The 215,344-nt window shown below is 37.1% G+C and carries 208 protein-coding genes, 2 tRNA genes, 2 rRNA genes, 1 riboswitch and 5 other annotated features; of the genes, 42 read left to right on the top strand and 170 right to left on the bottom strand.

Annotation, left to right across the window (positions count from 1 at the left end):
- Window positions 1–448 precede the first annotated feature (448 nt).
- Window positions 449–1,750, bottom strand: coding sequence for an ArsB/NhaD family transporter (locus ACTWQM_RS15520; RefSeq protein ID WP_443259072.1), 1,302 nt, complete (start codon window positions 1,748–1,750; stop codon window positions 449–451).
- 139 nt (window positions 1,751–1,889) lie between these two features.
- Between ACTWQM_RS15520 and ACTWQM_RS15515 the strand changes: the two genes are divergently transcribed.
- Window positions 1,890–2,273, top strand: a complete 384-nt coding sequence (locus tag ACTWQM_RS15515) for a TIGR04086 family membrane protein (RefSeq protein WP_443259071.1) — start codon at window positions 1,890–1,892, stop codon at window positions 2,271–2,273.
- 90 nt (window positions 2,274–2,363) lie between these two features.
- Here ACTWQM_RS15515 and yajC read toward each other — a convergent pair whose 3' ends face one another.
- The 28 genes from yajC to ACTWQM_RS15375 all read right to left on the bottom strand — a co-directional run bounded on the left by yajC (window position 2,364) and on the right by ACTWQM_RS15375 (window position 27,186).
- Window positions 2,364–2,627, bottom strand: a complete 264-nt coding sequence (gene yajC, locus ACTWQM_RS15510) for a preprotein translocase subunit YajC (protein WP_443259070.1) — start codon at window positions 2,625–2,627, stop codon at window positions 2,364–2,366.
- 18 nt (window positions 2,628–2,645) lie between these two features.
- Window positions 2,646–3,785, bottom strand: a complete 1,140-nt coding sequence (tgt, locus tag ACTWQM_RS15505) for a tRNA guanosine(34) transglycosylase Tgt (RefSeq protein WP_443259069.1) — start codon at window positions 3,783–3,785, stop codon at window positions 2,646–2,648.
- Between the two features lie 15 nt (window positions 3,786–3,800).
- Entirely contained in the window at window positions 3,801–4,829 is a 1,029-nt protein-coding gene (gene queA, locus ACTWQM_RS15500; protein WP_443259068.1) for a tRNA preQ1(34) S-adenosylmethionine ribosyltransferase-isomerase QueA, read from the bottom strand.
- Between the two features lie 19 nt (window positions 4,830–4,848).
- The gene (locus tag ACTWQM_RS15495) at window positions 4,849–5,049 is read right to left on the bottom strand and encodes a DUF2905 domain-containing protein (RefSeq protein ID WP_443259067.1); all 201 of its coding nucleotides are present in this window, start codon (window positions 5,047–5,049) and stop codon (window positions 4,849–4,851) included.
- The gene (ruvB, locus tag ACTWQM_RS15490) at window positions 5,046–6,047 is read right to left on the bottom strand and encodes a Holliday junction branch migration DNA helicase RuvB (protein ID WP_443259066.1); all 1,002 of its coding nucleotides are present in this window, start codon (window positions 6,045–6,047) and stop codon (window positions 5,046–5,048) included. The genes ACTWQM_RS15495 and ruvB overlap by 4 nt, the downstream gene beginning before the upstream one ends.
- Window positions 6,048–6,062: 15 nt before the next feature.
- Window positions 6,063–6,668 (bottom strand): Holliday junction branch migration protein RuvA, encoded by a 606-nt coding sequence (gene ruvA, locus ACTWQM_RS15485; RefSeq protein WP_443259065.1) that lies wholly within the window; start codon window positions 6,666–6,668, stop codon window positions 6,063–6,065.
- A gap of 103 nt (window positions 6,669–6,771) precedes the next feature.
- Window positions 6,772–7,503 (bottom strand): YebC/PmpR family DNA-binding transcriptional regulator, encoded by a 732-nt coding sequence (locus tag ACTWQM_RS15480; protein ID WP_443259064.1) that lies wholly within the window; start codon window positions 7,501–7,503, stop codon window positions 6,772–6,774.
- 239 nt (window positions 7,504–7,742) lie between these two features.
- Window positions 7,743–8,294, bottom strand: coding sequence for a YhcN/YlaJ family sporulation lipoprotein (locus ACTWQM_RS15475; protein ID WP_443259063.1), 552 nt, complete (start codon window positions 8,292–8,294; stop codon window positions 7,743–7,745).
- Window positions 8,295–8,363: 69 nt separating this feature from the next.
- Window positions 8,364–9,107, bottom strand: coding sequence for an NAD(+) synthase (gene nadE, locus ACTWQM_RS15470; RefSeq protein ID WP_443259062.1), 744 nt, complete (start codon window positions 9,105–9,107; stop codon window positions 8,364–8,366).
- Between the two features lie 31 nt (window positions 9,108–9,138).
- Window positions 9,139–10,101: a phosphotransferase gene (locus ACTWQM_RS15465; protein ID WP_443259061.1), complete on the bottom strand. Its 963-nt coding sequence runs from the start codon at window positions 10,099–10,101 to the stop codon at window positions 9,139–9,141.
- Window positions 10,094–11,191: a SafA/ExsA family spore coat assembly protein gene (gene safA, locus ACTWQM_RS15460; protein ID WP_443259060.1), complete on the bottom strand. Its 1,098-nt coding sequence runs from the start codon at window positions 11,189–11,191 to the stop codon at window positions 10,094–10,096. Before safA ends, ACTWQM_RS15465 begins: the two co-directional genes overlap by 8 nt.
- 482 nt (window positions 11,192–11,673) lie before the next feature.
- Window positions 11,674–12,525 (bottom strand): prephenate dehydratase, encoded by an 852-nt coding sequence (gene pheA, locus ACTWQM_RS15455; protein WP_443259059.1) that lies wholly within the window; start codon window positions 12,523–12,525, stop codon window positions 11,674–11,676.
- Window positions 12,526–12,568: 43 nt separating this feature from the next.
- Window positions 12,569–13,849 (bottom strand): GTPase ObgE, encoded by a 1,281-nt coding sequence (gene obgE / locus ACTWQM_RS15450; protein WP_443259058.1) that lies wholly within the window; start codon window positions 13,847–13,849, stop codon window positions 12,569–12,571.
- A gap of 14 nt (window positions 13,850–13,863) precedes the next feature.
- Complete coding sequence (locus ACTWQM_RS15445) at window positions 13,864–14,391, bottom strand: Spo0B domain-containing protein (RefSeq protein ID WP_443259057.1); 528 nt, start codon at window positions 14,389–14,391, stop codon at window positions 13,864–13,866.
- A gap of 293 nt (window positions 14,392–14,684) precedes the next feature.
- Window positions 14,685–14,975, bottom strand: a complete 291-nt coding sequence (gene rpmA, locus ACTWQM_RS15440) for a 50S ribosomal protein L27 (RefSeq protein WP_209479285.1) — start codon at window positions 14,973–14,975, stop codon at window positions 14,685–14,687.
- Window positions 14,976–14,989: 14 nt separating this feature from the next.
- A complete protein-coding gene (locus ACTWQM_RS15435; RefSeq protein ID WP_443259056.1) occupies window positions 14,990–15,316 on the bottom strand; it encodes a ribosomal-processing cysteine protease Prp in 327 nt (108 codons plus the stop codon).
- A gap of 12 nt (window positions 15,317–15,328) precedes the next feature.
- Window positions 15,329–15,637, bottom strand: a complete 309-nt coding sequence (rplU, locus tag ACTWQM_RS15430) for a 50S ribosomal protein L21 (protein ID WP_443259055.1) — start codon at window positions 15,635–15,637, stop codon at window positions 15,329–15,331.
- A gap of 14 nt (window positions 15,638–15,651) precedes the next feature.
- Window positions 15,652–15,727 (bottom strand) — a sequence feature (ribosomal protein L21 leader region).
- Between the two features lie 68 nt (window positions 15,728–15,795).
- Window positions 15,796–16,662 carry a M50 family metallopeptidase gene (locus ACTWQM_RS15425; RefSeq protein WP_443259054.1) on the bottom strand — a complete coding sequence of 289 codons (867 nt, stop codon included), beginning with the start codon at window positions 16,660–16,662 and terminating at the stop codon, window positions 15,796–15,798.
- Window positions 16,649–17,416, bottom strand: a complete 768-nt coding sequence (locus ACTWQM_RS15420; RefSeq protein WP_443259053.1) for a peptidoglycan DD-metalloendopeptidase family protein — start codon at window positions 17,414–17,416, stop codon at window positions 16,649–16,651. The genes ACTWQM_RS15425 and ACTWQM_RS15420 overlap by 14 nt, the downstream gene beginning before the upstream one ends.
- A gap of 247 nt (window positions 17,417–17,663) precedes the next feature.
- Window positions 17,664–18,461 carry a septum site-determining protein MinD gene (minD, locus tag ACTWQM_RS15415; protein WP_443259052.1) on the bottom strand — a complete coding sequence of 266 codons (798 nt, stop codon included), beginning with the start codon at window positions 18,459–18,461 and terminating at the stop codon, window positions 17,664–17,666.
- A complete protein-coding gene (gene minC, locus ACTWQM_RS15410; protein WP_443259051.1) occupies window positions 18,454–19,140 on the bottom strand; it encodes a septum site-determining protein MinC in 687 nt (228 codons plus the stop codon). Before minC ends, minD begins: the two co-directional genes overlap by 8 nt.
- Before the next feature lie 31 nt (window positions 19,141–19,171).
- Window positions 19,172–19,711 (bottom strand): rod shape-determining protein MreD, encoded by a 540-nt coding sequence (gene mreD / locus ACTWQM_RS15405; protein WP_443259050.1) that lies wholly within the window; start codon window positions 19,709–19,711, stop codon window positions 19,172–19,174.
- Window positions 19,711–20,592, bottom strand: a complete 882-nt coding sequence (gene mreC / locus ACTWQM_RS15400; protein ID WP_443259049.1) for a rod shape-determining protein MreC — start codon at window positions 20,590–20,592, stop codon at window positions 19,711–19,713. The genes mreD and mreC overlap by 1 nt, the downstream gene beginning before the upstream one ends.
- Before the next feature lie 12 nt (window positions 20,593–20,604).
- Entirely contained in the window at window positions 20,605–21,645 is a 1,041-nt protein-coding gene (locus tag ACTWQM_RS15395; protein WP_443259048.1) for a rod shape-determining protein, read from the bottom strand.
- A 245-nt stretch (window positions 21,646–21,890) separates the two neighbouring features.
- A complete protein-coding gene (gene radC, locus ACTWQM_RS15390; protein WP_443259047.1) occupies window positions 21,891–22,580 on the bottom strand; it encodes a RadC family protein in 690 nt (229 codons plus the stop codon).
- A 198-nt stretch (window positions 22,581–22,778) separates the two neighbouring features.
- A complete protein-coding gene (locus ACTWQM_RS15385) occupies window positions 22,779–23,717 on the bottom strand; it encodes an SPOR domain-containing protein (protein WP_443259046.1) in 939 nt (312 codons plus the stop codon).
- Between the two features lie 159 nt (window positions 23,718–23,876).
- On the bottom strand, window positions 23,877–25,604 hold the full coding sequence (locus ACTWQM_RS15380) for a sensor domain-containing diguanylate cyclase (protein ID WP_443259045.1): 1,728 nt from the start codon (window positions 25,602–25,604) through the stop codon (window positions 23,877–23,879).
- A gap of 307 nt (window positions 25,605–25,911) precedes the next feature.
- Window positions 25,912–27,186, bottom strand: coding sequence for a bifunctional folylpolyglutamate synthase/dihydrofolate synthase (locus ACTWQM_RS15375; RefSeq protein WP_443259044.1), 1,275 nt, complete (start codon window positions 27,184–27,186; stop codon window positions 25,912–25,914).
- 84 nt (window positions 27,187–27,270) lie between these two features.
- Here ACTWQM_RS15375 and ACTWQM_RS15370 point away from each other — a divergent pair, with 84 nt between their 5' ends.
- Together ACTWQM_RS15370 and ACTWQM_RS15365 are read left to right on the top strand one after the other, a co-directional pair.
- The gene (locus ACTWQM_RS15370; protein WP_443259043.1) at window positions 27,271–28,176 is read left to right on the top strand and encodes an ATP-grasp domain-containing protein; all 906 of its coding nucleotides are present in this window, start codon (window positions 27,271–27,273) and stop codon (window positions 28,174–28,176) included.
- Window positions 28,173–29,045 (top strand): ATP-grasp domain-containing protein, encoded by an 873-nt coding sequence (locus ACTWQM_RS15365; RefSeq protein ID WP_443259042.1) that lies wholly within the window; start codon window positions 28,173–28,175, stop codon window positions 29,043–29,045. Before ACTWQM_RS15370 ends, ACTWQM_RS15365 begins: the two co-directional genes overlap by 4 nt.
- A 577-nt stretch (window positions 29,046–29,622) precedes the next feature.
- Here the strand turns inward: ACTWQM_RS15365 and ACTWQM_RS15360 are convergent.
- Window positions 29,623–32,268: a valine--tRNA ligase gene (locus ACTWQM_RS15360; protein ID WP_443259041.1), complete on the bottom strand. Its 2,646-nt coding sequence runs from the start codon at window positions 32,266–32,268 to the stop codon at window positions 29,623–29,625.
- A 57-nt stretch (window positions 32,269–32,325) separates the two neighbouring features.
- Window positions 32,326–32,552, bottom strand: a binding site (T-box leader).
- 117 nt (window positions 32,553–32,669) lie between these two features.
- Here ACTWQM_RS15360 and ACTWQM_RS15355 point away from each other — a divergent pair.
- Window positions 32,670–32,858 carry a hypothetical protein gene (locus ACTWQM_RS15355; protein ID WP_443259040.1) on the top strand — a complete coding sequence of 63 codons (189 nt, stop codon included), beginning with the start codon at window positions 32,670–32,672 and terminating at the stop codon, window positions 32,856–32,858.
- On the opposite strand, the gene ACTWQM_RS15350 is transcribed toward ACTWQM_RS15355, so the two are convergent.
- From ACTWQM_RS15350 to hemA, 8 genes are all read right to left on the bottom strand, one after another.
- Window positions 32,855–33,874: a hypothetical protein gene (locus tag ACTWQM_RS15350; protein ID WP_443259039.1), complete on the bottom strand. Its 1,020-nt coding sequence runs from the start codon at window positions 33,872–33,874 to the stop codon at window positions 32,855–32,857. The two genes, ACTWQM_RS15355 and ACTWQM_RS15350, sit on opposite strands and share 4 nt — an antisense overlap.
- Before the next feature lie 69 nt (window positions 33,875–33,943).
- On the bottom strand, window positions 33,944–34,939 hold the full coding sequence (locus tag ACTWQM_RS15345; RefSeq protein ID WP_443259038.1) for a LysM peptidoglycan-binding domain-containing protein: 996 nt from the start codon (window positions 34,937–34,939) through the stop codon (window positions 33,944–33,946).
- A gap of 788 nt (window positions 34,940–35,727) precedes the next feature.
- The gene (gene hemL / locus ACTWQM_RS15340; protein ID WP_443259037.1) at window positions 35,728–37,017 is read right to left on the bottom strand and encodes a glutamate-1-semialdehyde 2,1-aminomutase; all 1,290 of its coding nucleotides are present in this window, start codon (window positions 37,015–37,017) and stop codon (window positions 35,728–35,730) included.
- 24 nt (window positions 37,018–37,041) lie between these two features.
- Entirely contained in the window at window positions 37,042–38,022 is a 981-nt protein-coding gene (gene hemB, locus ACTWQM_RS15335; protein WP_443259036.1) for a porphobilinogen synthase, read from the bottom strand.
- Between the two features lie 6 nt (window positions 38,023–38,028).
- On the bottom strand, window positions 38,029–38,802 hold the full coding sequence (locus ACTWQM_RS15330) for a uroporphyrinogen-III synthase (RefSeq protein ID WP_443259035.1): 774 nt from the start codon (window positions 38,800–38,802) through the stop codon (window positions 38,029–38,031).
- Window positions 38,802–39,731, bottom strand: a complete 930-nt coding sequence (gene hemC, locus ACTWQM_RS15325) for a hydroxymethylbilane synthase (RefSeq protein WP_443259034.1) — start codon at window positions 39,729–39,731, stop codon at window positions 38,802–38,804. Before hemC ends, ACTWQM_RS15330 begins: the two co-directional genes overlap by 1 nt.
- Window positions 39,732–39,759: 28 nt before the next feature.
- A complete protein-coding gene (locus tag ACTWQM_RS15320; protein ID WP_443259033.1) occupies window positions 39,760–40,578 on the bottom strand; it encodes a cytochrome C assembly family protein in 819 nt (272 codons plus the stop codon).
- A gap of 18 nt (window positions 40,579–40,596) precedes the next feature.
- Complete coding sequence (gene hemA / locus ACTWQM_RS15315) at window positions 40,597–41,970, bottom strand: glutamyl-tRNA reductase (protein WP_443259032.1); 1,374 nt, start codon at window positions 41,968–41,970, stop codon at window positions 40,597–40,599.
- Between the two features lie 212 nt (window positions 41,971–42,182).
- Between hemA and ACTWQM_RS15310 the strand changes: the two genes are divergently transcribed.
- Window positions 42,183–42,665, top strand: a complete 483-nt coding sequence (locus ACTWQM_RS15310) for a LiaI-LiaF-like domain-containing protein (protein ID WP_443259031.1) — start codon at window positions 42,183–42,185, stop codon at window positions 42,663–42,665.
- A gap of 302 nt (window positions 42,666–42,967) precedes the next feature.
- On the opposite strand, the gene ACTWQM_RS15305 is transcribed toward ACTWQM_RS15310, so the two are convergent.
- The 17 genes from ACTWQM_RS15305 to ACTWQM_RS15225 all read right to left on the bottom strand — a co-directional run bounded on the left by ACTWQM_RS15305 (window position 42,968) and on the right by ACTWQM_RS15225 (window position 60,149).
- Window positions 42,968–43,708, bottom strand: a complete 741-nt coding sequence (locus tag ACTWQM_RS15305; RefSeq protein ID WP_443259030.1) for an amino acid ABC transporter ATP-binding protein — start codon at window positions 43,706–43,708, stop codon at window positions 42,968–42,970.
- Between the two features lie 14 nt (window positions 43,709–43,722).
- On the bottom strand, window positions 43,723–44,385 hold the full coding sequence (locus ACTWQM_RS15300) for an amino acid ABC transporter permease (RefSeq protein WP_443259029.1): 663 nt from the start codon (window positions 44,383–44,385) through the stop codon (window positions 43,723–43,725).
- 59 nt (window positions 44,386–44,444) lie between these two features.
- Window positions 44,445–45,251 carry a transporter substrate-binding domain-containing protein gene (locus tag ACTWQM_RS15295; RefSeq protein ID WP_443259028.1) on the bottom strand — a complete coding sequence of 269 codons (807 nt, stop codon included), beginning with the start codon at window positions 45,249–45,251 and terminating at the stop codon, window positions 44,445–44,447.
- Between the two features lie 302 nt (window positions 45,252–45,553).
- Complete coding sequence (gene yihA, locus ACTWQM_RS15290; protein ID WP_443259027.1) at window positions 45,554–46,141, bottom strand: ribosome biogenesis GTP-binding protein YihA/YsxC; 588 nt, start codon at window positions 46,139–46,141, stop codon at window positions 45,554–45,556.
- On the bottom strand, window positions 46,128–48,458 hold the full coding sequence (gene lon, locus ACTWQM_RS15285) for an endopeptidase La (RefSeq protein WP_443259026.1): 2,331 nt from the start codon (window positions 48,456–48,458) through the stop codon (window positions 46,128–46,130). Before lon ends, yihA begins: the two co-directional genes overlap by 14 nt.
- 296 nt (window positions 48,459–48,754) lie before the next feature.
- A complete protein-coding gene (gene clpX / locus ACTWQM_RS15280) occupies window positions 48,755–50,032 on the bottom strand; it encodes an ATP-dependent protease ATP-binding subunit ClpX (RefSeq protein ID WP_443259025.1) in 1,278 nt (425 codons plus the stop codon).
- Window positions 50,033–50,605: 573 nt separating this feature from the next.
- Window positions 50,606–51,892 carry a trigger factor gene (gene tig, locus ACTWQM_RS15275; protein ID WP_443259024.1) on the bottom strand — a complete coding sequence of 429 codons (1,287 nt, stop codon included), beginning with the start codon at window positions 51,890–51,892 and terminating at the stop codon, window positions 50,606–50,608.
- A 140-nt stretch (window positions 51,893–52,032) separates the two neighbouring features.
- The gene (locus ACTWQM_RS15270; RefSeq protein WP_443259023.1) at window positions 52,033–53,013 is read right to left on the bottom strand and encodes a DUF3196 family protein; all 981 of its coding nucleotides are present in this window, start codon (window positions 53,011–53,013) and stop codon (window positions 52,033–52,035) included.
- Between the two features lie 136 nt (window positions 53,014–53,149).
- A tRNA-Arg gene (locus ACTWQM_RS15265) sits at window positions 53,150–53,223 on the bottom strand.
- Window positions 53,224–53,226: 3 nt separating this feature from the next.
- Window positions 53,227–53,300 (bottom strand) — tRNA-Gly (locus ACTWQM_RS15260).
- Between the two features lie 484 nt (window positions 53,301–53,784).
- Window positions 53,785–54,297, bottom strand: a complete 513-nt coding sequence (locus tag ACTWQM_RS15255; protein WP_443259022.1) for a YfcE family phosphodiesterase — start codon at window positions 54,295–54,297, stop codon at window positions 53,785–53,787.
- A gap of 21 nt (window positions 54,298–54,318) precedes the next feature.
- On the bottom strand, window positions 54,319–54,912 hold the full coding sequence (locus tag ACTWQM_RS15250; RefSeq protein ID WP_443259021.1) for an XTP/dITP diphosphatase: 594 nt from the start codon (window positions 54,910–54,912) through the stop codon (window positions 54,319–54,321).
- Complete coding sequence (rph, locus tag ACTWQM_RS15245) at window positions 54,912–55,676, bottom strand: ribonuclease PH (protein ID WP_443259020.1); 765 nt, start codon at window positions 55,674–55,676, stop codon at window positions 54,912–54,914. The genes ACTWQM_RS15250 and rph overlap by 1 nt, the downstream gene beginning before the upstream one ends.
- A gap of 199 nt (window positions 55,677–55,875) precedes the next feature.
- Complete coding sequence (locus ACTWQM_RS15240) at window positions 55,876–56,961, bottom strand: GerMN domain-containing protein (RefSeq protein ID WP_443259019.1); 1,086 nt, start codon at window positions 56,959–56,961, stop codon at window positions 55,876–55,878.
- A gap of 200 nt (window positions 56,962–57,161) precedes the next feature.
- Window positions 57,162–57,974, bottom strand: a complete 813-nt coding sequence (racE, locus tag ACTWQM_RS15235) for a glutamate racemase (RefSeq protein ID WP_443259018.1) — start codon at window positions 57,972–57,974, stop codon at window positions 57,162–57,164.
- A 22-nt stretch (window positions 57,975–57,996) separates the two neighbouring features.
- Window positions 57,997–58,449 (bottom strand): MarR family winged helix-turn-helix transcriptional regulator, encoded by a 453-nt coding sequence (locus ACTWQM_RS15230; RefSeq protein WP_443259017.1) that lies wholly within the window; start codon window positions 58,447–58,449, stop codon window positions 57,997–57,999.
- Between the two features lie 218 nt (window positions 58,450–58,667).
- Entirely contained in the window at window positions 58,668–60,149 is a 1,482-nt protein-coding gene (locus ACTWQM_RS15225) for a potassium/proton antiporter (protein WP_443259016.1), read from the bottom strand.
- Window positions 60,150–60,398: 249 nt separating this feature from the next.
- On the opposite strand from ACTWQM_RS15225, the gene ACTWQM_RS15220 reads away from it, so the two are divergent.
- Window positions 60,399–60,623 carry a helix-turn-helix domain-containing protein gene (locus ACTWQM_RS15220; RefSeq protein WP_010651078.1) on the top strand — a complete coding sequence of 75 codons (225 nt, stop codon included), beginning with the start codon at window positions 60,399–60,401 and terminating at the stop codon, window positions 60,621–60,623.
- Between the two features lie 16 nt (window positions 60,624–60,639).
- Here ACTWQM_RS15220 and ACTWQM_RS15215 read toward each other — a convergent pair whose 3' ends face one another.
- The 4 genes from ACTWQM_RS15215 to ACTWQM_RS15200 all read right to left on the bottom strand — a co-directional run bounded on the left by ACTWQM_RS15215 (window position 60,640) and on the right by ACTWQM_RS15200 (window position 64,442).
- Window positions 60,640–61,098 carry an acyl-CoA thioesterase gene (locus ACTWQM_RS15215; protein ID WP_443259015.1) on the bottom strand — a complete coding sequence of 153 codons (459 nt, stop codon included), beginning with the start codon at window positions 61,096–61,098 and terminating at the stop codon, window positions 60,640–60,642.
- 160 nt (window positions 61,099–61,258) lie between these two features.
- On the bottom strand, window positions 61,259–62,023 hold the full coding sequence (gene sdhB, locus ACTWQM_RS15210; RefSeq protein WP_443259014.1) for a succinate dehydrogenase iron-sulfur subunit: 765 nt from the start codon (window positions 62,021–62,023) through the stop codon (window positions 61,259–61,261).
- A gap of 20 nt (window positions 62,024–62,043) precedes the next feature.
- Window positions 62,044–63,792 carry a succinate dehydrogenase flavoprotein subunit gene (gene sdhA, locus ACTWQM_RS15205; RefSeq protein ID WP_443259013.1) on the bottom strand — a complete coding sequence of 583 codons (1,749 nt, stop codon included), beginning with the start codon at window positions 63,790–63,792 and terminating at the stop codon, window positions 62,044–62,046.
- A 29-nt stretch (window positions 63,793–63,821) separates the two neighbouring features.
- Window positions 63,822–64,442, bottom strand: a complete 621-nt coding sequence (locus tag ACTWQM_RS15200; protein ID WP_443259012.1) for a succinate dehydrogenase cytochrome b558 subunit — start codon at window positions 64,440–64,442, stop codon at window positions 63,822–63,824.
- Window positions 64,443–65,119: 677 nt separating this feature from the next.
- Here ACTWQM_RS15200 and ACTWQM_RS15195 point away from each other — a divergent pair.
- A complete protein-coding gene (locus tag ACTWQM_RS15195; protein WP_443259011.1) occupies window positions 65,120–65,560 on the top strand; it encodes a YslB family protein in 441 nt (146 codons plus the stop codon).
- Window positions 65,561–65,605: 45 nt separating this feature from the next.
- Here the strand turns inward: ACTWQM_RS15195 and uvrC are convergent, their stop codons facing one another.
- The 12 genes from uvrC to zapA form a co-directional block, all read right to left on the bottom strand.
- Window positions 65,606–67,384, bottom strand: a complete 1,779-nt coding sequence (gene uvrC, locus ACTWQM_RS15190; protein ID WP_443259010.1) for an excinuclease ABC subunit UvrC — start codon at window positions 67,382–67,384, stop codon at window positions 65,606–65,608.
- Window positions 67,385–67,552: 168 nt separating this feature from the next.
- Complete coding sequence (gene trxA / locus ACTWQM_RS15185) at window positions 67,553–67,867, bottom strand: thioredoxin (protein ID WP_092492390.1); 315 nt, start codon at window positions 67,865–67,867, stop codon at window positions 67,553–67,555.
- 812 nt (window positions 67,868–68,679) lie between these two features.
- Window positions 68,680–69,651, bottom strand: a complete 972-nt coding sequence (locus ACTWQM_RS15180) for an electron transfer flavoprotein subunit alpha/FixB family protein (RefSeq protein WP_443259009.1) — start codon at window positions 69,649–69,651, stop codon at window positions 68,680–68,682.
- Between the two features lie 27 nt (window positions 69,652–69,678).
- Window positions 69,679–70,452, bottom strand: a complete 774-nt coding sequence (locus ACTWQM_RS15175; RefSeq protein WP_443259008.1) for an electron transfer flavoprotein subunit beta/FixA family protein — start codon at window positions 70,450–70,452, stop codon at window positions 69,679–69,681.
- 20 nt (window positions 70,453–70,472) lie between these two features.
- Entirely contained in the window at window positions 70,473–71,246 is a 774-nt protein-coding gene (locus ACTWQM_RS15170; RefSeq protein ID WP_443259007.1) for an enoyl-CoA hydratase, read from the bottom strand.
- 110 nt (window positions 71,247–71,356) lie between these two features.
- Entirely contained in the window at window positions 71,357–71,938 is a 582-nt protein-coding gene (locus ACTWQM_RS15165) for a TetR/AcrR family transcriptional regulator (protein WP_443259078.1), read from the bottom strand.
- A gap of 131 nt (window positions 71,939–72,069) precedes the next feature.
- Window positions 72,070–73,764 carry a long-chain-fatty-acid--CoA ligase gene (locus ACTWQM_RS15160; protein WP_443259006.1) on the bottom strand — a complete coding sequence of 565 codons (1,695 nt, stop codon included), beginning with the start codon at window positions 73,762–73,764 and terminating at the stop codon, window positions 72,070–72,072.
- 452 nt (window positions 73,765–74,216) lie between these two features.
- Window positions 74,217–74,624: a DUF350 domain-containing protein gene (locus ACTWQM_RS15155; protein ID WP_443259005.1), complete on the bottom strand. Its 408-nt coding sequence runs from the start codon at window positions 74,622–74,624 to the stop codon at window positions 74,217–74,219.
- Between the two features lie 25 nt (window positions 74,625–74,649).
- On the bottom strand, window positions 74,650–76,995 hold the full coding sequence (locus ACTWQM_RS15150; RefSeq protein WP_443259004.1) for an endonuclease MutS2: 2,346 nt from the start codon (window positions 76,993–76,995) through the stop codon (window positions 74,650–74,652).
- Between the two features lie 30 nt (window positions 76,996–77,025).
- On the bottom strand, window positions 77,026–78,744 hold the full coding sequence (polX, locus tag ACTWQM_RS15145) for a DNA polymerase/3'-5' exonuclease PolX (RefSeq protein WP_443259003.1): 1,719 nt from the start codon (window positions 78,742–78,744) through the stop codon (window positions 77,026–77,028).
- 116 nt (window positions 78,745–78,860) lie between these two features.
- Complete coding sequence (locus tag ACTWQM_RS15140; RefSeq protein ID WP_443259002.1) at window positions 78,861–79,415, bottom strand: CvpA family protein; 555 nt, start codon at window positions 79,413–79,415, stop codon at window positions 78,861–78,863.
- Window positions 79,416–79,418: 3 nt separating this feature from the next.
- A complete protein-coding gene (zapA, locus tag ACTWQM_RS15135) occupies window positions 79,419–79,682 on the bottom strand; it encodes a cell division protein ZapA (RefSeq protein ID WP_443259001.1) in 264 nt (87 codons plus the stop codon).
- 145 nt (window positions 79,683–79,827) lie between these two features.
- On the opposite strand from zapA, the gene rnhC reads away from it, so the two are divergent.
- A complete protein-coding gene (gene rnhC / locus ACTWQM_RS15130; RefSeq protein ID WP_443259000.1) occupies window positions 79,828–80,757 on the top strand; it encodes a ribonuclease HIII in 930 nt (309 codons plus the stop codon).
- Between the two features lie 232 nt (window positions 80,758–80,989).
- Window positions 80,990–81,637 carry a hypothetical protein gene (locus ACTWQM_RS15125; protein ID WP_443258999.1) on the top strand — a complete coding sequence of 216 codons (648 nt, stop codon included), beginning with the start codon at window positions 80,990–80,992 and terminating at the stop codon, window positions 81,635–81,637.
- Window positions 81,638–81,772: 135 nt separating this feature from the next.
- Here ACTWQM_RS15125 and pheT read toward each other — a convergent pair whose 3' ends face one another.
- The 3 genes from pheT to ACTWQM_RS15110 form a co-directional block, all read right to left on the bottom strand.
- Window positions 81,773–84,199 carry a phenylalanine--tRNA ligase subunit beta gene (pheT, locus tag ACTWQM_RS15120; RefSeq protein ID WP_443258998.1) on the bottom strand — a complete coding sequence of 809 codons (2,427 nt, stop codon included), beginning with the start codon at window positions 84,197–84,199 and terminating at the stop codon, window positions 81,773–81,775.
- A complete protein-coding gene (gene pheS / locus ACTWQM_RS15115; protein WP_443258997.1) occupies window positions 84,199–85,248 on the bottom strand; it encodes a phenylalanine--tRNA ligase subunit alpha in 1,050 nt (349 codons plus the stop codon). Before pheS ends, pheT begins: the two co-directional genes overlap by 1 nt.
- A gap of 330 nt (window positions 85,249–85,578) precedes the next feature.
- A complete protein-coding gene (locus ACTWQM_RS15110) occupies window positions 85,579–86,316 on the bottom strand; it encodes a TrmH family RNA methyltransferase (protein ID WP_443258996.1) in 738 nt (245 codons plus the stop codon).
- A gap of 142 nt (window positions 86,317–86,458) precedes the next feature.
- Here ACTWQM_RS15110 and sspI point away from each other — a divergent pair, with 142 nt between their 5' ends.
- The 6 genes from sspI (at window position 86,459) to ACTWQM_RS15080 (ending at window position 92,180) form a co-directional block, all read left to right on the top strand.
- On the top strand, window positions 86,459–86,680 hold the full coding sequence (gene sspI, locus ACTWQM_RS15105) for a small acid-soluble spore protein SspI (protein ID WP_443258995.1): 222 nt from the start codon (window positions 86,459–86,461) through the stop codon (window positions 86,678–86,680).
- A 223-nt stretch (window positions 86,681–86,903) separates the two neighbouring features.
- Entirely contained in the window at window positions 86,904–88,481 is a 1,578-nt protein-coding gene (locus ACTWQM_RS15100) for a hypothetical protein (protein ID WP_443258994.1), read from the top strand.
- A gap of 18 nt (window positions 88,482–88,499) precedes the next feature.
- Window positions 88,500–89,720 carry an ABC transporter permease gene (locus tag ACTWQM_RS15095; RefSeq protein ID WP_443258993.1) on the top strand — a complete coding sequence of 407 codons (1,221 nt, stop codon included), beginning with the start codon at window positions 88,500–88,502 and terminating at the stop codon, window positions 89,718–89,720.
- Entirely contained in the window at window positions 89,717–90,835 is a 1,119-nt protein-coding gene (locus ACTWQM_RS15090) for an ABC transporter permease (RefSeq protein ID WP_443258992.1), read from the top strand. The genes ACTWQM_RS15095 and ACTWQM_RS15090 overlap by 4 nt, the downstream gene beginning before the upstream one ends.
- On the top strand, window positions 90,828–91,499 hold the full coding sequence (locus ACTWQM_RS15085; RefSeq protein ID WP_443258991.1) for an ABC transporter ATP-binding protein: 672 nt from the start codon (window positions 90,828–90,830) through the stop codon (window positions 91,497–91,499). Before ACTWQM_RS15090 ends, ACTWQM_RS15085 begins: the two co-directional genes overlap by 8 nt.
- Window positions 91,500–91,565: 66 nt before the next feature.
- On the top strand, window positions 91,566–92,180 hold the full coding sequence (locus ACTWQM_RS15080) for a lytic transglycosylase domain-containing protein (RefSeq protein ID WP_443258990.1): 615 nt from the start codon (window positions 91,566–91,568) through the stop codon (window positions 92,178–92,180).
- Window positions 92,181–92,282: 102 nt separating this feature from the next.
- Here ACTWQM_RS15080 and ACTWQM_RS15075 read toward each other — a convergent pair whose 3' ends face one another.
- On the bottom strand, window positions 92,283–93,368 hold the full coding sequence (locus ACTWQM_RS15075; protein WP_443258989.1) for a M42 family metallopeptidase: 1,086 nt from the start codon (window positions 93,366–93,368) through the stop codon (window positions 92,283–92,285).
- Between the two features lie 75 nt (window positions 93,369–93,443).
- Window positions 93,444–93,929 carry a dUTP diphosphatase gene (locus ACTWQM_RS15070; RefSeq protein WP_443258988.1) on the bottom strand — a complete coding sequence of 162 codons (486 nt, stop codon included), beginning with the start codon at window positions 93,927–93,929 and terminating at the stop codon, window positions 93,444–93,446.
- 117 nt (window positions 93,930–94,046) lie between these two features.
- Here ACTWQM_RS15070 and ACTWQM_RS15065 point away from each other — a divergent pair, with 117 nt between their 5' ends.
- Both ACTWQM_RS15065 and ACTWQM_RS15060 read left to right on the top strand, forming a co-directional pair.
- Window positions 94,047–94,439: a sigma-w pathway protein ysdB gene (locus tag ACTWQM_RS15065; protein ID WP_443258987.1), complete on the top strand. Its 393-nt coding sequence runs from the start codon at window positions 94,047–94,049 to the stop codon at window positions 94,437–94,439.
- A gap of 15 nt (window positions 94,440–94,454) precedes the next feature.
- Window positions 94,455–94,850 (top strand): TIGR02328 family protein, encoded by a 396-nt coding sequence (locus ACTWQM_RS15060; RefSeq protein ID WP_443258986.1) that lies wholly within the window; start codon window positions 94,455–94,457, stop codon window positions 94,848–94,850.
- Window positions 94,851–95,460: 610 nt separating this feature from the next.
- On the opposite strand, the gene ACTWQM_RS15055 is transcribed toward ACTWQM_RS15060, so the two are convergent.
- From ACTWQM_RS15055 to ACTWQM_RS14970, 18 genes are all read right to left on the bottom strand, one after another.
- Window positions 95,461–96,036, bottom strand: a complete 576-nt coding sequence (locus tag ACTWQM_RS15055) for a TVP38/TMEM64 family protein (RefSeq protein ID WP_443258985.1) — start codon at window positions 96,034–96,036, stop codon at window positions 95,461–95,463.
- An 80-nt stretch (window positions 96,037–96,116) separates the two neighbouring features.
- Window positions 96,117–96,386 (bottom strand): DUF1294 domain-containing protein, encoded by a 270-nt coding sequence (locus ACTWQM_RS15050; RefSeq protein WP_443258984.1) that lies wholly within the window; start codon window positions 96,384–96,386, stop codon window positions 96,117–96,119.
- Between the two features lie 60 nt (window positions 96,387–96,446).
- The gene (gene rplT, locus ACTWQM_RS15045; RefSeq protein WP_443258983.1) at window positions 96,447–96,803 is read right to left on the bottom strand and encodes a 50S ribosomal protein L20; all 357 of its coding nucleotides are present in this window, start codon (window positions 96,801–96,803) and stop codon (window positions 96,447–96,449) included.
- Window positions 96,804–96,869: 66 nt separating this feature from the next.
- Window positions 96,870–97,067 (bottom strand): 50S ribosomal protein L35, encoded by a 198-nt coding sequence (rpmI, locus tag ACTWQM_RS15040; RefSeq protein ID WP_209479354.1) that lies wholly within the window; start codon window positions 97,065–97,067, stop codon window positions 96,870–96,872.
- 21 nt (window positions 97,068–97,088) lie between these two features.
- A complete protein-coding gene (gene infC, locus ACTWQM_RS15035) occupies window positions 97,089–97,592 on the bottom strand; it encodes a translation initiation factor IF-3 (RefSeq protein ID WP_443258982.1) in 504 nt (167 codons plus the stop codon).
- Window positions 97,593–97,738: 146 nt separating this feature from the next.
- Window positions 97,739–97,866: a sequence feature (ribosomal protein L20 leader region), on the bottom strand.
- A gap of 156 nt (window positions 97,867–98,022) precedes the next feature.
- Window positions 98,023–99,969, bottom strand: coding sequence for a threonine--tRNA ligase (gene thrS, locus ACTWQM_RS15030; RefSeq protein ID WP_443258981.1), 1,947 nt, complete (start codon window positions 99,967–99,969; stop codon window positions 98,023–98,025).
- Window positions 99,970–100,231: 262 nt separating this feature from the next.
- Window positions 100,232–100,454, bottom strand: a binding site (T-box leader).
- A 61-nt stretch (window positions 100,455–100,515) separates the two neighbouring features.
- Complete coding sequence (gene ytxC / locus ACTWQM_RS15025; RefSeq protein WP_443259077.1) at window positions 100,516–101,373, bottom strand: putative sporulation protein YtxC; 858 nt, start codon at window positions 101,371–101,373, stop codon at window positions 100,516–100,518.
- A gap of 555 nt (window positions 101,374–101,928) precedes the next feature.
- Window positions 101,929–102,861 (bottom strand): primosomal protein DnaI, encoded by a 933-nt coding sequence (dnaI, locus tag ACTWQM_RS15020; protein WP_443258980.1) that lies wholly within the window; start codon window positions 102,859–102,861, stop codon window positions 101,929–101,931.
- 11 nt (window positions 102,862–102,872) lie between these two features.
- Entirely contained in the window at window positions 102,873–104,207 is a 1,335-nt protein-coding gene (locus tag ACTWQM_RS15015; RefSeq protein WP_443258979.1) for a replication initiation and membrane attachment family protein, read from the bottom strand.
- A 46-nt stretch (window positions 104,208–104,253) separates the two neighbouring features.
- Complete coding sequence (gene nrdR, locus ACTWQM_RS15010) at window positions 104,254–104,724, bottom strand: transcriptional regulator NrdR (RefSeq protein WP_443258978.1); 471 nt, start codon at window positions 104,722–104,724, stop codon at window positions 104,254–104,256.
- A gap of 24 nt (window positions 104,725–104,748) precedes the next feature.
- The gene (locus ACTWQM_RS15005; RefSeq protein ID WP_443258977.1) at window positions 104,749–105,150 is read right to left on the bottom strand and encodes a cytosolic protein; all 402 of its coding nucleotides are present in this window, start codon (window positions 105,148–105,150) and stop codon (window positions 104,749–104,751) included.
- 93 nt (window positions 105,151–105,243) lie between these two features.
- Entirely contained in the window at window positions 105,244–105,486 is a 243-nt protein-coding gene (locus ACTWQM_RS15000) for a hypothetical protein (RefSeq protein WP_443258976.1), read from the bottom strand.
- A gap of 532 nt (window positions 105,487–106,018) precedes the next feature.
- Entirely contained in the window at window positions 106,019–106,399 is a 381-nt protein-coding gene (gene speD, locus ACTWQM_RS14995; protein WP_443258975.1) for an adenosylmethionine decarboxylase, read from the bottom strand.
- A gap of 158 nt (window positions 106,400–106,557) precedes the next feature.
- Window positions 106,558–107,589: a glyceraldehyde-3-phosphate dehydrogenase gene (locus ACTWQM_RS14990; RefSeq protein ID WP_443258974.1), complete on the bottom strand. Its 1,032-nt coding sequence runs from the start codon at window positions 107,587–107,589 to the stop codon at window positions 106,558–106,560.
- A gap of 171 nt (window positions 107,590–107,760) precedes the next feature.
- Window positions 107,761–108,366, bottom strand: a complete 606-nt coding sequence (gene coaE / locus ACTWQM_RS14985) for a dephospho-CoA kinase (protein ID WP_443258973.1) — start codon at window positions 108,364–108,366, stop codon at window positions 107,761–107,763.
- A 13-nt stretch (window positions 108,367–108,379) separates the two neighbouring features.
- A complete protein-coding gene (gene mutM, locus ACTWQM_RS14980; RefSeq protein WP_443258972.1) occupies window positions 108,380–109,207 on the bottom strand; it encodes a DNA-formamidopyrimidine glycosylase in 828 nt (275 codons plus the stop codon).
- Between the two features lie 14 nt (window positions 109,208–109,221).
- Entirely contained in the window at window positions 109,222–111,861 is a 2,640-nt protein-coding gene (gene polA, locus ACTWQM_RS14975; protein ID WP_443258971.1) for a DNA polymerase I, read from the bottom strand.
- Between the two features lie 69 nt (window positions 111,862–111,930).
- The gene (locus tag ACTWQM_RS14970; protein ID WP_443258970.1) at window positions 111,931–112,056 is read right to left on the bottom strand and encodes a hypothetical protein; all 126 of its coding nucleotides are present in this window, start codon (window positions 112,054–112,056) and stop codon (window positions 111,931–111,933) included.
- Window positions 112,057–112,550: 494 nt separating this feature from the next.
- Here ACTWQM_RS14970 and ACTWQM_RS14965 point away from each other — a divergent pair, with 494 nt between their 5' ends.
- Together ACTWQM_RS14965 and ACTWQM_RS14960 are read left to right on the top strand one after the other, a co-directional pair.
- Window positions 112,551–112,907 (top strand): IS110 family transposase, encoded by a 357-nt coding sequence (locus ACTWQM_RS14965; RefSeq protein WP_443258969.1) that lies wholly within the window; start codon window positions 112,551–112,553, stop codon window positions 112,905–112,907.
- Window positions 112,908–112,923: 16 nt separating this feature from the next.
- Window positions 112,924–113,835 carry a transposase gene (locus tag ACTWQM_RS14960; protein ID WP_443258968.1) on the top strand — a complete coding sequence of 304 codons (912 nt, stop codon included), beginning with the start codon at window positions 112,924–112,926 and terminating at the stop codon, window positions 113,833–113,835.
- Between the two features lie 710 nt (window positions 113,836–114,545).
- Here the strand turns inward: ACTWQM_RS14960 and pnpS are convergent.
- The 6 genes from pnpS to citZ form a co-directional block, all read right to left on the bottom strand.
- Window positions 114,546–115,910, bottom strand: coding sequence for a two-component system histidine kinase PnpS (gene pnpS, locus ACTWQM_RS14955; RefSeq protein ID WP_443258967.1), 1,365 nt, complete (start codon window positions 115,908–115,910; stop codon window positions 114,546–114,548).
- Entirely contained in the window at window positions 115,910–116,602 is a 693-nt protein-coding gene (locus ACTWQM_RS14950; protein WP_443258966.1) for a response regulator, read from the bottom strand. The genes pnpS and ACTWQM_RS14950 overlap by 1 nt, the downstream gene beginning before the upstream one ends.
- Window positions 116,603–116,987: 385 nt before the next feature.
- Complete coding sequence (locus tag ACTWQM_RS14945; protein WP_443258965.1) at window positions 116,988–117,464, bottom strand: MaoC/PaaZ C-terminal domain-containing protein; 477 nt, start codon at window positions 117,462–117,464, stop codon at window positions 116,988–116,990.
- 113 nt (window positions 117,465–117,577) lie between these two features.
- The gene (gene mdh, locus ACTWQM_RS14940; protein WP_443258964.1) at window positions 117,578–118,516 is read right to left on the bottom strand and encodes a malate dehydrogenase; all 939 of its coding nucleotides are present in this window, start codon (window positions 118,514–118,516) and stop codon (window positions 117,578–117,580) included.
- A gap of 171 nt (window positions 118,517–118,687) precedes the next feature.
- Window positions 118,688–119,959 carry an NADP-dependent isocitrate dehydrogenase gene (gene icd, locus ACTWQM_RS14935; protein WP_443258963.1) on the bottom strand — a complete coding sequence of 424 codons (1,272 nt, stop codon included), beginning with the start codon at window positions 119,957–119,959 and terminating at the stop codon, window positions 118,688–118,690.
- Between the two features lie 153 nt (window positions 119,960–120,112).
- Window positions 120,113–121,228, bottom strand: a complete 1,116-nt coding sequence (gene citZ / locus ACTWQM_RS14930; RefSeq protein WP_443258962.1) for a citrate synthase — start codon at window positions 121,226–121,228, stop codon at window positions 120,113–120,115.
- Between the two features lie 299 nt (window positions 121,229–121,527).
- On the opposite strand from citZ, the gene ytvI reads away from it, so the two are divergent.
- Window positions 121,528–122,637 carry a sporulation integral membrane protein YtvI gene (gene ytvI / locus ACTWQM_RS14925; protein ID WP_443258961.1) on the top strand — a complete coding sequence of 370 codons (1,110 nt, stop codon included), beginning with the start codon at window positions 121,528–121,530 and terminating at the stop codon, window positions 122,635–122,637.
- Between the two features lie 6 nt (window positions 122,638–122,643).
- Here the strand turns inward: ytvI and ACTWQM_RS14920 are convergent, their stop codons facing one another.
- From ACTWQM_RS14920 to dnaE, 8 genes are all read right to left on the bottom strand, one after another.
- Window positions 122,644–123,033: an FxsA family protein gene (locus ACTWQM_RS14920; protein ID WP_443258960.1), complete on the bottom strand. Its 390-nt coding sequence runs from the start codon at window positions 123,031–123,033 to the stop codon at window positions 122,644–122,646.
- 71 nt (window positions 123,034–123,104) lie between these two features.
- Window positions 123,105–124,865 carry a pyruvate kinase gene (gene pyk, locus ACTWQM_RS14915; RefSeq protein ID WP_443258959.1) on the bottom strand — a complete coding sequence of 587 codons (1,761 nt, stop codon included), beginning with the start codon at window positions 124,863–124,865 and terminating at the stop codon, window positions 123,105–123,107.
- Between the two features lie 22 nt (window positions 124,866–124,887).
- Window positions 124,888–125,847 carry a 6-phosphofructokinase gene (gene pfkA, locus ACTWQM_RS14910; protein ID WP_443258958.1) on the bottom strand — a complete coding sequence of 320 codons (960 nt, stop codon included), beginning with the start codon at window positions 125,845–125,847 and terminating at the stop codon, window positions 124,888–124,890.
- A gap of 494 nt (window positions 125,848–126,341) precedes the next feature.
- Window positions 126,342–127,298 (bottom strand): acetyl-CoA carboxylase carboxyl transferase subunit alpha, encoded by a 957-nt coding sequence (accA, locus tag ACTWQM_RS14905; protein WP_443258957.1) that lies wholly within the window; start codon window positions 127,296–127,298, stop codon window positions 126,342–126,344.
- A complete protein-coding gene (gene accD / locus ACTWQM_RS14900) occupies window positions 127,295–128,158 on the bottom strand; it encodes an acetyl-CoA carboxylase, carboxyltransferase subunit beta (protein ID WP_443258956.1) in 864 nt (287 codons plus the stop codon). Before accD ends, accA begins: the two co-directional genes overlap by 4 nt.
- A gap of 371 nt (window positions 128,159–128,529) precedes the next feature.
- On the bottom strand, window positions 128,530–129,162 hold the full coding sequence (locus ACTWQM_RS14895) for a FadR/GntR family transcriptional regulator (RefSeq protein WP_443258955.1): 633 nt from the start codon (window positions 129,160–129,162) through the stop codon (window positions 128,530–128,532).
- Between the two features lie 24 nt (window positions 129,163–129,186).
- Window positions 129,187–130,395, bottom strand: a complete 1,209-nt coding sequence (locus ACTWQM_RS14890) for an NAD(P)-dependent malic enzyme (protein ID WP_443259076.1) — start codon at window positions 130,393–130,395, stop codon at window positions 129,187–129,189.
- A gap of 166 nt (window positions 130,396–130,561) precedes the next feature.
- A complete protein-coding gene (gene dnaE, locus ACTWQM_RS14885; protein ID WP_443258954.1) occupies window positions 130,562–133,936 on the bottom strand; it encodes a DNA polymerase III subunit alpha in 3,375 nt (1,124 codons plus the stop codon).
- 143 nt (window positions 133,937–134,079) lie between these two features.
- Here dnaE and ACTWQM_RS14880 point away from each other — a divergent pair, with 143 nt between their 5' ends.
- The 3 genes from ACTWQM_RS14880 (at window position 134,080) to ACTWQM_RS14870 (ending at window position 135,245) form a co-directional block, all read left to right on the top strand.
- Window positions 134,080–134,412, top strand: coding sequence for a YtrH family sporulation protein (locus tag ACTWQM_RS14880; RefSeq protein WP_443258953.1), 333 nt, complete (start codon window positions 134,080–134,082; stop codon window positions 134,410–134,412).
- Window positions 134,412–134,915 (top strand): sporulation membrane protein YtrI, encoded by a 504-nt coding sequence (ytrI, locus tag ACTWQM_RS14875; RefSeq protein WP_443258952.1) that lies wholly within the window; start codon window positions 134,412–134,414, stop codon window positions 134,913–134,915. Before ACTWQM_RS14880 ends, ytrI begins: the two co-directional genes overlap by 1 nt.
- Before the next feature lie 132 nt (window positions 134,916–135,047).
- Entirely contained in the window at window positions 135,048–135,245 is a 198-nt protein-coding gene (locus ACTWQM_RS14870) for a hypothetical protein (protein WP_443258951.1), read from the top strand.
- A 31-nt stretch (window positions 135,246–135,276) separates the two neighbouring features.
- Here the strand turns inward: ACTWQM_RS14870 and ACTWQM_RS14865 are convergent, their stop codons facing one another.
- Window positions 135,277–136,224: a DHH family phosphoesterase gene (locus ACTWQM_RS14865; RefSeq protein WP_443258950.1), complete on the bottom strand. Its 948-nt coding sequence runs from the start codon at window positions 136,222–136,224 to the stop codon at window positions 135,277–135,279.
- A 153-nt stretch (window positions 136,225–136,377) separates the two neighbouring features.
- Here ACTWQM_RS14865 and ACTWQM_RS14860 point away from each other — a divergent pair, with 153 nt between their 5' ends.
- Window positions 136,378–136,668 carry a YtpI family protein gene (locus ACTWQM_RS14860; protein WP_443258949.1) on the top strand — a complete coding sequence of 97 codons (291 nt, stop codon included), beginning with the start codon at window positions 136,378–136,380 and terminating at the stop codon, window positions 136,666–136,668.
- A gap of 236 nt (window positions 136,669–136,904) precedes the next feature.
- Here the strand turns inward: ACTWQM_RS14860 and ACTWQM_RS14855 are convergent, their stop codons facing one another.
- From ACTWQM_RS14855 to ACTWQM_RS14800, 12 genes are all read right to left on the bottom strand, one after another.
- A complete protein-coding gene (locus ACTWQM_RS14855) occupies window positions 136,905–138,212 on the bottom strand; it encodes a DRTGG domain-containing protein (protein WP_443258948.1) in 1,308 nt (435 codons plus the stop codon).
- 72 nt (window positions 138,213–138,284) lie between these two features.
- Window positions 138,285–138,512 carry a hypothetical protein gene (locus tag ACTWQM_RS14850; RefSeq protein ID WP_443258947.1) on the bottom strand — a complete coding sequence of 76 codons (228 nt, stop codon included), beginning with the start codon at window positions 138,510–138,512 and terminating at the stop codon, window positions 138,285–138,287.
- 92 nt (window positions 138,513–138,604) lie between these two features.
- Complete coding sequence (locus tag ACTWQM_RS14845; protein ID WP_443258946.1) at window positions 138,605–139,153, bottom strand: hypothetical protein; 549 nt, start codon at window positions 139,151–139,153, stop codon at window positions 138,605–138,607.
- Complete coding sequence (locus tag ACTWQM_RS14840) at window positions 139,146–139,688, bottom strand: hypothetical protein (RefSeq protein WP_443258945.1); 543 nt, start codon at window positions 139,686–139,688, stop codon at window positions 139,146–139,148. The genes ACTWQM_RS14845 and ACTWQM_RS14840 overlap by 8 nt, the downstream gene beginning before the upstream one ends.
- Before the next feature lie 12 nt (window positions 139,689–139,700).
- Window positions 139,701–140,618, bottom strand: coding sequence for a type IV pilus biogenesis protein PilM (pilM, locus tag ACTWQM_RS14835; protein ID WP_443258944.1), 918 nt, complete (start codon window positions 140,616–140,618; stop codon window positions 139,701–139,703).
- 12 nt (window positions 140,619–140,630) lie between these two features.
- Complete coding sequence (locus ACTWQM_RS14830) at window positions 140,631–141,386, bottom strand: prepilin peptidase (RefSeq protein WP_443258943.1); 756 nt, start codon at window positions 141,384–141,386, stop codon at window positions 140,631–140,633.
- Window positions 141,387–141,496: 110 nt separating this feature from the next.
- Complete coding sequence (locus ACTWQM_RS14825; RefSeq protein ID WP_443258942.1) at window positions 141,497–141,862, bottom strand: prepilin-type N-terminal cleavage/methylation domain-containing protein; 366 nt, start codon at window positions 141,860–141,862, stop codon at window positions 141,497–141,499.
- A gap of 44 nt (window positions 141,863–141,906) precedes the next feature.
- Window positions 141,907–141,991: riboswitch (cyclic di-GMP riboswitch) on the bottom strand.
- A 48-nt stretch (window positions 141,992–142,039) separates the two neighbouring features.
- Window positions 142,040–143,236 carry a type II secretion system F family protein gene (locus tag ACTWQM_RS14820; protein WP_443258941.1) on the bottom strand — a complete coding sequence of 399 codons (1,197 nt, stop codon included), beginning with the start codon at window positions 143,234–143,236 and terminating at the stop codon, window positions 142,040–142,042.
- Between the two features lie 3 nt (window positions 143,237–143,239).
- Window positions 143,240–144,280, bottom strand: coding sequence for a type IV pilus twitching motility protein PilT (locus ACTWQM_RS14815; protein WP_443258940.1), 1,041 nt, complete (start codon window positions 144,278–144,280; stop codon window positions 143,240–143,242).
- A gap of 12 nt (window positions 144,281–144,292) precedes the next feature.
- Entirely contained in the window at window positions 144,293–145,927 is a 1,635-nt protein-coding gene (locus ACTWQM_RS14810; RefSeq protein WP_443259075.1) for a GspE/PulE family protein, read from the bottom strand.
- Window positions 145,927–146,364 carry a hypothetical protein gene (locus ACTWQM_RS14805; protein WP_443258939.1) on the bottom strand — a complete coding sequence of 146 codons (438 nt, stop codon included), beginning with the start codon at window positions 146,362–146,364 and terminating at the stop codon, window positions 145,927–145,929. The genes ACTWQM_RS14810 and ACTWQM_RS14805 overlap by 1 nt, the downstream gene beginning before the upstream one ends.
- Complete coding sequence (locus tag ACTWQM_RS14800) at window positions 146,361–146,783, bottom strand: type II secretion system protein (RefSeq protein WP_443258938.1); 423 nt, start codon at window positions 146,781–146,783, stop codon at window positions 146,361–146,363. The genes ACTWQM_RS14805 and ACTWQM_RS14800 overlap by 4 nt, the downstream gene beginning before the upstream one ends.
- A 60-nt stretch (window positions 146,784–146,843) precedes the next feature.
- Here ACTWQM_RS14800 and ACTWQM_RS14795 point away from each other — a divergent pair, with 60 nt between their 5' ends.
- Window positions 146,844–147,635, top strand: a complete 792-nt coding sequence (locus ACTWQM_RS14795) for a PulJ/GspJ family protein (RefSeq protein ID WP_443258937.1) — start codon at window positions 146,844–146,846, stop codon at window positions 147,633–147,635.
- Between the two features lie 416 nt (window positions 147,636–148,051).
- Here the strand turns inward: ACTWQM_RS14795 and ACTWQM_RS14790 are convergent, their stop codons facing one another.
- From ACTWQM_RS14790 to ACTWQM_RS14765, 6 genes are all read right to left on the bottom strand, one after another.
- Window positions 148,052–148,732, bottom strand: coding sequence for a metal-dependent hydrolase (locus tag ACTWQM_RS14790; protein ID WP_443258936.1), 681 nt, complete (start codon window positions 148,730–148,732; stop codon window positions 148,052–148,054).
- Window positions 148,733–148,803: 71 nt separating this feature from the next.
- The gene (locus ACTWQM_RS14785; protein ID WP_443258935.1) at window positions 148,804–150,354 is read right to left on the bottom strand and encodes a polyamine aminopropyltransferase; all 1,551 of its coding nucleotides are present in this window, start codon (window positions 150,352–150,354) and stop codon (window positions 148,804–148,806) included.
- Between the two features lie 56 nt (window positions 150,355–150,410).
- Window positions 150,411–150,806, bottom strand: a complete 396-nt coding sequence (locus tag ACTWQM_RS14780) for a DUF350 domain-containing protein (protein ID WP_443258934.1) — start codon at window positions 150,804–150,806, stop codon at window positions 150,411–150,413.
- 15 nt (window positions 150,807–150,821) lie between these two features.
- Window positions 150,822–151,466 carry a DUF4247 domain-containing protein gene (locus tag ACTWQM_RS14775; protein WP_443258933.1) on the bottom strand — a complete coding sequence of 215 codons (645 nt, stop codon included), beginning with the start codon at window positions 151,464–151,466 and terminating at the stop codon, window positions 150,822–150,824.
- 103 nt (window positions 151,467–151,569) lie between these two features.
- The gene (locus tag ACTWQM_RS14770) at window positions 151,570–152,241 is read right to left on the bottom strand and encodes a PspA/IM30 family protein (protein WP_443258932.1); all 672 of its coding nucleotides are present in this window, start codon (window positions 152,239–152,241) and stop codon (window positions 151,570–151,572) included.
- Window positions 152,242–152,253: 12 nt separating this feature from the next.
- Window positions 152,254–152,766, bottom strand: coding sequence for a DUF4178 domain-containing protein (locus ACTWQM_RS14765; protein ID WP_443258931.1), 513 nt, complete (start codon window positions 152,764–152,766; stop codon window positions 152,254–152,256).
- Window positions 152,767–152,924: 158 nt separating this feature from the next.
- Between ACTWQM_RS14765 and ACTWQM_RS14760 the strand changes: the two genes are divergently transcribed.
- Window positions 152,925–154,022 (top strand): M24 family metallopeptidase, encoded by a 1,098-nt coding sequence (locus ACTWQM_RS14760; protein ID WP_443258930.1) that lies wholly within the window; start codon window positions 152,925–152,927, stop codon window positions 154,020–154,022.
- 408 nt (window positions 154,023–154,430) lie between these two features.
- Here ACTWQM_RS14760 and ald read toward each other — a convergent pair whose 3' ends face one another.
- From ald to ACTWQM_RS14745, 3 genes are all read right to left on the bottom strand, one after another.
- Window positions 154,431–155,549: an alanine dehydrogenase gene (gene ald / locus ACTWQM_RS14755; RefSeq protein WP_443258929.1), complete on the bottom strand. Its 1,119-nt coding sequence runs from the start codon at window positions 155,547–155,549 to the stop codon at window positions 154,431–154,433.
- Window positions 155,550–155,650: 101 nt separating this feature from the next.
- The gene (locus ACTWQM_RS14750; RefSeq protein ID WP_443258928.1) at window positions 155,651–156,409 is read right to left on the bottom strand and encodes an SDR family oxidoreductase; all 759 of its coding nucleotides are present in this window, start codon (window positions 156,407–156,409) and stop codon (window positions 155,651–155,653) included.
- Window positions 156,410–156,517: 108 nt separating this feature from the next.
- Window positions 156,518–156,670 carry a hypothetical protein gene (locus tag ACTWQM_RS14745; RefSeq protein WP_209479404.1) on the bottom strand — a complete coding sequence of 51 codons (153 nt, stop codon included), beginning with the start codon at window positions 156,668–156,670 and terminating at the stop codon, window positions 156,518–156,520.
- A gap of 132 nt (window positions 156,671–156,802) precedes the next feature.
- Between ACTWQM_RS14745 and ACTWQM_RS14740 the strand changes: the two genes are divergently transcribed.
- The gene (locus ACTWQM_RS14740; RefSeq protein WP_443258927.1) at window positions 156,803–157,237 is read left to right on the top strand and encodes a universal stress protein; all 435 of its coding nucleotides are present in this window, start codon (window positions 156,803–156,805) and stop codon (window positions 157,235–157,237) included.
- A gap of 24 nt (window positions 157,238–157,261) precedes the next feature.
- Here ACTWQM_RS14740 and ACTWQM_RS14735 read toward each other — a convergent pair whose 3' ends face one another.
- From ACTWQM_RS14735 to ACTWQM_RS14710, 6 genes are all read right to left on the bottom strand, one after another.
- Window positions 157,262–157,777: a MogA/MoaB family molybdenum cofactor biosynthesis protein gene (locus tag ACTWQM_RS14735; RefSeq protein WP_443258926.1), complete on the bottom strand. Its 516-nt coding sequence runs from the start codon at window positions 157,775–157,777 to the stop codon at window positions 157,262–157,264.
- Between the two features lie 12 nt (window positions 157,778–157,789).
- The gene (locus ACTWQM_RS14730; protein ID WP_443258925.1) at window positions 157,790–158,974 is read right to left on the bottom strand and encodes an acetate kinase; all 1,185 of its coding nucleotides are present in this window, start codon (window positions 158,972–158,974) and stop codon (window positions 157,790–157,792) included.
- A 20-nt stretch (window positions 158,975–158,994) separates the two neighbouring features.
- Window positions 158,995–159,981, bottom strand: coding sequence for a class I SAM-dependent methyltransferase (locus tag ACTWQM_RS14725; RefSeq protein ID WP_443258924.1), 987 nt, complete (start codon window positions 159,979–159,981; stop codon window positions 158,995–158,997).
- A 119-nt stretch (window positions 159,982–160,100) separates the two neighbouring features.
- A complete protein-coding gene (gene tpx, locus ACTWQM_RS14720) occupies window positions 160,101–160,601 on the bottom strand; it encodes a thiol peroxidase (protein ID WP_443258923.1) in 501 nt (166 codons plus the stop codon).
- 90 nt (window positions 160,602–160,691) lie between these two features.
- Window positions 160,692–161,225 (bottom strand): GerW family sporulation protein, encoded by a 534-nt coding sequence (gene ytfJ, locus ACTWQM_RS14715; RefSeq protein ID WP_443258922.1) that lies wholly within the window; start codon window positions 161,223–161,225, stop codon window positions 160,692–160,694.
- Window positions 161,226–161,248: 23 nt separating this feature from the next.
- Window positions 161,249–161,821, bottom strand: coding sequence for a DUF2953 domain-containing protein (locus tag ACTWQM_RS14710; RefSeq protein ID WP_443258921.1), 573 nt, complete (start codon window positions 161,819–161,821; stop codon window positions 161,249–161,251).
- 136 nt (window positions 161,822–161,957) lie between these two features.
- Between ACTWQM_RS14710 and ACTWQM_RS14705 the strand changes: the two genes are divergently transcribed.
- Window positions 161,958–162,758, top strand: coding sequence for an NAD kinase (locus ACTWQM_RS14705; protein ID WP_443258920.1), 801 nt, complete (start codon window positions 161,958–161,960; stop codon window positions 162,756–162,758).
- A gap of 526 nt (window positions 162,759–163,284) precedes the next feature.
- Here the strand turns inward: ACTWQM_RS14705 and ACTWQM_RS14700 are convergent.
- The 7 genes from ACTWQM_RS14700 to refZ all read right to left on the bottom strand — a co-directional run bounded on the left by ACTWQM_RS14700 (window position 163,285) and on the right by refZ (window position 171,444).
- Complete coding sequence (locus ACTWQM_RS14700) at window positions 163,285–164,883, bottom strand: amidohydrolase (RefSeq protein WP_443258919.1); 1,599 nt, start codon at window positions 164,881–164,883, stop codon at window positions 163,285–163,287.
- A gap of 176 nt (window positions 164,884–165,059) precedes the next feature.
- Window positions 165,060–165,263 carry an alpha/beta-type small acid-soluble spore protein gene (locus tag ACTWQM_RS14695; protein WP_092492300.1) on the bottom strand — a complete coding sequence of 68 codons (204 nt, stop codon included), beginning with the start codon at window positions 165,261–165,263 and terminating at the stop codon, window positions 165,060–165,062.
- A gap of 702 nt (window positions 165,264–165,965) precedes the next feature.
- A complete protein-coding gene (gene thiI / locus ACTWQM_RS14690; RefSeq protein ID WP_443258918.1) occupies window positions 165,966–167,168 on the bottom strand; it encodes a tRNA uracil 4-sulfurtransferase ThiI in 1,203 nt (400 codons plus the stop codon).
- A gap of 6 nt (window positions 167,169–167,174) precedes the next feature.
- On the bottom strand, window positions 167,175–168,314 hold the full coding sequence (locus ACTWQM_RS14685) for a cysteine desulfurase family protein (RefSeq protein WP_443258917.1): 1,140 nt from the start codon (window positions 168,312–168,314) through the stop codon (window positions 167,175–167,177).
- Between the two features lie 208 nt (window positions 168,315–168,522).
- A complete protein-coding gene (locus tag ACTWQM_RS14680; RefSeq protein WP_443258916.1) occupies window positions 168,523–168,831 on the bottom strand; it encodes a hypothetical protein in 309 nt (102 codons plus the stop codon).
- A 1-nt stretch (window position 168,832) separates the two neighbouring features.
- The gene (gene ezrA / locus ACTWQM_RS14675) at window positions 168,833–170,524 is read right to left on the bottom strand and encodes a septation ring formation regulator EzrA (protein ID WP_443258915.1); all 1,692 of its coding nucleotides are present in this window, start codon (window positions 170,522–170,524) and stop codon (window positions 168,833–168,835) included.
- A gap of 305 nt (window positions 170,525–170,829) precedes the next feature.
- Window positions 170,830–171,444, bottom strand: coding sequence for a forespore capture DNA-binding protein RefZ (gene refZ, locus ACTWQM_RS14670; RefSeq protein WP_443258914.1), 615 nt, complete (start codon window positions 171,442–171,444; stop codon window positions 170,830–170,832).
- A gap of 117 nt (window positions 171,445–171,561) precedes the next feature.
- Here refZ and ACTWQM_RS14665 point away from each other — a divergent pair, with 117 nt between their 5' ends.
- A complete protein-coding gene (locus ACTWQM_RS14665) occupies window positions 171,562–172,044 on the top strand; it encodes a GAF domain-containing protein (RefSeq protein WP_443258913.1) in 483 nt (160 codons plus the stop codon).
- Between the two features lie 66 nt (window positions 172,045–172,110).
- Here the strand turns inward: ACTWQM_RS14665 and ACTWQM_RS14660 are convergent, their stop codons facing one another.
- Complete coding sequence (locus ACTWQM_RS14660; RefSeq protein WP_443258912.1) at window positions 172,111–173,961, bottom strand: diguanylate cyclase domain-containing protein; 1,851 nt, start codon at window positions 173,959–173,961, stop codon at window positions 172,111–172,113.
- 508 nt (window positions 173,962–174,469) lie between these two features.
- Here ACTWQM_RS14660 and rpsD point away from each other — a divergent pair.
- A complete protein-coding gene (rpsD, locus tag ACTWQM_RS14655; RefSeq protein ID WP_443258911.1) occupies window positions 174,470–175,072 on the top strand; it encodes a 30S ribosomal protein S4 in 603 nt (200 codons plus the stop codon).
- A gap of 455 nt (window positions 175,073–175,527) precedes the next feature.
- Here the strand turns inward: rpsD and tyrS are convergent, their stop codons facing one another.
- Window positions 175,528–176,799: a tyrosine--tRNA ligase gene (tyrS, locus tag ACTWQM_RS14650; protein WP_443258910.1), complete on the bottom strand. Its 1,272-nt coding sequence runs from the start codon at window positions 176,797–176,799 to the stop codon at window positions 175,528–175,530.
- Window positions 176,800–177,022: 223 nt separating this feature from the next.
- Window positions 177,023–177,223, bottom strand: a binding site (T-box leader).
- A gap of 118 nt (window positions 177,224–177,341) precedes the next feature.
- Here tyrS and ACTWQM_RS14645 point away from each other — a divergent pair.
- The 4 genes from ACTWQM_RS14645 to ACTWQM_RS14630 all read left to right on the top strand — a co-directional run bounded on the left by ACTWQM_RS14645 (window position 177,342) and on the right by ACTWQM_RS14630 (window position 183,047).
- Window positions 177,342–180,458: a transglycosylase domain-containing protein gene (locus tag ACTWQM_RS14645; RefSeq protein WP_443258909.1), complete on the top strand. Its 3,117-nt coding sequence runs from the start codon at window positions 177,342–177,344 to the stop codon at window positions 180,456–180,458.
- Window positions 180,459–180,579: 121 nt separating this feature from the next.
- Window positions 180,580–181,233 (top strand): GNAT family N-acetyltransferase, encoded by a 654-nt coding sequence (locus ACTWQM_RS14640; RefSeq protein WP_443258908.1) that lies wholly within the window; start codon window positions 180,580–180,582, stop codon window positions 181,231–181,233.
- Entirely contained in the window at window positions 181,234–181,884 is a 651-nt protein-coding gene (locus ACTWQM_RS14635; RefSeq protein ID WP_443258907.1) for an acetoin utilization AcuB family protein, read from the top strand.
- On the top strand, window positions 181,881–183,047 hold the full coding sequence (locus tag ACTWQM_RS14630; RefSeq protein WP_443258906.1) for an acetoin utilization protein AcuC: 1,167 nt from the start codon (window positions 181,881–181,883) through the stop codon (window positions 183,045–183,047). The genes ACTWQM_RS14635 and ACTWQM_RS14630 overlap by 4 nt, the downstream gene beginning before the upstream one ends.
- 39 nt (window positions 183,048–183,086) lie before the next feature.
- On the opposite strand, the gene motS is transcribed toward ACTWQM_RS14630, so the two are convergent.
- The 4 genes from motS to ACTWQM_RS14610 all read right to left on the bottom strand — a co-directional run bounded on the left by motS (window position 183,087) and on the right by ACTWQM_RS14610 (window position 186,953).
- Window positions 183,087–183,869 carry a flagellar motor protein MotS gene (gene motS, locus ACTWQM_RS14625; protein ID WP_443258905.1) on the bottom strand — a complete coding sequence of 261 codons (783 nt, stop codon included), beginning with the start codon at window positions 183,867–183,869 and terminating at the stop codon, window positions 183,087–183,089.
- The gene (gene motP / locus ACTWQM_RS14620) at window positions 183,859–184,683 is read right to left on the bottom strand and encodes a flagellar motor protein MotP (protein ID WP_443258904.1); all 825 of its coding nucleotides are present in this window, start codon (window positions 184,681–184,683) and stop codon (window positions 183,859–183,861) included. The genes motS and motP overlap by 11 nt, the downstream gene beginning before the upstream one ends.
- A gap of 68 nt (window positions 184,684–184,751) precedes the next feature.
- On the bottom strand, window positions 184,752–185,747 hold the full coding sequence (gene ccpA / locus ACTWQM_RS14615) for a catabolite control protein A (protein WP_443258903.1): 996 nt from the start codon (window positions 185,745–185,747) through the stop codon (window positions 184,752–184,754).
- A gap of 132 nt (window positions 185,748–185,879) precedes the next feature.
- On the bottom strand, window positions 185,880–186,953 hold the full coding sequence (locus ACTWQM_RS14610; RefSeq protein ID WP_443258902.1) for a bifunctional 3-deoxy-7-phosphoheptulonate synthase/chorismate mutase: 1,074 nt from the start codon (window positions 186,951–186,953) through the stop codon (window positions 185,880–185,882).
- 146 nt (window positions 186,954–187,099) lie between these two features.
- Here ACTWQM_RS14610 and ACTWQM_RS14605 point away from each other — a divergent pair, with 146 nt between their 5' ends.
- The gene (locus ACTWQM_RS14605) at window positions 187,100–189,232 is read left to right on the top strand and encodes a cell division protein FtsA (RefSeq protein ID WP_443258901.1); all 2,133 of its coding nucleotides are present in this window, start codon (window positions 187,100–187,102) and stop codon (window positions 189,230–189,232) included.
- 395 nt (window positions 189,233–189,627) lie between these two features.
- Here the strand turns inward: ACTWQM_RS14605 and ACTWQM_RS14600 are convergent, their stop codons facing one another.
- The 9 genes from ACTWQM_RS14600 to ACTWQM_RS14560 form a co-directional block, all read right to left on the bottom strand.
- Window positions 189,628–190,050, bottom strand: a complete 423-nt coding sequence (locus ACTWQM_RS14600) for a YtxH domain-containing protein (protein WP_443258900.1) — start codon at window positions 190,048–190,050, stop codon at window positions 189,628–189,630.
- 24 nt (window positions 190,051–190,074) lie between these two features.
- The gene (locus ACTWQM_RS14595) at window positions 190,075–190,482 is read right to left on the bottom strand and encodes a DUF948 domain-containing protein (RefSeq protein WP_443258899.1); all 408 of its coding nucleotides are present in this window, start codon (window positions 190,480–190,482) and stop codon (window positions 190,075–190,077) included.
- A gap of 847 nt (window positions 190,483–191,329) precedes the next feature.
- On the bottom strand, window positions 191,330–192,655 hold the full coding sequence (gene murC / locus ACTWQM_RS14590) for a UDP-N-acetylmuramate--L-alanine ligase (protein WP_443258898.1): 1,326 nt from the start codon (window positions 192,653–192,655) through the stop codon (window positions 191,330–191,332).
- A 120-nt stretch (window positions 192,656–192,775) separates the two neighbouring features.
- Window positions 192,776–193,897 carry a nicotinate phosphoribosyltransferase gene (locus ACTWQM_RS14585; protein ID WP_443258897.1) on the bottom strand — a complete coding sequence of 374 codons (1,122 nt, stop codon included), beginning with the start codon at window positions 193,895–193,897 and terminating at the stop codon, window positions 192,776–192,778.
- Between the two features lie 85 nt (window positions 193,898–193,982).
- A complete protein-coding gene (locus ACTWQM_RS14580; protein ID WP_443258896.1) occupies window positions 193,983–196,202 on the bottom strand; it encodes a DNA translocase FtsK in 2,220 nt (739 codons plus the stop codon).
- A 199-nt stretch (window positions 196,203–196,401) separates the two neighbouring features.
- Window positions 196,402–197,004: a YtpR family tRNA-binding protein gene (gene ytpR / locus ACTWQM_RS14575; protein ID WP_443259074.1), complete on the bottom strand. Its 603-nt coding sequence runs from the start codon at window positions 197,002–197,004 to the stop codon at window positions 196,402–196,404.
- Window positions 197,005–197,019: 15 nt separating this feature from the next.
- Window positions 197,020–197,826: a DUF1444 domain-containing protein gene (locus ACTWQM_RS14570; RefSeq protein ID WP_443258895.1), complete on the bottom strand. Its 807-nt coding sequence runs from the start codon at window positions 197,824–197,826 to the stop codon at window positions 197,020–197,022.
- 25 nt (window positions 197,827–197,851) lie between these two features.
- Window positions 197,852–198,163, bottom strand: coding sequence for a thioredoxin family protein (locus tag ACTWQM_RS14565; protein ID WP_443258894.1), 312 nt, complete (start codon window positions 198,161–198,163; stop codon window positions 197,852–197,854).
- Window positions 198,164–198,324: 161 nt separating this feature from the next.
- Entirely contained in the window at window positions 198,325–198,864 is a 540-nt protein-coding gene (locus ACTWQM_RS14560) for a hypothetical protein (RefSeq protein WP_443258893.1), read from the bottom strand.
- Window positions 198,865–199,023: 159 nt separating this feature from the next.
- Between ACTWQM_RS14560 and ACTWQM_RS14555 the strand changes: the two genes are divergently transcribed.
- Window positions 199,024–199,464 carry a YtoQ family protein gene (locus ACTWQM_RS14555; RefSeq protein ID WP_443258892.1) on the top strand — a complete coding sequence of 147 codons (441 nt, stop codon included), beginning with the start codon at window positions 199,024–199,026 and terminating at the stop codon, window positions 199,462–199,464.
- 118 nt (window positions 199,465–199,582) lie between these two features.
- On the opposite strand, the gene ACTWQM_RS14550 is transcribed toward ACTWQM_RS14555, so the two are convergent.
- Together ACTWQM_RS14550 and ACTWQM_RS14545 are read right to left on the bottom strand one after the other, a co-directional pair.
- Complete coding sequence (locus ACTWQM_RS14550) at window positions 199,583–200,089, bottom strand: DUF84 family protein (protein WP_443258891.1); 507 nt, start codon at window positions 200,087–200,089, stop codon at window positions 199,583–199,585.
- A gap of 69 nt (window positions 200,090–200,158) precedes the next feature.
- Window positions 200,159–201,226 carry a M42 family metallopeptidase gene (locus ACTWQM_RS14545; RefSeq protein WP_443258890.1) on the bottom strand — a complete coding sequence of 356 codons (1,068 nt, stop codon included), beginning with the start codon at window positions 201,224–201,226 and terminating at the stop codon, window positions 200,159–200,161.
- A gap of 188 nt (window positions 201,227–201,414) precedes the next feature.
- On the opposite strand from ACTWQM_RS14545, the gene ACTWQM_RS14540 reads away from it, so the two are divergent.
- Complete coding sequence (locus ACTWQM_RS14540) at window positions 201,415–201,729, top strand: PepSY domain-containing protein (protein WP_443258889.1); 315 nt, start codon at window positions 201,415–201,417, stop codon at window positions 201,727–201,729.
- A 159-nt stretch (window positions 201,730–201,888) separates the two neighbouring features.
- Here ACTWQM_RS14540 and ACTWQM_RS14535 read toward each other — a convergent pair whose 3' ends face one another.
- Both ACTWQM_RS14535 and trmB read right to left on the bottom strand, forming a co-directional pair.
- The gene (locus ACTWQM_RS14535) at window positions 201,889–202,743 is read right to left on the bottom strand and encodes a YtnP family quorum-quenching lactonase (RefSeq protein WP_443258888.1); all 855 of its coding nucleotides are present in this window, start codon (window positions 202,741–202,743) and stop codon (window positions 201,889–201,891) included.
- 575 nt (window positions 202,744–203,318) lie between these two features.
- Window positions 203,319–203,957, bottom strand: coding sequence for a tRNA (guanosine(46)-N7)-methyltransferase TrmB (trmB, locus tag ACTWQM_RS14530; protein WP_443259073.1), 639 nt, complete (start codon window positions 203,955–203,957; stop codon window positions 203,319–203,321).
- Between the two features lie 78 nt (window positions 203,958–204,035).
- On the opposite strand from trmB, the gene ACTWQM_RS14525 reads away from it, so the two are divergent.
- Window positions 204,036–204,323: a YtzH-like family protein gene (locus ACTWQM_RS14525; RefSeq protein ID WP_443258887.1), complete on the top strand. Its 288-nt coding sequence runs from the start codon at window positions 204,036–204,038 to the stop codon at window positions 204,321–204,323.
- On the opposite strand, the gene ACTWQM_RS14520 is transcribed toward ACTWQM_RS14525, so the two are convergent.
- The 4 genes from ACTWQM_RS14520 to thpR all read right to left on the bottom strand — a co-directional run bounded on the left by ACTWQM_RS14520 (window position 204,310) and on the right by thpR (window position 207,718).
- Window positions 204,310–205,125: a phosphotransferase gene (locus ACTWQM_RS14520; protein ID WP_443258886.1), complete on the bottom strand. Its 816-nt coding sequence runs from the start codon at window positions 205,123–205,125 to the stop codon at window positions 204,310–204,312. The genes ACTWQM_RS14525 and ACTWQM_RS14520 overlap by 14 nt on opposite strands.
- A 187-nt stretch (window positions 205,126–205,312) precedes the next feature.
- Complete coding sequence (locus ACTWQM_RS14515; protein WP_443258885.1) at window positions 205,313–206,227, bottom strand: diacylglycerol/lipid kinase family protein; 915 nt, start codon at window positions 206,225–206,227, stop codon at window positions 205,313–205,315.
- Window positions 206,228–207,154 carry an NERD domain-containing protein gene (locus ACTWQM_RS14510; protein ID WP_443258884.1) on the bottom strand — a complete coding sequence of 309 codons (927 nt, stop codon included), beginning with the start codon at window positions 207,152–207,154 and terminating at the stop codon, window positions 206,228–206,230. It lies immediately after the preceding gene.
- The gene (gene thpR / locus ACTWQM_RS14505) at window positions 207,155–207,718 is read right to left on the bottom strand and encodes an RNA 2',3'-cyclic phosphodiesterase (RefSeq protein ID WP_443258883.1); all 564 of its coding nucleotides are present in this window, start codon (window positions 207,716–207,718) and stop codon (window positions 207,155–207,157) included.
- 120 nt (window positions 207,719–207,838) lie between these two features.
- On the opposite strand from thpR, the gene ACTWQM_RS14500 reads away from it, so the two are divergent.
- Window positions 207,839–208,057: a DeoR family transcriptional regulator gene (locus ACTWQM_RS14500; RefSeq protein ID WP_443258882.1), complete on the top strand. Its 219-nt coding sequence runs from the start codon at window positions 207,839–207,841 to the stop codon at window positions 208,055–208,057.
- A gap of 21 nt (window positions 208,058–208,078) precedes the next feature.
- Here the strand turns inward: ACTWQM_RS14500 and ACTWQM_RS14495 are convergent, their stop codons facing one another.
- Together ACTWQM_RS14495 and ACTWQM_RS14490 are read right to left on the bottom strand one after the other, a co-directional pair.
- The gene (locus tag ACTWQM_RS14495; RefSeq protein ID WP_443258881.1) at window positions 208,079–208,798 is read right to left on the bottom strand and encodes a pseudouridine synthase; all 720 of its coding nucleotides are present in this window, start codon (window positions 208,796–208,798) and stop codon (window positions 208,079–208,081) included.
- 12 nt (window positions 208,799–208,810) lie between these two features.
- On the bottom strand, window positions 208,811–210,427 hold the full coding sequence (locus tag ACTWQM_RS14490) for a putative polysaccharide biosynthesis protein (RefSeq protein WP_443258880.1): 1,617 nt from the start codon (window positions 210,425–210,427) through the stop codon (window positions 208,811–208,813).
- A gap of 224 nt (window positions 210,428–210,651) precedes the next feature.
- On the opposite strand from ACTWQM_RS14490, the gene ACTWQM_RS14485 reads away from it, so the two are divergent.
- The 3 genes from ACTWQM_RS14485 to hemQ all read left to right on the top strand — a co-directional run bounded on the left by ACTWQM_RS14485 (window position 210,652) and on the right by hemQ (window position 213,176).
- Window positions 210,652–211,923, top strand: a complete 1,272-nt coding sequence (locus ACTWQM_RS14485) for an NAD(P)/FAD-dependent oxidoreductase (protein WP_443258879.1) — start codon at window positions 210,652–210,654, stop codon at window positions 211,921–211,923.
- A 74-nt stretch (window positions 211,924–211,997) separates the two neighbouring features.
- A complete protein-coding gene (locus ACTWQM_RS14480; protein WP_443258878.1) occupies window positions 211,998–212,180 on the top strand; it encodes a hypothetical protein in 183 nt (60 codons plus the stop codon).
- A 252-nt stretch (window positions 212,181–212,432) separates the two neighbouring features.
- Window positions 212,433–213,176, top strand: a complete 744-nt coding sequence (hemQ, locus tag ACTWQM_RS14475; RefSeq protein WP_443258877.1) for a hydrogen peroxide-dependent heme synthase — start codon at window positions 212,433–212,435, stop codon at window positions 213,174–213,176.
- A 1,769-nt stretch (window positions 213,177–214,945) separates the two neighbouring features.
- On the opposite strand, the gene rrf is transcribed toward hemQ, so the two are convergent.
- Together rrf and ACTWQM_RS14465 are read right to left on the bottom strand one after the other, a co-directional pair.
- A 5S ribosomal RNA gene (rrf, locus tag ACTWQM_RS14470) occupies window positions 214,946–215,061 on the bottom strand.
- A 180-nt stretch (window positions 215,062–215,241) separates the two neighbouring features.
- A 23S ribosomal RNA gene (locus ACTWQM_RS14465) occupies window positions 215,242–215,344 on the bottom strand; the annotation flags it as partial.

The raw sequence follows: 215,344 nt of genomic DNA, 5'->3' as shown, positions 1-215,344 counted from the left end.
TATTATTCATAGTAAGGCTCCTTTCGTAATGTGGCTCTGATTTGGGTTTTTCTTTCTTAGTAACAGTCTACCAAATTAACCCACGACTTTACGATTAAGGAGCCAGTTTTGTTCATAGTAGCTATTTCCTAGAAAACCCCCGTTTTAAGCTTGGGTTCGGATCCTCGTTCCGCTATTTGTCATTACTAGCTCAAATTTTGCTGATTTTCTGCTATTTAGCGGAACGAGGATCCGTCTCACCCTTCCGAGAGCACCTTTTCTGCTATTTAGCGGAATGAGGATTCACTTCGATTGCTTGGCGGGTCCTCGTTTCGATTGGCACGAGTGACAATACTTCATCCTCTTATAATCCTGCCAGTTTAAGTACAAACAATACCATAACCCCATAAAACCTTTTAAAAACACAAAACAAAAACAACATAACACTTTTTCTAAAGCGTTATGTTGCTTATAGGCCTTGTGACATATACGGAATTAGATAACGGACGTAAACATAAATAGTCGATATAATAAGCGAAAACAAGACAAAAGGTATTCCATACAACATAAATCGGATAAATGGAATCTTTTGATTTGATCCTTCAGCTAATCCTGCAACTACAACGTTTGCCGAGGCCCCAACCAATGTTGCATTCCCCCCCAAACATGCTCCTAGTGCAAGTGACCACCATATAGGATCTAAATAGACCATACCATAACTTTCAAATTCTTCTATTACAGGGATCATTGCTGCAACAAAAGGTATATTATCGACGATTCCTGAAAACAACCCGGAAACCCATAAAATAAGTATAGCAGTTTTTGAGAAATCACCTTCAGTTGAAAGAACGATAGCTCTTGCCATTTCGTCGATAATTCCCACCTTTTCAAGTCCCCCTACCAAGGTGAAAAGCCCAATGAAGAAAAACAATGTTACCCATTCAACTTTTGCAAAAATATACTCTGTTTCAATTTCCTTCTCTGTTAACAGCAAAAGCAGTATCGCTCCACTAAGCGCTATTATCGTCAGTTCAATATGCAGAAATGAATGAAGCATAAACCCTGATAATGTAAGAATTAACACAATAACAGATTGATATAACATAGGTGACTTCACCAGAAAAGATGATGCATCTATAGCCATTAATTCATCTATGTTTGTGCTCTGAGCAGTTAATGTGCCCCGGAACAGCATCACCATTAATGCCAGCATTATTATAAAGATAATTATAGCCAGTGGCGCCAAATGGTTAACAAACGACAGAAAGGTAAGATGGTCAACAGCTTGTCCAATCATTATGTTTGGCGGATCTCCTATAAGTGTTGCAGTACCTCCGATGTTAGAGCTAAAAATAATAATAAGCAGGTACGGAAACGCAGGAAGGCTTAATTGTTTCGTTATTTTAAGAATGATTGGGACAAATATCAAAACCGTTGTAACATTATCGAGTAATGCTGATCCTATAGCAGTTAGTATGCTTACCCCAACAAATAATGGAATTGGTGAACCTCGTACTCTTTGTGCAAAACGAATAGCAATAAAGGAAAACAACCCTGTCTTGTCCGTTATCGAAATAAGTAGCATCATCGAAAATAATAAGGCAATAGTATTCCAGTCAATGTAATGCGTAAACATTTCATTGGCACTATAAATACCAGTCAATAATAATAATGCCCCGCCGGATAGCGCAACGACAGCACGATTAATCTTCTCAGTCATAATGAAAATGTAACTAATTATAAAAATGACAGTCGCTAATATTACTTCCATACAGCATCCTCTTTCATTATAAATATAATCTCTTCTTACAACTATATGCTGAGATTTCTAAAATATTTTCAGTCTATTTTTTTATTAGCTGAATAGAATGAAAGTACATGGACAAACAATTGAAAGGGGGATTAGCATCATGAAAAAACAACAATTTACAGCCCTGTTGTATGGCTGGATTATAATTCTTGGTTTAATTCTCTTAACTAGTATTATCTTGGCCTTCTTACTACGCTTTACAACAATGGAGGAAACGACCTTATCATGGGTTACATTAGCTATCGGTTTAATCTGCTTATTTATTGGTGGCCTGGTTGCTGGGGTTAAGAGTAAGCAAAAAGGCTGGATTATTGGTTCTATAACAGGGATTGGGTTTACACTCTTCACCTTTCTCGTGCAGTATCTTGGCTATCAGCAGGCTTTCTCGATGGAACAGTCACTCCATCATATAGGGTTTGTGTTAGCGGCAGTCATCGGTGGGGTTATTGGGGTTAATTTTGTAGCAGGAGAAAATAACAATTAATTTGTCTATTGAAAAAGAAGCTAGTACATAATGTACCAGCTTCTTTTGTGTCCTTTATGTATAATCATAAAGTATCAGTGCAGTAATTTATTATTGTTCACCTTTCACTTCGCGGATAGCTGTTCGGTCATAAGTAAGTTTAATACCATCACCTGATTGAATAATAACTGTGCTCTCATCGATTGCATGAACAACACCATGAAAACCGCCAATTGTTATTACTGCATCTCCTTTTTGAAGATCAGTTTGCATTTGTTTAACCTTCTTTTGTCGCTTTTGTTGCGGACGAATAAGCAAGAAATAAAAAATAACAAACATTAGAATAATTGGTGCTAAAGATAGTAACGTATTCATTATAGATTCCCTCCCTTCTTAAAAGTTTTTTGCATTCGGTTGATTCAAACCATATTGTTCAAAGAATGCTTCTTTAAAATCCCCAAGTCGATCATCACTAATAGCTGCTCGTACTTGTTCCATTAATTTTAACAGAAAATAGAGGTTATGGTAAGTGGTAAGTCTGAATCCAAACGTTTCATTACATTTAACCAAGTGTCTGATATATGCTCGTGAATAATTCTTGCAAACATGACAATCACAATTCTCATCGATTGGACTAAAGTCCCGTGCATATTTCGCATTTCTTACGACAAGTCTCCCATTGGATGTCATGCATGTACCATTTCGGGCAATACGTGTTGGCAGTACACAATCAAACATATCAATCCCTCTGATTGCACCGTCAATTAATGAGTCAGGTGATCCTACGCCCATTAAATACCTAGGCTTATTGCTAGGCAAAAGTGGTGTAGTAAATTCCAGAACGCGATTCATAACATCCTTGGGTTCACCAACAGAAAGTCCACCAATAGCATATCCAGGAAAATCCATCGACGTTAGATCAGCTGCACTCTGTTTACGCAATGCTTCATATTCCCCACCCTGGATTATTCCAAACAAACCTTGGTCAGAGGGACGCTGGTGCGAATTCAGACAGCGCTCAGCCCAACGTGATGTTCGTTCAACCGAGGCTTTCATATAATCTTCTGTTGCAGGGTATGGCGGACATTCATCAAATGCCATCATAATATCTGACCCAAGAGCATTTTGAATCTCCATTGCCTTTTCTGGTGACAGAAACAGCTTCTCTCCACTCAAATGGCTTCGAAAATGTACGCCTTCCTCTTTAATATCGCGCATCTTACTTAAACTAAAAACCTGGAACCCGCCTGAGTCAGTTAATATTGCACCATCCCAATTCATGAAATTATGAAGACCACCAGCTTCTTTAATAATATCTTCACCAGGTCTTAACCATAGATGATATGTATTAGACAAAATAATATTTGCATTCATTTGCTGCAGTTCTTCCGGACTCATTGTTTTAACAGTAGCAAGTGTACCTACTGGCATGAATGTGGGTGTATCAAAAGAGCCATGCGGTGTGTGTACTTTTCCAAGTCTTGCACCTGTTTGTTTACATGTTTTAATGTGTTCATACGTAATTGCTGTCATTGTATTCGTTCCTTTTTATAAGATTAACATCGCATCACCGAAACTGAAAAATCGATACTTTTCATAAACTGCTTCATTATATGCATTTAAAATGCTCTCCCGATCAGCGAGTGCGCTTACCAACATAATCAGTGTTGATTTAGGTAAATGAAAATTGGTGATTAGCCCATCAATTGCCTGAAATCGGTATGGGGGATAAATAAATATATCAGTCCAGCCACTTGATTCTGCAAAATGCCCGTCATTATCCCTAGCAATTGTTTCAAGGGTTCTGGTAGAAGTTGTTCCTACTGAAATGATTTTCCCACCCGATTGTTTAACCTTCGTTAATGTATCTGCAGTCTCTTGTGACATCTGATAAAACTCAGCATGCATCGTGTGGTCATCAATATTATCTACGCTGACTGGACGGAATGTCCCCAGCCCAACATGTAATGTAATAAACGCAATTGTTACACCCATGCCCCTCAACTCGTCCAGCAGAGAATTTGTGAAGTGTAATCCTGCAGTAGGAGCAGCGGCTGATCCTTCTTCTTTTGCATATACCGTCTGATAACGTTCTTTTTCAGATAGCTGTTTCTTTATATATGGAGGCAATGGCATTTCACCTAGCTCATCGAGAACTTCGTAAAAAATACCTTCATATGAAAAATGAAAAATACGCCCGCCATGGTCTTTAAGTGCTGTGCATGTTGCCCGAAGTTTACCTTCACCGAACACGAGTGTTGTCCCTACTTTAATCTTTTTAGCTGGTTTTGCCAGTACTTCCCATTCATCTTTTTCTTGCTGATGGAGAAGCAGCACCTCTATTTTCGCACCAGTATCTTCCTTTACCCCATAAAGCCTTGCAGGCAAAACTCGTGTATCGTTTAGTACAAGACAATCACCTTTCTTAAAGTAACGTTTGATATCGGTAAAATTCTTATGTTCAATTTCTTTTGTCTCCCGATTTAAAACTAACAACCGGGATGATGCACGGTCCTTTAGTGGTGTTTGTGCAATTAATTCTTCCGGTAAATTAAAATCAAAATCCTCTATGTTCATGATGCTCTCCTTACTCCGTCTAACGAAATTTTCCCATGATATAAAAAATAAGCGTTAAAATAATACTAACCACAATAGACGTCATGATTGGAAAGTGAAAAGAAAAATTTCCTTTCTTAAAACTAATATCACCAGGTAGCCTGCCGATAAATGTCCAAATTAATCCAATCACTACAAGTACAATTCCAAGGATAATAAATAATTTCCCTGCATTCATCATGCATCATTCCTTGCTATTCCAAAGTGCTGGTAAGCTTTTGGGGTCACAAGCCTCCCCCTCGGTGTACGCTGGATAAAACCAATTTGCAGCAGGTATGGTTCATACACATCTTCAATTGTTTGAGATTCTTCACCAACTGTTGCAGCAATCGTGTCCAATCCAACTGGTCCGCCTTGAAATCCATCTATAATACCTTTAAGTAATTTATGATCTATATGGTCTAACCCGGCATCATCCACCTGCAGCATTTCCAGTGCGAGATCAGTCGTTTTTAAACTGATTTCCTGTTCACCCTTCACCTGTGAGATATCGCGAATTCGTTTTAGTAACCGATTTGCAATTCTTGGTGTTCCTCGTGATCTCCGCGCGATTTCCCCAGCTGCTTCTTTGGTAATTGTCGTTTCAAATATATCCGCAGTTCGTTCAACAATTGCACATAAATCTTTAGCTTCGTAAAATTCCAACCGACTAAGGACACCAAACCTATCTCGCAGTGGTGCTGATAACAATCCGGCACGTGTTGTTGCACCTACAAGAGTAAACGGAGGCAAATCAATTCTAACTGATCGTGCACTCGGACCTGTACCAATTACAATATCCAGAAAAAAATCTTCCATTGCAGGGTATAGCACTTCTTCGACAGCTCGCGGAAGCCGGTGCACCTCATCGATAAAAAGCACATCCCCAGGTTCCAGTGATGACAGAATGGCTGCCAAATCCCCAGCACGTTCAATCGCAGGGCCAGAAGTGGATCGGAACTGTACGCCCATTTCATTTGCTATAATAGCCGCCAACGTCGTCTTACCAAGTCCTGGCGGTCCATATAACAATACATGATCAAGCGGTTCTTCGCGCATTCTTGCTGCCTGAATAAAAATACTCAAGTTTTCTTTAACTTTTTGTTGACCAATATACTGATTTAGCCTTGTAGGGCGGAGACTAAGCTCAACAGTAGAATCCTCGTTCTGTAATTCACCTGTGACCATTCGCTCATCCATATTATCCCCCCCTTGTTAATTTTTCATTAGTAATGCGAGCGCTTTTCGAATAATTTCATCTGTATTCCCATTATTTTCTGATTGCAATTGTGGTACGACAGCTTTAATTTCACGTTCTGTGTAGCCTAAAGATTTCAATGCCTCTTGAGCTTCATTTATACTATCACTTGTTTCCCGATTACTTGTATCTGCTACTTCTTGTTCACCTGAAACAGAAACCATGGAAGTTAGCTTACCTTTTAAGTCTAGAATAATTTGCCTGGCTGTTTTTTTACCTACCCCAGGAAAACTTGTCAAAAACTTATCATCTTCTCGCTCTATAGCTTCAACAAAACCTGCTACATCAACACTGCCTAAAACTGCTAACGCACCTTTTGGTCCAATTCCTGAAACAGAAATAAGCTTTGTGAACAGATATTTTTCATCTTCATTTTTAAATCCATATAATACCTGTGTGTCTTCCCGTACATAATGGTATGTATTTATCGTCAACTCATTATTTAATTCAGACTGAAATAAAAAAGGGTTAGCACAAATAATCTCATACCCAACTCCTTGTACATCCACAATTACTGTATCTTCCTGAATAGTTGATAATGTCCCCTTTATGTATGCAATCATCCGACCTTCTCCTTTTCATTCCTGCACCTATTCTAACATAACTATACACATAAGGAAGAAAAAACTCCCATTCTCATAATGCAAGAACAGAAGTTTTGTTACCTTATACTGACTCCTCTAAATTGTGGTGGATATCCTGCACATCTTCATTTTCTTCAAGCATCTCAATCAGATGCAGCATATTTTTCTCATCATCTTCAGAAGGAGAACTATATGTTTGTGGAATAAAGGTGATTTCTGAACTTTCCAATTGATAACCACTTTCACGTAAATGTTCACACACGTCCTTAAAATTCTCCGGTGCTGTCATTATTTCATATGCATCCTCTTCTGTGATGATATCATCTGCACCTGCTTCAATGGCCTCCAGTGTGAGTTCATCTTCATCAATTGTCCCATCCTCATTAGTGATAACAACATAGCCTTTTCGATCAAACATAAAGGAAACACTTCCATTTTCACCCAGGTTCCCATTATTTTTCTTAAAAGCATGCCTTATTTCAGAAGCGGTTCTATTTTTATTATCTGTTAAAATATTGACAATAACTGCAACACCACCTGGACCATATCCTTCGTACGTTATCTCCTCAAAGTTTGCTCCATCCAGTGCTCCCGTAGCTTTCTTAATCGCTCGTTCAATATTTTCGTTCGGCATGTTATCTGACTTAGCCTTGTCAACTGCCATTCTTAGGGAGGCATTCATTTCTGGATCTCCTCCACCTTGCTTGGCTGCCGTATAGATTTCTTTAGCATGGTGCATAAATACTTTCCCTTTTTTAGCATCTTGTGCATTTTTTCTCTTTTGAATATTCTTCCATTTAGAATGACCAGCCATAGGACATTCTCCTCTCTGTGTATTTCCCTTTTTAACTATACCAAAAATAGCTGAATCATTAAAGTGCTGGTTCTACTGCTACAATCGAATCCCAGGTTAAAAAAGTGTCACTTAAAACAAAAAATATACTAATAGAATGCGACCTAATCGGGAAGAGAAACGATAAAAGTAAAAGAGGGATTAGATTTCTTGGCTTTTCACCACGCCTAAAAATAAAAAGCCTTTGCATTGCAAAGACTTTAATCCCTTGTAGTGTTGAAAAATTCATTGAGAAATTCGTTCATATCACCATTGAGTTGGTCCAGCCTTGAATCTTTATTTCGCATACGATCCCAGTAGATGTCATCCGTATATACTTCAACTTCCCGGTTTGGTATCATCTCATGAACTTCCTGTTTCAGTATCTCCCTCATGTTTGGAGGAGAACTTGGGCTTATTATGACTCCAACAATTACTTTATTATCAGATGCAGCAACCTGGGCCTGAACAACTTCCTTTCGTTCTTTTAATTTTTTTGCTATTGAAATAGATGTCTGATTGGTATATTTATCGCTTTGAGCGTTAGCGTCACCATCATTCATCTCAGTTTGTTCACTTTGAGGATATCCACCCTGCTCGCCAATATTTTGTTCTTCATTACCAGTTCGTTCTTCTTGCTCTTCTTTCGTTTCATAATTAATCGGCTGTGTATTCATATTTTCAGGATTATTTTGCGTTCCTTCCTCTTCTGTCCCACACCCAACTAAAGCAAAAATTGTAACTGAAATTATTGTTAGCCTTTTTATCCACATAAAAAAAACCTCCCTTACCATTAGATTGTATAAGAGAGATTTTTTTAAACAGTTAAATAAAGGGAATTATTATTTTGAAATATTGAATTGTTTTACAGGATTCCGCTTATGTGCAGTGCGTCTGTGCATTTTTTCAATAACTTCTTTATCTGCCTCTGGAATTTTTTCACCTTTTAGATAGGCATCAATTTTATCGTATGTTGTACCCATCTCCTCTTCATCGGTTTGTCCTTCCCAAAGTCCTGCACTTGGGTCCTTATGAACAATTTCATCCGGTACACCTAGATAACTGGCTATTTCTCTTACTTCCTGTTTTGTAAATTCAACAATTGGTAAAATATCTACTCCACCATCTCCATATTTTGTGAAATAACCTGTATACCATTCAGCTGCATTATCTGTCCCGACAACAAGGTAATTATAGTTAGCTGCAACCGCATATAACGAACTCATGCGTAACCTTGCTCTAAGATTTGCTTCTGCAAGCTGGGCATTTTTCTCTTTGAATTCATTTTTTTGTTTTAATTGATTTTGAATACTTTCGTACATTACCTGATGTGTTTCTGTCAAATCAACAGTAAGTTTATTTATCCCACAGCTTTCAATTACTTTCTTTGCATGAACCATATCATTAGGATTGCTATTTAATGGCATCATAACTCCTAATGAATTGTCAGGAAATGCTCTCTGAATCAAGTGTGCTACAACCGCTGAATCAAGACCACCGCTAACACCTACCATCAATCCATTTACCCCAGCTTCTTTCACGCGTTCCTGTAGCCATTGCACAATTTCATCTACAATTTTTTCCATAGTAATCGCTCCCTTATCGAAGTAAAAGTATCTACATTGATTTTAGCATTAGTTTAGCACTATTTAAAAATGATTGTCTTTTCACCCAGTCCATCTCCATTTCAGATAAATAAGTATAAATGGAATTACCTGAAGTATGATGCAAAAAGTGAATCCATTCCCTAAGAACATCACTAGGTATCAATATGGCCAATAACCAAGCTTTCATATATTTCTCCTCAACCATTTTGTAAGAAAGCAACTTATTTAAATCCCAGTTTATATAAGGCAGAAAGCGTTGCCCTAACTGGATATAGTCATATAGCTCTGGTGCACATAAAAGAAGGTCAAAATCGATGATATATATACCTTTTTGGTTACGAATAAAATTGTGTGAAGCGACATCTCCATGAATCCATTTACCATCCACCTTTGCTTGTCGCTCAATCCTATTCCACGGGAACCCAGCAACAATTCGCAAATGTTTTTCTGTCGTTTGTACGATGTCCTCATATAATGAATCAAAATGATATTCTCGGAAAATATAATCAGTCTCTTTAAATAGCTGCAATCTTTTGTACCATCGTAGGTAAAAAGTATCTTTCCTTAAGGGATTTAATATATTAATCCCTTTCGCTTGCTCATGAAATATTCTCAACGATTCCAGACATTCCGTTCGGTCTTTTTCAACTAAATAATTTAATTTCTTTCCCTTGACATATGGGGATATTGTCCAATAGTGAGATCCATCATAAATAAACTTCTTCTGATTTGGAAAATATTCAAAAGAAACTATATTAGGAGACTTTATCTTTTCAAAAAAGTGCCACTGTTGTTCCATCCTTGTTTTCTTATGATGCCTTTTTAAAATAAAAGCTCTACCATTAGAAGCTTTCAAATAAAAAACGTTACGATTGATATTGGTCATGCTTCTTGTATTAAGTTTTCCATATTCAGATAAAAAAGAAGAGAGATGATCAAAATTCATCTCGTCTCCTTGAATAAAGCTACTCACTTTTTGAATTGTCCTCATCTTCATCTTCACGGAAATCAAACATCGAATTCTCATCAAAACCTGGTGGTGATGGATATGGCATATTATTGTTAGTGGCATTAGCAAAATACGGGTGTGACTGTGGTGGCATATTTGGTGAATGAAAGCCTTGCTGGGCACCCATTGTCTGCGGTGGAACCTGTGCATCTAATGGACTGTAATTATTCATATAGGGGATCTGTGCTGGTTTTACTGGCATATCCATGCTAGGTGAAGATTCAATTGATTCCATATTTCCATAATGGTACGGATTATTCGTTGGCATAGGTCCCTGATTCGGGTATTGATTTGGATACTGACTTGGGTACTGCATAGGACTTTGCATCGGCATTTGATTATCATGCATTGGATTTACCATTGGCACTGGGTTATCATGCATTGGACTTACCATTGGCATTGGATTACTTTGCATTGGATTCACCATCGGCATTGGATTACTTTGCATTGGACCCACCATCGGCATTTGATTATTTTGCATCGGACTAACCATTGGTTGCGGACCGCCGCATCCACAATCCTTCTTCCCCATTGCATTTGGAACAGCGTGGTGCATTGGAGGTGGTGGACAGAAACAATAGACTGGAATCATCGGCTGTTGCATTGGCATATATTGCATCTTTTCTGGTTCTTCCTCTGGACCCGGATATGGAGGCATCTCAGGAAAGTTTATGGTGGTATAGTTATTCATTTCCTGTTCCATCGTTGGCATTTGCATCATGGGCTGCATTTTCGGTTGCATTTTTGGCTGCATTGGCATTTTCGGTTGTATGCTTTTTGGCTTTTTCTCATCATCTTCTTTAACCACTGGTATTGGTTTTGGAGATGTGTCTTTGTACGGTTGCTGTGTTTTCGGCTTTTGCGTTTCTTTCATCTCCATTGTCTCTTTTTTTACTGGCTTTGATGTACTGGGTATTTTAATTTTCATACCAGGCATTATCATATCAGGGCTGGATAATTGAGGATTCAGCTGTTTTAACTGGTCGAAATCTACACCATAGTTTTTAGCTATTTCCCATAATGTATCGCCCTTTTGTACAATGTGAATTTTCAAATCAAACCATACTCCTTTCATTTCAATTTAAAACTGGGCAAATCACTCATTAACAACATATGCAATGAAATTGTAAAAGTTGAAATAAATTTTTTTAGAAGGCTTGGGCTATTATTACGGTTTCTAGCAAAAACCTTTGTCACACTTATACCAGTTACCAAAATTTTCATTTACTTTTTATAAAAATAAGGCTTTCTTCCAATAGTAATGGGGTCAGTCTTTAGAGAGAATGAATAATTAGCATACATTTCGGACTTGTTGTTGAAGAATTCATATTTTAAAGGAATGAGGATCCACTTCGATTGTTTGGCGGATCCTCGTTCCGGGTGACAATACTTCATCCCTATATTAAGTAAAAACATCGGTTCTTTCCGGCAGAATACGTGGCTAGATAGCTTGGTTAGTTATCCACAGCGCTCAAATTTATGTTTCTTAGTCAGTAAAAAAACCGTTTACCCTATAAAGAGAGTAAACGGCTAATATTAGATATCCATTTGATAAACAGGATAAGTACCCAAAACTGTTACCTTACAGCCTAAAGCCTCCAATTCAGCCTGAACACTTGGAAAAAGTACTTCATCGTATGGCTGATTCACATCTACAATAAAAAAATAATTTCCTAGGCCAGTCTTCATCGGTCTTGACTCTATTTTAGAAAGGTTCATTTTTCGCCAAGCAAATGCAGAAAGCACTTGATGAAGTGCACCAGCATAATCACTTGGCAACGTTATTAATAAGCTGGTCTTTTCAGCTTGTTTATCATGTTTTATCTTAACAATGTCTTCATTTTTTGCCAGGACTGCAAATCTTGTATGATTATTTGGATAATCATGAATATTTTCCTGATAAATCCTTAAACCATATTCTTCCGCTGCCAGTTTGTTACCAATAGCAGCAATGTTTTTATTACTTTTACTAATTATTTCTGCAGCCTTTCCAGTAGAAGAGACAAAATTCATTGTTGCTTCTGGCATGTATTTATGAATAAATTGATGACATTGTGCAATTGCATGACTATGTGAATGAATTTCCTCCAAATTCGATAAATCACCTGAGAAATTTGGTGATACAAGTAAATGCTGCTGAATTGGTACTACAATTTCAGCAATAATTGGTAACCTCACTTGATGTACAAGGTAATCAACTGTTAACTGTACTGTGCCTTCAATAGCATTTTCAAGAGGCACTACACCAATTTCAATTCGATTTTCCTGAACAGCATCGATGCATTCTGGAATTGTTTCAAAGCTGTGTTTATCTTCCCCGTTAAATGCAGTATCCACTGCTAACTTTGTAAATGTTCCCCGTGGTCCTAAATAACCTATTTTCACCATATACTAGTCCCCCTTGTATCGCCGATGCCATCATCTAAAATGCCTATTCAATAAATTCGAACTCAAAATCCCCTATTCGAATGGTGTCACCGTCTTTAGCTCCACGTTTCCGTAAAGCATCATCAACACCCATTCCACGAATTTGTCTGGAAAAGCGCTGAACCGCTTCATCCTTAGCGAAATCAGTCATTTTAAATAACTTCTCTATTTTATTACCTGATAACACATAAGCACCATCAGAATCACGCGTGATCGTAAATGGAGTTTCTTCTTTTTTATACCGGTAGACAACCTTTTCATCAACATCCTCTATCACATTTGAATGCTTCGGTATCTTATCCAGTGTATCTGCAATTTCAAACAATATATCTCGCAATCCATCTTTCGTTAAGGCAGAGATTGAGTGGATAGGATATTCATCTGTTAATTTCGCTTTAAATTCCTGTAAATTTTCTTCGGCTCCAGGCATGTCCATCTTATTAGCTGCGATAATTTGTGGTCTGTCCATTAATTGTTTGTCATACTCTGCTAACTCCTGGTTTATTTTCACAAAATCATCGTATGGATCTCTGCCTTCAAAACGGGACATATCAATCACATGTAAAATAACGCGAGTACGTTCAACATGACGTAAGAACTGATGACCTAATCCGATTCCCTCATGGGCACCTTCAATTAAACCAGGTAAATCTGCCATCACAAAACTCCGGTTGTCAGCTGTGTCAACTACTCCAAGGTTAGGTGCTAACGTTGTAAAATGATAGTCAGCAATCTTTGGTTTAGCAGCACTAACAACAGACAATAATGTTGATTTTCCAACGCTTGGGAAACCGACTAACCCAACATCTGCAAGTAATTTTAATTCTACTTTAATATTACGTTCCTGCCCGGGCTCACCATTCTCTGCAATCTCTGGTGCAGGATTTCTTGGAGTAGCAAAACGGGAATTACCACGCCCGCCACGGCCACTTTTAGCAATCACAGCCTCTTGACCATGTGTGGTTAAATCGGCAATTACCTCTTTTGTTTCTTCATCAACCACTGTTGTGCCAGGTGGGACATCAATTACTAATGGATTTGCATTTTTACCATGCTGATTTTGGCTCATCCCGTTCTCCCCGCGCTTTGCCTTAAAATGGCGGTTATACCTGAAATCCATTAATGTGTTAAGTCCTTCATCAACCTTGAAAACAACGTCGCCACCATTACCACCATCACCACCGGCTGGTCCGCCTAAAGGTACATATTTTTCTCTCCGATATGCAACAAGGCCATTTCCGCCATCACCTGCTTTAACATATACACTAACCTGATCTACAAACATTATTGTTCACCTCATTAGCAAGGGATACTGATAGTACACACGATACCATTCGGTTTCTGATGTACTTCTAAATTCTGTCCCATACTTTCTATATTTTTCATTAATTTTTCAGTACTTGGAAATTTACCATTAACAGTAAGTTTTAATTCTATCATAGATGAAGAAGATACTTCATACATTTGTAAATGGACTTCAAATAACTCTGTTTTATCAGACATATTTTTAATCTGGCTCATCAATTGATTAGTGCTACTTTCCAGCACTTCATCTAAATACTGTAAGTCCTTATTATCTATATGTATATGATATGTCAAACGGAAATTGGTATGTAGGGAATCGAATTGAATTAAAGATAATGCAAATAACGGAGTATTTAAATTAACAAGTTTCCGTTCCTCATCCAGAAGCTGCAAATATTCCGTTACCTTCAATTTCACTTTATCTGTCTTACCCATACTTAAATAGCCGTGGATAATCTGCAGATGATTCAATAAATCATGGCGATAATGGCGCAAAACCTTTATAACATCTTTTTCTTCCATCATTCTCTCCCCCAATACTATAGAAAGTATACCATTTAAGAACTTAGTTTGTCGCCAAATGGTGAAGGTTACAGTTAGGCAGATAGGTAAGTCGTTATACTTATATGAAATCACTTCTTTAGCTCTATTACAAGTTCATTTTCATAATGATTAGTAGAGAGCAATTGTGTCAAATAAGGTCCCTGGTGTCCGCAAAACATCTCAACAATATTTGTATAAAAACAGCCATGTTACCTTCTTATCTGCCTAAAAAAACTCCAACCAAATTATTGGCTGGAGTTTTATATTACCTATTAAGCTTCCTTGGCAACTGGGTATACACTAACTTTTTTGCGGTCACGACCATAGCGTTCAAATTTAACGATACCATCGATTTTTGCAAATAAAGTGTCATCTCCGCCGCGGCCTACGTTAACACCAGGATAAATCTTTGTCCCACGTTGACGGAATAAAATAGATCCACCAGTAACAACCTGGCCATCCGCACGTTTTGCACCAAGACGTTTGGATTCTGAATCACGACCGTTCTTAGTACTACCAGCACCTTTTTTCTGAGAGAAAAACTGTAAATCTAGACGTAGCATGTTGTTGCACCTCCTTATTTACTTTGAATTGTAACAAACTTACTATACTCACGTTCAATAGTTTCCAATGAAATAAGCATACCTTCGAACAAGAGTTGAACTTTATCCGAAACAGCCTTATCCAACTGACCAGGAACAGTAACACAAAGATAACCTTCATCTTCCTGTTCGATCTCAAGCTCTGCTTCAGACAGTTTCATAACTGCATTTACTGCACCAAATGATACAGCCGAAACACCTGCACAGACTAAATCATAGCCATATGGGCCACTATCTGCATGTCCGGATAATTCAAACATAGTAATTTGATTATTATTTCGATATACAGTTACATTAATCATAAGCCAAAACCTTTATGCATTAATTTTATCAATAACTAATTTTGTGTATGGCTGACGATGACCTTGTTTACGATGATAGTTTTTCTTTGGCTTATATTTAAAAACAGTAATCTTTTTCTTACGACCCTGTTTCTCAACTTTTGCCGTTACTGTTGCGCCACTCACATATGGTGCACCTACCTTAACATCATCTCCACCTACGAAAAGAACATTTTCAAAAGTAACAGATTCGTTTGCGTCTGCTTCTACTTTTTCAACATAAATTTCTTGTCCTTCTTCAACTTTTACTTGTTTACCGCCTGTTTCAATAATTGCGTACATATCTTGCACCTCCCTAATTAACTAAGACTCGCCATCACAGGTACCCAACACTTCGAGTTTATAACCTGTTCTGCGCGGTTGTAGCACTGGTGCTACGATGATTAACGTATTGATGTTACCATGTTTACGAAACATTTGTCAAGCTGACTGGCAGAAAATCATCCTGACAGATAACCTGTAATTTCTCCGATTGGCTTATTGTAATTTCTCTCATGAAAATAACTGTGCAAACAGTCCATTTCATCAACCGTTTCACGAATATTTCCAGGAAACGTCACATAAATAGGATGTCTTTTTTCCCGATAAAAATCACTGAAGATATCCATTAAAAAACTGTCATGCGAAACTTCCAAGGGCCGAATCCCTCTTATATATGTTTCACCATGATAACGCTTAAGTAAAAAACGAATAAATACATAATAACGTTGCTTCCAGTCTGATCTATTCTCCATAAGCAAAAATAGAAACAGAATAAAGGCGCTCAATGTAAACGGAATAAAGAGTAATTGTACGATTAAAAATATAATACAAGTACCTATTGAAAATATAATAACATAATTATATGCCTTACGATACGGTAATAACGTTGAAAGAATCTGGAATATTAGCTTACCACCATCTAATGGCCAGATTGGTAATAAATTAAAGAATAGTATTACACTATTATAAAAGACTGCCAACTCTATAATCGAGGATGGGAGTATACTATTTGCAGACATAAATAATAGCAGCATGTAGATAAATAAATGCTGAAATGGCCCTGCTATGGTAACTAAAATTTCCTCAGGAAGGGGCTTTGTCCCATTTTCGTCGGTATCCATTACACCACCAAAAACCCATAGCATAATACCTCTAATACGCCACTTAAACATTTTAGCCATTGTAAAATGTCCAAGTTCATGGAAGAATACGATTCCTAATATAACCATCAACTCTATGAATGTACCAGTTAAAAAGGAAACAATAATGAATATTAATAATATTGGATGAATGTGGATTACAGGGAAAAATTTACGGAGAGTCATCAACTTTAATCACCTGTACAGGATCCACATATTCGTTCTCTTTTTCAATAGCGAAATAAACCATTTTATTTTCAGTAGATGGCTCAATTTTTCCTAACATTTGATTTTTATCTACAAACTGATACAAGTGAACATCAATCGAACTTAGATAGCCATATACTGTTTTACTGCTATCGGCATGTTGGACAATTACTGTTTTATTAGTCTCTGTATCATTTCCTGCAAAAATAACTACTCCTCCACGCAGAGATGATACATTCGATGCTGTATTTGGTGTGATCATAATCCCAGTTCCATTTGCTTGAAAGGATTCTGAGACACTCCCAGAAACCGGTAAAGCAAGAGACTTTTCTTCATCTGCATCTTGATTCTGATTTGGTGTCAGTGCCATTGGTGCTCCAAATGTTTCCTGATACCATTGATTGACACTAGCAAAAGGAAATTCTTCTGTTAAAGCATTGCCTGTCCACTTTTTGGGACCTGTTAATAACTCCGCATCAGTTTGGAACAGCAGGGCTGTTCCAAAAAAAAGCATTACGGAAAGAATTCCCTTCACAGCAAATCCGGAAATACGCTGACTGGTATTTTTTGATGTACCAGTGTTGTCGGTGAAAATAGGGAAATAACCATGTTTCTCCTCTTCTTGTGGAAAGGAAGGCAAATATGGCTTTGAATGTGTATCTTTTGGATTTAACCCTCGCATTTTTTTCCGTTGATTAATTGATTTTCTTACTTTTTTAATCCCTTTATCCATTATCCTCACAACCCTCATCATGCTTTTGTACAAGTCTATGTGCAATAAGCGAAAGATATGTTAAGAATAATAGCAAGATCCTGCTGACAGGTAATAATACAACATTCCTGAAAAGGGTAAACCTATAAAAGATATAATCAATCGGGCATAGAAAATAATGCCTGGAGCATTAGTAACATTATCCTGCTTAACTACTAAAAAACATGCAAAAACCTGTTAAAGGCTTATTGCATGTTTTAGCTAATTGCTATGAGCGCATGCCGAAGAAACTTTTCACTTTTTGGAACATGCCTTTCTCATCTTCAAGTGACTGAAGTGGAACAGTCTCACCTAATATTCGCCGTGCAATGTTTCGATAAGCAATTGATGCCTTTGAGTTTGACTGAAGAGCAACAGGCTCACCGTGATTTGATGCTTTAATAACTTCATCATCATCAATTACAATACCTATAAGATCAATCGATAGAATTTGAATAATATCATCTATGTCCAGCATATCTCCACTTTTCATCATATGATTGCGTATTCGGTTTATTACTAGTTTAGGAGATTCTATATCCTCTTGTTCCAACAACCCAACTATTCTGTCTGCATCTCTAACACTTGATTTCTCAGGTGTCGTAACAACAATTGCCTTGTCAGCTCCAGCGACTGCATTTTGGAATCCCTGTTCTATCCCAGCCGGGCAATCAATAATAATATAATCATATTCCTGCTTCAGTTCCTCAATGATTTTCTGCATACCTTCAGTTGTTACTGCGGTCTTATCACTCGTTTGCGCTGCAGGTAAAAGTGTTAAATGATCGAATCGCTTATCCTTTATTAATGCTTGTTTAAGTTTACAACGTTCATTAATAACATCAACAATATCATAGATAATACGATTTTCGAGTCCCATTACTACATCAAGGTTTCTTAAACCAATATCTGTATCAATCAGACAAACCTTATTCTCCATTAAAGCCAAAGCAGTGCCGATATTTGCAGTTGTGGTTGTTTTACCAACTCCTCCTTTACCAGAAGTTATGACTATTGATTCACCCATTCTGCATTCTCCTTTCAAAACCGCTTATATCTTTTCGTTTATGTGAAAGAACTTGTAGTCGGTCAATAACAATCTTGTCCTGCTTTTCATCAATCAGGCCACATTCCATATAAACACCTTCAGATTCATAATCTGGAGCACGGCTAATATAATCTGCAATACGGAGTTGACTTGGTTTCATATATGATGCAGCTATTACTGCATCACGATCTCCATTTAATCCGGCATGTGCAATTCCTCTTAGACTGCCCATGACAAAAATATTACCAGTAGTGATTACTTTGCCACCAGGATTCACATCACCTATCAGCAGCAAATCTCCAACTATTTCCAAAACCTGGCCCGACCTTACTATTCTGTTAATTGATTTAACATCACTATCCTCTTTCCAGTTCAAAGCTTCATCCCTGCGAATAACTTCAGAGTCAAATGAATGTATAAAGAAGCGATTTTTATTAGCGATTAAATCACTTAACTGCTTTTTCTGCTGATCATACAGATATCTATTCCCCAGCTTCACGGTTACAGATACCACCGGTTCATCCTGTTTGGGATTATTTTCTGCTAATTTATCACTTAGTTCATCCATAACCGCTTCAAACGAACCTTGATCTTCTATAAACAACGTTAGTCCGTCTTTTGTACCTTTAATGGTTATCATTTGTTTCTTATCAAGCACAATAAGCTCACCTCAATAATTTACCTCGACATTAAAATGTATTTTTTGTAGATAACTGTTCATTTCTCCAGCTGTTAAGTCTTGTCATCATAATTGGATATAATGCGGTCAAAAATAGAATATTGGCAATTACAGTCGGTACCATTCGATAAATCAGATAATCCTTCCATGTCATATCTGATATTCCAACTACAGTATAAATAGCATTAATGGAAACCTCACACAATACTAACCCTATCATTCCAAGTAGCACGCTTACAAAGAAATTAGCATGAAGCATTTTGGTAAGCCCGTGAATAATATATATTACTAAGGCATAGGAGAACATATAAACACCTAAAACCCCTGTGTAGACAATATCAATTAATAAACCAAATATTAATCCATACAAAACAGAAAAATATGTGTTTTCTCGATCATAAAAAATTGCCAGAAATAACAGATATACAAAGACCCAATGGGGTACTATAGCCAAGTCACTCTTCACTAGCGAAACAGGTAATAACTCCAGTGCAACACCTTCTGACACGAGTAATAAAAAGAGGATGAGAGGAATAATTATTCGCTTCATTACTCATTGTCCTCCTCGGTATCGTTGGGTGTTTTGTCTTCAGTTAGAGAGCGATCAACGACAATTACGTTACTTATTTCATACATGTCTGCCGCTGGTTCAATAAGTGCAGTTCGTGTTAATCCGTACTGGTCAGGTTTAACCTCTTTCACAGTACCAATTGGTAATCCAGCAGGAAATACGCCACCCATACCAGAAGATACTACTAACTCCCCTTTTTTAATATCCTTATTAGATTCCTCGATAATTTTAAACAACAAGTTATTTGATTCATCATCAAACTCTTCGATTAGTCCAAAAATATCTTTACTGTCTTCCTGAGAAATAGTTGCAGAAACTCGATTAAATTGATCAAAGCCAGAAAGCAGTTTGACTGTTGATGTAAATTGAGAGACAGTCTGAATTTTTCCAATCATACCTTCCGCTGTAATAACCGCCAAGTTTTCTTTCACACCATCCTGTTTCCCCTTATTAATCGTTACCTGCTCAATCCACCGTTCAGGTGATCGGGACAATACAGTTGCCTGTATCGGATTGTAGTCTTGAATAGATTCTGTTTTCTTTAGAGTCTCACGTAGCTCGGCATTGTCTTCTTTTAACTCCTGTACTTCGTAGACCAAGCTTTTATATTGAGCTAACTTTTCTCGTAATAACTGATTCTCACTATACGTATTTTTAATATCATCAATATTAGTAAAAATAGTTGATATATAATTTACCGGAGTGTGTATAATATTTTGGGCCCATCCAACCGTATCCTTCAAAAACTGCTCTGGTGTTGAAAGATTATCTCTATCCCTTAAGGAAAAACCAATCATTGCAACTAGAATGATAATTCCGATTAATAATATGAATAATCTTTTTTTACGAAAAATTGGCATGTATACACCTGCCTACTCAATAGTAGGACGAGATGATACATTCGGATGGGAACGAAAGTGTTGAATGTATTCCAAGGATTTACCTGTCCCAATTGCTACACTATCCAGAGGATCTTCTGTAACAAAAACAGGCATTTTTGTCTCATCACTAATAATTTTATCCAAGTTTCGTAAAAGAGCTCCCCCACCGGATAATACTATGCCACGATCCATAATGTCTGCAGCTAGTTCAGGAGGGGTCTTCTCCAGTGTGTTTTTGACTGCATCAATAATGGCCTGAACTGTATCATTTAATGAAACAGCTATTTCTTTTGCTGTTATCGAAATTGTCTTCGGTAGGCCTGTTAATAAATCACGACCTCTTATATCAATTTCGATATCCTCGGTTATTTCTCCTGCAGTTCCAATGTCCATTTTAATCGATTCTGCAGAACGTTCACCTATCATTAAATTATAATGTTTGCGAATATAGTTGGTGATCGACTCATCCATGTCATCCCCTGCTGTTCGAATTGATTGACTCGTCACAATTCCACCAAGTGAAATAACAGCAACTTCAGTAGTTCCTCCACCAATATCAACAATCATACTGCCTGTTGGTTCCCAGACAGGTAATCCTGCACCAATAGCTGCTGCAAATGGTTCCGCAATAGGAAAGGCATCCTTCGCACCAGCCTGCTTTGTCGCATCAATTACTGCACGTTCCTCCACCATAGTGATACCCGATGGAACACAAATCATTACATTTGGCTTCCTAGCAAACATAGATCGATTACGCATCGCTTTTTTTATATAATATTTCATCATTACTGCAGTAGTATCATAATCTGCAATGACACCATCTTTCATTGGCCGAACAACAGAAATATTTCCAGGAGTCCGCCCAATCATATTCCGTGCTGAACTTCCTACAGCTTCGATTTCTCCTGTTTGAATATTCTTAGCGACTACTGTTGGTTCCCGAACAACAACACCTTTTCCTTTCACAAACACAAGTGTATTCGCTGTACCTAAATCTATTCCTAAGTCCTGTGACAAACTAAATCCACCCAAAAAAATCTTCCTTTCCAAATAGCCATTTCGTTAGTTGTATGTTTATGTAACTTCACTATATCTACTTAACTTTAGTGCTGCAATATAACCTCAACTCATAATTTTAAACATTTTTATAACTCAAAGTAAACATCTTTATTCGGAAAAATAATTATAATAAGCGCCAATTTCATATTAATCCGGAAACTGGCGCAACTTCTACTTCTATACAATTATACGAAAAAAATTAAAAAATAGATAGTGTTTTATAAGTATCCTTTTTCTTTTAAGGACACAAATTTACGATCACCAATGACCAGGTGGTCCAGAAGTTCTATCCCAATCATCTTTCCTGATTCAACTAAACGTCGTGTGACATGTATATCTTCCTGGGATGGGGCCGGGTCTCCGGAGGGATGATTGTGAGCACAGATGATAGAAGCTGCAGAACGTTTGACAGCCTCTCTATAAACTTCTCGCGGATGTACAATCGAAGCATTCAAACTTCCAATAAAAATCGTCTGACGATGAATGATTTGGTTTTTAGTATTTAAGAATAATACAACAAAATGTTCTTGGTTAAGATTTCGCATCTCTTCCATTACATAGTCTGCTCCATCTTCCGGAGAACGAATAATATAACGTTCATTCGGCTTATACTGGTTCATTCTTCTTCCTAACTCCATTGCAGAAAGCAGCAATACGCCTTTAGCTTCTCCAATGCCTTTAATCGCTGTCAGTTCCTCAATGGTAGCGTCTTTAAGCAGGTTTAACCCTTCAAAGTGCATTAAGACCCTGTTAGATAAAGTCATTACGGATTCTTCTCTTGTCCCACTTCCAAGCAATATTGCGAGTAGTTCCTGATTAGATAAATGACTTGAACCTAATTTAAGCAGTCTTTCACGTGGGCGATCTTCCTTAGGTACATCCTTAATCATAATAGTCGGTGAAGTCATCAACAGTCCTCCTTTGTTAAGATAAGTTCATATTATCTATTTATTCATACTTGAACAACTTAACAAATAACTATTTTCAGACATATTCAACCCTCTATTTTTATATTTTCCTCTACACAAAAATTCATTTTTACACTTATGATTTCAAGCTAAAAAGTAGAACCGCCTATTTGTCTTATTTTTTGAATCCCTGTATATTTAGTTCACCAAAAGATTTAATTGATACCACAAATTCAACAACATACGCTGTTCTTGCCATTTGTTTGCTTGAACGAGATCAGAAATCTCTTTTTTTAGAAAAGCAGTAAATTCTCCAATGTTTTCTGAATCATTGGGAATTGTGTTTACTATACTTGCCCAACCATCTTCAGATAGCTTTTCGTTCTTGTTCAATGAAGATAATGATTCGGACCATTGTTTATTATAAGATTTAAGCCAGCCGACTTCATCATTAGTTAATTTCATGTCACCTGATTCTGTATTCCAGTTCTTTACAAAAACTTCTAATTGATGATCGTTAAATTCTTTAGCTAGTTGATTTGCCTGATCTTTTGAGTTCGCAATTCCTGCCAAAACGTAATAATAATCCTCTTTAACCCAAATCATTGCTGAAAAACCAGCTTGATTAAATTTACTTTTCATTTCATTAGCATTTGCTTCACCTTCAAACTTACCGGCCTGTAATACAAAAGCATTCACTGATTCTATTGGAGTAGATGAAGTAACTTCGTCTGAGGCTGATTCTTTTTCACTACCTTCTTTACTTGTCTCCTCATCATCAACTGCGGCAGGTACGGTGTAATTTTGCTGATTAAGGCCTTTATCAATGTCAACAAACATGTTCAGCATAAAGAAACCTAAAACAGATCCAATTATGATTGCTGAAACAGAAGCAAGAATTATTGGTTTAAACGTACTGAATCTCGATTTTTGACCGAAGTAATGTTCATTGTTACTAGCATCACTGTGTCTCCTAACAAATGTAGGTACCTCATCACCATTAGCATCCTCCAGCGTGGCAGCAGAATAGTCTTTATTAAATTCCTTTAGGGAATAACTTTCGTCTGCATTATCATCTCGCCTTAGCGTTGTTTTCTTTCCACCCATCCATACTGTAATTTTATTATCTTTTCCCAACCGATTCCCCTCCATGTGCGAGTTTGTTTCACTCTAGCACATGACTAGTAAAAAGTAAGACGATTGTTGTCACTCTTTCAAAAAAACGTTCAACATAAACTGACTATTTGCAACAGAAATTTGGTAACCTTTTGATTAAGGTCACCGTACAATACACAATCAGGAAGTTTTGAGGTCTTCGTAAATAGCAACCCTGTTTCTGCCCTTCCTCTTTGCTCCTATATACATGGCGCGATCAGCATGACGAATTAATTCAATTACTGTTTCACAGTGGTTAGGATATACGGAAATTCCAATACTTGATGTAATCGAAACTTTTAAAGGACCTGTATTATTAATAATATGCTTGTGAACAATGAATGGGTTGTCAGCAATTGAAGTTCGCAGTGTTTCAGCAATTTCGGTGGTTTCGGTTAACCCGCTGTTCGGGAGAAATACTACAAACTCTTCACCACCATAACGTGCAATTACTCCCCTATCCCCGATTAAACGCGTCAAACATTCCGCAATTTGACACAAAATTTCATTCCCAGCTTCATGACCATACATATCGTTCACTTTTTTAAAGTGATCTATGTCCAACAAAAGTAATGAAAAACTTTCACTACTATCTTTTTGATTTAAGTTGTCATCGTAATCTTCCAACAAGTTTTCCATGTACCTTAAGTTATATAACTGAGTAAGTCCATCTCGCTCACTTTGGGATTTGGTAAGCTCATAGTTTTTTGCATTTTCGACTGCAACTCCTAGGTAATTAGTTAATATATCCATTATTTGAAAATGCAGTTTCTCAAATGCTTTTTTCTGTTTAGACTCGACTGTAACAACACCAATAATATCCTCACCATACTCAACTGGTTGTGATAATACACTTTCGATATCTGAAGGTATTTTTCTGCTATTTACAGTTGCCCAATCCGAAGTCCGCTTATACAGAAGAGAATTTCCTGTTGCCCAAACTTTACCGCTGAATGCTTCATTTCTTTTCAGCGAGCTAAAAGATGCTTCTGTATTGTTTTCTAAATCATAGAATTGTTCCAGTTTTAATTGATTGTTATCTACTATATAAATAAAGGCATAATCAATTGGCAGTAATTCACTAATTTCGTTAATAAAAACGTTATATACTGAGCTTAACTCCATTCGGTTTGTTAATTGGTGACCAATCTCTCCTGTTTTTTCGAGGTAGCGGTTAATTTCTTTGTAGGAATATAAAAGCATTAAAATCACGGAAATAAACACAAATGGTATTCCTAAATAGAAAATCCCTGCACGCCCAATTTCACTATAGAGTACAAATAGCACAAACCCCACCGGTATAATTAATAATGATGAGATAAATTCCCACCTTAAACCTTCATCAAAAATTTTAACCTTTCTTTTATAAAATGCTTTGTCTATTAATTTGTTAAAAAACTGATTTGCGATAAAAATAGTAATTGCATATCCAAATATCGCCCATACTTGCTCCTCGCTTTGGTTTGAAATCGTTTGATGACTCCCACCCAGTTGAACAAATACACCTGCACCAATCACAGATACAAGTGAGAACATTACCATATTTAATGGATAACGATAATTATCTTTCTTTCCAACACCCGTTTTGGCCAGCACGATAAAAATTGCTATTTGAGTTAATATAATCTCAACAAATAGACCAAATGTAAGAAAGACTGCTATACTTATCCCGTTTACAAAGAAAATCGGATTGTCTTTTATAGTTAAAGGAAACCAGGCAACAATACCCATAAAAACAGCAAATAACAGTATATCAATAAACTGACCTTCCATACTTACGTAATAGTAGTTATATGAAAGCCATAATATTACTGGCCACAAAATAAACCAAAGTATCCATATTAGCTTCATTTTACTTTTAGATACCATTCGGATTTTACATCTCCTATCATTGTTAAATTTTTAACAAATGATACTATACTTTATTTTATTATATTTTGTATGAATCACACTCATAAATACTAGTAATCATTATTTATCCGAACAATTTCACGAAGTAACGTTTTACTATTTGTTAATTCAAAAAAATCAATAAGTCTAACACATTTACAAATAGTTTGGATTCACTGCATTATTATTGAATATGAAATTGATGCATATATCTATTTCAGTAATACTACTAAAGACTCATAGATTAAAAACATTCTGATAATTATATATTACTATATCTTTACTTTTATTTCAAAATTTTTCTTACATTAGCAATAAAATGTAAGGATCCTGTTACAAAATAACATACATGATTGTTCTTATTTTGAATCTCCTCTATAACGTTCATCCAATCTTGATTAACTCGCACATTTGGATGATTTATTACTGACTGAAGTTGTTCCACAGAAGCCGCTCTGGGATGTTTAAATGTTGTTAACGTTATAGAAGAAAAATGATTGCTTAAATAATGAAGCATGTAAGTGAGGTCCTTATCTTTAAATGCTGCAAAAATAAGGTGCTTTTCCCGATTTTTGTAAATTGATGTCATTGTATCGGTGAAAGCCCGCACACCTGCAGGGTTATGTGCTCCATCCAATACTACAACAGGATTTGTTTGGACCATTTCAAATCTGCCCGGTATTTTAGTCTGATAAAATCCGTTAAGGCTTTTGTCCAAATTTAAAATAAATCCATTAGACTCCAATAGTTTTAATGCCATAATCGCTAAAGAAGCATTTTTCACTTGATATTTACCATTTGTTTGGATTGACACTTTAAATTTATCCTCATTCGAAACCCAATTAAATGTTTGATAGCCTGATACTTCATGAAGAATTGAATAATCGAATTCCTTTTCAAGTTGATATAATGGGGCATCCTCCAGAGAAGCCTCTTCCGATATAACAGACATTGCTTCATCTGACATTTCCCCAATTACTACTGGTGTATTTTCTTTAATAATTCCCGCTTTATGATATGCAATTGATTTTAGTGATTCACCCAAAAAAGCAATATGATCCTCTTCCACATTTGTTATAATGGACAAAATGGGGTCGAAACAATTAGTCGTATCTTCTCTACCACCCATACCTGCTTCAATTAATGCAATATCGGCATATTTTTTAAAATACAAAAAAGCTACAGCTGTAATAATTTCAAATTCCGTGGGATGATCGTTTTCAGCATCCAGTCGCTGAACAAATGGATGAATCTCATTGATCATTTCTGTGAATTCCATTTCAGAAATAATATCATTATTTTTAAAAATATGCCCTGTAAGACCGTTGAGACTTGGTGAGGTGAAAATCCCAACATATATGTTATTGGAAATTAACGCATTTTTAATATATTGTACAGTTGAGCCTTTTCCATTTGTTCCAGCGACATGAATTGCTTGGATCTTTTTCTGTGGGTTATCGAGTAACTTCAGGAGTTTATGTATTCGGTCTAACCCGGGTTTCATTCCATACTTCTTTCTGCTTTCGAAAAATTCTTCTACCTGCTGAAAGTGTTCAAACATTATGTACACCGCTTTTCTTTATTTTCATAGTCAACAGAATTAGTATATCAGTAATAATAACCCATTAGAAAGGAAATCATTGAATTGAACTTATACGGATGGATAATTTATAACGGATACTTACCTGGCAACAAATTTCTCGATTTCGCTGAATGGCTTCAGGATGCTGCACTCAAACAGAATATACAGACGGATATTTATAAAAATAATAAACTTTTGCCTTTTTTATCGACTGATAAACTTGATTTGGTTACAAAAAACAAAGATCTTCCTGACTTTGTAATGTTCACAGATAAAGATATTTATTTAGCAAAGCAGCTCGAACTTTTGGGTATCCGGGTTTTTAACAGTGGTGCATCAATTGAGAAAAGTGATGACAAGATTGCTACATACCAAGCACTAGCTTACCAGCACTTACCTATACCCAAAACAATTGTTGCGCCGATGGCATATGTAAGATCGGAATCGTTCAACCCTGAAGACTTCCGTGAATCTATCAGCATTCTAGATTTTCCGATGATAATTAAAGAGGCATTCGGGTCATTTGGGGAACAGGTGTACTTAGTTCACTCAATGGAAGAGGCCTTTGAAAAAATTTCTAAACTTCACGGAACACCGTTTATGCTTCAAGAATTTATTTCTACAAGTCACGGTAAAGATATTCGCCTGCAAGTGGTTGGTGATGAGGTTGTTGCAGCAATGACAAGACATGCTTCTAATGACTTTCGTGCTAATGTTACTGCGGGAGGGACAATGAATAAATATAAGCCTACACCTGAGGAAATTAATATTGCTGTTGCTGCTACAAAAGCGATCGATGCTGACTTTGCCGGAGTTGATCTATTATTTGGCGCCAATAACAAGCCTGTAATTTGTGAAATAAATTCCAATGCTCATATTCGTAATATGTTTGATTGTACTGGAATCAATGCCGCTGAATTTATGATTGATTACATTGTAGACACATTAAGAATTGAGGATACAAAATGAAGTTAGAAGGGTGGCTTATTTATAGTGAACAGGATTCAGAACAAAATAAAGCATATATTAATTGGTTCATTGATGAAGCTGCAATACAGGGAGTAACACTAAAATTAGTGTTGCGGGAGGACCTAACCATTGGTATATTCCAAAATAAACAAACAATCCTCTATAATAACCAGCAAGTAGTTCAATTACCAGACTTTATTGTAGTAAGAACAGTTGAACCATTATTGAATAAGTTATTTGAGTCGATGGGAATCAATGTTTTTAACTCATCCGAGATATCGGCAATTTGTAATAATAAAGCATTAACTCATTATTATATAAACAAGTTATCAATTCCAATGGTTGATACAATTTTTATCGAGAAAAAAAACTGCGTACAGCTACCTGGTACCCCTCTTCCATTTGTTGTGAAGGGGGCAAACGGCAGGGGTGGCCGGCAAGTATATTTGATCGAGAATGAACAGCAATGGGAGAGGTGTGTTGCTGATGATATTTTTGCATCCGAGCTCATTATTCAGTCAACTAAAAATATCCAGTTAGGTAAAGATGTAAGGGTCTTTGTTGTTGGTAATCAAATTGTTGGAGCTGTTCTGCGGGAAAGTAAAAGTGATTTCAGGTCTAATTTCAAGTTAGGTGGATTGGCTACATGGTATCCATTAAATCATCATGAGACTACCTTACTGAACAAGATAATTAATGCCTTTGATTTTGGTATGGTTGGAATTGATTTCTTACTTGATACAAATGGCAAACTACAGCTTAATGAAATAGAAGATGTTGTTGGTTCCAGAACACTAAGTGCAGTATCGGATATAAATATACTAAGAAAATATGTAACTCATATTATAAAAAGGCTGGGACAAAACTAAAAATATCTACTTTCAAGACGAATAATAACAGGATAGGTGGTTTAGAACTGTCATTACAATAGCTGAATCTAATACGTAATTGATATAAACTGCGCAGTAACTTTTAACAAGTTTGAGTGCTATTATACCGCTCCGAAAATACACTTCGCTTTCCGTGGGCGGCTGATGAGCCTCCTTGCTCCTACGTCGCTGCGTAGTCTCATCTAGGCCTCAGCTCCCACAGGAGTCTACGTGTATTTCCTCCGCTGTTGACTGGAGTAGGAACCGCTATAGAATAAATGTGTGACAGCTACACTAGTCCGGGCGAGCGGAGGGCGGTGACTCCTGCGGGAAAAGCAACAGCTGAAGATCCCGCATGAAGCGGTTTTGGCTTCCGAGGAAGCTGAAGCGTTGCCCGCGGAAAGCATCCGCCCGTAGTGACCCCGGACGGCGGGACGAGAGGTTTATAGATGTTATCCCAGCAGCTACTTCGCAGTTTATACCTAATAAGCAATAAAATAAATCCGAACCAATTCTAATTTGAATCAGCTCGGATTTTATTTGGACTAAAACATTTTTGTCCCAGCCTCCAATTTATTTATGAATTTAACTCATTCAATCGTGCTCTGACTTTTGCTTGTTTCTCTAAATAGTCCTGTTCTTTTTGTTTTTCCTCATCTACAACAGATTGTGGAGCTTTATTCACAAATCCTTCATTTGAAAGCTTTTTCTGAACCCGTTCCACTTCTTTTGTCCACTTATCCAGTTCCTTCTCCAAGCGTTTAACTTCTTTATCAAAATCAATTAATCCTTCCAATGGAAGAAATAGCTCAGCACCTGTTACAACAGCTGACATTGCTTTTTCCGGAACATCAACTTTAGTACTAATTGTTAATTCACTTGGATTACAGAATCGTTCCAGGTAATTACGGTTGTTTTCTAGTTCTGAAACAGTTGCTTCATTCTCTGCCTGGATTAACAATTTAATTTGCTTGGACATTGGTGTATCAACTTCTGCTCGGATGTTACGAACGGACTTAATAATTGAAACAAGTCTTTTCATTTCTTTTGATGCTGTTTCATTATGAAATTCCGGCTTCGCTTCTGGCCATGCAGCAACTGTAATTGACGTTCCCTTATGTGGGAGCTGCTGCCAGATTTCCTCTGTAATAAAAGGCATATAAGGATGAAGCATGCGCATCGTCTGATCTAATACATATGCAAGAACAGATTGCGTCATTCGTTTTTCACTTTCGTCATCACCATACAGCGGCAGTTTAGCCATTTCAATATACCAATCACAGAGCTCATCCCAAATGAAATTGTATAAATGACGACCTGCTTCACCAAACTCATATTTATTTGTATTTTTGGTAACTTGTTCAATCGTTTCATTTAGCCGAGTTAATATCCATTTATCTGCTAATGACTTTTCACCGCTTAAATCAATGTCTTCATAAGTGAAATCTTCCATATTCATAAGTGAAAACCGTGATGCGTTCCACACTTTGTTTGCAAAATTCCATGTAGCCTCAACTTTTTCCCAGTGGAACCTTAAATCCTGGCCAGGTGTTGAACCTGTCAAGAGAAAATAACGCAGTGAATCTGCTCCATACTTTTCAATAACATCCATTGGATCCACGCCATTGCCAAGTGATTTACTCATTTTGCGCCCATCAGCATCACGAATCAAACCATGAATCAGCACATCTTTAAATGGTCTTTGATCTGTAAATTCTTTCGATTGGAATATCATACGTGCAACCCAGAAGAAGATAATATCGTAACCTGTCACTAAAACATCTGTCGGAAAGTGACGCTTAAAATCTTCAGCATCCAGATCAGGCCAGCCCATTGTTGAAAACGGCCATAATGCTGAGGAGAACCACGTATCAAGTACATCATTGTCCTGCTCCCAATTTTCGATATCAGCAGGTGCCTCTTTTCCTACATACAGTTCATTTGTTTCCTTATGGTACCATGCAGGAATTCGGTGTCCCCACCATAATTGTCTCGAAATACACCAATCACGGATATTCTCCATCCAGTGCAGGTAGGTGCGTTCAAAACGGTCTGGAACGAAATTAACTTTTTCATCTCGTTGCTGAAGTTCAATAGCTTCATCCGCCAAAGGTTGCATATTTACGAACCATTGTGTTGATAAATATGGTTCAACAACGGCCCCACTTCGTTCTGAATGTCCTACCTGGTGTACACGTTCCTCAATATTGAACAGAACACCCTGGTCCTGCAAATCTTTAACAATTTGTTTCCGGCACTCAAAACGGTCTAGTCCTTCATATTTACCAGCGTTTTCATTCATCGACCCATCTTCATGCATAACCAACACTCGTTCCAAATCATGTCGATTTCCGATTTCAAAATCATTTGGATCATGTGCAGGTGTGATTTTGACAGCTCCTGAGCCCAATTCCATGTCAACATATTCATCGGCCACTATTTCTATTTCACGACCAACTATTGGCAATACAACCGTCTTACCGATTAAATGCTTATATCGATCGTCGCTTGGATGTACGGCTACAGCTGTGTCCCCAAGCATCGTTTCAGGACGTGTCGTTGCAATTTCAATCTTTTCATCACTTTCTTTTATTGAATAACGCATGTGATAAAATTTTCCCTGAACTTCTTCATAGATAACTTCAATATCAGAAAGTGCTGTTTGGGTATTGGGGTCCCAATTAATTATATACTCGCCACGATAGATTAGATCTTTTTTATATAATGTAACAAACACTTCACGTACAGCGTCCGATAAACCATCATCCATCGTAAAACGTTCACGTGAATAATCAAGTCCTAAACCTAACTTTTCCCATTGGGCACGGATGAAGTCAGCATATTCCTCTTTCCATTCCCAGGTAGTATCAAGAAACTTTTCACGGCCTAAATCATAGCGATTCTTACCCTGTTCTTTCAATTTTGCCTCAACCTTGGATTGTGTTGCAATACCTGCATGGTCCATTCCCGGCAGCCATAATACATCATAGCCCTGCATTCGCTTCATTCTTGAAATAGTATCCTGCATCGTTGTATCCCATGCATGACCTAAATGCAGCTTACCAGTTACGTTTGGTGGTGGGATAACAATCGTAAATGGTTCCTTATCTTCATCTCCAGTTGCTTCAAAGAATTTACCATCGACCCAAAAACGATAGCGATCTTTTTCAATTTCCTGTGGATTGTACTTTGATGACATCGTTGTGTTTGCCTCATCACTCATCATTAAATCCTCCTCTTTTGCATAGTTAAATACAAATAAAAAAATCCTCTCCATCCAATAAAGGACGAAAAGGATTATTCCGTGGTACCACCTTCGTTCACAAGCAGTTGTACTTGTGCACTTCATTCGTTGATAACGGTCAAAAACCGGCTCTCTTCTACTACATAATTCAAAGAAGCTGTATCAAGGGCGACCTTCCAAATAAATTGCACCTGGGAATTTTCCACCGTCATTCCCTCTCTATTAGGTAATTATATTGTACTCTTCCCTATCATCACATTTACATATTATTACTTATTTTATCGGTTACTGAAAATAAAATCAACTATTATCTTATGAATTGCACAAAACAACTATATATATACATAGTATATTAAAAAAATACTTAAGAGGTGATAAGTGTGGCTAGATATTACCGATACAGGCTGCCTCCTTGGGCAAGAAATTGTATTATTGTAATTGAACGAGTAACTTTACCAATATTAATATTTCAATTAATCCGGACTATGCTATTTCCAACTTCATTTGATGTGTTTTTGCTTGGTGTATTAGTTGGAATATTTATTGCGTTTTATTTGGAATGGATTTAGCTATCTTTACCATCTTTTTCTTCACCGTATGCTACAATTTCTTCTTCAACAAACTCGAACCATTTTAACCCAAACAACATTTGCCGGGATTTATATTGCAGTCTCTTTACTTGATTAATCATCGTGTCATTTGATGGATTATCAATATAGTCCTGAATTTGATTTATGTAGGGAAATGGATTCAATAAATAGATAGCGAGTAGATACAATTCACTCTTTTTTAGTATATTTTTGCTGGTGTACACTGAAAATGAATCTGTTAATTGTGATGATGATTGATCATAATTTCGCACAAGATGTTTTAGTAAAATAGACAAATCCGCAATAGCATTATCATAATTTGCCTTTTCCCAATTTAATATATACGTATCATTATGAAGAATTATATGAGTGAGATCCAAGTTTCCATGACATAGACTATAATTCCACTCATGATCATTTTGAATTTCACTTGTTAATTTTTCAATACAACTATTCAGTGTGGAGAGGACGTTGTCCATAATTCGAAATTGCGTGCAAACTAATAATTCAAATGGAGACATAAATCGATTCTTCTCAAACAACTCAACATAATACAACTCTCTTTTATATAAATCTGCACACTTCTTCTGATATTCATTGAATTTATTTATGACAGTATTCGTCTGAATTAATTGTGTGCGTTTTGTCTTTGCATGAACCTCACCAATTGCGTTATATAGATTCTTAATTATTTGTAGATGATTGAGTTTATTAGATGATAACCAAGGTGTTAAATAATAGTACGATTGAGCATTTTGTACGTATAATTTTGACTGCTTTGTTAAATAGACAGGCAATATACTCCGGATGTTCTGTGTATATGCCTGATGATAAACATATTCCCATAAATCCAATTTTTGTTCAGTTAGAATACTTTTCTTCAATGCATAATAGTGCTTACCATCACTGATCCGAAATAAATGTTTTGATACCTGGTCAATTTTATATGGATGTACACCGTATTCCCCGGCTATTTTATGAATTACTTCATTCACACTAAATTTCACCACCTTTCCAAATACATACCCCTTACTATACGAAGCAAGGGGTATGTATTCTATCAGTTATTTCTTCTTAAAAGGGATATACAATAATTGTCCTTCTTCAAGACTATCATCATTTAAATTATTCTGTTTCACTAATTGGAGTGCAGGGATCTCATAACGTTTAGCAATTGATTCTACTGTGTCTTTATTCTGAACAATACACAATCGCATCTTGGCATATCGATCATCACCATCACTTCTAAACATATCTGCTAAATAACTGACATCTTTGGTCTCAGCTGACCGACTTTCATCACTTTCATCCAGATAATCTGTATCAGTGTAGTCTAAGGATGATTCATCTGGACTTTCTTCCTCAGGTGATTCATCCACTGGTTTTTTGTTAAAAAATTCCGCAAGTGATTGTGACTTCTTATTTTTCCAACGTTCTTTTTCTGACGGTGATCCATCCTCTACTTCCGGAGACAAGGTGGGTGCATTTTCAGGTATAAACTGATTCTCTGATTCAGCTGTTTCTGTTTCCTTCTTAATATCGAACTCAAATGTTTCCTCTTCTCGTGGTGGCAAAAATTCATTACCTGATTCTGATTCATTTTCTAATGTACCCTCGGTTTGATCACTAATCCCATGTATTTCAATTCTAGAGCTTAATTTAAGTTGACTCTGATTTGGTATTTCATAATCAAAGGAATTAATGTCGACCGTCACATCGTTTAAATCTGCGACTCGGTATGTTGGAACTGAGATTTCAACAGGGAAACGATGTGTAAATTCTGATTTCCCATTATCCAGTTCTACCACTTTCTCAACATATCGTCTTGCGTGGTAATCATCAAAATCTAATGTATCCTCATCCCCTGCATTTGAAAATTCTTCCCTTTGATATGAACCTTGAAGTTCAATTACTCCTCGAATCGAAATAAAATCATTAAATGGCTGGATAGAAATTTCCGGGTCTAAAGAAATTCCCAGCATCTCTGCAACTTCCTGTCCTTCTTCAAAATAAAGCGATTCATTTAGTTCAAAGCTGAATACTTCCTGATTGGTTGACAAATGACTTCCTCCCTTCAACACATATTCCATATACTTATATGTCTTAACTCAACTATATGAAATGTAAACAGAGGATATGCTTATACCTATTAAAAAAGCCATTACCATTAGTAATCAGTCCTGTTTTGGTGTACAAAATTCAATTTGTGTTCTTATAACTCAACTTTCACATCTATAGAATAAGCTCAAACGGCTATCTTTGATAAACTCAGAACGTTATTTATTGTTGACTTGACAACATTGATAACAGTTTTTTGTACACATAAGATATAAACTGCGAAGTAACTGCTGGAATAAAATCTATAAACTCTCGTCCCTCCGTCCGGGGTCGCTGCCACACATTTATTCTATAGCGATTCAATTCCTACCCCAGTCAACAGCGGAGGAAATACACGGAGACTCCTGTGGGAGCTGTAGCCTAGATTAGACTACGCAGCGACGTAGGAGCAAGAAGGCTCATCAGCCGCCCTAGGTGCGCGAAGTGTATTTCCGAAGCGGCATAATAGCACTCAACTTTTTAAAAAAATAATTCGCAGTTTATATCAAATACGTACAGTTGATCCAAGGTCAACTCAAGTAGTGTATCTTCAGATTTTCTTATTCCTCCAAGGTTTATGAGTTCATTTTACGCTGCGTAGTTGAATTATAAGAAAAAACATTTTCACGTAAAAATTTTGCGTTTATATGACAATACAAAAAGAGCACCGAATTACGTTGCAATTCAGTGCTCAATATATTCTACTTCTTACTGTTTGTGTCTCAAACAACATTAGTAAAGCTTTTTTTATTTACTTTTCAATTTTTGAGAATGCGGTACGAACAGCTTGTAATGTCTTGTCGATATCTTCATCTGTATGGGCAGTTGATAGAAACAACCCTTCAAACTGTGACGGCGGCAGAAAGATTCCTTCTTCAATCATTGCCCGGTAATATTGTGCAAAATAATCAAGATTGGAATTTTGAGCTGTTTCATAATTAAATACTGGTTCGTGCGTAAAGAAAAATCCAACCATTGATCCAGCGCGATTAATTTGAAGTGGTATTTTATAGTCAATTGAAGCTTGTTTATAACCTTCGACCAATTTGTCCACTTTTTCATTTATCTCATCATAGGATGATTTATCCAAAGCACTCAGTGTCTCATAGCCAGCCGTCATAGCAAGTGGATTCCCTGATAATGTGCCAGCCTGATAAATGGATCCTGTAGGTGCTACACTTTCCATTATTTCACGTTTACCACCATATGCCCCCACAGGAAGTCCTCCGCCTATTACTTTGCCCAAGCAGGTCATATCAGGTATGACCCCAAAATAACCTTGCGCACAGTTGTATCCGACACGGAAACCTGTCATAACCTCATCAAATATGAGTACTGAGCCATTTTCATCGGTTACTCTTCTCAATTCCTGCAAGAAGCTCTCTTGTGGTGGAACAACACCCATATTACCCGAGACTGGCTCAACAATAACAGCAGCAATCTCATCACCATATGTTTCAAATGCGTAGCGCACACTTTCTACATCATTATAAGGTACTGTAATTGTATTTTGAGCAATAGACTCAGGTACACCAGGACTATCTGGCAATCCCAGTGTAGCAACGCCAGACCCTGCTTTGATTAGGAGTGAGTCACCATGACCATGATAATTTCCTTCAAATTTCAGGATTTTATCCCGCCCTGTATATCCTCTCGCAATACGCAATGCACTCATAGTTGCTTCTGTACCTGAATTTACCATACGGACCATTTCAATTGACGGTACACGGTCAATCACCAATTGTGCCAATTTGTTTTCTAGTATAGTTGGTGCACCAAAACTTGTGCCTTTTTCTGTAGTCTCTTTTAATTTGGAAACGACGCGATCATCAGCATGTCCCAAAATTAATGGACCCCAACTCAATACATAATCAATGTACTCGTTTTGATCAATATCCGTTATTTTAGAACCTTTTCCTTGTTCCATAAATATCGGTGTCATACCTACTGATTTGAACGCGCGAACAGGTGAATTCACTCCACCTGGCATTAGATCCACGGCTTCTTTATACGCATCTTTTGAATTTTCAAAGTTACTCAAAATTAATCACCTCAGCTTTAAATTTTATTCATTAAGCCATTTTGCTACATCTTTAGCAAAATAAGAAATAATCAAATCTGCTCCTGCACGTTTCATTGCGATCATCTTTTCTAGCACCAACTCTTTTTCATCAACCCAGCCATTCTTAGCTGCTGCTTTAACCATTGCATACTCACCACTAACATTATAGGCAACAACCGGTGTGTTAACCGTATTTTTAACATCTCGAACAATATCCAAATATGATAATGCTGGTTTAACAATTAGGAAATCAGCACCTTCTTCTACATCTGACTCTGCTTCACGTAATGCTTCAAGCCGATTTGCAGGATCCATCTGATATGATTTACGATTTCCAAATTGTGGAGTGCTATCAGCAGCATCACGGAACGGTCCGTAAAAAGCAGATGAATATTTAACCGCATATGACATAATTGGAATATTTGTATACCCAGCCTCATCGAGCGCTTGGCGGATAACAATCACAAAGCCATCCATCATGTTAGATGGTGCAATTATATCAGCACCCGCTTCAGCTTGTGATACAGCTGTTTTGGCTAAAAGTTTTAGTGATTCATCATTATCTACATCATGGTCATGGATCACACCACAATGACCATGAGATGTGTACTCACACAAGCATGTGTCAGCAACAACAAGCATCTCCGGAACGCCCTTTTTTATGCGTCGGGTTGCCTCCTGTACGATCCCAGTTTCAATAAATGCACCTGTGCCCTGCTCGTCTTTTTCATTCGGCACACCAAAAATCATAACAGCCTTTATCCCAAGGGAACGTAATTCTTCCATCTCATCTTTTACAAAATCAAGCGAAATCTGAAACACACCTGGCATGGAGGATACTTCATTTTTAATATTTTCTCCTTCAACAATAAAAAGCGGATAAATAAAGTCATCCATTTTCAGATGATTTTCACGTACCAATGACCGCATTGCGGATGTAGAACGTAATCGTCGATGCCGTTTAAAACTCAATTCTTTCACCATTAAAACCTATCCCTTCCCTGCTATATAATCACTCATTCGCTCAAGCATCCCATCAATCGTGAAAAGCTCGGGTGCTATAGTATTTATAATACCTAATTCAAAAGCACGCTGTTTTGTGGTGGTTCCTATACAAACATATATCTGTTCCTTTGGTATTTGACTGCCGTTCAATTCAATAAAGGCTTCAACCGCAGATGGACTGGTAAATGTAATGAAATCCATATTATTCTTATTTAATAATTGATTTAATTCATCTTTGACGGGAGTGTTATAGACAGTTTCATATACCTCTATAGCGTCAAAGCGGATTTGATGTTTTGTAAACCAATCAGGCAGAACTTCTCTGGATTTATTTCCCCGGACAAGCAACAGCGGTTCATCCATTACTGTATGTTCATCCGTAAATTCGTTTGCCATAGCATCAGCATTATAAACAGATGGAATAAAATCTGCCTTATATCCATATGATTCCAATATTTGTGCAGTTTTATGGCCAACGGTCGCAAACTTAATGTTTTCCAAAACTTTGGGTAACCATTTATATTGGCTAATAAGTTTGAAAAAACAAGCAACACCATTTGCACTAGTGAGAAAAATCCATTTATAGTAATGCAAATTTTGAAGCAGTTGCTTATTTTCAAGCTTATCCTTACATGAAATTTTCAAGAGAGGTATTTCAACCGGTTTTCCACCATACTGTATAACTTTGTCGGAAAATTCCTTTGCTTGATTCTCCTCACGGGTAATTAAGATTCTTTTTTCATGTAAAGTTACCGACATTAGTCGTCAAGCTCCTCTTTTACTTGATCGACAATCTCCTTTGCACCTTGACTTATCAGTTTGTCAGCTGCTTCTTTTCCAACTGCGACAGGATCCGTTCCACGTACAACTTCCTTCAAAATTGTTTTACCATCAGGGGTCCCGACCAAGGCAGTCAAGACCATTTCGTCTCCTTGCAAATAAGCATAACCTCCGATTGGAATTTGACAGCCTCCTTCAAGCAAATGTAAGAATGTTCTTTCCGCTGTAACCGTTTTTGTTGTATATTCGTCATTAATCTTGTCTAATAATTCTCTTAATTCATCATCGTCCTCACGACACTCAATTGCTAAAGCACCTTGTCCCACTGCAGGCACACACACTTCAGGCTCTAAATATTCTGTTATAAGCTCTTCACTTAAACCAACTCGCTTTAGCCCTGAAACAGCAAGAATAATTGCATCATAGTCTTCGTCATCCAATTTACGAATTCTTGTTTCAATATTTCCGCGAATCCATTTAACTTCAAGATCAGGTCGTTCTGCAAGAATTTGCGCAGATCTGCGTAAACTGCTTGTTCCTACAATAGAACCCTCGGGTAAATCTTTTAATGCGACATTGTCTTTTGCTATATAGGCATCACGATGATCTTCCCTTTCTGGTACAGAAGTAATCGTAAGTCCTTCAGGCATCTGCGAAGGCATGTCTTTCATACTATGTACAGCAAGATCGATTTCTTTATCATACATAGCTTGTTCAATTTCCTTAACAAAGAGACCCTTCCCACCGACTTTTGATAATGTGACATCAAGTATTTTGTCACCTTTTGTTACAATTTTCTTCACTTCAAATTCATTTTTAATTCCAGCTTTTTTCAGCTGATCAATTACCCATTCAGTCTGGGTTAATGCAAGATTACTTTTCCTTGACCCAACAATTATTTTACGCATTTTGACATCCTCCTAAATATGACACTGCTTAGAAATGAAAATTCGATAATATGTTAAACAAAAAGAAATTAATTAATAAGATTAGAAATGCTGCTGTATTATAAACAGAAATCGCTTTTCCCTGATAGCCTTTTACAAGCCGTAATAATAAATAGATGACATAAACAGCTAGAACCAGTATGGAACCAATCGTTTTCAAATCAAACCAATAAAATTCGGCATTCGATACATATGCCCACACTACACCTAGAATAATCGCGATAGTTAATAATGGGACCCCGATTGTCACTGCTTTAAAAGAGAACGAATCCAGCCTATTAAGATCACCAAATCTCCACATCCATCGCAATCCTTTTTTTTCTTTTAGAAACCGATATTGCGCTATATACATGATAGAAAAGAGGAAGGATATGGTGAAAAAACCATAAGAAACAATGGCTAGCGTTATATGTGTGATTAGTATTTCATTAACTAGTTGAATTCCTTGACCTTGCATATGTTCCTGTGCACTTGTTGAAATGTATAGCAATAGTACAAAGAAACCCAAAAAATTAGTGAAAAATAAAATAAAATGAATTCGAAAAAGTTTATTTATAATTAGTGAAAAAGAGACGAGCACCCATGCATAAAAGTATAACCCATCATATAATGTAAATATCGGAAAACTTTTTTCCATGAATATCTGATTGAATAAAAAAGCGGTTTGAATAATCCAAACCATACTAAGTAACCAGAAGGCTATTCTGTTTGCCCTCCGGTTATGTTGTATAAAATCAATAAAGTACCCAATCAAACTCAGTCCGTAGATAATAAGAATAATTTCATATAGCCATTTTATTTCGAACATAATGGGAATCCTTTCATCTTACTGTGGTGATGTTCTTTCGAATACAGGAAAGGATACTTCTTCATTTTGTTTTATTTTTGTTGAACTTTCATTTTTTTTTGTTTGTTTCGATAGTTCCTTTTGAACTTCCTCTTCAATTCCAAAAATATTTATAAAAAGATCCAAGGATTCGTCCCTGTTTTCTTCAGCTGCTAACTCTTTTGCCTGTGTTACAGGTTCCTTCAGAAGCTGATTTATAATACTTTTTGTATGCTTATTAAGCACTTTTTTCTCGCGATCTGTTAAATCCGGCATTTTTCGTTCGATGCTTTTCATCGTTTCTGCCTGAATAGATAACGCCTTTTGTCGAAGCGCAGAAATCACAGGAACAACCCCAAGTGTTTGCAGCCAATCTTTAAAAGCAACGATTTCAGCTTCAAGCATAATTTCTATAGTCTCAGCAGCTTTTTTTCTGGCAGCTAAATTTTTATCAACTATTCCCTGTAGATCATCAATATCATATAAAAACACACTATTTAACTCACCAATTTCAGGATCCAAATCTCTAGGAACAGCAATATCTACTAGAAATAGCGGTCTGCCTTTACGTTTCTTCTGGATTGGCTCAATAACATCTTTTGTCAATACAACTGAATCTGATCCTGTGGAACTTATTAAAATATCAGCATCATTTATAAGCTCATGTAAGCGATCTGTATGAGCCGCTTCAGCCTGAAACTTTTCTGCCAGTGCTTCAGCTTTTTCATAGGTTCTGTTAACTACCGTAATTTTTGTTGCACCAGATCCATGAAGATTTTTGGCAGCTAGTTCGCCCATTTTCCCGGCGCCTAAGATTACAACATGCTTCTGTTCTAAATCACCAAATATCTTCTTAGCCAGTTCAACGGCTGCATAGCTAACAGACACAGCATGCTGTCCTATCGCTGTATCCTTATGGGCCCGTTTCGCAAATGTAATTGCTTGTTTAAATAATTCATTAAAAACTGTGCCAGTAGTATTCATAACCTGAGCAGTTGAAAACGATTGTTTCACCTGTCCAAGTATTTGTGTCTCACCCAACACCATGGAATCAAGACCTGCAGACACACGTAATAGATGCTCAACGGCTCCATCACTTTCCGATATCCGCAAGTAAGAAGAAAATTCCTCCTTATCTATTTGAAACCAATCAGCAAGGAATTGTTTAATATAGTAGCGTCCTGTATGAAGTTGATCAACAACCGCGTATATTTCTGTACGATTGCAAGTGGAAACAATTACATTTTCCAATATACTTTTTTGATCTTTCAAAAGAAGCATAGCCTGGTCGAGATTATCTTCAGAAAAAGTTAGCCTTTCCCTAGTTTCGACAGGGGTTGATTTGTAATTAAACCCAACTTTAAGTATGTGCACGATAACTACCCCCAAAAGCTTTAAACATTACTCATTTCTTCTAATTATAACATAGGCAATTCCTCACATTTTTACTAAATGTGAACAGAATTTGAAACTATATGTTAGGATATTTGTATACTGTTATATAACTCGTTTGTACTCTATCATACGAGAATATGAGAAGCAAGAATTTCGCCTGTTTAGTCGAATTCTGGAAGAGGTGCCCTACAGTGAAACGACAAAATTCGTTTGCAGCATATATATTAATCGGGATTGGAGTTTACTTTCTGCTAAGAGAACTTAGAATTCCCATAATAACCGATTTTTACTCATGGCCAACATTTCTTATTATAATTGGCCTTGCATTACTTATCCATAGTTATACATCAAAAGATTATCAACATTTATTCAGTGGGACAATTGTATTAGGCTTAGGTATTCACTTTCATGGAATAGAATACTACCAATTTTGGATAGACCACTGGGCAGTGTACCCAATGATTGTGGGCATAGCTTTTATTGTTCGAGCCTTAAGAACTAAAAAAGGTTTAGTGACCGGTCTGGTAGTAACTGGTATATCGGTTCTCTTTATGTTTTCTGTAAGATTACCCCCAGCATTTAATTGGATATATGATGTGACAGCATTCCTTGAGAAGTTCTGGCCAGTGATATTAATTGTTATAGGTTTTTATTGGCTGAAAAAGAAAAAATAAGGATGGGACAAAAGTATTTTAATCAAAATAAAATCCGAACTATGATTCAAAATTCTTGAAATAGAATTCGAATTAGTTCGGATTTTTTGTTTCTGATTAGATATAAAATGCGACGTAACTTCACCCTAAATTCCTTCCATTCTTTATAAGTTGAGTGCTAATTCAACGCTGCGGAAAGCGGAATGTATTTACGAAGCGATGTCAAGCAGCCAAGCATTTTATATCAACTGCGTATTAAATCCAACCATATTATTCGTTTTTAAAGTGAGTAGTATTAGTCATCACCTACCTCATCTCTTTACTTATAAAATTGAACTCAAAAAAGCTTGAGTTCGTTCTTCTTTTGGGTTGTCAAACAATTTATTAGGCGAACCATACTCTACAATCTTGCCATCATGCATATAAAATACCCAATCACCAACTTCACGCGCAAAGCCCATTTCGTGTGTAACTACAACCATAGTCATCCCTTCGTCAGCAAGTTCCTTCATTGTCGATAACACCTCACCAACTAATTCTGGATCCAATGCTGATGTTGGTTCATCAAACAGCATTACATCTGGTTTCATTGCCAATGCCCGCGCGATTGCAACACGCTGTTTCTGACCCCCTGATAGTGTTGAGGGGTATACATTATATTTATCACCTAATCCAACTTTGTCCAACATCCTTTTCCCTTCCTTTATGGCTTGCTCCTTTTTCATTCCTTTTACATGAATAGGAGCTTCAATAACATTTCCAATCACTGTCTTGTGGGGGAAAAGATTAAAATGCTGGAACACCATGCCAACCCGTTGACGTACACTATTTAAATCATGTGTACTCTCTTCTATTTGCTCGCCTTCTATTGTTATAATTCCGTCATTTTTCATTTCCAAAAAGTTTAAACAGCGTAATAAAGTACTTTTTCCGGAACCACTGGCACCTATCAGAACGACAACATCACTTTCTTTAACCGTCAAATCAATATCCTTTAAAACATGTAAATCCCCAAAAGATTTATTCAACTTTTCTACTCTAATCATTTCCTGTTTTTCACCCATACTATCCCTCCTGCTTAATCACTTTGAGCCAGCTTCTTTTCTAACATATTCACTAGTAACGTCAGAATCAGTACAATAAATAAATAATATATTGCTACGGTTAGATAATATGGAAGATAATCAAAGTTGTTAGCCCCCATTGTACTGGCAACTCCGAATAACTCCTGCATACCAATAAATGAGACAAGTGAGGAATCTTTAATACCAATAATAAATTGATTCCCAAGTGATGGTACAGCACGACGGAAAGCCTGGGGTAAAATAATTCTTCGCATTGTAAGACCACTAGTCATACCAAGCGTTCTTCCAGCCTCCCTCTGCCCTTTCTCGATAGACTGAATCGCTCCACGAATAATTTCAGCAATATATGCACCACTATGAAAAGCAAGTCCCGCTGCACCAGCCCAGAACATCGGAATAAGGAAAATTTCTGCCAGGCCATAATAAAGAACGAAGATTTGTACAATAAGAGGAGTTCCTCGAACAACCCATATATACGCATCAGCTATCCATTGAAGAATCTTTATATTTGAAATTTTAAGTATAGCGAAAAATAACCCTATCACAAATGCAATCAGTAATGAAGCTGCAGATAATTCAAATGTCAGCCAAAGTCCCTTTAAGAATAAATCAAAACTACCTGTAAAAACTTCAATAAAATGCGTAATTGCAGACAAATATGTCAACTCCTTTTAAGCACAAATGTGCGCAAAATTATGCGCACATTTGCATTTTATTATTCATTTGCACTATCTGGTTCCTGTGTTATATCTGCTCCAATATACTCTTTGGATAACTCTGCAAGTTTTCCACTTTTTTTCAGTTCTTTCAATGCTTGATTGATATCTTTAAGTAATTTATCATTATCTTTCGCAACGCCTACAGCTTGCTTGCTCACACCTAATTGTTCCTTCGCCTCTATTTCTAATCCATTTTCAATAGCTGTACTTCCCGTAATTGCATCAGTTATGACAGCATCGTGATGACCTTTAGCTAGTGATTGAAGTGCTACAACGTCACTATCAACTTGTGGAATGTTATCAGTATATTTTTGTGCCATTTCAACGTAAGTAGAGCCTCTGGATACGGAAATTTCTTTTCCATCAAGATCATCAGCTGACTGTATATCACTATCAGGTCTAGTATAAATAACTGGACCTGAATAATAATAAGCTTCTGAAAAATCAACCTCTTTCAATCGATCTTCGGTAATTGTATGACTTGCAACAGCAATGTCGTGACGACCCTGTTTGACACCTGTTACAATACCCGCAAATTTTGATTTGTTCGGCACTGCTTCCAGCCCTAGTTTTTCAGCAATCGCATTAGCAACTGCAACGTCGTATCCCTTCATTTCTCCATCTTCCATATAACTAAAAGGTTTAAATTCACCCGATGAGGCGAAATTAAGTTTTCCTTCTTCAATCAGATTATATTCACCGCCTTCACCTGAAGAAGGATCGCCACTATCATCCCCTCCACCACATGCGGCTAAAAACATAATTATTAAAGCTAAAAATGTTGTAATTTTCAGTCTTTTCACGAACTAAACACCCTTCCATCTCTATTTTATTCATACTAATCAACCCGCATCAGTATAGCAACATACTGATGTACAAATTATATCAATTTTGTGACAAATGAACGAATGCCAAAAAGCTTTATATAGACAACCATATTTACATTTAAAATAGTGTAGTAATTATATCTCTTTTATACTTAACTATACGGTATAATCCTTTTAGATACTCTTCCATTCTTTATAATTTTCTGAATATAATCAAACAATAAAAACTCTTCCCTGCTCACTGGAGGAAAGAGTTTTTTATTGCTGTAGTTTTTGAATTAAATTTTAATATAGCTTCTTATCGCGCTCCATGATTCATCTTTTCCTTGACCGGTTTCTGTAGAGAAAGGAATCACAGTATCTTCTGGCGCTACTTGCAACGTTTGTTTGGTTCGCTTTAAATGTTTAGCATGTTTGCCTTTAGGAACTTTGTCCAGCTTAGTTGCAATTACTATTACTGGTAATTCAAAATGCTTTAAAAAGGCATACATTTGCACGTCGTCTTTAGTTGGCTCGTGACGAATATCTGTGATTAGTAAAACAGCTTTTAACGTATCCCTTGTTTCAAAATACTCCTCCATCATACCTCCCCATTTTTCTCGTTCCTTTTTGGAGACTTTGGCATAACCATAGCCAGGTACATCAACAAAATAAAATGCTTCATTTATTTTATAAAAGTTTAATGTTTGTGTTTTTCCTGGCTTTGAAGAAGTACGTGCTAAATTCTTGCGATGTATTAACTTATTAACAAATGATGACTTTCCAACATTTGAACGACCAGCAAGTGCAACCTCTGGAAGCTGGTCGTTTGGATATTGTTTTTGACTAACTGCACTAATCACAATTTCTGCATTAGTTACTTTCATTTTTTTCCTCCGTAAGCGCATGTTTTAGTACTTGATCTAGATGGTTTACCGGAATAAATGTAAGACCACCTCGGACACTATCTGGAATATCCTCTAGGTCCTTTTCGTTTTCCTCAGGAATAATAATCGTTGTTATCCCTGCTCTATGAGCACTTAATGATTTTTCTTTTAACCCACCTATGGGTAAAACACGCCCGCGCAACGTTATTTCTCCAGTCATTCCAACTTCTTTTTTAACTGCTCTTCCGGTTAATGCGGAGACTAGGGCTGTTGCCATTGTAATACCTGCAGAAGGGCCATCCTTTGGTGTAGCACCTTCAGGAACATGGATATGAATATCATATGTTTCATAAAAATCAGGATTAATACTTAACTCTCTCGCACGTGACCGAATGTAACTAAAGGCTGCTTGTGCTGATTCCTGCATAACATCACCAAGTTTACCTGTAAGAGTAAGTTTTCCCTTACCTGGATAATGGGAAACTTCAATTGACAGAGTATCCCCACCAGCTGCTGTATAGGCAAGCCCCGTAGCAGCACCTACCTGATTTTCCTGTTCCATTACACCATAGCGAAACAGAGGTTTCCCAAGTAATTCCTCGATACTTTTTTCCGTAACAATTACTCGTTTTTTCTCTTTAGAAATAATAATTTTTGCAGCTTTCCGGCATAGAGTAGCAAGCTGACGTTCCAATCCTCGCACACCCGCTTCTCGTGTATACGTACGGATTAATTTCAATAATGCATTATCTCGGATTTGCAGGTTATTTTTCGTTAGTCCATTTTCTTTAAGCTGCTTGGATAATAAATGTTCTTTAGCAATATGCAGCTTTTCAACTTCAGTGTACCCAGATATAGAGATAAGTTCCATACGATCCAGCAATGGCCCCGGGATATTATTAACATAGTTCGCGGTTGCAACAAAGAGTACATTCGATAAGTCATATGTCTCTTCAATGAAATGATCACTGAAATTACTGTTCTGTTCTGGATCCAGCACTTCCAGCATTGCTGCAGATGGGTCGCCACGGAAATCATTGGACATTTTATCTATTTCATCTAGTAGAAAAACTGGATTGACGGTTTTAGCTTTTTTCATTCCTTGTATTATTCTTCCTGGCATAGCACCAATATATGTCCGTCGATGACCACGTATCTCAGCATCATCTCTTATGCCACCAAGGGAAGCCCGAACAAAATTTCGATTTATCGATCGTGCAATAGACTTAGCCAGTGAAGTTTTACCAACCCCTGGAGGACCTACAAGACAAAGAATTGGCCCTTTGATAGATTGAGTCAGTTTTTGTACAGCTAGGTATTCCAGAATACGTTCTTTTACCTTTTCCAACCCATAATGATCTCTATCCAATATTTTCTGGGCATTGTCTATCTCAATTGTATCTTTGGTTTTTTCCGTCCATGGTAATGCTAGAAGCCATTCTACATAGTTTCGGATAACTGAACTTTCAGCAGAACTTTGCGGTACTTTTTCAAAACGATCTAATTCTTTCATTGCAACCTCGACAATGCGTTCAGGCATGTCCGATTCCTCAACCTTTTCTCGTAACTGGCCTACTTCACCAGACTTACCATCTTTTTCACCAAGTTCCTTCTGTATAGCCTTTAATTGCTCTCGTAAATAATATTCTTTTTGCGTTTTCTCCATTGATGTTTTAACTCGTTGTCCGATTTTCTTTTCTAAATCAAGCACTTTTTTTTCATTCGTTATTAATTTAATTAATTGCTGTAGCCTTTCTTTTACATTTACCGTTTCTAAAAGATCCTGTTTATCTTTAATTTTCAAGGATAAATGTGACGTAACAATATCTGCGAATCTGCTTGGTTCATCAATATCTGAAACCGTTTCTAATGTTTCCTTTGTGATTTTCTGTGATACCTTTATGTATTGTTCAAATTGCCCGAGTAATGAGCGCATAAGTGCTTCTTCTTCATTCTTCTCAACATGTTGTTCTTCAATCTCTTTAATTTCAACACTAAATTCTTCGCTTTCCTCGTTAAATTTAATGATTTCCCCGCGATGAAGTCCCTCTACTAATACGCGCATTGTTCCATTTGGCAGTTTCAGCATTTGATTTACTTTTGCTACTGTACCAATCCTATATATGTCCTTTGGCTCAGGGTCGTCTAAACTCACCTTTTTCTGGGCAGCAAGAAAGATGGTTTGGTCGCCCATCATTGCTTTTTCCAATGCTGTAACGGATTTATCACGCCCAACATCCAAGTGTAATACCATCGATGGAAAAACGAGTAATCCGCGTAATGGCAGGAGGGGAAGCTGAATTGTATCTTTTGTCATAGTTTGTACCTCCGTAATATGTACTGTTAATGCTTATGTATTTTTGGTTATTGTTTAAAGTTTATAGAAAACTTTCCCATTTGTAAACGAAAAAAGCCCTTATTGCTAACTGTGATTAGTATTACCCGATGATGAAATACTAATCACATCATACAGGCATATAAATGCCAGTTTCTGTTCAAGCGCAGCAATAAGAAAGAGACTGACATCTGGCTAAAGATTGTAACCTCAATAAAGGATTATTGAAGATGATCAAAAGCCAAGTCAGTCTCCTATTATTTACTTACCTAAATGAATTATGCACTTTCCTTAGGAAGCTTTTCATTTCCTTCTTTGACAGTTCCATCAACAAGTACTAGCTTTGGACCGCCATCTTCCTGAAGAACAGTATCCTTTGTAATAATACACTTCTCAATGTCTTCGCGTGATGGTAGTTCAAACATCACTTCCAGCATAATGCTTTCAATAATGGAACGTAAACCTCTGGCACCGGTTTTCCGTTCAATTGCTCTTTTGGCAATTTCAATAAGAGCTTCTTCTTCAAACTCAAGCTCAACATCATCTATCTGAAAGAGTTTTACATATTGTTTTACCAGTGCATTTTTAGGTTTTGTTAAGATTTCGACTAGCGCTTTTTCATCTAGTGGTTCAAGACTTCCTACAACCGGTATTCTTCCGATAAACTCTGGAATTAAACCATAACGCAACAGATCTTCTGGTAACACTTTTTGCAGGAGTTCACCCATTTCCAGATCTTGTTGTTCATCATTAGACCCAAATCCAATTACTGTCTTACCTAAACGACGTTTAATTATTTGATCAATACCATCAAATGCGCCACCAACTATAAATAGTACGTTAGTCGTGTCAATTTGAATGAATTCCTGATGAGGATGTTTGCGTCCGCCTTGTGGTGGAACACTTGCAACAGTTCCTTCAAGAATCTTTAATAATGCTTGTTGTACACCTTCACCAGACACGTCACGTGTAATTGATGGGTTTTCTGATTTACGGGCAACCTTATCAATTTCATCGATGTAAATAATACCCTTCTCTGCTTTTTCTACATCATAATCTGCAGATTGAATAAGCTTCAATAAGATATTTTCAACATCTTCCCCAACATACCCAGCTTCAGTTAATGAAGTTGCATCAGCCATAGCAAATGGAACATTTAGTATTCTTGCCAATGTTTGTGCAAGCAATGTTTTACCACTGCCAGTTGGTCCCAGCATTGCGATATTACTTTTTGCAAGTTCTACATCATCTGAATTTTTAGGTGTATTAATCCGTTTGTAATGGTTATATACCGCAACAGATAAATTTTTCTTGGCTTTTTCCTGTCCGATTACATAATCGTTTAGAATTTCACAAATTTCTTTTGGTTTAGGTACTTCCTTAAACTCGGTTTCTTCTTCCGTACCGAGTTCTTCCTCAACTATTTCTGTGCAAAGTTCAATACATTCATCACATATATAAACACCAGGTCCGGCAACTAACTTACGAACCTGATCTTGACCTTTCCCACAAAATGAACATTTTAGTTGTCCTTTTTCTTCATTAAATTTAAACATGCATTTCACTCCTAAAAGTTTAAATCTTTTCTCAGCTTCATCTTTTATAATTTAACTTTCACTGTCATCATATCAAATCAAAATAAGAAAACAAAACGATAAGCGTCTCCTTTATTTATCATTTTATTATGGAGAATTTTTTTGAAAAGTCAAATCAAACTACTTATACTATATGTTACATTGTTAGCTAAAATTAAAATTTAAAAATAACTATATTATCCAGTCCTTATTTATCGTATGTTAGTTAAATACGATAGATAACAAGTTTTATCACTTTCTATAAAGTTTAGAAAACCTGGCTCATCGCTAAACTTAGTTGCACCTTACGCAAATTAAGAAATCTGCATCTGCAAATGAAAACATATCTGTCTTGCAGCAATACGTTAGAGTAAAATTGTGATTAATTATTAGAAAACTCGGCATTCGCCAAGCGTTTGGACGAATTGCCTTAGTTGCACTTATGCAGTATGAAAGTAGTTATACTTTCTTATCTGCTAAAGTTAAAACAAGGTGCGATTTTTTCGCACCTTGTTCATTAATCTTCTTCATTTAATCTATTCTCAAGCAAAGTGATTATACAGTTTTACTATTTTCAACTAAGAAATCAAGAGCTTTCTTAAACTTCAGATCCTCTTTAATAGCGTCAGCATTTCCGCCTAACATTTGCTTCAACTGCTCAACCTCAGCTCCATACATGGAAGCCATATTAGTCAGTTCAGCATCCACATCTTCATCTGTTACTTCAAGATTTTCCGCATTGAAAATAGCTTCTAATGTCAAATTAGTTTTGACACGCTTTTGAGCATCTTCTTTCATTTGTTCTTTCAATGCATCTTCATCCTGTCCGGAAAATTGGAAGTACATATCCATTGTCATACCTTGCTGTTGCAAACGTTGCTCAAACTCTTTAAGCATACGGTCAAGCTCGGTATTTACCATTGATTCTGGAATCTCTACTTCTGTGTTTTCTGAAGCTTGTTCAATTAGTGATTCACGCATCTGATTGTCAGCATCTTGTTTCTTTTGTGCCTCCAACTCTTCTTTTTTCTTCGTTTTAAGCTCTTCAAGTGTTTCTACTTCTTCGTCGACATCTTTAGCAAATTCATCATCAAGTTCTGGCAATTCTTTTGTTTTAACGTCATGAATTTTTACTGCGAATACAGCCTTTTGACCAGCTAACTGTTCTGCATGATAATCTTCAGGGAAAGTTATTTCAATTTCTGTCTCTTCACCTGATTTTTTACCAACTAATTGTTCCTCAAATCCAGGAATGAACTGCCCAGATCCGATTTCTAATGTGTGATCTTCACCTTTTCCACCTTCAAAAGCTTCTCCATCCAAGAAGCCTTCAAAGTCCATAACTACCGTGTCGCCTTCTTCTACTGTTCCTTCTTCTTTGATAATAAGTTCTGCTTGATGTTCACGCTGATGTTCGATTTCATGATCTACATCTTCATCTGTAACATCAACTGATTGCTCTTCAACTTCAAGGCCTTTATATTCACCTAAAGTAGCTTCTGGCTTAACTGTAACATTTGCAGTGAAAATAAGTTCTTTTCCTTGTTCAATTTCTTCAATATCAACTTCAGGTTGTTCAATTGGTTCAATACCAGTCTCTTCTACAGCTTTCATATAAGCATCCGGTAAAATAATATCAACCGCATCCTGATATAATGATTCTACGCCGAAGCGATTTTCAAATATTTTACGTGGTACTTTTCCTTTACGGAAGCCAGGGATTTGAACATCTTTCACAACTTTTTTGAATGCTTGATCCAAACCACTATCAAATTCCTCAGGACTTACTTCTATTGTTAGTACTCCTTGATTACCTTCTTTTTTTTCCCATTTTGCTGACATAAAAATTCCCTCCAAAATCTAATATTACTTTTAAATTTCACGTTCATCAATATAAATAAATATATATAATGATCAAGTTTACAACCATCTCATTATAACATAATTACTAGTGCTTTCAAGCGTTAGGGCTACTTTGCAGACTATGCTTCAATGATTGTTAAGTATAAAGCTTCGCACATTTTGATTTCTTCTATATATCTTTCAACCTGCTCATCCAAATGCTTATTATCTTCTGTATGTATATCTAAATACTCTTCACCAATCTTCGATAATGCTTCAGCTATATGAATGATATCCCTGTCATTTGGCATGATTGGATACCTTACATAAACATACCGGTATAAAAGCCTTTCAACTAACTGAAACAATGATGGATTCTTTTGTTCCAGCTCATTAATTAATAGAAGAGTCTGCTTCATTGTTTTATGTGAGCTGATGTCAGGTACATTTACCGGTGTTAATGTCAATTGTTTATTAAGTTTGTTTATGGTAACCTCGTCTGAAATACTTTTTTCCTGCAGCCACTTAAAAATCGCTGTCTTGGTAACCGGGTGTACATAGTTTTCTATCAGTAACCTTCTGATGGAGTCTGTCGGGTTTGCATTTATTTTACGCATTTGTTCAACTAAACGCCACTGCTGGACATGGTTTTCCTGTTCAACAGCCTTTAATAATTCACCTATGTATTCGGAAGACTTTTCATTTCGTATTTCATTCTTCATATTCTTACTCATATCATAAAGTTGCTGAAATTGTTCGTAAATCACGTCTGGAACCGTTTCTGACTCAAATTCAAATTCTACTTGTTCCATTAATAATTCATATTGACTGGTCTGGAACAGTATTGTTAAGTAAATATGTAAGTAATGGTAATAATTTTCATCTTTATGTTTCAGTAATGCTTCACATAAATCCTGGGCTTCTTCATAACGATCCATTTCCATCAGACAAATCAGTTTTCCTATCACAATTTCATGATTATCAACATGGTAACTTAATAATTGATCAAGCTTTGTTAATGCTTCCTCATATCTCTTCTCCTTAATTGCGTTCAAACTTTCTTCTTCTAAAGCTGTTCGCCACTTGGGAAAAAGAATTACATTTTCCTTATTGCTCTGCATCTTTTTCTATTCACTCCCTTCTAATTTTATTTTAGTTTTTCCCATTATAAATATACATACCCTGTTAATTGAAAAATAAACTTTTAAGATAATAAAAGAGAAACCTATTAATTTGTTGATAGGTTTCTCCAGATGATGTCCCAGGCAGGATTCGAACCTGCGACCCATAGCTTAGAAGGCTATTGCTCTATCCTACTGAGCTACTGGGACACATGGAGCGGGTGATGGGAATCGAACCCACGATATCAGCTTGGAAGGCTGAAGTTTTACCACTAAACTACACCCGCATATTATTTTTGACTTTATTACCTAAAGATACTTACAAAAACCATTCGTTCGTGTTTGATAATCGACAACTACTAAATTAAACGAACAAGAATTATTATATGCACTTTGAAAATATTTGTCAATAGATATAAATGTTTTTCATCTAGTCGAATTATTCTCTTCAATGAAAAGATAGTAAACATGGCGTTCCCAACGCCTTTAGGAGAATTTACCTTAGTTGCATTTATGTAGTATATACTTCTGTATAAAAATACCTCTCTTACTTGATTTTAGCGGACACAGGAGACGCTATTTTTATATAAAAGTAACTTTCTCACTCAGAAGGCTTTATTTCACATATATCATTATTATTTGATTGTATTTGTGTGAAATATGTTCCCTGGTGTCCGCAAACCTCAAATTTGTTATATGAAAAATAAATTTCAAGACAGATGTTGGCTGCTTACTCAGTAGTCACGGGGGTTTCTTACCTGCCAACAACGATTACTTCAAAGCAATTATAAGCGAAAGGTCTTCGATGAAGTCACCTTCAACTGTATAATAATTCACCTGGACTGCATCTAAGTTATCCCACTCTAAGATAGCATATGTTTGTTCGGCCCTTACCCTGGGCAATAAAATACTGCCTGGATTAATCACCAATTGATTTCCAACCTTTTCAGCCATAGCAATATGTGTATGACCATAGCAAACTACCTGAGCCTCTTCTTCTTCTCCGCGGTATGCTATTGTCATTAAATTGGTTTTTACTTGATGGTGGTGACCATGTGCAACATAGAAGCGAAGACCCTCGATTAAGTTTGTTTGTTCTAATGGATACCTTGAATCAAAATCACAATTTCCAGCAACTTTTATGAAGCCATTCATCTCTGGTGCATCCATATCTAATTCTGAATCTCCACAATGTATCATATACTTTAAAGGATGACGTTCTTTAATTTTGTTTAGTTCATTTGTAGAACCATGACTATCACTTACAATTAAAACACTTGGCATAATAACACCTCACATTATAACCTACATATTTTCAAGCCAATCTTCCAGCTGCTTAATTGCATTACTCCGGTGACTAATACTATTTTTTTCATCAGGAGACAGTTCTGCCATTGTTTTGGTATAGTTCTCAGGTATAAAAACGGGGTCATAACCAAATCCATTTGAACCTTTTGCAGATACAGAGATCTTCCCCTCACAGTAACCATTCTTAAAAATTGTATCCGTGTCTGGCATTGCTACTGCTAATACACATACAAACCGTGCTGTACGATCAGATTCTTTCGTATCCTCTAGCTCAGCTAATACTTTTTCTATATTTGCGTTATCATCTTTTGGTTCACCGGCATATCTGGCAGAAAATATTCCAGGTCTGCCATCTAATGCATCAATCATTAAGCCTGAATCATCAGCTAATACTGACTTATTCATTAACTTTGCTATCTGCTCTGCCTTTATTGCAGCATTCTCTTCAAACGTCTCCCCTGTTTCCTCAATATCATTTATTGACTGAGATAAGTCCAGCAAGGAAACTGCTTTAATATTAAATTTCGCAAAGAATGTTTTAAACTCCTCTGCTTTCCCAGGATTTTTGGTCGCTATGATTATTTCTTTCATTATGAATCGTCTCCACTTATTTTTGTTTCACCTATTTTATCAGCTAATTCACCCAGTATATCTTTTTGTATAGTATTTATTTTCAGCATTCCATCATTAGCGAGTCCAAGCATCGTCTGTAATTGGCTGTTTGTGAATGTTGCCTCTTCTCCAGTACCCTGTATTTCAACAAATTCTCCAGCACCTGTCATTACTATGTTCATATCAACAAGTGCTTCTGAGTCTTCACCATAGTTCAGGTCTAACACTTCCGTACCATCGGACAATACGCCAACAGATATCGCTGCCAGAAAATCAGTTACAGGCATTTTTTCAATTTTATTATTTGCAATTAATCTGCCGAAAGCTAAGACTACAGCCACAAATGCACCTGTAATAGAAGCAGTTCTTGTGCCGCCGTCTGCCTGGATGACATCACAATCCACCCAAACTGTACGCTCGCCAATCTGGTCCAAATCAACTACTGAACGTAGTGCTCGTCCAATTAATCGCTGTATTTCCATCGTTCTTCCACTTACTTTACCTTTAGAAGACTCCCTGATGTTTCGTTGGTTTGTGGCTCGAGGGAGCATAGCATATTCAGCCGTAATCCATCCTTTTTTCTGGCCTCGCATAAATGGGGGGACCTTGTCCTCAATGCTTGCATTACAAATAACCTTAGTGCCCCCCGCTTGAATTAGCACAGAGCCTTCAGGATGTTTAACAAAATCTGGTGTAATTGTTATGGAGCGTAATTCATTGTTATCCCTTTGATCATTTCTCACTTAAACATATTCCTCCTTATTCCTACACTTACGATAGGATTATCCTAACATATTTTTTACTAAAGAAACACGATAATACATACTAACAGACATCTGCTTCTGCAGATCGAAGTTTTCCATTAAATTACTTAGAAAACGCTTATCGTGCAGGATTTGTTTAAAAGCCAAACAAAAAAGGCTGCTTGTCACAGCCTTTTAATTATAATTTTTCAGTTTTCGAAAATGTTTGTGTTGTAACAGGTGTCGTATATGGTTCTCCATTTTCATTAAAGAGTGTCTCGACATTTTCAACTTTCACTTGCACGGCCTCCACAGCTGGATCTTCTGTTAAGGTACGTGCTAATGTTTCCATTACTTCATCGGAAATCACGGCTTTTTCCCCATCCTGAAGTACTTCCTCACTGAATACCACTTCAAGCACACCATCTCTTAAGCTTGGGTTACTTGTAAGTTCTGTCTGATTGTTGAAAACATGCTGTACATTAGCTTCAACACCTGGACCTTCCAGTAATGCTCCAATTACCGAACCGTACAGATCCTGGTTCTCAACATTAATATACTGTGTTACCGGAACAAAATACTGATTGTCATCATGTACAGATGGATAGTACAACGTAACAGGCTTGCTTGCCATCAGGTCAACACTATCAGACTGAATTAGGTTAATACCGTTCACTCTCGAATAACCCTCACCAATAGGAGTTCCATTTACAGGCATCTCCGTTTGCGCCTCTCCGTTAATCCGTAGTTTGATATTATCTACACTATCAAATTGTGTTAATGTATATGTCATTGCCTGAAGCACCTTTAACTCGTTTTCTTTCTCATAACTTTTAAACTCCTCAGACAAATCTACAATTAACGTCCCATTTTCCTCAAGACTTAAACTATTTACTTGTGTTCCAGCTGGCAAAACTGCCTGAAATCCATTTGGTAATAAGGATGTAACAGGTCCTCCTTTTACCAAGTGTTGGAGTGCCTGTATTGCTACCTCCTTGGATGCAATCTGTGGTAATTGCAATGTTTGTGAGGCCACCATTCCATCTGAATCAATTAAATATAGTTGTCTTCCAACCGTCTCTGGTGCCGCTTCGCCATCAGACTCTTCATCAATACCCTCTGATTCCGATTCATCTGATACATTATCCAAATCATTTACAGCCTCAGAGTCTTTAGGTGGATCCATTTCTTCATTATCAATTGATTGTTCTCCTTGGAAACATCCAGTCAATATAATAGAAAGACACACCGTTATAATTAAAAGTAATGTACTGCGTTTCTGCATGCTATTCCCTCCTACGATGGTTTGTACTATTATATATACGAGCATATCGTAAAATTAGACCAACCTTTTTAGAAAAATTGGGAATCGCCAAGCCTTATTGGTGAATGCCTTACTGGCACTTAGGCAGTAAGAAAGGATTTATACTTTCCTTACTGCCCAGAAAAAAATCAGAATCTCCATAAAAAATGGGATTCTCATTTTTATATAAATGCTTTTTGTATTGTAACGGAGTGGAATTTATCTACTGATTTCATAAAAATACGTTCAGCAATTTTCGTGAACATTTCCAATTCACCAGTCGAGTAAAATTTATGATCCGGTATATGATTATCTTTATTTAACTGATTATGAAATTCCAGTATAGTACTTGCTTCACGAGCTGTTTCCTCACTGGAAGATATAATGGTAACATGATCACCAATAACGGATTGGATTGTTTCTTTAATTAGTGGATAATGTGTACAACCAAGGATAAGTGTATCAATATGATTATTCATTTTCATTGGGTGTAGCGATTCCTCTACCACTTGTTCTGCATGTGTACCAGATAAAATCCCTTGTTCAACCATTGGGACAAACAACGGACATGCCAAAGCATTTACATGAATATCTGCCTTGATGCTCTGTAACGCATCTGTATATGCATTACTTCTAACTGTTCCTTCTGTACCAACCACCCCAACATGACTATTATTAGTGAACTTAATTGCAGCTCTGGCACCAGGCTGAATGACCCCAATAACCGGTATATCCAATTCACTCTGAAGCTCTCCAAGTGTAAAGGCTGTTGCAGTATTACATGCTATAACCAGCATCTTTATCTCTTTTTCAAGTAGAAAATCAACCATTTCCCACGTAAACTTTTTTACTTCCTCTTTTGACCTGGGACCATATGGGCATCTTAATGTATCGCCTAAATACACAAGATTTTCTCTTGGCAACTGCCGCATCAGTTCATTTGCAACTGTTAAACCGCCCACACCAGAATCAATAACCCCTATCGCCTGATTCAAAAAAATCGCCTCTTCTTTGTTGTTATTTTTCATTAACAGATTGCATTTGTTCATATAAAAACGTTAGTAAATCATTTAATGAATCCGTTTGTTCTATTGAAAAGTTTGTTAAAACCTCTCCCAAATAGGCTTGCCGTTTTTGAATTACTTCCTGAATAATGGAATTTCCCTTTTTTAATACGTGAATTCTCACAACCCGTCGATCGCTTGCATCTCTTATTCTTTCAACCAGATTATTTTTCTCCATACGGTCTACAAGATCAGTTGTAGTACTAAAAGCTAGCCCGTTTTTATTCGAAAGCTCTCCAATTGTTAAATCGCCTTCTTCTATTAACCATTGTAAAGCGATAAATTGTGGTGATGTAATTGGGTAATTATTTAATATTTTTCGTCCATTCTGTTTAATAACACCTGATATATAACGAAGTCTTTTTTCTACATTTACTATTGCTTCTGTTGATAAATCATTTTCCAAACGGGTAACCCCCCAATATATTTCCTTAGACTTATTTTAACATAATTCGACAGCGGGACGAGAGTTTACAGAAATTATTCCTGCAGTTAGTTCGCAGTTTATATATTATGTGTACAAAAATCTTTTATCAATGTTGTTTATCAAGCTAGCTGTTTGGGCTTATTCTATAGAGGCGAAAGTTGAGTATCTATGAAATTGACTCAGTTATAAGGTTTTCCTTATGCACTATCAGTGTCTTCTTCTAATAATTTTATTAATTTACGCTTACTCTTTCGGGAAACCAATATATAAAGCGTATCATTTTCTTTAATTACCGTTTGCCCGTTTGGTGTAACAATTTCATTATTTCGTATAATTGCATTGATTAATGCATTATCCGGCAGTGTCATACTTTCAAGGGTTTCACCAATAATTTTATTTTTACTTGTTACATCATATTCAACCATCTCCACATTGGTTTTTCCCATTGAAATCAACTCTAAAGAGTGTACCGGTTTTTCTTTAATTTCATTTTCCAACCCTAACTTGGAGGACAGATATATAATAGTGGAACCTTGTATCAGTGTAGATGTTAAAACAACGAAAAATACAACATTAAACATAACCTGACTTCCTTCTACTCCAGCAAGCATAGGAAATATTGATAAGACAATTGGAACCGCTCCACGCAAACCAGCCCATGATAAAAATATTTTTTCTTTAAGATTATACTGGGATTTCATTAAGTTCAGAAATACTGCAATTGGCCGTGCAACAAATATTAAAACAACTGAAACTAACAATCCATTAATTAGATAATTCCATTGGAACAGCTCCGCTGGAAAAACAAATAACCCTAATATAACAAACATAACAATTTGCGCCATCCAAGCAAATCCTTCATTAAATCGAAGAATAGAATGACGATAGGTTAACTCTGAATTACCAATAATTAGTGCAGCAACGTAAACAGCAAGCAACCCACTGGCATCAATCAATGCAGCTATGCTGTAGGCAGAAAATGCGAATGCAAGTCCAAATAAAGGATACAGTCCACTTGAATCCAAGTTAATTCGATTAATTGACAAACTGCCAGCCTTTCCAATTATTAGCCCGCATAATAACCCAATCCCCATCTGCCAGAAAAACGACCATATTAGTGAACCTATCCCTGCTTGGTCCTGTGTTATTAACTGAATAAAGGAAAGCGTCAGAAACATTGCCATTGGGTCGTTTGATCCCGATTCAGCCTCAAGTGTCGATTTAATTTTCCCTTTGATATTTTTATCCTTTAACACAGCAAATACAGCGGCAGCATCAGTTGATCCCACAATAGAGCCCAAAAGTAATCCTTCCAGCCAGGAAATACCCAGCATATATTTAGAAGCAGCTGCAACAACCCCCGTAGTGACCAGTACACCTGACGTCGCCATAGTCAGTGCTGATGGCAATACAGGTTTTATCTTTGCCCATTGTGTCTGTAAGCCACCCTCAAATAAAATAATTATAAGTGCAATAATACCTATTAATTGCGCTATTGTGGCATTATCAAAGTATATAATGTTTAATCCATCACTCCCCACCAGCATACCGACGCCGATAAATAGAACAAGAGAAGGAACACCTAAGCGCGTAGAGAACTTGGTAACAAGAACACTAATAATTAATAATAAAGCCATTAGTAATATGAATTGATTTGATTCTAAAATTTCATGTAACATGGATAGCCTCCTTTTAATTGTGAAAAAGGATGAAGGTTAATGAAGCAACTTTATGGGGTTCTATAACTCCAATAAATAGTATAACAAAATAATCATTTATATATATAATATAGCTATCGTAAGTTAAACAAATTAAGATTAAAATTCAACATAATTGTACTCACCGTTTGCACTTAATTTCATAAGCTATAGTGACTAAATAATTTCCTCTCATTCTGCAGCTCTATGACAGCAAGGAGGGGTTAACATTTGAAGGACAACGAGTACAAACCGAAGCAATTATTAACCAAACGTGAAAAAGAGGTATTCGAGCTCTTAGTACAAGACAAAACAACAAAGGAAATTGCCCAGGAATTGTTTATATCAGAGAAAACTGTCCGAAACCACATTTCAAATGCTATGCAAAAGTTAGGAGTCAAGGGGCGATCACAGGCTGTAGTAGAGCTCCTTCGCATGGGGGAATTAAAGCTCTAGAAGAAACCGACTTTCATTACTGGAAGTCGGTTTTTGCTAATAATTTTTCCTTCATTGAATCCATGAGCTGAATTGGTTTTCCCGATTCAGGATCTATATACACTAATCTCCCCCGACCAGTTAAACACAACTCATTTTTGTCATTTAACGCCATGTAATGGATATCAAGGGATGTGTTCCCAATATGATTCACTTTTACATAAAGCCACATCTGTTCGTTAAAATACATTTGCTTATGATAATCACATTGTAAATCTGCAACAATAGGTACTCCTTCGTCATTACTTTTTTCATTTTGAAATAAACCAACAGACTTCAAAAATTCAATACGTGCCTCTTCAAAGTAGATAAATGCCGATACATTGTTCACATGACCAAACATGTCCGTTTCTGAGAAGCGTATTTTAATAGGTATGTAAAAGGAAAATTCAGATTGCCATTTTGTTAAATCTTTAATATATGAAACTGTTTTCAAATAAAACTTCTCCTTCCTCTTAGAAAACCTGGCTTACCGCCAGACATTGATTTAGATACGCCCTTGTTGCATTTATGCAGTAAGAAAGTATCTATACTTCTGAAAAATGGCCCTTACCAATGTTAGGTAAGGGCCATGGTATTTTCATAGTTTGATAGAATTAATGCGCGTTGTCACTACCAAAGAAATTTTTGAAAGATTGAATGTTTGTATCACGGTTCATAGCAGCAATTGATGTTGTCAACGGAATACCTTTAGGACACACCTGCACACAGTTTTGTGCATTACTACAACCCGAAATGCCTCCGTCTTCCATTAACCCATCTAAACGTTCACTTTTATTCATTTCTCCAGTTGGATGAGCATTAAATAACCTTGCTTGCGAAAGTGCTGCAGGTCCAATGAAATCAGATTTATCGTTAACATTTGGACATGCTTCCAAACAAACACCACAAGACATACATTTTGAAAGTTCATATGCCCATTGACGTTTTTTCTCGGGCATACGAGGTCCAGGACCAAGATCATAGGTTCCATCAATAGGTACCCACGCCTTGATCTGTTTTAATGCATCAAACATTTGCTCGCGATCTACTATTAGATCACGAACAACCGGGAAGGTGCTCATTGGTTCCAGATGTATTGGCTGTTCCAATTTATCTACTAGCGTAGCACATGATTGACGTGCTGTCCCGTTTATAACCATTGAACAGGCTCCACAAACCTCCTCAAGACAACTCATATCCCAGTAGACAGGTGCTGTTTTTTCTCCATCTGCATTAACAGGATTTTGGCGAATTTCCATCAAACCTGAAATAACATTCATATTTTTTTTATATGGTACTTTGAATGTCTCCTGATAAGAAGGTGAATCCGGGCTATCTTGTCGAGTTATGATAAATGTAACTGTACTTTGTTCAGCCATGCATATCTTTCTCCCCTCAATTATTTTTTAGAATAGTCCCTTAATCTCGGTTCTATAAGAGAAGTATCAACTTCTTCATATGTTATAACCGGAGCGTTTTCTGACTCATCGTATGTTGCAATAGTCGTTTTCAACCACTCTTCATCATTTCTTTCAGGGAATTCCGGTTTATAATGCGCGCCACGGCTTTCATTACGATTATAAGCACCAAGAGCAATAACACGTGCTAAATGGAGCATATTTTTTAATTGCCGAGTAAACATCACACCTTGGTTACTCCAACGGGATGTATCGTCCATATTAATGTTTTCCCATCGTCTCTGGAGATCTTTAATTTTTTCAATCGCATCTTTAAGTTTTTCATTATGACGTACAACTGTTACGTTATCTGTCATTAGTTCTCCAAGCTCTTTATGAAGCTGATAAGCATTTTCATCGCCTTCCATTTTCATAAGCTTTTCAAACTTTTCCTGTTCCTCTTTTTCCCTATTCTCAAATAACTCAGGTGACATATCTTCAACATGTGTTTCAAGTTCCTCAATATATTTGATTGCATTTGGACCAGCAACAGAGCCACCGTAGATTGCAGATAGTAATGAGTTAGCACCCAGACGGTTACCACCATGTTGTGAATAATCACATTCGCCTGCTGCAAATATACCCGGAATACTAGTCATTTGATCATAATCAACCCAAAGTCCACCCATAGAGTAATGTACTGCAGGGAATATTTTCATTGGAACTTTACGAGGATCCTCACCGACAAATTTTTCATAAATTTCGATGATACCACCAAGTTTAACATCCAATTCTTTCGGATCTTTATGTGATAAATCAAGGTAAACCATATTTTCTCCATTAATGCCTAGCTTTTGATTTACACATACATCAAATATTTCACGTGTTGCGATATCACGGGTAACAAGGTTTCCGTAAGCAGGATATTTCTCCTCCAGGAAGTACCAAGGTTCTCCGTCTTTGTATGTCCAAATACGACCGCCTTCACCACGTGCCGACTCACTCATCAAACGTAATTTATCATCCCCTGGAATAGCAGTGGGATGGATTTGAATAAATTCTCCATTAGCATACTTTGCGCCTTGCTGGTACAAAGTACTTGCTGCTGATCCTGTATTAATCATTGAGTTTGTAGATTTACCAAAGATTATTCCAGGACCGCCAGTAGACATAATTGTTGCATCTGATGGGAAGGATTTTATTTCATGTGTCTTAATGTTCTGTCCGACAATCCCTTTTCCTACACCATCATCATCTATAATAGCTCCAAGAAATTCCCAGTTTTCATACTTATTTACTAATCCCTCAACTTCATAACGTCGAACCTGTTCGTCGAGTGCATATAATAATTGTTGACCTGTAGTTGCTCCTGCATATGCTGTACGGTGTACACTTGTACCACCAAAACGCCGGAAATCAAGAAGACCTTCAGGAGTACGATTGAACATTACTCCCATACGGTCCAGTAAATTTATTATACCCGGTGCTGCGTCACACATTGCTTTTACAGGTGGCTGATTTGCAAGAAAATCGCCACCATATACTGTGTCATCAAGGTGTTTCCAAGGTGAATCTCCTTCACCTTTTGTGTTTACTGCACCGTTTATACCGCCTTGGGCACATACAGAGTGAGAACGTTTTACAGGGACAATAGAAAACAGGTCTACTACAGCTCCATCTTCAGCTGCTTTGATTGTTGCCATAAGACCGGCTAAACCGCCGCCTACAACCGCGACTTTACGATTACTCATAATATTTACTCACTCCCATTATTCTTAAATTAAACTCCATAAGCGAATTGAATTAATGCTCTTACACCGATATAGCTGATAGCCAAAAAGACGAGCAATGTTGCATATGTAACAATCTTTTGTGACTTTGGTGATTGTGTAATGCCCCAAGATACCAAAAAGCTCCATAATCCATTTGCAAAATGGAATGTAGTAGAGATTACACCCAGGATGTAAAACCAGAACATTACAGGATTGGAAAGAATGTTTTCCATTAAACTGTAGTCCAATTCTGCATTGCCCATGCCAATTTGTACACGTGTTTCCCAGACATGCCATGCGATAAAAACAAATGTAATTATACCTGTTACACGTTGCAAATAAAACATCCAGTTACGGAAATAACCATATCGTTTTGTGTTGTTTTTTGTAACAAATACAATATAAACCCCTAAAATTGCATGAAACAAAATTGGAAGGAATATAATAAAGATTTCCAATACTAACCTAAATGGTAGGTCATGCATAAAACCTGCTGCTTTATTAAAACTTTCTTCACCATATACAGCAAAATGGTTTACAACCAGGTGTTGAATCAAGAAAATCCCGATTGGTATTACCCCTAACAGGGAATGGAGTCTACGGTAAAAAAACTCACGATGTTCTGCCATGTGTTACCCCCCTCAGATATTATGTTATGTTAATTCTTAGTAATGCACAAGATTTTATGACAATAAAGCACTAACATAGTTATTGTCCAAAAATGTACAATTTATGACATATTTATTGTACTTCTAACTGTATGAAGCGTCAAGAAAAGGAGGCGCTTTATTTTTTTATGTGACATATCTCACTTTTTTATTTATACCTTAGTTTTTGCTGTTTTTAAGTTGCTTTTACCACAAATGACTTTTAAAATAGAATAATATTTCAACTTTCGTAGCGAAAATAAACGCATAAACCTTGAAGGAATAAAGAAGGTTGAAGATACACTACTTTAGTTGACTTTGGATCAACGGTACATTTTTGATAACTGCAAACTAACTGCTCAAATAATCTCGATAAACTCTCATCCCGCCGCTCCGCCCGAACTAGAGCCGCCCAAGGCGCGAGGTGTAATTCCGGAGCGGCATAATAGCACTTCAAACTTTTTAAAAAGTACTTGTAGCAGTGCAGTTTATATCAATATCGACAAACTATTATAAAACATCCTAAAATTTTTATTAGAATGCTTGCACAATGACTAATTTATATAGATAATAAAACTAGTAAACTACTACTAAGATAATCTCGAATATCGTGACCAGAGTATCTGTGAGTTGGTTACTGATAGGAAAGGATGACATCAATGTCAAATGAACACGAGTCCATGTCTGTTTCACTTTTGGATAAACTCCATACATCTGGTGCCGGGTATGACGTACTGCGATATATAGGTTTACCTGAGGTATTAGGGACTGAATCAAGTACGCTTCTATATTTCATGGGCAAAAACATTGCTAGAAAACTAGAAATTCAGTCCATAACGGATATTATTTTCGCTTTTGATAAACTGGGCTGGGGCAACCTGGAACTTGTTAAGGAAAAAAAGAAAGAACTTATTTTCCAACTAATGGCTGACTCTGTTGTATATCGGTTAAATGCACCCTTCGAAACAGATTTTCGTTTAGAAGCTGGGTTTTTAGCTGAAGCAATTCAAATCATTAAAGAGATACCATGTGAATGCATAGAAGAAATACATAAAAAAGTTCACCAAGTAGAATTCTCTATTGTCTTTACAGATTATTAAGAAATTTATGATGAAGCGAAACAATAAACAGGTTTGTTTCGCTTCTTATTTTTCGTTTTTTAAGTGGTCTAATATTACTTCAGCAATGTTTTTTGGTACACCTAATTTGGTTAGTTCCTGTAATGAAGCATTCCTAATTTCCGTTACTGATTTAAAGTGCGTTAACAGCAACCTTCTTCGCTTTTCACCTACACCTGGAATTTTATCTAATTCCGATTGAAATAAACTCTTTCCACGTAATTGTCGATGAAAAGAAATTGCAAACCGGTGTACTTCATCTTGTATCCGCTGTACAAGGTAAAATTCTTGAGACTGTCTTGACAGCGGTATAATCGCCGGTGGTATTCCATATAATAATTCACTTGTCTTATGCTTGTCATCTTTCGCCAAACCACATAAAGGAATATCCAATCCGAGTTCATTTTCTAATACATCAAGTGCTGCACTAATTTGCCCTTTACCTCCATCTACAATTATTAAATCTGGTAATGGAAGGTTTTCTTTTAGAACTCTTTTATAGCGGCGACGAATTACTTCACGCATTGTTTCATAATCATCAGGGCCTTTTACATCTTTTATTTTATATTTACGATACTCCTTTTTGTTTGGCTTGCCATCGGTGAAAACTACCATCGCTGATACAGGATCAGTACCTTGAATATTTGAGTTATCAAAAGCTTCAATACGGTGGGGCATCTCGATATGAAGAGCTTCACCTAACTTTTCTACTGCTAAAATAGTCCTTTCTTCATCACGCTCGATAATCGAGAACTTTTCTTCTAAGGCGATCGTAGCGTTTTTCATAGCTAGTTCAACAAGTTCTTTCTTTCTCCCCCGGAATGGAGTGTGAACCTCTATCTCCAGTAGTTCGCTTAGTAATGTAGTATCTGTTCCAATAGGTACTAGTAATTGTTTTGGCTTCAGATGTTGCTGGTGCAAATAAAACCTTCCTATAAAGCTAATAAAAGTATCAGATGGATCATCAAAAAACGGGAATACCGACACATCTCGTTCAATTAATTTCCCTTGTCTCACAAAAAACACTTGGATACACATCCAGCCCTTATCATAACTGTACCCAAATATATCACGGTCTACTTGATCATTTAATGTCATTCGCTGTTGTTCCATCACGACTTCAATATGCTGAATTTGATCGCGTAACTCTTTAGCTCGTTCGAAGTTTTGCTTCTCACTTGCTTCGTGCATTTTGGTTTTTAAATCTTTTTTTATTTCTTTGTGACCGCCGTGCAGAAAAGTAGTGATGCTCTGAGTTATTTCTTTATAAGTATCTTCTGATGCTGGTCGTTCACTACACGCTAAACACTGACCCATGTGATAATATAAGCAAACACGACCTGGTGGATTATTGCATTTGCGCAGTGGATACAATCGATCAAGAAGTTTTTTGGTTTCCCGGGCAGCAAGTACGTTTGGATATGGACCAAAATATTTCCCTTTATCTTTTTTTACTTTTCGCACGATCAGCAGTCTTGGATGCCTTTCTGCGGTAATCTTCAAATATGGATATGATTTATCATCTTTTAATAACACATTATATTTTGGGTCATATTTTTTTATTAGGTTCATTTCCAGAATTAATGCTTCTATTTCAGATGTGGTCACGATATATTCAAAATCCACTATTTCAAGAACTAGACGTTGTGTCTTTTTGTCATTCGCCCCAGTAAAATAAGATCTTACTCTATTTCGTAATAACTTAGATTTCCCTACATATATAATTGTATTATTTTTATCCTTCATCAAATAACATCCAGGCTGTGATGGAAGAACAGCTAACTTTTCACTTATTTGTTGATTCATAGTCAAATTCATCCCTTGTTATATGTGTTAAACTAGCTTTTTTAATATCCGTTTTTTTCTATAAATATATAGAAAGATGTATGTATTTTTAATAGTATAAAGAAACCCCCTGTCACAAAAAGCAACAAGGGATTCACAGTACTGTTTATTATACTATTTTACACTTAATTATGCATGTTTGTTAACTAATTCAACAAGTGCTTCCTTAGGTTGAAAACCAACAACCTGGTCAACTACATTGCCATCTTTAAATAGTAATAAAGTTGGGATACTCATGACACCGTATTTACCAGCTGTTTCCTGATTTTCGTCCACATCTAGTTTAACAATTGATACTTTATCTTCCATTTCACCATCAATTTCTTCTAATACTGGTGCAATCATTTTACAAGGTCCACACCAAGGAGCCCAAAAGTCAGCTAATACTAAGCCTTCAGATGTCTCTTTAGTAAAGTTTTGATCTGTAACATGAACAATTGCCATTTTCATTCCTCCTCAATCAATCTTAAGTTGAGTATATCATCGTTAGTATTTCCTTGCGAATAGTTTGCTTATACACTATATACTTTTCGCACATTTTGCTGCTTATTAATCTTCGTTTTTAATATAAACTGCGAACTAAAATGCTGAGTGCTATGACGCCGCTTCGGAAATACACTTTGCGCACCAAGGGCGGCAGATGAGCCTCCTTGCTCCTACGTCGCTGCGTAGTCTCATCTAGGCCTCAGCTCGAGGCTGCTGAAAAACTACCATCTTCTTAACCAAGTAAGAATCAATTCCCAATTTTCATGCAATATTCACCTTATAGTGGAGAGTAACATATCATTTTACCTCTTATTCACTATATAAAGTGGGAATAAAATTTTCCAAAATATGTTTTTCAGCAGCCTCGCCTCAGCTCCCACAGGAGTCTCCGTGTATTTCCTACGCTGGGACTGTTTAACTTGATTTTCTTAGCCATAGGGAACACTTCAACTTCTAATCAAGAAGCCTCTTCCAGTAGAGGCAGAATACGTAGACTCCTATGGGAACAGCACGTTCCGAAGACAACAGAAGAAGCGACTAAATGAGGTCGTTCCCATGGAAAGCGAAGTATTCTGCCGAAACGAATGTAAGCACTCAGCCATCATTAGAACAAAAGAAAATCTTCACTAATTCGCATTTTATAGACACTGTGTCTTAAACTCAGTGCTTGGAAAAAGCAACAATCTTTTAGAAAACAACTATGTCCTATAATGTTATTCGAGTGCGAAGTAAAAGACCTGATCAAAGATTTAATCAGGTCTTATAAAAAATTATTTTAATTTCTTAACTTCTTCTATTAGCTTTGGAACTACATCAAATAAGTCGCCAACAATACCGTAATCAGCAACGTTAAAGATATTCGATTCTGGATCTTTGTTAATAGCTACGATTACTTTTGAGTTAGACATCCCAGCCAAATGCTGAATAGCACCAGAAATACCTACAGCAATATATAAATCTGGTGTTACAACTTTCCCTGTTTGACCAATTTGAAGTGCATAGTCACAATATTCCGCGTCACATGCACCACGTGAAGCTCCAACCGCTCCACCTAATACATCAGCCAATTCGTATAATGGTTTAAAGCCTTCTTCGCTTTTCACACCACGGCCACCTGCAATAATAACGTTTGCTTCTGATAGGTCCACGCCTTCTGAAGCTTTGCGGATAACTTCTTTAATTACTGTACGAATATTGGATATTTCCACGTCTTTTGAACTTACATCACCAGTACGAGATTCATCACGCTCCAGTGCAAGTATATTATTAGGACGGATTGTAGCAAATGTTAAACCACTTGAGATAGTTTTCTTTTCAAATGCTTTTCCAGAATATATTGGTCGGATAAATACTGCTTTATCACCTTCTATTTCTATTTCAGTCGCATCTGAAATTAAGCCGGTTTCTAATTTACTTGCTAACTTAGGTGTTAAATCTTTTCCAATTGCTGTATGACCCATTATTATTCCATCTGGTGACTCGTCATCAATAACAGGTAAGATAGCCTGACCATACCCTTCCGATGTATATGCCTTTAAATCATCATGTTGAACCGTAATAACACGATCTGCACCATAATAAATCATTTCCTGTGCTTGATTACTCAAGTCATCATTACCACACAGTACACCAACAATATCCCCGTCAGAATTTATTTTTTTTGCTGCTGCGATTGCTTCAAATGTTACATTACGTAAAACGCCGTCTCTTGCTTCGCCAATAACTAGTAATTTATCACTCATGTCTTTTCTCCTTTCTGTAGTAAAGGTTTACAGTACTTTTGCATCATTTTTCAGTAAGGAAACGAGTTCCTGAACTTGTTCGTCTATCTCACCTTCAAGAACTCTGCCAGCTTCTTTTTCTGGTGGGAGGTATATATCCACTGTATTTGTTTTTGCTTCAACGTCTTCTTCTTCCAGGTCAAGGTCATCAATTTCCAATTCCTCTAATGGCTTCTTCTTCGCTTTCATAATCCCTGGAAGTGAAGGATACCTTGGTTCATTTAGACCTTGCTGACATGTTACAAGAACCGGAAGACTTGTCTCGATTTTCTCCACGTCACCTTCAACATCTTTATCGATCTTTACTATTTCCCCATCGATTTCCAATGCAGTAATCGTAGTAACGAAAGGAATTCCAAGACTTTCTGCGAGCCTTGGCCCAACTTGACCACTTGCCTCGTCAATCGCTACATTCCCTGCCAGGATCAAGTCTGCTTCCTTATCTTCGAAGTAAGTTTGTAGAATTTTGGCTGTTGTATACTGATCTCCATCTTCAAGATCATCTTCTGTATTTATAAGTACTGCTTTGTCTGCACCCATGGCTAAAGCAGTGCGCAGTTGTTTTTCAGATTCCTCGTCACCTACTGTAACAACTGTCACCTCACCACCGTGAGCGTCTTTTTGTTTAATTGCCTCTTCCACAGCATATTCATCATATGGGTTAATGATATATTCAGCGCTATCATCTTCAATTTTCCCATTTGAAACTGCGATTTTTTCTTCTGTATCAAATGTCCTTTTTAACAATACATATATGTTCATTTGTGATATCCTCCTTTAAACTATTTATCTTGGAAGTTAGGTTTGCGCTTCTCTATGAAAGCTTGCACACCTTCTTTTGCATCTTCTGAACCAAAGATCTTGCCAAATGCTTTTGCTTCCTCATGGACCCCTTGTGTAAACTGTTCTGTTTTTGAATAAGGAATTAATTCCATAATATTATTGATTGTCGGTTTACTTTTGGCTGCAATTGTTTCAGCAAGTTTAGTCGCTACTTCAAAAACTTCCTCATCTTTCACAGCCTGATTTGCAAGGCCGAATGCCTTAGCTTCTGTCCCGCTAATTGGCTGACCGCTTAAGATCATTTCATATGCTTTAGCTGTTCCGACATATTGCGGCAAGCGTTGCGTGCCTGCAAATCCCGGAATAATACCCAATGTTAATTCAGGTAATCCCAACTTTGCGCTCTCTGTAACTATTCTAATATGACATGCCATGGAAAGTTCCAATCCTCCACCGAGGGCTGCCCCATGTATAGCAGCAATCACTGGTATAGAAAAGTGCTCAATTCGGTTAAACAGCTCTTGACCTTTTTCCGCCAAGGCTTGATAGTCAGATGCATTTTGCAGGGATGTGAACTCCTTAATATCCGCACCTGCTGAGAAGAATTTTCCTTCCCCTCGTAAGATTATTGCTTTAATCATGTTATCGTTTTCAATTTCGTCCAACTTTTCACCCAAATCACGTAATAGATTGCTAGATAACGCGTTGGCTGGTGGACTTTGAATAGTTAAAATTGCAACGTTGTTCTGACTTTCATACGCTAGTGTCCCCAAGTCAATCCTCCTCTGCTGTTTTTTTTAGCAGTTAAGAAAGAATAATTACTTTCTTAAAGCATAAATGCAACTAAGCCTTACGTTGTTATATTGCCGATAAGCCAGGTTTTCTAAACAGAAAGTCCATTTGTTATTAATGCATGGACATCCGAAGTCTGTTTAACTAAATCATACCTTTGTTCTTTCATTACCCAGTTTGTAACTATTTCATCGAGGGTACCAAAGATCATTTGCCTGACAAGAGGAATATTTAAATCATCCCGAAATATTTTTTCTTCCATACCTTCTTCAATTATATCATCAATTACAACTAAATACGGTTTTAGAACTTCATTTATTTTCATCCGCAATGCTGTATTTGACTGTCTTAATTCCAATTGCGTAACAATAGCTAAGTGATGGTCATTTGCAAGCTGCAAAAAATGCATTTCAATTAGCGTACGCAGTTTTTCATCTGCATTTTGTTTATCATTGGTACTGGATGCAATCTGTTCGATAAACTGCCCCATTTTTTCTTCAAAAACAGACACAAGAATATCTTCTTTATTTTTAAAATAAAGATAAATTGTTCCATCGGCTACTCCTGCTTTTTTGGCAATTTTAGATACTTGTGAAGCATGATACCCGTTATCTGCAATTGTTTCAACAGCTGCCTCGATAATTTGTTTGTATTTCGGTCTGTTTTTCTTCATGATAATCTCCTTAGCATATACCTCTTGCTTACAAACTGAATGAATGGTCATTCACCCTAATTGTACAAAGTTGCTTCAATAATGTCAATATAAAGCTTGTACGATAATTATACAAAAAGAGAGCGATTTGCTCAAATTGTTTTACTTTTTTCCTGCATCTTTTCTTTCTCTTCATCTACTAACTTCCTCCGTAGTATCTTACCTACTGCGGTTTTTGGCAGCTCCTCACGAAACTCATAAATTCTTGGCACTTTAAAAGCTGCTAGGTGTTTCCTGCAATGTGCGTTTAATTCTTCTTCCTCTATCTGGTAACCTGATTTTTGCACAACATACGCTTTAACTGTTTCTCCACGATACGGGTCAGGAATTCCTGCTACAACTGCTTCTTGTACAGCTTCGTGCTCGTATAATACTTCCTCTACTTCTCTAGGATAGATATTATATCCACCAGCAATTATCATATCTTTTTTTCGGTCAACAATATAGAAATAACCTTCTTCATTCATATAACCCAAATCACCTGTAAACAACCAGCCATCTTTTAAAACATTGTCTGTTTCTTCCTGATTGTTCCAATACCCTTTCATGATCTGTGGGCCTTTAACCGCAACTTCTCCTACTTCACCTACTTCAGCTTCTTCCATAGTTTCTACCCTGAATATCTTTGCATCCGTATCTGGCCATGGCACGCCAATACTGCCGTTAACACGGTTATCCCAGACAAAATTAGCATGGGTAACAGGTGATGACTCGGTTAATCCATAACCTTCCACTAAACGTCCACCGGTTACCTTTTCAAACTGCTCCTGTACTTCTGTTGGCAACGGTGCAGATCCGCTTATACAAGCTTCAACAGATGATAGATCATATTTCTTTAAATTGGGATGATTTAATAATCCCACGTAAATTGTTGGTGCTCCCGGAAACATAGTTGGCTTTTGTTTATGAATTGTTTTAAGTACTTCCTCAGCATCAAATTTCGGCAGAAGCACCATCTTAGACCCAAACATAATGGCCATATTCATCACGGTGGTCATCCCGTATACATGAAAAAATGGTAAAACGCCTAAGACAGTTTCCTTTCCTGACTCAGCCTTATATAACCATGCTTGACTCATTTGTACATTAGCTACCAAATTGTAATGGGTTAGCATAACTCCCTTCGGATGTCCGGTTGTGCCACCAGTATATTGAAGCAATGCAAGGTCTTCTTTAGAATTGACTTCAACCGGGCTGTAGTCATCATTCCCATTTTCAATAATGGATTGCCAAATATGCGTATCTTCTGATTGTTCAACTTTTACAACCATGTTATATTGTTTCTTCTGGATAAAAGGGTAAATCAGATTCTTTGGAAATGGTAAATAATCCTTAATACATGTAACAATTGTATGTTTAAGCGATGTGCTTCCCCGGACATTTGTAACCCGGGGCAATAAAATGTCCAGACAAACGATAAATGTTGCACCGGAATCGTTTAGTTGGTATTCAAGCTCCCTCTCCTTATATAAAGGGTTTGTCTGAACGACCACAGCTCCAGCCATTAATGCCCCGTAATAACTTATTACTGCCTGTGGGCAATTTGGAAGCATGATTGCTACCCGTTCACCTTTTTCAAGACCAAGGGACTGCATGTATTTCGCCATCTTTCTGGCCTGTGAATAAACTTCTGTGAACGTCATTTCCTTACCCATAAAATGAAGCGCTTTCTTTTCAGGGTATAATTCAGCTGTTGCTGCCAAAAATGAATGTAACGGCTTCTCGTCGTATTCAATTGTGGTTGGTATCTCTTCTGGATAATGTACATGCCAACGTTTTTTCTCCATATATTTTAATTCCTCCTTTTTATCTATTAACTTCATTATACCGATTAATTAGTATTTTTTGAAATTTTATTTATTTGATTCAATTTCATTAATACTTGTAATCATCATTTATCCGAACTATTTCACGAATAAATGTTTTGTTGTTCGTCAATCCAAAATACTATGATAGTTGATTTCCGCTGCGTGCGGCGACTCCTTCGGGGATAACATGAACCTTGAGAACCCGCAGTGCAACAGAACGAGGGTGCTCAATTCAGGCCCTCGAAAAGTGTCTGCCTGCAGTGTAAATCATTAGGTATAGCACTCTAATAAATGTTTGGATTTACTGCTATATTTTTCGAATGATGAAATTAAAAATTCTTGTTAAATTAAGTATATGATACCAATGACTATAAAAATAACTGCAATTACGGCTAATATTTTAGCTAGTGTTTCCAATGTTGTCTCTCCCCTTATCCAATACTTGCACCGATGACAAAAGCTAATCCAACAGAAATCATCATCGAGATAAATCCGACTGCATTGTTCCCTTTTCCAATTTCCTCATCGACTTTGATAGTCGGTGTTAAAAATTCAAATATAAAATAACCGATAAGTAATAATAAAAATCCAAAAACACCCCAGCCAATACTCTCTATAAGCGTATCATTATGTTCAATCGAATAGCGAAAAATGGTAGCTATACCAAAGATTTTCCCTCCTGTTGCCATTGCTACAGCAAAATTCCCGCGCTTAATTTCTACCCAATTACGGTATGAGGTAACAAGTTCAAACACCGCTAAGAATACAATTGTACAAAGAATAACCACGCTGTATCTTGCAGCAGTCTCCACGAAAATAATCTCCCAAAAGTCAGACACTTGAAGTTCTCCCCCTTTTTTTCTGTTACTTCAGTTCCAAAATTGTAACACCGCTTCCGCCTTCACCTTGTGACCCTGACCTAGCAGAGGTTATACTAGGGTGTCTTTGAGTAAATTCCTTTACTCCCTTCCGAAGAGCACCGGTACCTTTCCCATGGATAATTGATACCTTGGGGTAGCCAGCGAGAATCGCGTCATCAATATATTTCTCCAGTTTTACTAACGCATCCTCGAATCGCTGACCTCGTAAATCAAGCTCTGTTTTTACATGATAACTGGATCCCTTTACAGTGGCCATCGGTCTTTCAACAGCAGTGTTTTTCTTATTTACGAGCTGTAATTCATTCCGTTTTACTTTAACCTTCATTATTCCAACCTGAACAAGATATTCGTTATCGGTAACTTTCTCCAGAACGGTTCCTTGCTGATTTACTGATAGTAGCTTGATTTCGTCACCAGCTTGTAAACTCTGTTTGTCTGTGACTGGTTCTTTAGCTGACTCATCATTTTTTTTGCTGGAAAGATTAGGCTGAGCCTCTTCAAGCATCTTCTTGGTTTCAATCCACTCATGTTCTTTTAATTGTGAATCGGATTTCATATTTCGTAATTCGTCAACAATCATTTCAGCTTCTTCTCTGGCATTCTGTAACGACTTTTCTGCTTTTTCCTCAGCTTTTTTATACAACGATTCACGCTTTTCCTCGAAATGTTTCCATTCCTTCTCGATATCTTTTCGCAATTGTTCACTAGCAAGTAAAGTATCATGTGCCTCCTGATAGTCTGATTCAGCTTGACGCTGTGATTTCTCAAGAGAGGCTATCATGTTTTCCACACTTTTAGAATCAATACCAATATGACTCTTAGCATGATCGATAACTCTCTCGTCAAGTCCCAGTCGCTTGGAAATTTCAAAAGCATTACTGCGTCCTGGTACACCTATCAGTAAACGATAAGTCGGTTTTAATGTTTGTACATCAAATTCCACGGAAGCATTAACAACATTCTCCCGGTTGTATCCGTATGCTTTTAACTCTGGATAATGTGTTGTTGCAACAATACGTGAACCACGCGAAATCACTTCATCCAAAATAGACATCGCCAATGCCGCACCTTCCTGCGGGTCTGTGCCAGCACCAAGTTCATCAAAAAGAACTAAAGACTTATGATTGACATTCTCCAGAATCGAGACAATATTGGTCATGTGTGAAGAAAAAGTACTTAGACTCTGCTCAATTGATTGTTCATCACCGATATCCGCAAAGACATCCTCAAATATAGCCATTTCACAGCCATCAAATGCCGGAATTCTGAGTCCTGACTGAGCCATTAATGTGCATAAACCGATCATTTTCAATATTACCGTTTTACCGCCCGTATTTGGTCCCGTGATAACTATTGATGTATAATCTTCTCCCAATTCCACATCATTAGCAACCACTTCATCCATTGATATAAGCGGATGGCGTGCTTGGGTCATTTTTATAATTCCACTATCATTCATTTTTGGCATAGCTGCTTTCATTTGCATTCCTAATTTTGCCCTGGCAACCATAAAATCAATTTTGGCTAATACAGTTACATTTTCATATAAAGAATCCTCATTACTTGCGATATGATCACTTAATTCACGCAAAATCCTGTCAATCTCCTGTTTTTCCTTAACCTTTGCTTCCTGCAATTGATTATTGAGATCAACAACAGCTTTTGGTTCCATAAATAATGTCGCACCTGAAGCGGATTGATCGTGAACAATTCCGCCAACAGATCCTCGATACTCCTGTTTTACTGGTAAAACATATCTGTCATTTCGAATCGTTATAATTGCATCTGACAGCATATTACTTTTCGATTTTGTGTAACCATCCAGCTTATCACGTAATCTGCTTTCATACGTCCGAATGGAAGAACGGACACTACGTAATTTAACCGAGGCACTGTCCATCATATGTCCGTTATCATCGATACAGCTATTAATATGAGTTTCCAAATCACGTAACGAGATAATCTGTGTTCCAAGATTTTTTAGAATTGGCATATCTTCTTCTATTTTTTCCATAAAACTTTTTACCTGACGTGCCGCATAAAGGGTGTTTGCAACTTCCAGACACTCCTCAGGACGCAGCACACCACCAATGACACTTCGTTTAATACTAGCGCGTATATCAAATATCCCACCTAATGGAATGGTTGCATTTAACCTTAAGATTTGACTGGCCTCATCTGTTTCTGCCTGCAATTCTTTTACTTCGTCTATATTTATAGAAGGTTTTAAACTGGTACAAAAGTCCTTCCCCATCGAAGTAGCCGCCTGTTTACTTAATTGATCGGTTATTTTATTAAATTCAAGTACGTGTAGAATACGCTCATTCATAAAGACTTGCTCCTTTTACTTTCTTCCCATTTATTTAGTACGATTCATGAAGTTGATTAGTTTCTCTTTTGACCAGGTATTTAATACGGTTTCCTTTTTAATCCAGCCTTTACGTGCTGTACGTACACCATATGTCATATGATCAAGCATATTATAGTTATGCGCATCGGTGCTAATAGCAATTTTGACTCCAGCACTTTGGACTTTTCGAGCCCATTCAGCTGAGAGATCTAATCGGTTTGGATTAGCATTGATTTCCAGTGCTGTTCCAGTTTCTTTTGCACGTTGAATTAACTTATCAACATCAACGTTATACCCCGTACGGCGACCAATAAGTCTCCCCGTAGGATGCGCAATTAATGATACATATGGGTTTTCAAGCGCAGCATATAACCTTTCCATAATTTTCTCCTGTGACTGATTAAAGCTTGAGTGAATAGCTCCGATTACGAAGTCCATTTCCTGCAAAAACGTATCATCAAAATTTAATGAACCATCAGGTAAAATATCCATCTCGACACCAGCAAATACCTGGATATCATCATACTTTTCGTTCAACCTATTTATTTCTTCTCTCTGCTTGCGCAATCTAGCCTCATTTAATCCATTAGCAACCTGCAAAAACTTAGAGTGGTCTGTTATTGTAATATACTCATAATTTTTTTCACGAGCACGGTTAACCATCTCTTCTAAAGATTGTGCACCGTCACTCCATGTCGTATGCATGTGTAGGTCTCCACGAATATCCTCTAGATTGATTAGTGGTACATGTTCACGAAACGCTTCCACTTCACCGGTGTTTTCACGTATCTCTGGCGGAATAAACTGTAATCCAAAATGCTCGAAAAATTGCTTCTCATCCTGGAATGTTATGGTTTCACCTGTTTCCTCAATGTCAACTCCATACTCGTTTATCTTCTCACCCTTGGATTTAGCCAATTGTCGCATTGCAACATTATGATCCTTTGACCCGGTAAAATGGTGTAACGTTGAGGCAAATTCATTTGGCGCTACTATCCGAAAATCAATATTTACATCATATACATCTTCCAATGTAACGGATACTTTTGTCTCGCCTTTAGCAATTACTTCTTTTATATTCTCCATTTCAAGTAATCCATCGCGGACAATTTCCGGATGTTCCGATGCAATAATAAAATCGATATCTTTTACGGTTTCACGCATTCTCCGTAAACTTCCAGCACGGGAGTATTCATGAATAGCTTGTATTTCTTGCAGATATATTTCAATTCGTTCCGCAATCGGCAGCATAAATGCTATTGGCAGTCGTTCCGGACGGGTGTTTGCATCCTCCAGAGCAGCAAGTATTTTGTCGGCTGATTTTTTTCCGAAGCCTTCAAGACTTTCCACTTTTCCACTTTCACAAGCTACCTTAAGCGAATCCGCATCAGTAACACCTAGCTCCTGGTAAAACTTGGCTAGCTTTTTCCCGCCAAGACCTGGAAGGTTCAGTAGCGGTATTAAACCATTGGGTACTTCCTTTTCTAACTGATTTAAGGTTTCAGAAGATTCATTTTCAATATATTCATCAATTACTGCACTTGTCCCTTTTCCAATACCCTTAATCTTCTTGAAGTCTTCTATATCTGTCAAAGAACGATCATCACGCTCGAGAGCCTGTGCTGCTTTTCGATAAGCAGAAATTTTAAAAGGATTTTCTCCTTTAAGTTCCAAATATATAGCAATTTTTTCAAGTAATTTAATTACATCTTTCTTGTTAATTGTCATTGTATATCACCTACTATTTTTACTATGAAAAAAGACTGATTCATGGAGAGGTTATATCTATTGTACATGACATACAAGGACTACCCTAATACGTTGAATCAGTCTCAGTTATTCAATTAAAATTTAAGCAAATCATCAACGTGTTCAAACCATAATGACTTAATCTGTTCTGATAAAACTGGTGTATGTTCAACAATAAATAATGCTATAGACGAGCTGTTTATCCAGGATTGTACTTCTGTTAATGGTGTTAATGCCAAAACATATAATACCACAAAAATCAGCAGATAAATCTCTACGAATCCCAACACTGCTCCCAATAATTTATTTACAGAGTTTAAAATTGGCAAGTCCGCTACAAAATCAAGCATAGATGCTATGATTTGCATAATTATCTTGGCAACGAAAAAAATAATTGCAAAAGCTATTGCGTTATAAAAAGCACCTTCAATAGGCAATGACTCTAAAAAATCTGCCCATGCGCCACTATTTTCTAATTCAGGATACGGAATCCATAATGCAAGACGCGGGGCAAGCTGATCATAGTATAAGGCTGCAAGTATGAATGCTGCAATAAATCCTAGTAAATGAAAGGCTTGTAATATAAAACCTCTTTTTAATCCGATAAAAAAACCAAATATTAATAATGCAATTAATATAATATCAACCATACGCTATTTATCCTCTTCCTTGTTTTTTGAACCTAATAATGTTGCATAGTCTTCTTTTAATTTCATATAATCATTCATCGTATTTACAGCTGTAAGAACGGCTAGTTCCGAAGTAGTAAGCTGTTGGTTCCCCCCGTGAATATCACGCATTTTCTGATCTACTAGACTTGCAATCAGTCGAACGTGGTCCGCGTTTTCCTTACCAACAACTGTATAAGATTTATTATGTATTTCAACTGTTATACGTGTTTTATCATCTTGGGTCACACGAATACACTCCTAAGTGAAAAATAGTCCACTATATATTAACACAAAGTTTGCCATTGAGGAAACTCTTGGCGATACGAAATCATTCTTTTCATTTATACCCGACATTTGCTATAGTAAGTAGATAATCTAATTGGAGGATCCTATGCCACAAAATGTATACACTATACCAAAGAATACAATAGAAGAAATGAGACGCTTTTACGCTAATACACTTCAATCAACACCTCAAGGAGCTGTTTTTCGTGCCAAAACTTCAAATGCAGTAATAACTGCATATAAGTCGGGAAAAGTAATGTTCCAAGGGAATGCTCCAGCTGTTGAGGCAGAGAAATGGACAGATAAAGCAAAAGAGTCAGCTAAAGCTGCTCCAAAAACAAATAAAACGACTGTCTTCTCTCCACCAGATACTTTATTCACCAGCAATCATATTGGTTCAGATGAGGCAGGTACAGGAGATTATTTTGGACCAATCACTGTAGCGGCAGTATTTGTTAAAAAAGAGCAAATTGAACTGCTCAGGGAGTTGGGTGTGAAGGATTCTAAAAATTTAACAGACTCAACGATTCGAAAAATATCCAAAGATATTATGAATCTCGATTTACCCTATTCCTTATTAATCTTACATAACGAAAAATACAATAAACTGCAAAAGCAAGGTTGGACACAGGGAAAAATGAAGGCGATGCTTCATCACCACGCCATTAATAATCTACTTAATAAGATAGATTCAAACTCAGCAGATGGCATTCTGATTGATCAATTTTGTGAACCGGCTGTTTATAAAAAACATATAGCAACGGAGAAGCAGAAACTTGCGGATAATACGTATTTCATGACAAAAGCCGAGAGTTATTCGATCGCAGTTGCTGCAGGGTCAATTATTGCCCGAACCAGCTTTCTGAGTGAAATGGATAAACTGTCAGCCAAAACTGGAATAGCACTGCCAAAAGGAGCTTCCAAAAAAGTTGATCAAACCATCGCACGTGTCATGAAATCCAAAGGTGAAAAAGCCCTGAACTCATACGCAAAAACACATTTTGCCAATACAAAAAAGGCAAAAAATTATCTCTAACACCAGGTGAGTTGAGAATGCAGCACCGATTGAGCATTAAATTGCAGGGAAATTTGATGCTCTTTTTATGTTGATAGAAAAGGTTGTATTGTTTTTTTAAATAGGAAGCGCTTGCTCTCTGTTGTCTAACACAACTTGCCGTACTCAACTTTCATTTCTTCACTTGGCCAACCATCGCTACAGGATTCTCACAAATTACCATTAACAACGCCAATGCCGCTAAGCAATTTTGATGTTGCTCACTTCACGCCCTGATCACGAATATGATATAACGACTGGAAATTCTGGATATCAACCGCAATTTCGATATATCAACTGGAAATACCGGATATCGACCGCAATTTCGATATATCAACTGGAAATTCTGGGTATCAACCGCAATTTCGATATATCAACTGAAAACACTGGATATCGACCGCAATTTCGATATATCAACTGGAAACACCGGGTATCAACCGCAAATTCGATATATCAACTGGAAACACCGGATATCAACCGCAATTTCAATATATCAACTGGAAACACTGCATATCAACCGCAATTTCGGTATATCAACTGGAAATACCGGATATCGACCGCAATTTCGATATATCAACTGGAAATTCTGGGTATCAACCGCAATTTCGATATATCAACTGGAAATACCGGATATCAACCGCAATTTCGATATATCAACTGGAAACACCGGGTATCAACCGCAATTTCGATATATCAACTGGAAACACCGGATATCAACCGCAATTTCAATATATCAACTGGAAACACTGCATATCAACCGCAATTTCGATATATCAACTGGAAACACCGGATATCAACCAATTGGGGTATGAAGAGGTCAGCGATATATGGGATACTTTCATATCTGCCAATAAATCTATAAACTGCGTGATAATATTATAACCTTCCATGTTATGGTGGTAATATCCTTAATAAAAAAGCAGTTCAATCAAGGGTACAAATTATGTTTTTGTACTCCAAAACTGAACCACTTAAAATTTAATACTTGCTCTCGCCCTTATGACCTTACATAGGCATTAAATTTATTATTAACCGTACGGACTATTTCCTGATAAGATTGTTCAACTTCATCGTCTTTCAATGTTTTATCCGGATCCTGATAAAGCAGGCTGTATGCGATTGATTTTTTGCCTTCTGGTAAATGCTCACCCTTGTATACATCAAACACTTGAACATTCTTAACCACTGGCGCGCCAGTTTCTTCTATCGTTTGTCTGATGTCACCTGCTTGAGTGTCCATGTCGACAATAAACGCAATATCTCTGGAAACAGATGGATACTTAGGGATTTGACTATATCCTGGTGTGTTGTTATAAACAGCTAATACTGCTTCCATATCAACATCAAATACATAAGTCTCTTTAATATCCATTGACTTTTCTAACTTCGGATGCACTTGACCGATAAATCCAACAACATGATTATTAACCTTGATTGTTGCACACCGCCCTGGATGCATGTCTTGAAGTTTCCCCTGTTCGAAGGTAACTTGTATATTTAAGAAGTCAAACAGACCCTCTACAATTCCTTTTACAAGATAGAAATCCGCCTGCTTCTTCTCTTGCTGCCATTGATGAGACAGCCATAACCCTGTAACTGCTCCTGCCACCCGCAGTTTTTCGTCTGGTTGTTTTGTAAGTGTTGCTTCGTTTGAAATAAAAACATTTCCTAGTTCAAAATAGGACAGATTCATTTGATTTCGTGCATGGTTGTGCGCTAATGTCTGAAGCAATCCTGGTAATATGCTTAGTCTTAAATATTTATGGTCCTCACTCATTGGCATAGCCAACGGTACAGGGTTAGGTTTCTGTTCCTCCTGCTTCGGATCTAGTAGCTTATACACGTGATCATCACTTGTTAAGGAATATGTTATTGTCTCCATTAACCCCGCACTTTGCAGGTAACCTTTAACATCCCGCTTTAATCGCTGTCTGTTCGTTAATCCACCTGCCTGTGAGGATCCTTCCGGTAACGTGAATGGGAGATTATCATATTCGTAAATACGAGCAACTTCCTCAAGCATATCTTCAAAAATCGTAATATCTCCACGACGGGTTGGAATGGTCACAATCAGTTGATCATTATCCTGTTTGAACGGAAATTGTAACTTGCTTAAAATCACACCAATTTCTTTTGTACTAATTTGAGTTCCAAGACGTTTATTGATCTCTTCCGTATTAATTTCAACTATCTTCTCAGAACGGTCCAATTCATCAAAAGAAACAACATCATCCAGAACCGTTGCACCAGCGTACTTCTCCAGTAAATGACATGCACGAAGACCAGCTTCTTTTACTCGATTAGGGTCTACTCCCTTCTCAAAACGGGTGCTTGATTCACTGCGTAACCCTGTGTCTTTCACTGCTTTTCGAACAGAAGCAGGTTCAAAATATGCTGCTTCCAGCAAGATAGTTGTAGTTTCATTATTAATTTCTGTACTGGCTCCACCCATAACACCAGCCATTGCAACAGGATCTTTTCCATCTGTAATTACTAAATGGTCATCTGATAAGTTTCTTTCTTCCTTATCCAGTGTAATAAGCTTTTCATTCTGTTCCGCACGTCTAACAACAATTTTTCCGGAATTCAATAAATCGTAATCAAATGCATGCAATGGCTGACCATATTCAAGTAATACATAGTTCGTAATATCCACTACGTTATTAATAGGACGAATGCCTGCTGCCATTAACGCATTACGCATCCATAACGGGGATGGTTTTACTTTCACATCTTTAACGACAAATGCACCATAATAAGGATTTAACTCGGGATCAGCCACTTCTACAGAAATATAATCTTTCGCTTTTTCTTCACTTGAATTTACCACTTCACTTGGTAACGTCACCTCTTTGTCCAGTATTGCTGCAGCCTCATAAGCAACTCCTAACATACTCAGGCAATCAGCGCGGTTGGGTGTTAAATCAAATTCTAATACGGCATCATTTAAGTTCAATAGAGGTGCGACACTTTCACCTGTCGTTACATCATTCGGAAAAACAAAAATACCTTCTGCAATATCTTTTGGAACATATTTATCCTCAATACCAAGCTCCTGAAGTGAGCAGATCATCCCATTTGATTCTACTCCACGCAGTTTAACCTTTTTAATTTTAAAGTTTCCAGGAAGAACTGCACCAGGCTTAGCTACTGCAACTTTTTGACCCTGCTCAACATTTGGTGCTCCGCAGATAATCTGTAATTTCTCATCGCCTATATCGACCTGACAAAGATTCAATTTATCAGCATTGGGATGTTTCTCACATGATTCAACATGACCAACTACAACACCTTGACTTTTTTCCGCAATATATTCAATACCATCTACTTCAATACCAGTTTTCGTAATTTTTTCAGCAAGTTCTTCAGGTGAGATATTTTCTATATCTACATATTTTTTTAACCAATTTAATGACACTAGCATTACAAGGTACCTCCTTTTGCATGATGATATTGTTTTAGAAACCGTACATCATTTGTATAGAAATTACGGATATCATCAACGCCATATTTCAGCATAGCTATTCTTTCAGGCCCCATTCCAAATGCAAAGCCAGTATATTCTTTAGAATCATATCCGGCCATTTCCAGTACTCTAGGATGGACCATGCCACCGCCTAAAATTTCAATCCAGCCAGACTTTTTACAAACAGAACAGCCAGATCCGTTACAGACTTTACATGAAATATCCATTTCAACAGATGGTTCAGTAAACGGGAAGAAGCTTGGACGCAGCCGTGTTTTCCGATCATCGCCGAACATTTTCTTAGCAAATTTATCTAATATTCCCTTCAAATCACTCATACGGACATTCTTATCCACGTATAGTCCTTCAATTTGGGTGAACTGGTGTGAGTGTGTTGCGTCATCGGTGTCGCGACGGTATACTTTTCCGGGACAAATCATTTTAACAGTTTGATCACCATTGAACTGTCGCATAGTTCGAGCTTGAACAGGTGATGTATGTGTTCGAAGCAATAATTCATTGGTGATATAAAAAGTATCCTGCATATCACGTGCTGGATGTCCTTTAGGAAGATTCAGCGCTTCGAAATTATAATAATCTGTTTCAACTTCCGGCCCTTCTCTTACCTCAAATCCCAATCCAATAAATAAATCCTCAATCTCTTCTACAATTTGTGTTAACAAGTGAGGCCCGCCAACTTGAACTGGCCGCCCTGGTAACGTCACATCAAGTGCTTCTTGCTGAAGTTTCTCATCTAATGCTGCTTCCTCTAAAATTTCACTCTTGTGCTCAATTTCATTTGTGATCGATTCACGTACTTTGTTGGCAATTTCACCAACAACCGGCCGCTCTTCTTTAGAAAGTTTCCCCATACCACGCAGGACAGACGTTAAAGACCCTTTTTTGCCTAGGTATGTTACTTTAATATCCTGAAGTTCTTTTAAATTATTTGCCTGTTTTACATTATCCAATGCTTCAGCTTGAATAGCCTCCAATTGCTCTTTCATACTTACTCCTCCTTAACACTTCTTAAAATACAAAAAAGCCCCATCCCTAAAAAGGGACGAGGCTATAAATTCGCGGTACCACCCTTGTTGACACACTTAATGCATCCAACTTAATCTTGATAACGGATTTTTCATCCGGTACACCTTTACTTGAATAATCAAGGTCCCGAGTGCCAGCTCCAGAGTGAAGTGTAACAATTATCACAGTAGAAATGTTTTCAGTCCAGGACATCTCTTCCCTTTTACTGTTTACTAATTATTACGAGCTCTTTCTTAGCCGTATTGTGAAATTTATTTAATTATAATGAACATCTAAAAAATATGCAACTTCTACATCTTAATATAATACATTAATATGCCCGCTGCAACACTTACATTAAGTGATTCCGCTTCACCATATATTGGAATTTTTACAACGGTATCAGCTAAATCAACAATTTCACTTTGAATTCCTGCACCTTCATTTCCAATAATGAGGGCAGTTTTTTCTGGCACTTCAAGTTTATCAAATGGACGTGCATTCGATAATGCAGAAGCCCATACACTAAATCCCTCTGCCTTTAACTGTGGTAATTTTTCTTTTAAATTCACATGTGAAATTGGCAAATGGAATAGTGAACCCTGTGTAGAACGGATAACCTTATCATTATACATATCAACCGTATTATCACCCAGCATCACAGCATCAAATCCTGCTGCATCAGCTGTTCTGATGACCGTACCCAAATTACCTGGGTCCTGAATTGAATCAATTAATAAGATCGAATCCCCAATTATTACCTCTGGTTCTTTCATTTTTATAATTGCGGATACTCCCTGTGGAGTTTCCGTACTGGCTATATGCCGGAGAACCTTTTCACTTACTTCGGTAACCATATAATTCTCGAACCAATTTGGATATTGTCTATCTTCCTGTACGATAATCTCAACAATTTCCCATTCACTTTTGTGGGCTTCTTCAACCACATGGAACCCTTCAATTAAAAAAGTCTCTGATTTTGTACGGCCTTTACGTTTATGAAGTTTATTCCATTGTTTTACTTTTTCATTTTGTACCGAGGTAATCATATCTTTTCAATTCCATTCCAATTAATTTTAACTGCCAAAACACATTCCCATTTAACGGGCCAAGTTTCTATTATCATCATACATATTTTATCCTATACCGGTCAAACTATCTATAGTAAAAATAATTGTGAGAGGTGTTTTTATGGATTTAAATTTACGGAATGCCATATTGTCCAATATTGCATCAAATAATCAGGAACAATTAGAAGCAACCATAGTTGATGCGATTCAAGATGGTGAAGAAAAAATGCTGCCTGGTTTAGGGGTATTATTTGAACTGATTTGGAACCAATCCAATGAAGAAGACAAACAGGAAATGATCGACTCACTTGAACAAGGTGTAAAGCAAGCAACTTCAAGTTAGATTAAAACGGATGCAAACAAGCATCCGTTTTTTTATTGATTAATAACTACATTTATCTGTATTTATGGTAAACTTATATTAGAAAAGTTGGCTTGTCGCCAATCCTTAATATAGATAAGCCTTCGTAGCACTTATGCAGTAAGAAAGTATTTATACATTCTTATCTGCTAGAAATAATACATATATTAGAAGAAGTTGTACATAGGCGGAGAGGAGAATATTTATGAGTTCCAAAAAAGTTATAGTCATTTCAATTGTTGCTGTTCTTTTAGTTGGCGGAAGTGTGGCAGCATATGTCTTACTTAATTTATCTGCCAAACAGCAATATTTTCTAGCTGAGAAAGACTCAGCGGAATTCCTTGCAGATAAAGCAGAAACACGCTATCAGCCGGAATTAAGCTGGTATGAACAAAGTGAGGAAAATCCAACAGAGACAACACTGGAATTTTCCGGTGAATATAATGACCCCAATGCAATGAGTGGGTTCGGGGGTATGGGTCCAGCCCAATTTATTAATAATGCAACACTTACTTTAACTACTGCTATGGATAAAGATAAAAAGCATTTGTCATCGGAAATCAAAGCAAGCATGGGTGGACTTGAAGTAGGAGATATTAATTTTTATCTGACGGAAGACCGTGTGATGCTGGGCTTGCCATTTCTTGAAGAGTTAGTTCAATTAAATGGTGAAGATTTAGGCAAGTTATTAAAAGAAGTTGATCCAAAAACATTCACCGGAGATGAAAAACTTGATTTCAATGCTTTTTTTGAAGGGTCAACTGGAGTACTTAGCAAAGAAGACCAAAAATATATACAGGAAGAGTACTTGGAAATGATGTATGAAAGTTTGCCTGATAAGGCATTTGAAGTAACAGATGAAACAGTTAACGTTAACTCGAATGCTATGGATACGCAGAAAATCAAAATGCATCTTTCCGAAAAACAAACAAAAGAACTTTTGAATACAGTACTTAAAAAAATGGAAAGCGACGAAAGACTAAAAGAAATTATTAGTGAACAGATTGGTGTTCAAAAGTTTGGCGCTGGTATAACATCATCAAGCATGACACCTGATGTCCAAAAACAAATTGATCAATTTATTGGAGAGTTTGAAACAGCTATAAAGGATGCTCGGGAAAATTTAAAAGATTTTAAATTTCCAGACGGTATTCAATCAACGATCTGGGTGAAAGATAAATTAATCGTAAAGCGGGATTTCTCTATAAAACTTGGTCCAACAAACGAGGAACTGGTTACATTATCTGTAAATGGAACCCAACTATTCCAGGACCAAAACCAAACGTTCGATTACGAATTTGAAGCGACTGATCAGAATGGCAGTCACAATATGGAACTTACAGGGGATTTAGAGACAACTAGCGATAAGGTTTCTGATTCTATTAAACTTTCATTTGATGAAACAGAACTATCATATAATGGTACTGGAACATTTCAAGATGGCAACAGAGAGTTTGAACGGGTATTTTCTTATAGTGACGCTATAAATAGCGGGAGCTTAACTTGGTCTGGTAACGCTACCTATAACAATGACCAAATGTCTTCTGAACACGACTTTTCAGTAGAGACTCCTGATATTGGACCGGATATGATTGGTCTCCACATCGAAAAAAGTGCAAAGCTTATTAATTCAGTTGAATTAGATAGCGATAAGGAAGTTAAGAACATCGGAAACATGAGTATTGATGAACTGAATCAATACGTCGAGATGGAAGTAACGCCTCAATTCCAGCAATGGATATTCGGATTAATGGGGTCTGGCGGAAATCTTAATGGCTTTTAATGGAATGGAAGTGGATGTATGCATTTCATAAAACATCTGTTTTTATTTACCAATAATAATTTTAAGCAACTGCAGAGGAAGTGGCTAACACTTCCTCTGCTTTTACTGTTTCCTATCATTCTCATATCACTAATTGCTGTCATTGCAGTCTCCATTGTTTCACCCGAAGAACAGAAACCCATTTATGTCGGATTAGTCGATTTGGATAAATCAAAAGAAACTGAAATAGTTTTAGACATGATCGACGAATCATCACAATTAGGCAATTACATACAAATTAGGCAGCTGACAAAGAAGCAGGCAACCGAACAAATAGAGAATCAGCTAAGTGCCTATGTAACCTTTCCTGAGGGCTTTACAGAAAGCTTATATAATGGAAATCAAGTAACATTAACGATTACAGGTAATCCAAACAGACGGACAGAAAGTTATGTAGTAAAAGAATTGATCGACAGTATTGCACGGCATATACGTGCATCACAAGCAAATATACTTACAATAAACTACTATGCAAAACAGTTATTCATAAATGATGAAACACGCCAGGATATGCTATTTAATCAATTCACTAACTTTTTAGTATATACAGTAGGTAAAGACAAGATCATAGATGAGGAAAAAATTACTAATAACGCAACCAATTCACCCGTTTACTATTATGGGCTTTCAGGCTGGTTTTCGATTGTTACGATCTGGCTGCTGGCATTTTATTCATTTTTTACAAAAGATGAAGAATATCGCTTAATGGATAGGATGCGATTATATGGAGTTACTCAAATAAGACAGGTGTTTGCAAAGATATTATCTACTTTCATAGTAACATGCATCTGTGCGGGTCTCACTTTATTGGTATTTACTAACTTAATAGAAATTTCTTTGTCTGGTGAAGATTATTTACGAATAGCAATTATAATAAGCCTTTATAACATTCTGTTCCTATTCGGGTTAGCTATTCTGGAAACGGTGATCAGTGGCCAAAAAGTACGTTTGCTCGCACAATCATTGTTTACATTTTTATCATTATTAGTAAGTGGAGCAATTATACCCACTCTCTACTTTCCATTATATGTACAAGCACTTCTACCATACAGTTTCTCCAGTGAAAGCTTTCACTGGCTACAGGAAGTAATTATAAATGGCAGGTTTTATGCTGACTATGTACCACTTGTACTTCTAACTACAGCAAGTGCGCTCCTATTAATGGGCTTATCGGTCTGGAAGGAGCGTGTTAATCCATGAATAGTATACTGGTAACACGTTTGATGCATTGGAAAAAACAATTTACAAGTCTGATGTTTTGGCTTTTATTCCCTCTGCTGGCAACGTTAGGAATCATAACAGTTACTGATGTTTTACAGGAAGATACAAAAGTTCCAGTTGGTATCGTGCTGGAAGAAGAAACCGAGGCATCAAATGAATTGGTACAGGAAATTAAAACGATACCTTTTGCCAGAATAAAGGAGCTTTCTGAAGATGATGCACTTTATAAGTTAAGAAAACATGAATTGGATAGTGTATTTATTATTCATGATGGTTTGGAGGAGAAAATCCTTGAAAATAGTCGTAATAAGTTAATCACCAGCTATCGGTCGGACCTATCGTTTGCCTATTCACCAGTTAAAGAAATTGTTTTATCCTATGTACAGCAGGAAACCGGGAGATCAAAAGCTGCACTTGTTGTAAAAGGACTTGAACAGCAATATGAGGCAGGCAAAGGATGGACGTTTGAGGAGATTGTCGCCAAAAGTAATGAAATCGAGCAAGATGAGAATCTCCTAAATACAGCTTTTTCGTTTAATGATTCACCCGTGAAAGCAAGTAAAGATACAGCTTTGTTTTCTGTATGGGGGTTATGGGCAATATGCAGTATGCTTTCAACGTTGTTATTGTTTGACTGGGTAATTAAAGAAAAACAATCGAACACAAGAATACGCTTTGCATTCACCCGTTGGACAATAAAATCATATTTATTACAGAATTTTATACTTTATTGTGTCTTGTTTATTATTGTTGATCTTTTCACCGTTTTTTCGTTGTATGTTGCATTTGGCGAGTGGATCAGCATTCTTAATCTAATTATTTACCGGATTTTAATTAGTCTGGCTGCCTTTCTACTTGCACATCTTTTTAAAACGACATTTTTATATTATTCGATGTCATTTGGAATAACACTGTTTGTCACCATCAGCAGTGGTGCTGTTCTCCCCTCAGGAGTATTCACGAATTGGTCGTGGTTCGATTTGTTTAATCCAATTCTACCGTTATTGAACGGAGAATTTGTAAGTCTTTGGTCACTTGTGGTGATTCTCTTTATGATTGTTTGGCTTGTTAGAAAGGAGAAATACAATGCTTAATGTCCAGTCCCTATCAAAATTATACGGAAAAAAACAAATATTAAATTCTGTTACACTCACTGCTAAACCAGGCGAAATTATTGGACTTGTAGGTGAAAATGGTGCAGGCAAATCAACCATGCTGCAAATCCTGGCAACGTTATCCCAGCCAACTTCGGGTTCTATATCGTTATATAATGAAGCCTATCACAAAAACAAAAAGCAGCTTCGTAAAAAAATCGGTTTTGTTGCACAGGATATTGCATTATGGGAGGAATTCACAGTTAAAGAAAATATGGTTTTCTTCGAGAAACTATCATGGAAAAATAAAAGTAAAGAAGAGCTGAGACAGCTATGCAGAGATATGAAGCTTGAAAAATGGAACGAATCCGTTAAGACTCTCTCAGGCGGAATGAAACGGAAGTTAAATTTAGCGATAAGTTTAATCCACGAGCCAATGCTATTACTTTTAGATGAGCCTACCGTAGGAATTGATCTAAAATCACGCAAAGAGATTGGTTCATACTTATATGAGCTTGCAAAGAATCACGGTAAAATGATTATTTATACATCACATGACATGGACGAGATCAATAGTTTATGTGAACAAATATACTGTATTGGAAACGACCCTTTCTACCATCAAGTATTACAGGATTATGGGAAAGAACCGATACTATTATAGGGGATATTGTGATAATTTGGAAAAAGATGTACAATTAATGTTAATAAATTTGGGGGGATTATAATTATGGATATTCGAAGTTTGCAATCACTAATTCAACATCAGGCAATGTCAGTATTAACGTCTTCCAGGAACAACTCAACTAACTCCCCTATGATTGACCTGGCTTTCAAACAATTATTGCAGCAGCAAATAAATAATGGAACCACCAATAACAATAACTTTATGCATGGGAATACGCAGACTCAGCCGTTTATGCCACTTCAAAATACTTCCCCATTAACGGTAAAGAATGCTACTTCACCAGTAATATTTGATTCGTATATTTCCAGTGCTGCTGAAAAGTATGGAATAGATTCGAACCTGATTCATTCCGTTATAAAAGCTGAATCAAACTATAACGCAAATGCCAAAAGCGGTGCTGGTGCGCAAGGTTTAATGCAGTTAATGCCTGGTACCGCAAGAGGCCTGGGCGTAACAAATCCATATGACCCCAAACAGAATATCGAAGGTGGAACGAAATATTTAAGTCAGATGCTTGATCGGTATAATGGAAATATCGAACTGGCTCTAGCCGCCTATAATGCAGGACCGGGGAATGTAGATAAACATCAAGGCATTCCGCCTTTTGACGAGACTCAAAACTATGTAAAAAAAGTAATGAATTCCTATATTGCATAAAAAAGCTGAGGATACCCCTCAGCTTTTTCTTTATTCCAGGTAGTCTCTTGCTATTACATCTTTGCGGTAAAATATTATCAGCCACGTTTTCTAAAAACAGCTTTAACCTAACACTATTTCCTTCACTTTATCGTTGTCCATTTTTTTAATTGTTTCAACAATCAATTTCACTGCGTTTTCAAAATCATCACGATGCAGGATAGCAGCATGTGAATGAATATAGCGTGTTGCCACTGTAATAGATAGAGATGGCACTCCATTCGCTGTTAAATGTATGGAGCCGGAATCGGTTCCTCCGCCAGCGATTGTTGCAAATTGATAAGGAATATTGTTTTCGTCCGCTGTATCAACAACAAATTCACGTACACCTTTATGGGAAATCATCGATGCATCATATAAAAGAATCTGTGGTCCTTCTCCAAGCTTGCTGTCTGCATCTTTGTCAGAAATACCAGGTGTATCCCCAGCAATACCAACGTCGACAGCAAATCCAATATCCGGTTTTATGGCGTGTGCAGAAGTACGCGCACCACGTAACCCAACTTCTTCCTGGATCGTTCCAACTCCATAAACAATATTAGGATGCTTTTCATCTTTTAACTGTTTTAATACCTCAATTGCAATTGCACAGCCAATTCTATTATCCCATGCTTTTGCTAATAGCATCTTATCATTTTTTAATTGGGTAAATTCAAAATATGGTACAACTGAATCACCAGGACGTACACCAAATTTCTGCGCTTCTTCTTTACTTGATGCTCCAATATCGATAAACATATCCTTAATTTCAATTGGTTTCTTGCGTGCTTCAGCCGAAAGAATATGTGGTGGCTTTGAACCAATTACTCCTGTTACATCACCTTTTGATGTCATAAGGGTAACACGTTGGGCAAGCATTACCTGGCTCCACCATCCACCAACTGTCTGAAAGTAAACAAAACCATTATCATCGATACGGGTAACCATAAATCCAACTTCATCTAAATGCCCAGCAACCATTATTTTAGGGCCGTTCGAGTCACCAGTCTTCTCCGCAATCAAGCTACCCAAATTATCGGTATAAATTTTATCAGCATATGGTGTTATATACTTCTCCATCACTTCTCTTACTTCTTTTTCATTACCTGGAATTCCTTTTGCATCTGTTAGATCTTTTAACATTGTATTTGTTTCGTCTAATTTCGCCATATGTAAAAACTCCTCCTTCATAATTATCCTATTTCATTATAACCGTAAAAACAGAAATAATAAAACGTTTTCAGCCTAATACCCCTGGTTTTGCCGCTCGTAATTTACTTCATTTTTTTTCAGGTACGCATCCTGTACTGCCTTTTCATCAAAACCTAACAGTTCCCCTAACTGCAAGTAATATTCAAAGAGTGACTCATAATTTTCCCGTGTAGGTTGTTGTTTAAATAAAACACATGCAGAAAAAACAAGATTAAACTGTTCTGTTTCACTGGTTGAAGATTTTTCTGTTCTTGTTGATATATACTCATATCCTTTTTCCAATCCCAATGATAAAATGAAATGTACCCCATCAACGTATTCTTCCAAAATCACATTTTCATCATTTCTAGGTTTTTTACTCCAGAATTTAAAGCAGCGTGTTTCATTCGCTAATTCCCCTAATTCCACAAGTAACGCCAATTGCTTCTCCTTGAATAAATCTTTGCCTGTTAGATCATGCTGTGATTCAATATAGTTGTCCAATTGTTTTTGCATCGTGTATAATGCTGACCAGTCCATTTCGATTACCTCATTTCTCTTTTTGTCGATTGTAACACGAAATTATTATAAATAGTGAAACCTGTTTCTATCCTAATACGTACAAGATACTATTACTCAATAGGGAGACGATTTGATATGATTGTTATTTTATTTCGATTACTTATTCTCATAGCGCTCGTTCTCCTCGTCTATACGATATATCAATATTATCGTAACCCGGAACGAAAAATGCAAATAGCCAAGGCTAAGGAAGATTTTTATATAGTAGATGAACCAACTAATAGTAAAAAAAATATTCAGTTTGTCTATAAAAACTGTTTATTTGAAGGGGAAAAATACCTAGGTACTACTGAGGACTCCTTTGAAGTAGTTAATATCAGCGTATTTGCACGCGACCCCGGAGAATTAGGTGGCATTAGGAGAGACGACCTTTATTTTATTGAAAAAGAATTATTAATTCGATATCCGTATGCAAAAATCGAATGGAAGCATCCCATAAATAAATTACTCTTAACAATTATCGAGTAGAAGGTGAAATTTCCTATGCGACTATGGCACGAAGAACTTATCCCACTCCTCCCCAGGCAACAATTACTGGGACAGCATCGCGAATGTTGTGCATTAAGAGGAAACGGATGGGGAAAGCCGCACTCCACAGTTAACTACGTATTCAATTATTCACCATATATGCTTTATCAGTATCATTTAAAAATAATCCAGGAAATGAAACGAAGAAGTTATAATGTTCAGCCACTTTGGGAAGAAGCAACATATCGCGGGAAATCAACTACTCGCTATTCCGGCCTTGAAGCCATGAAATGTACAGGGGATCAAGTAAATACAGGTAAAATATATCCAGAACACAATCTGGAATATTTAAATGATTGTATAAATAATCTCCAGCAAAAAGGGATCTATATCAAGTTAAATCCAGAATAGCTTAAATCCAAAACAGCTCACTACTGCGGCAGATTCCCCGCATAGTGAGCTATTTTTAATATAATTATTATTCAACTTTCGTAGGGTAAAATGACCGCAAAAACCTTGAAGGAATAAGAAAGGCTGAATATACACTACTTGAGTTGACTTTGGATTAACGGTACGTATTTGATATAAAATGCGACGTAGCTGCTAGAATAATCTCTAAAAACTCTCGTCCTGCCGTCCGGGGTCGCTACGGGCGGATGCTTTCCGCGAGCACGACCTCAGCCTCCTCGAGCAGACCACTCTGCGGGGTCTTCGGACACGTGCTGTTCCCGCAGGAGGGAGTCACCGCCCTCCGCTCACCCGGACTAGTGTAGTGCTGTCACACATTTATTCTATAGAGATTCCCACTCGAGTCAACAGCGGAGGAAATACACGTAGACTCCTGTGAGAGCTAAGGCGAGGCCTAGATGAGACTACGCAGCGACGTAGGAGCAAAGAGGCTCATCAGCTGCCCTAGGTGCGCGAAGTGTATTTCCGTAGCGGTTTCATAGCACTTAATCCTTTCTACACTATGTTGCATTATATATCTTATATGACAGACCTAACAACCTAAAGATCATGTTTATTGTGTACTTACCTGGAAAAAATCGTTCCATTTAATGATAATCTCTTTCCTCCTTAAAATGTAAATTAGTGGAAGCAATGCGACTAAGAATACGAAGATATACATTGGGGATAAACTGGATATCCATTTGCCAACAGATGTATAAACGAAGGCTAACGGAATGTTTGAAAATAGTGATGACCTGGTGTAATCCTTAAAGTTTGCAGAAATTTCTATTAAGCATAAGGATAACAGATGAAAGTGGATGAAAGGAACGAGTCGCAGTATGGCAATTTGGGATGTGGTAAGTTTGGAGTTACTGCCAATTATTTTTCGTTTCAGATTTACCAGCCTACTAAATGTTTTTGGCATCCATCGAATTACGCCGTAAAAAATGACACTCGACAACGTAATACCGATAACTGAGTACAGAGTTCCTGCAAGTGCTCCAAAAAGTATTCCTCCTGAGATACATATAAACACAACTGGAAGAAAAAATAATGGCCTTAATAAATGACAACCTATAAATAATATCGGAGCAAACAATCCACCCGTCTCAATAAATGCCAGTAAATAATTGCCAAACAGCTCCATACCCAACCTCCTTCATTAGAGCGTGCACTTGGTAATCATATTAGTACATGTATATGACAATAGACGAGCCTTTATGACATCTAATATGTTAAATACACAAAGAGAATGATATGAATGACAATCAACGTTGGCATTCCTATAACAAATAAGCGATGCTTCGTTTTATGCCGATAACGCTTCATCCCTAATAACGCCCCAATTGCTCCACCTAAAATCGCAAGTCCCCAAAACGTACGTTCAGGTATCCGATATTTATGTCTTATCGCCTTCTTTTTATCTATTCCCATTAAAATAAAAGCTATCGCATTAACACCAATAAGAAATAGGATAATCATATTTAATTCATTCATTTTTTCACCTCTATATAAAAACACCAAACCCAGTTCATCTGGATTTGGCGTTTAGTACTGTTATTTAGCAGCTGCTTTAGCTTTTTCAGCCAATTCTGCAAAACCTTTTTCGTCATTGATTGCAATATCTGACAGCATTTTACGATTAACATCAATTCCAGCTACTTTTAAACCATGCATTAATTTACTGTATGAAATATCATTCATACGTGCAGCAGCATTAATACGAGTGATCCATAGTTTACGGAAATCACGTTTCTTCTGTCTGCGGTCACGATATGCATATTGACCTGATTTCATAACCTGTTGTTTTGCTGTTTTAAATAGAGCTCTCTTTGAACCATAATAACCTTTAGCTAGTTTTAGTACGCGTTTACGACGTCTGCGCGTAACTGTTCCACCTTTTACACGTGGCATATTAATTCCCTCCTAATACAAATAAAAAATAGTCTAATGTCTTTTTCTCGTCCGATGTCTCAATGCTTATTTGTAAGGAAGCATTGTTTTAATTCGTCTGAAATCACTAGCAGAAACAACTGTTGATTTACGTAGTTTACGTTTTTGCTTTTGAGATTTATGAGCGAACATATGGCTTGTATAAGCGTGTGAACGTTTTAGCTTTCCTGAACCGGTTTTGCTGAAACGTTTTTGAGAACCTTTATGGGTTTTCATTTTAGGCATGTTAAGTTCCTCCTTGAGTTGTTATTTTTCGTTTACTGGAGCAAGCATCATGAACATGCTACGACCTTCCATTTTGGGTTTGGATTCAATTGTAGCAATATCTTTTACTTCTTCCGCAAAGCGGTCAAGAACTTCCCGACCAAGTTCTTTGTGTGTAATCGCACGTCCACGGAAGCGAACAGATGCTTTTACCTTGTCACCCTTTTCAAGGAATTTTCTAGCATTTTTTAACTTGGTGTTAAAATCATGCTCTCCAATTCCAGGAGTAAAGCGCACTTCTTTAACATTGATAATTTTTTGTTTCTTACGTGCTTCTTTTTCTTTCTTTTGCTGTTCGAAACGATATTTACCAAAATCCATGATTCGACAAACTGGTGGTTTTGCATTTGGTGCAACAAGAACCAAATCAAGATTCCTGGTTTGAGCGATATCTAACGCTTCATTGCGAGATTTCACCCCAAGCTGATCACCATTTGAGTCGATAAGTCTTACCTCTCTAGCACGGATTTTTTCATTAACATTCATCTCTTTGCTAATAGCCAGCCACCTCCAAATAATTGTGTTACAGATCCAATATTGACAAGCAAATTTTAGTAAACTTGGCCTATCGCCAGTCCTTATGGCGATCGCTTTCGTATCACTTATGCATTAAGAAAGCTTTATACTTTCATAACTGCAAAAAAGTGCAGGTACAATACTGCACCCACACTTCTCCATTAGTCTATTAAAAGAGTTTTTAAACCAGTCAACTGCACGAATGCGTCAATCAGGTGAGAAGCGGGTGCTTCTACTTGTCTCAGATCATTTAATTTTTATTCAACTTTAATAGAATAGCATGTATTTCCTACTCTGTCAACAAGCTGATAACGAAATATATGCATATTTATAACTCACCATAATTATATCAGGTTATAAAGCCCGAGTACAGTAGGTAAAGATTTGCTCTGGTGTTACTTTACTTTCTGCGCAATTCCCTACCTGATATTTCATCTGTAATTAATGTTTCAAACTTATCGTATGCAATTGTCTCAGACTCTTTCTCACCATATCGACGAAAGTTCACTGCATTTTCTTCAATTTCATTATCTCCCAGAACTAAAGCAAATGGGACTTTTTGTGTTTGTGCTTCCCTTATCTTGTAGCCAATTTTTTCATCGCGTTCATCCACTGCAACCCGAACACCCTGGAATCTTAATTTTTCTTCCACTTTTTTTGCATAATCCATATGGACTTGAGGTGACACCGGAATGACTTTAACTTGTACTGGTGCCAGCCAAGTTGGAAACGCTCCTTTATACTCTTCTATGAGGAAAGCAACAAATCTTTCCATTGTTGATACAACACCACGGTGAATGACAACTGGGCGATGTTCATTTCCATCCTCACCTATATACGTCAAATCGAATCGTTCAGGTAATTGATAATCAAGCTGAACAGTGGACAGTGTTTCATCTTTCCCTAAAGCTGTTTTCACTTGTACATCAAGCTTCGGGCCATAGAATGCAGCTTCGCCTTCCGCTTCTACATAATCAACCTTCATTTCTTCCATGGTTTCTTTAAGCATAGCCTGTGCTTTCTCCCACATTTCATCATTATCAATGTACTTTTCCTTATCTTCGGGATCACGATAAGAAAGGCGGAAATAATAATCGTTGATTCCAAAATCCTCATACACTTTTTGTACTAGTTCTACAACACGAATAAATTCTGCTTTCAACTGGTCTGGACGGGCAAAGATATGTGCATCGTTCAGTGTCATAGCACGAACACGCTGTAGCCCAGCCAAGGCACCAGACATTTCATGACGATGCATTGTACCCAGTTCAGCAATTCTGACTGGCAGATTGCGATAGCTGTATAGTTGGTTTTTATAAACCATCATATGATGTGGACAATTCATTGGACGAAGTACTAAATCCTCATTATCCATTTCCATTGTTGGAAACATGTCATCCTGATAGTGATCCCAGTGTCCACTTGTTTTGTATAAATCAACACTTCCAAGCACTGGGGTATATACATGGTCATAACCTAAACGCTCTTCTAAGTCAACAATATAGCGCTCAATAGTACGGCGGATTGTTGCTCCTTTTGGCAGCCATAACGGCAGCCCCTGTCCAACCTTTTGTGAGACAGTAAAGATCTCCAATTCTTTCCCAAGTTTACGATGGTCACGTTCTTTTCTTTCTTCGAGTATACGTAAATGTTCATCAAGCTGTCCTTGCTTTTGGAAAGCTGTTCCATATATACGTTGCAGCTGCTGATTATTGCTGTCACCACGCCAATAAGCTCCAGAGATACTCAACAGTTTAAATGCTTTAATTTTACTTGTAGAGGGTACATGAATTCCACGGCATAAATCAAAAAACTCTCCCTGCTTATATATTGTTACTTGCTCGTCCTCAGGAATTGCATCAATCAACTCAAGTTTAAGGTCGTCGCCAATTTCCTTGAACATTCGTTTTGCTTCATTCCGTGAAACTTCAACTCGTTCTATCTCCAGGTTTTCCTCAATAATTCGTTTCATTTCCTTTTCAATCTTCGGAAGATCCTCAGGTGTTAACGTATGTTCCATATCCATATCATAATAAAATCCTTCTTCAATTACAGGACCTACCCCAAAATTGACATTATCAAATAACCTTGTAACAGCCTGAGCCAGTAAATGTGCTGTTGAGTGGCGCATAATGTCAATTCCATCGTCACTGGTATATGTAACAATCTCAATTAAACCGCCTTGCTGGAGTTCACGTCTCAGATCATATAATTCACCATCCAGTTTGATCGCCAGAGATTGTTTTTTTAGTCCTGACGAAATAGAACTTGCAATCTCCTCACCCGTTGTCCCTATAGGAAATTGTTTGTTTGCTCCATCTGGGAAAGTTATCGTTATTTCAGCCATTAGTAACACTCCTTGTGTGTATTCTATTTGAGTATCTTTTAATAAGGTCTTGTTGCTTTTCGGTATTCAGTACGATATTAACTGTGACGTAATGTTATTAAATACTTTAATGTATTTATTCCAGCTGCGTGGCCGAAGAGCCTCACTAAATACTACCAATCGTTATCTTTTTGACAGTCGTGAAAGTAAAAGTACTTTCATACGCAATAAACTCTTAGAAAAACAGTCAAAAATTAAAAACGCCCATCCCTCTGCATTTAAGCAAAGGGACGAGCGTTGGTAACATCGTGGTTCCACCCTATTTCCCGCAGTTAACTGCGGCTCATAGATCTTTAACGCAGACTGTACGCTACTATTTACTTATGTTTCAATAGTAGAGTTTAAAGGTGGTAATCATCTGAATGCATATGGAAGTTTTCAGCCAATGACTTCCTTCTCTTATCTATCCAAAAACCAAATGATTTTATCCTTATCATTACTTTTAATTTTGTTAAGATTATATATAAATCGTATTATAGCTTCTATTGACAATAAAATCAAGCTTTACTAATTATTTTTTAAATAGTATGGGAATGGGAAGCTACTGACAGGCTGAAATTCAACTCTCTCCTGAAAAACATTGATTACAGTTAATGTTTTTGGTTCAGAAGGATGGTCACCATAAATTTTTATTTTCTCTGGTGCCATTGCAATTAATGGTGCTAAGTTCAGCTCGTCAGCATCCAATCCTACAATATAGAGTGGCTCTTTTTGCATGAGCATTCTCAATTCAAGCTTAGTAAACCGCTTTCCACTCGGTTTATAAAAAGAAAATTGCCCCCCTTGCAGTATATGGACTGTGTTGTAGGACGGCTCCCTTTTAACAACATATTCCCGCAGCATATCAATAAACGCCTGATGATCCTCCTCCCGTTTAAATTCATCTATTGCCAGCCCAACAAAATAAATAAGCTCGTCTTTGAACACCTTCAATTGAAACTTAACAATTGAATCATAATGAACTATTTCTGTGTTCTTAATGTTTGCTATGAATAGTGACTGCAACAATTGACTTGGATCTTTGTTCTTCCTGACATTAGCACTATCAGCATCATCACCGGAGAATATCCAGTGTGTAATATCCAATATGCGTTCAATTTCATCCATATTTGTATAATAATAATAGTCTTTAATTATACCGTTTATCATATTTGTCAGCCGATGTGCTACAAATACCTCAACCATTGATTTTGCTATGGATTCCATTGTTTCATTACCAGGTACCTGATAATCAAGTATTAAATGATTCCCCCATTCCTCACTTGTTTTCCAATGCAATTCAATCTGTTTGTTATACTGAAATAAATGCTCACAAAAACTAATCACTTCTTTATCCGATCCAAAATAAACTTCCAGCAAATACATCACCCTCACCAAGAACCAAACTGTTACATTATATGGACATACATGTGAAAAAATGTATAATCCCATGAAACTAGTAAAGTTAGTATTCAATGGAAGGCAAGTACCCGTGAAGTTACCTTTCTCCTTCACAGTTATAATCGAATTTCACCAGTGAAAAGAGGCATTAAATATTTTTTAAATTTATGCCACCAAATGTCGCTGAGAAACGATAGTGATAATAAGAAGTAGCTTGGTTTGTCCCCTTATGCTTTGGCGTGCAAGCCATAGAAGAGATAAATATTTTGTATGAAAATACCTCTCTAACTTGATTTCAGCGGAGACAGGTGACGTTATTTCTATATAAAAGTAACATTCTCGAAGTTATCCGGACACAAAAGCCCTTATTTTACATGTATTTTGGTTTACATGACTGTATTTGTGTTAAATAAGGTCTCTGGTGTCCGCTAACCTCAAATGTGCTATATGAAAAATATTTTCATGGTAGATGGTGATTTCTTAACTGACAAAAAAACTAGCATAAAAGAGTTTAATCTTCCATGCTAGTCTAATGATATTCTAACCATCGCGACGATTTTCTCCTGATAGTGAAATTTCTTTACTTACTTGTTTTATCCGCTCGATAATGCGTCCTGCTTTCACTGTTTCAACTCCACCGCGATTAGATCGGCCAAGCTGTTCTTCCAATTGTTCCAGACTGTAGTTAGATGTGAAAAATACTGGTAACTTTTCCATCATTCGATATTGTAAAATAGAACCTAGTATCTCGTCTCGAAACCAGGCTGATTGTGTTTCGGCACCAATATCATCGAGGATTAGCACATCTGCTTTTTTAAAGTAATTAATCTTTTCATTGATCGAATCATCTTTAATAGAACTCTTTATTTCCCGAACAAACTCTGGCATATAAATTAACATGGATGATATATTATGTTCTTTTAACGCGTTTGCCAAAGCTCCAAGCAGGTATGTTTTTCCAACACCAAAAGGGCCATAAAAATATATACCTTTTGCTGGGAGTCCAGATTTCGTTTGTTCTAGAAAAAGGAGTAACTGCCTGATTCCACTACCTCTTTCAGCATCATGATCAATATCACTTATGGCAGCATTCAGTATTTCCTTTGGCATATACAAACTCTCAATTAACTGCTGTTGCTGCTGCTGTTTTTCATAATCCAGTCGAAGGTGACACTTTTCATACGATAGATGAATTTCATTATCCTTAACATGTAAAACAGGTGAATAGCCTTGTAGCATATTTTGACATTGTTCAAAGGATTTACACTTATCACACTGCTTAGATTGGGATTTAAATTCATACAGCTTTATAAGATTTTTCTCAATTTCTTCTTCCGGTAGTGTAGGATGATATGACAAAAATTCTTTTATTTCAGGATCATTTAAAACTTCCTGCTTAATCCGTATATAGTTGTCCTTGAAATTTTTATTCTCTTGCATCCATTTTTTTAATTCCGATTGTACCGGCTTCATTTTTATCATCCTTATAAATGATTATTCTTATTTTTGGAGTACTTTCGCAGTAATGTTGCTGTTTCTTCCCATTCCTTTTGTGTATCCGTACCAGCCTGATTTGAGTTAGCTTGCTTCTTCTTTTTCCGTTCTTTGAACCAGTCAGGAACAACCTCATTGGATTGGGGCTTTTTATAATTTGATTTATTGGTTTGTTCTTTTTGATATCGGCCTTTTTCACTCTTAGCGAATGCCATTGCTTCTTTAGCTGTCTGCAGGTTTGCACGTGACCAATGGCTTGCTATCTTTTCTAAATATGCTCTCGACAACTTCATATTTGATTGCAGTAAAACATAGTGGATAAGTACATTCATCACTGGAGAAGGAAGTCCTTGAGTTGTCATAACCTCACGAATCACCTTCATATCCTGAGCAGATGCCTGACCACCACTCGATAAATCTTCTAGCAGCTGTTTCGGTGATATTTTTTCCAGTTCGGTTATAAGCTGGTCTTCCTTCGTTGTTGGATTACTAACAGTCTCATTTGTTGTGCGTACTTCTTTTTCAGTAAGCCTAATATCTGTTTGATTGTGTTTATTTCTAAATAAATCATGGCAAGCTTCTTTAAATTCATTACGATTAAGCGAATTTTCATCCGTCAACGCCCATAATACAGATTTTTCTACTTCGAAGGTTGCTAAATCATATAAAGTCATCATCTGGGAAATTAACTTTCTGTTTTCCGAAGTCAACACTCTATTAGCCGGAACCATGCGCTGCTTCAGCATTTGTTCCATCCAGGTAAAATCAATTGCAGACTCTGTGACTGATTCGTCTTGATCATCAATCACTTCCATCCCTTCCAGATATGGCTGAAACGTTTGAAAAACTTCATTAAAAGATGCTGTTATGTTTGAACCTTCTCTTTTTCCATGTTCGGTGTAGTATTCTTTCAATAATTTAAATTTAGTTTCTCCAATATGATGATATAGTAATTGAGCCAGCATTTCATCTGCAAAAAAGTTTGCTGGTGAAAACGGACTTAGTAACTCGTATATATATGAATTTTGGTCATCTGTGTAATTCTGATACGTTTTAAGCAGTCCGATACCTTCAAGTTTTAACCTTGCCCGATAAATATCATCTAACGGCAAGTTCATATAGTTCATTAATGTATGATGTGTTTGGACTGATGATCCATGTTGAAATTCAAGTTCGTTCAATAGGGTTTGATATAACGAAAATGCTTGTATACCAATTAATGGCTGATACAAGTGAGTTAACGACTTTGCATAATCAACTGGCAAATTGCCTTTAAACAAAACTCGATACCCTTCGATTGGCAAAATTTTTCCGATATGACTCATTATTCTAACCCTTTCTCTTCTCCAAACATGACACTGAATCGATTATTCAGGTGTTTTCATTCTTATCTGTTTTAATTAAGTCTTTTAATTCATCTAAAAATACAGTTAAATCCTTAAATTGCCGATAAACTGATGCAAATCGAACATAAGCTACTTCATCAACGTCTGAAAGTCGATCCATTACCATTTCACCTATTTCTTTACTATCAATTTCTGATACACCAGTATTACGTAATTGTTTTTCAACATCAATGGCAATTTCTTCAATTTTCTCAAGTGGAACTGGACGCTTTTCACATGCTTTAATCAAACCACGTATTAATTTTTCGCGGCTGTATTCCTGTCTTGTACCATCTTTTTTCACAACAATTAATGGGACCTCTTCAATCCGTTCAAATGTTGTGAAACGAAACCCGCACTGTTCGCATTCTCTGCGCCTGCGAATCGAACGCGCCTCTTCAATTGGTCGCGAATCCAAAACCTTTGTACTTTTATAGTGGCAATTTGAACATCTCATGTCGTTCAACCCCATTCATTTTTGCTACCGACTCCGACTATTCGTATTATTAATGATAGGCAGCTCTTTATTTATTTGCTGATATAGTTGTTGGATGATTTTCGTACTATAGCCTAAATCAAACGGAAATACTGACTCTGTTGTGACAGAAAAATCAATCGCCGTCTGGTGGGGTCTCACCATAATTACAGTTGCAACGACAAAGGCCTTTTTTCCTTTAACAATAGTAGCACTAATTTCACCGTGATCCTTGGAAATAGCATTAATTTGATAGCTTCCGTTATTATCAAAATAATTCTCCAGCATGCTTAATCCTTTATCTCTTGTTGTTTTATAGTAATGTGTTTGAAGCGTAGGATCAATATGATTTTCATTTGTTTCAGCATGATTACTAAAATATTTTGCAGTTTTTTGACGAAACGACATTTGTACACCCCATCTAAAAAATAGTACATATGTATAAATTCTATATCCGTACACTATATATCTATCTATTTTAACATGTTTTTAGTAAATCGACTAATCATCGAAAACTGACTTATCACCAATTCCTAATACAGAACCTTCGTTGTAATTATTTTCATAAGTCAATAAAAAAGCAGTTTTTGAAGGAACAAGAAAGGCTGATACACTACTTGAGTTGACTTTGACCAACGTTACGTATTTGATATATAATGCGAAGTAAATTAATGGTACCGAGTAGTATTTATAGTGGCTCTCTGACCCTCGCAGCTGGAATATACTCGCTTTCCGTGGGCTCACCACGAGCCTCCTCGCTCGCAAAGGTCGCTCTCTGTGGGGTCTCTTTGGCTCGCTGTCCCACAGGAGTCTCGCATATTCCAGCTGCTGGTTTAGATGGTCAAGAATCTTGTTTATATCATCACAACATGCATATATTTTTTAAATAAGTGAGCAACCCCAGCGGAGGAAATACACGTAGACTCCTGTGGGAGCTGAGGCCTAGATGAGACTACGCAGCGACGTAGGAGCAAGGAGGCTCATCAGCCGCCCACGGAAAGCGAAGTGTATTTTCGAAGCGGTGTCATAGCACTCAGCATGTTACTTCGCATTTTATATCTTATGTGTACAAAAAATTTCTATTAATGTTGTCAAGGCAACAATTAAAAAAGCTCTAAAATTATCAAGATGGCTATTTGAGATTATTTTATAGATGCGAAAATTGAATGATGATAATAAATTTATGAAATTGACTCAGTTAAGAAAGAATTTTAATTTCCTAACTAAGAAAGAAGGATTAACCATTAATTTTGGTCAATCCTCCTTTCCATTCTATTTATAACATTTTTTGAAATGGCTGTACCTTAACAGGACCTTTACCTCTTTTAATTTCAACATGTTCAAATGTCTTGGTCTCTAATGCTTGTATAATATAATCTACAGCTACATTTGGATCAATTGTATTACTGCATGTATAAACATCAATACTTGCATAGCCATGCTCAGGAAAACTATGGACTGTTAAATGTGATTCTGCTATTATAACCACGCCACTAACGCCATGTGGCGCAAATTTATGGAAAGCAACCTCGCGAACTTCCGCTCCAGCGTTTACAGCTGCATCAACAAAGATTTGCTCAATTTGCTTCATATTATTTAGAATATCTATATTACAATCCCATAACTCAGCAATAACATGTCTTCCCATTGTATCCATTTCAAGATTCCACCTTAATATAAGTTGAGTATCTTTTTATATGCAACTATATTTTCGCTATGGAAGTAAGTCCAATAAGATTCTAACCTTTTAAGCAGGAATCCATTAATATAGAAGTCATGGAAAAGTATAAACTTATTTTAATTTACTTGCAATAGTTAAGAAATTTTCATTTGTGGCTGGTTGATATAGTTTCCAACAAATCTGGTTAGATCAATTACTCGTTTTGAGTAACCCCATTCATTGTCATACCAAGCCAATACCTTAATCTTGTTATCTTCCATAACCATCGTTGACAGTCCATCGATAATTGCAGAATAATCTGTTGATGTATAATCTATTGAAACAAGTGGTTCATCACTATACTTAATTATTCCTGCAAGTTCATTCTCAGCAGCTTTTCTGAATACGTTATTAACCTCTTCAATTGATACGGACTCTTTCACATCAATAACCAAGTCAATTAACGAGACATTGGGTGTTGGAACCCGAAGCGCCATACCATGCAGTTTTCCATTCATACTGGGTATCACTTCTCCTAAAGCCTTGGCAGCACCTGTTGAAGTTGGAATAATGGATTGTGTACAACCCCTAGCCCTTCGTAAATCTTTGTGCGGATTATCCAAATTCTGTTGATCATTTGTAAACGCATGAACAGTTGTCATTAATCCGTTGATAATTGAAAAGTTGTCATCCAATACCTTAACTACTGGCGCAAGACAATTAGTCGTGCAGGAAGCATTGGAGATCACATTATCCTCTTCCGGATTATATGTGTCCTGATTCACACCCATTACAATTGTTTTGTCAACTTGCTTTCCTGGTGCGGTAATGACAACCTTCTTGGCTCCTGCCTGTAAATGTAAACCAGCATCTTCTTTTGTTTTAAATTTCCCTGTTGCTTCAACAACTACATCAATATCATTTTCTTTCCATGGTAACTTCTCGGGTTCACGAGCACTTGTTAACAAAATTTCCTTCCCATTAACTTCCAAACTTTCATGAAGCGCTTTCACTTGTCTGTCAAAAATACCATGTACACTATCATACTTTATCAAATGCGCAAGTGTTTCTGGAGGATAACTTGCATTCACTGCGACAACCTCTATCTGATTATCTGTAATAGCTTGACGAAAGACCATACGTCCAATTCGTCCAAATCCGTTAATTGCAATTCGGGTTTTACTCATTTGTAGTCCTCCTATATATGTTATACTCTTTTAGTTTTTTGTCATAAATAGTATAACATATTTATATGAAAATGTGCTTAAAAGTTGATAAAAGCCTAGGAAATTTTATTCCTAGGCTTCTTAGCAGTAAAGAACTTCTTTATTGGCTTGTTGATATTGATAAGCCAAATTCTAAGACTTATTTACATTCCATTTTTTTAACAGGACTTCCAGCTGGTGATAAGACGCTTGTTTCGTTCCATTATTGTCAATCACTGCATCGGCGAGGTTTGCTTTCTCCTTTATTGGAATTTGGGCGTTAATCCGTTGATATGCTTCTTCCTCTGAATATTCATCACGTTCCATGAGCCGCTGCGCTTGGACTTCTTCGTCCACGTATACAACAACTGTTCTATCGACAAAACCAGTTAACTTGCTTTCAAACAGCAATGGAATATCAAGAACAACACAGTCGGCTCCGGCCTTGACATAACTATCTCTTCGTTCCAGCATTTTCTCTCTTACAGCAGGATGGACAATTCCATTTAATTGGTTACGTTTTGTTTCATCATTGAAGATGATACTGCCTAATTTTTTTCGATCAAGCGTCTTATCATCACGCAATATTTCCTGTCCAAATGTATCTGTAATTTGCTCATATGCTTTCTCCCCTGGCATTACAACTTCACGTGATAACTTATCTGCATCAACTACTGGAATATTAAAATCATCAAACATTAATGATATGGTGCTTTTTCCGCTGGCTATACTTCCAGTTAAACCGATTATTAGTGCCATTGTTATACCTCACTTAATTTTTTTGGCAGGATATGCAAACGTGAGTGCCACGTCCGCCAATCTTCATTTTTACAATTGGCCTTCCACATTGTTTACAAGGTTGATTTTCCTGTCCATAAACAAATAGCTCCTGTTGAAACATCCCCATTTCGCCTTGTCCATTTACATAGGAACGGATTGTCGTACCTCCCTTGGCAACCGCATCCTTTAGTGTAAGAATTGCTTGTTCCTGTATTATTCTAACTTCTTTTTTTGTTAACCTGCTTGCCTTTTTCAAAGGATGAACATTTGCTCTAAACAACGTTTCGTCAACATAAATATTTCCTAATCCAGTAACAATACTTTGGTCCAGTAACGCTGCTTTAATAACGCGTTCCGTTTTTTTGAGTTTTTTATAGAAATAATCAAGTGTAAAATCTTCATCAAAGGGATCAGGTCCTAATTGATTCAGTGGTTTATGATTAAATTCGTCACCTTTATTAAAAACATGCATTGTTCCAAATTTACGAACATCGTTATAACGAAGCTCTTCCCCATCCGTAAAGCTAAATACTACATGTGTATGCTTTTTGATTGGTTCTTCAGATGGATGCACACTATACTTACCTTCCATTCGTAAATGAGAGATAAGCACAGATTCATCCAGCTGGAATAACAAAAATTTACCTTTACGTTTTATGTCATGGATTGTTTGTCCGGTTACTATATGCTTGAATTGCTCCGCATCATCAGGCCTTTTTATAATATTTGGCCAAAGAACAGAAATATCTGAAATGGTTTTATTTATAACAAATCGTTTTAAAGTATTTCTTATTGTTTCAACTTCTGGTAATTCCGGCATGTTCCTGATTCTCCTTATTTTGCATCAAACCAGCTATCCCCATATGCATAATCCACCTTTAGCGGGACAGACAAATCTACAGTATTCTCCATTATAGCTGGGACAATTTCTTTTAATTTTTCAATTTCACTTTTTGGTGCTTCTATAATTAATTCATCATGTACTTGCAAAAGCATACGTGCTTGCAATTTCTCGTCCAGTAACTTCTGGTGTAAATCAATCATCGCTTTTTTAATAATATCAGCTGCGCTCCCCTGAATTGGTGTATTCATGGCAGTTCGTTCAGCAAAAGAACGAAGATTAAAGTTTCTGCTGGTTATTTCTGGAAGGTACCTTCTGCGCATCATAAACGTTGTAACGTAGCCCTGATGCTTTGCTTCTTGAACAATTTCATCCATATATGTTCTAACACCCGGATAACTTTCAAAGTAACGCTCAATAAACTGTTTCGCTTCCTTACGAGTGATTCCCAAGTTTTGAGAAAGCCCATAATCACTGATCCCATAGACAATACCAAAGTTAACTGCCTTAGCCTGTCTCCGCATATCTGATGTCACGTCGTCCTTTTCCACATGAAAAACATCCATTGCAGTTTGAGTATGGATATCAAGGTCATTTTTAAACGCAGCAACTAATTTTTCATCTTTTGCAATATGCGCAAGTACGCGTAGTTCAATTTGCGAATAGTCAGCTGCAAACATTATCCAATCCTCTTTTGCAGGAATAAAAGCCTGGCGAATTTTACGGCCTTCCTCCAGCCGAATAGGAATATTTTGCAAGTTTGGATCAATTGAGCTCAATCTGCCCGTTTGGGTTAATGCCTGATTAAAGCGTGTATGAATCTTATTACTGTCACGATCTACTACTTTTAACAACCCATCAATATAAGTTGATTTAAGTTTGCCTAACTGCCTGTATAAAAGTATTTTTGGGATAATTTCATGTTCGGGCTCTAATTGTTCCAGAACATCAGCCGCAGTAGAATAACCTGTTTTTGTCTTTTTGATGACAGGCAGTTCCAGCTTTTCAAATAAAATAGGTCCCAGTTGTTTAGGAGAATTTAAATTAAATTCTACACCTGCAAGTTCATAAATTTCTGTTTCAATAGTCTTTAATCGTTCCCTGAGTGAAACTCCCATGTCCTCTAGTTTTTTTACATCAACCTTGACACCACTATGTTCCATTTCACCTAAAATAAGAGCTAAAGGCATTTCCAATTCTTTTAGCAGCTCAAATTGCTCGTTAGCTTTCAATTGCTCTTCCATTTTATCTGTTACATTTAAAAGTAAATTTGTTTTACGGACAACGTGTTCTGCAAGTATATCCTGTTCAGGTACTTTTATTTTTGCACCTTTTCCATATACTTCCTCATCAAATAAAACATCCGTTTCGCCTGTCCGATGTGCTATTGCAGGAATATCGTGATTATTCTCGGCTGGATTGAGCAAGTATGATGTCAGCAACATATCGAAGGTAATTCCTTTAATATGAATTCCTCCGTTTAATAGGGCAACCAAGGTTTTCTTTGCATCAAAAACAATTTTAGATTTATTTACATCCTCTGCCCATTCTTTAAAAACTTTAGAGTTCAAGGCAACATCCGTTGGGATAAAATAAGCATTTGAGTCATCAACAATTCCGAAACCTTTGATTGGAGCATGATGATAGTTGTCGCTAAGCATCTCCACTATGAATGCAGCTTTATTTTCTGTTAACGTTCCTTCAGCTACTTCGTTAAGAATAGTGTAGTTAATTTCGCTAAGTTCTTGAGAACTATCTTCTTCAGTAGCTTCACCAGTTAGTCTGGTTAACAAGGAAAGGAATCCTAGATCTTTAAAAATGGCACCTACATCTGATTGCTGATACCCTTCGTATGTAAGATCATCCGTTGATACTTGTATCGGAGAATCACAGTTAATTGTAACGAGCTCTTTACTCATAAATGCTTCATTTTTATGATCAACTAATTTTTCTTTTAATTTTTTGCCACTGACTTCATCCACGTGTTCATAAACATTTTCAAGAGTACGGTATTGCTTTATAAGTTTTGTCGCTGTCTTTTGACCAACACCCGGTACACCTGGAATATTATCTGAACTATCACCCATCAATGCTTTAAGATCTATAATCTGATCTGGGTTAATCTCCATCTTTTCTTTCATAAAAGATGGTGTATACGATTCAACATCGCTTAATCCCTTTTTCGTAAGGTTGACAGTAACCTTTTCTGATACGAGCTGCAGCAAATCCTTATCACCGGAAATAACCGTTACATCCCAGTTATTGTTCTTACCCTGTCCTGCAAGTGTTCCGATAATATCGTCCGCTTCATATTGATCGAGCTGATAATGCGGAATTTGAAACGCATCAAGTACTTCCTTTAATACAGGAAACTGTTCTGATAGTTCAGGTGGTGTCTTTTGTCTGCCACCTTTGTATTCCTTATATGTTTCGTGACGAAAGGTCGTCTTCCCAGCATCAAACGCAACCAGCATATGTGTTGGCTCTTCATCCTCAAGAATTTTAAGCAGCATTGTTGTAAATCCATAAACAGCATTTGTATAGACACCTTTATCATTATTTAACAATGGTAAAGCAAAAAAGGCTCTATATATAATACTATTTCCATCAATTAAGACAAGTTTATTTGACATTGTAATCCTCCAATTATACCGTGAATTAACTAAATATATTTTATCATGGTACGGGCCTAAATAAAAAAGTTACATTCGTCTCCTTATTTCATTCATCTCATCTTCTAACTTTCGAATTCGCTTCTGCATATTATAAATTATAGGTAAGTATGCAATAACTATTATAATAATAACACCAATATTGCCTATGTCCATCTCACCATCTCCTCCATAAAACACTTTATGACAATAGTATAACAAATAGGGAACCTGTTTGTTTCTTTAAACTACTATATTTACTAATAATTCAACTTTCGCATCTATAGAATAAACTCAAACAGCTATCTTGGTAATCTCAGAACGTTTTAATTGTTGTCTTAACAACATGATAAAAGTTTTTTGTACACATAAGATATAAACTGCGACGTAACTGCTAGAATATTCTCTAAAAACTCTCGTCCTGCCGTCCGGGGTCGCTACGGGAGGATGCTTTCCGCGGGTACTCGCTTAGCCTCCTTGCCCCGGCAAGGGGTATACCGACGTTGTCCGCAAAGGACGGTTTTAGTCGGCCTTCATTTAGTCGCACTGAACGCGCTATTCCCGCAGGAGCATTCCTATTGGAGGAGACCTTCCCCCTCTTGAAATATAAAAAGGTCCTCCGTTAAGATGCAGATATACACAAAATCAAACATCTGGGGAGGACCTTACAAATGCATGATAATGTGAATGACAAAATTAATCAAGTGACAGAGGACACGTTAATCATCGGAATTGATATCGCTAAGAAAAAACACTATGCTTGTGCGATTGATGACCGTGGGAGAGAACTTCAACGCGCCTTTTCGTTCAAGCAGTCTTATCAAGGTTTCGAAAGCTTCATTCAGACCGTCAAGGACTTGAAAACCAAACATCAAAAAGCGAAGGTAATCATTGGTTTTGAAGCCACCGGCCATTACTGGAAGAATCTCGCTGAACGCTTATGGGACGAACAACTTTTGTACGTCATCGTTAATCCGATGCATGTTAAACGTTCCAAAGAGTTCGAGGAACAACCAGTCCAAAAATGATAAAAAAGACGCTCGGTTGATTGCTCGTCTCGTCGAAAACGGCTACTTCACCTTTCATCGCTTTCTGAAAGACATCGAAGCAGAACTCCGTGAGTGCGCCACATGGTGGCGATCTCTTATCGATGAACGGGCGAGCCTAAAAAACAAGCTGGTTAACTGGACCGATCAATACTTTCCGGAATTCCTGAAAGTTTTTAAAGACTGGGGTATTCAGGCACGTACGGTCCTCCGATATACCCCATTTCCCCAAGACGTTCAGACACGGTCACTTGAGGAATGTATGGCTTTATATCGTGAAGACAAGGGCGCCCGATTTTTATCCCGAAACAAAATCGCTGAATTGAAGAAACTGGCCCCATTCTCTATTGGTCGCACGCAAGGGCAAGACATGGCCTATTTCAAACTGGTTACCCCTTTAGATCAATACGCCCTTTTGGATAAGCAAATCCAGGAGATCGAGGAAAAGCTCTGCTTCTATGCCCGTCAGCTTTCTGATTTCGAATGGATTACATCTATCCGAGGGGTAAGTGAGAATCAGGCAGCTGAGCTTCTCGCCGAAACCGGACCACTTCCGCAATATGGTCATCCACGCCAACTCATCAAACTAGCGGGATTGACGCTGCGGGATGACTCTTCCGGTGACCGAGAAGGCGAAAAACGGCTGTCGAAGCGAGGGCGAAAAGCCCTCCGAGCGCTTCTGTTCAGGATGGTGACCACCATTCTTCCAAATAATGAAGCGTTCAAGGATATCTACCAGTATTATGTGAACCGGCCCGAAAATCCGCTCAAGAAGAAGGAAGCGATGGTGGCATTATGCCGTAAAATTCTGCAAGTCATCTACGGGATGAGTAAAAGCCAATCCCCTTTTGACGCCGATCAGATGAGACGGGACCTGTTGAATCATCTTCCGGTGAAGCAAGTGGCATAACGTTCTCGCACCCTGGCATGACAATAAAGATGATCCGGAGAAGCCGCCAAACTGTGACATACGACCTCGAGTCCATGCAGGAGCATCATGCGGCCTCCGCCTCAGAAGAGACCCAATGAAGGAAAGCAAGCGCACGACGCCAAGAGACCTGGGAGGGTACGTCCTTCTAAGATATGCGGAGATCCAAAGGGCTTCGGAATACGCTTTTCCGTTAACAATAAATTGTTAGCGACCGCAACGTGTCAGTATTATTACCAATTTTTTCCTTTAAGAAAGCTTTCTGTCATTCTTTGACTGCAAAAAAATTTTTATAAAAGAATTATCACCTTCTAATCACTGGTATATCAACCTTTACGGAGGGAGTCACCACCCTTCGCTCACCCGGACTAGTGTAGCTATCTTACAATTATTCTATAGCGATTACTACCCCAGTCAACAGCGAGGAAATACACGTAGACTCCTGTGGGAACTGAGGCCTAGATGAGACTATACAGCGACGTAGGAGTAAGGAGGCTCATCAGCCGCCCTTGGTGCGCGTAGTGTATTTCCGTAGGGGCATAACAGAATTCAAACTTTTTAAAAAGTACTTCACATTTAATAAATTTTGTGTCAAAAAAAATCTAATCGGAACAGCCTAATGGTTGTATAACAGGTTAATCTTGCTGGAAAACAGAAAAAAGCTGCCCATCTATCTTAATGGACAACTGCTGTTATTTTGGCAAATATACGTGAAACGTTGAGCCATTATTCAGTTCACTATCTACCTTGATTTTCCCCTCATGGACTTCTACAATATGCTTTACAATCGCTAGCCCTAATCCAGTTCCACCAGTATTTCTGCTTCGCGCTTTGTCAACACGATAGAACCGTTCGAATACTCTCGGGATGGCTTCTTGACTAATTCCGATACCTGTATCTGAAACCTGGATGTGAACTACATCTTCTGTATCAGTAACTTTCAGCCTAACTTCGCCATCATTTGACGTGTAACTCAAAGCATTTGCAAGCAGGTTAATCATTACTTGTTTAACCCTTTCCTTATCGGCCTGAATCGTAATATTATCGCCTACTTCTGATGTTAGTGTAATACCCTTTTGTTTAGCAGATTGATTTATAATAGGTAACACCTCATCAACTAATTTTCCCATATTAAGGGATGTTCGAACTAACATAAATTCATCTTTCTCAAGCCTTGATAAAGTTAGTAAATCTTCTATCAGCCCTTGAAGCCTTGTACTTTCATCGTTAATGATAGTTAAAAAATTTTCCAGTGTTTCACGATCATTCATCGGCCCATCCAGTAATGTTTCAGCAAAACCCTTTATCGAAGTAATTGGTGTCTTAAGCTCATGAGATACATTTGCAACAAAATCTTTTCGCATCAATTCAAGCTTCTTCAAATGTGTTATATCATATAACACTAGGACTGCCCCTTTTAACATGTTACGTTCATTAAGTATTGGAGCACCTACAATTTCGATATACTTCTTATCTGCTTCAATTACTTGAGTAAACGATTCCTTTATGTTTTCCTCATATAAAAAAGTTTTCTGTACGGTTTGATGAATTTTCTCATTATCCAGTACTTCATAATAAAGAAAACCATTATAATTTTGGGGAGTTCCTCCAAACATCGAAATGAATTTTCGATTAACCAAGTGGATATAGCCTTTTTCATCAAGGAGTACCAGTCCACTTTGTGTATTATCGATTACAGTAGACAATTGTTTCTCCTGCACTTGCTCCTGTATAGAAAATTCACTCAGGTTCCTTGCTAATATATTAATCTTATTACTTAGTTCTGCGACACTTCCACTTGAGGTATGATGAATACGCGCACGATAATTCCCTTTAACGAGTTCATCAATCGTTTTGGATGCCTTTTTTATTGGTTTCATATATTTGTCGTAAACATGGAGCATAATCAACAAGAGAATTATATATTCGACTGTTAAGATAGAACCAAGAATAATATATTCATTTGTAAGCAGACTTAAAACAGCCCCCGAAACGAAAACAAGTATTAGAAGTCCCATAATGTATGCAAATAAAGGTTTTGAAAATATAACTTTCATTACTTTGGTTCCTCCAATTTATACCCCAGACCTCGTACTGTTTTAATATATGCTGGTTTTTTTGTATCTGGTTCAATCTTTTCACGCAAATGGCTAACGTGAACATCAACAATCCGTGTATCCCCAACAAAGTCATAATTCCACACAGCGCTTAGCAGTTGATCTCTTGATAAAACTTTATCTTTATGTGCAGCAAGATAATATAAAAGTTCGAACTCTTTCCTGGTAAATGTTAGTGTAACACCGTTCATTTCTGCTTCGTAGCGATCAGGATATATCGATAATCCACCAATTTGAATTGAGGTAAAAGCAGTCTCTTCGGATTTTTGTGATCGTCTTAAGATAGCCTTAATACGAGCAACAACTTCTTTAGGGCTAAACGGTTTTGTCAGGTAATCATCTGCACCTAATTCCAATCCTAAAATTTTGTCAAATTCATCATCTTTTGCTGTAAGCATTAAAATAGGTGTATCAATTTTATTAATACGTAAGTGTTTGCAGACATCCATCCCGTCCATTTCCGGTAGCATTAAGTCGAGGACAATAAGATCATAACTAACTCCCTCCGCTTTTTGGATAGCCTGCAGCCCATCATATGCTTCATCTACTTCGAAACCTGCTTGTTCCACATTAAATTTTAATAATGTAACGATTGATGCTTCGTCATCGACAATAAGAATTCTTTTCCCCATCAATAGTCCCCATTTCTATAAAACGTATGATAGTTTAATCATACATTGAACAAACAGCAATGTGAATACGTTAGCATGTAAAGAAAAATTTACAAAGGATTGTATCTTGTTAGGTTCAGGGTAAACTGTGTAATTATCTTCTAGCATTAGCTTTCTGGTTGACATAATCCTTTTCGGATCGATATAACACTCTTCCGGTATATTTTCTCTGCAGTCGATATAACAGTTTTCTGGTTGATAAGTGACTTTTTAAGTCGATATACTCGCCAACCAGTTGATATATTCACTTTAATGGTTGATATATTCTTTTTTCACTAGATATATTCGTTAGCATGAGCAGTCAACAAAAAATACTACCACTGATCTAGTGATAGTATTTACCTGTTTAAAAGAAATTTTCAAGTGATGCACCCGTTATGGATTTAGGCTCATATGACGGACATACATGAAGTTTGCCATGTAAAACGTCGTCACCCTCATTGTCATAACCAACTGCAGATAATGTTACTTGGTGATTATCCTGATCAATTGCAATAATTTCCAGCGAAATTTTTAATTCCGAGTAGTGAAAAACAGGCTTCGGAAATGTCATTTCATGTTGCGTAATATGGCTCCCTGGCCCCGGTAAATGCATTGACACTATGGAAGAGACCGCTCCAAATAACATAACTGAAGGTACGATCGGCTGTTGATACGGTGTTTGCGATGCATAATCATGTTGTATATATAATGGATTTGCATCGTTTGTTAATCCTAAATATAATAGCAGATCTCTATCTTCTATTATATGTGATGCTGTGTAGGAATCCCCAATTTGTAAATCGTTAATTTTCTTGCCAAGCTTTCTCTTCTTACCAATCACGCCATCACCTCCATAAATGTAAGCGTTTACTATTATACCAAAAAATAAAGAACTTCGCTATATAAAAAAAGCTTCTTTTTACAATTAAATGAAAAAAGAAGCTTTTTCAAGGATTATTTTAATACATTAAGAACATTTTTCACTGATTCTGCTGATTTATCTAGTGCAGATTTTTCTTCTTTTGTTAAGTCTAACTCGATGATATCTTCAATTCCGCTTCCACCTAGTATCGTTGGTACACCAAGGTAAATATCTTTATAACCATATTCACCTTCTAAGTATGCTATGGATGGAAGTACACGGCGCTGATCTTTCAGGATTGCTTCTGCCATGACTGTTAAAGAAGCCGCTGGTGCATAATATGCACTGCCATTACCAAGTAGGCCTACAATCTCTCCGCCACCTTTACGCGTGCGTTCAACGATTTCATCTAGACGCTCTTTTGAAATTAATTTTTCTAATGGAATTCCACCTGCATAGGAATAGCGGATTAATGGAACCATGTCATCGCCATGCCCTCCAAGAACAAATCCTGTTATATCTTTCACAGAAAGATTAAGCTCCTCGGAAACAAATGTACGGAAACGGCCTGTATCAAGTACACCTGATTGACCAATCACACGTTCTTTAGGGAAACCAGATTCTTTAAAAGCCGTATAAGTCATTGCATCTACAGGGTTTGACAATACAACAATAATAGACTCTGGAGCATATTTTGCAATATCACTAGCGACAGATTTCATTATTTTAGCATTTGTATTCACTAAATCATCACGGCTCATACCAGGTTTACGGGCGATACCAGCTGTTATAATTACAAGGTCCGAGTCTTTAGTCTCTTCATAATTTGCAGTCCCGGTAATCTTGGCATCAAAGCCCTGTACAGGACTAGCTTCAAGCATATCCAGTGCTTTACCTTTAGTTGGATCTTCCATATCCGGAATATCAACCAATACTACGTTCCCTAGTTCCTTTTGTGCCATCATTAAGGCGGTAGTAGCTCCAGTAAAACCAGAGCCGATAACAGAAATCTTTTTACGTTTGATAGCCATTATAATTCCCCTTCCAATTAGAAATTTAGAATTAAAGAGTTTAAAAACCATAGCTTGTCGCCAAGTCTTAACGTCGAAAACCTTTAATGCACGTATCCTTTTCTAACCACAGACTAAACAATAGCCGTACCCGGTCGGTGAATACCTGACCGGGCACTTAAACTACTATTATTAGTCCATGTTCTTAATTAGTTCATCACCGAATTCAGATGTTTTAACTTCTTTTGCACCATCCATCATTCTGGCGAAATCATATGTTACAACTTTAGAACCTATTGTTTTATCCATTGCTTTTGTAATAAGATCTGCAGCTTCTCTCCATTCTAGATGTTCAAGCATTAATACAGCAGAAAGAATTACCGAGGATGGATTAACCTTATCCATACCTGCATATTTAGGTGCAGTACCATGAGTAGCTTCAAAAATTGCATGACCAGTATCATAGTTGATGTTTGCTCCTGGAGCAATTCCAATTCCGCCAACCTGTGCTGCTAAAGCATCAGAAATATAGTCACCATTAAGATTCATTGTAGCAACAACATCAAACTCTTTAGGACGAGTTAGGATTTGTTGAAGGAAAATGTCAGCAATTGCGTCTTTTACAAGCAATCTTCCTGCAGCTACAGCATCATCCTGTGCTTTGTTTGCTGCATCTTTACCGTCTTTTTCAACAATACGGTCATATTCAGCCCAAGTGAATACCTTGTCGCCATACTCTTGTTCAGCAACTTCATATCCCCAAGCCTTAAATGCACCTTCCGTATATTTCATGATGTTACCTTTATGTACTAAAGTAACACTTTTACGTCCTTCATTTAAAGCATACTCGATGCTTGAACGGACTAAACGTTTTGTTCCTTCTTCAGATACTGGTTTCACACCTATCCCTGAAGTTTCCGGAAAGCGGATATTGTTAACATCCATTTCGTTTTTCAAAAAGTCAATTACTTTCTTAGCTTCTGCTGATCCTTTTTGCCACTCAATACCAGCATAAATGTCTTCGGTATTTTCACGGAAAATAACCATGTCAACATCTTCTGGACGTTTAACTGGTGATGGAACACCGTCGAAATAGCGTACAGGACGTAAACAAGTAAATAAGTCCAATTCCTGACGTAGAGCTACGTTTAACGAACGAATACCGCCGCCGATTGGTGTTGTTAGCGGGCCTTTAATTGCAATTTTATATTTATCAATCATGTCAAGTGTGTCTTGCGGAAGCCACTCGCCAGTTTTATCGTAAGCTTTTTGGCCAGCGTAAACTTCAGTCCACTCAATTTCCTTTTCACCGTTATACGCCTTCTTCACAGAAGCTTCGATTACTTTACGTGCTGCGGCCCAAATATCCGGTCCAGTTCCGTCACCCTCAATAAATGGAACAATTGGACGATTTGGAACGTTCATCTTTCCGTTTTCAACTGTAATTTTTTCACCTTGTGTCATAAAAAAATACCTCCTAGTCATCTTCATACATTATTATTTTATCACAAATACACCCGATCATGGTAATAGCCATGTTCACCGGCAAACTATACGATACAGCCTTTTTGTTATTTAGATGGCCACTAACGTGCAGTTCTATTTCTTTAGCAGATTCTAGCGATTTTCAATCGGTTTATAATCTTGAGTTTTAGGACCAACATATTCAGCTCGTGGGCGGATTAAACGGTTATTATCATACTGTTCAAGGATATGTGCCAACCATCCAGAAACACGGCTGGTTGCAAAAATTGGTGTGAACAGGTCATGGTCAATCCCAAGGCTATGGTAAACAGAGGCCGAATAAAAATCAACATTTGCCGGAAGCCCTTTCTCTTCTTTAATAAAGTCTTCAATTTTCACAGACATGTTATACCATTTTGCTTGTCCACTTGTTTTTGTTAATTCTTTTGACATACGTTTTAAATGTTTCGCTCTTGGGTCACCATTTTTATATACACGGTGTCCCATTCCCATTATTTTTTCCTTATTTGCTATCTTTTCTTTAATATGAGGAATTGCGTTTTCCTCTTCGCCAATTTCAGTCAACATTTCCATAACTCGCTCATTCGCCCCACCATGTAATGGTCCTTTAAGTGCGCCAATAGCAGCAGTTACCCCAGAATAGATATCTGATAATGTTGCTACACATACCCGTGCAGTAAATGTTGAAGCATTAAGCTCATGATCAGCATGAAGTACTAACGCTTTATTAATTGCTTCTACTTCAACATCTTTTGCTTCTTCTCCATTTAACATGTACAAGAAATTAGCTGCAAAGCCTAAATCTTTTTTTGGTTTTACTGGATCTTTCCCTTTACGGATACGAGCAAACGCAGTGACAATAGTTGCAATTTTGGCCTGCAGACGCAACGCTTTTCGCTTATTTGCAGCTTCCTCCATCACATCTGACTCTTCATCGAATAATCCAAGAATAGATACTGCAGAACGCAGTGCAGCCATTGGATGAACTGTTGATAAATCGTATGAACGCAAATGATCAATAACAGCTTCAGGCAGTTCCATATTGGCTGCTAAGTCAGTTTTAAAAGTGTCAAGCTCTGACTTTGTTGGTAGTTTTAGATTCCAAAGCAAATAAACTACTTCTTCAAAACTTGAATTCTCTGCTAGATCATCGATTTTATAACCAACATATGTTAATTGATCATCGATAATAGAACTAACCGACGACTGAGTTGCGACAATTCCTTCAAGGCCTTTTGTGGTTGTCATTACAAACCCTCTCCTTTTTCTATTAATTATTCACTAATTTAGGATAAATTAACTATTAATTACATTTGACAATATTCTTACAAAATAACATTGTCATCCCCACGGACAATTATAAAGTATTATGAACTTAATGTGAATTGAAACCGGTTAAATTCAGTAATATTTTTATATAATCAAACTTTCAATTAAGTATATTACCTGTTTTAGTTATTCAAATTAACTGTTCCATGTCTATTTTCTTATTCTTTATCATATGTAAGATAATAACGTATGAAAATGAAGATTATGGAGGGTTTAAATTGTACAAGCATAAACTTTATCAGCTATTACGGTTCTTTATTGTAATATTTACCTTTGTAGCTGTTTATTTAATCCTTCATTATACAATACCGTCTTTTTATCCATTCCTGCTTGCAATCGTCCTATCATTATTTATGAACCCTTTTGTAACATTTCTGGAAGAAAGAATGAGAATGCCACGTGTAATTGCCACTATTCTAACGATGGCTGTTGCTATTATATTTTTGCTGGGATTCATTATCTTTATTATTACAGAATTAATTCAAGGAACTACATACCTAGCAGAAAATATCCCGGCCTACTTCCGGACATTTGTGTTTATAATGGAGGACTTAGTTAATGAATACCTCTTACCCTTGTATCATAAACTTACTTCACTTTTTCATACATTGAGTCCACCCCAGCAAGCAACGATCAGTGAAAATTTAAAACAAGTTATTAATCAATTTGCCTCATTGGGTACAAACTTCCTGCAGCATATTTTATTACAGATTCCAGTCACATTAACGTTACTGCCTGGGTCCATTACAATAATTATATTCACTTTAATTGCAACCTTTATCATCACAAATGATTGGAACAATCTCGTTCAATCATTTAAAAAAATGATTCCCGAAACCTTACACAAAACTGGTAAGAACGTTTGGAATCATTTGCAAAAAGCTATGTTTGGATTCTTCAAAGCACAATTATTAATCATTTCGATAACAGCACTTATCATATTTGTCGGTCTGGTTATTTTTAAAGTTGAATATCCGCTAACAATTGCACTAATTGCTGCACTTGTGGATATTCTCCCGCTTGTTGGTACTGGAGTTATCTTTATTCCATGGATTCTATACCTGTTTTTAACAGCAAATTACTCATTAACTATATCTATAACAATTTTATATATGATTGTCGTAGTTCAACGGCAACTTTTCGAACCAAAAATATTATCCAGTAATATTGGATTAAACCCACTTGCAGCACTTGTTGCTCTGTTTGCAGGCATACAAATCTGGGGTGTATTAGGTTTATTTATTGGACCTATTATCCTGATTATTGGCAATGCCTTCTATCAAGCAGGTGTTTTTCATCAAGTAGGACAGTTTATAAAAGGTCCTTAGACTATGCTACCATTTCCGGTAAATAATATTTCCTTTGTTCATCCGATCTCTGAAGAATCGTTGAAGCATCAGCTTAAAAGGTCCTCTCGTATAAGGCAGCACTAATGTGAACCCAACAGCATCTGTTATAAAGCCAGGCGAAAATAAAAAAACAGCTCCGACAAAAATACAAATACCATCTACTATTTCATGAGCAGGAACTTGACCATAGCTCATTGACTGCTGTGCCCGATTCCAGGTATCAATCCCCTGCTTTTTAGCAATCGTTACCCCTACAACACCAGTAAGTAAAATTAAGCCAACAACCCACCAAGGACCTATAATACCGCCAATCCAAATAAACACTCCAATTTCCATTGCAGGTAAAATTAGCAGTGCAAGTAACAACCAACGCATAAGTTTCATCCTTTCTTGCTGCATATTAGAAAAAGAAGGGACTTTCCCTTCTTTTTTACTCTAACACTCCATTATAATACACTTGCATGTCCTTTGTATATATCACCTTTTGCTCCGTCGATTGTAATGTCTTCACCATCTTCAATAAGATTGAATACGTCCTTGACGCCAACAATTACTGGGATTCCAAGACTCAACCCGACAACAGCAGCATGGGAAGTTAAACCGCCTTCTTCCGTTACAATTCCGCTTGCTTTTTCAATTGCTTCCATCATGTCCCGGTCTGTTCCATACGTCACAAGTATGTCATTTTCATCCAGTCTATCAATAGCTTCCTTTGAATTTTTGGCGACAATTGCTTTTCCAAATGCGTTACCACGGCCAATTCCTTGACCTTTAGCCATAACATCACCTATCACATGCACTTTCATTAAGTTAGTTGTACCACTCTCACCAACTGGAACACCTGCTGTGATAAGTACCCTGCTGCCACGCTCAAAGAGATTTGTACTTAGTCCTCTGTCAACTGCAATGTCCAGCATTTCATCAGTGGAGCGTGCTTTTTGTCCCATAATTGAATAGACACCCCAAACCAATGCGAGCTGACGGTTAACTAATTCTGAAAATGTTACCGCAACTATAGGCGACTTTGGACGATATTTTGATATCATTCGAGCAGTATGGCCGCTTTCTGTTGGGGTTATAATCGCACCAACAGACAAATTCATAGCTGTGTGTGTAACTGACTGACTAATTGCATCTGTTATAGTCATATCAACGGATTTTGAACGATTTGTTAATATCATTTTATGATCCAGGCCTGACTCTGCTTTTAAGGCAATGTTGCTCATTGTTTGAACCGATTCTACTGGATAATTTCCTGCAGCAGTTTCACCAGACAACATGATTGCATCCGTGCCATCAAAAATCGCATTGGCCACATCTGATGCCTCTGCGCGAGTAGGTCTAGGATTACGTTCCATCGAATCAAGCATTTGAGTCGCGGTTATTACCGGTTTACCTGCTGTGTTACATTTTTTAATTAAATCTTTTTGAACTAAAGGAACATCTTCAGGTGGAATTTCAACGCCCAAGTCTCCACGGGCAACCATTAAACCGTCACTTACTTCGAGGATGGATTCTATATTATCTACACCCTCCTGGTTTTCAATTTTAGGAATGATATGAATTTGTGTAGCATTATGCTTTTCCAGCAGTTCTCTTATTTCCAGTATGTCTGATGGGCGACGAACAAATGATGCAGCAATAAAATCCACACCTTGCTCGATTCCAAATTCAATATCCTGTGCGTCTTTTTCTGTAATACCAGGGAGGTTAACCTTTACATTTGGAACATTGACACCTTTTTTATTTTTTATCGTACCTGAGTTCAATGCTTTTGTTTTTATTTCTTTATTTGAAAAGTCAATTTCCAATACTTCCAATTCAATTAGTCCGTCATCCAATAATATTTTTGAACCAACGTGCACATCATCAATTAATCCTTTATAAGTAATCGAAAAATGCTCTGAATTACCTGCTATTTCATTCATTGATACATATACAGTACTTCCTTCAATTAACTCAGCTTCTCCATCTTCAAAAGAACCTGTCCTGATCTCAGGTCCTTTTGTATCTAATAGAATAGCAGTTGTTTTCCCCAGATTCTCTGATGTTTCTTTAATATTCCTAATGCGGTGCCCGTGTTCCTCATAGTCACCATGAGAAAAATTCAGACGCGCAACATTCATACCTGATTCAATTAATTGCTCTAAGGTTTCGGGTGATTCAGAAGCTGGTCCAATCGTACAAACAATCTTTGTTTTTCGCATTTTACTTCCTCCTTTACTGTCGTTATATAGATAACTCTTTAGATAATTGGTACATGTCCTGATTTATCGTATGTTTTTCAGATAGTATCCCTAAAATATCATGGTCAACAATTTCATTGTTTTGAATACCAACCATTTTTCCTGCTTTACCAGATAATAATAAGTCCACTGCCTTTGCTCCTAGCCTGCTTGCCAGAACTCGATCCGATGCTGTTGGAGAACCCCCACGCTGAATATGACCTAAAACAGTCACTCTCGTTTCCAAATTCGTTTCCTTCTGAATACGCTCGCCATATGCAAAGCCGCTGCCAACACCTTCAGCTAATATGATGATACTATGTTTTTTTCCTCGGTCATGACCGCGCTTAAGACGTAAAACTACATCTTGAAAGTCATCTGATTTTTCAGGAATAAGAATACTTTCGGCACCGTCGGCAAGTCCAGCCCATAATGCGAGATCTCCTGCGTCTCTGCCCATAACCTCAATAACATATGTACGTTCATGTGATGTTGCAGTATCACGTATCTTATCAATTGCTTCAATTATTGTATTCAATGCCGTGTCAAATCCAATTGTAAAATCCGTTCCAGAAATATCATTATCAATAGTGCCTGGTACACCAATACAAGGGTACCCTTTCTCACTTAGTTTTTGAGCACCTCGAAAACTGCCATCACCGCCAATTACGATTAATCCTTCGATACCATGCTTCTTCAGCTGCTCAATCCCTTTTTGCTGTCCTTCATCTGTTTTAAATTCTTCACAACGTGCAGAACGTAATAATGTTCCTCCACGTTGGATTATATCTCCCACAGATCCAATATCCATTTTATCAATGTTACCATCTATTAGACCTTGAAAACCATTTTTAACTCCATATATTTCCATATCATGAAAAATAGATTTTCTTACAACAGCACGAATAGCAGCATTCATTCCTGGTGCGTCACCACCACTCGTTAGTACACCAATTTTCTTCATTCTTTCACCTCATATTTTGCATTGTTTATTTTTGGTTACAACTGTGCAGTAAGAAGGTATTTATACTTTAGTATGAAAATACCTCTCTAGCTAGATTATAAATTCATTTTCATACAGTGGTTTCTTTAATTGCTTTATAAATTTTCTTTCTATGACTTTTATTTTTTAGCGGGTACAGGCGACGCTATATCCATATAAGGGTTGTCATTTTCGAAGTTATCCGGACACAGAAGCCCTTACTTCACTTCTACCATGTTACTAGAGCGCATTTGCGCTAATAAAATACCTGGTGTCCGCAATACCTCAATATTTGCTATATGAAAACACCTCTCTCAATCGATTACAAATTCATTTTTTCATGACAGATGGTGGCTGCTTAATCGGTGGCCAAATTGGTTCTTATCTACCAAAGATAATTGGAAATAGACAAAATATCAATTATTTAAGCTATAATAATGACCAAAAGGTTGACAATTGTCAACCTCATTTATCGTCTATATTTCTTTATACTCACCAATTTGCTTATATTTTTCCCATCTCTTCTCAAGTAATTCATCAGACTGCATCACACTTAATTCCTTGAGTGACTTTTCTAACACATGATCGATATTTTCAGCCTGGATCTTCACATCACGATGCGCACCACCCTTTGGCTCATCAATAATCCGATCAATAATACCAAGATTTTTCAGATCATAGGAAGTGATTTTCATCGTTTCTGCGGCTTTTTGGGCAAGACCAGAATCCTTCCACAATAAAGCTGCTGCTCCTTCAGGCGAAATAACCGAATACGTAGAGTTTTCCAGCATATGGATATGATCGCCAACACCCAATCCCAGGGCTCCTCCACTACCACCTTCACCAATTACAATACAGATAATCGGAACAGTAAGCCCTGCCATTTCCACTAAATTGTGGGCGATTGCTCCACTCTGCCCACGTTCCTCGGCAGCTTTTCCAGGATATGCTCCTTTTGTATCAATGAAGCTAACAATCGGGCGGTTAAACTTCTCTGCCTGACGCATATGTCTTAATGCTTTCCGATATCCTTCGGGATGTGGCATACCAAAATTACGGTGAATATTCTCTTTTGTACCTTTTCCACGCTGATGACCGATTACGGTTACTGGACTACCTTGATAAAGTGCTAATCCAGACACAATGGCTGCATCGTCCCCATATAAACGGTCGCCATGAAATTCAATGAAGTCAGTAAATATTTCTTCAATATAATCTAACGTCGTTGGTCGTTCCTGATGTCTAGCCATTTGTACTCTATCCCACGGCTGCAAATTGCCATAAATATCATTTTCCAATATCTCCAGCCGCTTCTCAAGCGTGGTTATTTCTTCTGTTAAATCTATTTCACTATCTTCTGTAAAACCTTTCAATTCAGCGATCTTTTCCTTAAGGTTAACGATTGGCTTTTCAAAATCAAGTACTTGTTTCATGCGTTTTCTCCACCCTTTCCATGCATCATAAGTAAGGTGGTTAAAAGAGATTTCATTTCATGACGGTGGACCACTTTATCCAGTTGGCCATGCTTTAATAAAAATTCTGCTGTTTGAAAATCATCTGGAAGCTTTTCACGAATAGTCTGTTCAATTATTCGCCGGCCAGCAAATCCAATCAATGCCCCTGGTTCTGCAAAGTTATAATCACCTGATGAAGCAAAACTTGCGGAAACTCCACCAGTAGTTGGGTGTGTCATCACCGATATCATTAATCCACCTGCTTCAGAGAATCGCTTAATCGCTACAGACGTTTTTGTCATTTGCATTAGACTTAGAACACCCTCCTGCATCCTGGCACCACCAGACGCAGTAAATATTATTAAAGGCATAGACTCATTTTTAGCATTCTCGATGGCACGAGCAATTTTTTCTCCCATAACGGAGCCCATGCTCCCCATCCGAAAACTTGCATCCATAACGCAGAAAGCTGTAAGTTGTCCATCAATTGAGCCTTTACCTGTTACCACACCTTCATTAAGCCCAGTCTTTAATCGATCTTTTTCTATTTTTTCCTCATATTCCGGGAAATCTAATGGGTTAGTAGTTGTCATTTGTTTGTCCCATTCCTCAAATGTACCCTCATCAAATAGACTTTCGATACGTTCCCAGGCTGTTAATGAATGGTGATAGTCACAATTAGGACAGACATTTACATTTTTATGCATCTCTTTACGATAATAAATTTTATGACAGCCGATGCATTTCTTCATTAATCCTTCTGGTACCTCAAGTTTACCTTGTTCACTCGGGATAGAAGCATACTTTTTTTTCTTCTTGCCAAAAAAATCCTTAAGCAAGGTGATTCCTCCTTTTCTAACAAACCCAGACAACAAAAAGGAAGTAAAACCTTCATGTCGTTTTTATATACTATAACGAACCACACCTGAAAAAGGTGTCAAAAATCGTCGATAAAAAATTATTTTAAATGAATCAATTTCATCATTCAATAGTAAAGCAGTAACTTCTAAATGTGCTAAGCCTGTTGATTTCTACTTCAAGCGAACATGGCATGAGCCTCCTTGCCCCGGCAAGGGCTAAGCCGACGTTATCCGTAAAGGACGGTTTTAGTCGGCCTTCAATTAGTCGCACTGCGGGGTTCTCAAGGTTCATGCGATGTCGCCGTCCGCAGTAAAAATCAATTATGGTAGTACGTTGATTTCACAAGTATTTATGAAATTGACTCAATTGACAACTTATCAAATAATTCTTCTATCATCTCATAATTTCTTGTTTTATAAAGTTGAATGAGTTCCTGGTAAAATGCCTTATCATAAGACAGTTTAACAATAGTATAGGAAAACTCGTCCATTAATTTCCACACCTTTGCAAGTAACAGATTATCCGCTTTCCTAAATAAATAGTTAAAGAATGCTACATGTTTCTCAATAGGATCTAACTCACTATTATGGGTAATAGATTGTAACTGATTGATATCATTTTCACTGATACTATGGTATGCAATCTTAGCAACTTCTTTTTCCATCACTTTTTTTGTTATCAGCAAGTCCTTTTTCGTTTTGTTTCCCTGCAAGATAAATGATGATAGCAATTCTACTGTTTGATATGGGCGATACGTGCTTAAATAAGTGCCTTCCCCTCGCCTCGTTTCAATCAGCCCTAATAACTCCATTGCTCGCAGCGCTTCTCTAACCGATGATCTGCCTGCTTTTAGATTATCAGCTAGTTCGCGTTCAGATGGAAGTTTATCCCCAGGGTCTAAATCGTTGCTGTCAATATACTTGCGAATTTCCTGTAATACATCTTGATATACTTTTTGTTTAGGTGACATGGACACAGCCATGAATCACTCCTTTAAACATTAAAATTACTTCCCGTCTAAATGTGTAAGCTTTCTTGTCTTTTCAGCCACACTTTCAGGGTCTACTTGAATTCTCGCTACACCGGACTCCATTGCAGCACGTGCAACACTGGATGCTACAAGAGGGGCCACTCTCGAATCAAATGGAGCTGGAATTACATAATCAGCATTCAGTTCTACCTCAGTTATTAAAGAGGCAATCGCTTCTGCTGCAGCAACTTTCATTTTCTCATTGATGCGAGTTGCTCTAACATCTAATGCCCCTCGAAATATTCCCGGAAATGCAAGCACATTATTTACCTGATTAGGAAAATCGGAACGTCCTGTCCCAATTACTTTCGCACCTGCTTCTTTTGCTTCATCTGGCATGATCTCAGGATCGGGATTCGCCATTGCAAAAATAATCGGATCATCACTCATCTTTGTAATCATGTCCTGTGATAATAAACCACCAACAGAAACACCAATGAACACGTCTGCATCCTCTAACATTTCTTCCAATGAACCTTCTTTATTATCTTTATTAGTCATTTTTGCAACTTGATCTTTTACATCATTCATTCCATAGGATCTGCCTTCAAAAATAGCACCTTTAGAATCACACATAATCATATCACGAACGCCAAAGTTGTATAATAATTTTATAATAGCAATACCTGCTGCTCCAGCACCATTCGCTACAACTTTAATTTCAGAGAACGATTTGCCTATTAATTTAAGTGCATTAATTAAACCGGCAACAGTCACTATCGCTGTTCCATGCTGATCATCATGAAATATTGGTATGTTCATTTCTTTTTTTAATCGTTCTTCAATAATAAAACAATTGGGTGCAGCAATATCCTCTAAGTTAACACCACCAAAAGTCGGTTCCATTAGTTTGACAGATTGTACAATTTCTTCTACATCATTTGATGCTAAACAAATTGGAAAAGAATCAACACCGGCAAAACTTTTGAAAAGAACTGACTTTCCTTCCATTACAGGCATTGCGGCCTCCGGACCTATATTACCTAATCCCAGAACAGCTGAACCATCACTTACAACAGCCACCATATTACCTTTCATGGTATAATCGTATACTGTTTCTCTATGATCATAAATTTCTTTACATGGCTCTGCAACACCTGGTGAATACGCCAAACTTAAATCTCGTGCATTACGAACTGGTACCTTTGATTCCGTGGATATTTTCCCTTTATTAACTTTGTGCATATGCAATGCTTCGTCTCTTAAGTTAGACACGTGGATCACTCCTTTATGTAGTAGAAATTATTGTTGTATGGTTATTCATAGGTGGTCTGACCACTTAACTATTTAATTATAACAGATGGGAAAATTGTGTAAAGAAGAAAGCAACTGTGACAGCAGTCATCAGAAGTCAGTTACCGTCACTCCCCTGCAACTCATCCAATACTACATTATCATCTCCAAAATGGTTTCGTAACAATACTAAACACTTATTAGTAGGATTAATCAAATAATCATTTGATAATTGATATGTTGACTTATTCATTTGGTGATAGATAATAACTGATGTTCCACCCCTGTATTCATTTGCTATTTTTTTAATGGTTGTCAATGCATTTTCATTATTTTGCTCGGTTAGTTTAATAAATAACCTTTGTTTCTGAATTCGCTCCCATGCTTCGCCCTCAAACTCCTCTATATAGGACATAATACATTGTATCTTATCATTTCGTTTTTCTATTTTACCAGTAAATGTAATAATTGCTTCTTCGGACAACCACCGATGAACATCACGGTATAAATCCGGAAAAATAACCGCCTCCATATCCCCTGTTTCATCACCAACTGTGACAAAAGCCATCGATTCTCCACGTTTGGTACGGATCGTTTTAATTGCCTGAACAATACCTGCACTTTTGAGGTTTTTCTTCCCAACCAGTTTTTGAGCCCTGGTCACGGATAGATGGTCATATGCTGTCAGAATACTGCGGTACTTTTTCAATGGGTGGCTGGAAACATATATACCAAGCAATTCTTTCTCGTCACTCAGTTTTTTCATTAAGCTAAAATCCTCTATATCAACATAATCAGCTTCCAAGTCAAGCTTTTCCTGAAACAGGTTTGATTGATCTGTAAATTCTTTGAATAGTTCCCCTTGTTCCAAAGCCTGATCTACCGATGCCAATAGACTTGCACGATTCCAATGAAATTCATCGAAAGACCCAGCCATGATAAGCGTCTCAAGTGTTTTTCTGTTTACTGCCTTTGGAGAAACACGTAGACAAAAATCGAATAGACTTTTAAAAGGGCCTTCTTTTCTGACGCTAATAATTTCCTTAATAACTTGATTTCCGATTCCTTTAATAGAGTGCAGGCCCATTCTTACACTGTCTTGCTCAACGACATACTTACCAAAACTTTTATTAATTGCAGGCGGGGCTAACGTTATACCCATTTCTTTAAGTTCCTTCATATATAGATGTAACTTATCCTGCTGACTGGCAACAGAACTTAACAGCTCTGCAAAGAAACACGCGGGATAATGCGCTTTTAAATAGGCAAGCTGATACGAAATCCTGCTATATGCAACAGCATGGCTTCGGTTAAATCCATAATTTGAAAACCTTACAATCCACTTAAATATTTCGTCAGCAACATTTTTCTGGTAACCATTCTTTAAGCACCCTTGAATAAAAGACTCTTGTTGCTGTTCCATAATAGATTGTTGTTTTTTACTTACAGCCCTACGTAAAATATCTGCCTGTCCTAAAGAGAATCCAGCAATCTGATGGGCAATTTGCATAATCTGCTCCTGATAGATTAATACGCCATATGTTTTTTCTAAAATAGGAGCAAGATCCGGATGTGGATAATCAATTTTGTGCCGCCCATGTTTTCGGTCAATGTAAACAGGTATATTTTCCATTGGACCGGGGCGATACAATGCGTTAACAGCTACAATATCTTCAAACGACGTTGGCCCAAGTCTTGTTAATACCTGTTTCATCCCCTGTGACTCTAACTGGAAGACACCGTTCGTTTTCCCTTTTTGCAACAATGCATATGTACTTGGGTCTTCATCTGGTATTTCGGTTAACTTGATAGTTAGCTTCGACTCATATTTAATTGTCTTAATAATCCGTTCCAGTAATGTTAAATTACGCAACCCCAGAAAATCCATTTTCAATAGACCAATTGCCTCCAGGTCATTCATGGGAAATTGAGTTAAACCTGTATCATTTGCCCCTAATGTTAGTGGCACATCTTCAACCAAAGCCTCATCGCTTATTACCACACCAGCAGCATGGGTCGAAACATGCCTTGGTAATCCTTCAAGTTTTGTTGCTACGGCAAAAAGTGCTTTCAATTTAGCTGATTGCTTTATGTATTGCTGCAAATCAGGTGAATCTTTCACATATTCTACAATGGAACTTTTAGCTTGGACAGGAATTTCTTTTAAAATAAAATAGGCATCCTGCTGGTCAATTCCTATTGTTTTGATAAGTTCACGTAACAAGGAACGGGCCGCAAAAGTTCCGAATGTTATAATCTGTGCTACATGTTCATCACCATATTTATTTCGCACATAATCAATAACTTCATCTCGTCGGTGATCCGAAAAGTCGATATCGATATCAGGCATTGTCACACGCTCAGGATTTAGAAAACGTTCAAATAATAATTCATATTTAATAGGGTCAACCTCGGTAATTCCGAGAACGTAAGCAACAACAGATCCAGCAGCAGATCCGCGTCCGGGTCCTACTAAAATACCATTCATTTTTGCATATGCAATAAAATCCCACACAATTAAAAAGTAATCACTGAACTGCATCGATTGAATTATATTGAGTTCATATCTTAACCGTTCAGCAATCCCATCTGTAACAGATTCATATTTTAATTGAACATTTTTCCAACACATTTTCTCAAGGTATGTATGAGCATCCAGTTGATCCGGGACAGGATAGGATGGCAGCATTCTTCTCTCAAAGTCGAACGTAACGTTACACTTATCTTTAATGTAATCCGTTTCAGTAAGCACTTCTGGCCAAGAAGATTCAAAAAGCTGCTCCATTTCAGTAGCTGAACGTAAATGGTGCTGTTTAATAGCTGGATCAGTTATTTGAAGTGACCACCCTCGATCCATTTTCATTGCTTGTAAACAATCATATGCAATATCATCTTTCTCATCCAAATACCGAACATCATTCCAGGCGACAACAGGAATATGGTAAATCTCATAGAAAGCTTTAAGTGAATTGTTAATCTTTCTTTCTTTTTCCAGCCCATGGTCCTGAATTCCAATATAAAAGTCATTCGAATGAAACATATACCATTCTGACTCTAAATAAAACTTCACCTTATCGTGTGTTTCGGTTAGTAAAAGTGATTCCATTGTTTTGTTCACAGCAGGTATTATACAAATCAAATCTTTGCTATAAAATTTAAGATCAGCTTTTTCAATACCTGCTTTTTTGGATAACTGTATGTGTGTGCTCATTTTAGTAAGGTTTTTATAACCTTGGTTATTTTTAGCTAACAGGACACATGTCTCTGTTACATCTTCGGCAGCAGCAACCTCCACCGTCATTCCAATAATAGGTTTAATTCCATTTGCTCTACAGGCTTTATAAAAAGGGATAGTGCCATATAAAACATGCTCGTCTGTAAGTGCCAGTGCATCAAACTTCAGTTCACGTGCTTTATCAACCAGTTTACTAATTGTAATGGTACTATTCATAAGGCTATAACCACTTCGTACCTGTAAATGCGTAAATGACATGCTATCCCACCTTTCTTCCATTATTATAGCTAAATTATTCTGAATCTGCATCAAATTTCAATTGTATCCCATCGTGCATCGTAACATATCTTGTCCACACCAATCATACAATGTTAGGAGTAAATTCATAAGGAGCGTAAATAATGGAGGAACGGTTTATAGCTCAATTTATACATTGTTTTTTTATAGCCTTTGGCGTAATTATTGGTGGGGCCATTATTGGAAGTATGGGATCGTTTGCTACAGGCGATGCACCGTTTACCTCAATTAGCCGTATTGCTAAAAGCCTGCGAATCTGGGCAATTGTTGCTGCTATAGGCGGAACATTCGATGCAATCGCTAATTTTGAAAAAGGAATCTATGATAACTCAACCCTTGACATGGTAAAACAAATTTTACTCATTTTATCTGCTATGGGTGGGGTTAAGACAGCTATGATTTTAATAGGATGGCTAATTCTGGAGGATGTAGGGTAATGCATATTCCACCATACCATAAAAGAAAAGGATGGCAGCGATTTCTGGTTGGTACCGTCATTGGTGCAATAATAGCTTACTTTATTTTTGTCTATATGCATGGGTACATGTATGAGCAATTATTAGAAGAAAACAGGGATCTTCAGTCACAGGTGAATGAACTGGAGAATCAGAATGAAGCTTTATTAAAGGATAATAAGGATCTTGACGAGAAATCAAAAGAATCTTTAACAGTCGATTCAATTGAAATAGAAATTACCAACAAGGACGAACTTCGTCTGGATAGATTAATAATACACGATTTGGAAGAATTAATGAAGAAAGAAATTGAGGATATCATCGGACAGGATCTAACTATCGTGTCGGAAAGTTCCGAACTATTAAAGTCAACCATACAAAATAAGAATTTTAAGGTAGATGATTTCACATATAAGTTTGCTGTTCAAACACTAGTCATTACACCGACAGTAAAAATAACAGTCGAAGCAGAAATTTCCAACTAACTATGACCATTTCATGAAATATCATTAATTTTGTGGCAATTTCATCAGTAACATAATACAATTAAGATAGAAGCAAAGTCATTTTATAATCCACTTTCATAAAATAATTTTATTGAAAGGAGCTGATTTACAATGCTTATTATGAATCCCAGACACATTCGCGATGAAAAAATTGCCCAATTAAAAGAGGGGCGCACAGCATTTGCTGAATCTGAAGAACTAATTAGACTAATGAAACGTTCGATTGACCGAGATAATCTTAACGTACATTACGATCAAACAAATATAGGTTGCTGGTTTATACCAATGCCAGATAGCAAGAGCAGTTAAAACAAAAGTGCTAATTTCAGCACTTTTGTTTTTATTTTGGATAAGCTAAGCATGCTTCTTCTAAGTCTTGTATAACATTTTCCGTTTCATCCCAACTGCTCACGGACGCACCTGCTGCCATGGGATGACCACCACCATTATATTTCCCGGCAATCTCATTAATTACTGGCCCTTTGGAGCGTAATCGAACACGAATAAGATCAGTTTCTTCAATAAAGAATGCCCATGCCTTTATCCCTTCAATATCACCAAGTACACCTACCAACTGACCGGAATCAGATGGGTCAACCTGAAATTCATCCAAAATCTCTCTTGTCAGCTTTATCGTACTCATACCTGAAGAAGCTAACTGGAAGTGTTGCAGAATATATCCCCGCAGTCTGGCAATGTTGTCTTTTATACTGTAAATGCCATCATATAGACTTGATCGATCAAAATTATAGGTAACTAGCTCTGCTGCATGCTGAAATGTTTTTTTCGATGTACTTGGAAATAAAAATCTTCCCGTATCACCAATGATACCTGCATACAAAAGTCGTGCAGCTTGATCATTTAGTTCAAGCCCCTCATTTTTCCCATTGAGAAACAGATCATAGATCATTTCACTAGTAGAGCTTGAGGTGGTATCCACCCACATTATATCTCCGTATTCATCTACATTTGGGTGGTGATCAATTTTAATAAGCATCGAACCAAGTTCATATCGCTGATCACATATACGTGCAGCATTTGCAGTATCACAGACAATTACAAGTGCATCTTTGTATGTTTCATCACTTATTTGATCCATTCTGATCAAAAAATTTAATGAAGGCTCTTCTTCACCAACAATATAAACTGCCTTCTCAGGAAACGCCTGTAAAATTAATTCCTTTAAACCTGCTTGCGAACCGTATGCATCCGGATCTGGACGTACATGACGATGAATTATGATGGTTTCATATTCCTTAATAGATTGAATTATTTTTTCTAAACTCATTTTTTGGCTCCTATCTTAGCAGATTACTGCATAAATTCAACTAAGGCTTATCTATATAAAAGCTTAGTCACATAATATATGAAAGTTTATACTTCCTTAACGATTAAAAACAAGCTACAATAAATAAAGACATTAAATTTAGGAGTAGATTATATGATTATTTTTCCGATTATTATCATGCTCTCGCTTGTTTTTTATGTATACTATAAAGTTGCAATAATAAAGACTAGCGATAAATTAACCCAAGCATATTTTAACGCAAAGTCACGTATAAGTCTTGGAAGCTTCCTATTCTTCTTTGGCATTAATCAATACATATTCTATCAAACACAAATCTCGTTGTTTATCGGATTTGTATTTCTAATCCTGGGTGGGCTACAGCTTAATCTGGGCTTTAGAGAAACGAAACATTACCGCAAAGAATGGAAACGAATCAATGCTTAATAATGGGGAAGCTGACTAACAACTGGTCAGCTTTTTACATTGTCTGGGGGAACTATAAGATTTGAGCGACTACCTAGCAACGTCCAGCCCCGACGTACAGGATGTACTCGTACCGGTGATGCCACAGGACGTGGCGTTCTCACCGAACAGCCTCCAGAAACCAGTGCACTTCCTTCACCTTCGTACGATAAATAAACAACGGCCCAGTCCAGTTCGTACACTTACGTTTTTGTTCTTTAACGGTCAATTAGTTGTGCCATTAAAAGTCCTTTTCCAACCATCTTTTTTTCATTATAAACTTCTATATCTATTTTAGCATAGATTCTCCCAGCTTCTAATAATTCAGGTTTAATTATTAAATTACTATCTATTTGTACTGGCTTAATAAAATAAACAGTAAGATTTTCAACAACCAGGTCACCTTTTTTAATATTACGCAGCACTCGGCTGCTCGCTTCTGTCATTAATGCGGTAAAAACACCATTTGAAAGAGTTCCAAGTTGATTTGTCATCTGTGGGGTGACATGCGCCTGGAAAATTGACTCATCACCCTCAATTGCCTGCAAGTTTCTTGAGACCACATCATCAATCGTCTCACCAACTTGTGGCTGGCGCTGAATTTGCTGTAAGGCCTTTAATACATCCTGACGAGATACCACACCTTTAAGTTTATGAGATGCATCCACAATAGGGACGACTTCTATTCCCTCCCAAACCATCATATGAGCGACATAAGCAAGCGATGTTTTATCCTGAACGACAATTGGGTTTTTAGTCATAACTTTCTCAATTAACGTAGTGTGATCCTTTCCAATTATATCTTTGGACGTTATCATTCCAGTCACCCGTTCTTTTTCATCCACCACTGGATATCTGGTGTGAGTTGACTGGTCGTTAAGTTCATACCACCGCTTCAATTTATCTTTAGCATATAAATAATACGATTCATCAGACGGTGTATAAATATCACCTACAAACACAATTTCCTTTTTAATTAATTGGTCATAAATTGCCCTGTTGATCATCGCTGCAACCGTGAATGTATCATAGCTGGTAGACATGATAGGTAATTCTTTTTCATCAGCTAAGAGCTTGATATCATCATTCGTATCAAACCCGCCAGTGATTAATACAGCGGCTCCTTCACTTAATGCTAATTCATGTGCTTTCACTCGATTACCGACAATTAATAATGACCCTGCTTCTGTATAGCGCATCATGGCATCAAGCTGCATAGCACCAATAACAAATTTACTTAAAGTTTTGTGTAACCCTTTCCGGCCACCCAGAACTTGTCCATCTACAATATTGATTACTTCAGCAAATGTTAATTTTTCGATATTTTCCTTCTTTTTACGCTCAATTCGAATCGTGCCAACGCGTTCAATGGTACTAACCAGGCCTTGATTCTCGGCATCCTTTATTGCCCGATATGCCGTCCCTTCACTAACATTTAACGTTTTCGCTATTTGTCTCACAGAGATTTTATGGCCGATTTCCAATGATAATATATGTTGTAAAATTTGTTCATGTTTAGTTGCCATTTCCGCTCACCGACTTTCAACTGTACTAGTCAATATCTATACTGTTTATTATACAGTTGATACACGGAAACCTCAATGATTAAGCGTTTGTCGGCTTCTTACTCGTTCCTGTTCCATAATTGGAGGCTTGGTAATTTGTAAAAGAGTTGCAAAATTAGCTCCGACTACCAGAACTATGAACAAGAGCCATCCTCCCCAAAAAACAAGCTCCACCTGTGATGCCGCACTTGGAATAACGGGCCATGCAAAATAAAGTAAAAAGCCAGCTAATAATAATCGTAATATCGCATATTGGCGCATGAATATCCCTCCTCAAAATACCTTATGATAATTTGAGAATGATAAGAACAGTTACTGATAACAGATTTAAAAAGAATAGCCTTTAAAAAAGACTATCCTGTGTAAAAGGTTTTAAATGATACTGTTATAAAAACCTGTTCTGCATCCTGTTGTAAATCAATTGTTTCTATCATCATTAGTCTTTTGCTTTCAGTCATTTCAGACAAGAAGGAATTTATATCACTGAGTTTTGATCCTGTAGCATCTAGTGAATATATATTCTCATTTAATTTCATGGATTCTTCTTCCTCCTGCTGAACCGCTGCCTGATTTGCTGATTGATTACTTGATTCAATATAATTAATTGTTACATTCGTGTCACTCGCAATAGTGTGTACGTTTAGTAATACATCATCAGGTGAACTTTCCCGCGGTACTTGTAGAGCAAGAGCTGACAATTCCTCACTCGGACTTTTCTCCTTTGATTGACTTTCCGTTTTTTCGATTTGGTTTTCATACATAGAGACCTTTTTATCAAGAGTACTCACTTCTGACTGCAATGGATCAATTACAGTGAAATAACAAACCCCATAAATAATAAAAGTAGCTAATAATATTCCTAGTAACCAATACGTATGAATTTTTGTCCACTGTTTAATCATTTTCACCAAGCTCCTTCACTAAAGCTTCACTATCCAAACTAATAGTTAATGTTGTCTGATATGACGTCTCCATTTTACTCACACTGGTTAATTCAGTATCTAAGACATAGTCTTGGCCAAGTATAACTTTTACATAATTCGAGACATTTTTAAGTGAAGTAAATCTTGCATCAATGATAAGTTGATTCTCACTTGTGAAATTATAACTTAGCAACTGTTCAGACGACGACAGAAAGTTAAGCATTTGTTTATACAAAGCCACATTGGGAATCATTCCGTCTTTTAAAGTTGATACATTTTGCTGCAGTTGCTCGTGTTGTTTTTCCCCGGCAAGCTCACCTTGTTTTTCCAGTAATTGTGTTTCCAATTGTGATACTTTATTTGTTTGATTTTCTATTCGATTCTCGTAATTATATTTTTGATACAGAAGTACAGTAATTACACTAGCAAGTAGTAAAATACTCACAACGCCTAATAAAAGGGGAGCTATATGTTTTTTAGATTGATTTTCAAGCAAATTGATTTCTGTGTTCATGATTACTCCCCTTTACGAATCCTGTTTCAGTGCCAGACCAAGGACATCAGCATACTTCACCTGTAATTTCCCTTCAGGAAACTTGTATAACTTTATGGTAACAGCATCAGATAAGGCTTTTTTAACATCATCAAGAAATGGAAAATCACCAGCTAACAGCAATAAACTTATTCTTGCTGTACCTTTCGTTAAAGAGTACTGATAAAAATCGATAAACCGATTAATTTCTATAATAGAGTCGTCAATGATTTGTTTTCCTAAGGTCTCGTCCAATTCTGACTGATCCGTGTGAGTTGGTAGTTTCATATAACGGGTAAAAATTGCTTTATGGTTTTGAAAAGCAGTTAAAACGAGTGCGTCGTGATTCCAGTGAATTTGGAGTACATGATTAATGTCCGATTCCTGGAATAAATAATAATAAAATCGATAAACCGATAAAGAAGTAAGGTCAGCAGCAACTGATTTAAGACCTGCCTCATCAAAAATTTCTTTGAATGATTCTATTTTATCCTTTGGGTACGCGAATAAAAGAATGTCTCTGTTTTCACCATCTGCCTCCAGAAACTCAATTGCAAGTGTTGGGTTACCAAATGGCAGATATAAACTGTTGCCAATCTGTGTCTTTACATAACCAATCGCTTCATCATTTGTCAGTGTTGCCGGAATTTGCAGCCGACGAATTACAACTGTGTCATCCTGCATACAAAAATAGAGCTTTTTTCTTCTCCATTTATTTTTCCTAACCAACCGATTAACAGCTTTTTGCAGAGATTGTGTACTGGTAATTATTCCGTCTTTAATTGTCCCTTCAGGCAGTTCCACTTCACCATGTTTTACTAAGCTTTTTATAGAAGAACTTTTATGATACGAATACCGTAAAACTCTATTTGTAATTACTATATTTACTCTACCATTATTAAAAATTCCCAAACTATCACCTGCTTACAAAAATAAATTAAAATACCAGTTTACTAATCTTTCACCGTAAAAATATGTAATTAGTGTTGCAACAACAATATATGGACCAAATGGAACGGGTTGCTTGCGGTCGATTACCTTTAAGATAAGCAGCAGCATTCCTATAATTGCACCAATCATACAGGAGAGGAAAAATGCCAGTAACACCTTATCAATTCCCAAAATAATGCCTAAGATACCGAACAGTTTCATATCTCCCGCGCCCATTCCACCACTACTAATAATTATAATTAATGCAAGGAGCGTAATTCCAATTATACCACCAAGAATGGATGACCACCACGGATCCAAAGGCTGTACGATACGGATGATGATGAGTAATGGCAGAAAGAAGAGAAGTACTCTGTTTGGGATTAACATATATGTTATGTCGGACACCAATATAATCATAAGCATCGAAACCAGAAGTAACGCCGTAATGATTTCTAGATTTATTCCTACTAATGAGTAGCTTAATGCAAATAAAATACCTGTAGACAATTCAATTACAGGGTATATAAACGAAATCTTTTTTTGGCAATGGCTACATTTAGCCCCTTGGATGACAAATGAAATAACCGGTATATTCTCATACCATGACAATTGATGGCTACAATTGGGGCAAATTGAACGGTCGTTTGCGAAGGGTATATTTTCTGGCAGGCGCAATCCAACTACATTAAAAAATGAGCCAAAAATTAGGCCAAGGAGGAAGAAAAATGTTATTAGTAAAATATCCATTCGTGTGGCTCCTTATTGTAAAGCTAGAAGAATATATATTGAAGAATACGCCCTGCAACTATTAGTGCAAGGCGTAGGTTATAATTAAAATCATTTTAAATTATGTTGTTTTAGTCAACACTTTCATCTCCACCATATTCAAATTTCCCATTTCCATCTTTAGTAACAGTACCAGAATATTTGGTATCTGTTCCTGGAACTGTAGGAACTTCATCTAGATACCCTTTTTTCTTTAGCTGGTTCAGAGTGATAGTATCATCCTTGCCATAGTTACCACTAACATCTGCTAACCTTGCAGCATTTTTGATCAGTTCTACATTTGCGTCATGAGCCTTTTTCTCAGATTCACCAATAACATTTCCTATCGTCGGTACTGCTATAGCAACAATAATCGCCAATATTGCAATAACTGCCAACAGTTCAACAAGGGTAAACCCCTTTTCTTTTTTCATCATCTTTTTCATGCGTTCTAGCATAAAAATCCCCGCCTCTCTTACTATATAAGATATAAAGTCTATTAAACTTAGCTGGCCGGTTGCACTACTTACTCCAAACTACCAAAATGCCCAAATTGCAGGTAATTTATCATCGCATCCTACTATATTCCTATGTACACTATAATACATTTTCAGACAAAAATCTACTAATTTTTTCTAGATATTTTCAAACAAAGAAAACATTGGAATAACAACTGCGGTAATGATGCTGCCTACGATTATTGTCAGTATAATAATCATAAGCGGCTCGATTAATGTTTTGATTCGATTCGACAATTGTTCTACTTCTTCTTCGTAAAATGCTGCAGCTTTTGAAAGCATATTGTCTAAAGTCCCGGTCTTCTCACCAATCTGGATCATTTGAACAACTAGTGCCGGAAATGCCCAATGTTCTTTCATAGGATTAGTAATCGATTCTCCTACTTCCATCGATTTCCTGGATTGCTCTAATACATCTCGAATCACACGATTTCCAACCACTTTTTCGGTGATTTCGACCGATTGTAGGATTGGTACAGAACTATTTACTAAAGTACTCAACGTTTGTGTCATCCGAACCAAGACACCTTTATGTGCAAGCACACCTAAAAAGGGAAACTTCATTTTTAGCTTATCGGCCCGGTAAACAAACGCATCATTCTTCAACAGGTACTTATAAATTGCAATACCTAATAATACTACAGCAATAAGCACCCACCAAAAGGCACTAACCCAACTGCTCAGACTCAAAATAAACTGGGTATACGCCGGAATCTCTTCACCAAAGGAATTAAACATTCCTACGAATTGTGGAACAATGAATACTAGCAAGAACATACTTAATAAAAGTGTGATAACCCCTACAACACCGGGATAAAGTAATGCTGAAACTACTTTTTGTTTATTACGATATTCTTTCTCGTAATAATCAGCCATCTGGTTTAATATGTCATCAAGTTTACCACTAGCCTCCCCGGCCCGGATCATGTTGACGAGTAGAGATGGAAAGACCTTCGGGTGACTTTCAACTGCTTTTGAAAGGGCCTGTCCCTGGTCAAGTTGTTTATCAATAGCAGTCAGTGCTTGCCTTAATGCATAATTGTCCGTTTGCCTTGACATCGTCTTCGTAGCTTCTGAAATCGATATACCAGCATGAATCAATGTTGCATATTGCCTTAGAAAAATAACAAAGTCCTTATTTTTAACTCTTCTATTAATAGATAATTCCTTATTCCACGATTTCGTCTCATCTATATCGATTACGATTATACTATCCTTTTCTAACCGTACTAGCGCATCTTTTTTTGAATCAGCCTCTATCCTTCCTTTTGTTTTGTGACCAGATGCATGTTTTCCACTATATTGATAGTTCATCCATTAAAAACCCCTTTCCTGCATAAAAGGAGCAGCCGATTCATAGGAAATTAGGTCTTCTTTTAGTAACCGTTTGAGATCCATTTCAAGCGTGTGCATGCCCTGTTCTTTTGATGTTTGCAGCACATTCTGAACTTGATGCAGTTTTTCATTACGGATTAAGTTCTTAACAGCAGGTGTATTAATCAGAACTTCTGTTGCCGCCCGCCTCCCCATATTATCTTTTGTAACTAGTAATCGCTGGGAGATAACAGCTTTTAAAATGGATGATAACTGGATGCGGATTTGTATTTGCTGTTCAGATGGAAATACATCAATAATTCGTTCGATTGTTGATACTGCATCTGTTGTATGGAGGGTACCTAATACTAAATGTCCCGTTTCCGCAGCGGTAATCGCTGTTGAGATAGTTTCTAAGTCACGCATTTCACCAACTAAAATGACATCAGGGTCCTGTCGCAGGCTTGCTCTAAGTCCATTAACAAAGCTATTTGTGTCAAAACCAATCTCACGTTGATCAATAACCGACTTGTTATGTGTATGCATATATTCAATCGGATCTTCTAAAGTAATAATATGGTTTTGCATCGTTTGGTTCATATGATGGATCATGGAAGCAAGCGTCGTACTCTTTCCACTTCCGGTTGGCCCTGTTACAAGCACTAGTCCCTGTGGCTTATGCATAATATCCTTGGTAATCGTCGGGAGATGCAATTCCTCAATTGTTGGAATGCTAGTAGGTACAATTCGAATTGCCAAAGACAACTGATTCCGTTGATAAAATACATTAATCCGAAACCTTGAAACCCCACTAATTCCATAAGAGAAATCCAGCTCGCGTTTCTCTTCCAGCCATTGCAAAAGATTATTCGGGATAATCTCCTTTGCAATATCTTGTGTATCAGATGGTCTTAGAGCTGGCTCTTCCTGCTCAATCAGGTTACCGTTGATGCGAAATATAGGGGCTTTTCCAATAGTTAAGTGCACGTCTGACGCTTGTCTGTGGAAAGCATTTGTCAACCATTTTTTAAATTTTTCACTCATATGAGAAACCCCCTAAATATTAATTGAAACTTGCATAATTTCTTCCATGGATGTCAATCCTTCTTTAATTTTTTCTAACCCATCCTGAATCAAAAAATTCATGCCTTGTTGCTTTGCATAGGAACGAATCTCTGCTATTGATTCATTATTCAGCAACATACTTTTAATTTTTTCATCAACTACCAGAACTTCTTGTACTGCAATTCTGTTGCGATAGCCTTGCTGGTGACAACTGCTGCACCCTTTTCCGAAATAAACAAAGGCAGCTTCTATACCATTTTGATCAAATATTTCTTTCTCCATTTCAGTTAGCTCTCGTTCCGTAATACAATCCCGGCAAATTTTGCGGACTAATCGCTGTGCAACGATACCCGATAAGGATGAAACAACTAAATACGGCTCAATCCCCATATCAATTAATCGCGGTACCGTATCAACTGCACTATTGGTATGGACTGTGCTAAATACTAAATGGCCTGTTAAAGAAGCCCTAATGGCAATCTCTGCTGTTTCCTGATCTCGAATTTCACCAACCATAATAATATTCGGATCCTGCCTTAATATCGAACGTAACCCGTTTGCAAAAGTGAGCCCAATTGAACTTTTAACCTGTACTTGATTAATACCGTCCAACTGGAACTCAACAGGATCTTCAACCGTAATTATGTTCACATTCTCTTGATTCAGCTGATTGATAGACGCATATAATGTTGAAGTTTTCCCTGACCCTGTTGGTCCTGTTAACAAAACAAGTCCTGAAGGCTGGGTAATTAACTGCTTATATTTTTTAAAGTTATCTTCTGAAAAATTCAACTCACTTAATTGCATTAGCGCATTATTAAGATCCAGAATTCGTATTACAATCTTTTCACCATGAACTGTAGGAAGGCAGGAAATCCGTAAATCTACTGGCGTTTCTCCTACATTCGTTTTAATTCTTCCATCCTGTGGTAGCCTTGTTTCTGTTATATTTAAGTTTGCCAAAATTTTAATTCTAGCAATTAAAGCATTCTGCATTTGCTGTGGTATTATTTTTTCCGTTTGCAATCTTCCATCTATTCGATAACGGATGTTTACATTTTTTTCTTGCGGGTCTATATGAATGTCACTTGCTTTAAGCTGGATTCCTGTATGTAAGAGTTGATCAAGTAACTGAATTACTGGAGCCTCATTATCATTTTCGGTATTAGTCTCTATTGCTAGCTTAGAGTCATTCTTAAAATAGTATTTATTAATAGCAAATAGAATATCGTCTTTTGCTGCAATAACAGGCGATATACTAAATCCTGTTGCCATTTCTAAATCGTCAATAATGTAATAATCCATTGGATCCTTCATTGCTACTGTCAAGGCATTATCCTGGACTTTTAGAGGCATTATATAATTTTGCTGTGCCATCTCCTTTGTTACATAGCCTAGAACATACTGATCAATTGGGTATTGATATAAAGAGACATGTGGAATACCTAATTGAAATTCCAGAACTTCGATCAGTTGGCGTTCCGTAATTACCCCACGTTCAAGTAAAGCATCACCCAGTTTTTGATCTTCCTTTTTATTTTCCAGTGCCTGGTTTATATGATTCTCAGTTACAAGACCTGCCTCTAGTAAAAGATCCCCTAGTCGCTTACGTGCTATCAAAGTCATCACTCACTTTCAAATGTAATGATAATGGTTTCCTCAATCTTCATTTCTTTGTTATGTGCAGTACCAACACTAATAAATTTAACGGTAACCTGGTCTTCTGTTCTCTCTTCTATATAGGATTCTTTAATCAAAAATTTATGGTTCCCTGAATCCCATATAACCGGATTTTGTGGCAAAATAATTTCAGCTATGTTTACGTCCCCCGGCTCTTCCACTCCTGTATCTGTATCATCAATATATTTCTTTACAACATCTCTATAATAATCACTACCCATTTCGGCCGCGAGTCGGGCATCTATTTGTTTTTCCATAGTCGTAACTTGTTTTGTTGTATTTGTAATCTGGTAAAATTGGGTCAGAATGAAAATAAAAAATAATGTAATGATCATCAATGTAAGTACAAGTGCCGCACCATTTTCACTTTTATAATTAATCACTTTGGATCACCTTGAATATAAGTATACGATTCACTTACTAATCTATCATCAGTAGAAAATATTTTAATATGAGTACGATATAAATTCACATCTTTTTCATTACAAACATTAAGTTTAGCCTCGTATTTTTCATTATTTAACTGATATTCTCTAAGAATTACGTCTTCAGTTGAACCATTCTCACACTTGGTGACATTTTCCCCAAATGAATCGACAACATTTATGTCTTTTGCCTCGTTCGCTACTTCACTCAAAAGGTTACTGGCTACTAATTCATCATCTGTTTTTTGTGACCAGCTCATTATTTGTGGGAAAATGGGTAATAACACCGCAATAACCATTCCTAGAATCGCAATTGATGCTATAATTTCAACAAGGGTAAATCCACTACTATTTATTTTTTTAAATCTAGTATACAATTGAATTCACACCTTACCCGTGACTTTTAACCTATTATAGCATTTATTGGATGTGTAAACATGAAACTTCGACAATTTTCAACTGAAAAAGGCATGACATTAGTAGAATTACTGGCAGCACTCAGTTTGTTTGCAGTGGTGATCGCCCTTTCATCTACAGTTATTATTCAAATGATGAGTAGTGAAGAAAATACTAGTAGACAAATCTCTTTAAATCAGGAAACTAATGTTTTAGTTAGTGAATTAAGGAAAGAATATACTAAAAAAAGTGATGAAGTTGAAGATGCAGAAAAATTTAATATTTGCTATCAGAAAATTGATGGAATAAATGTAAAACAAGTCATTACTTTTTTAGATGATAAACAACAAACGAAACAATTAAATAATGATTGCATAATAGGAATGACAAAGCAAGAAGTTCTGCCGATAGAAATAACAACAGCAAATGAGGCTGATCAGGCCCTTACAATTAAAACAACTTGGAGAAATAATGACGAATATGTAATAGAGCTAAAAAATGAAGAAGATGAAAAATACGAGTTTACTGAGGATGGAAAGTCTGCTAACTGTGACTATAACCAAAACACTCGATTTAAAAATGCTGGTAATAATAAGAAAGTAATGTTCAAAGATGATTGTAAAGTTAATGGCAGTGCGTGGATAGCTGGAGATATTGAAGTAAAAAATGAAATAAAATTAGTAGTAGAGAAGAACCTTTACATTAGTGATAACGTAAGAATAGTTGGGAAAGGCGGAAACGATAAAGCAGGGCATCTTTGTGTTAAAGGAGAAATATACTTTCCAGAAGGTAAATCAGAAAGTGATTATGATATAGATTTTAAATGCAATTAGAGTCTAAAAGTTTCATAACCAATAAATATTTAAGATATTATACTTACTCGAGTCAATTTCAAAAATACTTATATTTATCATTTATCCGAATAATTTTGTGAACTACTATTTACTGTGCGTGAATTCAAAGTACTACTATCGTTGATTGGAACGAAAGGCGGCGACTCCTGCGGGAATAGCAAACGTTTTTTTACGATTGAAGCGAAGCGGAATGAGCATGAGCCTTGAGACCCCGGAGTGCGATAGCGCGAGAAGGCTCAAGCCATGGCCGCGGAAAGCGTCCGCCTGCAGTGGAAATCAACAGGCCTAGCACAATTACAAATAGGTTGGATTTACTGCTTTAATTTTGAATGATGAAATTGATTGACTCTTGAAAACCAAAAACGCGAGCCATTTGCAGCTCACGTTTTTTAACATTACAGATTTACTGATTCCCCTATCTTCATCGCTAATCCTTTACCTGTCTTCACTTTAGCCGCAAACGAGTCGGGATTCTGTTCAATTACCGGAAATGTATTGTAATGTACAGGGACAACTGTTTTGGCGTTAATCCAATCAGCCGCGATTAAGGCATCTTCAGGCCCCATTGTAAAATTATCACCAATTGGAACGAATGCAATCTCAATATCATTCATGTCTCCAATCAGTTTCAGATCACTGAATAACCCAGTATCGCCTACATGGTAGATTGTTTTTCCGTTGATAGTAAGCAGAATACCACCCGGCATTCCAGTATAAATAATGGTTCCATCCTCTTCTGTATAGGATGATCCGTGAAAGGCTTGAGTGAATTTCACTTTTCCGAAGTCAAACTCATGGGCACCACCAATATGCATTGGGTGTGTGTTCAAACCCTTAGAACCGAGATATCCGGCCAGTTCATTTGGTGCGACAACTAATGCATCATTTCGCTTGGCAATTTCAAACGTGTCACCAACATGATCATTGTGACCATGCGTTAACAGAATAATGTCTGTTTCAATGGTGGACGGATCCAAGTCGCATGCTTCATTCCCCGAAATGAATGGATCAATTAATATAGTATGGTCCTCTGTTTCAACTCGGACAACTGAATGTCCATGATATGATACTTTCACAATTATCGCTCCTTTTACATTTAGTCTACACCCTATACATTCGATAGAGCTTTTCATATTCCTTTACCCGATTAATAATTTTTCCATGCATTCTCATATAATTGAATTAAATTTGGATCAATTAACGTATTAATTTCCAAGTCAACCGTGTCCCCATCTTCGTCAATAATCCGGCTGTCTTCGTCTTTCCCAAATTCAGCCAAGCTTGTCACCATATCTGTTGTCAAAAACCTCGTAGATTTATTAATGGTAATCGTATCAAGCTTAATTGGTTCTCTGCTTGCCATTACAAATCCCCAATTCCCAAAGCTCGGGATATCTGCATGCAGATTTACAATATCCATTCCGGTCGATTTTACTGTTTCTGAAATAGTCCAATAGACCTTTGTTGCAAAGACAGGACTAGTTCCCTGAATCATAGCTGCGCCGCCTGGAAGCAAATGATTACGAATTAGTGAATAGAATTCTTTTGTGTAAAGCTTATTCAAACTTTCGTTATTGGGATCCGGCAGGTCGACTATAATAGCGTCATACCATTTCTCGCTATTCTCCAAAAATTGGAAAGCATCCTCATGAATAACCTCTACCTTGTCACTACGTAATGAGCCATCATTTAATTGAAGGATCAGCCGATTGGAATTAGCAAGTGCTGTAACTGCTGGATCAAGATCGACGAGTGAAACATTCTTAACACTTTCATATTTAAGCACTTCTTTTGCAGCTATTCCATCTCCTCCACCTAAAATTAATACATTTTCAGGGTTTTTTGCATATTCCATTGTAGGATGAACGAGAACTTCATGATAACGGTATTCATCAGTTGAGCTAAACTGCAGTGATCCGTCCAAATATAAACGTGTATCACCCTGATCCTGTGTTAATATTATTTTTTGATAGCTGCTTTCTTCCATATATATTATTGGATCCTTGTATAATTTTTGTTCAAAGCTAAACGCCATCGCTTCTCCAAAGAACAAACCGATAACAAGTAATAAACCGATGCTTACCCCGATGACGGCATGTACAGCAAACCGTCGTATTTCTTTACGGAATAACCATAGAACGACTAATGCTACTGCCAAATTAATACAACCGACTAAAAATGCTGATTTAACCATACCAAATTGAGGACGGAGCAAAAACACAAATAACAATCCACCAACAAGACCACCAGCATAGTCTGAAAATAATACCCTTGCTGTACTTCTATTTAGCGTAACACCAATCTCATTTGCCTTCCGTATAAGTATTGGTAATTCAACACCTGTTAATGCACCAACTATCAATGTTATCAAGTACAAATAAAAGGCATCCGTACCTGCAGGAGCAAATGCTGTTATGCCAAACATTGTAAAACTGGAGAACCCTCCGATAATTGCTACACCGAACTCGATATAGACAAAAGATATGATTAGGTTTTTCGTTACTCTTTCACTAATACTGGCACCTATTCCCATACCCGTTAAGAATAAGGATATTGTCAATGTATATTGTTTAACTCCATCACCTAATATGTATGACCCTAACGCACCAAACAACACCTCAAAAATTATGCCACATATGGATACAATTCCAGACGCCCAGTAAATAAAATTGCTTTGCCGAATGGATTTTTCATTCATATTACCACTCCAAAATATAAAGCGACCAAGCTTCATGCTGGTCGCTTTAGTGAATTCTATGTAATGGACGCACCAATTACAAATCCTAGCCCTATAGAAACTGCCATGGAGATAATTCCGACTGCCCGGTTATCTTTTAACAGCTGTTCTTCAACTGAAAATTTACGGGTTAATAGTTCAAATAAAACATAAGCAACCATTTGCAGCACTACACCATACGCACCCCAAATTACTGTTTCATAAATAACATCACTATTATAAATCGCAAATGCAAGTATGACGCCAATACCCATGATTTTTCCGGCAATGGATAATGCTACCGCTTGATTGCCTTCTTTGACCTGATCCATATCCTTGTATTTTCTTGTTATATTTGCAAATAGAGCTAAGCCAATCAATATAATTACAATAGAGATTGCAAAATAAACAAACGTTGCTATAAATGGTCCCATTCTAACACACTCCTTTTATTTTCCTGCACCTGGTCCACCACCACGAAATATCGAACCTCCTCGCTTTGGCGCACCATCTGGGTAGTACCCTTTTCCGGTATAGCCTCCGTAACAATTGCCTGATCTACACCCCCAATTATTTGAACCAAAGGTGTTGTTTAGAAGACTCATAGCAAAAAATGTACTTAAAAAACTTGGTGAATAATTTCGTCTAACGAACTCATCGCTTGCAACTTCAAGAAGCAGTACATCTTCGTCATCTTCACTTTCCTTTAATGTTACGAACGTATCATCATATATCAAAATCTGCTGATCATCTTTAACTTCACTCTCGTTTTCAGGTTTCTTGGCTGAGGTCAAGACAGATGATAATTCTGACAAATCAAATCGGTTAGTTGCATAAATTTCTGCTTTATTTGATTCATTCGATACAACATCCATTAATGGAAAATTAGCTTCAATCAGATCATCAATTTCATTATCATTATTCGAATTCAAATCATTTACTATCGATTCCTTATCAGGCTCTTGTGGAACATCATCTTTCGTGATAATAACTTCTTCCTGCATTCCTCTATCTGAAAAAGGTCCTAGTTGCGCACACGATGTCATAATAAGCATGATTAGTATTAGGCCTGTAAATATTAGCCACTTTTTCAACAAGTATTCACCCCTTTCTCACAAATCTTTGGGACAGCTCTAACTTGGCTTATCGACAAGCTTTAACTGCTATAAAGAGTCTGTCCCATTATCTCACTCTTTGTTATTCTTTATTCATTTTCTTTTTAAGCGCTGCAAGTTCGTCATCTACATTACTTTTATCTTCTAATTCCTCAAATTCATCATCCAATGTGCGGCTTTCCTGAGACAGGTCCTCACTAGTGTCAGCTTCTGCTTCAAACTGCATGACCTTCTCTTCCATTCTTTCAAATCCTTGTTTAGATTCATCGTTGCCAATTGAAGACATTGTTCTGTTCATTTTAGTTCTCGTTTTAGCTGATTCAGCACGGGCTTTCAACGAATCTTTCTTCAATTTCATTTCCTGATACTCTTTTTTCATTTCATCTAACTTATCACGTAATACATCAGAATCATTTTTTGCACGTTCCCATGATTCATTAAGCATTTTTGTTTGGCCTTCATGGTCACCTTTATCCTGAAGTGCACGACGGGCAAGGTCTTCATTACCTGATTCAATAGCTTGCTCCGCTTGCTTCTGGCGTTTATCGACCATAGCCTGTGCATCATCTGCTTTTCGTTTAAGCATTTTTTCATTGGCAATTTGTTTGGAGACAGACGTTTCCACTTCACGAATATCTTCAGCCATATCCCGCATAAACTGATCCAGCATTTTCACCGGGTCTTCAGCCTTATCAAGCATAGCATTCATTTCTGAACCAACGACAGTTGTCACACGTTTAAAAAATTTAAACATTTTTATCCTCCTCTATTTTGTTCCAGCTAATATTTTTAGCTCATATGACTCAATTGGGTAACCATAACTCGCTTCAATTTCTGTTCCCCATGATTCGAAGCTTAAAAAGTGTGCCCCTTCATCTGAACTGTAGTCAGCGTAATTTGTTTCGGCACCTTTAAGATTGGAACTTCTTCCTTCACCTTGTACTGTTGCAGTTCCTTTTTCCTCAAGATAATATGTTTGATTATCATAAGTTAATTCTTTTGGATAAGGTGTAGTAATCGGAAACTGTATTTTTTTATAGATACCAAGTTCCAGCTCATCATCCATTTCCGCTGATAGCCAGATAGTATCCCTGCCTTCCAGTAACTGATAGCCATACCATTCATAGCTTCCATCCCGATACGTGATTTTACCTACTACTTCATAGTCCCTAAGGTCATATGTCACAATATCACCCACTGCAATAGACAGTGTTGTTCGTTCCTTCGGGGCAGGACGCTGCTGTTCTTTTTTTGAAAAAAGCTTTGAAAATAAACCCATAGCTTCACCTCACATACTAATCAAAGTCGTTATTCTATATGTTATACGATTCAATTTTAAAATGGTTTCATCAAATAAAACTTATTTTATATTGTAACACGTTTTAACAATATTTACTTTTGTTATAATAGAAGTAATAACTAAAAAGAGGTGCAATTATGACGAACAGATTAGATACACTATTAAACGAACTAAAAAAGCATAACCTTGATAGTATGCTTGTCACATCCAAGGCAAACTTTTACTACTTAAGCAACTATTATACAGAACCACATGAACGTGTTATAGCCGTTTATGTCAGTCAATATCACGATCCATTATTAATGGTACCCTCAATGGAAGTAGAAGATGCAAAAAATGCTGGCTGGAGCTACGAAATAATTGGATATCAGGACCATGAAAATCCATGGAACCTATTTCATGATTTTCTTAAACGGAACAATAGTATTCCTCGAACAATAAGTCTTGAGTATAACCAGCTTACTTTGGACCGATACCATCAAATAATGGAAGTCTTTCCTGAAGCAATTGTTTCAGATGCACAGGAGATATTGGCAAACTTAAGAGTTATTAAAAGCAAAAAGGAATACACACTACTAAAACAAGCAGCTTCCCTCGCTGACTTTGGGGTTGAAACTGGAGTGAAAGCAATAAACGAAGGCGTTGGTGAACTCGAAGTTATTGCAAAGATAGAATATGAGTTAAAAAAACAGGGTATCCAGCATATGTCGTTTTCAACAATGACCTTATCAGGCACTAAGACAGCATCACCACACGGAACACCTTCCATGAAGAAGATTGAAAAAGGGGATATGATTTTATTTGATCTCGGTGTGGTTTTTGAAGGGTATTGTTCTGACACAACACGAACAGTTGCATACAAATCCATTACTCCAGAACAGGAAAAAATCTATAACACGGTGTTAGAGGCTGAAAAACAATCAATCGAAGCCTCCAATATTGGTACACCTGTTGGGGAAGTTGATTTAGCAGCACGAAACCACATTGAACAAGCTGGATACGGCAAATATTTCACACACCGAATCGGCCATGGCCTGGGAATAGAAACACATGAATATCCTTCCATGCACAGTAAAAATAAACTGCCATTACAAGAGGGCATGTCCTATACAATAGAACCAGGGATTTATGTACCAAACACTGGTGGAGTGAGAATCGAGGACATGATATTCATGACCCGAAAAGGGCCTGAAACACTAACGAAATATCCTAAAGAATTACAGATTATCGGTTAGAAAAAAACTTTACTTACACCACCCCTTCAGGTGGCAGTAAGTAACTAACATGACTGCCGAATACGCAGCAATCAGCTATCAAGAAAATGAATTTATAATCAGATTAGAACTTTTGCGAACACCAGGGGACCTTATTTGACGGAAATTACGAAAATTGAAGTGTTGCGGACACTTGGTACAAACACTTTTTTTACTATGATATATGCGAAATAAGGGCTTCTACTCGGAATGAGGATTCGCCAAATCAGTATACCGGATCCACTCCGCTAAAAAATAGGTTCATAACAACGCCGAACACCACCATAATAAAATCCGAACTAATTCGAATTCTATTTCAAGAATTTTGAACTATAGTTCGGATATTACTTTGACTAAAACACTTTTGTCCCAGCCACCTCGTTTTAATTTTTATTTATTTAGTAACGTATGCACGTCATTATAGTGCAGGTCATGTGATTCAGCTACAGCTTGAAATGTCACATAGCCATCTAATGTATTAATTCCTTTCAGCAATGCTTCGTTATCTGAGCATGCTTTTTGATATCCTTTATTTGCTAATTGAAGCGCATATGGAACAGTAACATTTGTTAACCCGATAGTCGATGTACGTGGAACTGCTCCGGGCATATTTGCAACAGAATAGTGTAGTACACCGTGTTTTGTGTATGTTGGGTTATCGTGTGTTGTGATACGATCACTAGTTTCAAATATACCGCCTTGATCAATGGCAACGTCAACAATAACTGATCCTTCTGACATTGCCTGTACCATTTCATCTGTAACTAGCTTTGGCGCCTTCGCACCAGGAATTAAAACAGCACCTACAACAAGATCAGACTCTGCTATTGCTTCACTAATATTTAACGGATTGGACATCATCGTATTGATAGATGATCCGAAAATATCATCTAATTGTCGTAATCGCTCTGGGCTTAAATCAATAATGGTGACATCAGCTCCCAGGCCCATCGCAATTTTGGCAGCATTGGTACCAACTACTCCACCGCCAATTACCGCTACTTTTCCACGTTTTACACCTGGAATTCCAGCAAGCAGTACTCCTTTTCCACCTTTGGATTTCTCCAGGAATTGTGCACCAATTTGCGAAGCCATTCGGCCTGCAACTTCACTCATCGGTGTTAAAAGAGGAAGTGAATTATTCTCCAGTTGCACTGTTTCATACGCAATTCCAACAACTTTATTATCGATCAATGCTTTTGTTAATTCTGGTTCTGCTGCTAAATGTAAATAAGTAAATAAAATCAGACCTTCGTAAAAATAGTCGTATTCTTCTGGGAGAGGTTCCTTCACCTTCATGACCATTTCCTGCGACCAAGCTTCTTTAGCAGTGGGAACAATAATCGCTCCAGCCTCTGCATATTGATCATCAGTAAAACCAGAACCTAATCCTGCCTCTGTTTCTACATAAACCTTATGTCCAGCTTTCTCCAGCGTCAGAACCCCAGCTGGTGTCATTGCTACACGGTTCTCACTATTTTTCAGTTCTCTAGGTACTCCTATTTTCAATGAAAATACCCTCCTTTACTAAATTATCTAAAATGTATAAATATAGTAATTACAAACACTTTAATTGTAACAAATACTATTCAAAAAAGCATTATAATAAGTTAACGGTATCGGTGAATTACATCTAGTCCTCCAGTAACATCAAAAATAGATCCGGTAATCATATCCGAATCTTTATCACATAAATACAAAATTGTACGTGCAATATCTTCCCCAGTTCCAGATCTGCCAACAGGGGTTGCGTCATCTTGTACCTGTCTGCTTTGCGCAATACTGGCTTCTTTCATATCACCAACTATATTGCCAGGGCAGACCATGTTGGATGTGATTTGATATTCTGCTTCTTCAAACGCAACCGTTTTAGTCAAAGAAACCAACCCGCTTTTAGCCGCCGAAAAAGCAGCGCGGTATGGCCAGCCAGATGCACTGTTAGCTCCTTGAAAGCCATAATTAATTATTCTTCCAAAGCGCTGCTCCCGCATATATGGTACGGTTAATTTTAATAAATTAAAAACGGCATCAAGATTTCCCTGTATCATTTTATGCCATTCATCGTCAGTATAATCAAGTAACTTTTTCCGCTCAAATATAAATGGACCAGCATTGTTAATAAGATAATCGATACCACCATAACGTGTTACAGCATTTTCTACAAGACTTTCTATATTCTTTTTACTGGTTACATCAGCTTGTTCTATATGTAATAAGTGATTATATTCTGCCAGTTCCTGTCTGACTTCTTGTGCTTTCTCATAATCGCTGTGATATGTTGTCGTAACATAATGACCCATTTTCAAAAATTCTTCTATCACTTTTCTTCCTAATCCTGATGTACCTGCTGTGATTAGTGCATGTCCCATCATTTGTTCCTCCTTGAACTACTTATCATGATTGGAATTATATCATAATATGCTAATTGAAAGAACTAAAGCAATCCATCCCTTTTAAGAGATGGATTGAATACACCACTAATTTTTTTGATTATTATACTTGTGAATCCCTCTGTTGTTGGAGAGCTTTTCCTTATCTTCAATAACCCCGCTTTGGTAGCTTTCGATCAGTTGATTTTTAACAGTTGAGACACCTTTTTTATCTTCGAAGAATTTTTCTTTTCTTGACAATTAAATCACCTCCAATTTTAGTATGTGCACTTCCATGTCACATTACTGGAGATTTTTATTTCCAACTTTCTCAAAAAGAGTTATAGTAGTAGTAGAGTGGGTATATACATTAGAAGAAGGGGAGAGATTATTATGGATTTCGAATACAAAAATATTGTAGTTGCTGTTGATGGTTCTGAGGCTTCCGAAAAAGCATTCAAAAAGTCCTTGGATATTGCAAAGCGAAATGATGCACGGCTTATCCTGGCACATGTAGTTGATTCTAGAACCTTCGCTACAGCAGAAGCCTATGACAGAACATTGGCTGATCGTGCAGAAGAATATGCAAGAGAACTATTGGATAGTTATGTGGAAAACGCTAAAACTGCAGGCCTAACAAATTTAGTTAGGTGTGTTGAATATGGATCTCCTAAGGTGAAAATAGCTAAAGATATCGCTGTTAGCTTTAATGCTGATTTAATAATCTGTGGTGCAACTGGTATGAGTGCCGTTGAACGCTTCTTAATTGGCAGTGTTTCGGAAAGCATTACGAGGTATGCAAACTGTGACGTGCTTGTTATACGATAAACACGCCTAACGCCCGACTCAATTTCAGGCGTTAATATCTTTTTTTATCTCATGTGCTATATGTGACAATTCAGGAAGAATTAGTCTTTCCATAGCAAGTTTCACTGCACCTGATGATCCTGGCGTAGCAAAGACAGCTGTATTCTTGCTCACTCCTGCAATAGCTCTTGATAATATTGCCGCAGATCCAATATCCTCCTGGAAACTTAACATTCGGAAAAGTTCTCCGAAACCGGTTATTTCCTTTTCAAACATAGGCTGAATCGTTTCAATTGTCACATCACGAGAAGCAATACCAGTTCCACCGTTCATTAATATAATATCAACATCAGGATTCTCAAGGCCGGAACCGATAATTTCTTTAATAGCTGTACGCTCATCAGAAATAATTTCTTTTATTTGGATATGGTGACCGGCCTCTTCTAATAATTTTACCATCAAGTTACCACTTTTATCGGTCGTTGCTGTTCTTGTATCACTTATCGTTACTACCATACATTTTACAAATTGTTTGTTTTGTTTATGTTCATGAACTGACAATCAAATTCCCTCCTATTGAGAAAGACGAACAGTATCTCGGGCTATCATAACTTCCTCGTTAGTCGGAATTACGATAACCTTTACCGGAGAATGAGGATAGTTTATAAATGCTTCCTTACCACGAATCTTATTTAAGGCAGGATCCCAGTATACACCCATAAACTCCAATCCTGTTAACACCTTTTCACGGACCGTATCACTATTCTCGCCCACCCCAGCTGTGAATATAATAGCGTCTACTCCTGACATTCTGGCCGCATAAGAACCCAAATACTTATGTATTCGAGCCGCAAACACTTCCAAAGCAAGTTCTGCACGATCATTTTCATTTGCCTGTTGTTCAATATCCCGTAAATCACTGGAAAAACCTGACAAAGCGAGCATTCCACTTTTATTATTTAAAATATTAATCACATCAAATGCAGATTTCCCTGTTTTCTCCATAATATATGGGATTAGAGCAGGATCAATATTACCGGACCTTGTGCCCATCGTTACGCCCGCTAATGGGGTGAAGCCCATTGACGTATCAATTGATCTGCCTTTATCAATAGCAGCAATACTGGCACCATTACCTAAATGGCATGAGATTAGTCGTAATTGTTCAACTGGCATACCTAACATTTCAGCAGCTCGCTCTGATACATATTTATGGGAAGTTCCATGAAAACCATATTTGCGAATTCCATACTTCTCATAATACTCATACGGTAAGCTATATAAATAAGATTTCTCAGGCATTGATTGGTGAAATGCCGTATCAAATACTGCGACCATTGGCACATCAGGCAGTATTTTTTGAAATGCACGAATTCCAGTTAAATTTGCCGGGTTATGCAGCGGTGCTAATTCGGATACTTCATCAATGATACGTGTTACGTCTTCAGTTATAAGTACTGAATCACTAAACTTCTCCCCACCATGCACGACACGATGACCAACAGCATTTATTTCCTGGAATGATTGGATAACACCCGAACTTTTTAGGCTGTCCATCAAGTGTTCAACGGCAATTTGATGATTTGGAATATCTGCTGATACTTTCTCTTTACTGTCCCCTATTTCGATTATAAATACAGGCTCAGTCAAGCCAATTCGTTCAACAAGACCTTTTGCTAATACCTTTTCTTCTGGCATCCGTATTAACTGAAATTTCAAAGATGAACTGCCAGCATTAATAGCTAAAATGTTCTGCATTGTGATTTCAACTCCTGTAGCTAATTATTTATATTCGCTGAAAACCATGTATTCATTTGACCTAAAATATCATTCATCGCTGTTGTATCTTTAAATGAAGGAAGCTTAACCAGCAATGGCTGTTTTGGAGCTGTGGTACCTTTACCTTTCTTCTGCAGAATAAGAATACTTTTTATATTCTTCTCTGATTTAAACATACTTTCTGGAAGCCTTAAAACACCTACAATATGCGCATACTCCTGGATAAAAGCATGCAGTTTGTCCGATTGATCGCTGTCGAACAGAAAGTCAGGAATTACGAAAATGGAATACCCGCCATCTTTCGTATAATTCATGCTTTGTTCAATAAACAAATGATGGGAATAAGAATGACCCTCATCAGCTTTTAGCTCAAAATCATTTGCGCGTACATCATCAGGATAATAGCCAACAGGTAAATCAGCTACAATTAAGTCAACTGGATCCAGTAGGAATGGTGTTAAGCTATCCTGATGAAAAAACTCCACTTCTTTCTTTTGTAAATTTGCATTCAATACTGCAAGTTTAATCAATGTAGGATCAACTTCACTGGCAAACGTTTCTTCAGTGTTTTTCAAATGGCCTAATACTGTTGTAAGCAAATTACCCGTCCCGCTGGCAGGATCAAATACACGCAGCTTTTCTTTTCCCTTAGTAACCTTCTCTGCTAAATAGCCGACAAATAGAGCAACTGTTTCAGGTGTCATCAAATGCTGTTGCTGCGTTGTCCCTTTCATGCCTTTTAAGATTGCCAATTGTACTGCTTTACGGATTTCTTCCGTTTGATATGCGTGTATATCTATATCCTTTATCATCGTTTGAAGCTTATCTTTTAAGACATCATCTATTTCCTCGGCAACATGCTCGTGGAAAAATACCTCCAATGTCATGGCTAGACTATCCAAGTATGTTTCGTTTGCATGCTGCTGTACTGTATCAGTAGCATTATCTATCTTTTCAAATAAAACTTCTACATTCATTTTTTCCATTATCAATAAGTCCTCCGTTCAATCCATCTATCTGAAGCATATCTAGTGTAACAAATCATCTATGTATATGTACAAAAATCTCCCCTGCTATCGAGTAACAGGAGAGTGTGAGTTCAATATTATTTTGCTTTTTTGGCTTCTTCCAACGCTTTATCATAATCAGGATGATTCGTTACCTCGCTTACATATTCTAAATATGTAACCTTGTTAGTTGAATCAACCACGAAAATTGAACGTGATAATAATCGTAATTCCTTAATTAATACACCGTAATTTTCACCGAAGTTTGCATCACGATGATCAGATAACATTTCAAGCTCATTAACTTTATTCACTTCACGCCAGCGAGCCTGAGCGAACGGGAGGTCCATACTAACCGTTAGTACTTGGACATTACCTATATCTTCTGCTTCCTTATTAAATCGTTGTGTCTGATCGGAACATACGCCAGTATCGATAGATGGTACGACACTGATTAGTTTTACTTTACCCTGATAATCCTCTAACTTCACTTCTTTAAGATCATTGGATAACACAGTAAAATTTGGCGCTTGATCGCCCACTGAAATTTCATTGCCTAGAAGTGTGACAGGATCCTGATTAAATGTAACATTAGCCATATAAATCCATTCCTCCTAATTATTTTTCCCTGCACACCCCATTATGAATTTATTACCAATTAATGTCCACTATTTCAATTGAGCTAATCTTTATATATCATATCTTGTTTGATCTTCTGATTGCTGCTGATCCTGTTTTTGCTGATTACCCTGATTCTGATTTGAATTGTGCTGCTCTGACTGTTGCTGGCCTCGCCCAGATTTTTGTTTATGATTAGGTGACTGAGCTGACTCTTTTAATATTTGCTGAATTTTCTCAACTGCTTTTGGAGCAAAATCAAGCATCTTCTCATAAATATGTGTGTTTTCATCCAAGTGAACCATCTTAATTCCTTTTGGACTAACAATTAAGAATGCAACTGGTGTAATGGATACACCACCACCGCTACCTCCCCCAAATGGTAATGAGCCTCCACTACCTGAATCACTTTTACTTTGTCCTGAACTACCTGAACTAAATTCGCTCCCACCTGCAGCAAAACCAAATCCTACTTTTGAAACCGGGATAATTACACTTCCATCCGGAGATTCAACCGGATCCCCGATAATTGTGTTCACCTCTATCATATCTTTTAAATTTTCCATTGCTGTTGTCATTAGACCCTGAATCGGATGTTCCTCCATAATATTTTCCTCCTTTTAAAAACTTAAACAATTACTTCTTTGCTTGACGGATATTTACGTATCACTTTAATAATTCCATATATAGCTTGCCCGATCCTTACTGATACAATGCAATCGAATTTTGATTCAATACATCGTTGATTAAAAAGTGGTACAACAGAGATGGATGGATCACATTTTAAATTACTCTTTGCATAAATTAACCCTAATATCATCCCTTTAGTTCCCCATATTCCTCCTGAAACCATACCGGTCGCACTTGCTTCTCCAGTTCCAAAATGCGTACTCCATGTAAGTTTATGAAAATAAACTCGCCCCAGCAAAATAGTAACCACGTCATTTAAATCTTTAGCCTTTTGAAGAAAATTTTCACTATAATTATGTAATAATTTCAGTGTTTCGCGAACTGATTTTTCCTCATAGGATTGATCAGATATGTCAATCACCCTATTCATTAATTTTATTCGATAAAAATAAACAGCTATTAAAACAGTTTGTCTATCCTGATTTACAATAACCGTATTAATCACCTTAATTTTTGAAAATAACAGTAAAATAATCACTAAAATAAAGCCTATCAGTAGTAAGATAAACATAAATTCCTCACCCCACAATATTAATTTGCTACAAATTTCCTTTTTTACTCATACACTTTCAATCTGTTAGGAAATAATAAGCAAAAATGATATTCTTAGACAAGAAGATACGATAATAATAGGGGGAAGGATAACAATGTCTAATCGAAAAAACATTTATTTCTTTTATCAAAAAAATAATGACCTCAAAAATAAATTACAGCCACTAACAGAACTTGCTGAAAAAAACAATTTCACTATTGTTGATGATCACAAACAAGCTAACGTTATTATAAGTATTGGTGGCGATGGTGCTTTTTTACAGGCTGTTCGAAAAACAGGGTTCAGACAGGATTGCCTTTACACTGGGATAACACAATCTGACGAGTCCGGACTGTATTGTGATTTTAATATGGATAATTTTGATGAAATGCTACATTCAATGGTTCATGAAGAAATGGAGGTTCGTCGGTTTCCAGTCATAAATGTACAGGTAAATGGGGAAAATTCATTTAATTGTTTAAATGAGGTTAGCATTCGTTCCACCATTATCAAAACGATTGTAATTGATGTTTATATTGATGATATGCAGTTTGAAACATTTAGGGGTGACGGATTAATTGTCGCAACTCCTACAGGCAGTACTGGTTACAATAAATCAACACAGGGTGCTATAATTGATCCGAAGATTCCATGTTTTCAAGTATCAGAACTCGCTTCACTTAATAACAACCGCTATCGGACATTAGGATCTTCTTTTGTATTAAGTAAGGATCGAAAGCTTACATTGGATATCATTCAGGATGGTAACGATTATCCTGTTATCGGCTTAGATAATGAAGCCTATTCCATTCGAAATATTAAAGATTTAACGGTAACCTTAAGTGATAAAGTAATTAAAACGGTGAAACTCAAGAACAACTCCTATTGGGATCGTGTGAAACGAACATTTTTATAAAGAAAGAGACCGGAACAAAAGTGATTAGTGAAAATAAAATCCGAACTGATTCAAATTCTTGAAATAGAATTTGAATCAGCTCGGATTTATTTGTTGCTGATTAGATATAAAACTGCAAACTAACTGCTGGAGTATTCTTTATAAACTCTCGTCCCGCCGTCCGGCATCGCTACGGGCGGATGCTTTCCGCGGGCACGGCCTAAGCCTCCTCGAGAAAACCACTCTGCGGGGTCTTAGGACACGTGCTATTCCCGCTGGAGTCACCGCCCTCCGCTCACCCGGACTAGTGTATATGTCACACAATTATTCTATAGCAATTCCTATTCCAGTCAACAGCGGAGGAAATAAACGTAGACTCCTGTGGGAGCTGACTAGGCAGCGACGTAGGAGCAAGGAGCCTCATCAGCCGGCCCACGGAAAGCGAAGTGTATTTCCGAAGCGGTGTCATAGCACTCAGCATGTTAGTTCGCTGTTTATATCTACTACGTATTAGATCCAGCCATTGATAATGATTGTCCTAAACATCCTATCCTGCATTATTATTATATACGATGTCACCATCAATAACAGTCATTGCCACTTCTATCTCATGAATATGCTCTGGATCAACCTGGAAAATATCCTCTTCCAAAATGGTAAAATCTGCGGTATAACCATCGATAACCAGACCACGGTGATTTTCCTGTGTAATTGCACTTGCGCTACCAACCGTGTATAACCGAACAGATTCAAATAATGAAAGCCTTTCTTTCGGCTGGTATACCTCGCCATCATAATATGATTTTCGAAGCATGGCTGCCTGAATTCCTTGTAATGGATTAGCATCCTCAATCGGTGCATCTGAGCTACCAGCACAAAGTACACCACTATCCAACATTGTTTTCCAAGCATATGCTAATTTAATTCTATCCTCCCCCAATCTATCAACAGCCCAAGGAAAATCCGATGAAACAAACGCTGGCTGAATATCAACGACCACTGGCAATTCCTGAAGCATTTTTAAAGAAGATTCATTTAAAATTTGACCATGGATTATCCGGTCGCGGGCTCCATTTTGAAGTGGATATTTTTTAATTAATTTTGTTATTTCATCAACAGCTTGATCTCCAATAGCATGAACAGCTATTGGAAGACCATGTGTCCTGGCAGACCGTACAATTTCTTCCAAGTAATCAGAGTTATGAATCGCTACCCCATAATTGTCAGGATCGTCCGTATATTCTTGTGTCAGCCATGCTGTTCGACCGCCAAGAGCTCCATCTGAGAAGATCTTAACAGCACCAAGTTCAATGTATTCTGTTCCATCCAAGTATCCTAAATTCTGATTAATCATGTCTTCCATAACTTCATGATGAACAAGTAGATGTGCCTTAAATTTATTGCCGTTTCCATTAATTGCATTTAAAAAAGCGTTGTATGTTTTTAGAAAACCACCATAATAATTGAGATCTTCACTGTGTCCACCTACTAAACCTTTTGCCAACAAATCATCGACAGCTATTTTTATAATCTGCTGTAAAAATTCCTGTGATACATCAGGCATTGCCTGTTTAATTAATTCCTGTGCAGTATCTAGAAATAAACCAGTAGTATCACCGTTGTCGTCTCGTACGACAATTCCCCCTTGTGGATCTGGCGTCTGATCATTTATGTAAGATATATCCATTGCTTTTGTATTAGCTAACAGCGCATGTCTGCATACACGGGTCAACATCATAGGGTTGTCTGGGCAGATTTCATCCAACTCTTTTTTTGAAATAATTTCTGGATTATCCCACTGATTTTCATTCCACCCTTCTCCAATAAGCCATTCCCCTTCAGACAAGTTAGCAGTACGATTAAGAAGTGCTTCTTTAATTTCTTCTGGGGACTTCATCTGTGACAAATCTAAATGCAGCAGCTTTTCACCGTGTCCTATTATATGCATATGACTGTCCACCAAACCCGGTAACATCGTTTTGCCTTTCAGATTAACTTCATTATCAATTTTGTCATAATAGTCATGATATAATCTCTCATAAGTTCCAACAGCTTTTATAAAGCCACCCTCTGTATAGACAGCTTCAACTGCATCGCCTTCGTTTTCCATTGTATAAACTGAACCACCGAACCAAAGTCTTCCCATCTGAAATACTCCCATCTACAAAAATTCTACTCTTTTATAAGCACTTTACCTACTTAAAGCAGAAAAATCAAGAAGGAGAAATTAGGAAATTTAGCCAAATTTAATGTAAAAGCATTTGTACTATTAAAAGGGCTACCCTAAAAGGGTAGCCCTAAGCCATTATTATTATATTGTTGTTATTGAGACATTCCGCCAAATTGTTGTTCAGCAGACTGAACAAGACGTTTTGTGATTTCTCCACCAACAGATCCGTTGGAGCGAGAAGTTGAGTCAGGACCAAGTTGAACACCAAATTCTTGTGCAATCTCAGTTTTCATTTGGTCTAATGCTTGTTGTGCACCAGGTATAACTAATTGGTTTGAACTATTGTTGCTAGCCATGTTCATCACCTCCTTGATACTTCTATATTGTGTAGGTTCAAGGATTTTTAAACTGGTAGTTGTTGTTAGTTAAGAGAAATTTTATGAGTGCTCTTTTCCTAAGCCAACGAATTCAGTTTTAGGGGATGTAACAATATTTCTTAGTTTATAATACCGATAAGGGAATTAAGTATTGCCACTTGGAATGAGAATTCGACAAATAGTTGAAGTGGATCCTAGTTCCGTTAAATAGCAGAAAAGGTGCTCTTTGAAGGGTGAGACGGATCCTCGTTCCGTTAAAAGCCGAAAATCAGCCAAATTTGAGGCAAAAATGACAAATAGGGGAACGAGGATCCGCCAAACAGTTGAAGCGGATCCTCGTCCCGTTAAAAAATGGGTTCTTCAACAATACAGGCGAAATGTATGCTAATTACTATGTGACTTTTAATATTATTACGTATTCCTCTCTAACGTTTTCCGTAAGCATAGTTGCTTTTTATTTCGCAATTGATAATAAACTCTGCAAAGTAACATAAAAAAACAGCTGTGTGCTGTGACACCGCTTCGGAAATACACTTCGCACACCTTAGGACAACGCTTCAGTTTCCTCGGAAGAAAAACCGCTTCCCGTGGGACAGCGATCCTAAGAGACCCCACAGTGAGCTTCCTTTGCGGGCGAGGCAGACTAAGAATGCCACGTCCTATGGCAACTCTGCCCCGCCTTTATAAAAGATCTTCGAATTCCTTTTTTGCATCTGATTGATTCGTTATTTTAACAACTTCAATACCGTTTATTGTCTCTTCTATTAGTGCAGAGAAGTCTTCCTGTGATTCAAACATACTTACTTTTTCTCTAGTAGGCTTCGTCTTTGGTGACTTTGGCACAAAAATAGTGCAGCAATCCTCATAAGGTCGTATCGAAATATCATACGTATCAATTTTTCTGGAAATATTTATTATATCATTTTTATCCATTGCAACTAATGGTCTAATAATTGGATAATTGGTTACTTCGTTTATTGCATTCATACTTTCCATTGTTTGACTTGCTACCTGACCAAGACTTTCACCGTTTGTCATCGACAATATAGACTCATTCTTGCACACCTGTTCACTAATACGTAACATCATTCGTCGCATTATTGTCATTGCATACCCGTCAGGCATCTCCCGAAAAATATGCTGCTGTAATTTCGTGAACGGAACAACATGAACTTTAATTGAATTCCCATATTCCGTCAGTTGCTCTGCCAGGTCCATTACTTTTTGTTTCGAACGTTCACTTGTAAATGGTGGTGAATGAAAATGAATAGCCTCTAGTTGAACACCACGTTTCATAGCAAGATATCCCGAAACAGGGCTGTCTATTCCGCCAGACAAGAGCAACAACGACTTTCCTGATGTACCCACCGGTAATCCGCCGAGCCCTGGTATTATACTGGATGTTATATAAGTTGCTTCTGTTCTGATTTCAACCTTGATTTCAAGGTCTGGCTGGTGAACATCAACCGTATAGCCAGTTGTATTTGATAAAAGATGTCCACCCAGCACCTGATTCATATCCTGTGAACGAACAGGAAAATTCTTATCAATCCGTTTTACAGAGACTTTAAACGAATTGACATTGTCACTATTATTTAGTGCCCATAATGCTGCTTGTTTAATTTCCTCTTCATCGTTACGGACCTTAACTGCCAGACTAAGACTTTGAATTCCGAAGACTTCACTGCACCTTTGAATGATAGGATCAGGTTCATATCCATTTAATAAGACAAACATTCTCCCTTGTGTACGTTTTACTGTTACCTCAGGAAAGGCCTTTAACTTTCTGCGTATATTGTTTTGCAGCTGAACGATAAACTTCTTTCTATTTTTACCTTTAAGAGCAATTTCTCCGTATCGTATTAAAATATGATCATATTGCATAATTATCTACTCCATTACTGCTTTTAGTTGATTTACTGCTTCTTCTAACGCAATTAAAAACGTATTAATTTCACTTTCTGTAGTATCATACGACATGCTGATGCGAAGTGCAGATGTTGAACGGTCAGCGCCATACCCGCAAGCTGCTAATATTTTACTCTCATCCGCCTGTTTGGAAGAACAGGCGGATTTGGTTGAAATATATATTTGCTTTTCTCCAAGCATGTGAATAATTACTTCTGGCTTCAATCCTGGTACAGAAATATTCATAATGTGTGGTGCTGCGTCTTCTGGTGTATTGATTACCACACCTTCCATTTCAGCCAACTTTTTCCTGAGATATTCATGTAACTGATACATGTCCTTAACTTCTGTCTTTTCCCGCTCTTTTATTAACCTCAATGCTTTTACAATCGAGACAGCTCCAGCAAGGTTCTCAGTTCCGGAACGGAGAGAACGTTCCTGATTGCCACCATGTAGCAACGGATACATCGTTGTCTTTCTATTCACGTATAAAATACCAGTTCCTTTCAACCCATGGAGTTTATGCCCTGAAATGGCACATAAATCAATTCCACTATTTGTAAGTTCTAAAGGTATTTTTCCCATTCCCTGAACATTATCTACATGGAAAAATATTTTTGGGTATTCTTTGAGAATTTCTCCGATTTTCTTAATTGGCTGAACCGACCCAAGCTCATTATTAATATGCAACATGCTAACCAAAATCGTATCATTCCTAATTGAATTCGTTAAATCCTTAATAGAGATTACACCATTTTTATCTACAGGTAAATACGTTACTGTAAAACCTAATTCCTCCAGACTGTTGCAGGCCTCAGAAACAGATGGATGCTCGATTTCAGTCGTGATAATGTGCTTACCACGCCCCTGGTGCTTAAGTGCAATACCCTTTATTGAAAGGTTATTCCCCTCCGTTCCTCCAGAAGTAAAAATGATTTCATCCTGTTGTACATTTAAGAGTTGTGATGCTTGCTCCTTTGACTTTATTAACAATTTTTCAGCCTCACCACCAAGTTGATGAATACTGGATGGATTAGCAAAGAACCGTTCAGTTGCTTGATAAAAACTATCAAGAACGGATGAAGCAGGTTTTGTTGTTGCACTGTTATCTAAATAAATCATGTTAAATACTCCTTAGATTTGATAAACGAGAATCAGCTTTTAAATACTTGACACTCGCCTAGCCTCAATGGCAGTTAGGCAATATACCGCCATTAGAAAAACTTGGCTTTCACCAAGTTTTAAAAGCGAAAACCAACGTTTCACTTATATTTTACTATTCCTTTACTGAAAGTTTTAAAGTTAGCTTTCCCATAAATAACCTTTACATTTATTTTTCTTCCAACATCTCGAGTAACAAGTCAATTGATACTTTATTATCGTCATTCGTAAGGCTAACACTTCCGAGTTTTCTCGTTGGAGATTCCTTTTTGTTTTTCATTGCATACACGTTATCAGTATTGCCTTCAGGCTGATTAAACATTTCGCTTTTCTTGATCATGACGCTTCCTGAAACTGCATGATCATTTACAGTCATCGGGCTGGTCTGTGCTGTGAAAAACATAAACATGGCAATACCCCAGACACATATTGTACTAGTACCCAGGAACATCAGAACCCCTTTATAGCCCAGACGCATACTAATTTGCTTCCTTTTGGTATGCTTCGATGCGCTTTAATGCACCTGGCTCAATTTCTTCTACAGCTTTAGCTGCCTGTTCAATAGCAAGATCATACTCATAGGAACGAAATAGACGTTCAGATTCGGACAATTTAGCAGCAAGAACTGGATATTGACTCCGATATCTATTTGCATACTGGATAACTTGTTCGGTCAAATAGGCCTGATCCAACATTAACTCTGTTTGTTCTGTTACGTGGTCAACCGCAATTTTTGCCTCGGATAATGCGTGTTGAACTTCTGTAACATCCAATGGCTGCTTATCCAGTAATTGAAGTACCCGGGCATTCTTTTGAGAAGCTTCCTCCATGATGTTCCAAATAACACCAGGAACACCTGGGATATTACTTTTATTCAGTCTGCGATTAATATGATATAGTTCATTTTTCATATCAGTCAACTTCTCTTTTGCTTCCAATTCGTCTTTCCTTAAATTTTGTATATGTTTCTTAAATTCATCATGCTTTTGCTGCAAATCTTCAATTTGATGGAAACCATTCTCCAATTCAACGCGCAAATCAGAATGTGTACTGTTCTCACTTTCAATATCAGCTGAAAGCTCTTCAAGCTGATTCCTTAATCTTAATATGGACTTTTCCAATGACAAATACTTTTCCATATCATTATCTTCAAAGTAATAGGTTTTCTTTAACGTTTCTACTTCCTCTTTGGTTGTCAGGAAATTTTCCTCCAAGCTGTCCAATGCTTCCTGATAACTTGGCACCTTAGATTCAACATAATTTTTGGCGACAGCTTCTTTCTCAAGTAACTGGTACATTTCCGCTATTCTCTCATTTACTTCCTCTATTACTATGCTTGCTTCAGAAGTATCCCCTTTTTCAAGGGTGTTTACACAATCCAATAGACGGCGTTGATAGTTATGTACTTCTTTTTCAAAACCAAGATGTTCAATTCGGTAACCATCTTCTTTCATATCTCTTAGCCCCTTAAAAAGCTCGTCCAATTGGGCTGGTAAGTCATGCTTACATGTTTTATAAACCTCTGGAAATGTATCAATTCGTGATTGCAGTTCGTCCAACTTTTGCTTGAGGTCTTCTACAAGCTGATGTGCTTCCGAATAATCACCTGAACCAACTAAGTCATGATATTGATTAAGTTGTTGGTCAAGTTCATCTATCTCAACATCAAAACGAACTTCTGCCTTACCATATTGGTAACGGTTTTGTGAAAGCTTTTTGCGCAAAGCTTTAAGATCAGGCTGTATTTGTTCGATTTCTTTTCGACTTGATTCCTCAGATTCCATCAGTTCATCTAGTTCTTCAAGCATTTTTTCGATGTCTTTTTCAATTGATTGCAATGTCTGTTCTACTTTTCTCAATGTTTTTTTAGCAGTGGAAAACCGATATCGATCTGCAGCTTCTTCAGCATCAAATAAATATTCTTCAATATCGGGGAGCTCTTTTGTTACGATATACTCCCAGCGTTCTTTCCACGCTTCAAATTTCACTTGAGTTTCACCAGACAAATTTAAACTTTTAATACGCCCAAGCTGAGATGCAATATTCCGATTCATTATATCCATTTTCCATGCTTCCAATCGGTCCACAACATCATATACCCGTTTTCGTAAAATAAGTCCTACAATTATTAGTGTAATAATTACTAAAATAATTCCTATGATATATGCCATAAAATGCCTCCTAACTGCATTCCTGAATAAGAGGATAGTTTTTCGTTGGCAGATAAGAAAGTACAAGTCCTTTCTTACTGCATAAGTGCAAATAATGCTTTTGCCATTAAAGCTTGGCGATTAGCCCTTGATTAATAATTCCACCATACAAAAAGCGTATAATTATCTCATTATTATACATATGATACCATGTAATTAACATTTTTGGCTAAAAAATTTCAAATAAATTAAGGATTTGACAAATTTTATTTACAAAAATAAAAAATGGCGTTAAATATAAGCCATTTTACGTAATTTTACGTTTGTTATTTGTCATTTTGAGAGACAACGTAATCTAACCAATTCTCTATTGTTCGAATATAATTATTTGCAAATTGATTATGGGAATCTATCCCAACTACCTGGTTTTTCCATTCATTCTGCAATATGTACGGAGTAATTAACATTCCTTTTAGTTGCATTAATAAAAATCTGCTATCCAAATTATTCTTCTTCTGTTTTGTGAAAATAGCATAAAATGAGTTACTTATAAAATAATTCTCTTTAGCAAGATATGTAACCGTCATTTCACGTACAAACACCGAATCCAATGAAAGCTCACGATGGATGAAACATGAGAATTGATGATTGCTCTGCTTGTAATGTATAATAGTTGCAATCATTTTTTTCAAACGCTCCAGTGGTGAAATGGATTCATTATGCAACATAGCTGCTTCGATTGCTTTCAAATAGGCTTCATAGTATTGTGTAACAGCATGCTCCAGAAGTCCCTGTTTACTTTTGAAATAGTAGCTGATCAACGAAACATTAACAGTTGCTTTATCTGCAATGTCTCTTACAGATGTTCCATGAAAGCCATTTTGAAAAAATAATATAGAAGCTGCATCAACAACTTTTTGTTTAGTTGGATTTTTCTTCATCAGTTTTCAACTCCTTACATCTCTTTTACGACAAAGTGAGGATTTATCCTGCATTTTTCTCTCGACAAAAATTTTATGTTATTTGTCGAAATATACACAGTTGAAAGGGAAATGAACATGTTTCAAGCAACAGCCTACTCCGGAAAGAAAGCTAAAGATTACGAATTATTACTGAAACAACTTACCGCTTTATCTGAGGGTGAACAAGATGATATTGCTATTTTATCGAATGCATCTTCATTATTAAACCAATTTCTAGATGAAGTAAACTGGGTCGGTTTTTATTTATGGAAAGAAAATGAATTAGTGCTTGGTCCATTTCAGGGACTGCCAGCCTGTATTCGAATTGCATATGGCAAGGGAGTCTGCGGAACCGCGATAGAAGAAAGAAAAACCCAAAGAGTTGCAGACGTTACAGCTTTCCCAGGTCATATCGCCTGTGACAGTGCAAGTAAATCGGAAATTGTTGTACCATTAATTGTGAATGATGAAATTTATGGTGTTCTCGATATTGATAGTCCGATTACAAGTCGCTTTGATGAAACAGATCAAACCTACATCGAAAAATTTGCGAAAATACTAGAAGAATTAATCAGATAACAATGAAGTGGCTGAAGTATTTTATTCAGCCACTTTAATTTATATTTTAGGATGCTTTTTTTACCCTTATTCCTTTACAACGCAGTTTTTTCCAATTGCTTTTGCTTCATACAGTGCTTTGTCTGCACGAATGAAGACATCACTTACAGAGTCCAGCTTCTTATCAATCCAGGATGATACCCCACAGGATAGTGTAATCCCGGGATCAGTAAAGCTTTCAACCTGCGTCCGTATTTGACCAGCAAGCACTACGCCATCATCAATACTGGCGTTGGGTAGATAAATTGCCAACTCCTCTCCACCCCACCGGGCAGGGATGTCCTCATGCCCTAATTGGGTTCTGATAATATTTGCCACTTGAACAATTACCTCGTCACCAATATAGTGCCCATATGTATCATTTATTTTTTTGAAGTCATCAATATCAAATAGAATTAACGCCCCTTTTTCATCTGATTGCATATGTGCTTTCAGTTTTTCGTCAAAATGGTTCCGTGAATATAACTTTGTAAGATAATCAGTAATTACCGATTCCTCCAATTTATCTTTTAATATAGAATTTGTCATTGCTAGGGTGGAATGGTGGACAAGGGATTGCATTAACTTATAGTTCTCAAAGGTAAAGAAGTATTCTTCCTCGTGCAAAATTACTACTGCCCCATAAACCTTGCCAGACTGAATCATCGGTATTGCCATAATAGAACAATACGGAATGCCTCTTTTAAAATCGCCACTAAAAATTGGGTCAGCGTCTATTTTCATCTGATCAAGTATGCCTTTAGCAAATATTTCACCTTTTTCAGTCTCAAAATAGCTTGTACTGCCTGTCAAAATACTGAAGTCAGTATCAGATTCATCATGAACATAAATAAACCCTACCTGCGCTGCACAACATGCTTCTATTATCTGCTTTCGTACAATTGAAATAATTTCAGTAAGCCTTAAATTGGAATTAAGTTTATGTGTAGCTTCGTTTATCAGCTTCAAATCGGATACGAGATGTTTGGAATGCTGGTAAAGTGTTACATTTTCGATTGCCGCACCGGCTGTGTTTGCAAATTGCGTAATGAATTCAATTTCATCCTCTGTGAAATCAACAGCATGCGGTGTAATAATTTGCAATACACCATAAACCCCCTGTCTTCCTTTTAAAGGTGCATAAACACTTGTATTTTTATCCTTAACACGGTCTTCCAACTGCACCTCACCGGATAGAAATGCTTGTGTACTTACTCGCTTCGTGGCAGCGTCACTATATTCAATTGTTTTAATTGGCAGCGAACTTTCCGCTTCATAATCCTGGGATAATAATAAATAATATGTAAATGCAGGATATAACTTAAATAAAGATTGAACAATATCGTTCAAAATATCTTCTTTAATAGTCATGGAATATAAACGTGTAGACATATCAAACAAAAATCTACTCTTACTAACACTGTTTTCACTTAACTTATAATAGTTAACCAGCTTTAATAATTGTTCTGTTTCCCGTTTAATCAACTCAACACTATCATCGGATAAGGTGTCTACATTCTTCGGATAGGAAAGAACCACAAAACCAGAAGACCCAAATTTCGGAACCAGTGGTATAATGACAGAATTAAGTGATTCATTTTTCTCCTTAAAAATTGATTGTTCGCCTGCACTATCAGATCGTATAAGCTCCTGGTTAATATCGCGAAAGTCTACTTTACGCTTCATTACTAAGCTTACTTCATTTGAATTCGTTTTAATTTCATACTTTTTACTCCAGTTATTATATATATAGATTGCTGCATGAGTGGAATTCACAACAGTCACTAAGCTGTTTGCAACTGTTGATAACAGTTCATCATATGAAAAATGGGCAATATCAGAGATCAATTCAAAGTATGTACTTCTTAGTTTCTCTTGTAATTCATTTTGAGTTATCATTTATATTATCACCTATCATATCGTTCTTAAGATTTATTCATATTATATCGAAACAACTGACAATTTCCTATACAGTTTAAGAAAAAAGCTGTTTTCTAAAAAAATTGTTACGTTCTTAACAGGTGGTTGATATCAATTGGGACACTGGAGCAATGTTTATTTCCGAAGCGCATTGTGATGTCATAGCACTAAATTTATTTTTCAACATTGTGCTACAGTCTATATTAATAGCACTAAACTTTTAGAAAATAACCAAGAACAAAGCTGCTATTAATGAATTATTCATGTTTTTATTGACTTTCATCCTCATAGCTTATATACTATTCTTTGTGTAAAATAAAAGGTAGCTTACGTGAACCTACGTTTATGTCATTTTATTCCTCAAATATGAGGTGTATCGTGTAACTCTCTGCTGCTGGAGCGATGGTACATGAAAATAAAATGTATGACGAATTTGGAACACACTGTTTATTTTATGCTAATAAACTAAAAAAGGAGGAAATGTCTAATGGCACGTTTTACAGGATCAATATGGAAGAAATCACGTCGTCTCGGCATTTCATTAACTGGAACTGGTAAGGAATTAGATAAACGCCCTTACGCTCCAGGTCAACATGGACCAAATTCACGAAGAAAAATTTCCGAATATGGTTTACAGCAACAAGAAAAGCAAAAACTTCGCTTCATGTATGGATTAAATGAACGTCAATTCCGTAATCTGTTTACAGAAGCTGGTAATATGAAAGGTATTCATGGTGAAAACTTCATGCTTTTACTTGAATCTCGCCTGGATAACCTTGTTTATCGTCTTGGACTAGCTCGCACACGCAGACAATCTCGTCAGCTAGTAAATCACGGTCATGTAACTGTTGACGGCAAGCGCGTTGATATTCCATCTTACCGCCTAAAGCCAGGTCAGGTAATTGGACTACGTGAAAAGTCACAGAAGCTGGATATTATTAAAGAAGCAATCGAAGTAAACAACTTCGTACCAGAATATCTTACTTTTGACGCAGATAAAATGGAAGGAAGCTACACTCGTTACCCAGAGCGTTCTGAACTTCCAGCTGAAATCAACGAACCACTTATCGTTGAATTCTACTCTCGTTAATAAACGAAACTCCAAACTCCTTGATACAATAAGGAAATTGGAGTTTTTTCTTTATGTATACAATTTATTCCTTCATTCGCACATCAAGTGGAATGATTTCCAATCTATGCTTACAGTATCCAAATTACGTTATCGTCAATACTAATTTCATAATATTTTAGTTAACCCTCCTCCTTCAACTATCTAAGATAGTAGCTACTTTATGTATATGAAATCTATAAACCTGCTTCTTCCCTTCTGCCTTTATGGTTTAAGTGATTAAGCGCATTGCATTTAGAATTTCAAGTAATACACTACATAAGATATTGCTCTTCCTCATTTCAATTCTTTTAGAAACTTGCTATGAATAGAATTTAGCGAAACTACGAACACAAAAATACACACGCCATTTTACATATGAAATAGCATGTGTATTGGATGTTATTTGGGTACTTCATTTTTGGTGTTTTAACGATCTATTTATAACTTACAAGGAAATACTTTTTCTTTCCGCGTCTAATAATTGTAAACATATCATCAATTCGATCTTCTTTATTAACAACGTATTGCAACTCCTGCTGACGCTCGCCATTTATATAAATTGCCCCATTTTTAATATCTTCTCTTGCTTGGCGCTTTGATGATGAAATAGAAGCGTTAACTAAAAGATCGATTAAACCTATTTCTTCTTTAGGAGCTTCGTAAGCAGGAACACCTTTAAAACCTTGCTTAATATCTCCTGCAGATAGTTCTTTTAAATTTCCACTGAAAAGTGATGCTGATATTTTCTGTGCTTGTTCCAAAGCTTCCTGACTATGCACTTCACGAGTCATCTCTTCAGCTAAACGTTTTTGTGCCAGACGGTTTTCAGGAGTATCCTCTACTTCTTTTTGTAACTGATCAAGTTCTTCCTGATCAAGAAATGTAAAGTAATATAGAAATTTCATTACATCACGATCATCAGCATTAAACCAAAACTGATAAAATTCATATGGCGTTGTTTTTTCTGGATCTAACCAAATAGAACCGCCTGCTGTTTTACCAAATTTGGAACCATCAGCCTTTGTAATCAGAGGAACGGTTAGGCCAAATACTTTCGTTTCTTCGTCCATCTCTTCTCTGGAGCGGCGAATCAGTTCCATACCAGCAGTTATATTTCCCCATTGATCGCTGCCGCCAATTTGCATGGTGCAATTTTCTTGTTCATATAATTTTAGGTAGTCTAAAGATTGAAGGATCATGTAACTAAATTCTGTATAAGATATCCCCTGTTCAATCCGAGCCGACACAGATTCCTTGCCAAGCATGTAGTTGATACCAAAATGCTTTCCTGCATCCCGTAAAAAGTCAATCACAGTCATGCTTGCAAGCCAGTCATGGTTATTACGGGCAACCGCAGCATTTGACCCACTATCAAAATCAAGCAGTTTTGCTAATTGCTCCTTAATTTTTTCACTGTAACCTTTTACAACTGTCGCTTCGTTCAGTGAACGTTCTGTGGAACGACCACTTGGATCACCAATCATTCCTGTTCCGCCACCTATCAACGCTATCGGACGATGTCCAGCCTTTTGAAACCTTTTTAACATTGTGATCGGCAGCAAATGTCCTATATGTAAACTATCAGCAGTCGGATCAAACCCACAGTACAATGTTACCTGATTCTCTTCCAAATGCTTCGTTAAGCCCTCGTTGTCAGTGGTTTGATGAATCAAATTACGTTTTTCCAAATCCTTTAAAATATCCATTCTCTTCACTCTCCATCTTTTACTAATTTTGTATGAAAATACCTCTCTCACTTGATCTCAGCGGACACAGTCATTTTCGTGAATTTTTGCCAATAAGGTCCCTGGTGTCCGCTAACCTCAAATTTGCTATATGAAAAAGAAATTTCATGATAGATGATAGCTGCGCATTCAGCAGCCATGGTCGTTTTTTAACTGCAAATAAAAAAACCCATCCCTAATATAAATAAGGGACGAGTTTACGCTCGCGGTACCACCCTTGTTGCACATGCCACCTTGGGATTGTTAACGATGATGTCACCGTCTTCTTTTTGAAGGAAGAAACTCCAGATTGTAATTCACCAGCAAATATATACTAACTCTCAGCATCCGTTAGTTCTCTTGAAAATTGATTTGCAAAGCTACTGCGATCTTTCAATGTATTTTAATATTATTACTTATTCATATCACATTCTGATGACAAACGCAATATATTCACATAATTCCTTCTATACCTAGTACATCGATTATGCTATAATTAATGTTGGAATTTAGGAGGTCTTACTATGGATTATAAACAATTATTTCAAAAATATAAAGAAAAAACAAAGACAATTTGGGGAACTGGGAAAGTCCAAAAATCATCACGTATTACGTATGATGTTTTTTGGAACGTAATTTTATTTTTCGTGATCTTAGGTGCAGTTGGTCTGTTGTTTGCTGGCGGTGTAGGTGCAGGTTACTTTGCTTCACTTGTCAAAGATGAACCGGTACGAAGCTATGCGAGCATGGAAAAGGATATATATAACTATGAGGAGACATCAAAATTATATTTTGCCGGGAATAAATATTTCGGTAACGTCCGCTCTGATATACATAGAGAAGAAGTTAAACTGAAAAATGTTTCAGATACCCTGAAGAATGCTGTAGTTGCAACGGAAGATGAATATTTCAATGATCATAAAGGTATTGTTCCTAAAGCAATTGTCCGTGCACTAGTACAGGAAGCAACAAATGCAGCAGTCAAAACGGGAGGAAGTACGCTAACCCAACAGCTTATAAAAAACCAGATCCTGACGAATGAGGTATCATTTGAGCGTAAAGCAAAGGAAATCCTGTTAGCACTGCGTTTGGAACGCTTTTTTGAAAAAGACCAAATCCTTGAGGCATATTTAAATATTGTCCCATATGGCCGAGATGCTTCAGGTGGGAATATCGCTGGAATTCAAACTGCTGCCCAGGGAATATTTGGGATTGATGCATCTGAGGTTAACCTACCACAGTCAGCCTACCTTGCAGGACTTCCGCAGAGTCCATCAAGGTATACCCCTTTCAAAAACAGCGGTGGTTTAAAAAGTAAAGAAGGAATGCAGCCTGGACTAAATCGGATGAAATCTGTTCTAAACAGAATGTATGAATCAGATACTATTTCAAAAAAGCAATATGAAAAGGCATTAAGTTACGACATTGTAGCTGATTTCATCGAAGAGTCTCAATCGCCAATTGAAAAATATCCATACTTAACCTTTAGTGCTGAAAAACGAGCAAAAGAAAAAATACTAAAACATATTGCTGAAGAAGATGGATATTCAATGGAAGACCTGAACAATGATGAAAAGCTAATGGAAGAATATAAAATATTAGCTGATCGTGCATTACGTAAAAACGGCTACAAAATCCATACAACAGTTGATAAAAAAACACACGATGTATTTAAGAAGGTCATCAAAAAATATGAAACGTATGGTCCGGATTGGACTGGTAAGGTTGTTATAAATAAAGAGACTGGTGAAACTGTAACAAAAACTCAGCCTATTGAGACTGGCGGGATTTTAATTGAAAACAGTACGGGTAGAATTATTAGCTTTGTTGGTGGCCGTGAGTATACTCAAAAAGACCAACTAAATTATGCAACAGATGTAATTCGTTCAAATGGCAGTACCATGAAGCCAATACTCACTTACGCTCCGGCAATGGAAAAAGGAGTTATACAGCCCGGAACACCCGTAGCTGATGTCAAAACAACTTATTCCAGCTCTATGGGGCCATATACACCTGGAAACTATGGAGGCGGCTATCATGGGCTGGTTTCTGCCCGTAAGGCACTTAAAAATTCCTATAACATACCTGCAATCAGAATTTACGACCAAATCAGATCGCAGGATCCTGTCAGCGAATTTTTGAAGCCTATGGGAATAACAACCTTGGGTAAAAATGAATATGCTAACCTCTCTCTGGGAATCGGTGGAACTACTGATGGTGTCTCAGTTGAAGAAAACACAAATGCGTTCAGTACCTTTGGTAACAATGGTAAAGCCGTCGATGCCTACATGATAGAAAAAATAACCACAGCTGATGGTGAGGTAATCTTTGAACATAAAAGTGAACCTGTAGATGTATTCTCACCACAAACAAACTATCTAACTCTTGATATGATGCGTGATGTTATTAGCAGTGGAACGGCAGCATATTTAAATTCTCAGTTGAAATATAATGGAGTAGATTGGGCTGGGAAAACTGGTACATCACAAGACAAAAAAGATACATGGTTTGTTGCAACCAATCCAAATGTCACCTTTGGAACATGGATGGGTTATGAGATTGGAAAATCACTTGAATGCCCAAGCTGCTCATTAGGATACAGTAGCAGAAACGTAAAACTCTGGGCAAAATTGATAAACGCAGCTTCTGATGTCAATCCAGAATTAGTTGCACCTAAAAAGAATTTCCAACGCCCCGGTGGAATTGTGTCACGAAGCTATTGTGCAATATCCGGTATGCTTCCATCAGATTTATGTGAAAAAGCTGGCTTAGTAAAAAGCGACTTGTTTAATGCCAAATATGTGCCTACCGAAGAAGATGACAGTCTTGTAAAAGGAACATATGTGATGGTAGATGGTAAGGCAGTTATAGCTGGTGAAAATACACCCGAAGAATTTACTGAGGGAGACGGAATAACTTTCAATCCGGAATTTCTTAAACGAAAGGGCTATGACAAACTGGATGATTTAACACAACTTTATCCAAGAACTAATCGTGAAAAGTGGGAAAAAATCAGTTTACCAGAGTCTGAAGTTTCTGATGGTACAATAGAAGACGATGGAAAGAAACCTTCTGTTCCTACTTCAGTTGCAGGATCCGGAAATAAGCTAACCTGGAAAAAGTCCAGCAGTAAAGATGTTGTAGGTTATCGCATTTATCGTGCGAATAGTCCTGAAGATAGCTTTAGCCTCGTTGGTAACACAACTGAGAATAGCTTTGGTATTTCCAAAGGCAAGGCTGTTTATCATGTAAAAGCTGTTGATTACTTCGGATTAGAATCATCTGCATCAAAAGAAATTGTTGTTGGTGACTTTTCTGAGCCTGAAGAACCTGAGGAAAAACCTGACAAGGAAGATAAAGCCGTTAAACCTGTTACAAATGTCACAGCGAAACACGAGGGCAAAGAAATCAATGTTTCTTGGAACCACAGTGAGAAAGCAACGTTCGAAATAACGTTAACAGGTGAAAGTTATAATAAAAAAGAAACAACTAAAAAGAAGAGTCAATCATTCCCGGATATTCAACCAAATGGTAAAAAATACACGGGGACAGTAACTGCAATAGTAGATGGGAAACCGAGCAAGCCTGTCTCATTCACTGTCAAAGCTAATACTAAACCAAATGAGGGATCAGGCGAATAACCATCAGACGGCGCTACAAAGGCGCCGTCTGTTTTATTTTGAGTTTTTACTAAAAATGCCATCAATAATACTGTATAATAAATCATATAAAGAATACTTCTTAAAATAAGGCGGTGAAAAAATGAATCATGTTAAAACGTATCATTCAGTCACACGCGAAACTCCAAATGGCTCAGTCATCATCGAAGGACCGCTTTCATCCACAGAATTGAAAAAGTATTATTTTCATGAACAATTGACTGCTTTTCGACCTGCCCCCAAACAATTTGAAGCTGTTTCTAGTATTGCAGACTTTCCAGAGGGACGAATCATCATTGCAAGAACTGAAGACACCATCGTAGGCTATGTAACATACTTACATCCTGATCCACTCGAGCGGTGGTCTGAATTTAATATGGAAGACCTAATTGAGCTTGGTGCAGTTGAAATTATTCCGAACTATCGTGGATCAGGAATTGCCTCAAGTATATTAAAAGTGTCCATAATGGATGATTATATGGAAAATTATATCCTAATATCAACCGAATATTATTGGCATTGGGATCTTAAAGGCACGAGATTGAGTATATGGAATTATCGTAAGGTTATGGAGAAGATGATGGCTGCAGGTGGCCTCCTTCCTGCCCCAACGGATGACCCGGAAATCATATCTCATCCAGCTAATTGTCTAATGGTTCGAATCGGAAAAAATGTGCCGGAAGAATCAGTTAAGCAGTTTGATAAACTCCGATTTTTACAGCGTCACCAATACCGTAATATGAGGGAGGGATTGTAAATGCTTGTAGAAGAAATTATGAAAAGAGATGTCCTGACACTGAGGAAAACTGCATCAATTGCCGAAGCACTAGAATTACTTCATGAAAATCGGATTAGACACATTCCAATCGTTGACGATAACCATTATGTAATTGGAATTGTATCTGATCGGGATGTACGTGATGCGTCACCATCTATTTTAAATAAAGATGCAGACCACAATGAACTTGAAAACGAAATTCAGTCGATTATGACTCAAGATGTCATAACAGTTCATCCACTTGATTTTGTTGAAGAAATTGCAAGAGTTTTTTACGATGAAGAATTCGCGTGCTTACCCGTAGTCAGAGACAATAAATTGGTTGGAATGATCACTGAAAAAGACATGCTTCAAACGTTTATTCAACTTACAGGCACAAACGTTCAAAGCTCACAAATTGAAATAAAAGTTCCCCATAAACCAGGGATATTACCAGAGGTAGCTGCTATTTTTGGTGCTCGCAAAACGAATATTACATCCGTTTTAATATATCCTTATAACGATGATCCGAATTTTAAGATTCTTGTTTTCCGTATTCAGACCATGAATCCTATGCCAGTTGTGCAGGATTTACGTGAGGCTGGCTATGATCTAATGTGGCCAAACAATATCGCGGAGCCAAAAATATGACTTGTAATCCATCTTTTGTCTACTCTAATAAATTTTTAAATTACCAATTTCATTCGGATCATCCATTTAATCAAAAAAGGGTACTATTAGCAAAGGAACTATTAGAAGACATAAACATTTTAACTAATAAAGATATAATTGAACCCCGAAAGGCTACTGAAGAAGAACTTGCACTTTTTCATGACTTATCTTATATCCAAGCTGTTCAAAAAGCGAGTAATGGAGAAATGCCGGAAGATGAAGGGTTGGAATATGGGATTGGAACAGAAGATACGCCAATATTTGATGGTATGCATGACGCATCCAGTTATTTGGTAGGCGGTACCCTAACCGCAATAGATTCCGTGTTACAGGGTAAGTCAGATCATGCTTTAAATCTAGGTGGCGGACTCCATCATGGATTCAAAAGAAAAGCAAGTGGTTTTTGTATTTATAATGACGGTGCAGTGGCTATTAAATACATTCGTGAAAAATATGGTTTGAAGGTATTATACGTAGATACGGATGCACATCACGGAGATGGTGTTCAATGGGCATTCTATGATGATCCGAATGTATGCACTTTTTCTATTCATGAAACAGGCAGATACCTTTTCCCTGGTACTGGAAACGTTAACGAAAGAGGAATTAAAGAAGGTCATGGATATTCTTTTAACATCCCGATTGATGCATTTACAGAAGATGAATCATTTATCAATCTATATGAATCCGCTTTGAGAGAGATTGTTGACTATTTCAAGCCTGATGTCATCCTGACGCAGAATGGTGCAGATGCACACATGTATGATCCACTAACACATTTATGTGCCACGATGGAAACTTTCGAAAGAATTCCTTTATTAGCACATGAGTTAGCACATCAATATTGTAATGGTCGCTGGATTGCATTAGGTGGTGGCGGATATGATATGTGGAGAGTTATTCCCCGTGCATGGGCTCAAATATGGAGCGTGATGAAAACAGGTGACGTTCAAAAAGGTAACTTACCTCCTGTTTGGCAATCTAAGTGGCAAAAGGAATCACCTGTTACATTACCTGAACACTGGCATGATAGTAAAAGTATTGTGCCGACAATTCCACGAAAAGCAGATATTACCGAGAAGAATGAAAAAGTACTTCAAAATGCGTTAAAATACGCAAAAAATATACAAAATAACATATAACAAAGGGAGATGATTTATTACAATCATCTCCCCTTCTATTTATTCTTTATTATTTTCCATAATAACCATCTCAACTCGTCTGTTTTTGCTCCAGTTCATTGCTGAAGTATTAGGCATTATTGGTCTAGTGGCTCCATAACCAACGGCAGTAAAACGTGAATTATCGAAATTATTTTCATTAATTAGGTAGCGGATTACACTACTTGCACGTGCACCGGATAATTCCCAATTTGACGGATACCGAAAATTAGAGATGGGTCGATTATCGGTGTGACCTTCCACTTTTACATGGTTAGGAATATTGGAAAGAAGCTTAGCAATTTTATCTAAAAAAGGTTTCCCCGAATCGACAATTACTGCTTTTCCCGAATCGAACAATATACTTTCCTGCAGAACCAATACCACTCCACGTTCAGTTCTGCTTGCCGAAACAACATTATTTAAACTGTTTTTGTCCAAATATTGCCCAACATCCCCCATCAATTTGTCTAAGGAATCTTCAGTTTCTTCTGCAGGTGTATCATCTCGGTCATTAATATTTTCTAACTGGGTTGGATTTTCAAATTCATTCGAATTCTTACCGCTTTCTTGGTTGCTCGTATTCTCAGTTGGATTTTCCATCGGTACTGGTGATGGGTAAAATTCAAATATCATTCGATTCTTAAACGATTCAGAAATAGCTTCAAATTTCACTAAATCTATTTGTGACATCGAAAATAAAAGTATAAAAAAGACCAGAATAAGCGTTACCATGTCCGAATATGTAACCATCCATTTAGGTGCCCCGGAATTACTCTGTTTTCTTGTACTCCTACGCTTCATTTACGCTCTCACCTGCGTAAGCAGTTTCCTCATCAACTTCATCTTTTTTCTTCGTTTCTTTTGGAAGGAATGCACCTAATTTCTCCTCCAAAATACGTGGGTTTTGCCCTGATTGAACTCCTATGACCCCTTCAATAATAACCTGTTTTATAAACATTTCTTCTTCCGTTTTAGTTTCCAGTTTATTAGCCATCGGAATAAATACAAGGTTAGCCAGTACAGTCCCATAGAGTGTTGTTAAAAGTGCTACCGCCATATTGGGTCCTAAAGTTGTCGGGTCTGTTAAACTATTTAGCATTAGAACCAGTCCTACTAATGTTCCAATCATCCCCCAGGCTGGTGCATATTCCCCCGCTTTTTCAATAATGGCACGACCTTTATAATGCCGATCTTCCATTGCAGTAATTTCTGCATTCAGAATATCATTTATAACCTCTGGCTCAATCCCGTCAACTGCAAGCAGGATACCTTTTTTAATAAATTCATCATCAACTTCATCAAGCTCGTTTTCAAGAGCTAATATACCTTCTCTGCGTGCGCGTTCTGATAAACGTATAAATAACCCTATTAACTCAGGAAGTCGCTGATCGCTTTGATGAAAAACTTCCTTCATAACTTTAGAGGTAAGCTTAATTTGATCCAATTTAAAATTAATAAATAACGACGCAAATAGTCCTCCAATTACGATAAAGATAGAGGCAATGTCAAGAAACGACCCCATCCCCTGCGTGCCACCCTTTGAAAGAATGGCCAGCATGATCATAATGAATCCCAATGTAATACCGACTGGAGTTAGTACATCTCTTTTCCTCATAATCTCGCTCCCTAAAAGCTTGTTCAAAAAAAACTACCCATAACCTGTTGATTATATCGGCATTATATTTATTTTGTTGAAGTTCTTTCCACAATTCGATGTGGTAAAACAACCTTCTTCTCCTCTACTTCTTCTTTATTCATATATTTTGTCAACAAACGCATTGCAACAGCACCAATGTCGTACATAGGCTGGACAATTGTTGAGAGTGTTGGTCGCACCATCGTTGCAAGCCTGGTATTATCAAAACCAAATACTTCTAGGTCTTCCGGCACTTTATACCCTTTGTCTTGTGCTCCATGGATAACTCCTAGTGCCATTTCATCTGAGGCGACAAATACTGCAGTCGGCTTTTCATTTAATGTAAGCAACTGATCAACGGCCTCCAGACCAGAATCATAAGAATAATCTCCTTTTAAGATATATTCATCATCGATGGACCATGATTTTTCCTGAAAGGCACGTACATAGCCCTTGTACTTTTGCTGATTTATAAGTGTATCATCTTGTCCTGAAATAAATGCAATTTTTTCATTCCCTTTACCAATCAAAAAGGACGTTGCTTCAAATGCTGCAGCTTCATAGTCTATATTTACAGATGGAATTCTATTTGATTCATCATAAGTCGCTGCTAATACTACTGGGATTGAAGAGCTTTCAAATTGTTTCACGTGCTCGTCCGTTATGTTCCCACCCATAAATAAAATACCATCTACTTGTTTTTCCAGCATTGTATTTATAAGCTGAAGTTCTTTATCCTTGTTTTGGTCCGAATTGCTTAAAATCATATTATACTTGTACATTGTTGCAATATCCTCTATCCCTCTCGCCAATTCAGCAAAAAAGATACTTGAAATATCCGGGATAATCGTACCTACTGTTGTTGTCTTCTTACTTGCAAGTCCGCGTGCTACAGCATTTGGACGATAACCCAACTGTTCAATAGTTGCCAGAACTTTTTTACGTGTTACAGGCTTAACATTCGGATTCCCATTTACAACTCGTGAAACGGTTGCCATTGATACATTTGCTTCTCTTGCTACATCATATATTGTTATATTCATGCTCTAATGCCTCCTAATATAAATCCCATTACGATCTCTTTTCCATTTATGATACCCCACCATGAAAAAAATTACAAAAAAAACGTCAGCGAAATTTAAGGCTGATCTTCATAAGACCAGCCTTAAAACGAACTATTTACGTGTTGAAAATGATTTCAGTTCTTTCATAAAGTTGTCAAACATTGGAATATCCATTTGTTGGGCTGCATCAGACAGTGCTACCGCTGGGTCCGGGTGTACCTCTGCCATAATCCCATCAGCACCTATTGCCAAAGCTGCTTTTGCTGTCGGGAGTAGTAAATCCCTGCGACCTGTAGAATGCGTTACGTCAACCATAACCGGTAAATGTGTTTCTTGTTTTAAAATCGGTACCGCTGAAATATCCAACGTATTTCTAGTTGCCTTTTCATATGTCCGGATTCCACGCTCACATAATATGATATTGCCGTTACCTCTTGAAATAATATATTCAGCTGCATTAATAAATTCAGAAATAGTCGCTGATAACCCCCGCTTTAACAGAACAGGTTTATCTACATCGCCTGCAGCTTTTAATAATTCAAAGTTTTGCATATTACGTGCGCCAATTTGAATAACATCAATATATTCCATCGCTTCTTCCATATGTGCTGGATTTACAATTTCACTGACCACTGCCAGATCATACTCATCCGCAACTTTCTTCAAAATTTGAAGGCCTTCCAATCCAAGTCCCTGGAAATCATATGGTGATGTTCTAGGCTTAAATGCTCCACCTCTTAATAGTTTAAGTCCTTTGCTTTTCACCGACTTCGCTACTTCAGCTACTTGTTCGTAACTTTCAACCGAACATGGACCCACCACATAATGGGTATTCCCATCACCGACTTTTTCGCCTTTAATATCGATGATTGTATCTTCAGGTTTCTTTTTCCTGGATACAAGTAAAGCTTTTCGATGATCATCTTCCTGCAATTCTAAACTTGCTTTAAATATTTCTTTAAAAATGTGTTCAATCGTGGAATTTTCAAATGGGCCATTATTTCTTTCTGTTAGCTCATCAAGCATTTTCCGTTCTCTTACTGGATCAAACCGTTTGATACTTTGCTTATGCTTGATTTTACCTATCTGTTGTACAATTTTTGCACGGTTCGTGATTAAATCCAATAATTCCGTGTTTACATCATCTAACTGACGACGTAATTCATCCATTTCGTTATGGCTCATATTTAAACCCCTCCTGAACACAGTTTATTATACTTTGAAAGTATGGTACATTTTAATAATTAGAGATAATTATAACTAAAAGTTAGTTCTTTGTCATCAATAATTTCTAACTTTTCCAGTATTTTAAAAGGAAAGGAATAATTAATATGGGTGGGAAGATTTTTGCGCTTGATATTGGAACACGATCGGTCACTGGGATTTTAATAGAAAAACAGAATGATAAGTTTGTGCTAATCGATTATTATATGAAAGAACACGAAGAGAGATCCATGCGTGATGGACAAATACATAATGTGATCGCCGTATCTGAAGTTATTCGGGATGTTAAGAAAAAACTGGAAGCAGAACATGGGAAGTTACATCAAGTGTCTGTCGCAGCTGCAGGTCGCGCACTTAAAACATGTCAGGCTGACGCAACGTTAAAATTAGACCAGCAACCTATCACAGATAGTGATACGATTAAACACTTGGAACTAAGTGCTGTTCAAGCCGCACAATTGAAGCTTGCAGCAATGGATAATAACAATGCATATACGAACTATTATTGTGTGGGTTACTCTGTACTGGAATACAAGCTTGATGATGAACAGATTGGTTCACTTATTGACCAAAGTGGAGACCAGGCAACTGCTGAAATAATTGCTACATTTTTACCAAAAGTGGTGGTTGAATCCCTATTGGCAGCCCTGGGACGAGCTGATCTAGACATGGAAGCATTAACATTAGAACCTATAGCTGCCATCCATGTGTTAATACCTGAATCTATGCGCAGACTTAATGTTGCTTTAATTGATATTGGCGCAGGTACAAGTGATATCGCCATTACGGACAAGGGAACAGTTGTGGCATATGGAATGGTTCCGGTAGCCGGAGACGAAATAACTGAAGCAATCAGTGATCACTATCTATTGGATTTTCCGATGGCCGAACAAACAAAAAAGCACATTGTAAGAAATGGACAAACTACTGTTCAGGATATATTGGGTTTTGAAACTACTATTACATACGAAACATTGGTTAAAGACGTGAAACAGAGTATCGAGAAACTTGCTGATTCCATCTCTACAGAAATTCTTGAATTAAATTCAAAATCACCTAAGGCCATTATGCTTGTTGGAGGCGGAAGCTTAACACCTGACATAACTACTACTCTAGCAAATAAGCTGCAACTCCCTGAAAACCGTGTAGCAATAAGGGGGATTGATGCAATACAAAATCTTGTAAAAACAGAAAATTTACCACCAGGTCCAGACTTTGTAACACCTATTGGAATTGCCATCGCTGCAAAACAAAACCCAGTCCACTATATTACTGTGACAATAAATGAACACACAGTCAGAATGTTTGAGATGAAGCAATTAACCATTGGAGACTGCCTTGTACAGGCAGGATTGGACATTAAAAAACTATATGGAAAACCCGGAATAGCTTCAATTGTTACTGTTAACGGAAAGGAAATAACCTTGCCCGGTGGATATGGGAGGCCCCCTGTCATCATTTTAAACGGACATGAAGCACAAGTTGATGATGTTATTCATAACGGTGATGAAATAATAACTTCAAAAGGAGAAGACGGAAAAGAACCACAAATTACAATTGAACAGCTTATCGGAGAGGGTGTATTTTTCTTTATTAATTTTAATAAAAGAAGCTGCAAACTTGAAAACACATTTTTTGTAAATGATCAGATGAAACCAAAGAGCTATATTATTCAGGATAATGACAGAATTGTAATGCAGCACCCGAACACGATTGAAGACTTTTTAGCAACCGAAAGTACTGAAAAAATTCAATATACACAGACATTTTCAGTTTTTGTAAACAACAGAAAAGTGATCATTGACAAAGGTGAATCACATATTTACTTAAATGATAGAAAAGTAAGTCGCACACAGGCCTTAAAACAAAATGATCACCTCACCATTACAACAGCTAAACACCCTGTGGTGAATGATTTATTACAACAACTAAATAGACAATATTGGAATACAATTGATGTAACATTTAACGGAAAACCAGTCTTAATCAGACAGCAGCAAATAACAGTTCTGCGTAATCAATTAGAACTGGATTTAGACAAAGAGTTACGAATGAATGACCACTTGGAAATAAAGGATAGAGTACAGCAAAGGTTTATTTTCCAGGATGTGTTTCGATACGTCGATATAGATATGGCTAATGCTACTGGCCATTTTCAGCTATATAATAACAATCAGCCAACAACATTCTATGAATCTATTCAACATGGTGACAAACTTCAAATAGTTTGGAAAACTTAGATAACGTGGCTTGAGACGAAAGGGAGTCTAAGCGTGTTTTCTCAGGGCCCCTTATGCTTTAGAAAACTTCTCGATTTAGCTAAGACTTTATAGCTAGCTTGAGGTTGGCTACATATTGCGAAGGCAGGGCGATTCTTTATCATCAATAAAATGCTTAACGAGAGGGGACACAGGAGTCGCTATTTCTACCCAGACACAGAAGCCCTTTATTTACGTACATCATGGTTGTTAGTGGGCTTTTGTATCAAAATACACTGGTCCGCAAACCTTAAATTTGCTGTATGAAACCTCTTTATTTCGATTACAAGTTCATTTTCATGATAGATGGCAACTGCGCATTCTGCAGCTGTATTAAAAAAAGCTAGTGGATTACACTAGCTTTTCCTGTGGATTATTTATTTGGATTCAACTTCTTCAGTTGCTTCCTCTATCGCTTCTGCAACTTCTTCTGCCGCTTCTTCAGCTTCCTCTTCATCGCTTGTTCTATCTTTCCACTTATCCTGAACATTCTTTGTTATTTCCTGTGTTTTCTGTGTTAGCTTGGATTTAGAATCCGATGCTTTTGTACGTAAGTCAGAACCTTTCACATATGCTTTATCTTTCCATTCTGACCCTTTTTCAGAAGCAACATCTTTCCATTCATAGGCACGGCCTTTTAGTTCCGTTGCACCCTCATTAATATTTCCTCTTAACTCTTTACCAGACTTTGGTGCTAAAAGTAAAGCTGCTGAAGCTCCTACTATTCCACCAATAAATGTTCCAATCATAAAATCTTTACTGTTGATGTTATTGCTGTTGTTATTGTTGTTATCTTCCATGATTATTCCTCCTAAAATTTTTCTTTATTTGTTCTTTTTCTTTTTCCAAAAGTCAATTACTGTGTTTCCCCATTTCATTGCCTGTGAAGCCTTCTCCTGATTCTGTGAAGCAGTATCCGAGATGCTATTAGATAACTTGCGTAACGATCCATTGAAATCCCTAACTGTCTCTCCAACACCTTTTACGCCGTCAAATAAACTATTTAACTTTGTTGACTTCTGATTAACATCCTCAGCTAGCTTATTCGTTTTATTTAACAGCTCGGTTGTTTCAGTAGTAATTCCCTGCATTTGTTCTTCCAAGCTTCCTAGTGTATCTGTAACGTTATTTAACGTTCGCTGTGTAGCCTTTAAGGTCATTGCTAGATAGATTACAAGCACTACAAAAGCTACTGCGACTATAACTGCAGCAATGTACAATAAATTCTCCATATGGGTTGTCAACTCCTTCGATTATATAGACTTCAATAACAGTGATTCGGAGAGTATACATTAGTATAAAAGCAACACAAAAATAAGAAGTTTCTTCTTAGAATAATACCCTAATTCATTTCACTTAAACATATTCTAAAAAACTTAGCTTTATTAATGTCTCAACACAATATCCCCTTACTATTCACTATAAAGGTTTCTAGTTAGTATTTCGACAAATATGCCATATAACCCTTTATTTTTTGAAAGAAAATATGACTTTTCACGGTCAATAGCAAGATCTTCTTTTTACTTTCACTTAACTCCTAAAGATTCTAGCTTTTCAAAAGGCATAAAATTAGACTCTTTTCGTAAATTTTGACTTGTTTAAAATTTGGTAGCATGCATATCACCCGTTTTAACGGAATGAGGACCCACATCGATTATTTGGCGGATCCTCATTCCGTTATTTCTCATTTTCGCCTCAAATTTGGCTGATTTTCTGCTATTAACGGAATGAGGTTCCGTCTCATCCTTCTCGGAGTGCCTTTTTTGCTATTTAGCGGAATGAGGATTCATTCGATTGCTTGGGGATCCTCAGTTCGAATGGCAATACGTCATCTACTTGTTTCAAAATCCTGTCAGTTTAAGCACGCTATTAGTCCAGCTATGTTCCCCCCTAAAACCAGTAGCCATGAAAGCCAAGACAAGGAGGCTCAGCCAAGCCCGCAAAAAGCGAAGCGTATTTGCCCAGCATCAGTGTCATAGCACTCAAGTATTTACCCATTTAACTCGACTACGTTAAAGAAACAGTCATTTATGAAATTAGCATAAAAAAAAGAGCCTAAAATTTATGGCTCAGAGTCATCTACGCTTTTTTTAATTTAACATTATTTGTATTCGCCAATTGTTCTTCATAAGATTCCTGGAATTTCTGAATATCTCCAGCACCCATGAAAATCAGTACACTTTCAGCATCATTCATTAGAATATCCGTATGTGAAATATCTAAGACAGTACTACCATCCACCAGTTCTTGCAAATCGTGTATGGTCAATTTTCCACTATCTTCTCTAGCTGAACCAAAGATATCACACAAATAAACGTTATCAGCCAGCCTTAAGCTATCAGCAAATTCTTGTAAGAATGTTTTAGTTCGAGTAAAAGTGTGTGGCTGAAATACCGCGACAATAGACTTATTTGGGTACTTTTTACGAGCTGAATCAATTGTTGCTGTAATCTCTTTTGGATGATGTGCGTAATCATCAATTAAAATCTGATTTCCAACTTTTTTCTCGGTAAACCTGCGTTTAACACCTTGAAACGTGCTAATAGTCTTAATATCCTTCGCTTTCATATCCTCGTAATGGCAAATGGCAATTATAGATAAAGCATTTAGAATATTATGATCACCGAACATTGGAATTTCAAATGTTTCATAATACGTATTACGTACAAACACATCAAACTCAGTACCGTTCTCTGTTTCCTTTACATTCTGTGCCTGAAAATCATTCGTACTGGAGAAGCCATAATACATAACCGGAACTTTTGCTTGAATTTGCTGCAGTTGCTCATCATCACCACAAGCAATAATTCCTTTTTTCACTTGATCAGCCATCGATTGAAATGCATCAAAAACATCGTCAACACTCGTAAAATAATCTGGGTGATCGAAGTCAATATTCGTCATAATTGCATAATCAGGTTCATAACGTAAAAAATGACGGCGATATTCACACGCCTCAAACACAAAATATTCACTGTCTACATGGCCTTTTCCTGTCCCATCGCCTATTAGATATGAAATAGGATACGTCTCATCAAGTACATGAGCTAACAGACCAGTAGTAGAAGTTTTTCCGTGAGCACCAGTTACAGCGATACTTGTATATTGTTTTAACCATTCTCCTAAAAATTCATGGTATCTATAAAAAGTAAGTCCTAATCTTTTTGCTTCTTTGATCTCTACATGATCATCCGAAAAAGCATTGCCCGCTATTATGGTGTTGCCTTCTTCGATGTTACTTTCTGAGAAAGGGTAGATTGGAATGTTTTTATTCTCTAATGCTTCTTGCGTAAAAAAACGCTTTTCTACATCAGATCCTTGCACTTTTTCACCAGAATCATGAAGGATATGTGCAAGTGCACTCATTCCGGTCCCCTTTATACCAATAAAATGGTAAGTTGTCATAAAAAAGAACCTCCAGATATATGTGTACAAACAGCTATCTAAAATTTTCATCTTACAGGAATCTTGACAGCTATTTAATCATTATAGCAAATGTTTACGAAGAGTGAAATAAATTATTACTTATTCTTTGTTTTGCATATTATATTCCACTGATTCAAGTCGGGAATTCGGTCGATAACGTCTCCCCTCTTTTGCCTCCTGAGTACCGTTTAACAACACATTATCACCTGTAAAACCAATATTAATTTTTAGTAGACTTCCTCCAACCCCATACATATCAATCGGAACGCCCAGGGTTTCGAAATGACTAATTCTCTTTTCAGTAAAGCCGCCGCTGGCCATTATGTTAACATGTGAAAAGCCCTCTTCATTAAGTGCTTTTCGAAGTGCAAAAATTAATTCAGGATTCACGCCTCGCGGATCAAAAGTACCCATTAAATGATGATTACGTAAAAAGTACTTATCGACAAGTGTTCTGGATGTATCAAGACGAACACCTTTTAAATCGTTGCCAAAAGCTTTAGCAACTTTTAGTGAATCGGTAATTACATCATTATTATAATCAACTAGAGCCACAAGATCATCTTCTGGAAACATTTCAATATACGCACGTGATGCTGCAACTACATCACCGCGGAACATTTGAATCATGGCATGTGGCATGGTTCCCATCCCCTCTTTACCCCACCATTCATTCATCGCATGTGTTGCTTGTGCTGTAGAACCTCCAATAAATGCTGCATAGCCGTCACCAGCTTGCTGGGTAAAGTGATCATCACGATCTCCCATAAAGATAATCGGTTTTTGATTTCCAGAAGTTCGGCCTGCTTTTACAACATTATATACATTTGTAGCTACCGATGTTCTTCTCGCTAAAATACCATCAATAATACCTTCAAGAAAGCCAAACTGCTGATATGCACCGGTGATAGTGAGAACAGTTTCATAGGGACTGATCTTATCCCCATCTTTTAATGAATGAATCTCCAGTGTCTCTGGATCATCTGCAAACGTATGAACTAAGGCAATTGCTTCATCAGTGCCACATAGAACAGCATTACTGCTTTTCTGAAAAAATTGCATTGTGACACGATTATATGGAAGTTTCTTTTCTGCCATTTCTTTCGTTTTCAAAAAGTAAACCGCTGAAAACCAACCCTCTTTGATCCGTTCATCAAACTTAAATGTTTTGTTTGTTAAACGTTTAATATCCCCGTTCAGTTTCTGTGAAATTTCCTTCATAACGGCTTCCCCTCGTATTCATAATAAAGTTTGGTAATTGTATTCTCTACTATCATATAAAAACAACTGCAACTAAACAAGTGCTTTAATTCTCCGATTGTACGCCAGATAATAAGATTTCACGTGGTTTGCTACCATTTTGGCCACCAATTATTCCACTGCTTTCCATAGAGTCCATTAACCGTGCTGCCCGATTATATCCAATTTTAAAATGACGTTGTAATAATGATGTACTCGCACTATTCTGCTTCACAACAAAGTCAACAGCATCATGAAGCAGTTCATCTTCGTGATCATCCGTTACAAGCTGCTCCAGCAACTGTTCCTGCTCAAATTCATAACTCGGCTCGGCTATCTGACGTACATGATCTGTAACACGTTCGATCTCCTCGTCTGATACAAAGGCACCTTGCAGACGAAGGCTTTTACCAGCACCATTTTCGACAAACAGCATATCACCTTTTCCTAAAAGCTTCTCTGCACCACTCGTATCCATTATTGTTCTGGAATCTACCTGAGAGGATACACTAAATGCTATTCTTGTCGGTATATTTGCCTTTATTAACCCAGTTATAACATCAACTGAAGGTCTTTGTGTTGCAAGAAGCAGGTGGATTCCACATGCGCGTGCCTTTTGCGCAATTCGACAGATCGCATCCTCTACATCCTGCGGTGATACCATCATTAAATCTGCTAACTCGTCTATTACGATTACAATAAATGGCATTTTCTCTTCCGGGCGATTTTGCTTAACCATTTTCTGATTGAAACGCTCTACATCCCGAACACCTTCTTGAACAAATCTGTCGTACCGATCCTCCATCTCATTCACAGCCCATTTCAGAGCCACTGTAGCAGCTTTAACATCCGTAATAACTGGTGAAATAAGATGTGGTATCCCGTTGTATGGTGCCAGTTCAACCATTTTAGGATCTATCAGCAAAAACTTTACATCCTGGTAATTTGCTTTGTAAAGGAGACTGATTAAAATGGTATTAATACATACACTTTTTCCTGACCCTGTTGCCCCTGCAATTAAGCCGTGGGGCATTTTTTGTATATTGGTGATCAAGGGACTCCCTTCAATGCTTAGTCCCAATCCAATTGTTAATGGTGACTCGCCTTTTTGAAAGTTATCTGTCTCAAAAATCTCTTGTAAACCAACAATTTGAGGCTTTGGGTTAGGGATTTCAATTCCAATTGTATTTTTGCCTGGTATTGGTGCTTCAATTCGGATATCTCTTGCAGCCATATTCAATTTTATATCATCACTCAAATTCTTAACTTTACTTACTTTGACACCCAGTTCCGGCTGCACTTCAAACCTGGTTACGGACGGACCTTGCGTTGCTTTAACAACTTTCGCCCGAACATTAAAATGCTTTAGCGTTTTTTCCAAGAGTTCCTGTTGGCTATTCATCCAAGCCTGGTCCTGATCACTCTTATGAATTGGATCGTTTAATAAATGGTATGGAACTGTATTGTCATGAACTGCAGCTGCAGTTTTATTGCTGGATTCATTATTAATGCTCCGTTTATTTAATTGTCTTTGTTTATCATTTGCTGACATCATCACATTAAACGGTGGTGGACTCGGTTTATTTTGAGTCTCTTTTTTATGCTTGGAATGTCTCCGTTTGGTTTGTTTGTCAGGTCGTTGCTGTTGTGTTTGTTGAGTTCTAACCTCTTCTGGCTGTTGTGTTTGTTGAGTTCCAACCTCTTCTGGCTCACTGGCATCCTCTGAGTCAGGCCTTGACGCAGGCTTTGAGACGGACTCTTGAACCCCTGCATGTTCTTCACTTTCTTTGTTTTCCAACGGATTTGCTTCACTTACATATGTATCTTTAGCAAATGGTTCATCATCTTGCGTCATACTAGATTCAGAATCATCAGCTTGCTTTCGTTTGTATGCAGGGACATCCTCTATCTTCTTATCCTTATTCCGATGCTGAAATCCATGTATCGGCGAAGGGACCTGACTTAGTTCAAACGGTGCTCCCGATTCAGGCTTGTTTATCTTCTTATTCCGTTCAGGCATCGGACTTTGCTGGTCAGGCTTACTTGGAGTGGTATTTCTTGTTCTGTTTCTTTTCCGTTCAAATGCCGGTGTCTCTACTTCATTTTTTTCCTTGGGGTTATCAGGGATAACGGGAAACCGAAATGAATTGTTAGAAGGATATTGGTACATCATTTTGGTTTGAACATCCTGTTTACGGTGATTTCGGTTTTTCGGTGACTGATTTTTTTCTTCCTCTGTTTCCACAAAGAGAAAATTGGTGATTTTCTTTTTCCAACGATCCCACATATAATTTCACTCATTTCCGTAAAAATTAACACTATAATTTATTCTATCAGTTTTTGTGTAAAATTGAAGCTTTAAAATTTGGCTTTTCGCCAAGATCTAATGGCGAAGTCCAAAATTGCACATGTGCAGTAAGAAGTATTTATATTTTGTTAATTGCCGAAAAAAACAACCCTTGTCAATCGACTTAGGTTGCCCTTTTTTAAAATATAAACGGTTCGCCTCGTTCATAGGTATCTTGTAGAACATAAATTCCTTTCTCTAAAGGTGCATCGGGCAAGCCTAATTCTTTCTGTGAGCATATCATACCATTCGATGGGACCCCACGTAATTCTGTCGGTTTTATCTTTAATCCGCTTGGCATAATTGCTCCGACTTTTGCTACGACAACTTTTTGGTCTTCATCAATATTTGGTGCACCGCATACAATCTGCAGCATTTCATTCCCTACATCAACCTGACAAACACTCAATTTATCAGCATCCTCATGTGGGGATTTATTTTTAACATAGCCTACAACAAATTTAGGACTCAAATCAAACTCAAGTGAATCAGCCAGATTATTTTTATTGAACAATTGTTTTAACTGATTTAATAGTTCTTTCGTCATTGTTGTTTTTCCAGTACTTTCTAACTCAAAATGCTTCGATGCCTGGAAAATATTATAGCCAATAACTTTTCCGTTTTCATCTGTAATTCTTGTGATATCACCAATAGTATCATGCTTAACCTTGTAGCGGTTCCCATCTCCTAATGGAACAATTAAAACATCTCCAACACCCTTTGGATTATAAAACACATCCATCTGACTCATTCCTTTCTACTTCTGTTCTGGTCGATTTTTTGCCATAATAAACACTGGTTCCAACGTTTTATCTTCATATATGAATGGCAATGATGTTATTGGAATACTTCCTTCTGCAAAGAACTTCATTGTCATTTGTGCTAATATATCATAACCTGTTTTATTTTGTATGTCAGCAAAAATCAATACATCCTGATGTGGTACAGCTACAGCCAGCTGTCCTTTACTATTTGCGAGCATTTCTTCCAAAAACGCTTCATTCAGAATTCTGCTTGCATCATAACCATCCTGTTTAGCAACGAAATAAAAATCATTTTCAGCTACTGTATCTTTCTTAAAATCATTGGATAGTGATCTAATATTAAATGTTGCAATTTCATCAATTCTATCGTAAGTCCACCCCTCTTTTTCGAGCATCGGTTCATCAATTAACCGATAGGATTTACCTAAATCCAGTGCATAATATACACGAGTCTCTGCAGTATGTTCCTTAGATACCAGTGTAGTGCCCGCGTTTGTTTCTGTTGCGAATGATGTTGCACGTATGACAGGATAAATATTTTTCTCCATCCCAGTCAAAGTATGTTCTTCATTCATAATTCGTAATGCTTCCAGTACATGTTCCTCCAGTTCGTCTATAGCTGGTTCGCCCCGATTATTATATTTCGATATAACATTCGGTAGTGTAATGGTCATTCCTTGCTTGGATTCCTTCCACTCTATCCGATAGGAATCTTCGTCCCTCTTATATGATGTATTAAATTCGGGATTGGAAAACCTTTCATCAAGTATTTTTTTCATTTTAAGACTAGTCATTTTCATCGTAGTGCAACTCTCCTTTTAAACCTTATAATCCTTTGATAAACTCAAGAATTTCGTCCTTTGTTTTACGGTCTTTACTAACAAATCTACCAGATTCTTTACCATCTTTAAACGCAATAAAACTTGGTATTCCAAAAACATCATATTGCTGGCAAATCTCAATAAACTGGTCTCGATCAACCAGAATAAATGTATATTCCGGAAAATCCTGTTCAATTTCTGGCAGGACTGGTTCAATTACCCGGCAGTCCGGACACCAATCAGCAGAAAATAGTGCAATAATATTCTCTTTATTTATTAGATCATTAAATTCACTAATCGTTTCTAATGTTTTCATAGTTATCAGCCTCCATTCTTATCATATCTTTGTTTCTACTGTGATTCAATTAACTTGACTGAAATTCCCACTCTGTATTTAATGATGTATAACTTTTGCTTAAAGAAAAGAGTCAGTCAATGAAATATTTCATTTGGCTGACTCTTTTTATTGTCCAGATCCTATTTTTGAACAGTGCTTGTCTGCTGAACTGCTATGGATTCAGCGATTTTCATAAGTTCTTCTGAATCATTGCTTAAATCTCCCCTGGAGGTATAAGTGGTAATTTTCGCACCACCGACACCTATTTGTAATTCATAATCGTCTTCACTATGAGGAAGTATTCGAATATAGCCGAACTTATTCTGATCTTCAAATGTTTCCAAAAGCAATGCTTCACCACTTTTTGATGCTGCCGATTTATAGCTTAGCTTACTTAGTGGGTCCTCCAGATTATTATAAAAAACAATGTATGTTTGGTCACCATCTTTTAAAATAACGTTACTTTTATCTTTTTCTTCTACTTCCAGACTATTTGGTAAATACATTGAAAATGAATCCAGTTTATGGTTCGTTTCAATTTTTTCATCCGAATTGAATATTTTTTTGGCAGATTCCTTGGCATCCTTAATTGCCTCTTCTTCTGTTTGCATACTGCACCCAGTTAGCGCGACAAGGAAGAGTAAAGTAACTATTGTGATATTCCATATTAATTTTCGCAATGTTTTTCCCCCTGGATCTAGTACTTTTTACCTCTTTTTATAATACTACGAATTTATTAAATTTCAAGGTAATTATTTTCCAGTAAGCACTTTATTTGCGTTGTCTAAAAAAACAGATAATATAGTATTGAGGTAATAAATAGATTTGGAGGGATAATAATGGATCTAACTGTATACTTAGCAGGTCAGATTCACGATGACTGGCGCGAAACAGTAAAATTAAAAGCTAAGGAAAATAATCTTCCACTTACATTTGTTGGACCACAAACAAATCATGAACGTTCAGACAATGTGGGGGAAGACATAATTGGTAAGCAACCAGCAAAAATTCATACAGATGATGCAGCATCAAGTATTAACAATTTCCGAACACAGGTTTTGTTGAATAAATCTGATGTTGTTATCGCATTGTTTGGTGAAAAGTATAAACAATGGAATACAGCGATGGATGCGAGTGCAGCAATATCAATGGGCAAACCAACAATAATTATTAGGCCGGAATCCCTAGTGCATCCATTAAAAGAACTTTCCAACAAGGCCAACGTAACTGTCGAGACAGTCGACCAAGCTTTGGAAGTACTCCAATATATTTATGAGTAGGATTAGTAATTACTAAGTTAAAACCATATGGAGCATTGAATTGCAGAGCAATTCGGTGCTCCATTTTCATTTCACAAATGTACTGCTGGTTGGATGGGACATGGCGCTTTCGCGGACATTATTTTTTCATCGCGTATTCCCATTGGCCGTATAATAACTTAACAACATGAACAAACATTTCTTTTCGGGAGATATGTTCATTTGTAAATATACCGATCGCACCTTCATTTTTTCGGACATCTTTGCGCTTGGCGTATGCGTCCATTATATCTCCAAGTTCAGCACCACCCTGAAGCATGTCATTAAATTCCCCGGGCAATAATACCCGAGCACCACTTGCTGTAAAAACCTCATTTTCCCTTGTTACTAATGCCCCCCAATTACATAAATAAAGGTGATCAGATACTTGCATAACACCACCTTCTAAACCAATTCCAATATCGCACGCAGTAGTTTCCAAGCATTGCATTGCACGATTTATAGCACCCTCCCTTGTTTCAGAGTCCGAGAGTGGCTGCGCGCTAACCTTTGAAGGTACATCCTGCCCAGTAACGATTTCCGTTAAAAAGATTTCCTTAACTGCCTTGATCTTTGTAGGATTCTTTGATCCAATAACCACTTCCATTTATAACACCTCACGATTTTCCAAAATAGAATCTGCAATCAAATGTGACAGCAGATCCCTTATTAAAAATTAATTAGCTTTTTGGATTGTCTCTACTGTATTCTTATCAGTATCTTTAACGAGTTTGACAATTAACTCTTTTGCGGCCTGATAATCATCCACATGGATCATGGAAGCGGATGTATGAATATAGCGGGAGCAAATTCCAACAACTGCCGATGGTACACCGTCATTTGATAAATGAACACGGCCTGCATCAGTTCCACCTTGAGAAACGAAATACTGGTAAGGAATATTATTAGATTCTGCTGTATCCAAAATAAATTCCCGCATACCACGATGGGTTATCATGGTACGGTCAAATATGCGAAGCAAAGCACCTTTGCCCAATTGACCAAATTCTTTATCATCACCTGACATATCATTAGCTGGTGATGCATCAAGCGCATAAAAAATGTCTGGCTTAATCATATTTGCTGCTACCTGTGCACCACGCAGACCTACTTCTTCCTGGACAGTTGCACCCGAGAACAATTGATTCGGAAGTTTCTCATCTTTTAGTTCTTTTAGTAATTCAACAGAAAGACCACAGCCATAACGGTTATCCCACGCCTTAGCAAGGATTTTTTTTTCATTGGCCATAGGTGTAAATGGGCAAATTGGTACAATAGGCTGTCCAGGTTTAATGCCGATTTTTTCAGCATCCTCTTGGTCATCTGCACCAATATCGATAAGCATGTTACTGATCTCCATTGGTTTTTTCCGTTGATCCGGCGTTAAATTGTGAGGAGGGGTTGATCCAATAACGCCAGTTACAGGTCCACTCTCTGTCATAACCTGAACACGTTGGGCTAATAGCACCTGACTCCACCAGCCACCAAGCGTTTGAAAGCGAATCATACCATTCTTGGTAACTTGTGTGACCATAAAACCAACTTCGTCCATGTGGCCTGCTACCATAACACGAGGGCCATCACCGTTTTTCACTCCAAAAACACCACCCAGATTATCCTGGATTATTTCATCAGAATATTTTCCGAGCTCTTCTTTCATAAACTTACGGACTAAGTGCTCATTACCAGGGGCTCCCTGTAATTCTGTGAGTGTTCTAAATAATTCTGTTGTTTCCTGATTCATCTGTATTCCTCCATCTGAATTTATTTTTTATGTAATGTTTTAAAATAAGTATAACGGAAAACGACTCCTTCTTTCCACCAATCAACTAGATTTGTGTATTAGTTTCTATTTTAATTTATTTAAGTTATACTTATTATTAAATTAGACTCCAATTACTAAAGAAATTTATTTTAAGAGGTGAAGATAAAATGAATGTAAAAAAAGCAGCTCTTGCAGCAGGTTTGGGTGTTGCAGTAGGATATCTCGCAAAACAGCAAGTTGACCAATACCAGAAGATAACCCCTGAGAAAGCCTTGAAACAAGCAAAAGAAACATTTAAAAAACAGGGTCCTATAAGTGGCTCATGGATTTATATGAAACCAGAGGAAGTCGAGAAAAACGGTCTATTGTATAATGCCTACCGTGGTGGGGTTACCCGAAACATTGATAGTGAAAATAAACAATATGAATTTTATGTAGATGTAGAAACAGGTGCTGTAATTGGCGCCGTGCAAACATCATAATAAATAAAAAAGCCATCTTCTGACAGATGGCCTTTTTATAATTATTTATGGCTCTTAAATTTTGTAACTCTTTAACCACCACAGTTGATATAAACTGTGACGTAACACTATTGTGATTTACTTCCATCCTTTAAGGTAAGTGTTAATTAGAAAACAGCCTTATTTATAGTCATATCGCGTCCGTTCAATTTCATCAATTCTTTTTCCTGATTCATCAAACCTAATTGCACGTAAATAAGCATCATGATAAAACGTATACCACGCTTTTTTCTGATAACCAAATTCCATCCATCTTTCTTTCTGATGTACTGAAGTTACCGGGTAATCATCATATGCAAGAGCCCATAATTTATTCTGATGCGCATGGGTTGGCATTATGTCAGCCATATGAATAAATACCTCATCACCATCCTCAAAAACCAAAATACAATGTCCATCACTATGTCCACCTGTATGAATCATCTTCAGCCCGTCAGCTATCGAAATTTCATTTTCAAACGGCTGTACTTGGTCCTGGATTGGTTTCCAATTTTCTTCCCAATATGTATTTATAGACCGGATATTTGGGTTTCGCATTTCATTCCATTCCACTGCCGACACATGAATAGTCGCGTTTTCAAATACAGGATGATATGTATCATCTGCTTTTCTGGTTAGTCCACATGCGTGATCAAAATGTAAGTGCGTCATTAACATTGCATCAATATCCTTAACTGTTAACCCCAGTTCCGCGAGTGATTGATCGATAGATGATTGCTCCAGAACTCCAAAATTACGTAATTGTTTATCCGTTAATTTTCCATTTCCCATACCAGAATCTATTAAGTAGTTCTTTCCATCTACTTGAAGCAATATCGGATCCGTTCTCAATTCTATTTGGTTTTTTTCATTTGGTGGATATTTCTTACTCCACAATGCCTTTGGAACAACACCAAACATAGCACCTCCATCCAGGAAGTTCACGCCGCCATTTAGCCAAGTCAGTTTTGCTCGTCCAATTTGAAGTGTTTCCATTATTCAGCCTCCTTCTACCTAATTATTAGTGTAGCTAAAGAATATATTTCGTGCAAATAATTTAGAAAATTAAGGTTTATCGTTAAACCATAGTCGCACTGATGAAATAAAAGTTACTTAAATTTCGCATCTATAGAATAAGCTTAAACAGCTATCTTGATAATCTCGGAACGTTTTTAATTGTTACCTTTTTTTGTACCCATAAGATAGAAACTGCGAATTACTTTTTAAAAAGTTTGAGCGTCATTTTGCCGCTCCGGAAATTTTATGCGTTCATTTTACGCTTCGAAAGTTGGGTTAATTACTTAACTGAGTTAATTTCATAAATACTTAAATTCATCATTTAGCCGGACAATTTTATGAACTACCGTTTTACCGTCCAAAATACTACTTTCGTTGATTTTCAATACGAGGGCGATTCTTGCGAGAATAGCATGAGCCTTGAAACCTCACGAGGAGGCTAAAGCCATTGCAGCGGAAAGCGTCTGTACGCAGTGGAAATTAACAGGCCAAGCACATTTGGATTACTGCTTTTTTTGATTCAACTACTAAAAAAAAGAACCCTTTGAAGAGTTCTAAGAAAATCGGGCTCGGCATCGGTAGATTACTTGTCCTTTAGCCGAAAATTTAGCTTCGTATTCTGTCATGACGTTTTCAGGATCCTCCGCTTTATGAAGATCCAAATTTACTTCTTTCAGGTCCATACCAAACTCGGAGAAACTAATAAGCGAGTATTCAAATAACCCTCGATTATCGGTCTTTAGTATAAGTTCACCACTGGGCTGCAGAACATCCTTATATTGTTCTAAGAACATACGGAAAGTTAACCGTCTCTTCTCATGCCGATTTTTTGGCCATGGATCTGAAAAATTTAAATATATGGAAGAAATCTCATTTTCTGCAAAAATCTCCCTTAACTTTTCTGCATTCTCGTTTATCAGTAAAATATTATCATGGTCTGATTGCATTAATTTCTGGGCTGCAGTTACAGCGATACTCTTTGCAACCTCAATTCCTATAAAATTGACTTCAGGAAATTGCTTAGCCATTCCTGCTAAAAATTGGCCTTTACCAGTACCTATCTCCAAATGAATCGGATTGTTATTACCGAAAACTTCACGCCACTTATTCTTTTTTTCTGATGGATCAGGAATTACAAAATGACTATTTTCTTTCAGGAAATCATCTGCCCATGGCTTATTACGTTGACGCACCATTAGCACCACGCTTTCTAGATATTTTAGCATAGAATAAAAATTATTGGTTAACACTATAAATTGAGGTGATTTCGATTGACACTAACCGTTCATAATCAATTAAGGTTACTGCAAGATATTTTAAGCGAACAAACAGAGGATTGCTGTGGTGAAATTTCAGAATATCAGCAAATAAAAAGACTAGTCCAAGCCATGATGGCAAACAACAGTATCTCTAATGAACAGCTACTTCAATTATTGCCAGAAATATATAATTACGGCCGGCAAGGTGAAATTGCACAAAATGATGCGGAACACATTACTACAAATCAGGAAAACATTGAGACCTGGGTAAGTGCTATCCAGCAGACTAGTTCAGAATAACGGACTTTACATGATAATTTAAGTTACTTAAGTCCTTTAATCTGCTATAAGCTTTATTCATTTCATTTCGTTCATTATGCCAGCATAAATAGGAAAGTGCATCTATCATTAAATACCAATAGATACGTTCAATTAACTGCTCATTTTTTGTTATACCGTAATGATGAAGCCACTCGTTCCAGTCCTCTTGCGGTATATACCATTTTAATACAAATCCAAAGTCCATTGCGGGATCAGCTATCATTGCATTATCCCAGTCAACCAGATAAAGCTGTCCCTTATTTGTTAGTAAAATATTATTATGATTCAAATCGCAATGACAAACTACCTGTTGTTGACCACGTGTTACCGGGAGTAATTGTCCAAGGTAATCAATTGCATTACGAATTTCATTATGTTGTTGCATCAGACCATTCGCTTTTACCTGTTCCTTTATTTCGGCAAATCGTTCATCTGGTGTGACGGCTTTTTTACCCATCCGCATAAGCATATGCAACAATTCAGAAGAGTTGTGTATTTTACGGATCAAAGAAGCTACCTGGTGATGTTGCATTTCCAATGGTTTAAGTTCTCTTCCATCAAGCCACTCCTGGGCAGTGACGACATCACCATTTTTCATCCGTTTTGTCCAAACAAGCTTAGGGACAATTCCCTCTGCAGATAAAACTGCCAGGAACGGAGAAGAGTTTCGCTTTAGAAACAGGCGCCGATTGTTATTTTCTGCTATATAGGCATCACCAGTCAACCCGCCGGCTGAGGTAACATTCCATTCTTTTCCTAGTGCTTGTTCAAGCCAATTCACCGTACATACCTCAAATCATCTATATATTAGCATCTTTTATTATTTAATCTTTTGCAAACTAACTTATCGTTGGATTATTAGAAAGTATTTTTCACTTTTGCCCATTTGTAAAAGAGTATTTATACTTTCTTAAAAAAAGAGACATGAGAATAGATTATAGGAATTTCTGATTAATTTCAAGCAAAATTTATGCTCCAACAATCTTAATAGCCTCTTGATGCTTCGTTATAACACAGGAGTAGCATTCACCTGTCTGCCCATCTACCTGATAAGGAATGCTCTTCTCTGAACTAATTTCAATACGAGTTGCTTCGAAAAGCTCTAGCTCTTTGAAGTTCACATGCTTCCCGCTAAATACTGTCATAAAAAGCCCTAGTACCTTCCATTTTGATATTGCATGAATGAGAAGAACAGGGAAAATGCCTGCTTGGACCTTGGCATTCGGTATGATTTTCATACCTCCTCCATAAAACGGATGATGCGCAATCGTTACCATCCAGCAATTTGAAAGCTTGTATTTTTTACCATCTGCAACTAACTCTATATTCATTGGTTTATAATAGAATAATACTTGTATAAGTGCTATTACATAACTAATTTTACCTAAGAAAAAAATACTTAATAGTTTTTTATATCTTGATTTATTCACAGCTTTTGCTATTTCTGCATCAAATCCAAATCCGATACTATTGACTATATTACGTGGGCTTTTCCCTTTTTCCTGATAACATCCCAGCCAGTATGGGCTGCTATTCTGACGGATAATGCGTTTAAAGATATCAACTGGTTTTCCTTTAATACCGCTTCCCCTTGCAAAATCATTTCCAGACCCCACAGGAATAAATGAAACAGGAACTACTGGTTCAGGTAGTCCATTTAATACCTCATGTAATGTACCATCACCGCCGATAACAACTACACAGGTAATCGTTCCTGAAAAATTAGCAGCCAGTTGTTCAACAATTTGCTCTGCATGTCCGAAGTATTCCGTGAAAAAGCACTGACTTTGTATTTGTTTAAATTCTTCTGTTTTTGCAATCTTTGAATATGCCTTCCTAGCCCCACCATGCCCTGCAGTTGGGTTTACAATGAAAATATACATTTACACATCCTCTTTACCGACCGAAAATGTATTAGTATCTTCTTCCCACTCTGGTCGCTTAACAAATGTAGATCTGCAATTTTTTAATAATAAATCTGCAATTTTTAGCTGACTGCTTTTCAAAGGCGACACAAGGCTTCGTTTTTCTTTAAACCACTTCTCATAACTATATTTCCCAATTATTTTCGTGTTAAATGGCTCAGAATGAAACTCAATATTATTGACTCGTGACAATACAACTTTATTAACCGGAAATTCAATATCTTCTATACTCAAAATACTTCTAACCAATTGTTCAGTACGCTTTAAAGCAATCATAGGACTCAATATTTTGGATTGTTCTTCTTTATCTTTTACTATCCATGTTCGCTCGTCATCCGCTACTATTTTTGCCTTAGGTTCCTCTTCAATTATATAAATTATTTCTATTCCAATAGGGCTAAGCAGGATAATTTCTCCATCAACAGGCGCGTTCTTTATATTAAAAATAGGATAATACATTAATAAATACGTATCAGGAAACCGTTGCAGAAAAAACTTAAGCCTGTCATCATGATAAAAACGCTTATCCATGAAGGAAACGTCCGTAACAGTTGATGTAGCCCATTTCAGTTGCAGTGGAAATAATTTATCCAAAAAATACTGCTTTAAATCCTTTTCTGTCTTTGGCAGGTTATTTTCTTCCTCATCTGAATCTTTCTCTTCAGCATGCCAATTACCCGTTTTAAAAAATGATTTCCATTTTGAAAAAGCTGAGTTCTGTTCCACGTGTCCCTCTTCTTCTGCTTCAACAGTGTTTTCATTTTCTGATTGATATTGGATTTTTTTCCAATTATCCTGCTTCAAACGCATATATTGACTTGGATAACGGTACGGGTTCCATTCATACCGGGATATATAATCCTGCAGCTTAATCAGTTGAGCCACTTAATCAACCTCCCCTTTTAGTTCATATGAAGCTACAACTTCATACTTTGGTGTTCTGGCAGGAAAAATTCGGTAAACGACAATCTGATTAACTACCAGGTCCAATCGCTCGTCATACTGTTCCTTTAACCCTGACAAACTTCCCTCTCCACCATTCCACTTTTTAGCAAGTGTTATGTGTGGAGAAAAAGAACGATTCTCTTTCTGGAAACCAGCTATTTCTGCAATGTCTTCCACAGCTTCATGTAATGCAGCCAAGGATTTTGTTTTTTCGACTCCTGCCCATAAAACACGTGGTTTTTTGGGATTACCGAAGAAACCTATTGATTCTGTGGTAATTTTAAATGCTGTTGTTTTTTTCAATACATTTAATGACTGTAAAAGCAGGTCAAGTGTATTGGAATTCACAGCCCCTAAAAATTTTAATGTGATATGTAAATCTTCCTTATTAGTCCACTGTTTGTAGGGAAGTTCTTCTTTTAAATTTATCTGCCATTTTAAAAAATGCGCTTTATGTCTTTCTTGCAGCGGGATAGCAATAAAATAGTGTGGTTCATTTGTCATATCCATTCCTCGCTTTTTAGAAAAAAGTATTTAAAATATTTCCATTTTTGGTGTAAAATAAAGATAACGATACAGATTCACTTACACCACAAGAGAATGAACTCATTAAGGAGTGGTTCTTTGAATCAACCAACATCCCGGATGCTAACCAGAGTTAAAGCTGTCTACCTTTATATTAGAGATAATGGGACAGTTTCAACGTCGGAACTGGCTGAAGAATTCGGAACTACCGACCGCACTGTTCAGCGTGACCTGAACGTTTTGGAATACAATGGTTTGGTACGTAGTCCTAATCGTGGCAGATGGAAAACAACAAGTAAACCTGTAAAAATATCTTAAAGTATTACTGACATTAACGTGTCAGTTCTTTTTTTGAGAAAGACAATACTCCAGTTCATCATTTGTTAGTTCGCGTACATCCCCTGATATAAGATTCCGATCAAGCTCTAACTCTCCCATTTTGACTCGCTTGAGATAAACAACTTTTTTATTGACTGCTTCAAACATACGTTTCACCTGATGAAATTTTCCTTCTGTAACAGTTACTTCAACTTCGGATTGAACATCAGCATGCAGAATTTTTAATTTAGCTGGCTTGGCCTGATACCCATCATCAAGCGTGATTCCATTTTTAAATTTTAAAATATCTTCTTCTGTAACATGTCCCATTATTTTAGCATAATAAGTCTTTCCCACATCTTTTTTTGGAGAAATAAGCTGATGCGCTAGCTCACCATCATTTGTAATTAGCAACAGGCCTTCTGTGTCCTTATCAAGTCTGCCAACAGGAAACGGATTAAAGAGCTGATAGGCTGGCTTCAGCAAATCAATCACCGTTTTGTCCCGATCATCTATTGTAGCCGAGACATACCCATTTGGCTTATTCATCAACAAATAAATATATTTTTGATACGTAACTATTTCTCCTTGTACCTTTATTATGTCCGATACTGTATCCACATGCATACTTCCATCTTTCACTATTTTCTCATTGACCGTAATATGCTTTTTTTTCAGTATTGCCTTTATATCTTTCCGACTGCCAAAACCCATGTTGGATAATAATTTATCAAGCCGCACGAATAAAACTCCTTACCTACGAAATATTTTGTCCAGTACACGCACACGATTACCCAATAATCGCTCCAGCAGTGTTGATTCATAGGCAAACCATAGATAGACTCCTCCACCTGCTAGTACTCCTGAAATTAACATAATAGTGGCTGACAAACGGGATTCTTCATATGCTAAAAATGTTCCAAATAATGCCTTTAGAATCCATATAGTAATACACATAATTATGGAAAATATACAAATCAATAAGAAGCGTTTAATTGTTTGTCTGAAAGAAAATTGGGTTGATGATTTGATCCGCCAAATATTCAGTAAAACTGCTGTTCCAGCTGCAAGGGCTGTCCCAAAGATTGCTCCTTTTGCCTCAAATATATGAATGAGCTGGATATTAAACAGTACCTTTACCAATAACCCACCAGATAAACTTACTACGGCAAAACGTTGCTGATTGACTCCCTGCAGTATTGCTGCTGTTACCGTAAATAAAGCAAATAATAACGCAACTGGTGCATACCAGCCCAGTAACGACCCTGTCATAGAAATGTGCTTCATTCCATAGAGAGAACCATATGCTACATCTGAAAGCATGGACAGGCCGACAACAGCCGGCACAACAAGAACTAATATTATTTGTAATGATTGGTTTATTTGCTGATTTAACTGCTGTTTATTATCCTTCGTAAAGGACTTTGTTAACGCTGGTAAAATAGCTAGTGATAACCCGGTAGCAATCGTTACAGGGATGATGACAAGCTTATGACCATACAAATTAATAGCAGAATAGACAGTATCGGAAATCTCCCCTTCCCCGATAGCTATCATCGCACGCTTAAAGGTAAATTGATCAACCAGCTGGTACAATGGAATTGCAATCCCTACTAGGACAAAAGGTCCTGCATAACTGAATAGTTCCTTGACTAGCTCTTTTTTTGGTATATCATGAGTGACGCGCTGTTGCTGGATCTGTTTTTGTATAGCTGGTTTGCGTTTACGCCAATACACGAATAAAACGACACAGGATGCTAAAGCACCAATTACAGCCGCAAATGTTGCAAAACCAACTGCAATAGGTATTGAATCAACTAAAGTCATAACGATAAACATTGCACTTAACAAAAAAATAATTCGAGCGATTTGTTCAACCACTTGAGAAACTGCGGTTGGCGCCATTGATTCATATCCTTGAAAAAAACCTCGGACAATACTCATTGCCGGAATAATCAATAAGGCAAAACTGACAGCTCGAATAACCATTGTCACATCAGCAATTGCAATCACACCAATATCTTCATTGGAAACGATAAAGCTTGCCATGAGTTCAGCGCCGAAGAACAAAATTAGGAAACCAAGAAAACCCGTAACAGCCATAAGGGCTATTCCTGCCTTAAACATGCGCATTCCGGTTTCATAATCACCCAGCGAATTATATTTAGAAACGAATTTCGAAACGGCTAATGGAACACCAATTGTGGATATACTAATTAAAATACTATATGGTGTGTAGGCATAAGCGTAGAGTGTCCCACCTGTTTCGCCGACAAGCATATTAAAAGGAATGACATAAATCATCCCGAGAAATTTAGATAAAAATGACGCACCAGTAAGTAACATAGTGCCTCTAACAATATTCGACATTATTTCACCTGCATCTATAAAAAATTACGTTTAAAGGTATTTTATCACAGATACTTCATATGTACGTTATAAATCGTTAAGGCAAACGGAAAATTATATTATTTTTGCACTTTTTATTAATACAAATTACTATTGATTTAAAAGTAAAATGAATGCATTATTCCTATTTTTCCTACATTAAAATCAAAATAGAGTTATGCTAGTAACGAAAGGGATGAAGGAAGTTGTCATATGATGTAATAATAATTGGAGGCGGTCCATCAGGTTTAATGGCCTCAATCGCTGCAGCTGAAAGCGGTGCAAAAACAATGTTAATCGAAAAAGGTAGAAAATTAGGTACGAAACTTGCTATTTCTGGTGGTGGCCGCTGCAATGTTACAAACCGGCTGCCTGAAGAAGAGGTAATTAAACATATACCAGGAAACGGTAAATTTCTATTCAGCCCATTCTCCGTATTTAACAATTACGATATTATCGACTTTTTTGAAGGAATGGGTGTTGGTTTAAAGGAAGAAGACCATGGTCGTATGTTTCCTGCATCAAATTCCGCAAAGACTGTAGTAAATGCATTAATTAATAAATTGGATGAACTGCATGTTGAGGTTCGCATGAGCACCCCTGTTAAAGCTGTTCATTATGATGAAAAAGAACATACCATTATTTTGGCTGACGATTCAAAATTACATACGAAGTCACTTGTTATAGCAGTCGGTGGCAGAGCTGTTCCTCATACAGGATCGACTGGTGATGGCTACGCATGGGCTAAAAAGGCCGGGCATACTGTGACTGAATTATATCCAACAGAAGTTGCACTTACTTCAAATGAACCATTTATTAAAAATAAAAGTCTGCAAGGGTTATCCTTACGTGATGTTGCATTAACTGTATTAAATAAAAAAAATAAGCCGATTATAACACACCAAATGGACATGATATTTACCCATTTTGGCATATCAGGTCCTGCGGTATTACGATGTTCCCAATTTGTTGTTAAAGAACTTATGAAAGGACGAAATGAAGTTCAAATGGTTCTTGACGTATTACCTGATGAAAAAGAAGAGAAGCTGGTACAATCCATTTTGACCGCTATGGAGGAAAATCCCAAAAAGTCCATAAAGAATATCTTAAAAGGAATGATTCCCGAGCGACTCCTTAATTATATTCTTAATGCGCACCAAGTAAGTGAGGAGCAAAAAGCGGCAACCATCTCCAAAGAAGTCATTCGAACAATCGTTCACCATATTAAACATTTCTCTTTCCATGTAAATGGATCACTCTCCCTGGATAAAGCATTTGTAACGGGCGGTGGAGTTTCCATTAAAGAAATTGTTCCCAACACAATGCAATCCAAAATTATGCATGGACTTTACTTTTGCGGTGAAATACTGGATATACATGGCTACACTGGTGGCTATAATATTACGTCTGCATTAGTTACAGGCAGATTAGCTGGTATCAATGCTGCACTCGAAACTGGTAACTATACTGGTATTTGATTCCTAACATGTTTTTAAGTTTTTGTGTCATCCTACTAATGTATGGCGATATTCTTAGGAAGGGTTGGTTTTTAATGCAGAGGAATGACATGTGGATACCTTTACTCGCTTCTTTGGGTGTTGGCGCAGCAACTTACTATTCGATGACTAAGAACAATCAGAACTTTGGTCAAACTATGCAAAAAATGATGCCTTTTGTTTCACAAATGAACAATGGCGGTAATCAGCATCAATCTGGTCCGAATGGAATGGGCTAACCATTATAGTAAGCGCACCCTCAGGGGGGCGCTTTTTTATTTAGCAGATACAAAAGTATAACTACTTTCTTACTGCATAAATGCAACTAAGGACTTCACCATTAAGGCTTGGCGATAAGTCAAGTTTTCTAATTAAAATCACAATTCCTTCACATTTGCAGATGAAAGCGTGATATTAATCACAATAAAATTGTTAGTCCAGTCGTATTATTTAAACTATAAACAGCATATTTAACTTAGGGGTGATTTTAAATGGTCGAATCTGTAACAACATTTGACGGATGGTATACACTACATGATTTTAGAACAATTAACTGGGAGAAGTGGCAAGAGGCCACAGAAGATGAAAGAAATAATGCTCTGAATGAGTTTAATAATTTGTTAAGTGGATGGCAAACTGTAGAAGACAACCAGGAAGGAAGTCATGCTCTATACTCCATTGTTGGGCAAAAGGCTGATCTAATGTTTATGGTTCTCCGTCCAACCATGAAGGACTTAGACAAGCTTGAAAGTCAATTTAATAAGACTGCACTTGCGCACTACACACAACCTGTTTATTCCTATGTGTCAATTATCGAGAAAAGCTCATATACAAAACCTGAGACAGACCCATACAAAGACCCTGCAATGCTGAAAAAACTTTATCCAACTATTCCTAAAACAAAATATATCTGCTTTTATCCTATGAGTAAACTCCGTGGAGAAATAAACAACTGGTTTACGTTGCCAAAAAAAGAACGTGGTCGTATGATGTTCGATCACATTGCAACAAGCAAGCCATATACAGAGGATGTTAAACGTATTATTACAGGGGCAATTGGCTTTGATGACTACGAATGGGGTGTTTCCCTTTTTTGTGATGATCCACTGAAGTTCAAAAAGCTTATATATGATACACGATTTGATGAAGTCAGTGCTAAGTATGCTATTTTCGGAACATTTTATATTGGGAACTATTTACCAAAAGAAGAAATTAATACTTATTTTGAAGTTTAGTCGGTTTATATGTAATTCCGGTGTGATGCTTCCACAGCTAAAGTATTGAGTTCTGAATTCATTTAACATGTATTGGATTTCCTGTTGATATTTATTGTTCCTGCCTGCCTTATTGCATCCATCGACAAAAAGCCAAATTTGGGAACACGATTCTTGTTTGTCAGGCGTAGTGACTGAAACGAGAGGGTAAAGGGACCGGAATATAAATTTCAAAATGATGAAGTGGATCGTGGTTCCGCTAAATTGGTAAAAAAGCTGGCCTAGAAGGTTGAAACGGATCCTGGTTCCGTTATTTACCCCAAAACAACGGAAATTGTGATTAAAAAGGGTGAATAGCGGAATGAGGATTACATAACATTATTAAAAAAGGCATCTTTCAGGAAATAACGGAATGAGGATCCGCAAATCAGCAAGGATAGTCCCGTTTAGTGAATAAATACATTTAAACGATCGGATGCCCGTTTGAAAATAAATAGCAGAAGTGGCCTGAACAAAAGCAAAGTAAAATCCGAACTATGATTCAAAATTCTTGAAATAGAATTCGAATTAGTTCGGATTTATTTGTTGCTATTAGATATTTAACTCAACTTTCGCATCTATAGAATAAGGCTAAACAGCCATCTTGGTAATCTCAAAACGTTTTTAATTATTGCCTTGACAACATTGATAAAAGTTTTTGTACACATTAGATATAAACTGCGAACTAACTGCTAGAATAATCTCTATAAACTCTCGAACCGCCGTCCGGGATCGCTCCGAGCAGATGCTTTCCGCGGGCAACGCTTCCGCTTCCTCGGAAGCCAAAACCGCTTCCTACGGGATCTTCAGCTGTTACTTCCCGCAGGAGTCACCACCTTTCTCTCACCTGGACTAGTTTAGTGCTGTCACACATATATTCTATAGCGATTTCTACTCGAGTCAACAGCAAAGGAAATACACGTAGACTCTTTTTAAACAAGTAAAAATCAATTCTCAGTTTTCATGCAATATTCACCTTATAGTGAAGAGTAACATATCATTTCACCTGTTATTCACTATATAAAGTAGGAATTAAATTTTCCAAAATATGTTTTTCAGCAGCCTCGAGCTGAGGCCTAGATGAGACTAGGCAGCGACGTAAGAGCAAGGAGGCTCATCAGCCGCCCTAGGTGCGCAAAGTGTATTTCCGGAGCGGCATAATGGCGCTCAAACTTTTTAAAAGTAATTCGCAGTTTATATTAACTACGTACCTTAATTCAAAGTCAACTCAAGTAGATTATGTTCAGCCTTTCTTATTCCTTCATAGTTTACGCGTTCATTTTACGCTGCTAAAGTTGAAATATTAATGTGACATAGTGAATTTTTTCACCACAATCACCAATGCAGTATCTGATCCAGCCAGCACTTTCGCAGTCTTACTTGCCATGGTCTCAAGGTTATGAGTACACAAATGCTGACCAAATTGCTTAAAACTGTCACTGATCAAGGTTATGAGAACCTGTTGAATATTTCCCCTTACTACATCACATTTATATCAGCTACGAGATCCAACCATTGAAAATGTACATTCTAGACATTCTATCCTGGTATTAATTGTCTTGATCCCAGCCTCTTAATTTATATTTAAATAACATTTATGCAAGTCTATATTCATTTTGGTGTGAAATTTTATGTATTGCGATAGGAGCCCATGTTTATTTATAAATTCTATAGAAAGCATTGTTTTGTGTAATCTCACTTACAATAAAAAGCCAGGATATGAATGATCATATCCTGGCTTTTTATCATTTGCCTGGCGGCGTCCTACTCTTGCAGGGGCAAAGCCCCAACTACCATCAGCGCTGGAGAGCTTAACTGCTGTGTTCGGCATGGGAACAGGTGTGTCCTCTCCGCTAATACTACCAGACCTGAAGAGTTTCATTCTTTGTTATTTATAAGACGTGAATAAATAATCAGAAAGTCTTTATCTTAATTTGCGAGACAAGATATATTATATGCATTTTCAAGAAAAAATGCAAGGGTTTTTTGTAAATTTGTACCCTAAAAACTAAATAAGAGTTTCACATCAACATTCCATCAGTATTAATTAGTTAAGTCCTCGATCTATTAGTATCCGTCAGCTCCACGTGTCACCACGCTTCCACCTCGGACCTATCAACCTCATCGTCTCTGAGGGATCTTACTCACTC

Source organism: Virgibacillus sp. L01 (genome assembly GCF_052246775.1).
Taxonomy (GTDB): domain Bacteria; phylum Bacillota; class Bacilli; order Bacillales; family Amphibacillaceae; genus Lentibacillus.
The sequence above is the reverse complement of the archived record's forward strand: the minus strand, read 5'-3'. Positions and strand labels throughout refer to the sequence as shown.

Bases quoted from the DNA above. Each gene is read 5' to 3' on its own strand.
- ACTWQM_RS15520 (WP_443259072.1), bottom strand. From the start codon at position 1,750: ATGGAAGTAATATTAGCGACTGTCATTTTTATAATTAGTTACATTTTC.
- ACTWQM_RS15515 (WP_443259071.1), top strand. From the start codon at position 1,890: ATGAAAAAACAACAATTTACAGCCCTGTTGTATGGCTGGATTATAATT.
- yajC (WP_443259070.1), bottom strand. From the start codon at position 2,627: ATGAATACGTTACTATCTTTAGCACCAATTATTCTAATGTTTGTTATT.
- tgt (WP_443259069.1), bottom strand. From the start codon at position 3,785: ATGACAGCAATTACGTATGAACACATTAAAACATGTAAACAAACAGGT.
- queA (WP_443259068.1), bottom strand. From the start codon at position 4,829: ATGAACATAGAGGATTTTGATTTTAATTTACCGGAAGAATTAATTGCA.
- ACTWQM_RS15495 (WP_443259067.1), bottom strand. From the start codon at position 5,049: ATGATGAATGCAGGGAAATTATTTATTATCCTTGGAATTGTACTTGTA.
- ruvB (WP_443259066.1), bottom strand. From the start codon at position 6,047: ATGGATGAGCGAATGGTCACAGGTGAATTACAGAACGAGGATTCTACT.
- ruvA (WP_443259065.1), bottom strand. From the start codon at position 6,668: ATGATTGCATACATAAAGGGGACATTATCAACTATTCAGGAAGATACA.
- ACTWQM_RS15480 (WP_443259064.1), bottom strand. From the start codon at position 7,503: ATGGCTGGTCATTCTAAATGGAAGAATATTCAAAAGAGAAAAAATGCA.
- ACTWQM_RS15475 (WP_443259063.1), bottom strand. From the start codon at position 8,294: ATGTGGATAAAAAGGCTAACAATAATTTCAGTTACAATTTTTGCTTTA.
- nadE (WP_443259062.1), bottom strand. From the start codon at position 9,107: ATGGAAAAAATTGTAGATGAAATTGTGCAATGGCTACAGGAACGCGTG.
- pheA (WP_443259059.1), bottom strand. From the start codon at position 12,525: ATGGTGAAAATAGGTTATTTAGGACCACGGGGAACATTTACAAAGTTA.
- obgE (WP_443259058.1), bottom strand. From the start codon at position 13,849: ATGTTTGTAGATCAGGTTAGTGTATATGTTAAAGCAGGTGATGGCGGA.
- ACTWQM_RS15445 (WP_443259057.1), bottom strand. From the start codon at position 14,391: ATGGAAGAAAAAGATGTTATAAAGGTTTTGCGCCATTATCGCCATGAT.
- rpmA (WP_209479285.1), bottom strand. From the start codon at position 14,975: ATGCTACGTCTAGATTTACAGTTTTTCTCTCAGAAAAAAGGTGCTGGT.
- ACTWQM_RS15435 (WP_443259056.1), bottom strand. From the start codon at position 15,316: ATGATTAATGTAACTGTATATCGAAATAATAATCAAATTACTATGTTT.
- rplU (WP_443259055.1), bottom strand. From the start codon at position 15,637: ATGTACGCAATTATTGAAACAGGCGGTAAACAAGTAAAAGTTGAAGAA.
- ACTWQM_RS15425 (WP_443259054.1), bottom strand. From the start codon at position 16,662: ATGACTCTCCGTAAATTTTTCCCTGTAATCCACATTCATCCAATATTA.
- ACTWQM_RS15420 (WP_443259053.1), bottom strand. From the start codon at position 17,416: ATGGATAAAGGGATTAAAAAAGTAAGAAAATCAATTAATCAACGGAAA.
- minD (WP_443259052.1), bottom strand. From the start codon at position 18,461: ATGGGTGAATCAATAGTCATAACTTCTGGTAAAGGAGGAGTTGGTAAA.
- mreD (WP_443259050.1), bottom strand. From the start codon at position 19,711: ATGAAGCGAATAATTATTCCTCTCATCCTCTTTTTATTACTCGTGTCA.
- mreC (WP_443259049.1), bottom strand. From the start codon at position 20,592: ATGCCAATTTTTCGTAAAAAAAGATTATTCATATTATTAATCGGAATT.
- radC (WP_443259047.1), bottom strand. From the start codon at position 22,580: ATGACTTCACCGACTATTATGATTAAGGATGTACCTAAGGAAGATCGC.
- ACTWQM_RS15380 (WP_443259045.1), bottom strand. From the start codon at position 25,604: ATGGTATCTAAAAGTAAAATGAAGCTAATATGGATACTTTGGTTTATT.
- ACTWQM_RS15375 (WP_443259044.1), bottom strand. From the start codon at position 27,186: ATGTTTGAACACTTTCAGCAGGTAGAAGAATTTTTCGAAAGCAGAAAG.
- ACTWQM_RS15365 (WP_443259042.1), top strand. From the start codon at position 28,173: ATGAAGTTAGAAGGGTGGCTTATTTATAGTGAACAGGATTCAGAACAA.
- ACTWQM_RS15360 (WP_443259041.1), bottom strand. From the start codon at position 32,268: ATGAGTGATGAGGCAAACACAACGATGTCATCAAAGTACAATCCACAG.
- hemB (WP_443259036.1), bottom strand. From the start codon at position 38,022: ATGGTGAAAGAATTGAGTTTTAAACGGCATCGACGATTACGTTCTACA.
- ACTWQM_RS15330 (WP_443259035.1), bottom strand. From the start codon at position 38,802: ATGTCGGTAACTTTACATGAAAAAAGAATCTTAATTACCCGTGAGGAG.
- hemC (WP_443259034.1), bottom strand. From the start codon at position 39,731: ATGCGTAAAATAATTGTTGGGTCAAGGAAAAGTAATCTTGCATTAACC.
- ACTWQM_RS15320 (WP_443259033.1), bottom strand. From the start codon at position 40,578: ATGTTCGAAATAAAATGGCTATATGAAATTATTCTTATTATCTACGGA.
- ACTWQM_RS15305 (WP_443259030.1), bottom strand. From the start codon at position 43,708: ATGGGTGAAAAACAGGAAATGATTAGAGTAGAAAAGTTGAATAAATCT.
- yihA (WP_443259027.1), bottom strand. From the start codon at position 46,141: ATGAAAGTAACTAATGCAGAAATTGTGATTAGTGCAGTTAGTCAAAAA.
- lon (WP_443259026.1), bottom strand. From the start codon at position 48,458: ATGACAAAAGATACAATTCAGCTTCCCCTCCTGCCATTACGCGGATTA.
- clpX (WP_443259025.1), bottom strand. From the start codon at position 50,032: ATGTTTAAATTTAATGAAGAAAAAGGACAACTAAAATGTTCATTTTGT.
- tig (WP_443259024.1), bottom strand. From the start codon at position 51,892: ATGTCAGCAAAATGGGAAAAAAAAGAAGGTAATCAAGGAGTACTAACA.
- ACTWQM_RS15270 (WP_443259023.1), bottom strand. From the start codon at position 53,013: ATGCAGAGCAATAAGGAAAATGTAATTCTTTTTCCCAAGTGGCGAACA.
- ACTWQM_RS15255 (WP_443259022.1), bottom strand. From the start codon at position 54,297: ATGCCAAGTGTTTTAATTGTAAGTGATAGTCATGGTTCTACAAATGAA.
- ACTWQM_RS15250 (WP_443259021.1), bottom strand. From the start codon at position 54,912: ATGAAAGAAATAATCATAGCGACCAAAAATCCTGGGAAAGCAGAGGAG.
- ACTWQM_RS15240 (WP_443259019.1), bottom strand. From the start codon at position 56,961: ATGCAGAAACGCAGTACATTACTTTTAATTATAACGGTGTGTCTTTCT.
- ACTWQM_RS15225 (WP_443259016.1), bottom strand. From the start codon at position 60,149: ATGTTACATGAAATTTTAGAATCAAATCAATTCATATTACTAATGGCT.
- sdhB (WP_443259014.1), bottom strand. From the start codon at position 62,023: ATGGCTGAACAAAGTACAGTTACATTTATCATAACTCGACAAGATAGC.
- sdhA (WP_443259013.1), bottom strand. From the start codon at position 63,792: ATGAGTAATCGTAAAGTCGCGGTTGTAGGCGGCGGTTTAGCCGGTCTT.
- ACTWQM_RS15200 (WP_443259012.1), bottom strand. From the start codon at position 64,442: ATGGCAGAACATCGTGAGTTTTTTTACCGTAGACTCCATTCCCTGTTA.
- ACTWQM_RS15195 (WP_443259011.1), top strand. From the start codon at position 65,120: ATGTCAAATGAACACGAGTCCATGTCTGTTTCACTTTTGGATAAACTC.
- uvrC (WP_443259010.1), bottom strand. From the start codon at position 67,384: ATGAATCAACAAATAAGTGAAAAGTTAGCTGTTCTTCCATCACAGCCT.
- trxA (WP_092492390.1), bottom strand. From the start codon at position 67,867: ATGGCAATTGTTCATGTTACAGATCAAAACTTTACTAAAGAGACATCT.
- ACTWQM_RS15180 (WP_443259009.1), bottom strand. From the start codon at position 69,651: ATGAGTGATAAATTACTAGTTATTGGCGAAGCAAGAGACGGCGTTTTA.
- ACTWQM_RS15175 (WP_443259008.1), bottom strand. From the start codon at position 70,452: ATGAACATATATGTATTGTTAAAAAGGACATTTGATACAGAAGAAAAA.
- ACTWQM_RS15165 (WP_443259078.1), bottom strand. From the start codon at position 71,938: ATGAAGAAAAACAGACCGAAATACAAACAAATTATCGAGGCAGCTGTT.
- ACTWQM_RS15160 (WP_443259006.1), bottom strand. From the start codon at position 73,764: ATGGAGAAAAAACGTTGGCATGTACATTATCCAGAAGAGATACCAACC.
- ACTWQM_RS15150 (WP_443259004.1), bottom strand. From the start codon at position 76,995: ATGAATGAGCGTATTCTACACGTACTTGAATTTAATAAAATAACCGAT.
- polX (WP_443259003.1), bottom strand. From the start codon at position 78,744: ATGACAATTAACAAGAAAGATGTAATTAAATTACTTGAAAAAATTGCT.
- ACTWQM_RS15140 (WP_443259002.1), bottom strand. From the start codon at position 79,415: ATGGTTGATATTATATTAATTGCATTATTAATATTTGGTTTTTTTATC.
- rnhC (WP_443259000.1), top strand. From the start codon at position 79,828: ATGCCACAAAATGTATACACTATACCAAAGAATACAATAGAAGAAATG.
- ACTWQM_RS15125 (WP_443258999.1), top strand. From the start codon at position 80,990: ATGTTGCTCACTTCACGCCCTGATCACGAATATGATATAACGACTGGA.
- pheT (WP_443258998.1), bottom strand. From the start codon at position 84,199: ATGCTAGTGTCATTAAATTGGTTAAAAAAATATGTAGATATAGAAAAT.
- pheS (WP_443258997.1), bottom strand. From the start codon at position 85,248: ATGAAAGAGCAATTGGAGGCTATTCAAGCTGAAGCATTGGATAATGTA.
- ACTWQM_RS15110 (WP_443258996.1), bottom strand. From the start codon at position 86,316: ATGATTACCTCGGTACAAAATGAAAAAGTAAAACAATGGAATAAACTT.
- sspI (WP_443258995.1), top strand. From the start codon at position 86,459: ATGGATTTAAATTTACGGAATGCCATATTGTCCAATATTGCATCAAAT.
- ACTWQM_RS15100 (WP_443258994.1), top strand. From the start codon at position 86,904: ATGAGTTCCAAAAAAGTTATAGTCATTTCAATTGTTGCTGTTCTTTTA.
- ACTWQM_RS15095 (WP_443258993.1), top strand. From the start codon at position 88,500: ATGCATTTCATAAAACATCTGTTTTTATTTACCAATAATAATTTTAAG.
- ACTWQM_RS15090 (WP_443258992.1), top strand. From the start codon at position 89,717: ATGAATAGTATACTGGTAACACGTTTGATGCATTGGAAAAAACAATTT.
- ACTWQM_RS15085 (WP_443258991.1), top strand. From the start codon at position 90,828: ATGCTTAATGTCCAGTCCCTATCAAAATTATACGGAAAAAAACAAATA.
- ACTWQM_RS15080 (WP_443258990.1), top strand. From the start codon at position 91,566: ATGGATATTCGAAGTTTGCAATCACTAATTCAACATCAGGCAATGTCA.
- ACTWQM_RS15075 (WP_443258989.1), bottom strand. From the start codon at position 93,368: ATGGCGAAATTAGACGAAACAAATACAATGTTAAAAGATCTAACAGAT.
- ACTWQM_RS15070 (WP_443258988.1), bottom strand. From the start codon at position 93,929: ATGGACTGGTCAGCATTATACACGATGCAAAAACAATTGGACAACTAT.
- ACTWQM_RS15065 (WP_443258987.1), top strand. From the start codon at position 94,047: ATGATTGTTATTTTATTTCGATTACTTATTCTCATAGCGCTCGTTCTC.
- ACTWQM_RS15060 (WP_443258986.1), top strand. From the start codon at position 94,455: ATGCGACTATGGCACGAAGAACTTATCCCACTCCTCCCCAGGCAACAA.
- ACTWQM_RS15055 (WP_443258985.1), bottom strand. From the start codon at position 96,036: ATGGAGCTGTTTGGCAATTATTTACTGGCATTTATTGAGACGGGTGGA.
- ACTWQM_RS15050 (WP_443258984.1), bottom strand. From the start codon at position 96,386: ATGAATGAATTAAATATGATTATCCTATTTCTTATTGGTGTTAATGCG.
- rplT (WP_443258983.1), bottom strand. From the start codon at position 96,803: ATGCCACGTGTAAAAGGTGGAACAGTTACGCGCAGACGTCGTAAACGC.
- rpmI (WP_209479354.1), bottom strand. From the start codon at position 97,067: ATGCCTAAAATGAAAACCCATAAAGGTTCTCAAAAACGTTTCAGCAAA.
- infC (WP_443258982.1), bottom strand. From the start codon at position 97,592: ATGAATGTTAATGAAAAAATCCGTGCTAGAGAGGTAAGACTTATCGAC.
- thrS (WP_443258981.1), bottom strand. From the start codon at position 99,969: ATGGCTGAAATAACGATAACTTTCCCAGATGGAGCAAACAAACAATTT.
- ytxC (WP_443259077.1), bottom strand. From the start codon at position 101,373: ATGTATTTGCTGGAAGTTTATTTTGGATCGGATAAAGAAGTGATTAGT.
- dnaI (WP_443258980.1), bottom strand. From the start codon at position 102,861: ATGAAGCCGGTACAATCGGAATTAAAAAAATGGATGCAAGAGAATAAA.
- ACTWQM_RS15015 (WP_443258979.1), bottom strand. From the start codon at position 104,207: ATGAGTCATATCGGAAAAATTTTGCCAATCGAAGGGTATCGAGTTTTG.
- nrdR (WP_443258978.1), bottom strand. From the start codon at position 104,724: ATGAGATGTTCAAATTGCCACTATAAAAGTACAAAGGTTTTGGATTCG.
- ACTWQM_RS15005 (WP_443258977.1), bottom strand. From the start codon at position 105,150: ATGTCGTTTCGTCAAAAAACTGCAAAATATTTTAGTAATCATGCTGAA.
- speD (WP_443258975.1), bottom strand. From the start codon at position 106,399: ATGGATACAATGGGAAGACATGTTATTGCTGAGTTATGGGATTGTAAT.
- ACTWQM_RS14990 (WP_443258974.1), bottom strand. From the start codon at position 107,589: ATGAGTAAAACCCGAATTGCAATTAACGGATTTGGACGAATTGGACGT.
- coaE (WP_443258973.1), bottom strand. From the start codon at position 108,366: ATGGCACTAATAATCGGTTTAACTGGAAGTATAGCCAGCGGAAAAAGC.
- mutM (WP_443258972.1), bottom strand. From the start codon at position 109,207: ATGCCGGAATTACCAGAAGTTGAAACAATAAGAAATACTTTAAAACGA.
- polA (WP_443258971.1), bottom strand. From the start codon at position 111,861: ATGTCAAATAAACTTGTCTTAATTGATGGAAATAGTATTATATATAGA.
- ACTWQM_RS14970 (WP_443258970.1), bottom strand. From the start codon at position 112,056: ATGGACATAGGCAATATTGGTGTTATTATTATAATAGTTATTGCATAC.
- ACTWQM_RS14965 (WP_443258969.1), top strand. From the start codon at position 112,551: ATGCATGATAATGTGAATGACAAAATTAATCAAGTGACAGAGGACACG.
- pnpS (WP_443258967.1), bottom strand. From the start codon at position 115,910: ATGAAAGTTATATTTTCAAAACCTTTATTTGCATACATTATGGGACTT.
- ACTWQM_RS14950 (WP_443258966.1), bottom strand. From the start codon at position 116,602: ATGGGGAAAAGAATTCTTATTGTCGATGACGAAGCATCAATCGTTACA.
- mdh (WP_443258964.1), bottom strand. From the start codon at position 118,516: ATGGCTATCAAACGTAAAAAGATTTCTGTTATCGGCTCTGGTTTTACT.
- icd (WP_443258963.1), bottom strand. From the start codon at position 119,959: ATGACACAAGGTGAAAAAATTACAGTTGAAAACGGAAAGATGAACGTT.
- citZ (WP_443258962.1), bottom strand. From the start codon at position 121,228: ATGACAACCACAAAAGGCCTTGAAGGAATTGTCGCAACTCAGTCGTCG.
- ACTWQM_RS14920 (WP_443258960.1), bottom strand. From the start codon at position 123,033: ATGCGTTGGTTGTTACTTGCACTGCTAATTTTACCTGCAATGGAAATT.
- pyk (WP_443258959.1), bottom strand. From the start codon at position 124,865: ATGCGAAAAACAAAGATTGTTTGTACGATTGGACCAGCTTCTGAATCA.
- pfkA (WP_443258958.1), bottom strand. From the start codon at position 125,847: ATGAAGAAAATTGGTGTACTAACGAGTGGTGGTGACGCACCAGGAATG.
- accA (WP_443258957.1), bottom strand. From the start codon at position 127,298: ATGAAACAAGTACTTGATTTTGAAAAGCCAATCGTTAACCTTAAGGAA.
- ACTWQM_RS14895 (WP_443258955.1), bottom strand. From the start codon at position 129,162: ATGGCTGTGTCCATGTCACCTAAACAAAAAGTATATCAAGATGTATTA.
- ACTWQM_RS14890 (WP_443259076.1), bottom strand. From the start codon at position 130,395: ATGCACAAAGTTAATAAAGGGAAAATATCCACGGAATCAAAGGTACCA.
- dnaE (WP_443258954.1), bottom strand. From the start codon at position 133,936: ATGTCATTTACGCATTTACAGGTACGAAGTGGTTATAGCCTTATGAAT.
- ACTWQM_RS14880 (WP_443258953.1), top strand. From the start codon at position 134,080: ATGGAGGAACGGTTTATAGCTCAATTTATACATTGTTTTTTTATAGCC.
- ytrI (WP_443258952.1), top strand. From the start codon at position 134,412: ATGCATATTCCACCATACCATAAAAGAAAAGGATGGCAGCGATTTCTG.
- ACTWQM_RS14870 (WP_443258951.1), top strand. From the start codon at position 135,048: ATGCTTATTATGAATCCCAGACACATTCGCGATGAAAAAATTGCCCAA.
- ACTWQM_RS14865 (WP_443258950.1), bottom strand. From the start codon at position 136,224: ATGAGTTTAGAAAAAATAATTCAATCTATTAAGGAATATGAAACCATC.
- ACTWQM_RS14860 (WP_443258949.1), top strand. From the start codon at position 136,378: ATGATTATTTTTCCGATTATTATCATGCTCTCGCTTGTTTTTTATGTA.
- ACTWQM_RS14855 (WP_443258948.1), bottom strand. From the start codon at position 138,212: ATGGCAACTAAACATGAACAAATTTTACAACATATATTATCATTGGAA.
- ACTWQM_RS14850 (WP_443258947.1), bottom strand. From the start codon at position 138,512: ATGCGCCAATATGCGATATTACGATTATTATTAGCTGGCTTTTTACTT.
- ACTWQM_RS14845 (WP_443258946.1), bottom strand. From the start codon at position 139,153: ATGATTAAACAGTGGACAAAAATTCATACGTATTGGTTACTAGGAATA.
- ACTWQM_RS14840 (WP_443258945.1), bottom strand. From the start codon at position 139,688: ATGAACACAGAAATCAATTTGCTTGAAAATCAATCTAAAAAACATATA.
- ACTWQM_RS14830 (WP_443258943.1), bottom strand. From the start codon at position 141,386: ATGGATATTTTACTAATAACATTTTTCTTCCTCCTTGGCCTAATTTTT.
- ACTWQM_RS14825 (WP_443258942.1), bottom strand. From the start codon at position 141,862: ATGCTAGAACGCATGAAAAAGATGATGAAAAAAGAAAAGGGGTTTACC.
- ACTWQM_RS14820 (WP_443258941.1), bottom strand. From the start codon at position 143,236: ATGAACTATCAATATAGTGGAAAACATGCATCTGGTCACAAAACAAAA.
- ACTWQM_RS14815 (WP_443258940.1), bottom strand. From the start codon at position 144,280: ATGAGTGAAAAATTTAAAAAATGGTTGACAAATGCTTTCCACAGACAA.
- ACTWQM_RS14810 (WP_443259075.1), bottom strand. From the start codon at position 145,927: ATGACTTTGATAGCACGTAAGCGACTAGGGGATCTTTTACTAGAGGCA.
- ACTWQM_RS14795 (WP_443258937.1), top strand. From the start codon at position 146,844: ATGAAACTTCGACAATTTTCAACTGAAAAAGGCATGACATTAGTAGAA.
- ACTWQM_RS14785 (WP_443258935.1), bottom strand. From the start codon at position 150,354: ATGAATGAAAAATCCATTCGGCAAAGCAATTTTATTTACTGGGCGTCT.
- ACTWQM_RS14780 (WP_443258934.1), bottom strand. From the start codon at position 150,806: ATGGGACCATTTATAGCAACGTTTGTTTATTTTGCAATCTCTATTGTA.
- ACTWQM_RS14770 (WP_443258932.1), bottom strand. From the start codon at position 152,241: ATGTTTAAATTTTTTAAACGTGTGACAACTGTCGTTGGTTCAGAAATG.
- ACTWQM_RS14765 (WP_443258931.1), bottom strand. From the start codon at position 152,766: ATGGGTTTATTTTCAAAGCTTTTTTCAAAAAAAGAACAGCAGCGTCCT.
- ACTWQM_RS14760 (WP_443258930.1), top strand. From the start codon at position 152,925: ATGACGAACAGATTAGATACACTATTAAACGAACTAAAAAAGCATAAC.
- ACTWQM_RS14750 (WP_443258928.1), bottom strand. From the start codon at position 156,409: ATGGGACATGCACTAATCACAGCAGGTACATCAGGATTAGGAAGAAAA.
- ACTWQM_RS14740 (WP_443258927.1), top strand. From the start codon at position 156,803: ATGGATTTCGAATACAAAAATATTGTAGTTGCTGTTGATGGTTCTGAG.
- ACTWQM_RS14730 (WP_443258925.1), bottom strand. From the start codon at position 158,974: ATGCAGAACATTTTAGCTATTAATGCTGGCAGTTCATCTTTGAAATTT.
- ACTWQM_RS14725 (WP_443258924.1), bottom strand. From the start codon at position 159,981: ATGGAAAAAATGAATGTAGAAGTTTTATTTGAAAAGATAGATAATGCT.
- tpx (WP_443258923.1), bottom strand. From the start codon at position 160,601: ATGGCTAATGTTACATTTAATCAGGATCCTGTCACACTTCTAGGCAAT.
- ytfJ (WP_443258922.1), bottom strand. From the start codon at position 161,225: ATGGAGGAACATCCGATTCAGGGTCTAATGACAACAGCAATGGAAAAT.
- ACTWQM_RS14710 (WP_443258921.1), bottom strand. From the start codon at position 161,821: ATGTTTATCTTACTACTGATAGGCTTTATTTTAGTGATTATTTTACTG.
- ACTWQM_RS14705 (WP_443258920.1), top strand. From the start codon at position 161,958: ATGTCTAATCGAAAAAACATTTATTTCTTTTATCAAAAAAATAATGAC.
- ACTWQM_RS14700 (WP_443258919.1), bottom strand. From the start codon at position 164,883: ATGGGAAGACTTTGGTTCGGTGGTTCAGTTTATACAATGGAAAACGAA.
- ACTWQM_RS14695 (WP_092492300.1), bottom strand. From the start codon at position 165,263: ATGGCTAGCAACAATAGTTCAAACCAATTAGTTATACCTGGTGCACAA.
- thiI (WP_443258918.1), bottom strand. From the start codon at position 167,168: ATGCAATATGATCATATTTTAATACGATACGGAGAAATTGCTCTTAAA.
- ACTWQM_RS14685 (WP_443258917.1), bottom strand. From the start codon at position 168,314: ATGATTTATTTAGATAACAGTGCAACAACAAAACCTGCTTCATCCGTT.
- ACTWQM_RS14680 (WP_443258916.1), bottom strand. From the start codon at position 168,831: ATGCGTCTGGGCTATAAAGGGGTTCTGATGTTCCTGGGTACTAGTACA.
- ezrA (WP_443258915.1), bottom strand. From the start codon at position 170,524: ATGGCATATATCATAGGAATTATTTTAGTAATTATTACACTAATAATT.
- refZ (WP_443258914.1), bottom strand. From the start codon at position 171,444: ATGAAGAAAAATCCAACTAAACAAAAAGTTGTTGATGCAGCTTCTATA.
- ACTWQM_RS14665 (WP_443258913.1), top strand. From the start codon at position 171,562: ATGTTTCAAGCAACAGCCTACTCCGGAAAGAAAGCTAAAGATTACGAA.
- ACTWQM_RS14660 (WP_443258912.1), bottom strand. From the start codon at position 173,961: ATGATAACTCAAAATGAATTACAAGAGAAACTAAGAAGTACATACTTT.
- rpsD (WP_443258911.1), top strand. From the start codon at position 174,470: ATGGCACGTTTTACAGGATCAATATGGAAGAAATCACGTCGTCTCGGC.
- tyrS (WP_443258910.1), bottom strand. From the start codon at position 176,799: ATGGATATTTTAAAGGATTTGGAAAAACGTAATTTGATTCATCAAACC.
- ACTWQM_RS14645 (WP_443258909.1), top strand. From the start codon at position 177,342: ATGGATTATAAACAATTATTTCAAAAATATAAAGAAAAAACAAAGACA.
- ACTWQM_RS14640 (WP_443258908.1), top strand. From the start codon at position 180,580: ATGAATCATGTTAAAACGTATCATTCAGTCACACGCGAAACTCCAAAT.
- ACTWQM_RS14635 (WP_443258907.1), top strand. From the start codon at position 181,234: ATGCTTGTAGAAGAAATTATGAAAAGAGATGTCCTGACACTGAGGAAA.
- ACTWQM_RS14630 (WP_443258906.1), top strand. From the start codon at position 181,881: ATGACTTGTAATCCATCTTTTGTCTACTCTAATAAATTTTTAAATTAC.
- motS (WP_443258905.1), bottom strand. From the start codon at position 183,869: ATGAAGCGTAGGAGTACAAGAAAACAGAGTAATTCCGGGGCACCTAAA.
- motP (WP_443258904.1), bottom strand. From the start codon at position 184,683: ATGAGGAAAAGAGATGTACTAACTCCAGTCGGTATTACATTGGGATTC.
- ccpA (WP_443258903.1), bottom strand. From the start codon at position 185,747: ATGAATATAACAATATATGATGTAGCAAGAGAAGCAAATGTATCAATG.
- ACTWQM_RS14610 (WP_443258902.1), bottom strand. From the start codon at position 186,953: ATGAGCCATAACGAAATGGATGAATTACGTCGTCAGTTAGATGATGTA.
- ACTWQM_RS14605 (WP_443258901.1), top strand. From the start codon at position 187,100: ATGGGTGGGAAGATTTTTGCGCTTGATATTGGAACACGATCGGTCACT.
- ACTWQM_RS14600 (WP_443258900.1), bottom strand. From the start codon at position 190,050: ATGGAAGATAACAACAATAACAACAGCAATAACATCAACAGTAAAGAT.
- ACTWQM_RS14595 (WP_443258899.1), bottom strand. From the start codon at position 190,482: ATGGAGAATTTATTGTACATTGCTGCAGTTATAGTCGCAGTAGCTTTT.
- murC (WP_443258898.1), bottom strand. From the start codon at position 192,655: ATGACAACTTACCATTTTATTGGTATAAAGGGGACCGGAATGAGTGCA.
- ACTWQM_RS14585 (WP_443258897.1), bottom strand. From the start codon at position 193,897: ATGAAGGAAATTTCACAGAAACTGAACGGGGATATTAAACGTTTAACA.
- ACTWQM_RS14580 (WP_443258896.1), bottom strand. From the start codon at position 196,202: ATGTGGGATCGTTGGAAAAAGAAAATCACCAATTTTCTCTTTGTGGAA.
- ytpR (WP_443259074.1), bottom strand. From the start codon at position 197,004: ATGGATGTGTTTTATAATCCAAAGGGTGTTGGAGATGTTTTAATTGTT.
- ACTWQM_RS14570 (WP_443258895.1), bottom strand. From the start codon at position 197,826: ATGAAAATGACTAGTCTTAAAATGAAAAAAATACTTGATGAAAGGTTT.
- ACTWQM_RS14565 (WP_443258894.1), bottom strand. From the start codon at position 198,163: ATGAAAACATTAGAAACGATTAGTGAATTTAATGATCTAATAAATAAA.
- ACTWQM_RS14555 (WP_443258892.1), top strand. From the start codon at position 199,024: ATGGATCTAACTGTATACTTAGCAGGTCAGATTCACGATGACTGGCGC.
- ACTWQM_RS14550 (WP_443258891.1), bottom strand. From the start codon at position 200,089: ATGGAAGTGGTTATTGGATCAAAGAATCCTACAAAGATCAAGGCAGTT.
- ACTWQM_RS14545 (WP_443258890.1), bottom strand. From the start codon at position 201,226: ATGAATCAGGAAACAACAGAATTATTTAGAACACTCACAGAATTACAG.
- ACTWQM_RS14540 (WP_443258889.1), top strand. From the start codon at position 201,415: ATGAATGTAAAAAAAGCAGCTCTTGCAGCAGGTTTGGGTGTTGCAGTA.
- ACTWQM_RS14535 (WP_443258888.1), bottom strand. From the start codon at position 202,743: ATGGAAACACTTCAAATTGGACGAGCAAAACTGACTTGGCTAAATGGC.
- ACTWQM_RS14515 (WP_443258885.1), bottom strand. From the start codon at position 206,227: ATGTATATTTTCATTGTAAACCCAACTGCAGGGCATGGTGGGGCTAGG.
- thpR (WP_443258883.1), bottom strand. From the start codon at position 207,718: ATGACAAATGAACCACACTATTTTATTGCTATCCCGCTGCAAGAAAGA.
- ACTWQM_RS14490 (WP_443258880.1), bottom strand. From the start codon at position 210,427: ATGTCGAATATTGTTAGAGGCACTATGTTACTTACTGGTGCGTCATTT.
- ACTWQM_RS14480 (WP_443258878.1), top strand. From the start codon at position 211,998: ATGCAGAGGAATGACATGTGGATACCTTTACTCGCTTCTTTGGGTGTT.
- hemQ (WP_443258877.1), top strand. From the start codon at position 212,433: ATGGTCGAATCTGTAACAACATTTGACGGATGGTATACACTACATGAT.